Source organism: Thalassoglobus sp. JC818, from assembly GCF_040717535.1.
GTDB lineage: Bacteria > Planctomycetota > Planctomycetia > Planctomycetales > Planctomycetaceae > Thalassoglobus.
In genome coordinates this window covers 1095755-1261985 of record NZ_JBFEFI010000001.1, presented here as the reverse complement: position 1 = coordinate 1261985, position 166231 = coordinate 1095755, and the positions used below count along the sequence as shown (strand labels likewise).

Here is a 166231-nt window from a genome sequence, read left to right as displayed (position 1 = left end):
AACCACTGTTCTTCGTAAGGTCGCGAACAGAAGTTGTAGACAGAGAGAGTAGAGAACCGGATGAGTGGAGCCGCTCTGATTCACTACCCCACTTCGAGTGTTGTGATACCGAAGATTTTGTGATGTGCCAGCTTCGGTGGTGGGCCGAAGTACATTCGAGTGCATCCGAAAACTTCGGTCATCTCATGGGAGTTGCAAAGCTGAACCGCTTCTGGGTTATTATCAGGCACGTCGAGAAAAACCGGTTCTTCCTGAGCTTGCTGTCTTGAAGCCACAAGAAGTTGCTCAGCACTGGAAGCGGCTTCGGCGAACAGCGGACCGATCTTCCAACCGCTGCGACATTTTCTCATCACTGCAAAGCCTTGAAGTTCTTCTCCTCGAATGCACGCAAGTGAAATTGACTGAGGCTGCTTGATCCAGTCATGCAGGAAAGCAGAACGATCGCCCGGAAAACACTGCCGATCCAAATCGGCGATAAGCTGCGGATCAACTTTGGCAAGTGGAACAATGTTCGGATTGGTCACGTCGGCTCGGAGTGGTTCTGAAATTGTGAAGCGGCGATATCTTGTGAATGGAACAAAGCCTCCGCGTTTGTAAAAACCGACCATTGCATCGACCCCATCCAATCCGATCGTTGCATTCTCGTCGAGTCGTTTCAGAAGTTGATCGCGCCGGGCATACCAGAGTTTGCGTCCGTGCTGTTTTCCGCGATGAGTTTCCTCAACGATAAACAGCCCCATGAATCCGAATTCAGAGTTGTGGCGAATAATTGCCCCGCCTCCGCAAAATTCTTGGTCAAGATCGAGCGCCAAGAATCCTTCGGGATCGAGGTTCCAGAACAACTCTGCGTCATGAAGTCCCGGATTCCAACCTTCTTCCGCTGCCCAGTTGATCAACAGGTCAAGTTCGTCTCGCTGCATTGGTCGAATTTTTTCAGCCATGTTTTTTCTTCTTGTTGAGTAATGGATTCCGGAGCGCAGGAAAATCGACTTCGTCGAGATTGCTGTTTCTGAAATTAGTTTATCGCTGAATGGGCCTCGCTGTCTGGGTCTCTCGCATCCAATAGTTTTATCAGGTTCTCGCGATGGAAGAGGGCTGAAGGAAGAATTGCATGGTGCTTCGGATTTCGTCTCAGAAAATGAAATCTCGTAATCCGGTAGGAAAGTGGTGAGTGGAAATGCTCAATCGTGGGATTGAACCAATCCACGAGTTGGAAATGATTGACGGAGAGCGATCAGATTTGGGAGTCTCTCGAGCGATTGATCGTGTCAGAGTTATTCGAAATGGTTTTCTAGAAACTGAACAAGCAATTGGGATGGGTCCCACCCCAACGCTCCTCGAGTGAGTCGGCTGTCAGAAACATTCTTTCGGAGTGGCTTCTCGACACGCTCAAGCAGTCAAAACAACCCAGAAGACTGAAGATGCCATATTCATCATTTCGAGATCGTTCGTTGAACGATGTCTATTTCCGTGCTGTCGCAAACTTCACCTACGACTGGGAGAGTTGGCACGATCCCGATGGAAAGCTCGTTTGGGTCAATGATGCCGTCAACAGAATGACCGGCTTTTCGCCGACCGAATGTCTTCAGATGGAAGATTACCCTCTTCCAATTGTGTTCGAAGACGACCGGACAAAAGTCGAAGAGATGTTACGCTCAGCTGTTGCGGGGGAATCTAGGAACGATGTCGAGTTCCGGATTCGGACGGCTGCCGGAGAAGTTCGGTGGATGGCTGTTTCCTGGCAGCCGATGCACGCTGACGATGGTCAACATCTCGGGATTCGAACAAGTGTCCGAAATATTACGGAGCGGCAAAGCCTGCGCGAACAGTTGAGGCTCTATGCGGAACACCTCGAGCAGTTAGTCGAAGAACGAACGGCTCGGATCGCGACGTTAGAAAAACATCGCCAGCAGATGGAGAAACTGGCAGCACTCGGGGAACTCGCGGCTGGTGTTGCCCATGAGGTGAACAATCCGCTCGCCGGAATTCGCAATGCGTTCGCGCTCTTTCGCTCGAGCATTGATCCGGAGCACGAACACTTCGATCTCTTGGATATGGTCGACCGAGAAATTGAACGCATCAGTTCAATCATTCATCAGATGTATCAACTTTACCGTCGGAATCCGCAACAACCGGTGGATTTTTCTCTCTCGAACACGATCCGGGATGTGCTTTGTCTGCTGGAACCGGTCGCTGGTCGACGAAAGGTTGAGCTGAATGTCAGTCCGCCCGAGGTCACAGAGATTTTGCGTCTGCCTGAAGGGGAGGTGAAGCAAGTTTTGATCAACCTCGTCAGAAATGCGATTCAAGCATCTCCGGTGAATTCAGTCGTGACGATCGCTGTCACTTCTGATTCGAAGTCGACAGAGATCAAAGTCATCGATCACGGAAGCGGGATCGACGAAAAAGTTCTCCCTCACATTTTTGAGCCCTTCTTCACAACCAAAGGAGAGTTGAAGGAAGGGATGGGGTTGGGGCTGGCTGTTTCCAAGACGTTGGTGGAAACAATGGGTGGGACTCTGGAGGTCGAGACTGAGATCGGAAAAGGCAGCACGTTTCGAGTTGTCCTCCCGGCCTTCACGGCCGGGGAACTCTCTTGATCACTGGTCCCGTTGATTTTCCGACGTCTTCAGCGATAGGGTTACGTCAGTCGCTGGACATTGGCTGTTCACAGCGGGCAATTCCAGTTCCGATTCCGGCACATGCGAAAACAGCGTGAGTGTTATGGCTGCTTCAGACGAGTACAAGAAGACCGAGAGAATTCTCATTGCCGATGATGAACCTCTTTTTCTTCGGACGACTGGTGAGCTGCTGCGAAAGTCGGGGTTCGAATGTGTCTGCGTCCCCGATGCAAATTCTGCTCTGGCCGAGTTAGAGAAGGGAGACTTTGATCTCGTTCTCTCGGACTTGAACATGCCCGGAAATCTCAAGTTGGAGTTGCTCCGAAAGCACAGCGACCTTCAACCGGAAATTCCGCTGATTGTCATAACCGGTGTGCCGACTCTGCCATCAGCGATTGAGAGCGTACGGCTTGGGATTGCTGACTATCTGGTGAAGCCTGTTAAGTTTGATGATCTGCTCAACAGTGTCAAAAAGGCTTTGGCCAACAGTCGTCGAACGCAAATCAAGTATCCGCGCGGTCGAACGAAGCCGGCGGAGAAATCGAATCGCATCATTGGTGAGTGTGCGAAGCTGCGAGAACTTCTCGAGATCATCAATCGTGTCGCGACGACTGACGCAAACGTGCTCATCACCGGCGAAAGCGGAACCGGGAAAGAAGTGATTGCGCGTGAGATTCATGAACGCAGTCATCGGAGGGCAGGGCGGTTTCAGGTCATCGATTGCACTTCCGTCCCGGAAGCTCTTTTCGAGTCGATGTTGTTCGGACACAAAAAGGGAGCTTTCACCGGGGCGGTTGATGATGCAGAAGGCTTATTGAAACAGTGCGACGGGGGAACGGCATTTTTCGACGAACTTGGGGAACTTCCTGCTCCGCTGCAGGCGAAATTACTGAGGGCTGTCCAGGAACAGACGTTTACTCCAGTCGGAAGTCATATACCCGTTTCGGTTGATACTCGGTTTGTCTGTGCAACGAACCGAGATCTTGAACTTGAGGTCGCTTCCGGCAGGTTTCGACGGGATTTGTACTACCGATTGGGAGTCATCCATCTGGAATTGCCACCTCTCCGCGACCGTGGAAACGACATTCTTTTATTGGCCGATTATTTTCTCGAAGAGTTACGCCCAGAGGATTCCCCAGCGCTTAAAATAACTGCAGAGTCACAGGCGGCATTGATGTCATATGCATGGCCCGGAAACATTCGCGAACTGCGAAATGTGATGGATCGAGCCATTGCGCTGAGCAACAGTGATGAAATCACAACAGCAGATCTTCCCGAACGAATTCGCAGCCAGGGGAAAATTGACTCCCCGGTTCACGAGGCAGTGCCGATCCTGAAAGCTTCGATTGATCTCGTCGAACCTCAAAGTGAATCGAAGGAAGTCCAGACACGCGAAGAAGCCATCGATCAAGCGGAGCATCAATATCTCGTTGGACTTCTCAAAGCATGTTCAGGAAACGTTTCTGAAGCAGCGCGTCAGGCAAATTTGTCGCGTCAAGGATTACATAAGCTTCTTAATAAGCACGATCTTAAAGCTGCAGAGTTTCGCAATCCCGTTGAGAAAAACGGCGAGTAAATTCAGACTGTCGCTCGCTGTTGACAGTTTGTTGTAATTTTTCTGCTTGGAGTCTGTTTTGCGTTACCGTCTTGGAGTTCTCGAGTCGTTACAATTCATTGTGAATCGTGTCGACAAGACTTTTCTGGACGCGAACAGCGATTGCGTTGGATAACTCAACCCCGTTCGCACAACTCAAGGAGCTGAATCATGATTGCGAAAATGGTTCCGAAAGTTGGCAGGGACAATTCACCAGTTGAGACGCCCGTCTGGCCGCATGCACGTCAATCGGACATCGATCGCCTGTCGAGGGTGTCGCGAGAAAACTACCGTCGCAAGCGGTATTTGACACCTAGTGAATCGTGTGACCGCGAAAACCGCAAGATTATCCAGATGGTCGTCTGGTTCGTTGTGATCACCGTTGTTCCAGCGATTCTGGGTGTTATCGCAGCGATCGCGTATCCTCGTTGGCTGAACTAAACGGTTTTCATCGTTCGTGCGGATTCATTCGACTTCGGCCTCCTCGATGAGGTCGAAGTCGTTGTATTGAGTCCGTGAAGAGGATTTCGAAGAGTGCATGAAATCCTGAGTTTTGAGGCGGTGTCGCCAATCGTTGTCACACACTTGTCTCTGGTTGGCGACACTGTCGATGCGGGCTGACAGCTAATCCCGGATTTCTTCTTCTTACTTGTGCTGCAATTTACATCATCTCGATGGGAAAGCTCATTCCCATTTTTGCTCTGAGAGAGAAGACCAAGACGCGCGCAATCTAAGTTCAAATGAGAAAGGAAGTTTGTCGCTTTGGTGAATTCCCTCGGAATTTTCGAACTCGAATCCGGCCTCGTCCCGGCATCCGCTGGCACGCAGTTCGCAAATTCTGATTCGCAGATCATCGCATCCAGACGAACGTTCGGGCTGGATGGAACACAAAACTTCCGGCGTATTGTCTTCAGGCGTTGTCGCCCGCAGCCTGACACGTTGATGATCAGTCCGGAAAAAGAGGGAAGGATTGTTCAATGAATCGTTTCACTTCGTTGACTCTATCTGCGTTGTTGTTGGCTTTGTTCGTCGCAGCCGATATTGCGGAAGCTCAAGGACGAACAAGATCTGTCGCGGAACGTCGTCAGCGACCGGGACATGGTTTCTGGCAGCGATCATCGAGCTCTGGCCAGACGACAACTCGTTCCAATCGAACAGTGACTCAGCCACAGCAGATGATTGCACCGAGTCGCAACTTCTTCTGGAATCGAAACTATGTCATCTATCCCAATCAGAACGTCAGAACTCGAACGATTGTGACGCAGCCTGCGAAGAGCCAACCCGTCGTCACTCAGCCAGCAGCGACCTCTCCTCAAGTGCAGAAAGAGGTCAAGCAGCCGAGACAGTCGATGGTCTCGAATGATCAAAACCGGAAAGAAGAAGGGGAGCCGGAAACCGTCATCGACTGATCACATTCACCTCCGCGCTCATGTCAGTGATTGATCGTGACCGATTGCTGTGACTCGGAAGACCTGTCAGCAATCACCAGTTCAAAAAGAGCGGGAAGTGGTCAGCGACACTTCGAATTCAGTCAGTCGTTTCATCTGTCCTGCAACGAGAAAGGAGGATCATTCATCTCGCAACTCAATTGAATGCCAAGTGTTGATCCTAGAGAAAGCCTCGCCGAGCCATCCCGGTGAGGCTTTCGCGTTTTATGGCAGAATATGAGACGACCTCAGCACTCAGTTTGCGTGATTCACTTCCGAATTTGTTACCCATGCTGTTTGGTTCTGTTCGCTGATGAACTGGCATTCAGCCGCTCGGAAATCGCGGAGACGGAACTCTTCGTCGCTGAAATTGGTTCGGAATTCTCAGGTTTTTCATCGTCGATTTTGCTTACGTTTGATGGACATCTGTCACCAGAGGGGTACGATCAGCACTTGTTCAATCGAAGTCTTCCCTGGATGACCTGTCCATTGACGAAATGGGGTAGAGATGAGTTCGTCGGAGCCGGATTACCAGTTTCGATCGGCACCGTTGACTGGGCCACTTTCTGATCGCTCTGAATTGCAGCGTTCTTTGGTCCTGGGTGAACTGGCCTATATCGCGTATCTGGACGAAGATAGCGCTCAGTCGACTGTGCGTCCTCTTCAGCTGTTGGAAACGTTATTCGTCGAAGAGGATGGAGCGCAGGCATACGTCTTCAAAACAGAATGGGACTGCATCGTCGCCTGTCGGGGAACGGAACCGACAGAGTGGAATGACCTGAAGGCCGACGTCAATGCGACGATGGCTGTAGCGGAAACAGTGGGCCGCGTGCATCGAGGGTTCAAGCAGGAAGTCGACGACCTCTGGCCACAACTCTTTAAAGAACTCGAAGCGAACCGTAAGACGTTATGGTTCACTGGGCACTCGCTGGGGGGAGCAATGGCCACAATTTGCGCAGGACGTTGCCATCAGGCAAAATTGGACCCTGCTCCAATGGAACTGCACACGTTCGGGAGTCCTCGAGTCGGCAACAAACGCTTCGTTAATTCGGTCCCGCTTACGCACTATCGCTGGGTCAATAACAATGACTTGGTAACACGCGTGCCCCCCATGTGGCTTGGATATCGACACACTGGAAAGCTGATGTACATCGATTCAAACGGTCAGTACGGACGCGTTTCCAAAGCTCAGTATGCTCAAGACTGTTGGAACGGGTTCTGGACAGGACTTAAGAAAGGGGAGTTCGATCTCCTCGCCGATCATTCAATGACCTGCTATCTGGACGGCATCGAAACCGGAATCCGTGCTGAGGATGACCATTCGAGATAGAGGAACTCTGTGGTTATTTTTGCGTTGAGTTGAGTGCTGATCATCAATGATGGAAATGATCTAGTTGCTCGCATTCTCAAGAAGAGTGCGGGCCTCCTCGGCGGCTGGTGAATCAGGAAATTCAGCGATCAGTTTCTCCAACCATTCTTTCGCCAATCTCGGATGTTCTCGAATCACTTTGCGAGTCAGTTTCAGCTTGTTCTCTGCTCGTCGATCCGATTCCTCCTTCGCAGCTTTGGCAGCTTCCGCCTCTGCGATTTGTTGCTGCATTCTCTCATCTTCTTTCGCAGCAGCTAACTTCTCAGCGGCCAGATCCGGCAAGTCATCGTCAGGGTGCCAACGACGATAGACGCCGAGAACTTCAACATCGACTGATTGCGGAATTCGATCTAACACTTTCAGCGTTAAGCCTTCGCCCTTAGGAGTCATGTCTGTTTGACCGGGTGGGATTCCCGTTGTCCCTAGTTTTGCGGCGTAAGGTCGATACTCCTGAATTTCGATTGGTTTCCCGTTCACGTCTCGAAAGGTGTATCGAACATCAATGGCCCGAATCGAATGCTCACCGACGTTCTTCCAGGAGTGGCGGACCTGAACGGAGTCTCGATTGGTGAACTGGTTGTAAACGGTTGTCAGCAGAGTATCGACCACTTCAACGGACGAGACCGGCAGCACGTGTTCGTCATCGATCGAATGATCGTCTGAGCCCTCTGCTTGCTTCGGACTCTCGACGACTTCAGTAGCTGCCGATGGCTCCGGTGATTCTTTTGCAGCTGGAGGAGATGAAGCTGGGATCGAATTGAATCCCGCAGCACCGAATGTCAGGCTGCTCGCCATTGTCTCGTCTGGTTCTTCGGTAGCCTCGTCGACGTCGGCTTGTTCGTCGATATTTTTCTCTGCAGGCGATTCGTTGAGCGCGTTTTGTTCAGGTTTGTCGATTCGCTCAGAATCCGAATGTGACTTCTCATTCGAAGCGGCAATTGTACGAGGACCTTTGTCTTCCTTCTCGATATTCACCGCGACGACAAAAATGACCCCGATGACAATTGTGAACGCGTATAAGACCACCTTCCACAGTTCCATCGATCTCTTCCCAACAGTGGCAACTCACAGAGCCCAATCCCGACAACTTCTCATAGTGTCCCGCGAAATGTTTGAAGCGAATTTCGAATCGGACCATTCATCTGCTTCAAAACAGCTGCGAGGCAACTCCAAATCAAAAATTAGCTTTTGACCGGAATTGATTCAATAAGAAACTTCGATTTGAGCCCCGACGAATGTTGCAAAATCAGGACAAAACAGGCTCACCGATTCGAACAGAAGCCCTCAGAACCGGTGCTAACGTGTTTATCGATGACAATTCGAAGCAATCAGCCCAGCTACGAATCCCCCTTTAAAGCCAGCATCGATATTGACCACGGTCACGTTCGAAGCGCAGCTGTTGAGCATGGACAGCAGTGCAGCCACGCCTGAAAAAGATGCTCCGTATCCGACGCTTGTCGGGACGGCGACGACGGGACAACTGAGCCAACCTGCGACCATCGAAGGCAGTGCTCCTTCCATTCCTGCGACGACAACGACTGCATCGCAATCAGCGAGTTCATCTTTGACCGCCAGAAAACGCTGCGGACCAGCGACACCGACATCAATGAAAAGATCGTTCTGGATGTTCATCCAGGTGAGTGTCTCAACTGCTTCCAGCGCGACAGGACGGTCGGATGTGCCAGCTGTGATGACGGCAACTTTGCCTGTCTGTTCGAAGTGTCGTTGAATTCGAACAGTCCGTGCTGCGGGATGATGGATGGCTTCGGGAAACTCGGAGAGAATCGCCTCAGCTTGTTCAGCGTCGCAACGTGTCGCGAGACAGTTCTGGTCAGCGTCTTGCAGCATTCGAAACGCGGTGACGATTTGTTCGTTGGTTTTTCCCGGAGCGTATACAACTTCCGGGAAGCCGCATCGAGTTTGTCGACCGACGTCGAGTCGAACTTCAGCGTCTGAGCCGATGGAAGTGGTCGTCGAGGATTGTTGCGCCAGTTGCCGGGCGGCTGCGTCAATCGATTGCTCACCAGCAAGTAGAGATTCCAGAAGTTGGCGGATTTCAGATTCGTTGCGACCAGAATTCATGCGAAGTCGTACACATTTCGACAGGTGGATTCGTGTTTCGTGACAGTCTGTCTAAACTATCAACTTACGGAGGACGTGACGACCAACCGTGATCGCAATCGACTTTGTTTTCACTGCGAGGTCGACTCAATTCCCACGGAATTCCACTCAATCAATTGATGAGTACCAATATTCATACTTAGAACACGGTCCCGAGTCGAAGAATGTGTCAACAGTCACGTTTGGGACGCCGATCGAAAGAACGCTGATGGCGGAGTTTATTGCACGCAGGCGAGTTGAATTCGCCAACACTGATATGGCTGGCATTGTCCACTTTTCCAACTTCTATCGCTGGATGGAAGAGGCAGAGCACGAGTACTTTCGCTCGCTTGGACTGACGATCATGCAGAAACGGTCCGATGGAAGCTACATCGGCTGGCCCCGAGTCTCTGCGTCGTGCCACTTTGAAGCCCCAGCTTTTCATGAAGATGAACTGGAGATCCGCTTGCGCGTTGAGAGAATCGGCTATAAGTCGCTGACGTTCTATGCAGAGTTCTTCCGGGGAGATAAACGTCTCGCTTACGGAAGAATGAAGACTGCCTGCTGCATCTGCGGAATTGAAGGATCGCTTGAGTCGATTCAGATTCCGGAGGAGTATCGCGCAGTGATCGAAGAAACACCGGCGAGTTGAGGCATCGTCGACTCGACGATTGAGTCGCTTGGATCAGGCGACAGCACGCAGTCGAAGCTCTTCACCCTTCACCGAAACGATGGCGATTCCGAGCTTGTTGGCCAGGTTCAAAACTTCCTGCTCGTCGAGCAGGATTGTCATGCCGGACTCGATCGCGAGAATGCGTGCGCCAGACTCTCGCATCGTTTGGATGGTTTGCAGACCGATCGTCGGGACGTCAAAACGCAAGTCCTGGTTCGGCTTGGCGACTTTGACGACGGTCATTCCGCCGCGGCGGCAAAGCGTCCCAGCGCGACGAATACACTCGTCGGTCCCTTCGATGGCCTCAACAGCAATGACAGCTGTGTCATTCACAACGACGGTTTGACCGATGTCGAGGTCTCCCATCCGCTTGGCGAGTTCCCAGCCGAAATGGATGTCTTTCCATTGGGAAGCGGACGGATGTCGTTGAGTGAGAAATCCATGTTTCACAAGAATCTCCGGGCAAAAATCCAACGCGGACCGAAAGTGAATGCCGTCCCGCTCAAATTCCCGAATCACCGCCAATAGCAGGGTGTCGTCCTTCTTATTGGTGCAGTGACGAAGCCACATGTTGATCGTTCGCAAGTCCGGCCAGAGTCGCCAGAGACGAAACGGGTCGAATAGAACTCGCTTTTCGACTTTCCCCGCCATCACTGCGTTCTCGACTTTGCGGCGATGAAAGTAACGAATCGCATTACCAATTCGGGCCAGTGGAGCAGTTCGGAAGTCGTCGCAAACGTCAGCCAGCTCTTCAGAGACCATGCCTTCGATTCCCATGCACTGCACGGAATAACCCTGTGCCTGAGCGGCTTGGGCAAAGTGCACAGGGAATCGGCCCCAACCGGCCAGAAGTCCGATCCGGTGTTGCTGAGTTGGCATGGGCAGGATGCGTGCTCGGTGCGAGTCCGACATTGGAATTGAAAGGTTCTGGTAGTTGAGGTGAGTTCAAGCAGCCGATCGTTGAGAACTTTGATCGGTCTGAGATGAGTCAGCCAACTGCGCCTTGAGTTCGGCGAGTTGTTCAGAGAGTTGTTTGACTTGGTCGCGGAGTTCCGGAAGCTTCTGAATCGAGAAGTGATTTCGAATGCAGTCTTTTTCGTTGATCGCAGGGATTCCGTGGAAGGTCCCGCCAGCTGGCATATCCCAGATGACTCCCGACTTTCCACCGAATTTTGTACCCGGTCCGATGTTCACATGATCGGCCACGCCGACCTGTCCACCCATTTGGACATAGTCACCAGTTGTGCAGGAGCCTGCTAATCCGACCTGCGATGCAAACGCGTTGTGTCTTCCGATTTGACAGTTGTGTGCGATCATGACCTGATTGTCGAGTTTGGTTCCCTCACCAATCACAGTCGAGTGAATCATACCGCGATCGATCGTCGTGCAAGCACCGACTTCGACATCGTTCTGAACGATCACCGATCCCGTGTGCGGAATGCGAACGAATGCTCCATTGACGAAGCGGTATCCAAATCCGTCAGCGCCGATGACTGCATTCGCATGCACAATCACGCGGTCATGAATTTCGACATCCCGGTAGATCACTGCATTCGCATGAATCACACAGTCGTCACCAATGGTGACGTTGTCGGCGATGACAGCTCCGGGGCCAATTTCACAGCGATCACCCAATCGGACGTTTTTGCCGATCCAGGCATTCGGGTAGATGTCACAGCCTTCGCCGAGGACTGCTGATTCGTCGATGTGAGCATACTCAGAAACGCCACACCGGTTCCGAGGGGCTTGTGGGCGGAAGTGCAGCATGGCCTCGATGAAAGCTTGTTGAGGCTGGTCGACGAGAATCAGAACGCATGTCGAACCGCGTCGCTGAAATTCTTCGGAGAGCTTCGCAGTGGTGATAATCGCACCAGCTGCACTGTTCAGCGCAGGCCGAAGTTGTTTTCTGGAATCGAGATAGGAAACGTTGTCAGAACCTGCAGTTTCCAGCGAAGCAACGTCCGAAACGAGAATCTCTCCGTTTCCGAGAACTTCTCCCGAAATATGTTGTGCGAGTGTATTGATTGTGATCGGCATCAGCGGCGTCCCTGCTGCGACCTTCGATCGGTCTATTCTTCTGGCGTCTTGCCGACTCTCTTCTAGCCCAATATTCCAAATACAGCAAGACGGGTTTTGGGGTGATTCGGGAAACAGCCAGTCACTGGTCAAGACGGGCGGGCTGGATTGCAGATTGTCTGTGGAGATGTTGTTCGTTTTCTCGCTCAAGTTAGAAGAATGTCAGTTGTGGAGGATTCTTCAATTTCGTTTCAACAAACTGGACCTTTGAAACGTATCAACAGTGTTCGATCGAAACACGCTGAGTTCATTCCATTCACCAGATCATTTCTGAGAGCGTTGGGCATGCTCTTCTGGCATGTCGAAGCGGAAGGGGTTTGCGATGATGATTTCGACGATCGTTTTTCTCACCATATTAACTGCTGTTTTTGGTCTGGCGTATTGGGTGTCGCCGACGGGATTTGTTGCGAAGACTGTTCCAATTGGCCTGACGGTGTTTGCTTTCTTCATGGGTTTGCTACTGTTCTTCGTACATGGAATCGCATTGATTTTCGTCGGTTGGGCCGGGCGAAAATGGCGTTTCAACCCGGTGGTCGTTTGCGTTTTCGCGTTCGCGTCAATTGTCGGTGTCGTCGGCTGGGGCTATTCGATGTCAGCGTCCGCTCGGGCGGAAGTCCGCGAGATGCGGGATGCTTATCCGTTTGAGTCGCTCTCTGACCGACTTCCCGATCCGTCGAAGCTCGGTGCTCTACCTGCACCAAGTCTGGCTCCTCAAGTCGTCATGCGTCTGAGTACGAAAGAAGATATCTACCGAGGGTCCCGAGCGTCTTCGCTGAAAAGGCTTCACAGTGAGTATTACGAAGACTTTGTCACGGCAGCGGGGTTCGGACCCGTGCGGATGGTGCGAATTCGGCCGAGAATGGTAGAACTTCCCGAGCCAAAACCCATTCCTCAATCGAAGCTTCATTGTCCGAAAGCCATCGAAGAATCGAAGAACTCATCGGTCGACAGTTGGTCTTTTTATCGAGAAAGGGAAGTCCAGACGTATCTTCAGACTGTCACTGATCCTCGCATGAAAATTCACGAAAGGGCTCAGTCTGAATTCTTGCGGCCGGACACGTTTGGATATGTTCAGGATCACGAGCACGTTGCGGGGTTTCAGTCGCATGCGTTCGCACGCGTTCCCGTTGTTGAAGATGAAGCTCCGGAAATTGCGGAGTGGCGACTCGAACGAATCGAACTGGTCGGACTATTACGAAACGATGAACCAGTTGTTTACTTGTCCGAGTCGCTGCCGAATCTGGATGAACTCGACGAGTTTGAAACCCGTCCCGTCGATGAGTGGGAAGCCGACGCTCTCTCACAACTTGTTGAGTCGACAGATTTAGTAATCCGGGAACACCCTCAAGAGATTCGGATGATCGGATCACTTCGGGCATCGAACAATTGCCTGATGTGTCACGATGTCCGGCGCGGACAGGTTCTCGGAGCACTCGCCTATACGCTCGCACGAAATGCCGAGAACGAATCAGCTTCTGACTTCCCCAAAGAGACGAGTTCAGACAACGGGGAATCCGAGATTCGAGATATTTTTTCGGACACCTTGCAGTAAAACATCTTCACTTCTGGGAGAAATGAGCGAGCCTCACAACTCGCGGCCGCGATTCGTTCAAGCCAGTGACCAGAGACCGTGAAAGTGGTTTCTGGTTACTTTGTTTTGAAGTTGTCTCACTGTTAAGAACATTTCCAGATCTGGATTGCACGGACTCGCATGAGCAAACTCAGCTCTTTACTTAACGAAACAGCACAAGCGAGTGCACAGTAAAGAGCAACTTGCTTTAGAAGTCGTACCAGAGACCCCAGCCGATTTGGGATTCGTGCTGATCGTAGAACGAAAACTGAGAGCTGCCGCCGTCGTAGTAATACAAGCCTGAGCGAAGAATTCCCGAGGCTTTCGAGAACCCACGCCACGCCCAACCGAGTTGCACGGCGACATTGCCGCCGTAGTTGAGTTCTTCGCGAAGATGAACATTGAGTGCAGCGAATGGTGCTCCATAGATTCGTGTCGCCTGAGCAGGGCCATAGTCGAAGCCGAATTGAAACTCGAGCGGCTCAGAAACATCAACGTTAAATCCGTATCCGATTTCCCCATAGAGACGCAATTCAGGAACGGGGTAATACGAATAGCCGAAGTTAAACACATCACGCAGAAAGTTGTACCTCTCAAGGGTCTGGTTGGTGACGAGATATTCGTCTCCGCGATGAGAGCTGACGTGATAAAAACCTAACTTAAAAGCATGCGGGCCGTTCCGGTAAGTGAGCGGAAGATCGTAGCGATAATCGGTCGCCTGCATGTCGAGATGGCTTTCGGGGTCCTGTCGCAAATTGACTCCTGCGAGCAGGTCGAACTGCCAGCCTTCCAGCCGGTTCCGAGAGCCGAATCGGACAAATCCCACGCGGCCAGCAATCGAAGAATCGAGGAGCGATCCCATCGTTTTCTCTTCGATCAATTTCACCGAGAGCCGCGGTTCAGCCGAACTGGCCCAATATGTGGTGTATAGAAATCCCTGAGGCAGGAAAGTCCAACACCAGTCGCTCTGGTCGCAGTGAGTGAGAAACGGGCTGAAGAGAGAATTTTCACTTGTGGTCGCACTGAATGACTCAACCGGCGGCAGTACGAGCGGGGGAAGGCAGTCGTCTTCAGCGTCAACCGGTTGAGTGTGAGCACACAGCCACAGCAATCCACAACAGACGAGAATGAGGGTTTTCAGGCCGTATTCTTGTGCAGTTGCAGAACGTTTGATGCGAGTCTTTGGCTCTTGATCGGTCATTGCCGGGACAAAAGAGTTCATAGGTTGAACCCATAATCGAGGAGATGAGCGCTTCACGGCGCATCATACTCACCGTCCCGTTTGAGAGTCGAACAGATTTCTGGTTCGATGCTTCGAGTCGGAGGGCTGTTGACTGTTCCTGCCGATCGATGATCGCGGTCTTCATGCAGCGTGAATATCTGCGAAGAGCAAGTTGTCATTTCTACAAAACAACATCGGGGCTGGCTTGATCAGGCTCGTCACATCAGAAGAACGGGACCATTGCAGAAGCGGGCCAACTCACTGTTTGGAAAAGAGTTTGTCGAGACCATCCAGGTTTTGTAGAAGCGATTCTCGTGCATCAAGTTCGGATCGGTGATCGAGCACTCCGATCGGTCCATCGTATCCGCTTTCCAGAATTGCCTCGATCATCTTGCATTCATGTTTCCCCGACCCGATGGGGAGGATTTTATTTTCGAGCCCGTTGACATCTTCGCTGTCTGCCATGCCGTTCAGGTTGAGACAAAAGAGATACGGAAGGATGGAGTTGAGAGAATCGGCGAAGTCGTCAATGTGTCCGTGGCCGTGATGGAAGTTGTAGACGATCCCGACAGAGTTGCTCTGAGTTTCTGCTCGCAGGGCTTTGCAGACTGCCACGAGATTCTCCGGTTCGCCCCCCCATCCTCCGTGATTGTAAAGTCCCAATTGTCCGCCGATTGCTTCAACTTTGCGGACCAATGGGAGCAGTTGCTGTGTCGCGGCTGCGACGCGTTCAGCCTGAGATTGGCCCTCCGGGCTGGGATTTGTAATCCAGAATTGCGGAGCGATATTGCTTTCTGCGGCGAGTCGCGCGAAGTCGTCGTGCCAACTCCAGAACGCGAAAAACTCAAGGTCGCGTTTTTTGTACTCTTCGATCTCCGCTGCGAACTCCGAGACATGTTGTTGTCGCCAGTCGTAGGCGATACGACGCATCCCGAGGTCGGCAATCATCTGGGCACGCTCGGCCGGTCCACGTTGGCTGGCATCGAATGGGACGATACACCACGCCACTAACTCGTCGACCTGAAAGTTCTTGGGACGTTCCGCGAAAGGCTTTGTGTCTTCTGCTCTGACCAGCTTGGCTGGCCATCCAATGGCTGAGAGGGCGATCAGGGACAGGCCCAGAATCGACACTTTCACTCTGGAAGATGTGGCTGCTGCTGGCGTCTTTCGCAACAAATTCTGAGGCATCTCGTGAACTCTCAAGGTTGGGGCGGGGGATGTTTCAGGCAGGATTGTTTGGCTGCGAGTTTAGCAGTTTCTATTGAAATTGAGATGATCTAGGCTGAAATCGCCGAGTCAATTGTCGTTCGATTTCCGATTTGTCTCGGATTCGGCTTTGAATGCTTACAAAACTCTTACATCATTTTTACGAGTCGCTGACCACTTGTTCGAGACTTCGGCGTCTAATCCTTCATCACGGAAACCCTCACACTTCCTACTTTGAGTCACAGAAGGATTTGAATCATGTTCAAAACAACGCACGTCGCACTGGGCTGGGGAATGATCGTTGTCCTGGCGTCTGGTCCGCATGTCTTGGCCGAGCAGGTCGAACTCGATGTCGCTTCCTCCTACGGAATTCTGAAGTCCGGCAAGAAACAGACGACGTGGATTCGCGTAGGGCTCACCGGGTTCACGATGGAATCCGACAAAGAACGAGCCCCGGTGAACGTGGCGATTGTCCTGGACAAATCCGGGTCGATGAACGGAGAGAAGATCGAGCGAGCCAAAGCTGCCGCTCAGGATGCAATCGATCGTCTCGGACCAAACGATATTGTTTCTGTCATTACCTACGATACGACCGTCAATGTACTCGTCCCAGCTACGAAACTGACCGACAAGGCAATGATCAAGAGTGCGATCGGCCGGATTCGATCCAACGGCGGCACCGCGCTCTTCGCCGGTGTCAGTAAGGGGGCTGCCGAAGTCCGCAAGTTTCTGAGTGAAGAGAGAGTGAATCGCATCATCCTGCTCTCGGATGGTCTGGCCAATGAAGGGCCAAGTTCTCCGTCTGAACTTGGTTCGCTTGGCGGATCGTTGAAGAAGGAAGGCATCTCCGTCTCCACTCTCGGACTCGGGTTGGACTACAACGAAGACTTGATGGCAAAGCTGGCTTCTCGAAGTGGCGGCAACCATTTCTTCATCGAACGTGCTACGGAACTCGCTGACGTTTTCAATCAAGAGTTCCAGGACGTGACTTCCGTCGTTGCTCAGAACGTTCGATTGAAAGTTAACATTTCCGAGGGAATTCGCCCGGTGCGTGTGCTTGGAAATGAGTCAGAAATCAGCGGCCAGACCATCTTCGTAGACCTCGTGCAGATCTACAGCCAGCAGGACAAACATATTGTCATCGAAGTCGAAGTTCCCGAATCAGAATCAGGACAGCGCCAGCGACTCGCCAAAGTCTCCGCCACATATCTCAATATGCAATCTCAGGAAGCTGACAAGTTGACCGGTGCGGTGGCTGTGGAATTCAGTGAGGATGTCGAAAAGGTCGAAGGTTCACTGAACCGGAAAGTGATGGAAGATGTGGTGGCCTTTGTGTCAAACGAGCAAAACAAACTCGCCACCGATTTTCTTGATGCCGGGGACCTCGTGCGATGTGCCGAAACTCTGGAGAAGAACAATCTGTATTTGAAAGCCAATGCTGACATGTACGATAGTGACCGACTGATCCAACTTCAGAAAATCAATGGGTTCCAACTCGATGCTGTCCAGCAACGAGACTTGGTGCGCGCTCGAAAAGATATGCGTTACTTGCAGAATTCGATCGATCTCAACTCAATCGAAGTCAATTCTCAACTGCAAGTACCTGTCGACTCGGCTCCAGCGCAACCTGTACCCGTGAAAAAGTAACAGTCTTGTTTCCGAGTATTGATCGACCTCGGATCGAAGAGAAGTCGGAAGCACCGAACAGAAAACTTGTTCGGTGTTTCTTTTTCCAGTGAGTCCTTTCCTCTTAAAATTGCCTTGTGACACGATCTCCCAAAACTCTTTTGATCTTGCTAGTCGCCTTGCCGCTCCTGCTGTTGGGTTGGGCAGGGCTGCAGCTATTGAGTCTCGAAGATCGCCAAGTCGAAGAGAATGTTCGCGGGCTGCTGACCGACCGACTCACAGAAACGAAAAGAGTTCTCGCTGCAGAGATTCAAGTGAAAGCGAGTGAGATGGAACAACTGACGTCCATCGACTCGTACGATGTTGACTCGCTGCGAGCCATTGTCCGGGATGACCCACGACTCTTTCAGCTCTTTGTCATCGATCCCAACGACTTCATCGTCTATCCCGATCCACGCTCTCAGTTGAATCAAACGGAACGCGAGTTTCTCCTCAATGCATCTTCTCTGATTAACGACCGCTTGCTGCAGAAGTCAGTTCTGGAAACGCAGTCCGATCCGCCGGATACAACGCAAAAAGGGAAAACGACCAGACTGAATTTATTGTCGGCGGCCGCTTCACCAAGTGAGATCATCCAGAAGAGTGAAGAGAAACAACCGACTGCGGGGCGCTGGTTTGTCTGGTACTGGGGGCCGGGGTTTCACTTGATTTACTGGCAGCGACGCCCCAATGGGTATTTGGTCGGAGCGGCGCTTGATCGTTCCAAGTGGATCTCGGACTTAATCGCAGAGCTACCCGATACGAGCGAAGCTGAATTGAGTCCCAATGCTGCTCCGTCTCAGTCTCAAATCGTCGAGTCGGGTTCGAAAGTGATTTACAAATGGGGACGCTTTCGACCGACATCGGGAGTCGAACCATCCGCGGAGCTCCAGCTTCCGTATCCGTTGTCAGCTTGGGAACTCCAGACATTTGTTCCGACGGACTTCGTGACAGCCGGGAAGAACGGAGTTTACGTCCTCGTCGCGGGACTGATTCTCAGCACGCTGGCACTTTCCGGTCTCGCGATTCTGATTGATCGAGAATATGGACGAGAAGCCCGTCAGGCGGAACAGCGCGTCAGCTTCGTGAATCAAGTCTCACATGAACTGAGGACACCGCTCACGAATATTCGTATGTATGCCGAACTTCTTGAGAGGGATTTTGAAAACGCCGATCCACCGTCAACTGATTCAAACCGCAGACTGAATGTGATTCTCAATGAATCGCATCGCTTGAGCCGCTTGATCGGAAACGTGCTCACCTTCGCCCGGCACGACAAGCAGTCACTCACGGTCTGCCCGAGGATGATCGTTCCGGACGAGACGGTTGTTGAGGTCGTTGAGCGGTTTCGTCCGGTTTTGGATCGAATGGGAATCGAGACCGTGCTGCAACTTGATGCCCGGAAAACGCTGGCGATCGATGCGGATCTCCTCGAACAGATTCTCGAAAACCTGATCAGCAACGTCGAGAAGTACGCATGTGATGGCAAGTGGATGAGGATCGAAACCGGAATCCTCGATGAGAAAGTCCTTCGTTTGGTCGTCTCCGATCGTGGACCCGGACTTCCAGAAAGGGAGAGCTGCCGGGTCTTCGAACCGTTCTGGCGCGGGACGGATGAGATCTCTCAAGCGGCCGGGACTGGAATTGGACTCACGATCGTGCGCAGCCTCGCACGGCTCCATGGAGGAGACGCGAAAATTGGTCCAGCATCGTCAGGGGCCAGCTTTGTCGTCGAACTGCGGGGAGTTGCCGATGCTTGAACGAATCAGTAAATGCAAACCGAGGACAAGTGGGCAGGGAAGTGCAAACAGTACTGAGAGGTCGTGATGAAAGTCTTAATCGCCGAGGATGATTTTCATACCCGCGAAGGGTTGGCCGATGTGATTCGATCAGAAGGCTATGAAGTTGTCACCGCGAGTTGCGGGAAATCGGCGATGCGCATGTTCGAGGTCAGCCGACCGGATTGCGTTTGTCTCGACATCATGATGCCGGAGAAAAGCGGATATGAAGTTTGCCGGATGATTCGCCAGTCGTCTCCGAATCTCCCGATTCTGCTCATCAGCGCGAAGTCCGAGGAAGTCGACCGGCTGGTCGGATTTGAACTCGGAGCGGACGATTTTATTTCCAAACCATTTAGTGTCAGAGAAGTCGTGGCCCGCATTCGAGCTGTCACGCGTCGATGTTTTCAATTGAGTGTCGAGCCGCCCGCTCCGTTTCAAATGGGCGATCTCGAGATTCTCCCGGCAGAATTGCGCGCCCGGCGTAACGGCGAAACGATTGAACTCAGCTTGCGAGATGTGCAGATCCTCGAACTACTGTTTCGGCGACAAGGACAGCCCGTTGACCGGCAAACGCTATTTCGCCATGCCTGGGGTGAGGAATACCTGCCGAGCAGCCGAACTCTCGATCAACACGTGTCTCAGCTTCGAAAGCGAATTGAAATTGATCCCAAGTCACCGGAATTGATTCAGACCGTGCATGGAGTCGGATACCGGTACGAACAGACTGACGACGAGAAACAGCCTCCCGGCAGAGCTTGAGTGCCGTGATGCGAGCGGTGTTACGGGAAAAACTTCGAATTTCGCTGGATTTTCATTCTCTGAGAGAACAGTCGGCGTTCGATCACCGTTACGAGACAACCTCGTCTGAAATTGGGCTGAAAAATGCCGAAACGATCGTCACAGGTGTGGTGAATCGGACCCGTGTCACCGCTATGATTCCCGAACGGAATGAAGAACAGACCGTGGGAATCGTGGAGCGGAAATGTCAGACAGAGTGTATTTGGCAATCGATTTGGGTGCCGAGAGTGGACGCGTCATCGCTGGTGTTTTCGATGGCCAGAAAGTGGAATTGGAAGAAGTCCATCGCTTTGAGAACGGTCCCATCACCGTCGCTGGAACCCGACGTTGGAACTTGATCGGGCTTTGGAAAGAGATTCTCGAAGGTCTGCGGTTGTCAGCCCGCAAGTTTGGAGACCGTATCGTCTCCGTCGGAGTCGATACCTGGGGCGTCGACTATGTTCTTCTCTCGAAAAACAACGAGTTGTTGGGACAGCCTTACAACTACCGCGATTCACGTACAGATGGCATGGTCGAGCAGGCGTTCACACGCGTTCCGAAACAGGAAATCTTCGGTGAAACGGGCATTCAGTTCATGCAGATCAACTCGCTGTTTCAGTTGATCGCGATGCAGCTCAACGATCCGCATCTGCTGGCTGCGGCTGAGCACTTCTTAATGATTCCCGACTTCTTTCACTGGCTCTTGTGTGGCAGTCAGGTCGCCGAGTTCACGAACGCGACGACTTCGCAGTGCCTCCATCCCAATCGACGGGACTGGGCAATTGACCTGCTTCGAAAGTTCGATATTCCGACGGAGATGTTCCCGAAGGTTGTTCCTCCGGGAACGAAGCTCGGACGAATTCGGCAGGAAGTGGTTAATCAAACTAAGCTTCCGAAGATCGAGGTCGTCGCTCCTGCGACTCACGACACAGGTTCTGCCGTTGCAGCTGTCCCGACAGATCGCACCGGTAAGTCTAACTGGGCTTACATCAGTTCCGGAACGTGGTCATTGATTGGCGTTGAAGTTCCGGAAGCGATTCTGACTCCCGAGGCACTTGCTCAAAACGTGACCAACGAGGGCGGTGTCGATGGAACCTATCGGCTATTAAAGAATGTGATGGGGTTGTGGCTCGTTCAGGAATGTAAGCGTTCTTTCGAACGCGATGGCAAGTCGCTCAGCTACGACGACCTGACTCAACTCGCGCTCAAGGCGGAAGGCTTCCGATCGATTATCAATCCGAACGATCCAGTCTTCCTGAATCCGGATGATATGGCCAGCACCATTCAAAACTGGTGTCGCGATCACGGAGAACCGGTTCCGGAAACCGAAGGGCAACTCGTTCGATGTGCCCTCGAAAGCCTTGCCTTCAAGTATCACACTGTGCTGAAAGGCATCGAACGCCTCACTGAAACTCCCGTGGAAGTAATTCACGTTGTGGGTGGTGGGTGTCAAAACGAACTTCTCAATCAATTCACCGCTGATGCGTGCGGAGTTCCAGTCATCGCTGGACCGATCGAAGCGACAGCGTTCGGAAACATCCTCGTGCAGGCCCGTACCTCCGGAGAAATCGGGACACTGCAGGAGATGCGGAATGTCGTCCAGAATTCTTCTGAGCTTGCCACGTTCGAACCGAATGCCACAATGATCTGGAATATGATCTATCCGCGCTACCTCAAACTCGTTAATGGTTCCTAGGGCATATTGTTCATGCCTGGACTGTTCTCGCGGCGTGCATCCAGACTGATTCACGCCTGATCAAAGCCTTCATTTTCTATCACTTTCACATTCTGGTTCAAAAGACCCCATGGCACTGTTCAGTAAACTCAAATCGGCACTGAAGAAGACTAAAGACCTGCTGCGAACTGATGTTCGCGACTTGTTCAAATCTGGCGAAATTCTCGACGAAGCCAAACTGGAAGAATTTCACCGAGGTCTGATCACGACCGACATGGGCGTTGAAGCTTCTGAAGAAGTGGTGGAATCGCTTCGCAAAGAATTCGGCGGACGAACTGTTGATCCCGACGCCGTTTGGGAGAACGTCAAGAACACGTTGAAAGAGATTCTGAAAGGGGATGGATCGACGAATTGGGACCCTGAAAATCCTCTGTCGCCGCTCAACATGGCCACTGATGGACCGACTGTGATTCTGGTTTCGGGCGTGAATGGAGTCGGCAAGACAACTTCAATTGCCAAATTGGCCAACTACCTGACCAAGTCCGGAAAAAAAGTTGTTCTGGCAGCTGGCGATACTTTCCGTGCTGCTGCTGTTGACCAGTTGACCAAGTGGAGTCAGCGTATCGGCTGCGAAATTGTTCGCAAAGACCCGGGAACCGACCCCGCCAGTGTTGCGTTCGCCGGGTGTGATCATGCGGCCCAAATCGGAGCGGATGTCGTTCTTGTTGATACAGCGGGACGACTCCAGACGCAGCAGAATCTGATGCAGGAACTCGAGAAGATTCGACGAGTGATCAACAAGCGAATCGAGGGAGCTCCACACGAGAGCTTGCTCGTTCTCGATGCAACCACCGGACAGAATGGTATCTCGCAAGCGACGAAGTTTTCCGAAGCAGCGGGATGTACCGGGATTGTATTGGCCAAGCTCGACGGAACAGCGAAGGGCGGAGTTGTCGTCGCGATTCGCAAAAAGATGGGAATTCCTGTCAAATACGTAGGTGTCGGAGAACAACTCGATGATCTGCAGTTGTTTTCACCGGACGATTTCGTGGAAGCGCTCCTCGAAGAGAGTTGATTCAGGTCGGTCAACGACCTCCATGCGGAACCAGTGAGGGATTCGCTTTTATGGCTCATGCGTACACTCCTGGATTACAGGTGAAGGACGAGATCCTCTACCGGGTACAGAGGTTGCTCCCCATCCCCGGTGAAGTTCTGGTTCAAGAAGGAGACAAAGTCGCGGCAGACACTGTAGTCGCTCGCTCACAACAGCCCGGAGATATCTTTCCGATCAATCTCGCGAATCAACTGGGAGTCTCTCCCAGCGAAGTTCCCAAAGTTATGCACTTGCAGGTTGGGGACAAAGTCGAGAAAGGCGAGTTGCTGGCGACTTCAAAGGGCATTTTCGGTTTGTTCAAAACTTCCCGAAACTCGCCGTACTCAGGAACAATTGAATCGATCTCTCATGTGACCGGGCAGGTCATCATTCGAGGCGAACCGATTCCGGTTCAGGTGAACGCTTTTGTGGCTGGCAAAGTGATGGAAGTCTTCCCTGAAGAGGGTGTTTCCATCGAGACAAAGGCCGCTTTCGTTCAAGGCATCTTTGGGATCGGCGGAGAGATTCAGGGGCCGCTGGTCATTGCGACGGAATCCGCGAACGAAGACCTGACTGCTGAACTCATCAAACCAGATCACCGCGGCTCAATCCTCGTTGCAGGCCGCAGAATTCACGGCGATGCAGTCAAACAAGCTCAGGAATCAGGCGTCAATGCGATCATCGGCGGGGGGATCGATGACCAGGATCTCAAGGAGATCTTGGGCTACGACCTTGGAGTCGCAATCACCGGATCGGAGTCGATTGGACTCACAATTATTATCACCGAGGGCTTCGGTGAAATTGCGATGGCTCAGCATACGTTTTCTTTGCTGCAGCGACATGCTGGTGCACTGACGTCAGTCAATGGGGCAACGCAAATTCGCGCTGGGGTTCTTCGACCGGAGATCGTGATTCCGACAGAAGGAACTCTGAATTCCGAAGAGACCGCGCAGCGAGTCGGCGGCGGTGTTCTGGAAGTTGGTTCTCATGTCCGTTTGATTCGAGATCCCTATTTCGGTCGACTGGGAACAGTGGCAGACTTACCCACGGAGCCGCACATTCTGGATTCTGGTTCCAAAGCTCGCGTTCTTGTTGTCGATTGCGAATCCGGAGGACAGGTCACTGTTCCCCGCGCAAACGTGGAACTGGTAGGAGACCAATAACCATGAGTCATCGACGTTTGCATGTGTTGATTTACCTCGTCGCTGCGGTTTGTTCATTCCCAATCAGTGTAACCGCTCAGCCTGCCCCTCCTGCAGGCATTTCGGCATCGGATCATCCCTGGGATGACGGAACTGAAATTGACGTTCGTGTTGAACTCTCAGGAGAAGACGAGGACCTCGTGTACGTCGTCGAACAAGCCAGCGAGTTCAATGGGCTCTATCAAGAAGTCGAACGACGCTCTCCAACTGAGGAGGAATTGGAATCTGGAGTTCTTGAAGTCACGACTCAGAAGAACATTCCCGGCAATTCCTATTGGTACCGTGCTTCTGTCGTTGAAGACGTCGACGGGGAGGAAGTTCAATCAGAATTTGTCCGCTTGGACGCCGCTACGCCGGCGATATCCTCTGCTCAGTTTTATGACGGAGACCGCTTCTGGTTGGCAGTGATTACCGTGTTGGTTTGCGGCTCTGTGGTTGCCTTCATTCTGATGGCCCGAAGCGGAGCAAAACTGAAAATTCGCCCCATCGCTGGGTTAGAGGCCATCGAAGAAGCAGTCGGTCGTGCAACTGAAATGGGCAGGGCATGTTTGTTCGTTCCCGGTATTCAGGACATGAACGACATCCAAACGATCGCGGGACTCACTATTCTGTCTCGCGTCGCCGAACAGGCTGCCGAGTATGACTGCACACTCGAAACTCCGACTTCGAAGTCGCTAGTGATGACCGCAGCCCGTGAGACTGTCGCAACTGCATTTCTGAAAGCAGGCCGACCGGAAGCTTACAACAACGATCTCATCTATTACGTGACTGATGAGCAGTTCGCTTACGTTTCGTTTCTCACCGGAAAAATGGTTCGAGAGAAACCGGCCGCCTGTTTTTATCTCGGAGCGTTCTTTGCGGAATCGCTGATCTTGGCCGAAACCGGCAACGCAATTGGTGCCATTCAAGTCGCCGGAACTGCTCAACCCGCGCAGCTACCGTTTTTCGTGGCTGCATGCGATTACACGTTGATCGGGGAAGAATTTTTCGCAGCGAGTGCTTACCTCTCCAAAGATCCCGATCAACTCGGAAGCCTAAAGGGTCAGGATTTCGGAAAAGTCCTCGTCGGTGGATTGATCCTGATCGGCGTTTTTCTGGTCACGATCGTGGGGGCTGCCCCTCCATCAGTCGCATCTCATTTTGAGGGTGCTGCCAACTTTCTCATGAACGACTTACTACAGTCGGGATAGAGCAACTTCGAGTTACGAGACTGCACTCGCAACTTGATTCAGTCGCTTTCCGTGTGGTCATCCGTTTCAGAAATCAGCGGGACGAAGCGAACGCTCCCGAGGTCTTTCTGTTGAAATCCGCTCTCGGTTCGCTTCAAGCAGATTAAAGATTGAGTGGACTGTTGCGCTCCGATCGGAGCGACAAGTCTTCCGCCGATCGCCAATTGATCTAGAAGCTGCTTGGGGATGTCTTCTGTCGCAGCTGCGATTGAGATTGCATCAAATGGAGCAGCTTCCGGCCAACCGAAACTGCCATCTCCGCAGCGAATGGAAACGTTCTCAATCTGCAGTGCATCGAGACGTGATTGAGCCTGGTTCGCGAGGTCTTCGTGACGCTCAACGGAAAACACTTCTTCCACCAGCAGAGCATAGACCGCTGCTGCGTAGCCAGAACCGGTTCCGATCTCGAGCAGCCTGAAGTGAGGCTGAAGCTGCAGTGCTTCGGCCATCAAAGCGACGATGTACGGCTGCGAGATCGTCTGTCCGGAAGCGATCGGAAGAGCTCGATTTTCGTAAGCCTGCTCTTTGTGCTCCGTTTCAACAAAGAACTCTCTCGGCATTTGGTTGATGGCTGCGAGAACAGCCGGATCACTGATTCCCTGCTGGATGAGCCCCGTTTCGATCAGACGCGCACGTTCTGCACGTCTGATCGACAGCTGTCCCTGCAGGTTTGGGGGAAGGTCTCGCAAAAGTCACCTCTTGCTGTTTCGATCCCGCCAGACTTCTCATTCAGCTGGGGCGGAAAATCATTCGTCTGCCAATTGACTGGCTGACACGATTACTTCTCGATCGGTTTCTCGTTCCCTTTGCCGTCTCGCAAGAAGGGATCACGAGTTTGCTCACCAGGGGCGTCTTTGATTTCGCGAATCCAGATATTGCGGAATCGAACTGGGTTTCCGTGATCTTGCAGTCGAATCGGAAGTCGATCCGCGTGCTGTTGGTAGTGAGGAGGACGGTTGAAAGGAGTATCACCTTTCAGCTCAAAGTGATTGAGGATCAAGACACCGTTGTGCAGAGCAGTGATGTAGGCTGGAGACTTGAGCGAACCGTCGTCGTTGAAGCGTGGGGCTGTCCAGATGATGTCGTAGACATTCCAGTCGCCGGGAGCTTTCGTGGCATTCACTTGAGGAGGAGTCTGCTTGTAAATGGCTCCTGCTTGTCCGTCGTGGTAGGTCTCGTTTTCGTAAGAATCGAGAACCTGGATCTCGTAAGTGTTCATGAGGAACACACCACTGTTGCCGCGACCTTGTCCACTTCCGGTCGCTGGGGTGGGAGCAGACCATTCGATGTGCAGCTGACAGTCTCCGAAGGCTTCTTTCGTCTGCACGTCACCTTTTCCGGAAACCATCGCACCGTCTTCAATCTTCCAGTTGTCGGTGTTGTTCCAGGCAGACAAGTCGGTTCCGTCAAACAAAACCGTTGCATCCGAGGGGACGCCATTTTCGTCGACGGTCACGATCGCGGGGGCTTCCCATTCGATCCCATTGAGGTATTCGTCGGCCTGAAGCACTGAGCAGCAGGACGCAAGCAATGCGCAAAAACTGAGTACAGAAACTTTCATTGAGTTCACTTTCGAACATGAAGAAGAATGGTCAACGTCGAGACCGTCGTCCGGGAGGTCTGACGCGAAGGATTCAGATAGATCTTAATTGATCTGTCACGAGAATGCGTCTGATCAGGCCATTTTCATGGATACTGAATGACAGCCTGTTCATTCTGGTTCCGGAAAGCCACTCTGATCGGAACCAGCAGCGAGATTTTGAAAAAGATCTCTCAAGAATCTGAGGAACCTTCTTGCGATGTGCGCGTCGAATCTGAGAGATACTCCTCTTGACGGTTTTGAAACATTTGTATACCATCTCCTCAGTGCTAAATTCCGGGTCGTAGTTCGACGGATTCGAATCATTGAGCATGGTTGCTCAGGTGAGTTATGAAGACTCCTCTTTCAAATTGCATTCACACTTCCGGCAGAAATCAAACTGCCTCGGTGGATCGGCAACTTCATCGAAGTCAGGCTCCGATTTCGAACGCTCGACGCGATTTCACCCCAGCTCAATTACAGCGGCAACAGATCGATTCACTTGATTTCGGTCGGACCTTCTTTGGGTTGACCCATCAGAATTCGAGTCGATCCGCACCCGCGACTTCTCTATACACCAACTGGCGGACCAATCCTCGCTTGTGCCGTTCTCTCGCTGATCTCAGGGAACATCGCACCTGCTTTCTGGTCCACCGAAGGCTTCCTGATCTTGTGGCAGAACATATGAACGCCTGAAGATTCTCAATTTCGTTCGAACGGACTTCGCAAGTCCTGATCAGCTAAGCGTGAGATGTTTTCCGTCTCGCCGAGTCGACGTTGTGGGAAGACCTTCCATGCCGTCGCCTCAGTAGCTCGGATCGAGGCTGCAGCACCGCTCTCAGTGAGCGAGAAAAGCGAACGCCCAACGGATGATGCGTGTCATTTTCACATCTGTCAGGTGGAAAGTGCCGCCGTTCGTCTCGAGGTTCTTTGAGCAAATGCTCCGGACAGAGCCGGTTGTTCGAGCGGACTTTTGAGAATCGTTCCAATATTTGTCTGGCCCAGGCGTATTTCATAAACGCCGAAGCACAAAAAAACGCTCACCGACCAAGGAACTGGCCGTTTTGTGAGCCATCAAACAGCTGAGTTGATAGAGATTCAATCACAATTCTGGAGTGCAGCACGGATGCACTTTGCTTGAATAAGGAACAATTTCCATGTTAGTGATTACACGCAAACCCAACGAAGAAATCGTGATTGACGGCGGAATCACAGTGAAAGTGATTTCCACGAGCAATGGACGGGTGAAACTCGGAATCGTCGCTCCCGAAGATGTCAGGATCGTCCGAGGCGAGATCGCGTTTCGTGAAGAACTGCGTCAAGAAGGCGGAACAGCGCCGCTTGTCTCAGCAGGATGTGAGTGACCGGAAGCGGTGAACTCGATCTTCGCGAGAGTCGCCAATCGGGGGAGATCGCAAGAAGTGTTCGCCGCTCCCACGATTGATCTGACCCCGAGCAACACGTGAGCCCGGTCGTTCACCTGCCAGCAATGACAAGCCGCGATTGAACTCGTCTCTGTGATCGACGCCGTATCCATTCGTCCGAGCTTCTTTTCGCTAGTGACGAAATCTACCCCTAAGCAACCATTTGCCGTCCGGTTCAGCCTGGCGTTGAATGGTTGCTTTTTTGTTTGGAACCTTCCGCATTTGAGATGGGCGAATCTCTTCTTGCGTCTTGTAGAAAAGACGGTATCCTTACATTCGTAAGTTTGAGAAACCTTCGCTGCCACTTTGCCCATCGCTGCCGGGAGACCGTCGTGCCGATTCGTGCCACCTGCCGAGAATGCGGAAAGTCCTACAACGTTCGAGATGAACTTGCTGGCAAAAAGTTTCGGTGCAAACAGTGTCAGAAACCGGTTTCCGTGCCGCAGCCCGCTGTGCTTGAAGAAGAGGAACCGGAACCCGAAGAAGATCTCTGGGGATCTGACTTCGGAAGTTTTGACGACGAAGACGATTATCTGCCGCCGCCCCCGCCGAAGAAAAAGAAGAAGAAAAGAAAGAAGCGACGATCTTCCGGAGCTGCTGCAGGCGCTTTCAAGACGGCACTCAAGACAATTGTCGGGATCATCAGCTTCCTCTTCATGTTCGGAATCGGGTTCAAGCTCGTCAGCTCGCTCGGCAATTTGCCGATTCCGGCGTTTGCGACAACCTGGGAGGAATACACCACTCCCGATGGGGCTTTGACGATGCAAATGCCCGGTACGCCCAAACGAATCACCGTCGGGCCGACTGTCGCAGCTGGCGGAGCGACCTACGGAGTTCAGAAGAGCAGCTATGCCTGCGCAGTAATCGTCGAACCGCTTCCGCCACAGATTCAGACGATGAACTTGAATGAGATCATCAGTGCACTGGAAACGGGTTTACGAATGCAGGGCGCCAGCAACCTCGAGCGGCTGACGTTTCAGGGCAAATCGGCTGTGGCATACACCATGGAGAAACGCGGAATCACAGCCCGACACATTGGATTTGTGAATGGAGCGACGGCGTACACGATCATGTATTCGAATCGGGGATCGACACCCGGAGCCGAGAAGGACAAATTCTTTAACTCTGTCCGATTGAACTGACCCGCTTGAGCGCAGAAATCAGCGATCGATTATGCGATCCTTTCAGTGTCGCGGATCGTCCGATCTCGGGAATGACTTCACATCATTGATCGTGAAGCATCATCCACCGATGCGTTTCTGGGCGTCCCCGCAGTGATCATTCTTCGTCGATCGAATTCATTCTACGAAAGAACTGCGCTCATGAGAGAAATCGTCGCAAGCCTGCTGTTCGTATCCGTGTTTCTGACTGCGACTGCCGATCGCACTCAGGCGGGTGAAAAGCACCTGTTCATCCTTTCTGGACAGTCAAACATGCAGGGACATCGACCTGATGAGGCGTTCACGCCAACGGTCGAAGAAGCGCTCGGAGCTGAGAACGTCATCGTTGTTCAGGATGCTCAGGGCGGACAGCCCATTCAAAGGTGGTACCGAAAATGGAAATCCCCAGAGGGCAAAGCGCCTGAGTCGACCGGGGATCTGTATGACCGCTTGATGAGTAAGGTCAAACCGGCCATCGAAAACGAGGAATTAGCGTCCGTCACGTTTATCTGGATGCAGGGGGAACGTGATGCCCGAATGGGATGGGGCGATGTTTATCGCGAAAGCCTGTTGGGGCTTCATCAGCAACTCGAAGAGGACCTCGGACGAGACGACATTCACTTTGTCATTGGAAGACTGAGTGACAATGACCTCGACAACAAACGTGCCCCGGACTGGACAAGAGTTCGCGACATTCAGGTCGCCGTAGCTGATTCCGACGGCGATTTCGCCTGGGTGAATACGGACGACCTCAACGACGGAGTGAACCGGGCTGGGAAACCGATCACGAACGATCTTCACTATTCCGCCGAAGGCTACAAAATTCTCGGAAAGCGATTCGCGGAAGCATCGCTGAAGTTGATTGGTCAATGACACCCAACGACGGTTGAAAAAAAACTCGGGCTGATCACGTAAGATCAGTCCGAGTAGTTGTTTTTCAACTTTGCGGAAACGAAGCGCGACCTAACTTAGGTCGCGAATGATCTCTTCGATGCTTTCCAATTGCTTTTTGTTGCTCTCCAGAGTTTCACGAACGTCGTTAACGACTTGTTCAGGAGCACGGCTGGTGAAGTTTTCGTTCGCAAGCTTGGATTCTGCACCTTTGATGTGCTTGCGGATCTCTTCAGCTTTCTTCTGTTGACGACTGAGTTCTTCCTCGGTGTCGATCAGACCTTCGAGTGGAATAAATCCGTCGGCGTCACCCAGTGAAAAGCTGGCCGCTCCTTTGGGGCGTTCCACATCGGCGCCCGCTGCCTCCAACACTGCTTTGGCGAGATTGTCGAACTGCGAGGAAACTGATTCCATGTCGTTGGCGACGTCTGCACTGGCACGCATTCGCAGTTTCACAGATGTCCCCGGTGGGATGCTGTAAACCGCGCGAACGTTACGCACAGCGACGATTGTGTCTTGGAGCCGTTCGAAACGCTTCTCCAATGCTGCATCCTGCCAGGCTGTCGGAACCTTCGGCCATGAGGCGACGATACAAGCATCAGCGACCGGGCGGACTTCGAGAACTTTGCCGCCAGCAGAATCCTCTCCGACTGGCAGTGCTCGTTCGGGGGCAATTTCTTTGAGTCGTTGCCAGAGCTCTTCACAGATGAACGGAGTGAATGGTTGTAGAAGTCTGACGAGCGAGTCGAGGACGACTAGCAAGACTCGCTGAGCGACAGCTCGTTGATCTTCGTTTCGAAGTCGCGGCTTGATCATTTCGAGATACCAGTCGCAGAACTCGTTCCATGTAAAGTCACGAGTGGCACGCGTCGCCGCATCGAACTGGTAGCGACCGAGGTATTCATCCAACTGATTGGCGACTGTGGAAAGTCGCGAGAGAATCCATCGATCTTCAAGCTGTAGTTGATCGTCCGTGACTTCGGCCGGGCTGTAAGCTGGGCCGTTGTCGCTGGCTTCGAGATTCATGATTGCGAATCGAGCGGCGTTCCAGAACTTGTTGCAGAAGTTGCGGCCGTATTCGAAACGCTCACTGACCATCTTCGCGACTGGAACATCGGGATCGGGATCATACAGCGGCGTGGTGAACTGACTTTCCTTCTTGCACTTTTTGTTCGTGCAGACCATCGTCGGTTTCGGAGCCCCCTGAGGAACGGGAAACTCTCCGTTGAGAGTGCTCGGAACAACGATAGAACTCGTCTCCAGCCGATACTGTTTCGGAGAAATCATCTCTTCACAGTGTGGGCATTCGTAGCTGATCGGCAGCCGCACATCTTGCGTTTCACCTGCAAACGAAGCGATGGTGAAACGGACAGCATCGGCGCCGTACTTTCCAATCAGGTCGACCGGATCGACTCCGTTTCCCTTCGATTTGGACATCGTCTGGCCGAAGCCGTCCAGAATCTTCGGATGAACATGCACATGTCGGAACGGAATATCGTCCATGTTGTACAGGCCGGTCAGAACCATTCGCGCGACCCACAACGTGATGATATCTCGCGACGTGATCAGAACACTGCCCGGGTAGAAGTAATCGAGAACAGCGTTTTTCTTAGCCCCGGATGACTCATCCGGGGCTAAGTTCGTCTGCTTGGCGACTTCCGATTCATCGAGCGGCGGATTGTGTTCCCGATCCGGCCAGCCGAGAGTGGCATGCGGCCACAATGCCGAAGAAAACCAGGTGTCAAGAACGTCGGGGTCTTGCTGAAGGTGATAGAAACAACCAGTGCAAAGGCGGAACGCTTCATCCTTTCCAGCTTCCGGTTGATTAGTTTCCAAATCGCTACATTGTTCGTACTCCGCAAGAGTCGTCAACGCTGCCTCAGCGTTCTTCGAACCGGCACAGATTTGAACGGATCCTGAGTTGAATTTGACCTCAAACTCATCGGGACTCACTCCATTTGCAGCCATAAAAGTCGCAAGTAGAGGGCCTGTCTCTTGTGCGACTCTAGTCGCATTCTCTGAGATTTCTCTTTCACCAACTCCACCGACTCTGAGTACTGCCGTCCAGATGGGAATGCGATGTCCCCACCACAACTGACGGCTGATGCACCAGTCCCGTTTTTCGGCCAGCCAGTCGGTGTACGTTTTGGCGTAACGAGACGGGAAGAACCGAACGCGACCATCGTCGACCGCGTCGATGGCTTTCTGAGCCAAGCCTGGCTTGCCGTCTTCGTCGTCGGTCATCCGCACGAACCACTGATCCGACAGGTACGGCTCCACCGGGGTTTTGGAGCGGTCGCTGTGCTTGAGAGGGATCTTTCGATCTTCGACGCCTTCGAAGTGACTGAGTTCGCCCATCCGTTCGATGACGTGATGACGTGCCTCAAGGCGATCCATCCCTTCCCATTCTCCTCCGTTTTCGTTGAGGGTTCCGTCCGGGTTGAGGATGTTGATCACGCCAATTTCCGGATTCCGGAGATAGCAGGCGTAGTCGTTGGGATCGTGTGCGGGCGTCACTTTGACTGCCCCGGTTCCCTTTTCTTTGTCTGCCAGAAGTGCATCAGCGATGATCGGAATCACCCGGCCATTGACAGGAATTTTGACGTGTTTCCCGATGAGTGACGTGTACCGTTCATCCGTCGGGTGCACACAGACTGCGGTGTCGCCGAGCATGGTTTCGGGGCGGGTCGTCGAATAGTGAATCAACTCACCTGTGGGATTGCCTTCGGCATCGACGACAGGGTAGTTGAACGTCCAGAAGTAGCCGTCGATCTCTTCTTCGAAGACCTCATCATCTGCAACAGCGGTTTGAAGGTGAACATCCCAGTTGACGAGTCGCTTCCCGCGATAAATGAGTCCGTCGCGAAACATCTTGAAGAATGTTCGTCGGACTGCCTTGGCACAGACTTCGTCGAGGGTGAATCGCAGCCGTCTCCAGTCACAGCTTGCTCCGAGTGACTTCTGCTGCGAGATAATGCGTTTCTCGTAAGCGTCTTTCCACCGCCAGATGCGATTAACGAGTGCCTCGCGGCCGACATCGTGCCGGGTCAGGCCTTCTTCTTCGAGCATTCGCCGCTCGACGACAGCTTGTGTTGCAATCCCAGCGTGATCGGTGCCCGGCATCCAGAGTGCTTCGAAACCCTGCATGCGTCTCCATCGTGTGATGAGATCCTGACAGGTCCCGTTCAATGCATGACCCATATGTAGCGCTCCGGTGACATTGGGGAGCGGGATCATGATCGTGTGCGAATCCTTGTCCGGTGTCGGATCGGCATTGAAGTCGCCTCGTTGTTCCCAAAACGGAAACCACGAGTTTTGAGCGGATTGGGGATCGTAAAGCTTTGGGAGTTCAGACATAGGAGTTTTTGATGGTCTTCGCGATCTCACGCAGGGCGAGACAATAAGGTGCTCAGGACAACGATTCAGCTGGCAACATGTTTACCGGCAACGAGTTCCTGCAATCGGGTGCTGGTTGATTCTTCGAAGGTGTGACCACATTGTGACTGTGGACGAGTTCCGGAACAATCATCGAGTCAAAGGAGCTTGCTAGGCGAGTTCTAAAGAGTGTCGGCACTGCAATCAACAGCACAGAAACTTGCATTCTCGGCTGTCACTCGCAAGTTCACAGACGAAACAGAGACCCGTCACGAGGAAAAACGGTTCAGAGTGTCATTCTGGCTGAGACAATGCCCATGGAAGCGCTCGCAGCAGATCCTCGGACCAACTCGGGCCATCGTGCCCTCCGGAAAAAATCTCAAAGCGGACACGGTAGCCGAATTCCTTCATTTTGTCAGCAGTTCGACGACAGCTGTCGAGTTGGCTGGTCTGCTGGTGGAGGTTGGCTGAGGAGTGATCAACATCTTCCTCTGTTTCCTGATCTCCCACGCTGATCCAGTACTTTCCGTGACGCTTGGTCGCAGGAGTGATTCGTTCGAGGAAGGCTTCGTTCTTCCACCACATCGATGGGGATTGGCAAATGGTCGCCTGGAACCAGTCAGGATAGAGCAGGCTCGCGTGAAGTGCGGCCAATCCAGACAGGCTGAGACCGACAAGAATCAGCTGTTGCGGATCGATCGACTCGTGTCGCTGGAGAATGTCCGGGATGAGATCCTGAGTGAGGAAAGCTGCGTATTCCGGGTTGCAGACGAAGTCTACACTACGAGCCGCCTGTCCATGGTTGGACACAAAAAATGTCGTGAAGTTTGGCAATGTCGAATCAAGACTGAGCTGGCGAATGCATTCGACCACGTTGACGCTTTGCAGATAGATTTCCGCATCGAGGAAGATCACCGCAGTGGAAGGCGAAGCCTGTGGGGGTGCAAGCTCCCAGATCGCTCGACCAGGGGCAATCGCGGAACTCTGAACGAAACTCTGGGAGAGTTCAGGATCGGTCATCGGATTTAATCTTGGAGCCTGTTCGCGAAGGGCGGCCAGAAGTTGGAGTCAGTAGAAATCGATTTCGGCGGGACCACGCCCATTGTGAGAAAGAGCCACGAACATCGGTCAACGTTCGCGGCTCTTTGCTGGCAGTTGCTTTTTGAAGTCTGTGAGACCGAACATTTTCGAAGGACGGAGTCACAGTTTTCAGAAGGCATGCGAACCGATTAGAACTCGGTCTTGTACTTCTGTGTCATTTCCACACGAATCTGGGCTGTGGCGTCCTGAATGTCTGCCCATGAGCTGAACCGTGTTTCTTTGGCGCCAGCTTGAGCTTGTCGGTTGAGATAGTTCTTTCTCTGCTGTGCGTATCGAGCAGAGCTGTAACTGACGCCGTATCCGTAGCCATTGCTGGTGAAACCGGAAGTGACTCCACTGGTTGCGACGCCGCCTTCGATATTGGCGTTCCCCTGTGTGACAGAAACGCTGCGAAGAGTTTCAGCGACTTTCAAGCCGTAGTTGATCAAATCGTTGTCGACGTTCAGAATTGGCAAGTTGTCGATTCTCTTTGCGTATCGCTGCATGTAAGTTCGAGGATACGAGTCACGAGCATCACGATTTGTTCGGAAAGCGTGCTCGAGGTCGTTGAGCAGTGTGTCGACCGATTGGAAATACTGCTTCGAAGCTTCCACAACTTTGTCGCCGTCGTTTTCTCCAGCAGGCTGTTGATCTTTCAACAGCGAGAAGTTTGCACTTGGGTGCTGGATGAGACTCATGATCTGACGCAAGTCAGATTTCGTCAGCTCTCCTTCGAGGCGGAGCTGATTGCCGCTCTGGTCGAGAGTCCAGTCGGACATGCTTTCGAGGCCAAGTCCGAAGTTGTTCAATGCGGTGATGACAGCGTCTTTTGCGTCGCTTCCCAGAACGGAAGGGCTGGTCCCGAAGTCGATGTGCAGCTTGCCGTGGATGGCGGTATCAACTTGGACCGTCAACGCGATTCCCTTGAGTGTTTGAATCAGCTGCTGCCACTCTGCTTCTTTCTGTGCGTTTCCTTTCACAAACTCTGACTGTGAAAGATTCTGCTTCAGTCGGAAGGGGTTGACCGCGTTTTCGAGGTCCATCACGAGAACGATTTGTGAGTCGCCCAACAGCTGATTCGCAGAGTCAAGAAGATAGGAGTTAAGGTCTCCTGTTGTCCCAGCTTTCACAGCATCTGCCCATCGACTGACTGACTGTCGGTTCGCCGGAGAGACGACTGCGAGCAGGTCGTCGGCGAAATTCAGGAAGTACGAATTGCTTGGAGACAGAACAGCTGAGACTCCTGAGATGTCATCGATCTGTCCGCCTTCAGAGCGGGCAATCGAACGGCTGCTGATTGGTTCACTCAAACTCATCACGGCGATTTCCCAGTTCTGTCGGAAATCGGCGTCTGGGTTAATTTGCGAAGCGAGGATGAACAGGTCGCTTTCTGGTGGCATCAAAAACGGAGAGTTCACATATGCAGCTTCGTTCGCTGCTTCCCAGTTTTCCTGTTTTCCGAGCGGGCTGTTTCGCAGTCGGTCTGCATCCACAGCGATGATAGAGTTCGTACTCTCAGGCAACTTGCTCAGCAGAGAAGTCAGATTCTGTTCCGCCGACAATTCGCGATTTGCAGCGAAGGAGAAGACTGCTACTGAGGTAATAGTGAGAAGTAATTGAGCATTCCTTGCAAGCGCATTCCTGTTCAAGTGCAACTTGATCATCGTCTCTCTCTTAAGATGTGAAGTAGAGCTGGGGATATGGAAATGATCACTCGAATCACAGCGATTGTACCGTGAGGGTACAGGACTCAGCGACGAATCTCCAGCGACGCCCATGAAGACGACAGACATTCTTTTCGAGACAGATCGAACCACGGCGGGAGAGAGAAACGAAGAGTCTCACGGTGAGAAACCGCGGCTGCTTCCCAACAGACACCAACATCTAGACATCAGAAATGAGATGACATTCTGCGGATGTGGTGGGAGTCAGTCTCGGTCAGGTCGCGTCATCGCCTCAGTGGAGTTAATGACCTGCCCGGCGTGATGTCTAAGCTCGCCCAAGTGACATTGAGCAATGCATGACTCGTGCGAAGAGAAGAGAGTCGGGAAGAATTGGCCGCGCGGCAGAGCGCTGGAGAGTTTGTCCGCACTGGATGAATGGTGAAAACCTGCGGCCATGTAGCCTCGCCAGCCTAGTGAATGACTGGCTGAGGCCGTTGGATACACGATGACCGAAGCTTCACTCTCGCGGAAACAAACGTGAGTTTGAAGCAAGGAGGACGAACCGGTTGCCCGCGATGATTGAGACCCGTCTCACGAGCAGATTTCACTCGCCGAATAGGCTCGATCTGGATTTCGTCCCGATTGCCCGCGTGAATTCGCACTGACAGTTCCATGATGCTCTGAAAAGCAAAACGAAAGTTGTTCTGGCGAACCGCTTTGCGGGCAGGAACAGCTTTGGCTGGCGTTTTAGATCACGCCGCCGTGTGTTCGGTATGGGGTGCCGGTGTCTGGCATATCAAGAAACCAGATTCGTTCCCAGATGTTTGGAATGTGGCGATAGTTTTCTGATTGATAAATCAGTTGTTTCGTTCTGACGTCGGGAGTGGCACTCCAGATCGGAACGACGCAGCCGGACGATGCCGTCAAAGTGGCCGTTAAAGCAAGAAGCAGCAATAGTTTCCGCATCGGTATCCTCCTTGACTCCGCATGACTCATCTTGAGGCTTCGGGGAGTGTCAATTGTCGTCACCGAACTCCGGTGAGGGGGAGGTGGCGACAATCCTGTCATCGTCATCGGGAATTGGCAGCGTTCATTCTGCCACTATCAATCGATTTCCCATTAACTCAGGATCGTCGCAACGATGCTGAAGTTAACCTCCGGGTGGAGGATAGGAATTCGAAGGTTGAGTATGTGTTGGTGAGTTCGTGGGTTGTGAATTCTCAGTCGGTGAAATTGGAGGAGCCTGCGGTGCAGGCGGAGGATTCAGTTGAGGCTGTTGTGGGGCACTTTGCTCAGCTGCGGAATTCTGTGGATCAGAACTCTGTTGTGCAGCTTGAGCCGATTGTTCCTGGAGCAACAGGACTCTTTCCTCCATCTCCTTTCCCGGTTTGAATGTCACGACAAACTTCTCGGGAACATCCACTCGCTCGCCGGATCGAGGGTTTCGTGCCTTTCTTGCGGCACGCTTTTTCACCTCAAACACTCCGAAGTTACGCAGTTCGATGCGTCCCTCCGTGACGAGAGTGTCGATGATCGCTTCGAAAGTCTTCTGAACGATCTCTTTAGTTTTCAGTTGAGTCAGACCACACTCTTCAGAGATTGTCTTGACGATTTCTTTTTTTGTCACGACTCTCCACTCCCGGCTGACCGATGACGCTCATCGCTGGGCTATACAGGTTGATAATGACTCAACTGTATGTGCAACAGCAACTTACTGTCAAGGCGACGTTCTGGAAGTGAGTGTGAACAAACCCTTGAAATGGAATCCGTTCAGACACACACTTGTGATCGTCATCGTCCCATCGATACATGAGTTCAATCCGTGAAAATCCGCAAACTTTGCCCGGAATCCCAAGGTTTGCACTTTATTCAAGACCTGGAGTCAACCTGACATGAGTCACCGAGAATTACACGACGGACGCGAAGATGGACTCAAGCCACTGGAGTCATTGGATTTAGGGAATGTTGACAGCTTTGCCTCACTTCTGCGAGGAATGTCAAAAACAGCCTTTGCAGGTCGACAGCTCGGTCATGCCCTCGACATCTTTCTGGAAATGGCTCGCGATCCAGACTGTGTCGTTGTGATGACACTCTCGGGAGCAATGACGGTCGCCAAGATGGGGACAGTCATTTGTGAGATGATCGATCGAGGTCTCGTCGACGCTGTCGTTTCGACCGGAGCATTGATGGCGCATGGCCTTACGGAGTCGATCGGGCTGAGTCACTACGAGTACGATCCGACGAAAAACGACACTGTGCTCTTTGAGCAAGGCTACAACAGGGTTTACGACACTCTGGAGATGGAAGCCAACCTGAACGATGTCGAACGACTTGTGCGTGCAGTTTTGACTGAAACGCCTCCGCCTGAAGGCTGCTGGTCGTCAGCTCGGCTTTGTCGAGAACTCGGGCGAAAGCTCGATACACTCGGTGAGGGCCGCGGAATCCTGCGGAGTGCATTCCAGAAGGAGGTCCCCGTCTTCATTCCTGCTTTCACCGACAGCGAAGTCGGGCTGGATGTGTCAACTTGGGCGATGCGGAAAGCTCTCGGTGATCGAGATCCATCGCAGCTGACCCACGAAGAAGCATTCGATTCCGTTCCGATGTTCAATCCGTTTCTCGATCTGCAGGAGTACGCACGACTCGCCGGAACTGCCAAGCGACTCGGGATCTTTACAATCGGCGGAGGAGTCCCTCGCAACTGGGCCCAACAAGTCGCTCCGTACGTCGATATCACGAACGATCGAGTCGGCACAAAGTTCGCGCCTCCGCGATTCCGCTACGCGATCCGAATCTGTCCGGAGCCCGTCCACTGGGGAGGCCTGTCGGGCTGCACTTACACTGAAGGTGTGAGTTGGGGCAAGTTCTTGCCTCCGTCCGAGGGAGGCAGATTCGCCGAAGTGCATTGCGACGCCACTTCAGTCTGGCCGCTGCTCATGAAAGCTGTCTTTGAAGAACTCGACGCTTCGAGCTAATGCACATTCACTCTGAGCATTCAGCGACTCTGTCGAGTGAACATTGAGGTGATCGAAAGGAATCGAATTCAACCAAGTGTTGGAGTCGAGGCTGCGGTCGTTGAATTCGTTCGATCGACAGAAGGCGTCCGACTGGCCAGTTCCTCGGAAATCGTTCCGAGGATTAGATCCAGCGGAATATCAGTGCTTCGCCGCATTTCCGATGTCAACTTGGGGCATTTCTCCGCAAGCAGATCATCTTTGATCAGAAAGCGTTGGAAGAAGAACGTCAGTACGGTGCACAGGTACCGACGGCCCATCTCTTGAAGCCTGAGATTCGATGAGCCCCAGGTCCGTCCGTACCAGCGAATGGGAATCTGGGTAATACGGTATTCTCGAATCAAGGCAGACAGCGAGAGTTCCAGCGTAATGTTGAAGTGGCTGGCGCGATACGGTCCGCAATCGCGGATCACCGAAATGTGATAAGCCTTGAATGCGTTCGTCAGGTCATTGAACTTCGTTCGAAACAGAATTCGAATGCAGGTGTTGACGATGCGATTCACGATGAGTTTGAATCGCGGGTACTTGTCGACCGAGGCACCCTTGATGAACCGAGATCCAAAGACGCAGTCGTAGCCTTCTTCGATTTTTCGATAGTAAGCAATGACGTCTTCCGGATCGTCCGAGAGATCGGCCATATAGACAACCACAACTTCCCCCGTCACAGCATCGATTCCAGATCTGACCGCCCGTCCGAAACCTCCCGGTGGAGTTCGGTTCACTAAACGGATATTGCGATCCAAAAGCATCGCATCCTGAACAACGTTAGGAGTTCCGTCGGTGCTGTTATCGTTGACGACAACGATTTCGTATTCGAGCTGATGTTTGTCACGGACGACCGCCTGCAATTCTTCGAGGCATCGACCGATGTTCTGTTCCTCGTTGTAGGCCGGAATGACGATGGAGAGTTTCATGTCGAAAACTGCTGGAGTGATTTGCTCTTCTCTGGGTGTTCGCGAGCGAGCTCGTTTGAGTGTCGAAAATGTTTGAACGATTCAGTGATCAACCGACGCTGACAATCGCCGCTTCGCAGATCTCCTCGATAATGTCATCAATCGAGTATTGTTGCTTCCAGTTGGGGTAATCGTTTTGAAATCGTCGCGTGTCGGAGATGTACCAGATGTGGTCGCCAATCCGGTTGTCGTCCGAGTAAACGAAGTTCATCTTGCGATCGACGATCTCTTCACACTTCTGAATTGCTTCCAACATGGAACAGTTACTGAAGCGTCCCCCACCAGCATTGTAAACGGCACCTGGAATCGGATTCTGATGGTATTCCCAGAACATCTTCACGAGATCGAGCGAGTGAATGTTGTCCCGAACCTGTTTTCCGTTGTAGCCGAAAATGGTGTACTGCTTGCCTGTCAGGCAACACTTGGCGAGATAGGAAAGGAAGCCATGAAGTTGCGTTCCGGAATGTCCCGGTCCCGTCAGACAACCTCCGCGAAAGCACACTGTGTTCATTCCAAAGTAGCGGCCATACTCCTGCACTAAGGAATCAGCTGCGAGTTTGGAGACCCCGAAGAGTGAGTGTTTGGTCTGATCGACGGACATGCTCTCGTCGATTCCATGTGCAAAAAACGGATGGGCTTCTTCAATCTCCCAGCGTGTATCCAACTCTCTCAGCGGCAACCGATTCGGAGTGTCTCCGTACACTTTGTTCGTTGAGGTAAATACAAACGATGCTTGTGGAGCATATTCACGCACGAGTTCGAGCAGAGTGAGCGTACCCGTTGCGTTCACCGAGAAATCGGTCATCGGGTCGCTGGCTGCCCAGTCGTGAGAAGGTTGAGCAGCGGTATGAATCACAACTTCGATGTCGGTTCCGAAGTCGGCAAAAATCGGCCTGAGTCGATCAGCATGGCGGATGTCGACATCGTGATGCTCATAGCCTGGAATCTCTTCTTCGAGACGTTTTCTACTCCAGTCCGTGGAGGCATCTTCCCCGAAAAACTCTTTGCGAAGGTTGTTGTCGATTCCGACAACCTGAAATCCTTGATCGGCGAAAAAGCGAACCGCTTCCGCCCCAATCAATCCGGCAGATCCAGTGATCACTGCAATACGCGCCATGATGACTCCGTCAACGCATCTCAGTCACATCCATAAATGCTGCTTCGAGTAACATTCATGAAGTGGTTGTTCGTCAAGCTGACTGCATCGACAGTCGTTCAACCATACGTCGCGCTTTTCCAGGATGCAAATTGTCGATCAATCCGGTTTGTCGACTTTCAGACTCAAAGCCGCAAAACCGTCACAACTGTTAAAGCGTGATGCCTGCGCACGACTGGAGCACCCCAGCGTTGCAGATGAATCTGCGGTTTAAAGCATGAAACGCATAGTCGATGTCATCGGTGAGCGAACTGGCGCCGACGGTGCTGATTTCGTGGGCGTCGTTGTGAGCGCGGTTGGTGGTTGCTGCGTTGACCGTCGGGGAGTTCCAGTCCCCCAACCAGCGACAGGCTCCACTGTTCATCGAGCGTTCCGGACCCCTCGTTGCGGTCAGCGGTCATCATCGTACCCAGCTGTGAAGATGTAGTCGTCCATGTCACCCGAAGCATCGAACGTCTCCAGATGTTCAACTGCCGCCTTCGACCTTCTTCCTCTCTCACCGGTCGGCGGTTTCAGTTGCCTGTTGCTGTCGTACGCATCATCGATCGACAACTCGGGATATCCGGTGATCCCGATTGTGTCGAGCAGGTTTTCGCCAGAGATGTACGTGCGGTCACTCACGAGACCGTTTCCGTGTGTGCGGGAGGGTTCCCGGTTTCCATCATCATATGTGAATGATGCAGTTGTCTACTTCTTGGAATGGTCTTCTAGCATCTCGTCGATTTCACGTTTTGTACTCGGTTGCCAAACCAATTCTCTGCGGTTGGACGAGGCATTCAAGAAATCATCTTCAACGCCCCAAATCGCAGCCCACGCTGACAATGGCTTTTTCAAGTATGTGTGGTCGTACATCCAATTGACTGGAAAATAAATGATCCATTGTGGACCTGACAGGCTAGCGTAGGGATTAGGAGATCTTACAGCGGAATAGAGAGGCGCATAAGATAAGCAATACATCACAAATAAATGTAGGAACGTAACGAATACTAAGGCAGCGATATGCCATCGCGAAGGTGCAATTGTCATTTGCCAGTCATCCAAACCGGAAGCGGAGGTCTAGGTGAATTCGCAGTCATGAACGCAGCGTGGCCCGTCCGAGATCGAGTCAACAGTCGCGTCATTGTTGTAGGAGATTGTTTCACTCACGGAATTACCGAACGTCTGACCGGTGAGTCTACCGGAATCATTATACGTTCTGGTCAGGTGAGTCGTCATCCCCTCTTCGATGGCAGCAACCCCCGTGCCGCCGGGATACGTGATCTCGAGCGTGGAGCTGGCCGTGCCGTATTCCAGCGGCAATGATGGGTTTGGTCCTGTTTACTTCATTGACTTCTCGGCGACGAAAATCCATTGACCTTGCCAACTCAGCCTATGCAACTGCAACCGTTCAAACCAGCACAACCTGCTAAGATCGGAAGGAAAGTTGGATGATGAATGCCCAACCTGCATCAGCTTCGCCCGACTGCCTATGCCCTCCTCAATTTCTGCGTTTCCGACCTTTCGGGCTCTGCTAGAATTTTCAACTTGAAATCAGTTGCCCAAAGCTCTATTGCCCCACTTGGAGTAGCGAACTCGATTTCCCACAGGTAGCACTCGGTCTCGTTTGGATTTCGTTTATGATCTCGCCTGTGAATATCTTGAATCTGGCATTCCATTGCTAGATTGCTCCAGTCAAGCGAGACCTTAACTTCAGTGGAATACTCAAAACGGATTTCGGCTGGTGCGACCACAAACTCGAAGCTCCCCCTTTTTTCAATCCACTGCAGGATGTAATCCAAGTCGAGAATGAGAGCATAGGCCGAGCTATCCCACCTGATTCCGTAGACATGACAGTCATGGAATCCAAGCGTTTCGAAATCTGCAACCGAGTAAACAGACTTTGCATTTGGCAAGTTCATATTAGTTCCCGCAGGGTGGCCAGGGTGCCATGCCCTCGCTGGCGTGGGCATACCATTTGTGTTGGCAAGCGATTGAATCAAATGATGTCCACACATCGTCTGGAAAGGCTGAGTGGCACGGTTGATGTTTTCTGAGAACATTGCTCTCCAAAGGTCATTGGTAAGCAGGTCATTCGTCGATAACAGGAGAAGGTCAGCTCGCGCAAATGCCCAGCTTCGTGAAAGTGCTTGATCCGTTTTCGGTGAGGAGTCTGCATCAAACCATCGTACGTCCATCAAACACTGCTGGACAAGCCAGCCGTGACACCCAGCGAGCTACGATGTGCCCAATCCAAGCAAAGGGACTCACTATTCGGGCCACTCAGCGTTTCACTCACGGAATTGCCGAACGTCTGGTCGGTGAATCTTCCAGAATCATTATACGCTCTGATCAGGTGAGTCGTTATTCCCTCTTCGATCGTATCGATCAACCCCCGTGAATTGTTCGTCTTGGTAATGACTGTGAAATCTGGATGGGTGATCGTGAATCAATCATCGTCAGGCTCAGCCTGACCTTCCTTGCTACGCCACTTATTCTGTCAGACGCCCAACTTCTCCTGATTGAGCCCTTTGCGCGGAATCCAAATCCCCCTCCCGTAAGAATCGCAAAAATTTACACCAGAACTCGGCGGATCGATCAGGGTCATCTCGGATCGACATCACAAGTATCTGCTCTCGCCCGCCGTCGTACATCTTTCTATAGAAGCCGTTTCCGGGACCGTGTCTCGTGCCTCCGATTCGTCGACTCTGGTAGGCAAAGAGCCATTCGTCACGCACACTGGGAGATAAGCATGTTACCCCTGCATTCTCCAATGCTTTCGAGAGCTGCGTTTCTTGAAATGTAGTAACCTTGGGACCTAATTGGATGTTCAGCAATGGAATCTCGCGATAGACACAACGCTTGACTGACAAAGTCTCTGTCGACAAGTACACATCAGCAACGATGATGCGTTGATTCATCCAAATCAAGCCGCATACCGCCAATGTGACGATCAATGAAGCAACTGCAAATACAGGCAATTTCATCTATTTGCGCCTTTCGCAGGGCCACACAGCGGAGAGCAGACCGGTGATCGACTCTTGAGTGCGTTCATGTTGGCATCGTAACTGTAGTCGAACGTTCCTCCCGGACTCCAGATCGAGTCAACAGTCCCGACATTGATATAGGAGATCGTTTCGCTCACGGAATTGCCGAACGTCTGACCGGTGAGACTTCCAGCATCATTGTACGTTGTGGTCAAGTGAGTGGTCATCCCCTCTTCGATCTTGTTGAGCAGTCCACGCAAGTTATTCGTCTTCGTGATCACCGTCGAATCGAGACATTTGCCTCTCGTTCGGATCCCTCACCTGAATCGCTCTTACGCACATTCTCAATAGAATCCCAAAGGCGTGATACATCTCTGCTTACAGATTCGATGTAATGCGGATCGTTTGGCTGTATCAGCTTTGTCAGAGAATCGATTTTTGCGACATCTCGTATGTCGGATATACCATATTCGATCTGAACACGATCAAGAACTGACTCAGCATTGCGAGGCCAATCAAAATCAGACCACCTTCCTTCCACAACTATCGAGGCGTTCAGCAATTCGTTTTCAGACTTCGGCCAATGTTCATGTGTCTCAATAAAATTCGAAAAGGCCATAGACACAGTGCGAAACGCTTGCGTGTTTCGTTCCGCTTCTCCATGATGGTAGAAGAGATATATTACATAAGCGATAAGTACGCCAAAGAAACTAAGTGCAAACACGACAAGTCTTGCTTGACGTTCACGCATTCCGGTTTTCATGCAACAGTATCCATTGAAGTTTCTTGTGCTACAGAATTCCGCTGAACCCAGTAAGGCAGCATCTTCGAGACGAATTCTCCACATCGTGTTGGCAATTGTTTGTGGCTACATTGTACTCGCCTGGATCTGGGCGTGACCTCAAGCAGTCCAAAATCGGGCTGTAGGTAGCATCACGACAGGATGTTCCAATTGAGTCACCATATGTCAGCGATCCGTGCCCGATTTGATGTAATAGGATATCCTTCTTCTTAATTTTCGTCGTTTGGACTTCAGGGCCACCCAGCGGACCCTACCTTGCTGAATCCTCAGAACCCTTTGAGTTTCTGAACTCGAAAAGCAAATACAGCATCGACTCGAAATGAAACTCTGAATTCAGCTGTGGCTGGCAAATTACTCCCCCACGATAAGGAATATCCAAAGAGTTCAAGCTGGACGATATCGATTGCGGTAATCCAACAAACGCCCCTCCCTCAAATCCAAGATAGGAAACGACTTCTCCATGTTTGGGTGCGATTTCCAAGAGTAGAGAGGCATCGTTCGCAACGTTTTTCGGTCGTAGAATGGGCTCGGATGACTTCTCTGCGGAGAAATCGTCGCCAGAGTAATAGGCCGATATTTTGCAACTCGGATACTTAATTGGGACTGAAAGGCGACTACTGTTGATGGAATCAATGATGAGCCAGATTCTACCGCGGTTGTCTACATTCCATTTTCCATCGATTCGAAATGCTTCGCCCAATTTGAGATTTGCAACAGCAGTCAAAGGGCCTTTCAACTGGTCCTCCATCGCATCGATTGAATGAGCACTTTGTACTTCAAATTGTTGGTCATATGACAATGCATGCGTGATGACGTAACACAGGACCAAAATGCTGCCCAGAAAACACACTCGATTCACTCTTGACCACATTTCTTGCATCGAGAATCCCATGTCATGTTAGAGTTTCCGTTTCGTAGTCGAGGATTCTTGCAGAGAGTAAGCTGCTGTGCACTGCCATTCGGTCCGGGCTCTGTATTCCAATCGACAGGAGGTGTTGGATTCTACCAGACGTCGGAGGAGTTCCCTAATCCGCTTGGAAGGGTTCGAAAAACGATGATGCATGGCCAACTGGAATTCACATGAAACGCTCGCTTTCACTGGAAGGGTAGCTGAGTCGCTTGTTGCATTTTCCATAGATTGCTCTTTGGAAGAACGAAACCCAATCGAGTTTGCCTGCTAAGGATATCAAATGAGGTACTTCAAGCCAGAATTAATTCTAGGGGACGATTATGAGAGGATCAATCGCGCGTTTGACAGTGCAAACGAATCGTATCTTCGACACCAACAGTCAGAATCGCACCGCTGGTCACGCGTCACCAGAGATTTTGTCGACACAATTGAAAGACGTGTTGAACTTCACGATTCGTCCATTGAATCGATATCGATTGATATCGTGCGTGCAATCACAGAGATACGCGGAGGTTTCGGATCGATTTTGTTGAAGCAAGTGGTTTTCTTCAAATGCGATAGTGAGATTGATCCCGATTTGGATGATGGCGTGAAGTGGCTTTATCAGGAAGTCGTCGCTCCTCTAGAGCGAAGACTTCGTTCCGACGGATTTGTGGAGTTTAACGTTCTCACGGAGTATGGAGAACTATCAATAACGGCAAGAGATGTGACTTACAGGAAGGAGTGAATGGCGAGTTGGACTGGCCGTGACCAGGGCTTTGAAGTTTGTTGAATGTATTTGTCCGGAGTTGTTGGTCGTGTCGAGCTGGTGTTCGCGAGAGATGTACGTCCAGTTGTTCACCGGTCTGTCCCCATGCGTCCGCGAGGATCCCTGGTTCCGATTGTCATTCGTGAACATGCATTGGAGGCTACTTTTCCTGTTCAATCACTCCTTCGCCGTAATTCTCGCGTAACCAAGTTTCTACGGTCTCTTTGTGCTCCTTGCGAGGTTCTGTGAATTGCGCCATCAAGTTTGAACCATCGCTGTTGGAATGTCCAATTCGAAAATACCATCGATCATTGACTTCGAACGCTGCGACAAACCAAATCCACAAAGAGGTTTGCAACGGATCTCCAGTAAAATCTTTCGCAACAATGGGCGAAGCTCCAACAATGTCTCCGATGATTCCATCTGGGCCTTGAACTATCAAAACCTCGACGATATCGGATGACGGCAACTGGCGATAAAGCCTTTGATTATAGAAGAAAAACTCAGCCGTGATTTGGCCAGAACGAATCGCGCTTTCCTTCGTCTCGCATATTTCAAGTCCTGGCAAGGGAAACCAAGCAACCTCTTTAAGGTCTGGTTTGAGCACCAATTGATTCGGCCACTGAGTTTCAAAAAAATCCACTTGCAGAGGAGGCGTTGTTGAATCGCCAACTTGCGATTTCTCGTCAGCGACGATGCGGAATTGCACACGGGTGACGATGGAAAACGAGATGGCAGCAACGAGGACTCGAACATGTGTCATGTAGTCTTCCTGCCTAAGGATCATCGAGATTCCAATTGAGGAAAAGGCCTTAGCTGAGGGAGTGTGCCCTCGCTTGCGTGAACATGCTTTTTGTGTTGGTAGACGATTGAATCAAATGATGTCCACACATCGTCTGGAATGCATGTGTCGTACGATATGGAAGTGGCGCCGACTTTCTGTACTTCTCGGGTTACCGTCGAATGCCGAGACTATCAACGAAAGGGACGTTACGTCTGGGCATTTCCGGGCAACTTCATCTGGGCAGGGTGAATTTTGGAACAACGATTGGGAGCATGGCGCCCTAGCCTAAGGACGGGGTTCGACCGGAATCACTTCGGCGTCTTCTTCACAACAGAACTCCATTGACCTCGCCAACCCAGCCTACGTCACTTGATTCACGACCGAAGCGATGATCAGCCTCGTGGGAAGTTGGTGAAGTGCAATCAACTGACCAGCGAATCAACATTGTCAGACATAGCTTGGCCGACCTCGCTTCATGGTTCCGGAGTATCTTTACAACTGAACTTGTCAAACTCAACTTTCCATCTCTGAAGTAATGCGGTGATCTCTTGTTTTTCCAGATCAACGATTTGATGATTTCGAGTGCATTTGAGAATCTTCAGTTCGTTTAAATATGTTCCGTATTCGCCAACATCGCGACTTTGCTGTGAATAACGCATGTGTTCTAGTATCGCTCCTGCTGCTTCGTACTGCCGGTGATACAAGAGGCGAGCGCATTCGATCTCGTGAATGAAGATGTCAGACAGTGGAAGCCTAAGCGATTGCTTGCGTGGCGAATGAAAGTTCGGGAGAAAATCTTCTCGAACTTTCGCTTGCCTAGTTGAGTGTTTAATCCACAGCAACCAATGCATTGCAACGACGTTTTCGGGGCAAACCCTCAGAGACTTTTTGAGCAGTCGTGCAGAGCTTCGCACGTCGAACAGAAAGTAGTTGCAGACTGCTTCCAGCGCCAAATCGTCAGCTTGGTTTAGTCTTGCCGCTTCAACGAACTTTATTCTTCGGCGTAAGCAATACCTCATAGCCTCCAGGTAAAACTTTGCATCACGAACTTTCCCTTTATGCAAGCTTGCAATCACATTCTGCTTGCAGAAGGCATAGACATCTTCGTCGGAGCATGAATTCGACCATGATCTAAGGAAAAATTTCATTCCATTCCACAGATCGGCGATCAGTTCCATTTCCAGTCGACCGTATTGCCTTTTGCACGTGAACCGATTTGACGTTCGGAGCTTAATGACATGTTCCCTAGGAACTGGTCTACCTGTGATGAGAGTCTCGAGGACCTTTCAAGACCGACTAACGGTAGTGTACATGCTGGTGAGTTGAGCAAAAACGTAGAAGAGAAGGTCGTGATGTTCGTACCGCGTGACGATGCAGGGTTTTCAATTGCGATGGCTAACCGTCTGCTCATTGTCTGTGGGGATGCGAACATATACGGCAAGCGGGCAGACGTCGCCGTAGCAGGCGGTTGCTTTCAATTCCCAGCCTGGAATGTTTTGTCGGTCGTGGAATTCGTCGGTGAACAGGTGAGAGAAAACCCAGATTCGCTCACAGTCAGCGGGGACTGATTCGAGTTGTAAACCGGTTTCAAGGACAGTGTCTCGCGGCACTGCTGGAAGGGCGAGAACGGACCAGTCGGGGCTGACGTAGCGGCGAAACCACAACCGATCGAAGTGATTCTCGCCGGACCAGATGTCGACGCCTTGCTCAAGAAATCGATCTCCTGGTTGCCAGTTCGTTCGCAGTTCGGAAGCGACTTGGTGACAGTCTGTGCCGTGAACTTGCAATGCGTATTGAGATCCTACGAGGGCATACAACAAGCCAGCCGCGGCAGCGACTCGTGCGGCGGTCCGATTCGCAAATCTCCACAGAAAAAACGCGATAAGTGGGAGGTGAATCCAAGAGCCCGCGAGCATGTATCGAGGCCACATCGCGGACTGTCCGATCCAGGAATGTAGCTGTCCCGCTCCAAAGCCTGCCAGAAGAAACCCAACAGCGATACAGCCAAACCAGTCATTGAGTGGCTTGTTCGCTGTTCTGACTTCGTCTGATTTCAAAGGGTCGACTTCTACTTCTTCTGAGCCTCTTGACTGGATGACGATGCCAAGGAAGACGGCTGCCGCAGCATAGAGAAGCAGAAATGTGGGCCAATAAGTTGTGAAGACCGAGAATGTCAAATAGGAGAAGAAGAGCGACGAAACAGGCAGAAAATAGCTGTCGAAGTCTTCAATCGGCTTGATGGAAAACGTGCTCTCAATGCGAACGTAATAGGCAGCGAGCGGAACGACGGGCAGGGTCAACGCTGCAATGAGAGCGTTCAACGTCAGCCAGGATTTGATCGAAACCACTCGTTTCAGCAGCAGAATTCCCCAGATCAGTTGATCGACGAGCAATACGTTGATGCCGAAGAAGTGCGTCCAGGGAAGCAGAATGCCGGACACCACGAACAAGCATTTCCAGCTTAGACGATCCGACTCCAGCATCCCCATCCATGCGAGGCAGTGCAAACTCGAGAAGAACGCCAGGGCTGCATAAGGAAGGCATTGGAATCCTTGCGTTAACCAAACCGGACTGAGGGCCATCGCCGGCAAGAGCAGGGCGATCAGCCAGCGGTCGGGGACCAGCCTGCTCAAAATGGCATTCCACACAAAGACTGTTGCGACAGCCATCGCAACGCTCGGAAGTCTCAAGAGCCAGTCAGGGGACTCTCCATCGGCAAACAGGCTGACGAGAAGTCTCACAAACGGAGGATGTGATGACCCGACAGCGAACAGCCCGTCCGAAGCTCCCAGATCAATAGCATGCACAAACAGCAACTCATCCCCGAGCAACCCCGTTTGCCAAACGCGCAGCCCCAATAGAACGAGGACACCTAAAGAGGTGATCGTCGGTATCAGATATTGGGAGCGGCTGCTGGTCGCTTCAGGTGTTCGTGAACTGGTCAATGCGTTTTCGGTCTCTCGTTGAGATTCAGTGACCGAATATCAATCTGACAGCTTGTGAAGAGGCCGAATTGAGATTCATGTGGTCTATTTAAGAATAGAACACAAGAACGACAGGCGCGTGTTTCGCTACGAACTCAATTTCGCACGCTTGTCTTGTAGTCAGGCCCTACCAATTACAGCGATTCTTCAGCCAACTGAGCCGCGATTATCCCATGAGGGACGTACCGATTTGGTAGGTGAGCAGTGCGGCGATGTAGGCCAGGCCGGTCATGTAGACGAACGTGAATATCGGCCATCGCCAGCTGTTGGTTTCGCGTCGAATGACCATCAGCGTTGCTCCGCACTGAGCGCAGAGGGCGAAGAAGACCATGATAGACAGGGCGACCGGTACGGTGAAGAGTGGTCGGCCATCGGGCCAGGTTGCATTTGAGAGAGCATCTTTGAGGCTGGGATCTTCTTCGTCGACTTCGCCGCCGAGACTGAAAATCGTTCCCATCGTTGAAATGATCACTTCGCGGGCTGGGAAGGATGCGACTGCTCCGATGCCAATTCGCCAGTCCCAACCGAGTGGTTTGACGACAGGTTCGATGGCTTTCCCCATCCGGCCGAGATAGCTCTCTCGAATCAACGCTCCTGAGACGTCATCGTACTCGGCAGAGAGTTTGTCGATCTCTTCAGCATTCTCTTCCGGTGACGCTTGCAGCGTTTCGATTTGCTGAGCGAGTTGATGCTGGGTTGTGTGGTCACCTGGGAAATAGCCGAGTGCCCAAACGACAACAGTCACTGCAAAAATGAGTGTTCCTGCCCGCACGACGAATGCTTTGGAGCGATCATAGACTCGATCGAAGACAATTTTGGGAGATGGCCATTTGTACGGTGGAAGTTCCATGACGAATGGTGGAGTCTCGCCTTTGAAGAGCGTCTTCTTGAAGAGCCAGGCGATCGGAATAGCGAGCACGGCGCCGATGGCGTACATCGAAAACAAGACTGTTCCCCGCAGGCTCAGGAACCCGAACAGGAGGCTCGCCGGGATGAAGGTGTAGATCATCAGCATGTAGACCGGAAGCCGCGCGGAACAGCTCATTAGTGGGGCGATGAGCATGGTGACCATGCGGTCGCGGCGATTCTCAATGACGCGAGTCGCCATGACTCCGGGGATGGCGCACGCGAAGGACGACATCAGCGGAAGAAACGATTTTCCGCTGAGACCAACTTTGGTCATCAGCTTATCCATCAGGAAAGCTGCACGGGCCATGTAGCCGCAGTCTTCCAGAATCGAAATGAATGCAAACAGCATGACGATCTGCGGAAGAAAGATGATGACCGATCCGACGCCGGCGATGATTCCGTCGACGAGGAGGCTTCGCAGCGTTCCTGGTCCCATCATGCCGCCAACGATTTCGTTGGCTCCGTTCTGAAGTCCTTCGACCATTTCCATGAATGGGCCGGACCATGTGTAAATGGCTTGGAAAATTAAAAGCATGATCAACGCAAACACGATCATGCCGGTGACCTTGTGGGTCAGAATCTTGTCGATGCGATCACTGGCGCTGAGGCGGTGGTCAGTTTCTGATCGTGTGAAGACGCCGTCGAGTTGTTGACGAATCCAGTCATACCGCAGCTTGGTTTCAATCGCTGGAATCCGGTGGCCGCTGGCGGCAAGGCGTCCTCTTGCTTCTTCGAGGTAAGCCTTGAGTTTGGACTGGTCAGCCTGCGAGGCTGCATCTTCGCTCGCTCCACGAATATCGAGCAGCATTCGCTCTCGAAGAAAAAGATGTGTTGCCGGTTCTCCGTTTGAAACGAGCCATTCATCGAGTTTTTGTGCTTCGTCGTAGAATTCTGCCGGGAAAAGCCGGACGGCCTTCGTTCCTGGATTCTCGACGGCTTGCAGCACGGCAGCTGTGACGCCTTCAATTCCTTCCCGCCGATGTGCGGATGTGGTCACGACCGGCACGCCGAGACGCTCAGAGAGTTGTTCGACGTCAATCTGAACTCCGCGACTGTTGGCGACATCCCACATATTCAGGACGAGGACAGTCGGCAGGTTGAGATCTCGAATTTGACTGAAGAGATAGAGGTTTCGCTCGAGATTCGATGCATCAACAATGCAGACGACCGCGTCGGGAGCGGTGACTTCTTTCTTCCGCCCGAGAAGAACGTCGACGGAGACCATTTCGTCGTCGGAGCGAGGAGAGAGGCTGTAAGTTCCCGGTAAGTCGATGAGGGTAATGTTTCGGTCACCGAAGCGGTACTTTCCGACCTTCTTTTCGACGGTCACTCCTGGAAAGTTTCCCACACGAGCTTTGCCGCCACAAAGGCTGTTGAACAGTGTGCTCTTGCCGGTGTTGGGATTTCCAATCAACGCGACTGTGAGTGTTTGTGCTGAAGTCGCGGCTTGAACCGTCTCTTGCATGATCGAATCGGAGGGCAAATGGAGGAGTGGTCGTCAGGGGAGGAATTCAAAGGTGGCTGTTTACTCAGAAGATTCGACTTGAACTCGATTGGCTTCTGATTTTCGAAGAGAGATACGATAGCCACGGATCGAATACTCAACAGGATCACCCAGTGGGGCAAAACCGAGTACGGTGATCTCTTCTCCTTCAGTCAGCCCCATTTCCATCAATCGCACTGAGATCGAGTCATCGCCAACCACGTCGACGATTCGTGCTTGTTGCCCAATTGACTTGAGTTCATCGAGTCTCTTCAGCGAATCCGGTTGTGTTTCCACGCTCAGTCAGCCTTTCCGACGATGACGATTCGGTCGGCACTTGAACGTGTGAAGCTGGTTGCCGAAAGCTCGTCCATTAATTCCCTGTTCGACCACTTTCATGGTTTCTCTGCGATCGCTGAATCTTGAATTCAGCGAATGTTCTGAGTTTGCTCGAGTGATTTCACTTTGAGCATTTCGGACAATGCCCTAAGCCGGCAGAAGCTCGACGAGAACAACGGTGTTGGGGTCGCTGCGGAAGCTGAATCGGTGTCCGTCGATCGCGATGATCGCTGGTGTTCCGGGTTTTACGACTCGGACGATTGCCCCGTCTCGCAGTCCCAGTTCCTGAAGACGATGCTTCCAGTCATGAGGCCCGACGATTTCAACGATTCGTCCAGACTCATTCTTCTGCAACATGTCCATCGGAATCATTTGCAAGACATCGGACATTGTATCGAAAACCGTTTGTTTCGAGGAAATCATGAACACTGGCATTCGGCCAGACGATGTTGAGACTCAATCTCAATAAAAGTTGATCGAATTGTAACAGCCAGTGACGTGACTGCAAATCCACAACCACGAAGAAATCCGACGATTGGGAATTCGTCAGAGCACGCTAATTTAATCGAGTGGGTGACAGGCGTACCCTAATCTGATTAAACTCGAGAACATGGAATTCGGGTTACTTCTCAAATCGATCCAGAAGGGCGTTTCGAATGAGGGCATTTGCAATGAAACTGTTTCCGGGCGCGTGTCTCTGCCTGTTGATTCTGTGGGCAAGTTTGGTTGTCGCGCAGAGTCCACCTCAGCCCGAGACGCCAACTCTGGCTGATCCTCCTGAGGGAACCGAGTCATCTGAAAAAGATCCTCAAATCCACCCGGTCGAAGACCCGGAGTTCAGCGGCTGTGACTGTTTATGTCCCATTCAATTTTACGGGACGATGGGTGGTAAGTTGTTCTACTACTATCTGTGTTGTGACAATGAATTCACACGCCCGGGAATGCCGTCGGATTTTCGGGAGTCGTTTGAAACACTTGTGACTGGTTGCAATCAGGCTTCCGGACAACATGGACAATGTGCAGTGGATGGGCCGGACTGCACCGAAAAAGAGGCTGTTAAGAAGAAAGCCGATGCGAGTGAGTGGCGACGCATGCCAAGGCCAAGTCCTGAGTGCGATGGAAGTGCCGATTCGACTTACTCAGAGGAAGAACGCCAGCGTGGGCAAATTCATCAATCAGAAGCAGTCTTGATTGACCTGGAAGATCGACCGGGATTTGATCGGATCGTCAAGCTTGTCGGTCATGATCAAGAGGAGGACATCTACTTCCGGCTGGTCGGAATGACCTCGAAGTACATTTCCCCTCGTGGAACCGAGCCAATCACAACTTACGGATTTGCTGCCTTCGAAACTGATCCACCGGTCGACGAAGAGAGCTATCCTTATGAGATTCTTGAGGTCGTCCTGACCACACGGACAGATCGTTCTGTGAATGGAGACCGTCATTATTCACACCGACTCAATATTCTCAGCCCGACACGGGAATTGAGTGAAACAGTCCCTCGCGACCAACGAAGCTATGCCTGGGCAGTCAGTGCCACAGACTTGTCGGACTACTATGTCGACTAAATCAGAATCGCGAAAACGCCGCGCACCGGCTTGAGCTGAAGTCGTCACGGTGCTCTGACGATTTCCTTTTCGCTGACTATCCGGACGCGACGGCGATGAGACTTTGCAAGCGATCGCACAGGAAAGAGTAACATGCTCTAGAAGGGGGCTTGAGCGTCGACGACACATCGGAAACCAAGTCCTTCGCTTCCGTTGTCGTTGCGGTCGAGTGTGAATCGCTGCTGTGGACCGACACGGATTTCGTCGAGGTTGACCTCTTTTTTCGTCACAGAGTAAGGGCCACCCCGGACTACCCGAAAGTTGACGGATGTACCAATAAAAGACTGAGGGAAGCGACCATCGCTCGCGAAGTCACGGATGAAAGGGGAGAGTGTCCATTCGGCGACTCCTGAATAGAGACCCTGAATGGGAGGATCGTGACTGGTCCGATCGTAATCCGGAGTTCCGACAGGACCAAACGGCCAGGCATCAATATCGTCGCGTGCTCCTCCCCAGGGAGTTTCGAGGTCTCCAGCTTGTGTCGCGACGAATTCGTATTCCTCTTCGGTTGGTAATCGGCGTCCAGCTTTTTCGGCGAAGCGAATCGCTTCGTCCCAACTGATACTCGCGACTGGAAAGTCATCAGGCGGATAGAGTCCGGCCGACTGGATTGTATGTGGTCTGTTGAAACCGACTTCCCTGTAACGACGATAGGTCGTCTCTTGAGTTTCCATGTAAAGTGGGAAAATCTGCAGGATGAGTGGTGGGATGCCCCGAATTAACCCGGGACGGTCCCGCATTTCCAACACTCCCCCTTCGATATAAGTCATTCCTTCAGGGGGGCTTGATCGATCTGGAACTTCGACAGGGGGAAGTTCGACCGTTCCATCGACGACTTCCCAGCTCAAGTGTTTAAAGAGAGTTCGGGCGTAATCTTTCTCCGGAAACTCTGGAACAGTTCGGTAAACGTCATGGAAACCGTAATCATCGATCACCACCTGCATACGATAAAAGGCCGGTTTGACTTTCATCACAATCGGAGTGACGCCCGATGAAATGACCGCCTGCTCTGGACGCTCGCGAGCAAGATGGTCGAGCGGAATCATTCGGACGCGCGCCCCGGGAGGGTCCGTAGTGACTTTCACGCGGTGCCGCAGCGTGGTGTCGCGGTTGGCGACGATCACGAACCCGGCGATGGCAATGATTGCCGCGACAATCGAAACGAGTGCAATTGTTTGCATCACGTTCCGACGGACCCAGCGTGATATCCGCTCGACGGAACTGACCGGTCGGGCGTGAATCGGAACACCGTCGACGAATCGCTGTAAGTCGTTAGCGAACTCTTCGGCAGTCTGATATCGACGGTCCGGAGACTTGTCGATGGCCTTCAAGCAGATCGTTTCAAGGTCCTTGGGGATCTGCCGATTCTTCTTGCGTGGTGGATCTGGAAACTCATTTAGGACCTGATAAATCAAGAGCCGTTCGTTGCCGCGAAAAGGACGTTCCCCGGTGAGCATCTCGTAGAAAACAACTCCCAGCGAGTAAACATCCGAGCGGCGGTCGACTGTGTTCGGCTCTCCTGAAGCCTGCTCCGGGGGCATGTAGGCAGGGGTTCCGAGGATTTGCCCCTCGACAGTCATCGTGATTTCGCCCGCTTCACGCTTTGCGAGGCCGAAGTCCATAAGATGAGGCTCGAAAGACAGGTCGAGCATGATATTGCTCGGTTTCAGGTCTCGGTGAATCACTCCTCGTTCATGAGCGTGGTGCAACGCGCGAGCAATTTTCGAACAGAGTTCAGCCGACTGACGAAAGTCGAACTTCGAATCGCGAAGTTGCTCGGCAATTGTGACTCCATCGATGAGGTCACTGGCGATGTAAACGATTCCGCGATCGATCCCCGATTGATGGACTTTGACGACGTGCGGATGATTCAGCTGCGCGACGGCTCTCGCTTCACGCAGAAACTTTTCGATCTCGTTCTCGTCGAGTTGTCCTTTGCGAGGAATTTTGAGTGCAACGAGACGATCGAGTTCGGAATCCCAAGCTTTCCAGACGGAGCCAAATGCTCCGAAACCGACACATTCACGTAACTCAAACGCACCAATTTTTTCGCCGACGCGGGCACGGTTGTTGGCGACCGTTTCTTTCGAGTCGTCGACTCGCGTTGGGGAAAAGTGGCTGCCACACGATGGGCAGGTCACTTCTACGCTTTGATCAACTTCAATGATCTCAATGGGGTTTTGACAGTGAGGACAATGAAGGTGCATGATTCTCGATGTGGCCCGGGTTCACCCGTCGAAAGTCCATTGCTCGTGGCGGAGGACTCGTCTGGACTGAGGAATGAAATGATCCGCGCGGTGTGAATTCACTAAGCCCGGTGTGACTGGGATATTCTTTTCCGTCACAACAAATCTACCATCGACATCTGAATGCACAACCAAAGAGGCTGATCGAACTGTTGTCGATTCGAAGTGAGTGCTGGAGATGGATTCTTTAGCGGAGATCCAATCGATCGGAGACGAGAGCATTTTCTGATTTTGTGTGCACGATCTCGCACGAGCAAGCACACCCTTTTCACTGATGAAACAGTGCAAGCGGGTGCTCAGGAAAGAGCGACTTGCTCTAATCGTCCCGTCCGCCGGTCCCGAGAACCCTCAATAGGTAGTAAGCCACGATGAGAATCGATTGCAGCGTCGCTGCGACATAGGTCCATGCTGCGGCGTTGAGAACGCTGGCGACCGCGTCACTGCCGTAGCTGTCGACGATTCCCATTTCGGAAAGCAAACGCTTGGCCCGATTGCTGGCGTCGAACTCGACCGGAAGGTTGATGAGCTGGAACACTGCGACGGCGCCGTACCCGGCGATCCCCACGAGCATCAACGGGACACCGAATTTCGGAATGAACATCCCGAGAAAGAAGAACAGCAGGAACCACATCGGGCCGAACTGAGCTGCCGGAACAGCGAGATTTCGAATCACGAGCGGTCCGTAGTTTTGCGCATGCTGCAACGCGTGTCCTGCCTCATGGGCTGCGATCCCGACGGACGCTGCCGTTCGGTCGAAATAGACCTGCTCGCTGAGCCTGAGGACGCGATGGCTTGGATCGTAGTGATCGGAAAGCTGTCCATGGACCGGTTCGATGTCGACGTTTTGAAGACCGGCTGCGTCGAGAATGCTGCGTGCTGCCTCTGCTCCCGTCATTTTGGCAGGAACTTTGAGGGCGTTTGCATACGTCGACTTGATTCTCCACTGCGCCCATGCCATCAGGAGGAAGGCAGGGGAAAGGAAAATCAGGTATTCAATTGAAGGGATAAACATTGAGTGATTCCGTCACTTGTTTCGAGGAAGCAGCAATCAAATCGAAATTGACAGTGATTGACTCTCATTCGTGTATTGATGCAAATTCTTCGCCGTCTTCAAGAAAAAACAAGTCTGGGAATCGGAATCGACAGCCCGACGTGAGCGCATAAAAAAACCGGCAACTTCGAAAAGTTGCCGGTGGAATTCCGTTTGAAGCAGCAGTGCTGTCTGCTTCGTCAACGAATTAATTTCCGCCGTTTGCTTGTGCGGTGTATTGATCGTTGAGGTACTTCAGGATGACGTCGGTCAGGTCGTCTTGTGGACGGTGCCAGACAACCTGTCGGTTCATGCCCTGAATGATCTGCTGAGGATCGGCAGCTCCAGAGACTTCCTGACGGTTGAAGCGGATGACCAATGTGTAGTTGTAGTAAGAAGCGTACTGAGCGACAGCCTTCTGAACTTCGAGGTAGATCTTCTTGTAGACTTCAGCCTGCTTACGGACGATGTCACGTCGTTCGACCTGCTGGAAAGTCTGGAGTTTGGTCTGCAGCTCGATCAGTTGAGCTTCTTTGGTTGAGTAATCTGGGCTGTTCGCGGTCAGACCCTGCATTTGGCCCTGAATCGCCTTCATGTCAGCAACCATCTGCTGAGCTTTGGCTTCTGCTTCTTCCGCAGCTTTCTGGAGTCCTTCAGTTTCAGCTTTGAATTTGTTGTAGTTCTTGAAAATGTGTGCCATGTCAATCAGACCAACCTGGTGGGCGGCTGATTGTTTCTGTCCGGCAGCTGCTGGAGCTTGTGCTGTCGCTGTGTTGGCTGCAATCAGCAATCCAGCGGTCATCACGAAACCAGCCATCCAAGGTCGAATACTCTTCACGGTCACTGCACTCCTTTGCGGTTCCGTTCAGCTGGGGGCATGTTTCAACAAATGAACAGGCTCGCGCCGCCAGCCAAATCTCTTCTTTTTCAATCATTGAGGGGGGTTTTGGGAACGGTTGTTTCCCACGGGGACCGGAAATCTCGCACAAGCTGAAGAATTGGTCAACGTGAATCATTTCGAGTTGAGCAAATCATTTACAGTCATTGTAAAAACGGCAATTCATGCCGGAGAGGCGACAACGGTGTTCTCCAGGATACCTATTTTCTCAATTGTCCCCGCGACATGGTCCCCAGGACGCAAGAAACGTTCTTTCGCGTGCCCGACACCAGCTGGCGTCCCTGTCGAGATGATGTCGCCCGGCTCCAATGTGACGAATTGCGAAATGAAAGAAATCACAGATGCGACGGGAAAGACCATCTCAGAAGTCGACGCATCCTGTTCAATGTTGCCATTTACCCGCAGAGTCATCGCGAGAGACTGCGGGTCCGGAATTTCAGTGGCAGACGTAATGCATGGTCCCATCGGGCAGAAAGTGTCGTGCCATTTGCCATGCAGCCAGTCGAAGAACTTATCGCGAGGCCGTTCGGTTCGACCCGGATTGGGACGAAATTTCCGATCAGTGATATCATTAACGATCGTGTAGCCAGCGACATAGTCGAGTGCGTTCTCCTCGCTGACATTTGAGCAATGCTGCCCGATGACGACTGCGAGTTCCAGTTCCCAATCAATCTGATCCGGTGAAGCTGCCGGAATTTGAATAGGGCCATGCGGATGAGTGAGTGTCGTCGAGGGAGGTTTCATGAACACATATGGAAACGTCCGGGCTCGCTCTTCAGAGACGTCACCACGTTCTTCGACATGTTTCGCGTAGTTCCCAGCGAGCAGGAGAAGCTTCGACGGATTCGGAATTGGGACCAGGAGTTTGATCTCTGAATGGACGTGTTCGACAAGCTCAAGCGATTTGGATGACTCCTTCATCAGTGTTTGCAATCGTGAATGAAATTCCCCACCCGGAAGAAAGTCCACGAGAGTGAATCGATGATCAGTTTTCAGGCCGAATTCTTGCTGCAGGTTCTTCAGTTCCAGGACGGTCTCGTCTTGGTAGATCCCGATCTTTTCCGTCCCGTGAAATTCGAATCGGCAAAGTCTCATCATCAGTTCCCAACTTGAAGGAATGTGTCAGCGAAAACGCAGGAGTCAGAGTTGTGGAAGGCCAGCCGCACTGGTCACAGTTTGTGAAGTTTGGAACGAGCGACTTCGCGTAAGCGTCTTTATGATGAACTTTCTCTCGAACTGACATGCTGTTCAACAGCACGCAGGACCGGATCGATACTCATCTCTTGAATGTGATGCGGTGGTTTCCAATCGAACCACTCAAAGCCCAAATGTTCGGTGAGGAGTATTTCGGGTAGTTCAGAAATCGTCCCGAGAAAGATCACCAACTCTTTGAGCTTCTTTTGTCCGCCATCGCGTTCGTACTGGACATAGTATTGTTGCCGAACGCAAAAGTCGGGATCGATCGTCACGTGCTTTCGGAGTATTCCCGTCTCTTCTTCCATCTCCCGCAGTGCGCATTCGATTTCATTCTCACCCGGATCAACGTGCCCTTTGGGGAGGTCCCATCGATCGGCGTGCTTCATGAGCAGGAAAGATCGAATCGGAGTTCCACACACCAGCAGGACTCCGCACGACTTCACTTCAACTGGATCGCACATCAGAATATCTATCCCTCAACGAGATCGTGCTGACTGGAAGTGGGGCTGACCGCAACACAGCCCTCATTCGAATCGATCCCGTTCGACTTTCATGATTGAAACGCGATGATCGTATCGCAATCCGAAGGAAAACTCACAGCTTGAGACAGGGAGTTGGACAGATGAGCGAACAGATCATTGAACTCAGAAGCGACACCTTTACGAAACCGACGCCTGCCATGCTGGAAGCAATGGTCTCTGCGGAAGTGGGTGACGACGTCGTCGGAGAGGACCCGACCGTCAATCGGCTCGAAGCAATGGTCGCTGACATGTGTAACATGCCGGCGGCCGTCTTCAGTTGTTCGGGAACTCAGTCGAATCAAATGGCGATCTGGGCTCACTGCGAGCGAGGGGACGAAGTTCTGATTGAAGAAACCGGCCACATCGCCAACTACGAAAGTGGTGGACCCTCTTTGATCTCGGGAGTTTCCCTTCGGACGGTGCGCGGCAATCGCGGGTTGCTGAGCGTGGACGTTCTCGAAGGCCGAGTTCGTCGGAATGACGATCACTACGCTCCGACACGCTTATTGTGTCTCGAAAACTCGGCGAACATGGGAGGAGGAACCACCTATCCCATTGAAGAATTCGCCCGAGTCAGCGAATGGGCCCGCCAGCAGGATCTCAAGATTCACCTCGATGGAGCGAGAGTGTTCAATGCCTGTGTTGCCCGAGGATATCAATTGCGAGATCTCGCCGAACACGTCGACAGTATTTCGATCTGCTTTTCGAAAGGGCTCGGGTGTCCGATGGGCTCAATCCTGGTCGGAGACAAATCAACCGTCGCCCGTGCCCGAAGAGCTCGAAAAGTGTTGGGCGGAGGACTGCGGCAGGCTGGCATCGTCGCAGCGGCGGCGATTTATGCGATCGAAAATCACATCGATCGATTGAAGGAAGACCATGAGAACGCCCAGAAGCTGGCAGCTGGATTGGCGGAAATCCCCGAAATCAGTATCTCCAGAGACGACGTTGAGACCAACCTCGTCTTCTTTCACACGGACCCGAAAAAAATCTCCGCATTGGATCTTGAGGCACGCCTCGCCTCTCGGGGAGTCCGGTTGTACGCCGTTTCGGGGCCGAATCGATTACGAGCCTGCACACACCTCGGTGTGGACGTCAAGCAGATTGAACAAGCCGTGCAGGCGGTGAAGTCGTGTTGCGTGGAAGCATCGTTGCAATGATGCCAGATGAACACAGAACGAAACGTTAACTCAAATTCCCTATTCTACGTGCTTGACTCATGTTCGACAAGAAGTAAACTCATCTACGTATCCATCAGGACCGCGGTGAAGGAGGAGCACTGAGGCCTGTCTGGTGATGAACTTCAAGATTTTCACAAGGGGTAGAAGAAGATGAAGAGTTACAAAGGGTTGGCAGCTTTGACGCTGGCAGTCGCAATGGTGGCAGGTGTTACTTTCGCCGGCGGCAACAAAATTCGTGAAACAGTCGATATCTATCTTCCGTTTTACGTCGATTACTACGGACAAATCGAATACGACGAATACGCTGACGGTTACGCAACAATCAAAGTTGTTGTCAACACTCGTAACGGCAAGGGGCACGCAAAAGCTCGCGGTTGGGTCGAAAACGATTCAGATCGTCGCCTCAAACTGAAAAACGATCCATTCCTCGATTCCGTCATCGAAGATCAAGCTTACTACTACTTCGGTGCTGACATCGACATCAATCGTTCAAAATTGGTTGTCAACAAGCACGGTCGCCTTCGTTACTCGAACCGCTTCGAAGTTGACGATTTCTACGGCTTCGACACATAGTCGGACCGATTGCGCGACCTGTGCATCCTGAGTCATTCAGACTCGTGGGATTCACAGACCCTTCTTGCAAGTCAGAAGGGAATTGAAGACGATAACAGAGGTGTCAGGAAGCAGTTTCCTGACACCTCTGTTGCTTTATTGCATCTTTCGAAACGGTCATCGCAAATTTGCACAAGCAATCAGAACAGAAGCCTTGGCTGATCGTTCGGGCGAGTGCAGAGAAACCATGAAAATGGCCCAGTGCGGGTGAGTTCGATGCGACGTGGAGGAATTGGCAGACGTTTTGGGTTCACACTGATCGAATTGATGGTTGTGATCGCGGTCATCGGTCTCTTGATCGCTCTGCTCTTGCCAGCTGTTCAAAGTGCGCGGGAAGCGTCGAGACGAACTCAGTGTAAATCGAGTCTCCGCCAACTCGCTCTCGCACTCCACAACTATCACGATGCTCATCGAGTGCTTCCGTCCGGGACAATCAACTTTGGAAGCTCATTCCGCCCAGTCTCCGGGTGGGGCTGGGGGACGATGATTCTCCCCTATGTGGACCAGGGAGCGTTGTACTCGAAGGTCGATTTCAACACGAATAACGCTGTCGGGGCAAATCGGGATGTGATCGACACGCCGTTGCCTTTCACTCTTTGTCCCAGCGATGCCGGTCCCACGACGGTTGTCGTGCGAAGCTCATCTGGTGATGGCGTAAAGGTTGGGGCTGGCAATTACCTCGGTGTCGAATCGATGCTCAGCGAGCTCTCGGATGTGACATTCGGAGATGTTACGGATGGACTTTCTTCGTCGTTCATGCTGGGAGAAAGCATTTACCAGCGCGACTCCACTTACAACGAAGACAAAACTTCCAGCTGGGTCGGGAAAGTGACATTCATTGACGAATGGGTCAATAATTCGATCCCTCATCTAGCTGTGTCGAGCTCGACCAGAATCAATCACTCCTTCTTCGCAAGCCGACATCCGGGTGGGATGCACTTTGCCTTGGGGGATGGGCACGTCGACTTCTTTGCCGAAAACATGGATGTCGACGTTTATCAGGCACTCGGCACGATCGACGGCGGCGAGACTGTTTCATTCTAGGAATGATCTCACAAGTTTCTGATCGAGTCATCTCCTGAAACTTTCATCCGGGCGGAAACAGCTTTCGGATGATTCAACGAACAGAGCGAAAAACAAACTGCCTGAGAGTAGGTCATCCAATGGGATTGAAGAACGTGAGGAAGCATTCGCAACTGGGTTGGGGACTGATGCTCTGCGTGATGATCACGTTGCAGAGTTGTTCGAAACCGAAGCTTGATTTGTCAGAGGTCACTGACAACCGCATCGACAAAGCTTTCGAATCACTGCGAAAAGTCGATGCTCAGACGTTCTTCAAAAACGGAGGGACGTACATCGACTTCGCAGGTGATCCACCCTTCGACCGGCCATACGTCGTTCCGCTCATCACCACGTTGACGGACGAATTTCATTTTGAGTGGCTCATCTTCACACTTCATGAAGACCCGCAGCAGGCTCTCGAACTCGTGGCCGAAATTCCACCCGGGACGGATCGCAAAGCGGTCCAGCTTAGGCTGTCAGAACTGCAGGAAGAGTTTCCCGGCGACATCCTCCAGGAATGGGGGGACGATTACTTCTCCTTGGACTTCAACAACGTGGAAGAATCTGAGTACTTCCGAGTCCCCGAGAATTCGTAGTTCGCATCTACTTTCACCGACCCAATCGGGAATGAGGAATCACTTCTTTGGACTGTGTTCCGTGCCCGGCAACGAGGCAGAAGGAACCGCGAGCAGCAATGCGATCCACCCGACAATGAACATCACTCCGCCAATGGGAGTGATCATTCCAAGTCGTGTGTAGCCAGTCAGAACGAGGCAATACAAGCTGCCAGAAAAGAGAATGATCCCGAGCAGGAACGACCAACCTGCGATGTTGATGCTTCGACGCGAAAGGCTCGCTGGCAAGACACCGAGAATCAAAATCGCGAACGCGTGGTACATCTGATATTCGGCAGCGGTCTTGAAATCGGCGAGGTACTTCTGTGTCGCTGGAATCTCGATGCCGAGGACGATTTTCGTCTGACCTTCGTAAAGGTCCTGAAGTGGCTTGTCGAGTCCGTGGGCTGCAAAGGCTCCCAAGACGACTGCCAACCCGCCGAGGATTGCACCAACACGAATCCAAAACGCTGAGTCCTTCGTCATTTCAATCACTCTTTTCAATGTGCCGTTTTGTTGCGTTCGCAGTCTTGATGCTTCGATGGATGAATCGAGTCAGCTCTGTCCGCTTCATGTCTGTTCGGACGAATTCTGAACATGATCGACTGCACTTACAGCTCCACTTTCCCACCTAGGACTGCCACGAATTTGGCGATCCATTGAGGATGGGCTGGCCAGGCTGGAGCGGTCACGAGATTGCCATCGACGAAAGCTTCGGTCACCTCAATGGCTTGAAACTCGCCGCCAGCCAGTGTGACTTCCGGTCCGCAAGCTGGGTATGCCGTACAGGCACGTCCTGAAAGAGTTCCAGCGGCAGCGAGCAACTGAAGCCCGTGACAGATTGCCGCGATTGGTTTCTTCTCCGAATCGAAATGCCGAACGAGTTCCAGAACCTTGTCGTTCAAGCGGAGATATTCCGGCGCTCGCCCGCCAGGGATGACCAGCCCGACGTAGTCGCTGGGGACGATTTCAGCAAAGCTCGCGTTCAGAGTGAAATTGTGGCCGGGCTTCTCGCTGTAAGTCTGGTCACCCTCGAAGTCGTGGATCGCTGTCCTGATCTGCTCGCCAGCTTTCTTGTCAGGGCAGACCGCATCGACTTGATACCCGAATGCCTGGAGGGCCTGAAACGGAACCATGATTTCGTAGTCTTCGACGAAGTCTCCAGCGATCAGAAGTAGTTTCTTTGCCATGATTCCAGTTCCGCGAGTGGATCGAATTATTGCCTCGGGCATTCTATGGATCGGGCACATGGTCGACCATGATCCTGCGCCCACATGTTGACGAATTGCAGAGTTTCACACTCAGTTTCCGAGACTGAGAATCTCTCCATCAACAGTAGGAATGATCACTCTCGATTGATCAACAGATCGCAATTTTGCGTGCGATTCAACCTGCGATAAGAAACGTTCTGCGAAGCCATTTTGAAATGTGAGAGAGCAGCGGCTCTGACGGCAAACGAATTCGAGCGTTCCCCGTTTGATGCAGCATCAACTCAGATGCAGATGCATCGAGTTGGACAATCACAGCGTAGCTGGGGGAGACAGGCCGAATTCCCCCACTCTGATCCATCTGCCCCGAAAATTGGCCAGTCACCGTCAATTCGAGAGGAACATTCTGAACCGGTTCCGCTCCAACTTCGACGATCGTCCCAGAGAAAGACTGCGCTGGTTGTTCGGGAACAACGATCGAAACAGACTGTCCTGCTGATAGTTCGACAATTTCATTTTCCGGAACGTACACCACAGCTTCGCGGTGCACAGAAGGAGCGACGTATCCGAAGAGAGTTCCCTGCACGAGCCAAGCGCCTCGAACTCGCTGATCGCTGGGAGGGACATCTGCGACGACTAATGAATCGTCGGAGTGATGGAGGGGCGGTAGTTCTGTAGGCAGAAATGCTCCACTGCTCGGGGCTCGCAGCGTGAGCCGTTGAATTTCTTCATCGAGTTCCATCAATTGGTTCTCGAGTTCGTTGAGCATCGTGCGAGCTGTCGGCAGTTCGGCCGCGATTGAGGGATCAATTCCAACTTGCCGGTTCATGATCTCAATTTTCTTACGTTGCTGCCCAACGCTGCTCTCTTTCTGCAGTCGTCGAAAAGCGAGATCTGGATTTCGCAGCTTCGCGATGACCTCACCCTCGGCAACTTCTTGTCCGGGGCGGACATTCTCGGATTCAATGATCCCGGGAACACTGACGTACACCGCAGTTCGTTGACCAGCTCGGATCTGACACGGAGCGGTAACAGCATTTGGAAGTGGTATCAACAAGACCAGCCACAAGGCGGCAACAACTCCTCCAAATCCGATTAGCGCTCGCGGCCACCGAAGCTCTTTCTGTTCCATCAGGACTCGAGCAGTATGAAACTGATGTAATGAAACCTGTGCCAGTCGTGCCGTGAGCATTCCCACTCCAATCAGAACAGCGAGAGCTTCCAAACCGTACGGTTTGAGCAAGCTGTAAATCATCCAGAGAATCGTGAAGATGACCAGTGTGAGATAAATCGAAGAGGCCAATCCGTAAAACGTCAACCCGAGTTTAGCGCTCATCGTTGATGTTCGAGCCATCGGGCTGCCGACTCCATACAGGAGTCTTCGACTGAGTGCGCTGAGTTGTGCTTGTGCTCGTGATCGAAGATTTGGGACGTTGGTGTAGTCTGAGAGAATGTAATAGCCGTCGTAACGGAGCAGGGGATTTCCATTCAGCAGCAGCGTGTTGATACTGGCCACAACCATGACATACAGGCAGATCAGGTGAAAAGTCCCCGGAGCTGATAACGCCCAAAGAATGGTACAGACCGCTGCGATGACCACTTCAACCAGTATGCCGGACGCGGAAATCAGTATTCTCTGCCAACGATTCGGCAGCCTCCACGAATCGCTGACATTGCAGTAGAGACACGGAGTCAGCGCAAGCAGCATGAGTCCCATTTCATGACATTCTCCTCCGAAATACTTACATGTGAAGCCGTGTCCGAGTTCATGGATCACTTTGATCGCGGCGATTGTAATCATCAGCCAGACCAGATGCTGCGGTGAGAACAGAACCTTCAAGCCAACTAGCTCCATCGAGATGCGATCCGCCTCTGCGAACACAATTCCGAACGCAATCGACACCAAAACTGTGAAGCATGCGATGCTGGCGGGGTGAAAGATCCACCGAACGTAAGGAAGCGTTGTGGTCAAGAGTTGATCAGGATCAAACCCGCGAAAACGGATGGCGAGCACATTGGTGAACTTGTTCCAGCGGGCACGCCTTTCGGACTCGCGGTTTCCTCTGACCAGATTTTCCGACATGCCCGGTCGGTCGATTGACACCAACCCCTGATTCCAGAGTCGTTGAATGAAGCTGAGAATCTGAGTTTCGGAAAGCTGGACCGGAGCGAATCGCTGGAAGAATTGACGTTGAATTTCCTGAATCGTTGTCTTCGATTTCAAACATTGAAAGACAAAGAAATCGTGCTCGCGGAGTAGAAAGAACTGCTGAGACAGCGGATCGCGAACAGTCCAACTCGCTGCCGGACCTGACTGTAGTGGCCCGATTTCCAGGTCCTTGCGAACGCTGATCGCGAGGTGTTGAGTCTGCGGCGACTGGTCAGACGCGGCCGCCGCACTCATTCTGAAGACTCGCTGGCGTCTGATGAACGTTGCTCTGATGCTTCTTCAGCTGGCGTCAGTTCCGAATCAGGGACGGAGTTGGTGAGGTCAATGATCATTCTCGGATGCTGACCGGGCTGCAAAGTTCCGTTCGGGTTTTCAATCTCAGCCTGAACGCGAATCTGTTCGGAGATGGGATTGATTTCCGGATCGACAAAAGTGACGACGCCGGGGTGCATCGATTCCGAGCCATCTTCGCGAGTGAGAATGACAGCGACTGGCTGACCGCGTCGAACCTTCGATGTCGCTGCAGGAATCAAACCCTCTGCACGAACACGATCGACGCGGACAATGCGAGCGATTGGTTCACCGGGTTGAATCCATTCACCTGCCTGGTGATTGACTTCCACAACCATCCCCGAAACCGGCGATCGAAGTTCACGACGGGCGAGGTTGTTTTGGGCGATCGCAAGTTCATCCTCACGAAGTTGTGCTTCGAGGCGTTTCATCTCCTGCTGAAACTTCGCCTGCTCTATTTTCAGTTCTGTTTCATCGAGAGCAAACTTGAGTCGGTCAATTTCGGATTGGGAAACTGACTTCGCATATTGCTTTCGCGATTCTTCTGCTCTCTCCAATTCCGATTGAGCAATATCCCGGGCTTTGAGTTGCAGTTGATACTCAAGGTCGTTTTGTGAAGCGAAGACTGCCATGCGGAGTTGCGACTCAGCACGTGCGACGTCGATTCTCGCGGAAGAATCCTCCTGTCGTGCGATTCGTTGTCCTTCTTCCACAGTCGCCCCAACTTCCACGTTGACGCTGGCCAGTCGTCCCGGTTCCTCACAGGACAATTCGACGTCGTCAATGAACGAAATTGTGACTGTATCGGTTTCCACCGTGGGATGATCATCATCCCCACCCAGAAGCGAGCAAAGGAGCAGGACTTCAAACATTGAGTCGCCTCAGGCCATGGTTTCTTCGGGTATGGTGACGTTGTTTCGCTTCCCGGAACGAATCTCAAGCGATGGAAATTCTCATCGCCCTGCTGGTCGATCGTTGCCGGGGCCGTTTCTGCATGATGGAATACTTAAGAAATGATTGCAATGTGTTTCAATTGTGGAGTGAGGGGTGTCTCAAATCGTCTAATGAGACGGGCAATCTAGGCTGAGAGTGCTTTCAGACCGGCACTAGCAGGAACTTCTTCCAACACTTACAATCCCGCAATTCGTAGTGAATGTTCCAGCGAAACTGAAGATTACGGACTCACAAGCTCCAATGACTGAGTGAGATTGACGAACCACAGCATTTTCGCAGAGAGTGCGTCAGTTCAGAGTTCGAAATCGAGGAATTCCGAAACGTTCGCCGACTTTTCGACGGGGTGACTGAAAGACAACTCGGAAACATCCTGGGGTTGAACTGTTCGGACGCAACTTGCCAGACAACGACTTAGGCATCATGACTGATTCACGGATCAACTTGAAAAATCCCATCGTGGCAGGAATTCTCGCCTATCTGATTCCAGGGGCTGGACACCTGTATCAGGGACGACTGTTTAAAGCGGGCCTGTACTGCTTTTGCATTCTTGGGCTGTTCTTCTCCGGAATGGCGATGGCCGACTGGCAAGCGGTCAAACCTCCAGCAATGGGGGAAACCCGGCTTCTCGAGAAAGCTAAGTACGCCGGGCAACTCGGAGTTGGATTGCCATCGATGTACGGGCTCGTGCAGCGCGCCCGTTACTCCTCGGAATCGAATAAGAAACCAGAGACCATCGAAGAACCCATCGTCGCTCCGTTCGAAGGAGTGATTGCATATCGTGATGAGCAACAGACGTTCGAAGAAGAAGTGACTGGAGTCATTACGCTGCAGCCCGCCAAAGCCGAGTATGGTGGTCGAACAATTAGCGGAGAACTGACCGTTGAGATCGACGGGAAGGAATGGACATTCACTTTAGCCCCTTCTGTGAATCTCGATCGACCGATCAAATCTTCGAAAGAGCGCGGCGTTCGTGCTGAAATCGTGAGGGAAAGCGACGGTCGCTATGAATACGCTGGCGAACTCGTCGGATCGATCCCACGCCGGTTCACGGACTGGTTTCAGGTTCCGATGGATGACGATGAAGTGCAGGGTCTTCATCGGCAACTCGGAAAATATCATGAACTCGCAATGGTCTTCACCTGGGTTGCTGGCTTCTTGAATGTGCTTGCGATCTGGGATGCAGTCGAAGGGCCAGCATATGGATTCGGCGATGAGTCAGACGACTCAACGGACTCCACGTCATCTGACCCACCAGCGACGTAAAGAGTTATGAAGCTTGACGAACTCGCTGCGTCGAGTGCGAAGACCATTTCGAAAGATTTTCGTAGGAAACGGTTGAATGAATATTTCCTGGTTCTTGATTCCACTCGCCGCTTCGGTCAGCCTCGTCTGGACCGCCAGCCGCTATGAGTCAACCCCGTTGATCCTCGTCCGTTCCGCCAAGCTGTTCGGCCAGATCCTTTTCTTCATGGCGTTGATTCTGCTCGTTCTCTTCGTGCTTTCTTACAACCTCTGAGAACTTCCCTTCAGAGCATTTTCTGTTTTGGCTTGCACTCACTCGCCCGAGTAAACTCAGTTTTTGATCTGATGAAAGAGTGCAAGCGAGCACACAGATAAGAGCAATTTGCTCTAGCGGTAGATCACCGCAAGGTCGAACCCGATTCTCACTTGGTGCCAATGGCCAGCATTCGCTTCACGACTTTGAACAAGATTCAGTGTGATGACTCCCAGTCCTTTCTCTGACGTGAGACAGAGGAAGTTTGAGTTCTCCCTCGTCGTCAGGACATCGGAATCCGATTCCCGCGAGTGCAGAAGTTCGTCGACCGGCCGTCCCGTTGGAAGCTGACCGACATTGATCCACCGGGCCATCTGATCGGCAGGAGTCCCGATTTCCCAAGCTCGCGAATCAATGAGTTTCAAAGACGGAGTCTCTCGTCCGTCGGTCGTCGTTGTCATTAAGCATACGATGTCCGCTCCGTGATCTCTGCCCCATTGAATGAGAGTTTGCAGTGATGTTGGATCGTGAGTATCGAACTTCAGGTCTGCAGGTGCTGAGATAACACAGCGTGTATCTAAATCGAAGAAGCAGTCTGCTCGGTTCGTCGCCGTCACTGGGTTGAGCCAGAGTGAACGATAAAGGGGCCCACCCTCTGCGTCGGAAGACAGCTTCCCGTCGAAGGGAACACTCTCGACATCAATCATTGGTGTCGGGATCAGGGCGACTGTTCGATTTAAGGGATCGATCGAGAATTGATCAGAATTTGCATTCCACCAACTCGCCCAATTTGTGGCTGCCTGCGCGAATCGGGCTGTGGCAAATACGTTTGCATGATCATCCGATGAGAGGTGAAGTTTGGTCAGGCAACTCGTTTCCTCGCTGTGTTGCGTCATTGTCTCCAGCGCACTGAGCACTTCTTGAAGCGGCGGAGCGAGTTGAAACGTCGAACTGAAAACTTCGTTCGAACAGTCTCGGCGAGACATGAATTCGAGGAGCGTGCGATCGTCAACGCTCAGTTCAGAGGGACTGATGCTCCGTTGAAGTGTTCGGGGAAGAATGCGAATAAGAGTCGGGACGCAGTTCGGATCATTGATTCCGCGAAGTGCGAATACCAGTCGCCTCAGCATTCGCTGTTGACCGGTCGTTTCCAGTTCTTCGCAAATATGTGGAACCGCTGGCGAGCCGATAAGGATCAACTCTCGCAAGAGAGGAGCCCAGGCGTCGGCTTCGTGAGTGATAAAGTTGTATTGCCGCAGCCGCCTCACAATGCTTCGCGTTCTCTCTTCAGAATTTTCTGGAAGCTGATCGAGAAACGTCATCGTCTCGTCGTACAACTCCGAAGCAGAACGATGAGGACGAAAGCTGAGTTCGACTTCCGCCTGCTCGCTGTCCAGTACGGTGACTGGAGGCTGTTCACGAGTGTTCCAGATGGTTCGTTCTCCGTCGGGATGAAGCAGGTACGGGAACTGCCTTCCGGGGGCAACTCGCAATCGGAATCGTCCCTCGGGATCGACCGTGCAAAGCGGAATGGGCCGTTGCGGATTCCCTCTCGGGCGATGCGGCCCTTCCAGCCCAATTTGCAGAAGAGCGCCTTCAGGCGTTCTTGCGAGCGGTGATTCCGACACTGAGTTGACGACCGTTCCTTCGATCCAGCTACCTCTTCCTGCAACGAGGGGAGGAAGAGACTTCGACGTCTCAGGCGGACACTGAATGTTCATCAATGCCGGGGCAACCCATTTTTCGTCTTCATTCAGTTGCAAGTGATAGCGACCGGGCGGGACAACCATTCGAAAGTGACCGAGCTCATCCGTCAGGGCGTGGACATTCTGATGTTGAGTCGTCCCATCGGGAATCGGATCGTTGCGGACAGCTATGACTTCGAGTCCGTCGAGGGGAGCATCTTCATTCAACGTTACTGAGCCGGTCAGTTCGCATCCCGGTTGGAGAGTGATCGTTCGGATGTCGGGACACTTATGAATTCGTACGAACGTTCTCGGATAACGTGAGTGATCCAAGCAGAGAGTGATCGAGCCCGGCTGTCCGCGCGTTCCGTCGATTGCTGGAAGTCTCGGTAAGAGAAACAGGCCGTTCTCGTTAGTTGTTGTTTCCGGCAATCCATCGAGTGTTTCGCCGCTCAATAAGCTATAGCGAATGTGGGCATCGGCAACGGCGTTCCCCTCTTCATCCACTACCCGTCCGCGAAGCAATGCCGTCTTGCGAGCGACTCTGATCGTCAGATTGTCCGGGCGAGTCAGTTCGCGGACATGAGTTTCTCCGAATCCTCCATCGGGAAGAGTGGCGAGAACGAGATAGCTCAATCGGTTGAAGTGAGTCTCGGTCGGTGGTCGACTTGCTTGAAACCGAAAGCGACCATTGGAATCGGTCGTAACGCGGTCGACTTCGCGAAAACGCTGGGCTGTTCCTTCGACCGCAATGAGTCGAACAATTTGCTCGGAGAGTTCTGCGGAAGGGCCAAGCGTTCCTGAGTCGAGCACGACTCCTTGAATTTCAAACGCTGACGAAGATTCCTCGACTGGCGTCGAGGCCAAGAGAACTGCCGGAGCGAATATCAGAAGCAGAAGCATTGCTGCGTTGCTGGTCGTCCTGAGATTCGATGAACGCTCAATCATTCAGGAGAGAATTCGCAATCTGGTGAGAGGTTGTTCAATAACTGAAATGCAGTCGAAGCAGTGTTCTCAGCAAGTCAGCGTAGTGCAACGCACGGAAGCCATCAATGAAAACAACGCCGTATTGATATCAATACGGCGTTGTGTGAATGTCGTCAGGCGATGATATGTAATCCGCTATGCCTTACGGATCTTCTCGCGATTCTCTGTCACGCCCTTGGTTGCGTTTCGAGTGTCGAGGACGAGTTGCGAATGTTTGACGATATGGTCGTAGTCATACGCAGAGTGGTCCGTAGCGATCAACACGCAGTCCTGTTCAGCGAGGAATTCAGGAGTCAGTTCCTGGCTGCGGAGATCGGGAAGGTCGTGGTGTCGCATTTTTGGAATGCGTGGAACGTGTGGATCGTTGTAAGAGAGATCCGCGCCCCACTTCAGCAGAAGTTCCATGAGGACGAATGAAGGACTCTCACGCGGATCGTCGACGTCTTTCTTGTAAGCCGCTCCGAGGACACAAATCTTGCTGTCTCGAACTGGTTTGCCAGCATCGTTGAGGAACTCTGACAAGCGGCCGATGACGTACTCAGGCATTCTCGAGTTGACTTCCCCAGCCAATTCGATGAAGCGAGTTGTCAGTCCCTGCTTACGGGCCAACCAAGTCAGATAGAACGGGTCGATCGGAATACAGTGTCCGCCGAGTCCCGGTCCGGGATAGAATGCCTGGAATCCGAACGGTTTTGTCTTGGCGGCGTCGATTACTTCCCAGATATCGATGTGGAGGCCGTCCAGAAGGACCTTCAATTCGTTAACGAGAGCGATGTTCACCGCGCGGTAAGTGTTCTCGAGAATCTTGGCAGCTTCCGCGATTTCAGGCGATGAAACCGGGACGATTCCCACAACTGCGTGACCGTAAAGGGCGGTCGCCAACTTCAGGCTTTGCTCGTCGATTCCACCCACAACTTTTGGAATCTTGGCAGCTGAGTAATCGATATTGCCTGGATCTTCGCGTTCCGGGCTGTAAGCGACGAAGAAGTCTTCGCTGACTTTGAGGCCGGATTTTTCCAGAACGGGAACGAGGACATCGCGTGTCGTCGTCGGGTATGTTGTGCTCTCGAGAATGACCAGTTGTCCCGGACGAAGGGCTGCGGCAATCTCTTCTCCGGTTCCGGTCACGTAAGACAGGTCGGGGTCGCGGCTTTCGTTCAGAGGAGTCGGAACACAGATGAGAATGACATCTGCTTCTGACAATCGCGACATGTCGCTTGTCGCTTCGAATTGTTTCTTCTCTCGCCAGTTCGCGATCTGATCGGACGAGATGTGTTTGATGTAGCTCTCGCCACGATTCAATCGGACGACTTTCTCATCGTCGATATCGAAACCGATTGTTTGAAATCCGGAGTTGATGAACGCATCAAGCAGCGGCAATCCGACGTATCCCAAGCCGACAACGCCAACCAGTGCTTTTTTCGATTCGATCTTTTGTAGCAATTCTGCGGACATGGATGATTCTTCTGATAGTCCTGAGTGTTGATGGGTCGCCTTGTTCTTCGAACACAGTCCCGGTATGAAGGGAGTGCTCGGTAGCATACTGCCCAGTCGCACGTCCAGCGAATAGAATCACGAGAAAACGAAGCGAGGTAAGTCGGATGTTTGCAATTAACGTCATTCTAACGGTTCAGGATGGTTCACAAATTGAAAACATTGCGAAGTTACTGACCGAAGCGGGTCGTCTGTCGCGCGAGGAACCGGGGTGTCTCAGTTTTGAAGTCTGCCAATCCATCGAGGAAAAAGGGACGTTCTTGCTGATCGAACGTTGGGAATCGAAGGAAGCTTGGGAGGTTCACAAGACAGCACAGGCGTTTACCGAGATTTATCAGCCTCAGGTGTTGCCATTGGTGAAACGCCAACCGTACTTCTGTGAGATTCTTGAATAGGCTTCCCGATCGCCGCAGATTGCCGATCTTGTACGAAGAATTCAGCTGTGCGATCTCGATTCGTGAAGGATACGAGTCCTTGTGCAAGTCTGCGTTCGAGCATCGAGATTGGTTGATTCGAACTGCTGAAAAGCTGCAAGCGTTTCGACGCACGCTTCGGGATCAGATTCCAATTGGGAACGTCTGTTGCCAAAGCATGAAGGCTCCGTGAAATCGAGGTGAATTCCATGTCGAGAGCTTCCCGCACGGTTTGACTCCACTGGTCAAGTCACCATCTTATCTCTGACATGATCGGTGTTTTTCGCAGGGACTTGGAAGGCCGACGTTTCACGAGTCTCGAGAGATGACGTTAGCTGCCCTGCGGAATTCGCGTGGAATCTCCGCACGAAAACAAGTCTGTTTTCGTTTCGAACTGATAGGGATCTTTCGACATGAGCTTCACTTCGCTTCGATTCGGGTGTTGGATTTTGCTTGTCGCGACTTTGGTCGGATGTGAGGACTTTGACGGAGCATTCGATACAAGCATGGCTCACAGCCGACCAGTCCCTGAACTGGATCGAACTGCTCAACGTGAAGCGGAAGAACAGGCCAAATTGATCTCAATGTCACGGACGCAACAGGCTGCAGCCGTTCAGGAGTCTTCTGTCGAACCTGAACCGGTTGTCGAACAACCTGTTGAGCCGATGCCGATCGATAGGCCTGTTGTTGAACCAACGATCAAAGCTCCGCTTTTCGGTGGTGTGACGCGGCATCTCGTGTTTCCTGTACGAGTCGGACGAAGAGCGGGCGTGAGATTTGAATTGAGTGTCTCACTCCTTGGCGAAGAGAATGACCTGTCCCAATTCGACTACGAAGTCGAAATCCGCGACACAACTGGAGCGTCGAAAACCTTTCCACTTCGGTTTCAGACGAGCCGGATTTTGCTCGATGAATTCATTCCGGGTGCTGGAGTTCAGGAGAAGTTCGAGTTTCAGGTTCGATACTCTCCCAAGGGGAAAGACGAATGGGTTCTTCTTCGAGAGAACTGGGGAATCTTTTCGGTCGCTGACTAGAGCAAGCTGCTCTTTCCTATGCACTCGCTTGAGCGGTTCCACTCCTCAAAGACCTGAGTTTGCTCGTGCGAGTCAGTGCAATCCAAATTCGAACCGTTCTGATGCGTTCCCGGATCGATTGCCGTTCAGCTTCCACTTATCTCCGCTGCGATTGGCGGAGCAGGGCGGCGTCTCGGTGAGGCTGGGTGATCTCAAACGTGTGCTGCAACAGTTTTTGCATTGCTGGTGTCAGTTCTTGCTTACGGCGATCCATGGCGATTCTTGCCGTTTTCATCGCCGAGTCGATTCCATTCGGTAATTCTTCGATCTGACCGTGCCAGACACGCGAGTACGACGGAACAAATTTTGGTTGCAGCTCTCCAGCTGGCAGGACCATCGACATCACGCCAATCGATGATCCCGTATTGAAGAAGCTTCCGATGGCTGTCTTCGTGTGATCGCCGATGAAGCAGCCGACTTTGTTCGATTCTGATAAGACCCGCTCTCCGACCAATGGGACGGAGACGTCGGAGTAGTCGTTCTTCAGATCGCTATTGGTGGTCAGCGCTCCGAGGTTGACCCACGGACAGACGTAGCTGTGCCCGAGAAATCCGTCGTGATACTTGTTGGCGAAGCCGTGAAGAATACTCTCCTCAACTTCACCGCCGACGCGGCAAACCGGACCGATCGTTGTACCTTCTCGAATATTGGCGCGGAACGTTTGTGTTTCCCGTCCGACGTAAGCGGGGCCTTCGATTCTTGTAAACGCCTGAAGCTTGGCACCGGATTCAATCCAGATCGGACCGTGTCGTGTGTCAAGAACGACAAATGGATCGACCTCAGCTCCCTGGCCAATGAACAACTGTTCGCGCGGACCGACAAGCCCAGAGATATTAAACGACGCTTGCTGTTCGTCTCGGGAATTCAAATCGAAATCGAGGCTGAGCATCTGCGGATTGAAGTGAATCAGATCCCATGGGTAGTGGATCATCTCTCCGGTCGTCGGGACGGACCGTTTTGACTTCGCAATCTCGACGACTTGATCCGCAAGCGATGGGTCCGACGATCGCTGCAAATCCTCCGGCGAGAAAACACTCCAGGCGAGTTCGTCATCGATCCAGCCAGACGTTCCTTCGTCGAGATCTTCTAGCGTGCGCGGATCACCAAGCCATCGACCATTGATGATGAGAGTGGGGGCTTCCCGCAGCGAATTCAGGTTGTCAATTTTACAATCAGGAAATGTTTCGAGATACGTTTCCCGGAGTTCCGGGCGAAGAATTGCGCCCCACTCCGTTTCGGGAAATCTCCGTCGAAGACGCTCACGCACGCTGCCATGTCCGCAGACGAGTTCGAAGACCGGACGGAGCAATGCGACAGGAAAAAACTGCGGTGCGAGTGAATCTTCAAAGAAGACAATGTTCCAGTTTGACACATTCATTGACTCAGCCATTTCCGTCAGGGCAGTGAGACGCAATTCTCTATCAATCAATCTGTTCGGCTCTCAGATTGGTCGACAAGAGTTGAGGAATTCAGTTTGAAATTCCGAAAACATAGCATTGGAAACGGTGTTTTCGGCGAATTGTTTCCGAAGACTGTGGCTCAAACATGAGGTCTGAGTGCACATCTTGACACGAATTTCATCCCAACATAGCTTCCCCGATGAACACCATCGATGATCGATGCGATTTGTCAAATGCGAATGGAGTCGCGAAATGTCACGGATTCTCCAGATTCCCTCCTCTCAGGATTCAACTACACCCGTCCCTCTGATCGATCTGGTTGCCCAGTACGGCACCATCCGCGATGAGGTTCAAACTGCCGTTCAACGCGTTTTCGAAAACCAGTCGTTTGTCCTCGGTCAGGAAGTGGAAAGCTTCGAAGAGGAAATGGCTGCCTATTGTGATGCTCGACATGCAATCGGATGTGCTTCCGGCAGCGATGCATTGCTGCTCGCACTCTCCGCTCTCGATATTGGACCCGGGGACGAAGTCATTACTTCCCCTTACAGCTTTTTCGCGACTGCTGGATCGATCGCCAGAACCGGCGCGACACCCGTCTTCGTCGACATTGATCCGCACACATATAATCTCGACCCATTTCAGATCGAGATGGCGATTTCCCGACGCACAAAAGCAATCATGCCCGTGCATCTGTTCGGTCAGTGTGCCGAGATGGAACCGATCTGGCGAATCGCCATCGGTCACGGACTCTCCGTCGTTGAAGATGCCGCTCAGGCAATTGGATCGTCCTATCACGGTCGACGAGCCGGCGTGCTGGGATCGATCGGCTGCTTCAGCTTCTTCCCCACGAAAAACCTCGGTGGAGCTGGGGACGGTGGGTTGATGACAACTGATGACAAAGATCTCGCCACCAAGCTGAAAAGAATTCGCGTACACGGCGACCTCGGCGGTTATCAGCACGTAGAAGTCGGCATTAACAGTCGGCTTGATGCACTTCAGGCTGCTGTTTTGTCTGTCAAACTGAAGCATCTCGATTCATGGTCGGACGCACGACGTGACAACGCTGCCCGCTACCGTGAGCTGTTCGCTGAGATGGAACTCGATCAACAGATCGAAGCTCCCACTGAGCCAGCGAACGGACATCACGTTTACAATCAGTTCACGATTCGCGTCGCTTCTGAAATTCGCGACGAAGTGATCAAACGGATGCGTGAGCGACAAGTCGGATGTGCGATTTACTATCCAAAACCACTGCACCTGCAAGAGTGCTTCAAGTCGCTTGGCTATCTGCCGGGTGATTTCCCAGAAGCCGAACGTGCAGCTGCCGAAACGATCGCTCTGCCGATTTTCGCAGAACTCGGAGCGGACCGTCAGCGAATTGTCGTGGAAACGCTTCGAGCAGTGCTGACAGAAATTCAAACCGATTCTCAGTCCACGATTCGTCGTGCGGCTTAGAGTTTTCTGGATTTTCCGGAACAGAACTCAATCTCGAACATGCAGCCGGTGACAACTCTCACCGGCTGCGTGCTTTATGTGAGTCATTCTTTGCCATCTGCATGAGAGGTCGGAGTCGCCGATTTCGCCGAATTCGAGATGACACAGTTGGCAAATCCCGAAATGTCATCACGATCAGTGCCACCAGTAGCCGATACCGATTGAGAACGACACGCTGTCGTTGTCTCAACGAATACGGATGCCAATTGCAGATACGAGGGGTGGCACGATGGTTCGAATTTCCTGTCTCGCATTACTACTGGCTGGATTGAGCCTGACTCAATCCGCTTCAGCCGGCTGGCCATTCTTCTCTGAAGACGGACTGCGTCGAGGGACACCAGAATACTACGCAGCACGCGCTGCCGATCCTCCTGGATCTCGCCAGGAGTGTTACTACGGAAAACCTTGGCCTGTGAGTGCTCGTCCTGTGGGGCCAGAACAGACCTTCGTTCACAAGTACCACACAGCTCACTACTGGCCGCATCCCTATCAGTGCCAGGATCGCCAGTCGGTTCGAAGCTATATGGACATGCAGGTCTATAATGGATGGCAAACTGCCACCACATTCTACGATTATCACTTCGATCCGCAGACCAACAGCCTGAACTCCGCTGGGATGAACCATCTGGCATGGTTGGTTTCTCACGTGCCTGTTCAATACCGACAAGCCTATGTCCAGGCATCTTTCGATACAGCATCGAACAGTGCCCGGCTGTTGAGCGTCGAGAAAAGCATCGCCAACCTGACGAACGGCCACGAGTCTATTCCTGTTCAGCAGAGAGTCACCAATCCATTGGGACGACCAGCGGCTGAAGTTCAGCAGATTCTCACTGGAGCGGCAGAAGGAGCTTTGCCGCCAGTCATTCAATACGAGGGAGCCAGCGGTGGCTTCAGCACCGGTGGCTAAGCGGGGATCTGAGTTCGGATAAGTTTCGGACCGAAGATCTCATGCAATCGCTGACGAATCTTCTTTGGGCGAGAGTTCTTTTGAACTCTCGCCTCGTTCGTAAAGAGACCGGGGTAGAGTGGTGTCTGGTGAGTCACTTCCCAATTTGAATCTCGCTGAGGGTCGGAACGAGAATGCGTCTACGTCCTCAGATTCAGAGAGTCGACCTGAACTGTCGACGGATCTCTACGACCGCATCGTGAATGAAGTGCAGGCGATTTGCCAATCGCTCATTCCGGAGAAAGCCGAGCAGTCCAATCGCGACGAGTCATCGCTTGACGCTTGCGATCCTCCTCGCCCTCCGAAATCGCTCTCAGAGACTGGGATTTCGCTCAGTCAGCTCTGTGATCTGATTCTTAAAACGGTTTATCTCCATGGGGCTCTGACGGGCAATCGACTCGCTCAGGAACTTCGCTTGCCGTTCCGAGTTGTTGAAGAAGGCGTTTCCTGTCTGCAGCAACAGGGTTTGCTGACTTCGGATTCCTGCGAGCCGGATGCTCCCAAGCATCGACGCTATTCGTTAAGCGACTCCGGGCGGCGTCGAACTCGCGACGCCTTTGAAGAGTGTCGATATGTTGGCCCAGCACCGGTCTCTTTGCGAGATTATGCAGAACAGTGCCGGAAACAGTCGACTCGCAAAATCGACTTCTCGGAAGAGGATCTTCGCAGCGCATTCGATCATCTGCATGTTCAGGAAGAGCTGTTCAATCAACTTGGGCCAGCGATTCTGAGCGGACAGTCGATGATTCTGTTCGGGCCTGCCGGGAACGGAAAAAGTGTACTCGCCAGATCCATCGCAAATCTGATGAATCAAGCGGGAGGCACGATCTATGTTCCCTTTGCGGTCACGGTCGATCAGCGACTGGTGACGGTCTTCGACCCATCAATTCATCGAGCCGTTGATCACACGCTGCCGGAGAACAGCCTTGCTGCGGATCGAGAATCCCCTTCTGAGGATGAGAATCACGATGAGTTGGGTGTTGATCTTCGTTGGCGAAAGACTCTGCGACCGGTGATCCAATGTGGTGGCGAACTCACGTTGGAAATGCTCAATCTGAAATACAACGAACTGAGCGGCTACTATTCTGCCCCTCTGCAAATGAAAGCTAATGGCGGTGCGATGCTGATTGACGACTTTGGCCGTCAGAAAGAGGCAACTGAAGCACTCTTGAATCGGTGGATCCTGCCGCTTGAAGAGCGAGTTGATACTCTCTCGCTCCAGACTGGGAAGATTTTCCAGATCCCCTTCGAACAATTGACTATCTTCTCGACGAGTCAAAGTCCAGAAGAACTGGGCGACCCGGCGTTCCTGAGACGCGTTCGTCACAAAGTTCCTGTTCTTCCCCCGACGGATGAGCAGTTTCGATCCATTTTCCGACGAGTGTGCGAAGAACGCCATGTGCGGTACGACGATTGGATCGTCACGCAGATGTTGACCAACTGTTACAACACGGATCATCCTCCTAAATCGAGCGACCCTCGTGATTTGCTGGATGCCGTTCACGCAATCTGTCGATTCAACGGAGAGAGTTTCCATCTCAGCGAAGAACTCCTCACCGAAGCTTGGCGATACTGCTTGAGTGGTTCGCCAGGTTCAACTGCAGGGAAGCCGGTGTAATGCGAATCGATTTAGCCAAGGTATTTGTGTTCTTTCTTGGTGGAGCAGCGATCTGCTCTTCAGGGTGCGTTGCATTGACTGCTCCGGCGAACTTCGTGAAGTCATTCCAGAAGCCGAAGGTCGAACAGGTTGTTTACGAAGAGGAAGTGATCGAAGTTCCCGACAAACTTCGGGATCCAGAAGGGCTGAAAGTTGCTTATGCCCGCTGGATGGAAGACATGAAGCAGTACGGAGAAGCTCGTACGAAGTATGAGGAAGTTCTCGATAGCGAGCCCAAGAACGTGGTCGCAATTCTCGGACTTGCTCGAATCGATCAACAACTCGGGCTGCACACCGAAGCAGAACAAAAATATCGAAAAGCTGTTCGCATCGCTCCGGAATCGGCAGCAGTTCAGAATGCGTTCGGCAAGTTCTACGTCGCTCAGGAAAACTGGGAAGCTGCTCTCGAACCGCTCACTGAAGCCATGCTGGCGGCTCCCGAAGATGTCAACTACCGCTTTGAGTTGGCAGTTGCTCTCGTTCACGTAGGCGATCTCGACTCAGCCCTGCCTCACTTCATCCGCACAGTCGGAGATGCTGAAGCTCACTTCAACGTCGCGATGATTTTGAAAGAAATCGGCGACTACGACGCAGCAGAAAAGCATTTGATGCTCGCTGTCACCAAAAAGCCAGAGTTCAAACAGGCTCACTATTGGCTGGCACATCTCCGTGAAGAACGCGTCAACGGGATTGCCATCGAGCCCACTCCGCACTCGCTGCCAACCGGAACTGGCTACCCAAAGCAGCAGTCGAATCTTCGACCGTCTCACTCGTTCTCAAAAACTGGTTCCGCTGTGACCACTCCTCAACAGGCGGCAGCCATCCGAGAACTCGCTGCGACTGCTCCATAAGGAGTTCTCCCGTTCTCGAAACGACGCGCATTCGCTCTGGCGCGTCGTCATCTTCTCCTCGACAAGCGTGATGAGAACGGTTCTTTCAGAAAGCCGACAACTCGACACGTCCGACCTGTTCAGATTTCTAAACAGTCTTCGATGCGCGGCATTTGCAATGCGCGACGGGTCCAGTCTCACCGAATTGGTGAAATCTTCCGGAAAATCCGATTCGGAGAGACGCACAGCTTCTGCGGAATCGGTCACCTCGCCACGACGAAAGTGAATTGATGGATCTCGTCCCGTTCGGCGGTCGAATGTACCGTTGAGGTGAGTAAAGTGCGCTGTACAGTCAGCCGTGACGTGTTCCCGGATTTTTATTGCCTTTCATAACTGCTTTAATAGTCGTGCTTTCCGGATACGTGGTGGAATTTGTCCTCGTCTTTTCGCATCGAGACGTACAATTTTGTCACCAAGTGACGCAAGAGCAGACCAATCAGCAGTGGGAGGTCGTTGAGGTCTGAACATGTATCGGGGAAAGGTTTGAAATGGCGAGAAAAGACGCACTGTTGAAACTGCACCAGCGTTTGATTGAACAGCGAAAAGAACTCAAACAAAAAGTGGCGGAACAACTCGATTCAGCCGGGGAAAGGTCTGGACCCGGAGATCTTGGTGATCTATCACTCATAGATGCTGAGCAGGAAATGGGGACTCAGTTGGCAGCTTTCGAAAGCCGCGAACTGAATCGCATCGAAAAGGCAATTGAGGCCATCCGGCAAGGCACTTACGGCACTTGCGAGTACTGTGAAAAGCCGATTCCGATCGCGCGACTCAGAGCACTCCCGCACACTTCGTGTTGCATCAAGTGTCAACGAGAGCAAGAAATCAATGGCGGTCCGAATTCGGACGGTTCCGAAGGGGACTGGGAATCCGCTTGGGAATACCAGGCCCGAGAGAATGATCAAGAGTTGACCGTTCGAGACGTCAGAATGGACTCTGATTAGAGTGAGCATCGAGTGAGTAGATTCAACGCAGGTTGCGAAATGATCAAACGAGTCACCCTGCTGGGTTTATGCCTCTTCATCATTTCAGGGCCGCTCGATGCCCAGGAAGACCTTCAACAACCAACGCAGGAACAATTGCAGCAAGTCCTGCACTTCGCCGGTCGGCAGGTTGCTCGCGTTGCTGCTCAGACGAGTCCAGCTGTCGTTCACATTGAAAGTGAACGCGAACTGCGGAACTCTGTGACAGAGGAAACCGGCTCCGGTGTCTTGATCACCAGCCCGCGCAGCAAGACACCGTTCATTGTCACGAATCGGCATGTCGTTGCAGATGCTGAGCTGCAAGATATTCGAGTCCTGCTTTCTGATGGACGGATCGTCTCTCCTTACGAGAAAATCGAAGATTCCGATAGCGATCTCGCGGTTCTGCGAATCCGTGAGACTGGAATTAATCCCGCTCAATGGGGTGACAGCGACAATCTTGATATTGGCCACTTTGTCCTGGCGATGGGCAGCCCGTTTGGTCTCGATCAATCGGTCACGCTGGGAATTATTAGTGCCAAGGGGCGGCGATCTCTCGATCTGCCTGGTCGTAGAGTGATCAATCAGGACTTCCTTCAAACTGACGCTGCAATCAATCCGGGGAATAGCGGAGGGCCACTCATTGACCTTGATGGGCGAGTTGTCGGAATCAATACCGCGATCGCTTCTCAAGGAGGCGGCAACGACGGAATCGGATTCAGTATTCCCAGCAACCTCGTGCAGTTCATCGTGACGCAGTTGCTCGAATTCGGACGTGTGCGCCGGGGATATCTCGGAGTGGAGTTGGATGAAGACTTTACGCTGGAAGAAGCCCGCGAATTATCTCTCGATCGAATTACCGGCGCTCGAGTCATTCGAGTTTTGGAATCGACACCTGCCGCGACTGCTGGTTTGCGGGCTAATGATGTGATTATCGACTTCGACGGGATCGAAGTGCAGGACGAGAACGACCTCATCAATCGCGTCAGCCTGACGCCAGTGAATAAGCAGGTGCGAATGGTCATTCTGCGAAATGGTCAGCCTCGCACGCTCTCAGTCATTCTGACCGAGAAGCGCGACTTGCGTCAGGGTGCTGTTCCACAAATGCCAGTTCCGGCTGGTCAGCGGATTTATCAAAACGCCAGTTACCAGACCGAGCAACTCACCGCACAACTTGCTTCGCAGCTTGGTTATGTTTCCACTCAGCGAGGGCTATTGGTTGTGAGTCTCGGCGACAAAGCTGCCGATAATTCGAATGAATCGTCGCTTCAACTGTACGACGTGATTGAAGAAGTGGCACGGAAACAGGTGACGACTCCCGAGGAATTCGAACACGCTGTTTCCCGAATCGATGACGGACCAGTCGTCTTGAAAGTCCGCCGCATCATCGATGGAGAACCAACTTCACGACTGGTCATGTGGTCTCCAAAGTAACAACACGCGCCGATTGCTTAATAGAACTTGCTCGACACGAACGACTGTTTTCTTGGATTCTGATCCCAAGATCGCAAACTCTTCGATTAGTCGAGCATCTCAGTCGTTGAGATATGCGAGCGGCTCTTACGATTCAGTCTTGTGAACGTTGCAGAGTTCGAATGAGTTGTTAATGCGGTCGACCATTTGTCGGAGTCGGCCGATATCTCTTCGATTGAAGTGGAAAGCGAGTCGCGGCAAGTCGACGAGGTGCTCTTCGTCTTTCTCCATATCGTGAGCGGTGGTGCTTTCGATCTTCCCCGTTTCGATGATGTCTGCAAACTCGGTGTTGAGTTGATCGATGAGTTCGGGACCTGGCTCGAAATGCAGCCGCAGATAAAGTTTGTCCCGGACGTATCGCATGCTGTGATACACGCAATAGAAGCTCATGATCTCATCGAAGGCTTCGTCGACGCTGTCTGTGATTTTGTAGAGTGAGTGATCGGCCGGGGAGATTAAACCGTGGTCTTCCATCTGCCGGCTGATGAACTCCTTCCAGTCGGGCCAGTATTGGCCGCCCGGTGGGTCGATCAACACGATTGGCATGAGGTCACGCTTTCCGGTTTGCACCAGCGTGAGCGTTTCAAAGCATTCGTCTTGTGTCCCGAAACCGCCGGGGAAGAGGGCGACAGCGTGGACTTCTTTCACGAACATGAGTTTACGCGTGAAGAAGTACTTCAGGTTCACAAGCTTTTCATCGTTCGAGATGACGTAGTTCGCATCCTGCTCGAAGGGGAGCATGATGTTGAGCCCCATCGACATCTTTCTGCCAGCTCCGACGTGTGCCCCTTCCATGATTCCGCCACCCGCTCCGGTGACGACATACCAGCCAGCTTTGGCCATCCGTCGTCCGAATTCGAGCGATGCCTGATAGGCGGGATGTTCTGGAGCCATTCGGGCTGAGCCGAAGACTGTGACCTTTCGGATGCGGCGATAAGGCGTGAAGACCTTGAAAGCGTAACGGAGTTCGCGAAGAGCACGCGAAACAATTTTCAAATCACCACGAGTCGCTTGGTCGCGCAGAAACTTGTCCGCTGTTTCCTTGATCTCTTCGACCAGCCGCGTGGTTTGAGTCGTATTCCGCTCGTGCTCTGTGACGAGCGGATAGTCTTCCGAGACATCCGGAGGTGAAACTCGTTGACGTTCATCCATGACTCAATTTTCCTCAGTAATGAGGCCTTTCCTTTAAGAAACTCACGCGCCGATGGCTTCCAACGCATCTTCGCGAGAATCGTAGATTGCCCAGAGTGTGTCCAAAGCTGTGATGTGCAGAAGTTCCCGAGTCAGATTGTGGACTCCGCACAGGACCATGACACCGCCTGATGTTTTCACCAGTTTATGACAGCGGATCAACAGGGCCATGAAGACTGAGCCGAAGTAGCTGACCTGGGTCATGTCGAAAACGACCAGCGGGGCTTTTTGTTGGCGGATTGGATCGAGCACAATATCAGCAGCGTGCTCGACAATATCCCAACTCAGATTTTCGACTGCACCGGATGCGATGACTACAAGTGCATCGCCATGCCATTCGATGTTGATCACACTTGGATCAGGAGATGTCATTCAGTGATTCCATCCAGGACAAATGCGTCGTTTCTTGGAAGTTCTAACAAACCAGAGTTGGAAACTCACTCAGGAATGTCCTGACCACCAGTTGTCAGTTTTCGGCTCGACGGAGGATTGCTGCTGACCCATGTCGAAAAGGCGTCGAAGGCCGATTTGCTCAAGGCTGGCTTTCCGGAGACGTTCGTCAAAACGGGAGTGAGCACTGGAAGTGCCTTCTCAAAAGCGGCTCTGACGTAAGCTTCCTGACCACCGAGACCGGGACGCTTCACCTGGTAAAGCAGCCCATAGTTGCGGATTTCCGCATCAGCTTGAGTGGCAGGTCGGAAGGCAAGATACACGCGGGAAAATGCCTGAATCCACAAGTTCGCAGAGGGAGCTTTCGAAAACCCCTGGCTGCGAACCATGGCTTCCAGGAATCGGCAGATCTCATGAGTAATGAGTTCGACGTTCACGGAAGAAGTGTAGGGGAGTTGTGTAATGCTCTGGCAGGCTTCTGCCCGGTTCACCCAGGTCTCCTGCTTGTTGCGAATCACGCTCATCAGTTCGTCAATGACGACAGGTTGCCCAGAGACGTTGTCGATCCGTCCAACAAAACCAAGAGCCTGAATCATTCGTCGACGATACCATTCCACTCCTTCGTCTGCTGAAGGAGGAGTGGCTTGAAGCTGTGATGTGAGTGCGTCAGCAATTTCTGATCTCTCAGTGCTGCTGGGGGCGTTTTGCCCGTCGCGACAGAGTCGAGTCAGCCCGTTCGCTGCGACGATCCGAACTTCCTGGATCTGTGAGGAGTCCTGCAAGATCTCAAGGAGAGCTTCGTAAACAGGATTGTACGGGACGGCAGGTGTCTTGGTCTGAAAGTCTGACGGTTCGATGCTGAGTTGAATCAGAAGGAGCGCGACATTCGTTCGGACTTGTTCACTCGGATGGTTCATGAGGTCTTTCGACTTCTCAATGATTTCATCCATCAAAGCAGCTCGCCCGCCTGCTCGATTAAGTGTGCTGAGCAGTTCAGAAAGAAAACGCTGAGTCACTTCGCGTGGGATCTTGGCCCGATTCTCAGGATAGGTGAGCAGAGACAGGTAATAGTGGGCCAGCTTCTTCAGCCCCTCAACCTGTTGCCGATTCGGATTGTTGGACTTCAGTCCGTTGATCTTGAGCTTTTCCTGGCGACGGAAGGTCTCTGAAGCAACCTGATCCATCCACCAGTCTGGAGGAGTCCAGTCATCCGGTTCAAACTCTTCGACGACTGCTTCTTCGTCAGCGTCCTGTTCACCATTCTGGGCGAAGACGATGGACGTCCCGCCGAACAGAAAAAGGGCGAGGACGTGCCAGGCGGTCACGAACTGATAACTCTGTCGAGTCAGTGGAAACACGCTGGTTCCCCCAAAAATTTGCATTTGAATTGTCCCACGTCGATGCGGAACCTATCAACGAACGTGATTAGGTGCGAAGATGGTACACGACATGACTTCACATTCGAAGCGATGTCAGTCGTCTCAAATCGGAATTCTTCAAGAGATGTGGATGGAGTCGAGAAGAATGATCTGTTCACTTCCTCGCGCAATCTTAAACTAGCATCGGCGAAAATCGGTTGTCAAGTTGTTTGTTCTTTACTGATCGGAGCTTACGTCGAGACGATAGGATTGCTTCTAGCTGTCACACCGGTTGTGAGTTTCATAGACGATGTAGCGGCCTCACGAAAAGTGCCTTTTTCGCGAGCCGGACTGACCAGAAGGCTCCCTGAAGAAGAGAACGATGACATCAGTTTTTACGTCTGAGCAATTCGAAAATCACATCACCGGAGCGCATCCAGAGAACCCGGTCCGCATTTCGGTGCTGCATGAGATGCTTCGAAAGAAGCACGACGCGAACAGTTTCCAAAGCGAGAGCCCAACGCCTGTCGACGAAGACTTCGTTCTGAAAGTGCACGGAGCGGACTATCTCAATGAGCTCAAGAAAACGTGCCAGGATGGAGGAGGTCGCCTCGATCCGGACACTGTCGCGAGCCGCGAATCTTATCCGACGGCGCTCCTTGCAGCCGGGGCTGCCTGCAATGCCGTTGATCGTGTCGTTTCCGGTAAGGCAGCAAACGCGCTCTGTCTGATTCGACCGCCAGGACATCACGCGGTCCCTGAACACGCGATGGGATTTTGTCTGCTGAACAACGTGGCCGTCGCAGCCCGCTATGCACAGTCGCAGTGTGAGTTGTCCCGGATTCTGATCATCGACTGGGATGTTCATCACGGAAACGGGACTCAGGACATTTTCTACGATGATGAAACAGTCACGTTCTGTTCCATTCATCGCCATCCATTTTATCCGGGGACCGGGGCGGAGACAGAAACCGGGACCGGAAGCGGGCTGGGGACGACATTCAATGTGCCGCTTGCTTTCGGAACGCCTCGAGAGGCCTATTTCCAAGCTTTCCGAAAGATGGTTGAGCGTGCTGTTTCGAAGTCGAAGCCTGAATTGGTGCTCATCAGTGCCGGTTTCGATGCCCACATGGACGATCCAGTCGGTTCGCTGGGTCTCGCGTCCGAGGACTTCCGCGAACTGACAGAGATCGTCACGGAAATGGCTGCCGTTGAATGTGGTGGCCGAGTCGTCAGCCTCCTCGAAGGCGGATATCAGCCGCAAGCTCTCGCCGAATCTGTCGAGATTCACCTCGATGGACTCATCGCTGCCTCAAGCTAGTGAGACATTTGCTCCGGCGAGGAACGAATCACTCCGTCTCGGTCTAAAGCTTCGTTGGTTCAGTTACTGGTTGCGTCGATGGCGGAGTCGAAAGGATCAGCTTGCGCGATCGTTGCTCATCTGGATGAAGCGATCCAAGCACGCTGGCGATGGCGGTTTCGAGATCTCCGTCATTGGTGTTTCCGCTCAAGGCCTGAAGTCGACGGAGAACATCGGGCTTCAGCAGGTTGCCAAACCGTTGCACATGAAAGGCCAATTGAAACCCAGCTTGTTGACGGAGTTTCATGTCCATGTTCGGAGATTCCATAATCTCGAACAGGTGCAGTTGAGCACTTGGTAGACCAATTCCTCCCAATGCTACGACTGCATTATCCGCCGCGACGGGATTGCTCGTCGCGAGTCGAATTTCTTCTTCGATGGGGGCGAGGTCGAAGATGTCGGACAGCCCGGTCGAGGCAATCCGTCGCAGCCAATAGCTCGCTTCACGAATTTGATTCGATCGCTGAGCCGGTGTGAGCGGTGGAGGGCTGATCTGAGCGAGAACCGGTTGCAGTGCTTTGTTGATTTCGACAGGTGAAGTTCCTTCGTCGATGTAGACGACGTTTTGGAACTCGTCTTGCAACAGATCGAACCGGCTTCGAATGGATCGCGGTCCATAAACAACCAACGGCAGGTCACGTGTTCGTGCATCTGCACGCAGGTTGGTCAGCGTTTGCGTCAGACCCCAGCGAATTGTGCTGGGATGCACGATTCCAAGCTCGATGTCGCCTCGTTCAGCAGCGATGCGAAATCCTTCCTGTCCGGTTTCGGCAACTGATCCTCGATATCCGAGTTCCTGGAAGATCGCAGCGGTGGTCGTTCCCCGCTGTCCATTCGGGTCAATCACGACACTCTGAGGGCGATCATCCGACTGAATGGCTCGACCGAGAATTGGAACAATGCGAGATGATCCGCGGAACGACTGGTTCGGCTCCCATTGCAGAATCGTAATCGCCGCAGCAAGTTGAACGCGTGGATGAGCAGAGTTGAGTGCTTCGACGATAGCCGGTGAGGTTGCTCCTCGGAGTTGATTTCGAGATCCGTTCAGACCGAGTGCATGAGCTGAAGATAGCGCTGAGCCAACGATCTGATTGTCGAGGCTGAGTTTCAAAACCTGTGAGCAAAACTCCGGGCCAGCTTCTACGGCGATATCGTGAGCAGTTCCGGGACCTGTTGGAATCGGTTGGTCCCAGCCAGCTTCTTCAATGTCGCGAACCATCATCGCTGCGAGAATCAACTCGGCCGATTCGTCGCTTGAGGGAGCCAATTCCGCAGAATCCCGAGCAAGTCGTTCGGCAAAGTAAGTGCTTGCGTTGCGTCGCGAGGTCACATTCTCGACCACGGTTTGCTCGTCATCGCTCCAGGTCCAGACTGGAATGTCGTTCATTTCTTCGTATTTCGGCGGCCAGTCAAACTGGTTGGCGAGGTAGTCGAGTGATGTCTTTTGCAGCTTCTCTGCTGCTCCGTAGCTAGTCACTCGGCTTGTTTTCGAAGGATCCTTATATCGGATTCGGGCAATGGCTTTGCGAGCGACTGCCTGAGTGCCCGGAGGTGAGTTCGGAGAGAAGGCTGGTTCCAGCAGCCAGATGACTTCGTCCTCTCCGCCAATTGCTCCCAAGACTTGAGCTGCGGTTGTCTTCACTTCGTCGATCGGCGATTGCAAAGCACCGACCAGTGGGTCGATGGCTGGTTGTCCCAATCGAGCGAGGGTCAAGACGAGGGTCTCGCGTTGTTCGGGAGAGTCGACGATGGCCTTGAGAAGTGGAGCAACGGCGTACTGGCCGAGAAGTTGAAGTTGTGTGGTTGCTTCATCGCGATCTCTGGCTGTCCCATTCAGCAACTTGATGAGATCCGTTGCGTACTCAGGATTGCCAACCTGAGTTTTCGCAGCTTCCGTCACGCGGGACAGCAATTCACTCGCTTCCGGATTGACCTGATCGAGTCGAGCCAGGCTGAGCAGGGCGCTCATGCCGTTTTTGTCACGCAGCGCGAGAAGTTGGCTGTCGTCGGGGTTGAGTTGTAAGATCCGACCGAGATAAATCTTCGCGAGTTCTGGTCGTGCCAGTTTGACGGTCAGCAAAGCTCCTTCGAAGAGTTCCGGGACTGTTGTCGGTTCCGAAGCCAGAACCTGGTCTCCCTCCGGAACGGCAAGTGGTTCCTCATCCTGTGCAAAGAGTGGAGAAATCGTCGTCAACGCGAACGTGGCGAGCAGTGTTGGCAAGAGACTTGACCGCCGACTGGGCATGACAGCAACTCCGGGGATGGGACACGAGAAACTCAGATCTCCCGAAGTGAAATTGATACGAGGCGCATCGATCTCCTGATTCGGGAGGTCTCCGTATCAAAGTCTATCGAATCTCGGAACCGTTTGCTTGAACATCGTCTTCGGAGGATGGGATTGTCAGCTGCGTTTGAATCATGAGATCAGCACAGGCGGGATAATCCGTACATTCGCCGGACGAACGCGGGAGCCCACGCGGAAACAGCCCAAACACGAATCTATGCGACGATAACTCGCTGCCTCTCAAGGGCTGCGAGGCAACTTTCCCGAATCTATACAATCTTCCATTTGAAAACTTTACGCATACTTGATAGGACCCGTCCCACACGCGAGCATGTTCGCTGACGCGTGAACGTTTCTTGAACTCTTTTAATGCAGACAAACAAATGGTGACTCTTCGACCGGTTCCCGTCGCACTCGTCCCTCGAAATTCTGAGGCAGCCACAGCGATCAGTGCTCCTAACTACGATGAATTTCAGAGTGATCGCGAGGTTTGGGACCTCCTGCAGGCCCGTCCGGACAACGTTCTGCGAGTGACCATGGCTCACTGTCACGTTGATTCTCTCGACAATGCTCCGGAAGAGGGGGGAGAAGAATCTCTCCGGCACTCTGCAGAGCAAATGGAGTTTCTGAAGAACCATGTAGGGATTCAGCAGCAGGAAAACGTGATCTGGGTGTACGAGATCACTTCTCCGCTTCGACCCAATGCTCCACAACTGGGGGTCGGCGGATTTGCAGCGACCAACGAAATTCGGACCGAAAAGACCCCGAACGGCACCATCATCCGTAACGAGGGAATTCGTCCTGAAAAGGCTCAGGGGCGAGCGAATTTGATCGAAGCGACGAATGCTTACATCGGAACCGTGAATCTGGCTGTTCAGGATCAGTCACAGAAACTTCTCGGTGAACTCGAGTCGATCGCAAAATCGCGTCCATGCGACTACGAAACAGTCGATGAGGGAAAGAATCGTCATCGCGTCTGGCTGGTGACTGAATCCGCAGCGCAGCAAACGTTGATCGACCTGTTGGCCGCCGAACCAGCCGCGTATGTTGCGGATGGAAATCATCGAAGTGCCGCAGCAGCTCAGCTGGGGCTTCCACACTTTCTGACAGTCTTCTTTCCAACGAGCCGCCTCGGACTCGAACCCTACAATCGACTGCTTCCGTTGAATGGTGTTTCTCCAGCGGATTTCCTCGCGAAGGCAGGGGAGCAGTTTGAAATTGAAAAGCTCGGGAAAGTTGCCGCTTATCGGCCTGAAGGTGTGCACATCATCGGCCTCTATCTCGACGGCGAGTGGTACAAGCTGACGCCCAAAGCTGGCTCGTACAATCCCGAAAACGCGGCAGAGTCGATCGATTCCGACATTGTGCAACGACACATCATTCACTCAATCCTCGGAATGTCAGACGCCCGGGATAAGCGAATCAATTATGTCGGGGGAAATAAGACCGCGAGCTATCTCGTCGAACGAGTTGACTCCGGTGATTTCGATCTCGCGATTTCTCTCGCTCCCGTAACCATGGATCAATTTGTCGACGTCTGTGAGCAGAGTCTGTTCATGCCTCCCAAGTCGACATGGTTCGATCCGAAAGTTCGAAGCGGTCTCGTGATTGCTTTGTTGGGCAACGAGTAAAGATGTTTAGGAGTGAGCGTGAACAGTCATTTGCAATTGTTCACGCTCAAAGATTTCGCACTTTCATTCGTCAGCTAGAAATCGGATTTGTCATGGCTCTTCATCGCCTGTTGATTGTCGCTTTGATCGTATGTCTCGGAGGGGAGATTTCAATCTCTGCGGACGAGCCGAACAGACTTACTCAAGAGGAACAGCAATCCGGTTTCCAGCTTCTCTTCGATGGTCAATCTCTCGACGGTTGGGATCAGAATGGAAACTGGGCTGTCGCGGATGGAGTGATTGCGCGGCAGGATCGCGGGGGAAGCTTGACTCACTCCGAAAATCTGCCGGACGACTTCGAACTGCGTTTCGAATGGAAAGTCGGCGAAGGCAGCAACAGCGGAGTCTATTATCGGCCGGGGCAATACGAGTATCAAATCCTCGACAATGCCAAACATGTTGATGGAAAGAATCCGCGAACGAGTGCTGCTTCGCTCTACTTTTGCATGCCACCATCACATGATGCGACAGCTCCAGTCGGTGAATGGAACCGTGGGCGAATTGTGTGTCAGGGGACAGTCATTCAGCACTGGTTGAACGGAGAGAAGGTGGTCGATTTTGATTACACCGATCCCAAGTGGGCGTCGAACGTGGAACTTCTCCGATTGAGAGGTGGCGATCTGGCCGCCCGTGGGGCTCATCTTTCGCTCCAGGATCACGGAGACCCGGTCAAGTATCGATCGATTCGTTTGAGATCACTGTCTGAAGAGGACTCGATCGATCACTCGACAGTGACTCCCGCAGTCATCTCTGAGGAAGCATTGAAAGCGGAAAAAGCCAAACTCGAACGCATTCTGAAGAGTCGAGCGAAACAGGCGGAGAACGCGAAGTCCGAGTAGTCCGCTTCGCATTCGAAGAGACCCAATGCGAGAGAAAATGGACTACGACGAGAGTCGCCATCGACTTGAGAAGTTTGTTTCAGGGAACAACCAAGAGTGAAGCAGTGACCGAAGAGATTCAATCCGAAACGTCGAAGGATCGCCGGCTCGGTTGGATCAGCAGGACGGTCGTTCTGGTGGCTTGTGTTGCCGGGGCAGTGGGCCAAATCTGGTTGTTGTGTTTGAGCGACTGGACTCTCGGAGTCGAAGGAGAATGGGCTTGGCCTCGATTTGAGACGCGATTGAGCATCGATCAATGGATCGCCGCCGGTGCCGCGATCGTCTTGAGTTGCCTCGTTTTTATCTGGACGATTCGATCGAAGAGCAATCGAACTACAGAACCGTCTCGAACGGCGTCTCTGGTTTGGAAGCTCGTCTTGATTCTCCTTGGGTTTGTCTGGCTGAATGCTGTATTGGCGATGCAAATGCCGCAAGGCGGACTGAGTCGCGCCGTGCTGGTGATGTTCTATCCCAGAACATCGGGTTACTTCTGGCAGGCAGCCTATGAAGCGGAGGACTGGAAGGAATTCCTCAGTGGATATTCTGAGCGAATCTCGGACGAATCCGACCCCGATACTTATTTGCATATCGGGACACATCCTCCAGGGCTGGCCATGACGCATCGGATGTTGATCGGGCTTTGCCGGTCGAGTCCGCTTCTCGCCACTGTTCTCGAAACGACTCAACCAGAGTCAGTGAAAGAGACGATGCTGTTCCTTCAACAGCATGCAGAGCGAGACGATGTTCTCTTGCAGCGTCCGGAGCTAGCAGCTTTGTGGCTGTCGATTCTCATCACGCAACTGCTTGTCGTCTTGACCGCGATCCCGGTCTATCTCCTGAGTCGCCGACTGGTTGATGATCGGGCTGCGCGAGTCGCGGCCGGGTTTTGGTTGCTTGTGCCAACGGTTCTTGTCTTCTTTCCAAAATCAGATGTCGCGTTCCCGTGCCTGGCCCTTTGGGTTCAGCTGGTCTGGCTGATTGCTCTCGAAGAGGACAGCCCGCTCTGGGGAGCGGTCACAGCAGTCCTTTTGATCACCTCTGCGTGGATGAGTCTCGCATTCATGACGATCGGAGTGATGTTGTTCGCGCAATTGATTCACCAAATCGTTCTTCATCGAAAAGGAATGCGGGCATCGATCGGAGGAACAACTGCCGGGTTGTTGTTGCTGTTTGGTCTGTTCATGGCATGGGAAGTCAATCTCGTTGGAATCTGGTTTCAGAACTTCCACAATCACGCCCTCTTTTATGATCACAACTCCCGGACTTACTTCTCTTGGCTCGGCGTAAATCTGCTCGAAGTTTCGACTGCGATTGGTGCGCCGCTTTTCGTCTTGGCGATCTGTGGAATCTTTTCGCTCCGCAAGCAGTTCCGAAACCTGACTGCGTTTGCGATTCTCAGTGGACTGGGAATGGGGGCGGGGTTGTGGATCAGCGGAAAGAACATGGGAGAAGCGGCGCGGCTGTGGAGTTTTCTGCTTCCCTACGGTGTGCTCGCAGCTGCGGTTACGCTCGAACGCTTCCTCGCTGAGCCGGTCACTGATCCATCTCAAACAAATGTTGGCGCGTCGACTCGAAAGTCTGCGTGGATACTCTTCACAATCTGGTCAGCACAAGTGGCCGTTTGTCTGGCAGCATCGACGATTGTCGACGGCTTCGGGTTTACTGAGTTGTGACAGCGTAGGAAGTGCGTGCGAGTGACCTGTCCCGCTGTCACTCTCCCAATGGCTGAAGAGGGGCCTTCGAAGCGACGAAGGTTTCTTTCTTGTCGTCGTTGGAAAAGTGAACAGTCACCGTGCGCCGCCCACCGTACCCAGCGACATCTGTGACTGTTCCACGACCATAACGGGGATGTCGCACGAGCATCCCAATTCGGAAACCGATGGGCATATCGACGGATTCTTTGCCGCCGTTCAAGAGTGAAGCACCTGTCATCAGCTTTGGGATACCGGGGAAATCGGGAGTTGATTTCGTTTCCGGGACAGGTTGCTGCCACTGCGTCGCTGCGAACTCTCCGTTGTCATCGACGTCAATGCGTTCGCATTCAAGTTCGCGGATAAACGGGCTTTCGATGGTTGGAACTGTCCGTCCGTGCATCGAGCGGATGCGAGATTCCGTGAGGTAGAGCCTCTCTTCTGCTCGTGTCATCCCGACGAACAACAATCGTCGTTCTTCTTCGAGTTCCCGTCGACTTTCACTCTGCAGCGATCGTTCGTGAGGAATCAGTCCTTCTTCGATTCCGAGCACAAACACGATGGGAAACTCCAGACCCTTGGCCGCGTGCAGCGACATCAACGAGACTTGTCCGGAAGTGTTCTCGAGGAAGTCGGTTTCGCTGATCAACGCTGTCTGTTCCAGGAATCCTTGTAAGCTTCGGTCGTCGCCGAGGGCTTCATCATACTGACGGGCAGCGGCAACGAGTTCTTCAACGTTTGCGACTTTCTCCGCGACTGCTTCATTCGGAGAGCCCTGCCATGGAGCGACGAAGTAGGTTTTATCGATGATCTCGACCAACAAGTCTCCGACAGATCCCGCCCCGGCCAGCGAGAACCCATTGATCATTTCTGCAAAGCGTCGAAAACCGACGATTGCTCGCTTGGAAAGTTTGGGAACTTCTGAGGCTCGCACACAAGCTTCAAGCGGAGTGAGGTGATTCAGTTGAGCCCATCGCAACAGTCGGTTCTGGGAAGTCTTTCCGAGACCACGCAGCGGTTTGTTCACGATTCTGAGAAAAGCGGTGTGATCGAGAGGGTTTTCAACCAGTCGAAGATAGGCGAGTAAATCCTTGATCTCTGCTCGATCGTAAAACGCGACTCCGGAAGCGACTTGAAACGGGATCCGATTTCGCATCAGCGCTGTTTCGACTTGTCGAGAGAGAGCATTGACACGATAGAAGATCGCGACATCGCTCCATTGGTAATCGCCAGTGTCAACGAGATCCCGAATCTCTTGGGCGATGCCACCCGCTTCCTCGCGGCTGTCGGAGAAGATCAGCAAGCGGACCGGTTGGCCATCTGCCTGAACAGTGAAGAGCTTCTTGGCCTTTCGCTGTCGGTTGCACGCGATGAGGCTGTCGGCTGAACGCAGAATCAGCCCGGTGCTTCGAAAGTTCTGTTCCAGACGAAGTGTTTGTGCGTCTGGGAAGTCACGTTCGAAACGCAGAATGTTTTCGATTCTCGCCCCGCGCCATCCATAGATGGACTGGTCAGGGTCCCCGGTGACGCACAGGTTCTGGTGATGTTGAGCCAGGGCAGCCACGATTTGATATTGAGCCGAGTTCGTATCCTGATACTCGTCGACGAGAATATATCGGTATCGCTGCGCGAGTTCCCGGCAGAGTTCGGTTTGCTCGGCCAGCATCAACGCGACGTGCATCAGCAAGTCATCAAAGTCGACGGCGTTCGATTCGAGCAACGCCTTTTGGTAGGCGGGGTAAGCTTTCCGAACGACTCCATCCCAGTGATTGCTCACTCCCTCGTCGAACCGTTCGTTGAATTGCTCGGGAGTGATCAGGTCGTTTTTCGCGTTACTGATTCTCCACAGCACTTTCTCGGGAGAGAAGTGAACGGTATCGAAGTCGAGATCGCTGAGGACAATCCGCAAGAGTTGTTTCTGATCGGAAGTATCGAGAATCGAGAACGAGGATTTGATTCCGACGACGTCTCCGTACTCGCGCAACACACGTGCACAGAAGCGGTGAAATGTGCTCACCCAGATGCGCTGGCCGGGCAGCAGGGCTTCCACTCGCTCACCCATTTCCTTGGCAGCTTTGTTGGTGAAAGTAATCGCGAGAAGGTTGCGAGGGTGAATATTCGCGTTCATGACGAGGTTGGCAATCCGCCGTGTCACGACGCGCGTTTTCCCTGAACCGGGTCCCGCCACGATCAGCAGAGGGCCATCGATGAAGCGAACTGCTGCGGCTTGCGATTCGGTCAACCCATCAAAGAGAGCATTCATAAGCGATTATTGAGCGTAGAGTTGTGACAATTGGAGGTTTGGGTGAGCCGGGAGATACCTGCAGAGAATCTTAGCAATCAGTTTATGAAAAAAACGTATTTCGAACGTATCAGTATTGATTTTCATCGCATGCGATCTAATATTCAGTTGCTGTCGGAGTTGGCCCGCTCCCGACAGTAACTCTTCCCGCAGCGGTTGGGACGGCCCTCCTGACCGCTGCTTTTTTTATGCGCCCATCCCGGTCGATGAACCAGTCTTCTTCGATGCGATTCTCTCGCTTCTGCTTCGACCAGATCGCTGATGATTGGCGTGTGTTGGCGAGCAAGTTTTGGCGAAGCATTCGAGATCACTCAGTCGACATGTTGGCGGTCTTTTCTGCGATCCACTGATCAGGATCTTCGAGGAATGCTGCTCTACATCCGGTGCAGCAAACCCAATATGTCTTGCCGTTGTGTGTCAGCGAGATCGTTCCCAGCCCACCGGAGATAATGCACTCGCGATCTCCATAGCCTTCATCGGTCATCGCAAACGAAGTTCCGTCTCGTTGGGTGGCGATGGTGTCAAACCGCAGGAAGTTTTTCCCAGACATCCGAGCGAGTTCAACGAGGTAACGATTGTTCTTTTGCTGATTGAACGTGACCTGCCAGGTGTCACGGGGTGACTCGCCATTGGTCTGCTGAAACTGAAGTTGATAGCGAACCTGCATCGTGCGGTCATCGCCTTGAAACTCTTCGACAGGATGGCTGAAGTCGCCATCGAATTGCCGCGTTTTGCCTTCGGGATCAACTGTTTCCAGTCGGAAGATTTCATCGGTCGGAGAATACGTCATCCGGGCCGTTCGAAAGTACGGGCTCTCGGTGCTCGTCATGACCAGCGATGGATATTCCGGATCGGTTTGAAAGTCCCAAACCCATTCTGGAGCATCGAGTGCTTTGAAATCTCCAAACTGTTTTTGTGTGGTCCCACGCCACTTTCCGAGCATCACCTGCACCGGTTTCAATGCATTGATAATTGCCCGGCGACTCGGAGATCCACTTTGCATCGCCACAGCTTCGGCACGATCTGTCGGTGAAGCGTTCGTTCCCGAAGAAGTTTGTCCCAGCGAGATTTGGGGGATGGGAGGCAGTTCATCAGCGTTTTGCTCGCCAGTGTTCGACTCTGAGTTGTCGACCGTTCCTGAATTCGAACTCGCTGATGGCTGCTGACTGGTCTGCGAATCTTTTGATTCAGGCTGCGGAACTTCAGACGGTTTCGGTGAACAGCCAGCAATCAAAACACCCGCGAGAAGGAGAACAAACGCGTGTTGCGGCCGATTGTGTTGTCGTCGAACCCGATCAACATGTTCTTCGACGTCCTCGTCCAACCGATTTCCCCAAATACATGCGGAATAGTGCTCCAGAGTTCGAATGTTGATCTTCATATCGAGAGGCTCCGCATGGAGGAAAAAGGTGTTCAGAGGAGTTGAAATGAAGTGTCGCGGCGAGGCCTGGAAGGTCAATGCTTCACGGCCAAGGGTTCCCTAGCTTCCCGAATAAGTCCTCGGCTGCAGACTCTGGGCAGACCCTAGCTCAAGACGACTGTCATCCCCCGTGTCATTGCACGAATGGTAGCAAAGGACGTTTTCGGACCCAAACGTGACGCGCAGAAGGGGCAGGTCGACTTGCGGCAACATTTGGGGTTTCAAGATGGCAACAAGACTTGATGAAAAATGGTGCGTTGTGGCCTCATTTGCAGCATTTACAAAATGGGGTTTGCGGATTCGTGGAGTGAAAGTAGACTTTGCCGAATTGTCGGGGCACTCAACTTCTCAAAAGGAAGGATTCCTGCATGGCGGACGAGGGATTTCGGTTTATTCACGCAACTGATCTGCGTCTGGATGAGCCATTGGTTGGAGTTGGGGCAAGTGGCCCGGGAACCGGTTCTTCCGGGAACATTCTCGGCGAAGACTCTCATACTCTCGTCGATGCGACACTCACTGCCTGGAATCAGGTTGTCGAACATTGTGTCTCTGCCCAAGCGGATTTTCTGCTTTTGACCGGGAACGTTTTCGATCATCGCTCGCTGAGTCTTCGCGCGCGGATTGCTCTTGAACGTGGTCTTCAAACACTCGATTCGAATCGGATTGAAGTCTTCATCGCTCCGGGAAATCTTGATCCGACGAGCGCCTGGAAGCGTCAAGTGACGCTGCCGGGGAATGTGTCGCTCTTGGGGACTGAGGAAAGTGATCCTGTCGCTGTCGTAAAACACGGGCGCATGCTGACTTCGATTCAGACCATCGCGACGACCGAGACTGAAGAGCCAGGATGGAATTCAACTTCCGGAAATGGCGAATCCAATACAAATGGCGGATATCGCATTGGTGTCGTGCCGGCCGGGGTGCCCGTGCTGTGGAAAAACGGTCATCCTGAGTCATTGAACGTTCCGGGAGCCTCTCCTTTTGCAGCGACTCTGGTGCAGTCGGCGATTCAAAACGGCGTGAATTATGTCGCGTGCGGTGCTGGGAAGCCTCAGCTTAAACAGATCGGACAAACCTGGATTCACGATCCCGGGCCGACTCAGGCCATCCGATCGTCAGTCGCGGGGCCGTGTGGCTGCAGCCTCGTTCATGTCGATTCACAAGGAAGAACGCGAATCGATTCACTCGCTCTGGCGCCTGTGCGATGGGAAACGTTCACCATCGAAATCGAGAAACAGGCAAAGCTGAAAGATATTGTTGAAAAGATGGCCCTGCAGGTGATGGGGCTGAATGTCAGCGATTCGGAAGATGTCTGGGTTCTGAACTGGCGACTCAGTGGGGAAGGGAAAGCGCTTGAGGCATTTCTGGATGCGTCCCAACTTCCACAAATCTGGGAACAACTGGAAGACGAACTCTCCGACGAAGACGGTCCACGCAGAATTCATCAATGTGAAGTTGTACAGAGAGTCTTGCGTGATCCGGTCAGCCTGGAAGATGCCACGGGGCTGATTCAGTCCTTGAAAGAACTGCTGGAAAGCGAAGAAACTGCCAACGCCGTTCACTCCGTTGTCGAGGATGTGCGTCGGGAACTGATTGAGGATCAATGGCTGCAGCGCGCGGATATGTTTCAAGTGCGTGAGGTGATTGCATCCGCAAACTCGGAAGACATGATTCAACGTGCACTCGATAGTGCCGGTCTGTATCTGGATTAATCCGGGTCAGCAGCAACTCAAAAGGGAGGCTATATATTCGAAGAAGAATCAATGAACGCAGAGCAATTTCTGCGATCGTCGTTCTTCAACGCCCCCCAAAAGAAATTCACTGTTCGTTAGGCGGAAGTCATTCGTCGACGAGTCCCCCCACACTGCCCATCACGTTTCCGTTGAGAAGTATTTGGGAAAAAGTTAGGCCCGAGTCGGGCAACCCAGAAGAACAATTCAGCAAAACCGTTCAGGTGAGTGTGCAGGACAGGGTGCTCACCTTTGAATGGACACCCGTTTCCGTCCACTGTCGAGTGTGTCGCCAGTGAGAGCCGGAGCGGTCCAAATTTGAGAACAAGACAATCCGATACGTGTTCAAAGGACTGGCACTTCCAACAGCCTCAAACTCCACGCCCCCCAATGGAGTCATTGCTGGCTGATTCGGATAATCAGAAATTGAAGCGAGATTCCGATCGGGATCAATCATCGCTTCAATGAGGATGGAACCCAATGAGAATCCATGAACTGGAAATTGATCATTTTGGCGTCTGGAAAAACGTCACATTGCCATTCTCTGACCGCGGTGTCACGGTACTCTATGGACCGAACGAGGCGGGCAAGTCGACGCTAATGCGATTTATTCGCGGAGTGCTTTTCGGTTTCCAACCGGGGGATCTGCATGTCACCGATTCCCACGGAAAACGACAAGTCTGCTCCGGGGTGCTGCGCGTTTCGCATCGCGGGAAGCAACACGAACTTCGCCGAATTGCTGAGAAGGGCAGTCGCGGTCGTCTCGAGATCGACGGTCAACGCGTCTCACAACAGGATTCTTTAGTTCAAAGTCTTGTCGGCGGTGCCAGTGAATCAATCTTTCGCGATGTGTTCGCAATCGGGCTTCACGAACTGCAAGAACTCGCGACGCTGAACAACTCGGAAATCGCCCAGCAAATCTACGGGCTCTCGCTGGGTCGTGAGGGTGACCAACTTGTCCGCGCTCAAAGCCATCTGGGGGCTCAGTCTCGGCAGATCGCCAATCGCGAGACTCGAAAGGGGGAGATTTTCGGACTTGTGCAGCGGCTGACAGAAGTCGAACGACAACTGGAACGGGTTGGCGTACCGCTCGAGCGTCACAAACGGCTGAAGGAACAAATCAACAAACATGATGATCGAGTCGGTCAGCTACGGCAGCGGCAACAGCACTTGCAGAGCGACCTTCGTGGATTCCAGTTCCTCAGCCGCATCTGGGAGCCATGGCGAAAAGAACTCGACCTGAAAAACCGTCTCGACCAACTGCCCGATCGAAATGTCGATCTCGATCGCGTCCGGGAATTGGAATCGCTACAGCAGGAGATTCAGGAATTCGATTCCGAGCGGAAGAAGTTTCTCGCGGAGGCGAAGCAGTTTCAGAAGTCGTCTCAGGAGATTCCTCTCAACGCGGAGTTGGAAGAGCAGCAATGCGCGATCAACCGCCTGCACAGCGAACTTCCCGAGATGCAAGAGATCGCAGATCGCTTCGAACTGAAGGTTCCTGATCTGACATCCAATAGCTCATCTTGGAAAAACAATTTCCGCAATCGACCCAGTACTCAATCAGTCAATCAGTCAGCTGCGTTTGCCGAAGACTTGGACGTCGACGAAGACGGCCAGGTGGATGTGTCACCGCAACAAATTGGAGCTTTGAGCCAGGCGTCCAATGCGTATCGTAATGCGATGCGTACGCATCGGCGCCTCACAAAACGATACAAGGGATTCGACAAGAAATTCAAACAGCTGACATCACGTCCAACCGGTGATGGAACTGCTGCTGAAGCTGGGGCCGCTGATAACGTTGCTGAGTTAGAGCGTTTGGAGGCTGATCTTCGCAAGCTCCGAGAATTGCACCTTGAGAAAGGGCATCTGCAAACGCTTCTGAATCGTCTCCCGGAAGGTCGACGTGCGGAACTTGTCGAAGCTACGAATCCTCCCTTCTTCAGTACAATTCTGTGGTTTTTCGCCATCGCAGGAGTCGTCCTCACGCTTTGCGGAATTTATGGAGCCACACACGGAATGGTGGTCGGTGGTTTTCACGCTGCGTTAATCGGTGGCTGTTATGGGTTGCTGGGGATTGCAGCTCTCGCCACATGCTGGACCATGAAGATTCACTTCTCGCGTCGAGAAGTTTCCGTCGAGGACAACGACGAAGCGCATCACTCTCTCCGAAAAGAAGTTGAAGAGAGAAACCTGAAAATTCAGCAATTGATCAGCCGTCAGATTCTGTCGCGGAAAACGACAACTCACGCCATTACCAATCAACAATTGGCAGACGAAAAGGCGATTGCAAAGAAGCTTGAGGAACTTGCTCAGGACCGCGCACGTTTTCAGTCGCAGGTCGATGAACAGGATCGCATCCGCAGATTACGACGGAGAATGACCAAGCTCCGCAATCAATTAAGAAAGTCGCGCACGACCGTCAATCAGCGGAAGAGTGACTGGGTGAAGTCGCTAAAGTCGATGGAAATCGCCGAACAAAGCAACATTGGCGAAGCGATTGCTGAGTGTCAGAGAATCTATCGAACCACACGCGGCAACTCGAAAGTAGACCCAATCGATGTCGAAGCGATTCTGCTTCAGGAAAAGCTCAGCGACTTTCTCGATCGTGTCGGAGTCCTGGCTGGAATTCTTAAACAGACTGCTTCGACGCACGATCCATTCGCCCGCGTTTCCAAATGGAAAGACGAACTCGAAGTCCAATTTGAACTTCGGCGTGAACGGGCTCGGCTTCGGCAATTGGTCAAAGACAAGCGGCGTGAAGCATCCAAAATCGAAGAAGAGCTGGAATCGTTGCGTCGGCAGCAGTCCGAGTTGTTTTCGATGCTCGGAATCTCGTCATACGATCAGCTCTCCGGCATTTTGGGAGCGGTCGAAGATCGTGAAACGCTCATGCGGCAACTTCAGGAGATTGGCGAAACGATCTCTCGGATCGTTGAGAGTGAACCCGATCTGATGATCGTGGAAGAACAACTCGCCGATTTCGATGAGCAACGCAATCGGGAACAGGTCGCCGAGATTCGTGAGGAACTCCTGCAGATCGATGAAACGTTGCAGGTCGAGTATCAATCGATCGGCAGATTTCAGCAGGAGCTGCGAGCGATTGAAGACGATCGAACCGCTGCTTCATTGAGATTCGAACGTGCCCAATTGGCTGAACAGATCCGCCTGACGAGTGAACGCTATCTTGGAATCATGGTGGCAGACCGGGCTGTCGGAGCGCTGCGAAGTCGAATCGAAAAGGAACGCCAGCCGAAAACGCTGCAGGATGCTTCGTCGTATCTCCAACAATTGACGTGTGGCAAATATCAAAACATCTGGGCTCCTCTCAACGAGAAAAAACTTCTCGTCGACGATGACCTGAATCACTCCTTCGAAGTTGAACAGCTCAGCAGTGGAACCCGGGAACAAGTGTTTCTCTCGTTACGGCTGGCAATGATTCGTGAACTTGCCTCGCAGGGAGTTGAATTGCCGTTGGTGCTGGACGATGTGACGGTGAACTTCGACCAACTTCGCACCGAGGCAGCCGTTGAAACACTCCTGAAAGTTGTCGAGACCGGTCAGCAGATCATTCTCTTCACCTGCCATCTCCATCTTGCTCATCTCTTTGAACAACACCAGATTGATCCCGTCTGGTTACCTTCGAATCGGCCTGAGGTTCCGGTTTCATAGAGTGAATTGGAATAGTTTGGCTTCGTTGGATGTGGTTTTGACGTGTGAGCTTTCAATCCCAGAATGCCGACGGATTCGGCGAATCAAACTGAATAGACGACCTGCCTGAATCAGGCATATGGAAAGTTTCGGAAAGCGGAACTGGTGAGACGGAACGAACCAGAACAAAAGCAACGTAGTTGCGGGCTCCCTGGCATGACGCCACGACGGGGACGCCGCCGCAATCGTGGTCTGTACTCGCTCATCGCAGATTTGCTGACGATTGCGTTTCTGGTGAGCACGATCTCAATGACAGGGTGCTTCCTCGCACGCAATCACAACTCCGGACTTCCCGCACGATATCGGGCGAATTCAGAACAGCTCGAAATTCGTTCCGACTCGAAGATCGAGAAGGAAGGGGAAATCTTTGAAGAGCTGGTCAGCCTTCGGGAAGAGATCGTCGAGCTTCTCGACTTGCCGCCGGCTAACCGCCCCGTCCGCATCTATCTCTTTCAGGATGAGGAGCGGTATGTCCAGTACATGCAAACTTCTCACCCGGATCTGCCCCAACGAAGGGCCTTCTTTATCGGGACACCGACGGAACTGTCGGTTTATGCTTATATGGGGCCCAGCATGATGGAAGACCTCCGGCACGAGTACACTCACGGCGTGCTTCATGCTTCACTTCGAACAGTTCCACTCTGGCTGGATGAAGGAATCGCTGAGTATTTCGAAATTCGCCGATACGATTCTCTACGTCGGCATCCTGAGCACGCTCCAAAATTAGCGGCTGCGGTCGTCAACGGCTGGGAGCCAAATCTCAGACGCTTGGAGCAGATCGAGAGAGTCTCGCAGATGCAGCGACCGGACTATCAGGAAGCGTGGGCATGGGTGCACTACCTGGTTCACGAATGCCCGGACGGACGCTCATTATTGGTCGACTATTGCCAATCACTCGCTGCCTCCAATCGAGCCCCCGGATTCTCTCCCCTGATCGAACAGCAGGTTCCGAATGCCGAACAGCGGCTGATGGGGTATGTCAGCTCGACACTCGATTCCGGTCGAACGGTTCAAGTTTCAGGCAGTCGCTAGAGCAAGTTGCTCTTTCTTGTACACTCGCTTGCTCTGTTTCATAAGATAAAAGTTGTGTTTGCTCGTGCGAGAGAGTGCACACCAAATCAAAAAATGCTCTTAGCAACTCTCGCGGTTTCTCTGTACTTCATCGAATTGTTTCCTCAGCCGTAAACTTCTGCATTGAGTCTGCCTCGCTGCCTCCCGATTTGACTCGGATCGTCGTATTCTCTGAATCAGTAGTCATCTCCATTGAGGGACACGAACAACTTTCAGAGCTAGAGTGTCTCAGGCACTTTTCATTGCACTTCAAAAGTCGACGTTCAGTCAGTCATGTCCCAACTGCCAACCAATGATCGTGATTCTCAACACGAGACGTCGCAGACGAATCTCCAAGAGACTCAGCATATCTTGTCGTTGGCGATTGATTCTTTCATCTCAGCCTGGTCAATAGCGGAAGAGACTGGCCCTCCGATCGTGGCTGACTTTCTGCCGAAGGATGAACTCGCGAGGCAGGAAGTCCTTGTTGAACTCATCAAAATTGATCTTGAGCAAAGGTGGAACGAGTTTGAACTCCCGAAGCGTTTGAGTGAGTACTTCGAAGAGTTTCCGGAACTGTGCCAGAAACAGGTTCCGATCGAACTTGTTTACGAAGAATATTTCTGCCGTCAGCGGGCGGAGACATCGGTCACGATTGAGGAGTACTTTCGCGAGTTTCCTGAACTCGAAAATGAACTTCGGCGATTTGTCCAGCACTCACCGGACGCGACTGTGCTTCAAAGCGGGGATGTGGTGGAGTCGTTTCGGGACTTGCGAGTCGGTGAAACAGTCGACGACTTTGACCTGCTGATCCGATTGGGCGAAGGCGCCTTCGCGACCGTATTCCTCGCACGGCAAAACTCGATGCAACGGCTCGTGGCTGTCAAAGTCTCAGCCAACAAAGGGACAGAACCGCAAACGCTGGCGCAACTCGATCACGATTACATCGTCCGAGTTTATGACCAAAGGGTGATAAAGTCCCCGCCGGTGCGTCTGCTGTATATGCAGTATCTTCCGGGCGGAACGCTGGAATCGCTGATCAAGAAGGTCCGATCGACTCCTGCGAACCGGAGGAGCGGTCAATTGTTGATCGATATTCTCGACGAATCACTGGAGAGCAAAGGAGAAACAACGCCGCCCGACTCGCTGTTGCGAAAAGAAATTACCCGCATGGATTGGGCTCAAACAGTCTGTTGGATTGGAATTCGACTCGCCAAAGCGCTCGGATACGCAAGCAGTCGGGGAGTCCTGCACCGAGACTTAAAACCGGCGAACGTTCTGATGACAAGTGACGGAACACCGAAGCTTGCCGACTTTAATATCAGCTTCAGTCGGCAGGTCGAAGGAGCGTCACCTGCGGAATACTTCGGAGGCAGTCTGGCTTACATGTCGCCGGAACAATTGAAAGCCTGCACTGGAAGTGGCGATGTTCGAGCAGAAGATCTTGATGTGCGGTCTGATCTTTTCTCGCTCGGAGTTGTGTTGTGGGAATTGCTTGTCGGAGAACGTCCGTTTGCCGATCCGCGTCGGCTGCAACTCAATTCAAGCACTCTCGAAGACATGATTGCCTCCCGGCAAAACGGCGTCCGTCGGGAAAAGCTGGTAGAAGCGTCCAAGTCGGCCCCGCCGGGACTGTTGCGTATTCTGCAAAAGAGTCTCGACTCGGATCGTGAACTGCGTTGGCAGACAGCACAGGAGATGATCGATCGGCTCGAACAGTGTTTCGATCCGAGAGCGCGCGAACTCATTGATCCAGAACCAGGACAGTGGCAAAAGATCGCCTTGCGATGGGAGACACCGATTATTCTCGCGCTCAACCTGATTCCGAATGCTTTTTCGGCGGTCGGAAACCTGCTGTACAATCAACGCGAGATCTTCGCGGAAATTGCTCCGGAACAGAGCTTCGAAACGATTCTCGCTGTGATCAACGGGATTGCGTTTCCCGTGGGGATTTCGTTTGTCGTTCTGATGGCAGCACGAATTCGGCGTGCGATAGTGAAGCCGGACGTTGCGCGTCAGACGTCCAACGCGAGAAGAAATTCTCTGCTGATCGGACACCGATGTGCACTTGTGTGTCTTTTGCTGTGGGTGATTGCTGGATTTGCCTACCCGGTGGCCATCCGATTGACAGGAACGGTTGTTCCCTGGGATGCCTATCTTCACATTCTAGGCTCGCTGGTGATCTTTGGGCTGATTGCCACAGCTTACCCATTCTTTCTCGTGACCTGGTTCTCGTTGGAAGTTCTCTATCCGTCGCTGTTGCGATTGGGGGTGGGAGGTGGTCAGGACCGGCAAGACTTACTGCTTCTACGTGACCATTTGCAAAGGTATCTGGTCATGGCCGCCTCGATTCCTATGCTGGCGGTCTCAGCGGTGACGATTGTCTCCGTCGATCTTTTGTGGGTTGCCCAGCTTCTCTGTTTTGGGGGACTCGCAGCCTTTGCAGCAGCCTTTTGGTTCTACCGAAGGATCGAAGGCGACCTCGAAGTTTTTCTTCGACTCAGCCGTCGAGACTGACAAGTTTGCCGGTTGAAGCTGCGGAACGATTGACATCGGCGAATTCGTCTTGCTGCAAAATTGAGTTTTCATTAATAGTCTGTTCGATACAGCGAAAATCCGCCTGTTCCGCATTCGTGGGCAGGCAATCAGACCTATCAATTCTCAATCCCCACCGCATTGGAAATCCTCGTGGAGTTCCGGTGTCGAAACGTCTCTCGCCTGGTTTCCGGTCGAGAAACTCCCTTGTTATAGACTCCCCTTGTTACGTCAACTCGCAGGATGCGATTGCCGTCCCGGTCTCAATTCACGACAGCAATGAAGCGCTCGCTCATTCAGACGTTGTGAGAAGCCGGAATCCAACCGAAAGCAGATTCGATGGATCGTGTCATCGATGACACTCGTCGATGGGCGCCACTGCCCCGCTTCCGACGTTGCATCAATCATCTGGTCACCGCTGCCATCCTACTGGGGTGGATGGGATCGACCGTTTGCGCACAGCGACCGTTTCCGGGAGCTGCGCCGTCGAACGGTATTCCGTCAGCGAGTGTGCCTGCTGAGAGACCAGCACCACCAGTCGCTCAAGTGGCTGGTCAAGAATCGGAACGGAAAGCTGCCCTCCAACGACTTCTTGCAACCGAACCGCAGACGCCCAATTCAAATTCGATTCAACAGGTCGAATTCGATGTGGAAACTCTGCTCGAAGATCCTGTCGTCGAGATCGTCGTCGAAGGGAATCATACGATTCACACGAGCGCTGTTCTGCGCATGGTCGAAACGCGCCTCGGACGGGCTCCGTCAGCCCGCGAGATCCAACAGGATGTCGCCAAGCTGTTGCGAACACGCTGGTTCCTTGATGTCAAACCGTTCTACCGTCAGACAGCTCAGGGACTTGTGCTCGTCTTCGAAGTCATCGAACGCCCCATGCTCCGCAGCGTTCAATATGTGGGAAACAAGAAAATCAAGACGAGTGAGCTCGAAGCTCACACCGGACTCCGCACTGAGATGAGCGGATATTTCCCTGCCTTTGATGTGTCTGCCAATCGAGAAGCCGTGCAGCGAATTAAGTCTCTGTACGCTGAGAAGGGTTATCGCTTCGCGAAAGTGACACTTCAGAAAGGTGGCGAGAAAACCGATCGCGATGTTGTGTTTGTGATTGAAGAAGGTCCGAAGGTCAAAGTTCGTGACATCAACTTTCATGGCAACGACTTCGTTTCGAAAGCCATCCTGACAACGAAGATCTCCACAAAGACACCGGTCGACGACCTCGAATTGGGGCCGCTCGATATCGGCATGGGTTGGATCGGCGGAGACTACGATCCCGATGTTGTTCGCAACGATGTCTATGCCCTCAAGCAATACTACCTGGGGCTGGGTTTCTTTGATGTGGATGTGACGGTCGACGAAACGATTTCTGAGACCGATGGAAAAGTGACCGTTGATTTCCATGTCTCTGAAGGTCAGCGATATGTCGTCGGCGACATTCAGGTCATCGGCAATGGTGTGATTAACCGTGATGCACTAATTGGCGACCTGGAGTTGGAGTCGGGCGACCATTTCAATTCGCGGTTCCTTCGCAAAGATGTGACTGCGATGAAAGACATGTACGACGAACGCGGACACGTCTTCGCGAAAGTCGAACCTGTCCCACACTTCCGTGAGAACGAACCGGGTGTTGTGGACCTGACCTACCAGATCGACGAAGACATTCCACGATATATCGGTGCGATCAATATCCACATTCGCGGAGATCATCCGCACACGCAGGAACATGTCGTTCGCGATCAGGTCCATCGGTTCCTCAAACCGGGAACTCTCGCGAGTGGTCGAGACTTGAGAATGGCTCAACAGCGTGTTCAGGGAAGCCCTATCTGGGAGCGAACTGAGCCTGCTGTCTTCGATCTCGTGCCTGTCGATGGGTTGGACTATCTGCCAGAAGTGACATCACGAGGTCAAAGCGACTCAACGCTGACACCGGAGACTCTGTTCGCCGACCATTCCGAGAAGGACTTCACCGTCGATCGGGAACACTGGTGGCAAGGCGAGCAACAGCACGTTGGTCGCATTCAACTGCCTGACTCAGTGTTCGAAGACGACGAAGAACAGATCCAGCCGGAAGTGCCTATTAATCGCAAACTCAGAGAGACAAACGAATCAAGCTACGTCGTCAGTCCTGACGTGATCTTCCGTGGACAGGATGAGCCAATCATCCGTGCACAGCATCTCGATCAATACGGAAATCCAATCCCTCAGGATTACATTTCCGGTGGTGTTTCTCCACAGGGTGATCCATTTGGAGACGCTCTTCGCTCACCGCCTGCACCGGGATTCGTCGATGTGAATATTGACGTGACCGAAGGCCGCACAGGCCGTTTGATGTTCGGTGTTGGTGTGAACAGTGATGCCGGTGTTGTCGGATCGTTGACACTGCAGGAAGACAACTTCGATATCCTCCGCTTCCCACGCAGTTGGTCAGACATTGCCAACGGACAAGCATTTCGTGGGGCAGGGCAAAGCTTCCGATTGGAGGCAGTGCCAGGATCTCAGGTCAGTCGATATCTGGCCAGTTGGACAGATCCCTTCTTCATGGGAACGGATTTCAGTCTCGGCTTGAGCGGATTCTACTACAACCGATTTTATGACGATTGGACAGAAGATCGTCTCGGCGGACGAATCAGTCTTGGCTATGTCCTCAATCGATTCTGGACCGCGTCGACAGCTGTGCGACTTGAGAACGTTAAAGTTCGCGACATCAACTCCGGAATCGGTCCGATTCCTCCCGATCTCGAAGCTGTCCGAGGAGACAACTTCCTGTCGACTGTTTCGGGAACGTTGGAATACGACACTCGTGACAATGCATTCATCCCGTCGACTGGTCACAACGTGACAATGTCGTACGAACAGGGATTCGGAGACTTCTCGTACCCTCGAATCGATCTCTCGGGAAGTCAGTACCTCACCATCTACGAGCGTCCGGACGGATTCGGAAAACACATCGTCTCCTTCAGCGGACAAGTTGCCTGGACAGGTGATGACACGCCGATCTTCGAACGTTACTACGCTGGGGGTTACTCCTCATTCCGTGGTTTCGAATTCCGAGGAGTGACGCCGCGTGAAGGGAACTTCGAAGTGGGCGGTGAATTCATGGCTCTGGGCTCAGCTCAGTATGAGTTCCCGATTTCAGCTTCCGATTCGATTCGTGGAGTCGTCTTCTCAGACTTCGGTACGGTTGAGGAAGATGTCAGTCTCGATCAATTCCGTGTCACGGCAGGTTTCGGAGCACGCGTCGTCGTGCCAGCGATGGGACCAGCACCGTTGGCCTTTGACTTCGCCTGGCCAATCATGAAGCAAGACTTCGACGAAACACGCGTCTTCAGCTTCACAGTCGGATTTACACGCTAAAACGATCGATCATTAGACGATCTGTCGGTTGCCGACTGCAAACAGTCATTCCGTCAGACATAGCGACAAGCACTTCTCAGAACATCGGTTCCCCCGCCGATGTTCTTTTTTATTGCGCAGCGACGATTGCACTTCCGAATTAGCTCTTCCCGCAAACATGAGGAAAGATTGAGAACACTCTCAAATTTGGTTTCCACTGACTCACACGAGCAAACTCAGCTTCTTACCAAGCGAGATTGCGCTAGCGAGTGCACAGGAAGGAGAAACTTGCTCTAGGAAGTCGACAATTGATCGAACGGGTCCGGTGGTGAGTCCAGGTGTTCGAGCAGCAGATCTTCAAGTCGTAAGCATGCCGACTCGACATAACATCCGAGCTGTCCGCGTCGATAGGTCTTGTCCGACAGGCTCAGCAACACGTTGCCATTGATCGAGAATTCGATGTAATGGCGAACGTTGAGAAGACTAAATTCCCACTCCGGCCTTCCATCACTCTTCCAAAAGGCGGATTGCAGAGACTCAAATCGAAACGCATGTTCCGTAGAACCTCCGGGGCGTTCTCCCCAGGCACGAAGTTGGGCGACACCTTTCAAGAGGTCGAGAGAAAGGTGATACCCACTGAAGGTCTCTGCATCCGTCCGAAACAGAATTCCGCATTTGCCGAGACCATCGAGTTTCATGCGGCCAGAAAACCGAAAGCACTCAACACGCTGCGAGAACAGAAAACCCTGAAATCCGCCGACGGTCGAGAGCGAAAGACGTTCCTCTTCGCGATTGGCGGTTGATTCGCACTCGGTCGAGGGGACCAGATAAGAAACGGGAAGCAACCCGTTCAACTCGACTGTCGACTTGACCAGTTCATCGTAACCTTCGAACGAACGAACACGCAGTCGACCATCGCCGTTGACCGACAGTCGCTTCGGAGGCGGCATCAAGTTGGAGACAGTTCGCACATCGTTTTGCGTGTAGAAGCTCCAGACCAGTGGTCCTTTGTCATCAAAGCTGATGCGGCCAGCGTAGTTGCCCTTGGCCAAGAGGACGTTGTCGAAGTAGTTTGACCACGGGCCGTCCGGCGAGCGACTGTGCCAGTAGCGAATTTTTGCATCCTCGCGAATGCTGCCGACCAGATAGTATCGATCATTGAGCTGAAACAGATTCGGAACTTCAACGTCATCATAGAGACCGGGAACGTGAAGCGCCGGACGCGGCACGAACTGGTTTTCTGCCACCTCCTCATAGAGCCCAACGCACCCGCGGCGGATGACCGGGCCATCCGGAATTCGGGCTGCCATTAGCAGCAGGTTTCTCTTTTCGTCGGTGTAAAAGAACGGATCGCGAAAACTGACCCAGTGACGACCTTCTTTGAGCGACGACTCGTAATGAGGTCCGGCAGCTTCAATCGGGCAGGGGCCATCGGGATCATAAGGAGCAGAGATCATAGGCTGCATCGATTCGCAACCGTCGCGATGTTCCTGGAACCAGTTGTCGCTCATCTTTTCCCAATGGATTAAATCACGGCTTTGCGCAATTCCGATCCGTTGGATGTTCGCATGGTCTTTTCGAGACAGCCCGGTGTAGAACATTCTCCACATACCCGGGTTCCAGGGATCGGGAGTGACATGCATCGTCCACAGCATGTGATCATCCCAACTTCCCGGATGACCGATGAACAAAGCGTTCTCAACACGCTCCCAGTTCAATGCATCTTCGCTGACCGCGTGGGCGATGAAGTCGTGATTGGGAAGGACAAGATGGAACAGGTGATACACACCGTCATGGTAGACAATGTCGATATCACCCATTGTTTTCTGGTAGGAAACGTCCTCTCCATACATGGAATACTGTCTTTGAACTCAAGGAAGTAACAGCGAATGCTGCAACGTTGAAAGCGAAACATCACACGTTGATGATCGATCAATGCCGGTCAATCGGGACCGGGATCGATGAAATCCTGAGTTTTTATAGGCCAAACAGCCATTCATTCAAAGGCAATATCGAGACAGCTGGTGAATCGATCGCATGAACTGAGCGGTTCCAAGCCCGATTGCGTTTGAGCCGAATGATCGAGCAACTTTCAATTCGCCGGTTTCAAAAACACCTCGACTGTGCTGACGACGGGAAGATGGTCAGACGCTTTGGGTTCGTTGAGAACGCGAGTCGAGAGCACCTCCCACGCAGTTGGCGGACTAGCAAAGATGAAGTCTATCTGACGAGTTGGCTTCCGCGAAGGAATTGTCGGCAGCACGTCGGTATTCGTCATCTTCCACTTCTTGAGCAGTTCTTTCACGCTCCGACTTGAAGTGGTGTCATTGAAGTCGCCAGCGAGAAGGATTGGAGTCTTATTGGACTTTTCGAAGTGCGAATTGATCTGTTCGACTGAAAGAAATCGTTCAGCGTCGTCTGAACGATGATCGAGATGTGTCGAGACGAAAGTGATCCCGCTTTCCTTGCCTTCGATCGCGACATCGGCAATCAGCATGCTTCGCTGTTCGCCATCATTGAGTCGCGGCAGTAGTGCAGTTTGATGGTTTTCAATTGGCCACCGTGAGAGAATTGCGTTTCCATATTCTCCTCCTGAAAACTCAATGCTCTTCCCGAACGCAAAATGGAGCTTCGTTTCAGTCGCGATTTCAGCGAGTAAATCTCGTCCGTCGACACGGGTTGTTTTGCGATCCACTTCCTGAAGAGCGACGAGATCAGCATTCGATGAGCGGATGATATTTGCGATGCGAGATGGATCGAGAACTCCGTCCGTCCCTTCTGCGTGATGAATATTGTAAGTCATCACAGTCATCCGAATGCCCGTTTCAAGTGGACCTGTGAGATGAACTTCTTTGTTGCGGCGATGAATCCCAATCAGTCCACCGGTAACTGGATCGCTTGCAAACCCTTGTCCGGAAAAAGGCGTTGCCTGAATGCCGCGAAAGGTCAACGTCTTCGAATTGGGATCGACGGCGAATCGAAACAAGACCGGATCATCATGTCCAGAAGCAAGAATTTCACCTGAGTGCCAGATGCCGCCCGACAGGCTGTAGTTTCCTAATTGCTGAATGACCGAATCAGGGTAGTTCCACCGCTGAACTTCATTCCAATTCTCGTCGAACTTGGCGAGGTAACTCTTCGCGTTTTCAGGGCCATAAAAAGCAAAGTGGCACCACCAGTGATCGTCGTGACGAACAACCCAGGTCAGGCTGCCTTCGCTCTCCAGGAACTCGTGAAACGTTTTCAGCTTCATGGTCTCAAGGTCACATGAGACAATCCGGCTCTCTTCCGGTTTCTTCGGGTAGTTGGAGTGAGCAGACAGCAACTGTCCGTTCCACAGAATCCCGCTGTTCAGATGCTCGGCAGGACCTGAACTGACCGCAACCCGCTCGCCCGTCTTTCGGTCATACTTCGCGATTTCACGACTCGAAATCGCATAGAAAAATTTCTCGTCAGCGGCAGCTGCCTGATGTGCTTCCGGAACTGCCCACTGCTGTTGAGTTCGCCATCGATGCACGACTTCCTCGCACGATGCAAAATCGACGAGAGCAATGAGAACCGAGAAGCTGAAGGCTAATGTCAGAGTCAAAATTCTGTTCACAATCATTTTCTCCGGATCTCAACGGGCGTGCTTTGCAGGTGTGGAACGACTGCAAGTCGCATGGTCATGTTCGCGAATTTCATCAACTCAATGTGTCGATAGCTTTAATTCAGAGAGCCTTCGCAATCGAAACAGCAGTCAGAGAATGACTGAACTCTCCGCTCTCGACTCAAGTGAGTTTACAGCGACGAAACCACCGTTCGAGGCTGATTGCTCAACGAGTTTGAAAGTCTGACAAACCGAGCTCATTTCCGAACAAAACATGAAAGCCAAGTCGCTCGCCGGGTTTTGAGGGGATTCGCAACATCAAGGGCTTGAAATTTTGGAAGTCCTCTTCGGATTTGTTGAGCAACATACAGAGTTGGAAGCGGATTTCGCCGATGAAATTCCACAACGGAGAAGAAATCTTTCATCACAGGAGGGTGAAAAAGATGAGTCAGTCATGGAAAGCGCTCGCAGTTCCTGCAATCTTGGTCGCCTCGGCTCTAACTGGTTGTGCGACGCAGCAACAATGCGGAGCGTCAGGATGTTGTGATTCGATGACCTACGCACCGGTCCCGCATCAAATGCATTCAACGTACTCTCCTCCGCAGGTGAAGTCGCTCTTCGAAGCGGAAGAGACTCCCGCCAATCCGTCGAATCGCGTTCCTGGGCCACCGACCGAGCCGACTTTCTAGAGAGCATTTCACTTTGAGAATCGCGAGTTCTCGAGAGCGAAAACTCTCTAAGCGTGACAGCGAGACAGATACCGTTCAACATCCTGTTTGAGCTTGTTGAAAGTGGTTTCTAATTCGTCTCGAACCGGCGTCAACTTGTCGAGCGATTGGTCCGGTGAAGACAGCTTCACTTCAAGCGATTGAGCGATCCGCGAGGCGGCCGAAGCTCCGATGTTGTCGGCGGAATTCTTCAAAGTGTGGGCGAGCCGTATCACGGTTGATCGATCCTCAGCAGTCCAGGCTGCGCGAAGTTGATAGATCTCGTGATCGAGTGACTCGTGAAAGATCGTCATGATCTCTTCGAGCAGTTCTTCATCGCCACCGCATCTTTCTCTGGCGAGTCCTTCATCGAATGTGAGTGCGTCCGCAGGTCGTGCTGCAGTCGCTTCGGGAACTGATGAAGGTTGATCGTTGTTCTGCAGCTTAAGTTCGGTTTCGTTCGACATGTCGTTAGGAGAGACCATGCGTTTGATGAGCCCGAAGAGATGTTCCCGGTCGATTGGTTTCGTCGCGTAGTCATTACAGCCAGCTGCGAGGCAGTTTTCTGAATCACCTTTCATCGCATTGGCAGTGAGTGCGATGATCGGCCGCGACCAGCCAGATTCGCGAAGCTCTCGCGTCGCGGTGTAGCCATCCTTGATCGGCATTTGCATGTCCATCAGGATCAGGTCGAATCGATTTGGATCATCAAAGACGACGTCCAAAGCTTCTTGTCCGTTCGAAGCAATCGAAACCGTGGCACCGGCGCGCGTCAAGATGCGAGAAAGTAGGACCTGATTGTCTTCGCTGTCTTCCACAAGGAGGAGCTGACAGTCGGGAAGGTTTTGAATCGGCTTGATTGTTCGCTCGGGTTTCTGAACTCGCGGAGAAACGTGTGTGCCGGCAGCGATCCATTCGGTCTGCGGGGAGACTTCGACAACGACATTCGCGGTGAAACAGCTTCCGATTCCGACATCACTTTGAACGTCAACGTCTCCGCCCATCATGCGTGCGAGTCGGCGACTAATCGAAAGGCCGAGTCCTGTTCCCCCATAGCGGCGAGTGGTTGACCCGTCCGCTTGTGTGAATCGATGAAACAGTCGGTCCATCTGCTCTGAAGTCATTCCGATGCCAGTATCTTCGACGGCGAGGATCAGCGATCCACTCGTTTCGGTCAGTGCCTCGTACCCAACCGCCACACGAACTCCTCCCTCTTCGGTAAACTTCAGTGCGTTCCCGATCAGGTTGACGAGAATCTGCCGGACTCGTGTCGGGTCGAACAGAATTTGCGTGGGGACCTTCGTTTCGTATCGCCCGGTCAGTTCGAGATCTTTCTTCTCGGCTCGAACCGCAAGGAGTTGCAGGACATCACTGAAGAACGGTTCCGTATCGGTCGCGATTTGTTCCAACTCTGCCTGAGTCGATTCAATTTTCGACAAGTCGAGCAGGTCGTTGATCAATTGGAGGAGATGTTCTCCATTGCGAAGAATCGTTTCGATGTATTCGAGACGCTGTTGTTGGCTCTGGTCTTCCTCAGACAGTTCTTCGGCAAACCCGAGAATCGCTGTGAGCGGCGTGCGGATTTCGTGGCTCATATTCGCCAGAAATTCGCTCTTGGACTGATTCGCAGCTTCGGCGAGTTCTTTCTGTTCCTTAACCGTTTTCGCGGCAAGTTCGAGCAGGGCGGATTGAGCTGTGAGGACCAGTCGGGTGTCGAGGATTGAGAATCGTGAGTCTTCCCGAGCGACAACCAGCGGTTCGAAGACTCTGTCGGGTGACCTTGAGAGAGCAGATTGGGCAGCTTGATGGACGCCAACAGTCTCGCTGACGACGAGCGGTTTACCTTCTGAAACAGCGAGATGTCGAACGGGTTTCTTGAGATAAAGTTCCTGCCCGAAGGGGCGGCTCAGAATGTCGAGGCATCGATCGCGAGAAACCATTCCGATCAGTGACCCGGAATCGGGCTGCACAACAGCCACTCCGGGGAGCAACTCGTTGTTCTGAAAGAACTCAGCGACAGCTTCTGTATTCGAGTGGGCAGAGACCGAAGCTTCGTAGAGCGGAAGCTCACCGACAGTCAGGTTTTCATGAATCGAGTCTGCAATCAGCTCAAACATCGGCGGTCCACGCTGCCAGAGTGGGGAGTCTTCGTTTCATTGAACTTAGTGTGACCTCACGAGAGTGAGATCACGTCAAGACTCCCCAGTTTTATCTGGCAGAATATCACTCTCGGAAAACCTGTTTGTTAAGTCTCCTTAAAAAATGCAACGATCTGCGAAAGGATCCAAAAGACGAAAACCTGGCATGCGGGATCACCTCAGATCCATTCTGAAAACAGGTTGTCAGCTGTTGAGCTTGGACGCTCATTGTTTACTTTTCAGGCGAGAAGATGGTGGCCCAGTCGTTCTTCATGTCGACGACAACCCAACCGTTACCTTTGGCTTGCTCGAGTGCTTTGACCAGTTTTCCGCTACTCTTGGGATGAGCGTCGTAAGCGTATTCGCGTTCTGCGTCGGTGTGATGCACGATCAATGCGAAACTTGGCTTTCGTTCAATTGTCGTCCATTGGAGCATTTCGAGATCACCATCGGAGTTCCCGAACGCAGCGATCGGGCGACGTCCCAATTGCCGATGAATTCCGACGGGCTTGCCGGTTTTGTCGTCGACGAAGGAAACGCCGGGTTCTTTGATGAGGACTGGCAGTCCGTCTTGCATTCCGAACTTCGTGTTACCGACCGAACCGATTACTTGCTCAGGAGGAATTCCGTAAACTCTGCGTGACCAGACTCGCATGAAGTCAGCCCCACCACCTGAGACGATCCAGGTTTTGAATTTGTTGGCGCGCAGGTAACGGAGAACTTCCTGCATCGGTTGATAAGTCAGATCAAGATAGGGACGTTTGAAACGAGGATGCTTCGCTGTTCTGCTCCAGTTTCGAACCCGCTTATCAAACTCAGTCGTTGTGATCTTGGTGTGTGAAGCATCCAGAATTTCGATCAGCCCTTTTTCGCCGTACTTGAGAATCGTCGCTGTGTCACCGGTTAAACCCGCTTGCAGAACGGGATTGTCTTTCCATTCAGCATGTGACGGAGCGAGGCGTTTCAGTTCGTCCAAAGCGAACGCGAGTTGGAAAGGAATCGGATCTTCTGGCCACAGAGTTCCGTCGTTGTCAAAAACGGCGATTCGATCAATCGGGCGAACGAACGTTGGACTCCCCTCGCGGGTGACCGATTCGACAAACTCAATAATCGCGGACTTCGTTGGTCCATCGTTCCAGGAGGGGAGAGGATCGTCCTGGCTGTAAGCTGATGGAACCTGTAGTCCATGCAAGAAAAGTGCGAATAGTGCAGCGACTGTGAGACGGAATTTTGGCATCGTCGGCTCAATCTCTTTGCTCAGGATTCGGAGTTGCCCGTGCTTCCGCGATTGCGGAGTTTCGAAAGACATTAGAACACGTTCACGACTGCACTGCACTCATCGAATATGTGAATTGTTGAGGGCAGGAGACATTCTTCATCGAACGTTCAAGTCGTTGACGAAGAGTGATCGCTTGTGACTTTCGTTCGAGAAAGGACAAGCGACACGTCTTCAACTGGTCTTCAAGAACGAAGACGCATCGGCAAATGTACGCGAGGGTGAACATTCCAAGAGAGTGCGAAGAGACTGTTTTTGTCACTCAGCGGCAGAGCCATTTCCGCTACAGCTGTCCCGCGCCAAGAGCCATCTTCCGTCATCGGACTTTCGGAGAATCCAAAGAAACTTCCCGTCGATTTTGACGGGAGTGTCCGGCTCTTCTGTCATGATCAGTTCAGCATGAGAACGTCCGATCGCGCAGGCGAAATTACCGCTACTTTCAACTTCCTCGACTTCGAAACTCAGCTCGACGATCGTCATTGTCTCGAGGTCGTTTCGAATCTGTTCGAAGACGACGTCTCGACCACGAAATGCCGGTTGATCAGCCGGCATGGCAATGAAGTCTTCAGTGAGAAGTGTCTCCATGCGATCGAGATCTCCCTGCTGAAAGGCCTGGGCGTACTCTCTCGCTGTTTGACGAATTCCGTCAATGTCTGACATGAAACTCTTGCCTCGTTCAGGTCAATTTCAGGTTTTCAGCAACTGACCTGAACGCGTTTTTGGAAGGGAAGTCCGAACCTGCTTCGGCGAATCGCTGCAAACCAAAACTGGAAACTGTTGAGTCACTTGTTTCAGACACTTTCCAGTTCATGGCAGTTCGCGCGATTTGACGGAGCGGTGACGATTTATTCAGTCACAATCAGCAGATCTCCTGACTCGATCTGGCTCCCGGCTTTGACGAGGATGCGTTGGATCTTGCCAGCTTTCTCTGCGACGAGTGTGGTCTGCATTTTCATCGCTTCAATGACAAGCATCTTCTGTCCTTCGCGGACCGTGTCGCCTTCTTGAACGGCGAGATTGACGACCATTCCAGGCATCGCAGCTGCGATGTGGTTGGGGTTGTCGGGGTCAGCACGTTCGGCTTTGACAACTTCTCCCTGTAGTGCGAGATCTTCGACGGTGACGGATCGTGGAATTCCGTTGAGTTCGAAGAAGACGTGACGACGACCGTCGGGATGAGCATCAGCAACCCCGACGAATTTAATCATCAGCGTCTTCCCTTGCTCGATCTCAACAGCAACTTCTTCGGCTGTTTCGAGTCCGTAGAAGAAGACCGGAGTCGGAAGACAACTCGTGTCCGCGTAGAGGCGAGAGTGTTCGGCGAATTGCTTGAAGACTTCGGGGTAGAGCAGGGAGGTGACAACTTCCTGTTCGGATGGATCGCGTCCAAGCAATTTTTTGAGCTGCTCCGCTTCCGCCTGGAAATCAGCCGGAGGCATGGTTGCGCCGGGGCGTTCTCTGAGCGGTGCTTCGCCTCTCAAAATGCGCCGTTCGACATTTTCCGGGAATCCGCCGAGCGGTTGCCCCATTCGACCGCCGATCAAGTCGAGCACTGAAGCTGGGAAGGCGAGGTCGCGTTCTCCTTCAAGGACATCGAACGGAGAAAGGTCGTTCGCCACCATGTACAGAGCCATGTCTCCGACAGCTTTGGACGTGGGGGTCACTTTGACGATGTCACCGAACATGCGGTTGACTTCGGCGTAAACGTGACAGACTTCCCGCCAGCGATCCGCGAGACCGAGAGCTCGGGCTTGTTCGTACAAATTCGTGTACTGTCCGCCCGGCATCTGGTGGTCATACAGGTCAGCCGTGGCTGGCAACACGCTCGCTTCGAACGGAGTGTAAAATTGTCGCGCGACGCGCCAGTACTCGGCGAGTTGATCGAGCGGTTCTGATTCGAGACCGCTATCCCGATCGGTGAAGCGAAGTGCTTCGACCAAGGTATTGAAGTTCGGTTGAGACGTTCCGCCAGACATAGGAGCCATGGCTGCGTCAGCGATATCGAGACCTTCTTTGGCTGCTTCCAGGATGGCGGCGATCTGAGTTCCGCCGGTGTCATGCGTATGGAAGTGAAGCGGAATTCCGACTTCTTCTTTCAATGCTTTGATCAGCTTGGAAGCAGCGTATGGTTTGCACAGACCAGCCATATCTTTGATGGCGATCAGATGTGCTCCCATCTTCTCGAGTTCCTTCGCCATGTCGACGTAGTATTTGAGGTCGTACTTTGTCTTGCTCGGATCGAGGATGTCGCCGGTGTAGCAGATCGTCGCTTCGCAAAGTGCATCGGTTTCGAGGACCGCGTCCATGGCGACCTGCATGTTTTCGAGAGAGTTCAAAGCGTCGAAAACACGGAAGACATCAATTCCTGACTGGGCAGCTTCTTTCACGAACGAACGCACGACGTTGTCGGGATAGTTGGTGTACCCGACAGCATTGGACGCTCGCAACAACATTTGGAAGAGGATGTTCGGGATGTGTTCCCGCATCTCTTCGAGTCGCTGCCATGGGGATTCCTTCAAGAATCTCATCGCGACGTCGAAGGTGGCTCCTCCCCACATCTCGATTGAGAAGAGATTGGGAGAAAGATGAGCATACGCGTCCGCGACTCTCAGCAAATCGTAGGTTCGAAAGCGAGTTGCAAAGAGCGACTGGTGAGCATCTCGGAAGCTGGTGTCTGTCAGCAGAAGCGGTTTTTGTTCGCTGATCCACTTGCTGAAGTTGGTCGCTCCCATGCTTTGAAGTCGTTGCCGCATTCCATCAGGAATGGGCTGTCCGATCGGAAAACTCGGAACCGGAGCTTCGATTCTGCGAGTCGCGACTGGTCGACCGGCCACGAGTGAATTTCCGTTAACGATGATATCAGCGATGTACGACAGGATTTTTGTCGCGCGATCCTGACGCTTAGCGAGTTCGAACAACTCTGGAGTTTCGTCGATGAACCGTGTCGTGCAGTCACCCGACAGAAACTTTGGATGCGAAATCAGTTTGATCAAGAACGGGATGTTGCTCGTGACGCCGCGGATTCGAAACTCCTGCAGGCAGCGCTTCATTCGTGAGACCGCATCGATGAAGCGGCGACCACGTGCGGAGACTTTCACGAGAAGGGAATCGTAAAACGGATTGACGACCGCACCTGAGAACGCGCTACCCGCATCGAGGCGAATTCCCATTCCGTTTCCGGAGCGGTAGTGAGTCACGTGCCCGTAGTCGGGCAGGAAGTTATTCGATGGATCTTCTGTCGTAATTCGACACTGGATGGCAAATCCGCTGGTTTTGATCGACTCCTGCGAGTCGAGTCCGATCTCCGGATCATCGAGACGTGCGCCAGACGCGACGAGGATCTGAGACTTCACAATATCGATCCCGGTCACTTCTTCCGTGACGGTGTGTTCGACCTGAATTCGCGGATTGACTTCGATGAAGAAGAATTCATTGGTGTCGCGATCAAGTAGGAATTCAACAGTTCCGGCGTTCTCGTAGTCGACCTGTTTTCCAATCTTGATGGCTGCCTCGCAGATGGCGTTGCGGACATCCGGTTTGAGATTCGGAGCTGGCGCGATTTCGACGACTTTCTGGTGTCGTCGTTGAACGGAGCAATCGCGTTCGAAGAGGTGAACGAGATTCCCGTGTGAATCGCCGAGAAGCTGGACTTCGATGTGACTCGCTTTCGAGACAAATCGCTCGATGAAGACGTCCGGGCATCCGAACGCCGTTTGTGCCTCCTGTTGCGCTTGTTCGAAAGAAGGTCGAAACTGGGCTGGATCACGGACGACGCGCATTCCGCGACCGCCACCGCCCATGGCTGCTTTCAGAATGATGGGGTAGCCGATCTGGTCGGCGTAATTAGCTCCTTCGTCGACGTCGGAGATCGCATCTTCGGTTCCCTGAAGAATGGGCACTCCCGCCTTTTCCGCGATGTGCCGAGCAGAGACCTTGTCGCCGAGGCTCTTGAGAGCTGTGACGGTTGGGCCGACGAAGATAATCCCCGCTTCTTCACATGCTTTCGCAAATTCGGCATTCTCCGACAGGAAGCCGTAGCCCGGATGAATGGCGTCGACACCATGTTGTTTCGCGATGGCGATGATGGAAGGAATATCAAGGTAAGCTCGGATCGGCTCCCCTTTGTCTCCGATCAAGTACGCTTCATCCGCTTTGAAGCGATGCAGCGAAAAGCGATCTTCATGTGTGTAGATCGCGACTGTTCGAATCCCGATTTCGTGGGCAGTCCGGAAAACACGAATTGCAATTTCACTGCGATTAGCGACCAGCAGCTTCTTGATCGATTTCATTCTGTCTCTGTCCTGGGTGACGTTTGGGCTGAAACCATTGTCGGGAGGATGAACCTTCATTTTTCTTGGTTCAAACCAAGGGCGATTGATTCGTCCCGATCATAAAGAGATTTGCGTTCCGAAACGATCGACGACGCACGGCGGAGTGATCAAAAACAACGGAATTCCGGAGAACAAAGCGAGTGTCGACCGGAGAGTGCCCCGGATTCCGCCTGAATTTTCGCCAAAGAACCGATTTCCGGAAGAAATGGAATCACAGTCGGTTCGTTGCAGGTTTTCGCTGCGGAAAGTGCAACTGAATGACCTTCTCTTCCGGAACGGATGAAAAATCAGGCACGACTGTGCATGTTCTGCCCGGTTCTTGAACAATTTCAGTTGAAGAGAGAAGTTGGACTTCAGATCGCCCGAGTCACTGCCGAGACGATCGTTGACCGATTGCTGATATCGCGTCTGCATTGAGGTGCTGTTTTCTCAGTTGCGATCGGAGGAACGCATTCTCGCAGATCGCGTCGATTTGTGAGTTGCTTCACAGGTTCACATCAAGCGGTTTCTATCGTTGATCTGTTGGCGACGTGTCGGCCAAAGATGCAAACTTGAGAACCAGATTCCCACGACGGCGAAACCTTTTTCAAACTGCCCACTTGAGACGAGTTTGAATGGAACGGGACGCAATTTCAGCATCTTCACGCTGACGAACGAACCTTCGGTGACTATCATAGGTCGTTACCGCAAAGTTTCCTCTAACTCAACAAAGTGGCGCCTGGAATGGCACAAGACTCTGGCCAGGAACGAATCCTCACAAAGCGGTCCGACTCTGGACCAAACGGGAAATCACCCTCGAAATCGGCATGGTCATGGGCAGTGCAGATCGTCGACGGGACCGGTGCGAACTTTTCGAAAGAGGTCAACACGGTACTTGCTGGGCGACTCAAGGCAGCGTCGCTCATTTTCTTCGTCGGGTATACCGCATTCTTTCTGAAGTCCGCCATACTCGGCTCAGCTCACATTTCAGAAGCTGACTCGCTGCTGAAGTGGACACAACTCGTGGCGATCGTCTCCAGCGGACTGATCGCCTGGAGAACCTGTTCCGGCTGCGGTCATGTGAATCGGAATCTCCGAATTGCCGAGCTGATCCTATTCGGCACATCGGAACTCTTCTTTGTCGTGCTGACTTACAGCATGGTTCTGGACTGTGCGACTCGGGGGTATCTGTTCCCGATCGTTGCGCCGTGGATGATCCTGCTATTCACCTATGCTCTGTTTATTCCCAACTCATGGCAGCGAGCACTTGCGATGATGCTGCCGATGGCGATCGCGCCTGTTGCGGTTATGGGAATCACCGGATTGGTCGTTCCGATTGTCGCTACAGAATTCGCCCAACCGGAAAATTCCACAATTCTGATCGAAGCCTTGATGGTAATGACCTTCAGCCTGGTCATCGCCACGTGGGGAGTGCGCACGATTCGGTCTTTGAGAACAGCTGAGTTCGAAGCCCGACAACTGGGACTTTATCGCTTGAAGCGTCTACTCGGTCGCGGGGGAATGGGCGAGGTTCACCTGGCTGAGCATCTGCTTCTCAAACGCCCTTGTGCGATTAAATTGATTCGACCGGAAATGGCAGGAGATCCGCAGACGTTGGCGCGATTCGAACGTGAAGTTCGGTCCACAGCGCAATTGACTCACTGGAACACTGTCGAAATCTACGATTACGGAGTTTCTGAGGACGGGACTTTTTATTACGTCATGGAATACCTGCCGGGAATGAATCTCGACCAGATCGTGGAAATGCATGGCCCGATGCCGGATGAGCGTCTCGTCCACTTTTTCAAACAGACATGTGATGCACTCGCTGAGGCGCATGATCAAGGTCTCGTTCATCGCGATATCAAACCTGCCAACATCTTCGCTGCGAAACGAGGTGGAACTTACGATGTGGCCAAACTGCTCGACTTCGGGCTAGTACGATCACAACACGTCGACCTCGATACCAAAATCACTCAGGAAGGCCGAATCGCAGGATCTCCAATGTATATGGCTCCTGAACAGGCCAGTGGAGACGTTTCCGACGCACGAGCAGACATCTACGCACTGGGCTGTGTGGCCTATTATGTGTTGACTGGAAAAGCACCGTTTCAGGAGACAAACGCCGTCAAGTTGCTGCTGGCTCATGCACAACAAACTCCAGTCTCCCTGAGAACGCACAATCCAAATGTCTCCGAGGAACTCGAAGCGATTGTGCTGAAGTGTCTCGCAAAGAACCCCGACGATCGCTTTCAATCGGTCGAGGAGCTTCGCGAAGCATTGCAAACTGTTCCATTGACGGAGCCATGGACGCGAGAACGTGCTCGCGAATGGTGGGCATGCCACGGATGTCCCAAGAAGCGTGAACTCGATCAATGCATTCAGGAAGGCCGCGAGCCTCCGACTTACGAAGCAGCATCAACGGACAACTATGCAGAAACGAAGCTGCTCGCCGGGGTGTAGTGACTTCGCTCTTCCATTAAAGACCGATTGAGGAGGAGTGGCATGAGACACGGATCAAACCTCGATCCTCCAAATCGATTCGAACGGATTCATGCCGAGGCAGACTTCGAGCATCTGGAATGGGACACCGAGTACTTAGAAACTCGGAATGACCGGAAGATCGAATATCTCCGAGACGATTCAAAAACAATTGTCTCGGAAAACAACTCTCCAGACATTCCGTTCCGCTACAGCATTAATCCGTATCGAGGATGCGTTCACGCGTGTGCATATTGCTATGCCAGAAACTCGCACGAGTATCTCGGACTGAACGCGGGCCTGGATTTCGAAACGAAGATCTTCGTGAAGTTCGATGCTGCCAAGTTGCTTCGGGACTTTCTGTCTCGCGACAAGTGGGTGCCTGAGCCGATCATCTTCAGCGGTGTCACGGACTGTTACCAGCCTGCGGAACGAGAGTTTCGATTGACGCGGAAGTGTCTCGAACTGGCGAACCAATGCAATCAGCCGGTCAGCATCATTACTAAGAATGCACTGGTGCTGCGAGACATTGATCTCCTGCAGGAAATGGCGTCTCGAAACCTCGCTCACGTGAGCATTTCAATCACCACACTCGATGCTGAATTGGCACGCGTGATGGAACCTCGCACCAGCATTCCGACTTCTCGCCTCAGAGCAGTGAAGACGCTGGCAGAGGCTGGGATTCCCGTCAGGGTGATGAATGCTCCAATCATCCCGGGACTGAACGATCACGAAGCTCCGCACATTCTGAAAGCAGCCCGAGAAGCTGGGGCAACAGATGCTCGTTATATTCTTCTTCGACTCCCAGCGACGGTCGAGCCGGTCTTCCAGGAATGGCTGGATCGAACACAGCCCGAGTGTCGAGATCGCGTCAATCAACGCGTTCGCCAAACACGCGACGGTCAAATGAGCGATGCAACGTGGGGGCAGCGAATGGTCGGAACAGGAGAGATTGCGAACCAGATCCGCATCATCTTCAAAGTATTCCGGAAGAAATACGGGTTCTGCAATCTCCCGGAACTCGACTCCAGCCAATTCGTCTGCCCGACTCCTTCAAACGGACAAATGAAATTGTTCTAAGCTTCGTTCGGGTTTTGTTTCGTTTAAGGCGGCGAACAAAGCTCAAGGATTAGGGCATTTTCTGATTTTGTATGCACGATCTCGCACGAGCAAGCACAGCCTTTTAACTTATGAGACAGTGCAAGCGAGTGCATCGGAAAGTGCAACTTGCTCTAGACTCCCAGCACAGATCCTTTACCGACACAGCGGCGCCAAGCGGAAAGCTGGCCGAGGTGCATCGACGCGTGTGTCGTCATGAGATGCACGATCAAATCGCCGGTCGTTGGAAACTGGTCCGGGAAAAACGGCGTCGCATTTGGAGCAGCAAGTTGTTCCGAAGAAGCTTCGACGATCATTTTCTCGACAGATTCATAGACTTCGTCCAGCTTGGACAGCAGAGCCGATTTCGTGGGGTAGATCGCTCGGTCTTCGCTGCAAGTTGACCCGGGACCATAAACTCGCAGCCACTCTTCATCGGTCAACATCGGTTGGCCGAGCAGCTTCGCCACAAGATCGCCTCCGAGGGCGACGTGACCCAGAATCCATGCGGGGTGGTTCATTCCGGGATGGGGAATCTGAGCCATTTCGCGGTCATCAATATCTGCTGCGAGCAGATGTGCAAAAGACTTTGTAAATCGAAACGCATTCAATACTGATTCCATGCAAGTTCTTCCTTTGATGCGAAAGAAGTGGCTTCGATGAAGAGTTGAGCGATCACCGTTGGCCAAACTTTAGACAGTCGCCTATTCCTGGTAAACACTCGAAACGCCACGAAGTAACGCATTGATTTGTTTCGATGAATTTGCAGACGCTTCTTCCTCTGAAGTTCACCGCTCTGAGTGAAATCCGGCTCGTCACTGGCTACTATGAGGCCGATTCCGCTCACAATTCTCCGAGACAGAACGATGAACAGACTCGTATGTGTTGCCTTCCTCTGCACTCTCGTTTTGGGCTGTGGACGTCGCGGAAAAATGATGGACATTGAACCGGTCTCTGTCGGAACCGATTCTTCTGAGAGTCAGGCACCTGACATTGAGATTTCGGAGAGCGACTGGCCGATGTGGCGAGGTCCGCATCAGACGGGTGAACTCACAGACTCGTCTGCGCCTGTGCAGTGGTCCGAAAGCGAGAACATTACCTGGAAGCAAGAGATTCCCGGGCGAGGTCACGCTTCGCCGGTCATCGTCGGGGATCGCGTCTTCATCGCGACGGCCGACACACAGAAAGAAACGCAATCGCTGATCTGTTTGTCAAAAGAGACGGGAGAGGTGCTTTGGAGTGAAGTCGTCAACCAGGGCGGGTTGCCCAGAATTCATTCCAAAAATTCCCAAGCTTCCGCAACACCCGCCAGCGATGGCCATCTCGTTTTCGTGACGTTTGCGAATCATGATCGTGTTCAGTTGGCCGCGTACGATATGGAAGGCACGCTCGCCTGGGAATGCAATGCGGGCCCTTATCAGTCGGATCACGGTTTCGGTGCGTCTCCGACCATCTTCGAACGAAGTGTCATCGTCGCTGGCGATAGCACGCTTAACGGGTTTCTGACCGCAGTCGATCGAGCGAGCGGAGACATCCTCTGGAGAGTTCAGCGAGATGGTCCCGGACAGCGAGGTAACTATTCCTCACCGATCGTCGCCACGCTTGCTGGCCGTCCGCAACTGATTCAGTCCGGATACTTGCAGACGAAAAGCTATGATCCGTCGAACGGTGAGTTACTCTGGACGGTTGATGGTCCATCGAAAGTGACTGCGAACAGCATCGCTTACTCTGATCCCTATCTTTTGATCAGCGGCGGCTATGACGAAAAGCAGATTCTCTGTGTGAAAGTAGAAGGGGATGGAACCGACGCTTCGATCATCTGGGACGGGAGTCGGAATGTTTCGTATGTTCCTTCACCGAACATCGTTGGTGACTCAGCACTGTTGCTGGCAGACGATGGAACACTGGCGGCGTTTAACCTGGAGAGTGGACGACAAGAGTGGCGCGAACGATTGGGAGGAAAGTTCAGTGCGACTCCCATTCAGGTTGGCGAAAAGTTCTATGTGCCCGATGAAGATGGAACGGTTTACGTCTTTGAGATCGAGCCAGAATTCCAATTGCTGTCCAAAAACACTCTCGCCGACGGAGGCGGGATGTCCTCAATTTCGGTGTCGGATGGAAGTCTCTTCATTCGAACGAATCAATTTGTGTATCGAATCGACCAACCGACAGATGAAGCAGTCGCCCAGGTTTCTAAGTCCGATGCTGAAGAGTGAACCGCACTCGCTCTTCCCGTTCAAAAGTCCTGAATGGACATGCTTCGTTAATGTGCTTGCCTGTTGTGAATTCGCGAAGTCGGATTCGAGAAATGTTTTCAAAGTGAGTTTGTCATGATGCCTTACGTTCAGCGACTTCATACAGCGATTCAGAAAAAACAGACCGCAGCACTCGTCGGACTTGATCCACGCTGGGAACAGTTGCCGGAGAAGATTCGAACCGCGGCATTAGAAAAACATGGCGACTCAACAGTCGCTCGCGCTGCGGCCTATGAAGAATTCTGTTTGCGAATCATCGATGTTGTCGCTCCACTTGTCCCGGCAGTAAAGCCGCAATCCGCGTTCTTCGAGGAGTGCGGCCCTGATGGTGTGCAGGCGCTGAGAAACGTCATTCGCGCTGCTCGCGATGCTGGCTTGATCGTCATTTGCGATGCAAAACGCGGAGACATCGGTTCCACTGCGCAAGCTTACGCCAACGCCTATCTCGCGGGCGACGATCCATCATCGGCCCCGTTCGCAGCTGATGCGCTGACCGTCAATCCATATATGGGAGTCGACACCCTGGAACCGTTCGTGCAACGTGCTTCAAAAGTGGGAGCAGGTTTGTACGTTCTGGTCCGGACGAGTAACCCCGGGGCAGGGGATTTTCAAGACCGCACGACCGAAGGTTCCACGCTGTTCGAAGCGGTCGCGGACCGAATTGAGGAACTCTCTCAGGCTTCTGCAAACGGAGCAGATTACGGTTCGATCGGGGCGGTCGTTGGTGCGACCTATCCGAAAGAACTTGAAGAACTCCGTGAACGTATGCAGCATGTTCCGCTGCTGGTCCCAGGTTACGGGAGTCAGGGCGGAACGTCGAAAGATGTTGCTTCTGCCTTCGATTCAAATGGCCTCGGAGCTGTCATCAACAGCTCACGAGGCATCATTTTCGGTTACCAGAAAGGACCGTTGGCCGAGGAGTTCGGCGAGTCCCGCTGGGAAGAAGCCGTCCAAGCTGCTGCAAATCTGATGATCGCCGATCTGGCAGAACATACCCCTGTGGGGAGTCTTGCTTCCACTTCGTAGAAGCGTGCTGGTCTGTTTTCGCTCTAGTTCTGAGGAGCGGCGGACTCGGCCATTTCCCGGATCACATCTGCGATAATTTCACAGCCTTGAGCAACTTCGTCTGCCGTCACGTTGAGTGCCGGGAGAAGTCGGATCACGGTGTCGTGCGTCGAATTGAGCAGGAGTCCGCGTTCCATCGCCAAGCCGACTGCCGGACCTGATTCAATCGTCAGGTCGATTCCGATCATCATTCCGCAGACTCTCACGTCGCGGATGATGGGAGTCTGCTCTTTGAGATCTGTGAAAAACTTCTCGAACTGCGAGGACATTGTCTGGCAGTGTGCAAGCAGATTTTCGCTTTCGATCGTCTCGATGGTCGCTTTGCCTGCCACCATCGCAATGGGATTCCCGCCGAAGGTGCTGGCATGCATTCCGGGACGTAGTGAAGGAGCGATTTCGTCTTTGGCGATAATCGCGCCGCAAGCAACTCCTGCGGCAATTCCTTTCGCCATTGTCATGATGTCCGGCTGCACTCCGAAGGTCTGATAGCCAAACCAGTTTCCGGTGCGTCCCATGCCGGTCTGAACTTCGTCAAAGATGAGGACCATTTCGTTCTCATCACAGAGCTCTCGCAGCCCTTGCAGAAATCCTTCCACTGGGGTGTTGACTCCACCTTCGCCTTGCACCGGCTCGATCAGAATCGCGGCTGTCTCTGAATCGATCAGATCGCGGACTGCGTCGAGATCGTTGTGCGGAGCATAGGTGAATCCGGCGACCATCGGACCGATGCCCTGATGGTACTTCGGTTGCGCCGTCGCGGTCACAGCTCCATAGGTGCGGCCATGAAACCCGTTCTGGAACGATATGATCTTGTAGCGATTTTCTGGTGTGTGAAGTCGCGCGAGTTTAATGGCTCCTTCAACCGCTTCCGCTCCGCTGTTACAGAAGAAACTCTTTCCGAAACCTCGTGTGCAAAGTGCTTCGGCAAACTCTCCTTGAGGTTCCATGTACCAAGTATTCGGAACGTGAATCAAACGCGCCACTTGTTCCTGAACAGCTTGAATCACTCGCTCCGGGGAGTACCCGAGAATGTTGCAGCCCCATCCGGGAAACAGATCGAGGTACTGTTTTCCTTCAGCATCATAAACCTTGCTTCCCTCACCACGGACCAGGCTGATCGGAAAGCGTCGGTAATTCGGAATGACGTACTGATCGAAGAGGGCGATCGTTTCTTGACTGGTGCGGGTTTGTGTGGCCATGAAAACTCTACACTGATGCTGAAATGGATGTCCGATATGAATCGGGGGGATGAAAACACGAAGTCCCGTGTCGACGAACAACAACTGACACCGGGACGCCACGATTGTTCACGTGTCGGGATGGAAAAGCTGAGCTTTCAATGAACGACTCGCTCATTGACTGCCACTTGGTTGTGGAAACGTTTGATGCGTTCCACTTGCGAGGTCTGTAACTCAGCGGACGATTTCCGTTCCGATGCCTTTGTCGGAATAGATTTCCAACAATAACGAATGAGGGATGTTGGCGTCGATGATATGCACTTTCCCGACTCCGACTTCCAACGCATCGAGCGCAGCTTCTACTTTAGGAACCATTCCAGTGGCAATTGTTCCGTCTGCGATCAGATCACGACACCGGCGTACCGTCAGGTGCGGAACCAGAGTCGACGGATCACTTTTGTCGAGGAAGATCCCCGGGACGTCACTCAAAAAGACAAGTTTTTCAGCTCCGATCAATGCAGCGATGGCAGCTGCGGCGGTGTCTGCATTCACATTTAGTGAACCACCTTCTGGATCGACCGCGATCGAAGGCAGCACGGGAATGACTCCTCCTCGGCAGACGCTGTGAAGCACATCCTCTCGGATTCCCGTCACGTACCCAACTCGCCCGAGGTCGATCGGTTCACCGTCGGCATCCTGAAGTGTGAGCTTCTTGCCTTCCAGAACCGGTTGTTCATTCACGTGCAAGCCAACCGCGCGTCCGCCTTGTGTTTTGATCAGATCGACCAGAGTTTCGCAGATCTCTTCGGTGAGGACGCGTGTCGCGATTTCGAGTGTTTTCTCATCGGTGTATCGCCGGCCCTGAACGAACCGTGGCTCAATACCCGCCTCCGCGACGCTGCGGTTGATGGCTTTCCCGCCCCCGTGGACGAGAATCGGACGCATCCCGACTGCCTCCATGAAGACGACATCCGCCAGGCATCGTTTCACAGATTCGGGTTCTTCGAGTGCGCTGCCGCCCAGCTTGACGACGACGTAGCGATCGCGGAAACGCCTGATCCATTCGAGGGCTTCAACGAGAACTTTGACTTTGGTGATTGCCTGATCCACGAAGGGATATCCAGAAGCTGTGCAGACTGACGATCATGTAGACGCATCGAGAGGGGACATGTTCTTGTCGCTCGTTCTCTCAGAAGCCACACCATAATGGTGGGCTCTCCGGTCTTTTCACTTCACGTTTTCGCAGTTTGAGTCTTAACGACTTCCAGTGAGCCTGCGAGTTGAACAGTCATCGAATGGTCAACGTTGAAGCAATATGACGTCAATCAGCCGGGTAAACAAATGGGTGAATTCGGACGAGACCAGCGGTCGTTGTCAGTCTTCACGGACTCATAATCTGCCGTTGCGCTCCGGTTGATCATTTGAGTTCGTGAACACAAGTCCGAAAGCGCCGTAGTCTAAATGAGGCGATCTGTTCGGTCCAGAGCGAGGAAAATATCGATCCCGAGCGATGCGGAGAGCCGGAACGCGTCAGCGCAAAAAAAAATGCGCCGTCAAATGTGACGAGCGCACCAGGGGGGCTTCAGTGTTTTCAATGGTTCGAATGCCGGCAGCGAATCCTCAGTTGTTTTCTCTATTCAACTGAAGGAACGTCTGCAGGATGTTTCTTTAAGCAGCCCCGAACTGTGAGATGCGGTTGCGAATCGCGAACTGGGAGTCGATTCCGTGATCGGCAGCCAGTTGAAATCGCATTGTGTAGGCATCTTCTTCGGTATCGTCGAAGTGTCTGCGAAGAACGCAAACAGCGCGGAAACCTTGCTTCTTGAAGAAGAGTTGAGTGTCGAGATCGCTCTCGCGAACTTCAATCAGGATCTCACTGCGACGCTGTTGTGACAGCTTGTCGATCAGGCGCAAGACCATTTGCGTTCCGATGCCCTGACGGCGTGCTTCCGGAGCAACTGCGAAGTTCAGGATATGCAATCGGGACTTGTGCAGTTCGTAGATCATGAAACCGACAATCTTCTGATCGTGCTCTGCGACCATTCCGATGCAGTTTCGCTGACGCAAACAAGTGAGGAAGTCTTCGTCTGTCCAAGCTTCCCCGTAGCTTGATTGTTCAATTTGGATAACGTCGGTCATGTCCCGACGAATCAACCATCGGATTTGAACGTCCAGGCGATTTTCGGAAGAAGAAGATGGCTCCACATTGGCCTCCATGCCGATTGAACGTGCCGTTCGAATGAAATGACTTCAAGTGATGAAATGTGCTCAGTGACGAAAAGATTAACACAGGTTTGAAGAAACTGGAAAGCCGGAAAAGTCGAAATCTGAGCAACAGATGAAACTGTCGCGTATTCTGCCGAAATGAGTTTTTCCGACCTTGACAGAGGTGGCCGTTACTCACCGTCGGGTTCGCAATCTTCAGTCAAGACTCGTCGATGACGTTTTTTGATCGCTGAATCTCGCGAGTCCAAGGGAACATCAAGCAGCAAATCTGCGATGAATTGAAGCAGAGACTCGCAGGGCTGATTGGTTCTACAGGGTGACGTGAGCAGCGCGAGCCATTTGAGATTGCAAGTCGAGAATGGTTTGGCTCGGGAAGAGGACGGCTGGAAACTCCCGGCTGCCCAGGATCTGATGTGCTCGAAGCTGCGCTTCCGCCTCGTCCAGTTCCTGACGAAGTTGTTCTTCCTGAGGCTTTGCCAGAGCATGGAGTGCCTGTTGGACGGCTTTCAACTTTCGGTGTCGCTCACGATTGTCCAACTGCCGTTCTCGTCGCTGCGCCTTTGAGAAGCCTTCCGTCTGTGCTTGCCAGTGCTGGCGAATCAGTCGGTCTTTTTGCTCACTAAGGGCATCGACTTCGGGTCCGGACAGATATCGGTCCGCATTGAATCGCAGGTCGCGAAGCTTCTGCTTGATCTCATTAACTCGATCGGAAGATGCCGCTTGCGAGGCGATGGGGAGATGACAAGTCGCTGTGAGAATATGAAACTTCGGCGGAGCAATGCCGAAGAAGCTTTCAATCAGCCGATTGGTCATCTCGTCGTACTTCGCTCCTCCGATTCCGTGAGTGAATTGATCGGCAAAGCAAAGTCGGGAAAACAGGGTCGTTGTCAGTGCCCGCGTGCGGAGTTTTCCGTTTTCGGACAGTTGCTTGAGGCTTTCGAAAAGGCAGTCGTTCGCCGAGGACAAAACTTCCGTGCCTTTACAGATCAGCTGAACGCAATCGCCCTCTCGCTTGACGAACACCTGACAGCGAGAGTGATCGCCGTCTACCCAATACCAGAGTGGGAGTTCGAGTCCGTCCGCCCCTGACTCGAGGTTCGGGACGGGGTGTCGATCGTTACGGATCCCGTGAATTCGGCGGTAGTCGGTGACGATTTGGTTGTAAGCGGAGTGGAAAGCTTCGGCATTCTCAATGAGATGAGCAGCGAATTTCAGAAAGCAATCCGTCTGACACAGCTCACTCAACGGAAGCTCGAGATTTCCTAATCCCCATTCGCGTTCCTGACTCATCCGGGCTGCGGAAAGAGCACGTGCCATTGAGTTGCTTTGCTTAGCGCTTTCCACCGCTGCGGGCCAGACGTCCGCAATGAGAGGTTCGATTCCCCAAGTTGACATGGCGTCGACAACCCGGTCACCGAACGTGTCGAACAACTCACGATCCAGAATCTTCAGCTCTTCCCACGGCTGTTGAGGCTGTGGTTGATCAAAACTGAGGCTGAGAAGATTGGGCCGCTCCGCAGTTCCAGATGGCATTCGGAGTGACTGCGTCTGGACGGTGTCATTGTCCACGATGATGTTCAAACCAACGCCGGAGGCCTCCTGAGCCATCGAGGCGACTGCAAAATTCTTGGCCCAGACACCGGGATGAGCCAGTTGTGGCTGATGGCCTGTGACGAACAGTAGTGAAGCGTGGTGCGAACATTCGGCACAGACCGTCGTCTGACCGGTGACCTGATTTGTCCATTCCGCTGCCCGTTGAATCAATTCGCGACGGGTTGCAGAGCGAAATTCCGACAGCGACACCCCAGCGATTTGTACATCCGCGCAGGCCAAATGCCCTGCGTTCTGCTGCGCATCGTGAATCGCCGACTCCAATTCAGGAATCGACAAGACCGACCCACTCGATTGCGGAGCACGAAGTTTGATGGAGTCAGAGGAGACAGGGCGGGGCATCATGCAGTGAGACTCGGAGTTGAAACTGGCGAGGAAACGGGAGAAGCCGAGCGTCAGGACCGTGTGTTGGAGCCGCACGGAACATTTTGAGCTTCCATTTCCCGCTTGAGGACTGACTGATAGTACGCCATTCTCCGACGAGAATCATCAAGGGAGCCCCCAAAAGAGCGTTCTTCTTCGAGGTAAACCAGCGGAACCGGAAATTCCCGGATCTTCAAATTGTGGCCAACCGCTTGAATCCAGAATTGAAGCGGCATCGCGTAGCCTAACTCCGTGATCTCAAAATGCTTCAGCGATTCGACGCGATACGATTTGAATCCACAGAATGAATCCGTCAGGTTCAAATCGAAGCAGTTGTTGAGCTGCTCAGTGATCGACACGTTGATTTTCCGCCGATCGGCAGGCGGGATGGAGTTTTCATCGAAGATTTGCAGGTAACGGCTACCCGAAACGATGTCCCAGGGTGCTCCTTCGCTGTGAAAGACAGCTTTGGCCAGTTCCGGGATGAGTTGAGGTTGATGTTGTCCATCACAATCAATTGTCACCAGCACGTCGTAGCCGTTTTGCATGGCGAACTGAAACGCACTGTCGAGTGCAGCACCGTAGCCTCGGTTCTGTTCATGAGTGACGACATGAATTCCTTCGATTTCACTCAGGACAGCAGCTGTTCCGTCACTCGATCCATCATTCACAACCAGAATTTCCGGGCTGTATCGAGCGACCTCTTCGAGAACAGGTCGAATGTGACTTTCTTCGTTGAAGACTGGCAGTGCGGTCAGAATCTTCTCAGACATGAATTTCCTTTGATTGATGGCAACACGCTCTCGAATATGGTCGGCCGTAATCTGACTGAATCAGTTCAAACGCCCTCACACGCGAAATCCCGTGCAAATACCGGTCCTCGTCACGATCGCAGCAGGCTTTTCGTCCGCATTGACGGCGATGACGAATGGACCGTCTCGTCCAGTGATTCGCTTCTGTGACTCGAATGTCGGTTACAGCCTGATCGAGCAAGCGAATTTGCAGAAAACGAACTCGTTTTTAAAGCAATTCGATCGCACCACGGTCAGAACGTCAGGGAATTCTAGTCGCCTGAATTGTCCGGTGACAGCAAGTCACGCCAGAATGCACCGGGAGACAGTGCGTAACGGACACGCTTGAAAGAGGTTACGAATAACTTCGACGTTCGGCGTCAGAAGCTGGACTCGTTCGAGAGCCGCATCGACGAGAAGATCGTTGTGTGACGAAACCGACGGAGTCATCGCTAAGGCGTTGCATTCGAATTCGGAACGTCAGAAATCTTCAGCGCCCATCAATCTCACCTTGAAGAGGAGGTGAACCGAGTTGCTAGGAGGTGCTAGATGCACTGAACGATCCAGCACCTTCGGACAAACGTGATTGATCCTAAATCAAGCGGGTAGGGCATCCAGCGTGATCGATTCACAGGCAAAGCGAGTAGCGCTCCGCTGAAGATTTCGAACTGACTCCGCTTTCATCTACTGACGAAGGAGTTCTGGGACTTTCGTCTTGAGGTCTTCAACCGATGCGCTGTTGCTGACCACGCGTCCGGACTTGTCGATGAGAAACATCGTTGGGAGCGAGATGATTCCGTAATCGATGGCAAGTCGACCTTCGAGGCCACCTTCTTCCACGATTTGAGGCCAGACGACGCGGTAGTTTCGCAGGTAACCTTCAACATCAGCACCAGGTGTGTCGAGATTGACTCCCACGATTTCGAATCCCTGACGTTGGTATTCGGTGTAGAGTTGTTGGATTTGCGGAAGATCTTCGGTGCAGGGCTTGCACCATGTCGCCCAGAAGATGACCGCCGTGACTTTGCCGCGATAGCTGGCGAGATCGATCGGTCGCTGACTGCCGAAAGTTGTTCCGGAGATCGCAACCGGTTGGCCTTCAAGAGAGAGTCGACGCAGCGCTCCCTGGCCTCGCTGGGCTGCCGATGAATTCGGATAGTCGTTGACGAGTCGGGTGTACCAGACTCGAGCGTCCTTCAGATCTCCATTGAACTCTTCAGTGATGGCCAGTTGCAGAAGCGCGTCTCCAGCTTCCGGAGCTTTGGGGAATTCTTCAACGAAAGCCTCCAGCGACTTCAGCCACTGAGATTGAACTTCCTCGCGCTGTTCCGGATCGGCCGATTGCAGTTGCACGTTGTAGCTCACCAGCATGTTTTGGAAGACGGCGAATGCCAGCAATTCGGTATCGGACTTGTCAGCGCGAAGCTTGTCGATGGATGCTTTCAGCTCAGCCAGTCCATTCGGGAATGTCTGCATTTGAGTCGCTGCTGCGATGAGTTCCAGTCGTTGTCGCTGCCAGAGTGCCTGATCTTCAGTGGTGGTCGAGAGATTCGCCAGCTTCTGAAGCAAGGTGGCTCGCTCGACATTGAAACGAATCATGTCTTCACGAGCGGTTTCAGCGGTCGGTGACTTGGCATCGAGTTCCCGCAACTGATCGACCAGTTCCCGCATTTCGGGGCTGATGCCTTCCGAAGCACCAGGAGTGATTCCGGGAATGGTTGGCTGCAGCAACAGTCCACCTTCGCCGAGGTCAAACCGTCCCCCTTCAATCGGGCGCGGGCACTGGGTCAGTTTCCAGGTTGATCCGACCTGAACCATTTCCCCAATCTGGACGAAGCCATTTTCATCGCCATTCGAGACGATGGCCATCACGTTTTCGTAGACCAGTAGGTCTTTCTGAGCTTTGCCTGCATCCGAGGGGACGAGATTCGGCATCAACATGGAGCTGTCGAACCGAACCCATTCGGTCGATTTGTTGATGATCTTCGAGTCGGCGAGCACGCTTTGAAGCTGAGTTCCGAGTGAATTTCGATTCGCGAGAAACTTGTTGCCGATTGACTTGTCGAGACCGACAGCTTGAGCATCCTGAGGTGTCAGGAAGACTGCTTCCAGCCTCGCGACGTTTCCACTTGCCATGGCGAAAACAGCTTCGCGAGTCGCTTCTTCTGCCGAGATGATTTTCCAGTAGTCGATCGTTCCGTTTTGATCTGTGTCGACACCCCAGCGGGTTCCGTGAGTGTTGACCCACCGAGATTCGTTGATCTTGTTGTCTCCATCGGTGTCGAGATCGCGGTAGACTTCGAGTCCAAACTTGAAGTACTTGAACTCGTCGACCTTTTGGTCACCGTTGGTATCCATGAAGCGTCGAAGGACCTGCCCAGTTGGGCCATAGAGAACCCACCCCGACTTTTTCCCCTCGGACTCAACTTTCAATTCACACTGGGCGATTTCCGCGCCGGTGGGAGTATCGATATCGACACCCGGTTGAGCCGGTTTGTACGTCAGCACGACATCTGGTTTGACGTTTTGTCCGAACACTGAAGAAGTTGAAATCCCGGCGAGAAATACACCAAAAGCGATGACTCGCGCAAGGGAGGAACACGTCAACATCTGATCATAACTCCGTTCGTGACCAAAACTGCAGAGGGATCGTGGACGGAAAGCGTCTTCCATCTCCGCCTCGACTGCGACTTACTCTATTGAGATTGACGCGCGAGGGAAAGACCATCTGAGGGAGATTGGCGAAGGCCGGAAAGCTGGATCGACTTATTCGAGTTCCTCGTCGAAAAAGTCCACTTCAAAAGCGGGATTTCGAACATGTCGATTCTCAAGCGTGACAATCCTCAGGAAGTTTTTGTACCGAAGACGAGAGATTTGACCGCGTTCGACAGCGTCTTTAACTCCGCACTGCGATTCGTGCGTATGAGAACAGTCAGGAAACCGGCAGAGGCTCACGTGTGGACGAAACTCAATGAAGAGTCCTTCTACTTCCTCGGCGGCGATATCCCAGAGTTCCAGTTGACGAATTCCAGGTGTATCGACGACCCAACCGCCAGCTTCCAATGGGATCAGTTCGGTGACGCGAGTTGTGTGACGGCCTTTGTTCGTGTCGCCACTGACTTCTCCAGTATCGCGCCAAAGTCCCGGCTGAATGGCATTCAACAGTGATGACTTGCCAACGCCGCTTTGACCTGTGAAGACTGTTTCTTTGTCGATCAACAGTCGTCTCAGTTCGTCGATTCCTTCGCCTCGCACAGCATCCGTCATGACCACGGGATATCCGAGCCGAGCGTATTGTCCCACGAGTCGCTGAAGCTGGACTCGATCGCCGAGGTCGATTTTATTGAGACAGATAATCGCCCGAATTTGCCCTTTTTCGGTGCTGCACAGAAATCGGTCGATCAAACCCGGTTTGAGGACAGGTTCGTTGATCGAGGCCACGATCACAGCTTGGTCGACATTGGAGACAATGACGTGAGCTTCCCGACGACTTCCACGACTGAGCGTTCGGGCGCGGGGTTCCACCCGTTCAATGACTCCTTCACTTTCGTTGACCGGAAGGAATTTTACGTGATCCCCGGCAACAACCGGGTTTCTCGAGTCGCGAGACAGAGTTCGAACAACTCGTCGTACCGTGCAGGTGAAAATCTCAGAGCGCGAATCTGTCCTGTCCGACTGGACAACGACATGATTCGCACCGATGCATTTCAGCACTCGACCGGAGACGACGGCCGACTCGTCAATTTCTCGCTGGGAACCTTCCTCATCCGTGAGGATTGTCCTGTACCGATTGACGGAACCTTTGCCGGAGAGCCGTTCTCCGTGTTCGAGGTCAGCAACCTGATCGAGATCTTCTCGCGATTGCTTCGTCAGGTTTTGGTTTCGAGCGCGTTTGTGCCTGTTCTTTTCAAACTGAACGCGGACTTTACGTGAAGATTTCCGTTTCTTACCCACGGTTTAGTCGTCGCCCATCAACCAGTCCATCGCTGCATCTTCGTCATCTCCGAAAGAACGCTCTTTCACGGGACGCGACGATGCAGGCGGCGGATTGGAGCGTCGCTCCGCTTCGCGAGTCTGCAGGCCTGCTTTCTCAAGCAACCCGACTTCGAACGGATCGTCGTCTTCGGGAGGAGCATCGCCGACCGGTTCGTACGCGATTTCGTAGTGGTTCTTCGCGATCGAAATCTGATCGCCGGGATGAAGCCACTTCTGATCGCACCGCTCACCGTTAACTTTGACGCCGTTGCGGCTGCCAAGATCTCGAATCTGCCAATAGCCGTTCAGCAATTCCAATTCACAGTGTTGAGATGAGACATTTGGAAACGCCAGAACGATGTCGCATCGGCTGCGTCGTCCGATCACGATTTTGGACTCGAGCAATGGGATGCTGTCACCGCCGCCCAAGGGGATTAATTCGCCCAACATTTGATTCATCCTTGCTGAGTCGCCAATTGTCTTGTGCTCCACCTCAATGAGGCCCGGATCCATTTCAGAGTTGTTTGCACTGTTGGCGACGACAAGATGGGATTTGGTTTGATGAAGAACTGATGAGATGCACCAGTCAGATTCAATTAATCTACGGTTGATGTGTTTTGATGTCAAACAGGGAATTTCGGTTCAACACAACAATCTGAAGATCGATCGGGCCGGCGAACAACTCGGGAACTTTGCCTGTTAAGGTGTGACGATGGCGTCAAGTTTCCCGGTGCAAAAAAGCATCATTCGATTTGAGCAGCCGCTGTTCTACGAATTACTTTCACTGATGACATTCTGAAGATGCTTGACCACCTCCTCGATTGTCATGCGTGACGAGTCAACAATCACAGCATCGTGGGCGGGTTGAAGTGGAGCGATTGAACGCGTTTCGTCTCGAGCATCGCGTTCTCGTTGTTCAGTCAGGACATCATCGAAACTCGCTTCGGTTCCCAGTCGCTGAAGATCTTCCATGCGGCGGCGAGCACGGATCTCTTCGTCTGCGGTCAAGAAGAATTTGAAATCCGCATGTGGGAAAACAACCGTCCCTTGATCACGCCCTTCGCAGACGATGTCACAGCCCTTGGCAATCGCCTGTTGCTGAGTGACCAGAATTTTTCGAACTGTCGAGTTTTGGGCAACAACTGACGCTGCCGCGGAAACTTCCGGTTCACGGAGACGGTGCGTCACATCTCCGCCATCGAGGATGGCTGCTCCCTGATCGAATTTGAGTTGTGCTGTCCCAGCGAGTTCTGCGACTTGATCGGAGTCCTCAGGCGACACCGAAGAGTTGAGGACTTTGAGAGCGATCATCCGGTACATGGCACCGGTATCGAGGTATTCGAATTCGAGCACTTTCGCGAGGCATTGAGCGACTGTGCTTTTTCCAGTTCCGGCAGGGCCGTCGATTGTAATGATCATCGCAGAAGTGAAACTCAGGTCGGCGGAGATTCATCGAACGAAGGATCTCCCGGTCACGGTAAAGGTCATTGAGCCATGATTGCGTTCCACATTGTTGTTGTCGAGACTCGCAAGCTTTCAATTCAAGAGACGCTGCTGAGTACCAATAAAAAAAGATTCGTCACGGACGATAAAACGATCCGTGACGAATCTCCCCCCTCATTCTTGCATTCAGTGTTCAGTCAACTTCGAACAAATTCTTGAGAACGGACACGAAAGATTGAGTGGGATATCTGATTCGTTCTGTTCCCGGCTTCGCACGAGTTTGTGCGATGTTCGAGAGTCGCTGAAAAGTCCTCCTCGTCGTATATATTCTGGCCGGCTTCGCACTGTTTTCTTTTGACTTCGCGGCTGTGATTATGAGTTGTGACTGACAGCTTGCTTGCGTCGCAGTCGCAATCCACAACCTCCTGCCAAAGCAATTCCCCAGATGGCGATCGATGCTGGTTCTGGCACGGCAGCTGTCAGGTTCGGAGCGGCTGAGTAGCTGAAGTTGTCCGCACCCCACGCTCCGTCGTCCCCTTGAATCGTGATCTGATTGAACGAATTCAGGGATGTTTCAACGATCCCGAAGAACCCGCTGCTGGACGGGAAGGAGAACTCGAACGCACCAACTTTGAAGGACTCGAACGGAATTCCTCCGTTCATGCTGGTGTAGTCAAATCCGAAAGCTGTGATCGAGCCGTCGAAATCGATCGTGATCACCGTCCCATCGTCAGTGTCTCCCGAAAAGTAGGTCGTACCGTCGATGTTGCGGTCCTGGCCAACTGACTGAATGTTCGTTGGCGATGGATCGTACGCTTCGATCCCGTTGTCTGAAGCCCATGGGCCGACAGCAGAGAGAGTAAACGGTCCCGCGTCGAAACTTCCGGACGTGCCGAGGTTGTGATCGCTGGTGAAGTTGTTGAAGTCGACCACCGAGAATGTGGTGACCGCATTCTGCCAGGCGGTACGGTCTGTAAAGGTGACGAACCCCGCGTGGGCGGTCTCGGAAGTCAATCCAACGATCGACAGTCCGATGAGAGTCAGAGTGATTTTGTGGTTTTTCATGATGACAGTCAATTTGTTGGCGATTGAGTTCGCGTGAGTTATTCGGATGATTCAAAGTGAAACTGCCGAATTCACAAAAAACCTAGCTCGGGTTTTCGGCCGCTCGGGAGGATTCTGTAGAAAAATCGGAAAATTTGATTTCCCTTGCTGAAAACGCTTACGGGGGGTACCGCGATTGAATCGGACTCTGTCAAATATTTCTGAGTTTTTGGCCCGAAATGTTGTTTTTTGACCTCATGTTGCGTTTTCGCAACATTGTCGAATTCACCTGTTTTGGGGGCGGAGATTCTGCGTTTTATCAAGCAAGCGGATCGCAATATTGCTACGATTGAGGAGCCCTTGGGATGACCGGGCCCTTTTGAAAGTCGCGACGTGGAGAGTTTGAATGCAGCCGGAACTTCCTGAGGTCTTGATCGATCAATTTCGTCAACTCCAAAACCGGCTCCGTGGAACATCGGCGCTGGGAGGGATCGGATTCACAACGATCATCGCAGCCATCTGCGTCATTGTTTCGATTGGAGTCGACCTTACGTTCGATCTTCCGCTCTGGCTGCGAGCAACCATGCTTGTGGTCTCTCTCATTCTTGTTGCACTGACAATTATTCAATGGGTCGTGCGCCCAGCTCTTCGACGTTATGAGCCGAACGAACTCGCAGCTTTCGTCGAAATGCAGTATCCCGATTTTGATGAACGACTTCTTTCGACCGTCGAATTGCTCTCCGCTCCTGATCCCAATGCGTCCCCGTTGATGAAGCACTGGCTGTATCGCGAAACAGCCGATTTGACGAAACGCACGGACTTCTCTGATGCCGTCGATGCACGAAAGGCAATCCGTTACTGCTGGGGCGGCGGAATTGCCATCCTGGCATTGCTCCTCCCGCTGCTCTTCGTTGGACCGGCCTATGGAGTGTTGTTCGCACGCTTCGTCAATCCCTGGGGAAATTACGAACGTGTCCACAATCTCATGCTGACGGTCGTCGACGGTGACCGCACTGTCGCTCGGCACTCTGATGTGACTTTCACTGTCGAAGCTGATTGGAGATTGGCACCGGGAGACCTTCCCGAATCCGCATGGCTCCATTGGACGAACGCCGACGGGAGCAAAGACCAGCGACGACTCGACTGGAATTCGGAAGCCGAATGCTACGAGGGGACGCTCGCACGAATCGAAAACGGGTTTCGATACTTCGTGAGAGCTGACGGGGCTAAGACTCGTGAGCATGTGATCCAAGTTGTCGATCGACCGGAGATGACAGCCTTCCAGATCATACTCACGCCACCAGCCTACACGGGACTGCCTGCACAACAGCATGATCTCGTGTTGGGTGAGATCATCGCGCTCGAACAAAGCCTGTGGACGATCGATGCAGAATTCAACAAGCCGCTTGTTTCTGCAGAAATCTTGTGGCTCGATGGTCCTGTGCGACCAGACCTCGACCCGCTCGAAGACGGCACCGCCGTTGCTGCAATCACACCTCTCAATATTGATCCGACGGGGAATGTGGCTCACCTCGAAGAGCGACTCGCACAAACGCATCCGTCGGGACGTTTTCAAATTCGACTCCAAGACGCTGACGGACTGACGACCGTATTGTCCGGATCGAGAAGATTGACGATTGCCGAGGATCTGCCGCCGACAATTGCCTTCGGGGACAACGAAAGTCTGACGAGCGCACGTCCCGACGATCTGTTTCCCGTTCCGATCGTTGCTGGCGATGACTTTGGAGTCGACCAACTCGAACTGCATTGCGAGATCATTCGCACCCCACAATTGACAGAAGAACACGTGTTCCGTGTCGATCAACGACAACTCGGAGAAATGCAAGTCGAGAATCTCTTCGAACTCGACCTCTCTGAGTTCAATCTCTCCGAAGGCATGCGGATTGCCTACCGGGCTCGCGCCGTCGATGAACGTCCAGTTCCAGCACCGAATGAAACATGGACAGTCAAACGTTTCTTGCCGATTCGCCTCGATGCCAAACCTTATGGTGATCAGACATTCGCTCAGCGACAGCAACAAACAGAAGAAGCGTTGAAGAACCTGAAGGCCCAGCTCGAGAGTCAAAGAGCCAAGACCGAGGAGTTGAAGAAGCGGGCCGAATTGGATGTTGCGAAGGAGAATACCTGGGACAACCAGGAAGATGTCGCGCAGGTTCGCGAGAAGCTGGAAAAGCTTCAGCAACAAATGGAGCAACTTGCTGCTCACATGAACCAGCAGCCGCTCATGAATCAGGTTTCCAATCAGCTTCAGAATGCAGCGCAGGAACCATTGGCTGAGGCGCAACAGGATTTGGGCGAGGCTGAACAGGCCGAACTCCCCGACAAAGCTGACGAGTTTGAGCAGGCCATTCGCAATATGCTCAAAACGGAGAAACAACTCGAGCAGGTCCAGCAAGACTACAGCGAAGCTGCGGATTTGCAGCGAGATTTGTTGGAATTGAATCGACTCGCTCACCAGTCAGAGCGGCTTGCTGATCGCGTAGAAGATCTTGAAGCTCGAAAAAATCAACTCGGTGAAAAAGGAGCGCAGCTGACTCCCGAGCAGTCGCGCGCCCAGCAGGAATGGAATCTCGATCATCGCGATGCATCCAATGCTCAGCGCAACCTCACTCGAGAACTTTCTGATCTGATGAAGCGGCAGCCGGAGTTGGAATCGTCAGCTCGAACTTCCGTAGAACGCAAGTTGGCCGAAATCTCTCACAAGGCAGGGCAACTCGCGGACGAACAACAAAACATCGCACAAGCGCATCGCCAACAGGCTCAAGATCTGGCTCAGGAAATGAAGTCACTGAGACAGCAGGAGCAAAAGCTGGCGAACGAATTGCGGAAGGCGATCCAGTCGCTCGACAAGGAACGCCAAAAGCAACAAGAGGGACGCAGAACGAATCCAGCGTCTCACCTCGACGAAGCTGCGAAACATCTCCAGCGAGGAGACCTCGGGCAGGCCATGGAAAGCCATCAGAAAGCGCAAGAAGCTGCGTCCGATCGCCTAGATGAAGCCCGTGAATCGAGTGAATCCGAATCTGCAGATCAGCTTGAGAAAGTCTTTGAAGGTCTCAAGGCCAGCGGTGAGCAACTTCAACAGCAAAAGCAGAAACAACAACATCCAGCTAAGTCGGACCAATCGGGGCAAACTGGTGAGGCGGCAAACGGTTCGGAAGAATCCGCAGCGGAAAGCTCTCCCGAAGCAGAGAATGGCCCCACCCCGGATGAGAGTCCACAGCGTTCACCGCTCGATGCTTCACAGGATCGAGTGCTCGAAGAAACGGACGCGCTGGAGGATCAGTTCGTCCGCACCGAGGATGAGTTCGCCGCCTTGCCGACTCCGAATTCTTCCCAATCAGAACGAAGAATGAGAGAGGCGAAGAAGGCGGTCGCTGAAGCACGTGAGCAAATCCAACAGGCTGACTCAGCGTCACAGCAGCAGAACCGATCTCAGTCCGCACACGCCGCGCGTGAAGCCGCCAAGTCTTTGGAACAGGCAGCGCAGAATGCACGTGAACTCGCTGGCGATCAATTCCAAGCTGCCGATTCGAACGAAAAGACGAACCCGTCTGAGCAGAATGCACCATCGAGTGAAAATGCTTCGCCATCCGATTCCGAGCCGATGAATTCCTCGAATCAAGCTTCGGAAAGTCCCAGCCAGCCGCAATCGACTGAATCGGAGATGTCTCCGTCGTCCCCGAGCGAGTCGTCCCCGAGCGAGTCTTCCCCGAGTGAGTCTTCCCCGAGTGAGTCTTCCCCGAGTGAGTCTTCCCCGAGTGAGTCTTCCCCGAGTGAGTCACCGAGCAGCCAGTCACCGAGCGAACAGTCACCGAGCGAACAGTCACCGAGCGAACAGTCACCGAGCGAACAGTCACCGAGCGAACAGTCACCAAGCGAACAGTCACCAAGCGAACAGTCACCAAGCGAACAGTCACCAAGCGAACAGTCACCAAGCGAACAGTCACCAAGCGAACAGTCACCAAGCGAACAGTCACCAAGCGAACAGTCACCAAGCGAGTCACCGAGCAGCCAGTCTCCGAGCGAACAGTCTCCGAGCGAACAGTCTCCGAGCGAACAGTCTTCAAGCGAACAGTCTTCAAGCGAACAGTCTTCAAGCGAACAGTCTTCAAGCGAACAGTCTTCAAGCGAACAGTCTTCAAGCGAACAGTCTTCAAGCGAACAGTCTTCAAGCCAGCAGAGCCAGCAGAGCCAGCAGAGCCAGCAAGGACAGCAAGGACAGCAAGGACAGCAAGGACAGCAAGGACAGCAAGGACAGCAAGGTCAAGGTCAAGGTCAAGGTCAAGGACAAGGACAAGGTCAAGGACAAGGACAAGGACAAGGACAAGGACAAGGACAAGGACAAGGACAAGGACAAGGACAAGGACAAGGACAAGGACAAGGTCAAGGACAAGGTCAAGGACAGGGACAGGGACAGGGACAGGGACAGGGTCAAGGTCAAGGTCAAGGTCAAGGTCAGTCGGGCCAAGGTCAGTCGGGCCAAGGTCAGCCGGGCCAAGGCCAGCCGGGGCAAGGTCAGCCGGGGCAAGGTCAGCCGGGGCAAGGACAGCCGGGACAAGGACAGCCGGGACAAGGACAGCCGGGACAAGGACAGCCGGGACAAGGACAGCCGGGACAAGGACAGCCGGGACAAGGACAGCCGGGACAAGGACAGCCGGGACAAGGTCAACCGGGGCAGGGTCAACCGGGGCAGGGACAACCGGGGCAGGGACAACCGGGGCAGGGACAACCGGGGCAGGGACAACCGGGGCAGGGACAACCGGGGCAGGGACAGCCGGGGCAGGGTCAGCCGGGGCAGGGTCAACCGGGGCAGGGTCAACCGGGGCAGGGTCAACCGGGGCAGCAGCAAGAGTCTTTGGTGTCCGACGGAGTGGGGGATCAGGTTGCATCTGCAGGGGGGCATTTGCAGGCAGCAGGTCGAATGCTGAAGCAACTCGGGCAACTCGGTTCGGGAGAAACTGGAGAACAGGAGCGCGCATCACAAGAAGATCAGCAGGGTGACTCGGGAGACATGGACGCATCGGATGAGGGAGGATCGGAAGGGGATCAGCAGTCTGATCAGGGAAGTCCGTCGGAGCAGCAACCTTCCTCGTCATCGCAAGCACTACGTCAGGCTGCGAAATCAATGCGACAAGCTGCGGGAAAAATGGGAATGGCGCAGCCCGGTCAGCAGAAGCCGGGGTCGAAACCGGAAGGACAGCAACCTGGAAGCAGCCCGAGTTCGGAATCATCCGAGTTCGGAGTCGATCAACTCGTCGACTTGAGCGATTTGAATCTGCAAATCCAATCGAGCGATGCGAGAGATTGGGGACAACTCCCGGGAGAACTGCAGACCGAATTGTTGAACTCCTCCCGCAAGCGGCCTTCCGGAGAATATTCGAAGCTGATCCGAAACTACTTCGAAGAGATTTCCCGGTCTCGTCCGCCGGAGGTTCAGGCCGACTAAGCGGCATTTGCGTTCTCGCAGCTGTCGCCTGAGAAATTGCCATCCCAATTTCGTCTGGGTGCCGGGACTCTGAAGTCCAAATCTGCTATGACTTTGTGTGAGTGCACCAAAACCGGGAAGTCGGTCGGATCGCTTTCCAAATGATCAGAAGACCTGAAACCTCGAGCGATGCACATCGCTGAGAATCTGGTTTTCAGGCAGCAGCTTTCAGCATAAACTCTGAGGCAGAGAAAACTGAGGATATGACCGAGACACTGCAATTGGCCAACGGGGCGAAGCTCCCCAAAGTCGGTCTGGGATTCTGGAAAATTGACTCTGAAGTCGTCCCCTCGATTGTTGAAGAGGCAATTGACGTCGGATACCGGCACTTCGACTGCGCCTGCGATTACGGTAACGAGGATGCGGTCGGCCGAGGGTTATCCGCATCTTTGAACAGCGGACGATGTCAGCGGGATGATTTGTGGATCACGTCCAAGCTTTGGAATACTTATCACGCACCGGAACATGTTCGCCCAGCTTTGCAGAAGACGCTGACAGATTTGCAGTTGGACGAATTGGATCTCTACCTGATTCATTTTCCCATCTCGCTCAGATATGTCCCGATTGAAGAGCGGTATCCGCCCGGTTGGGTCTTCGATCCGGATCAGCAGAATCCAAAGATGGAGTTTGCTTCGGTTCCGATTCTCGAAACCTGGCAGGCTATGGAAGAGTTGGTCGACGAAGGTCTCATCAAGAATATCGGTGTTTGCAACTTTAATACGGGACTGCTTGCCGATTTGCTGAATGGTGCGAGAATTCGCCCTGCGGTGCTTCAAATCGAGCGGCATCCGTATCTCGTTCAGGAAAAGTTGCTCAAGTATTGCCATCAACAGGAGATCGCGGTCACAGGGTTTTCTCCGCTGGGGGCTCTTTCCTACGTGCCGATCGGAATGGCCGGCTCAGACGACTCAGTCTTGGGGCAACAAGTTGTTCAAGAGATTGCCAAGCGGCATGATCGAACTCCCGCACAGGTTGTGCTTCGATGGGGAGTTCAGTCTGAAACGGCAGTGATCCCGAAGACAACGCGTCGCGAACGACTGGTCGAAAACATTTCGATCTTTGATTTTGAGCTGTCAGAAGAAGAGATGGCAGCGATTTCCGGACTCGATCAACATCGCCGATTTAACGATCCGGGCGATTTTGGACTCGAAGCATTCAATACGTTTTGTCCGATCTATGATTGAGTTTATCGGGACGAGTTTTGTACATATCTTTCGCGCATTGATGGATGTTTTTGCAGTCCTCAGTGGGGAGTCGAGCGTGTCACAATTGACCATTTCAGATGTCTTGAAGAATGAAGAATCTGTCCGAGAGGTTCCGGTCGATGGGCAGCTTTCCATCGACGGTGGAGTGTTTCCCATCGTTGTGCAATGGAATTCACCCTCCCGTGATCTGGCGGATGTTGAAAAGTTTCTCAAGCCGCATTCTGAGTTGATCAGCGAAACAGCTGCGAAGCACGGAGCGATTCTCTTCCGGGGATTTCCTGTTGCGGATGCGTTCGAGTTCGATCGATTCATCGAAGCGTGCGGGTTTCCGAACTTTCGCTACGAGGACTCACTTTCGAATGCCGTGCGCGTCGTCAAAACGGAGCGAGTCTTCACAGCCAACGAAGCTCCTCCTGAAGTAACGATTTTTCTACATCACGAAATGGCACAGACTCCTGTTTACCCCAGCAAGTTGTTCTTCTTCTGTGAGCATGCTGCGGACACTGGTGGAGCCACTCCGCTCTGCCGCTCGGATGCACTGTTTGAGTTGATGCAAAAGGAGCTTCCGGATTTCGCCGCCGATTGTGAAAACAAAGGGCTGCAGTACACCAATGTCATGCCCGGATTTGATGATGCAAAGTCCGGAATGGGGCGAAGCTGGCAAAGTACATTCCGTGCTCAGACCCGCGAAGAGGCCGAAGACCGCATGCGGGAATTGGGTTACACGTGGACCTGGCTGGAAGATGGAAGTTTAAAGGCGGTGACCCCAGTGCTGGACGCTGTCCGTGATCTGGGAGATGGTCGAAAAGCGTTCTTCAATCAGTTGATCGCTGCGTACAAAGGCTGGAAAGATACCCGCAACGATCCCTCGAATTCGATCCGGTTTGGCGATGGATCGATTCTCGATCCCGATGATGTTTTGGCTTGTTCGGAACTGGCTGAGCGTGTGACGTTCGACTTGATGTGGCAATCGGGTGACATTGCACTCGTCGACAATTACGTCGCCATGCACGGTCGCCGAAACTTCACCGGAACCCGCAAAGTGCTCGCCTCACTCGTGGCTGGCGAATCCGTCAGTTGACCGGCGAAGCGGAAGATGAGACTCTCAACTCAACTTTGAGTTGAGAGTGAATCCTTAGAGCATTTTCTGATTTTGTGTGAACGATCTCGCACGAGCAAGCATATCCTTTTAACTTATAAAACAGTGCAAGCGAGTGCACTGGAAAGAGCAACTTGCTCTAGTCTCGGTTGGTCACGAGTTTGCTGATCTGCTTGAACTCGTCGGTCCCGGCGACTTCACACCATTCGAAAAGCACCATCTCTGTCGAAACGATCTGAATGCCTTCGTCGGAAAGGCGTTTCAGCGCGATGGACTTATCTTCTGCGGTTCTACTCCCGACGGCGTCGGCAACGACGAACACATTGAAGCCTTTGGAAACCAGATCAAGTGCTGTCTGGAGGACGCAGACATGCGTTTCAATGCCAGCAATGACGATCTGATATTTTGCTTCCGCGAGATTTCCCTCAGACGCCCAGTCGAGACATTCCGCAGCGCTGAACCGTAACTTTTCCGGACGATCTGCAATTGCGGCAGCGAGTTCTGCAACGGTTCCGCCTAAACCTCGCGGGTACTGCTCAGTGGCGGTCGTTGGAACATCCAGAATCTGCGCAGCCCGGACGAGTTGAAGCGTTCTCCGTAAGACGTCGTCGTGTCGATCGACTACAGGCAATAGTTTTTCCTGCATGTCGACGACGACCAGACGACTCGTCGAACGATCCATCAGTTGAGGGGTGCGCATGTCCTGCCTGTCAGAAAAGGTTCAGGAGTTTGAGTTTCTCGACGCTCGGGCAAATGCTGAGTCTTACTTTTCGTCGAATGCATCGAGCGGTGGAGCAGCGACGCAGTGATAACCGGCGTCGACGTGCAGCACTTCGCCAGTGATTCCGGAAGCGTAGTCGCTCAGCAGGAACATTGACGACTTCCCGACCTCTTCGGCGGTGATATTGCGACGCATCGGTGAGAATGTTTCGTAAAGCTGAAACATCTTTTTGATGTCTCCGACACCACTGGCACTGACGGTTTTGACCGGGCCGGCACTCACCGCATTGACTCGTTTGCCTTCGGGGCCGAACTCGCTCGCGAGATAACCGACTGCATTTTCGAGTGCAGACTTACACAGTCCCATCAGGTTGTATCCCGGAATCACTCGTTCTCCGCCGAGATAACTGAGAGTGAGCATGCTTCCGCCTTCGTTCAACAGATTGCGGGCTCGTCCTGCCATCGCGATCAGGCTGTAAACGCTGATTTCCATGGCGAGTTTGAATCCATCACGACTGCAGCGGTAAACCGGTCCGGTCAAGTCGGCAGGTGGAGCGAAGGCGATGCTGTGGAGCACGAAATCGATTTTGCCGAATTCCTGTTCGGTTTTCTCGAAGACGGTGTCGAGATGTTCGTCGCTCGTCACATCGCAGGGGATCACGAATTTGGCGCCGTGTGAATCGACGAGTTTGCGAACCTTGTTTTCGTTTTTGGGACGAGCTGGGTCTTTGTCAGGAAGGTGAGTGAAACCGATCTCCGCTCCCTCAGCGAAGAGTTGTTGTGTAATCGCCCAGGCAATCGAATGATCGTTCGCAATTCCCAGAACGATTCCCTTCTTTCCTTCAAACAATCCCATGACTTTTCTTTCCTCAGTGATTCTCGCTGGGAGATGAACTGTAATTTTGTTGGGGAGCGTGTTGCAGAAACCTGACTGGCCGTGACGCTCCTGATGCGGCTTTCATCGGCGTGCAATATCGAGATCTCAAGATGTCGATCAATTGAAGTGAACAATCTTGCAGCCGAAGCGTGAAAGCAGTCGTGACAGGGGAAACGCACGACAATCAAACGTTTTGATAACCGCTTCCAGTCGATTCTGTTTCCTCTACTTTGGGAACGATATCCGACACCGATCGAGGCTTCAATCTGATCAGGCGATTGGAGGGCAGAAATGCCAGAAACCAGCCGACAAACTGCCGACTGGTTTCTGTAGATTCAACTCTCAATCTCTTTTGTAGCGGGACCTTATGGCCAGATCACTACTCATCGATTGGCAGAGTGAACTGCTCTGTGTAAGGGCCTTCATCAGTCGGGATGCAGAAGCTGAAAGAGGGCACGAAGTATTTGGAAATCTCTTCGTACGGTGGCAATAGCGAGAAGTCGATTTCTCCCTCTGTGGCACTGTCAAACTCTCCATTGCGGAGTTTTTCGTAGTTTGCCTTCATTCCGGTGGCTGCATCCTGATATGAGAAGAACGAATAGCTTTCCGGGAGATGTGGCTCAGCGCGGAGGTAATTCTTCGACTGCTTGAGCGACATGTTGTCTGGCAGGCCGTCGAAAATCTGCTGGGCTCGCTCTTCGGAGCGGGTGATGTAAACGGTTCCGTCGTGAATGGCGACGACGAAGTCTTTTCCACCTGATGAGACGAGGGTGACTGCGTTTCCGGAGATGGTCCCTTCCTCAACGGAATCTGCCTGTTCAAGGGCGAGATCAATGAGTTTCTGGGCTTTTTCCGGGTCCGTGATTCCGATGGCTGCGGTTCCGTCGACGTCGTTGGGATCGTCACCTTGAGGACTTGCGAAGAATAACTCGAACTGACCAGTGAAGGTCGCGAGAACATCGTCACGGATGTGCAGGTCGAAGCCATCTGCACGACGAGTCGCCTGAGTAACCATCTTCTCGAAGCTACCTGGCTGGCGGCCAATCCAAGTGTCGTACAGATTTTCGATTGTGTCGTAAGCGCCGAGCAGATCCCAGTCGAATGCGAAGTAACCCGATGCGTCCGCAGGAACCCAGTCGGAGATCTCAGTGAACGTCGGACGGAATTGAAACGCTTTGAAGATGCCGGTCGTAGGCTGATCGACAATCAGAAGAGATCGTGAAATTGTGGCGAAGTCTTCAGCGTTCAATTCGACGGTCGCACCTGCTCCTCGCAACGTGTTCACTCCGAACTGTGGGAGGAAGCCAGCTGCCATCGCTCCGAAAAACTGTGTGTCAGGAATCGATTGCAGGATTCCGAGTGTCAGTTGAACAGGAGTCACGAAGTAGATGGAGTCCGGTTCACTTCCGTCGGAAGTTTGACAGCGAGCCAGCAATTGCTGGTAGAAGCTGTTTTTCTCGAATGTCTGAGTGTGTTCTCCGTCCCATCGTTCGAGGACAGCATCGAGGATGTCGACTGATGAGCCGATGGTGACGGTGCCATCTTTGACGAAGTAGCAGACATTCACAATTGGCATCTGCGGTGTGTCAGTCTGAATCGAATAGACTTTGATTTCAGTCCCGGCGATGGTTTCGGTCGTTGTCGTGACTTTCTCTTCGTCAGCAAGTTTGCTGTCGATTTTTTCCAGCAGTGGCTGCAGGATGTCGTCGTGATCGCCAGTCTCGACAAATGCGACAACTCCGAGTGCTCCTCCCAAAGGGCGTAGCACAGCAAACGCAGCTTCGCCGTCGATCAATGCGACGAGGTCGCTCGGAGGATATCCAAGGTCAGCTTCGACGCGATCACCGGATTCAGCCATCTTGTTCTGAACCCACTCGACGATATGCTCACGGAAAGGGGTCATTTCCGGACCGTAGATCAGTTGTCCCCACGGAGTTTGCTGAAACTGATCGAACGATGCAGGAACGTCAGGCGTTGTTGCATAGAAGAAAACATCAGGCGGAAGTCGCTGATCAGATCGCGGTGCGGGCTGTGCGAGGACAGCGACCGATGTGAAAGCGACAACTGTCAGAACGCACAGCGACTGGGCAAAAAGCCTTAAGCTGGCCAGAGATTGCATGAATAAGTGTCCTTGAAATCGATTGACAGACAGAAACTGTGCAGACCAAATGGTCAGACTCGGAAACAGGAAACGTTGATCTCAGTGGTCAATTCAGACCCTACATAAGGTCTCTCATTTTCATCACGCTGCGGTTTCCGATTCATTCATTGAACTGGTTGAACGCACAACTGCGGGAAGTCCGGTAGAAATGGTTCGCACTTCGCACGGAATCTTTCAACACGCGAAGTTCGAATCGCTATTTGGTCACAAGAGCCCTTCGTTGAGCGGATGTAATTCTTGGGGCAAAAACTTCCCATCTTTTCGGATCAGGGTGCCATCGAACCAGATTTCGCCTCCTCCGTATTCGGGAGTCTGGATCAGCACCAAATCCCAGTGGACTCGACTGCGATTGCCATTGTCGGCTTCATCATAAGCATTGCCGGGCGTCAAGTGCATCGAGCCGCCAATCTTCTCGTCGAAGAGTGTATCGACCATCGGATGTCGAACGCGGTTGTTGCAGCCCAGTGACCATTCACCGATAAATCGGGCGCCGTCGTCGGTGTCGAGGATTTCGTTAAGGCGTGTTGAGTCACCCTGGCAGGAAGCGTCGACGATTTTTCCGTCTCGGAATTCGAATCGAATTTGCTCGAACACAGTGCCTTGATAACGAGATCCCGCGTTGTATTGGATGACCCCGTTGAGGCTCTCCCGGACAGGGGCTGTGAAGACTTCGCCATCAGGAATATTGCGTTCGCCGTTACAGGCAATGACCGGCATATCCTTGATTGAAAATTCGAGTTCTGTTCCCGGGCTGATGATTATGACTTGCTCCGTCTTCAGCATTAATTCGCGAAGAGGTTCCTGAGCTTTGCCCATTGCAGCATAGTCGGCGGTACAAACATCGAAGAAGAAGTCTTCAAACGCTGGGGTGCTCATCTGAGCTGCTTGCGCCATCGAATGAGTCGGATAGCGCAACACGACCCACTTGGTTTTCGGGACGCGAATGTCGATGTGAACCGGTTGCCACACGCACTCTGTCATGAGATCCATCTGCGATCCCGCGACGTCCGACATTTGGTCGCTGTTCAGGGCTCCACGGATTCCAACATATGCGTCAACGCGCGACATCGCCTCCGCTTCGAGTTCCCCCATCAGCTGTAAGCCCTCGCGATCGGAGTGCTGGTACAGCGAACGTAGAATCTCGTTGTTCTTCCAGAGCACAAGCGGATGGGCTCCACGGGCTCTGGCAGTTTCAACCAGCGAGCAAACCAGATTTGGTTCAGGCAGATCGAAGGCTTCGATGAGCACTTTCTCTCCGGCCTGCAACTGGCAACTGTGATCGATCAGGACCGCGGCCAGTTCATCAATTCGTGGATCTTTCACCGACGATTCCCCCTATGACTTTGACGGTGATTGAATGGAAGTTGACGAACGCGTTTTAGAGAAGCGAATCGATCAACATTCTCAGCTTTCTGAGTTCGAGTGTCCGCTGTTCCTGCTCCATCAAATTTGGCAGGAGCTCGACGGACAGCGCTCGTGAATAGCGGTGCTTCTCAAGCTGTGAGATGATTCGACCGTAATCGACTTCACCGAGTCCGACCTGAACCTGTAGTTGTTCACGAGTGGAATCTCTCAGGAAGACGTGCATCGTGTACTTGGCGACGAGGTCGACAATCTGGTCGATTTTCTCCGGGTCGACGAAGTAGCTGGGATCGAAGGCGATGCCCAGTCCGCTCACTGCCTGACACAATTCGACGGCGGTGTGTGCGTCGGCAGACAATGTTCCAGCTTCGGTGCGAATGCCGACGCGAATACCTTCTGTGGCAGCTGCGCGTGCCATGGCCTTCAGTCGGTCAATTTCCGAATTGAAGGGTGTCCCCACTGGTGACGTGGCGACGTTGATTTGTGTGACCTGCATCAGTTTGGACAAGCTGCAGAGCTTTTCGAACTGTTCGATCGGAATTTCATGAGCGAGCGTGAAAGCGATCGGAGCCAATCGCGTTTTCTCTCGCATCTGGTGGTAGAAGTGATTCGGGTCAGCAGTGATTTTGCTTGGAGGAAGAGCGCCTGTTTCATCAAGATAGATTTCGACCTTGTCGAATTCATGGTCCGAAATCAGTGTTAGACTCTGCCAGTAATCGAGGTCACCGAAGCACCTCGTCGATGCGGCCACGTACACGCGAACACTCCCTTGTCGTTAATCGCTAGTTCGGAATTTTCGCCGGGGGAGGCAAGAGCGGATTGCTCTCTCCCAGTCACTCGCTTCAACGTTCCGTCACAGTGTCAGGCTGTTCTTGTTGTTGCGGGTGTCGTGAAAACCAATTCCGACGATGTTCAAAACTGTAGTTGTCTCCGTCCGATCGAAGCGTTCCCAAATCTTAAGCTCGTGAAGTATGAGAAACAGCGAACATGGGTAATTCGATTCGGTCTGGTACTTTATTCCGGTCAGGAGAGTACTGCAAGATCGTCCAAGTGATCTCAATGATTGAGTTCTACGAATCTGGCAGATTCTCCGTATTCCAACGGTCCAACTGCCGATAACGGTAATGTGTCGAATGTCGCCAATCCGCTCGCTGGCGGAATTTGCCGGTCCAGGGGGACAGAGTCACTGCTTGCACCGCGTTGTGCTGGGGTGGAAGTCGAACTGGGCAGAAAGACGTTCGCATTTAATGTGGTTCACTCAACTGGGAACGAAACGCCCGGCGAGATGCATCACCTTCTCAGTCGATTTGATCTTTCAGTGGTACTGAATTCTGGTTCGGAGGCCCATGCCTCGATCAGCAGAGGACAACATCATGAAGCGAATTCACCTCCTCATCGTGGCTGGATGTCTCTTGCCGGCAGCGTCCGTCATGGGGCAAGCTCCAATGCCACAAGTCTCCCCACAGCCAATTCAGCAGACCGGGATCAACTTGCCTGAGGTTAAGCAGCAGATGCATCAGTTCGTTTACGATGCAAAAACTGCTCAGGGTCCAAGTCAAACCGTCTTCTACGGACAAACTGTCTCCGGAGCGGCTGGTGGATGTCCGACAGGTCACTGTCCTCCCGGACAATACGGACAGTACGGTCAGACCATGTATCCTCAGTACGGAAGCTACGGCGGATACGCAAGTTGTCCGGTTGCCGGATCAGCATGCGGTGGATGCCAGTCTTGCTATCCGAAACATCGTTACTCTTCAGCGTACAACGTTCCTCGTGGATTCGGTCCAGGTGGGCAGTTACAGTACCCCCAGCAGAACTCAACTGGTGGTGCGGTCGTTTATCCGTACTACACACACAAAGGGCCAAGCGACTTCTTCCGCAAGTAAGCTAGTCAGATTGGGCAGACTCTGACGCGCATCCGAGATCTCTTTGGCGACATCGCTGAAGGGATCTCTTTCTTTTTGCGCTCACTCTTCAAGGGAGAGTTTGCGAACCAAACTCGACGAAAACTTTCACGCAGCGACTGACTTTCGACGCGATTCGAATGTATCGAGTTCATCGAATTGGTCTGACGCCGAAAAGCTGCGTTAGAGCAAGTTGCTCTTTCCTGTGCACTCGCTTGCACAGTTTCATAAGTTAAAAGGCTGTACTTGCTCGTGCGAGATCGTGCATACAGAACAGAAAATGCTCTAGCTTCTGAATGATCAGTCAACGGCAATCTTGTAGAGGTGCTGGTCGCTTCGAACGTAAACACCATCGTCGGTGACTGCTGGGGTGCCGAGCATGATCTCGTCGAACTGATGTTCGGAAATGATCTCACCCTCGTTGTTCGGATCGATGACCTGAGTCGTTCCTTCTTCGTTGACCGTGAAGATTTTGTTGCCGACGACCACCGGGCTGGCACTCATCGGTCCTTTCAGTCGCGACTGCCACAGTCTCTTTCCATCTTCAAGCGACGCCGCCGACATGACTGCTCCGTTGTTAATGACGAAGAGTTTTTCATCGTAGGCGATCGGGCTTGCGACACCCGGCGAAAGATTGCCGACTTGCCAGAGGATTTCCGGAACACTCGTATCGCTGCGACCGGGACGAATGGCGGTGACTCCGTGGGACGGGACGTACGCCACTTCTCCGACCATCACAAGCGTCGGTTGGGTTGCTGCTCCGTCCGAGTATTTCCAAATCTCGGCACCGGTTTCTGAATCGATTGCTGAGACTCCGGCCGAGGATTGCATCAGAATCGTTTTTCCATCGGGAGCAATGGATGGCGACGTCCAGTTCGCGCGCTGTGGACGGTCGATTTTCCATGTTGTCTCGCCCGTGTCGGCGTCCAAACCTGCCGCGAATGAGGCATCGTCACTTTCCAGCATGACGACGACTTTGCCTCCCACGGAAATCGTTGACGAGGCCATTCCGAGGCTGTTGCTGGCGTTCGGGAATTCATAAGTCAGACCGCGAAACCATTGCAGATTCCCATCAAGATCGAGACAGATTAAATCGTTGCTGGAATAAAACGCGAAGATGCGTTTCCCATCACTCGCTGGACTGGGAGCTGCGACACATGTTTTCGGGTGGCAGACCGTTCTTCCGGTTGCCCAACACGTCCGTTCCCAGATTTTTGATCCATCCGTTGCAGAGAAACAGAGAACGTGCAGGCGTTCTTGCAGTCCGCCGGAACTTGCGGTGACATAAACACGGTCGCCGATAATGATCGGGCTCGAAAGTCCGCGCCCCGGTAAATCCGCTTCCCAAAGGACTTCCTGATCACCGTCCCAGTCACGACCGGGAGCTTCGGGGAGTCCGTTGCTTTGATTTCCGCGGAACTGTCTCCAGTCTCCGTGAGCAGCTTCTGAGAATTGTCCGAACAGGCAGGCCGAGAGAACCCAGCAAAACACAAGTCGCATCGAATGAAACCTTTTTCGTCAGTAGTCGAAGTGGTCCTCAAAGCCGTTTTGTCGTCGACTGAACCAATCGCTTGCTTGATTCAGTCAGCAAAATCGTGACTCTATTTGTTTGCCGAAGCGACGGCGCGACCCGTTTCGTCAACGACTCGAAATTGGAATGCCCATCGTTGAGCCCAATCCTGATCTTGTTCGTTCTGGCAGACTTTCAGGAGGATCCGATTGGTTCCCTGTTCGAGGTGAACGGGAACGATGTATTGATCGAACTGCATTCCGCGATGGTATTCTTCGCGAGCGAAGATCAATTCCCCGTTGATCCACAACTTCCAGGCATTGGGCGTCGCGAGGCGGAACTCCACCTGCTGTTCAACCGGGCTGTTGAATTCGGTGTAGGCATAGTCGATCGCCCCTTTGTGCGAAGTTGTCAGTTCGGCGAGATCGAAAGCGCCGTCTTTGCGTTCGGAGACGAAGTGCTGCCAGCTGACAGACTCATTCATTCCGTCATACGACGCTGACAGATCGATTTCTTTTTCCGGTGGGTAAACGACGTCGAACCCAGCTTCGTCCTTGTTGTCGAACGGTCCGATGAGATGCCATTCGGTGATCAGTCCGAAGTGGTCAACGAGATTGACGTCTTCACCCAGCTTCTTCAAAGCTGCTGAAATTTCGTCGAACTGATCGCGATCAACGGCTCCGGAGAGAGCTTCGGTCCAGAGCGACTTTTGTGCGCTCTCCGATTCCGCTGCCTTGGCTCGTTTGATAGCTAACGCGACTGCTTCCCGCCGCAGTGGACTACTTGGATCATCGAGCATATTGGGGATGAGTCGCGAAGGAGCTGACGGGTCCGCTTTGGAGAGCCAGTCGAAGGCAACACGCCGAGCACGACCGTTGTGAGTTCTGTCGGTGACAAATTCTTCCAGTTGTTCTGCTGGGAGTTGCCCCGAATTCAGAGACTGGTCAGCAATGGATTCAAACGCAACCTGTAACCAGTTCATCGCGACGGGATTTGCATCGTTCATCGCGACCAACAAAGGACGCAGCGTTTCCGGTCCCATCTGCTGCAATTCGTTGACAGCTTTCGCTGCCGATGAATTCTCGGAACCTGCGCGACCGACACTTTGGACTTGAGTGATCAGGTCTTCGGTTGAAGCGGCAGCGACTGTCGAAGTTGCACTCCAGAGAGCGGTGGTCAACAGCATGAAGACGATGCTGGAGCGTCGACACAGTTTTCGCATGAATTCATTCTCCGAGAAATTTCGTTTGGGCAGGGAACGTGTTCGAACGGCTTGCGTCAACGTTGAGCGCTGATGAGTCTTCACCGTGAGAGATCAGGTTGACGAGGTTGTCTTCGAACTGCGTTTGATCATGGTGACACAGTTCCCAATTTCGTTGAACGTGACATCATCCATAAACGTTTTCATCAAAAGCAAACCTCGACCGCAAGGGCGATCAAGGTTTTCTGGAGCTGTCGGGTCCGGAACGCTCGAGTAATCGAATCCCGGTCCTTCGTCTCGGATGGTGTATTCGATGCCGGTCGGATTCAAGTTGACTTCGACTTTGATTTTGCGATCTCGGTATGGTTCGAGGTCATTTCGTTGACGGGCGAGATCGTAGAACTCTTCGGGGTTTTCTTCGCGAAGGTCAGAGCTGACTTCCAGGTTTCCGTGATAGGCAGCATTCAAGAGTGCTTCTTCGAATGCGACCCCGCACCGGAAGCTGTCTGATTCTGGGAGGAGGCCCGTTCTGCTGATTTCGCTTTGAAGAAATCCAACAAGCGATGCAAGAAGCGAAGGGTCGTTGTTGACCGTAAATTCCCAACTGATTGTTTCGAGCCCACGCATCAATTCGCCAAGTGTGCGTTGTTCCTCGGCAGTGGCCAGAATGCGTGAAACCGTTTTGATGAGTAAACGGTGGAGCTGTTTTTTCGGGACGTAGCTGGCTGCTCCACTTTGCAGAGCTTCAACCGCGATGGTCTCGCTGCCACGTGACGTCATGACGATGACGGGGATTTTCGGATGAGAAGACTTCATCTCCTGGACGAGCTGCAATCCGTTCATTTCCGGCATCTGCAGGTCGGTGACCACAGCAGTTGGATTGAAAGATTCCGCTTTCTTCAGTGCATCGAGCCCGTCGGTGGCGGTCTCGACTTCCCATCCATCAATTTTACGAAGCAAACGTTCCGCGAGTTTTCGATCCATCGAGGAATCGTCCACGACTAGAATCTTTGGCATCGCAAACTCTCCTGTTCCCTGAATGTTGGTCCGGCGGAAGAGAACGTTTCGATTGAAGTCTTCGGTACGCCTCCATCTTCGCATGAGATTGCGATTGTGCAATCGAGTCAAGCAACTTAACGCCTCACGAGGCGACGCAGCATGCGACACCAACGTTTGAGCTGACGTTCGTTTGGTTGCTTGCGGACAGGCAAATTCAGAGCTGTTAAATCTTCGTGAACCCGACCAAACAAGTTCCGAGGCAAAGAAGTGATTTCGCTTCCCACACATTGGCTGGGAGTTCCCGAAGCAAATTCTTGCCAGTTTTCTCGAATCAGTCTTGGAGGAGATTTACAGCAAGTCGGAATTGATCTCGAGAAACTTTTCGCCCCAGTAGTAGCTGTCCAGTAAACCATCCGTAGGGCGACCGAGTTGCGAGTAGGCAGCGAAGACTGCTTCAATGGTGGCGAGACCTTCAGCGGGGTCTTCGAACAGCTTCGACTTCCGGGGATAAGCCGTTTTCCACGAATTCAGGCTCCGAATCGGGACGTCGTCGAAGGCTTCTTCCATCGGCCCGGCCAGCTTCCAGGTGGCGTCGAGGACAAGAAGCCCGGAGTTGCGATCTTCCGGGGTCAGCTGCGGCCCGCCGATTCCCAACCGGTAGTAGCCTGTCATCGGTTCAGTTCGATCGACCGGAAACTTCCAGAATTCGAATCCGGGAGTTCCTCGAAGAGGTTCTACAGAACACTTGCTGCGCTTTTCCTTGGGGTGAACGACGATAATCGTCGGGGGGAATTCCTCAGGGGATGTCATGACTTTTCAATTTCTGCAATCAGTTGTTTCTGTTTCTCGATTTCCTCTTTCAGACGCGGAACGTCTTCGGGATCGTCAGGCTGAGCCTTCGCGGCAGCGAGAAGCTGCTGCAAGTTCTGGATCTTCTTTTTCGCAACATCGATCTGCTTTTTCTGTTTCTTATTCAGTCCCATTGCGATTCTCAATTCAAGTTAAGAGAGTGTGTGTTGTTGGAGAAGGATAGCGAGTTGCATCCGCGAGAGGCGAGCGACTCTTGGTGAACTGGATTTGGCAGGAATGACGACCCCCCTCGAAGAGTTTCTGGAAGCTGTCCGTTTCGCGTTTGAGCGAAAATTGCCATGGACGATTGTACTCAGCCACCCGATTTCTTCTGGTGAACAGAAGACCGCTGACACGGTTCCGAGAAAGATTCGGATTCGACCTTTTGAGGTGAAAGGTCAATTGATCTGTCAATGGGAGAGCTTCATTGACGAGAAAGTCTCTCACGCGAATCGAAGCATCGAGGAAACTCTCAGCGAACTGGATCGGTATTTTCCGCAACTGCTCAGAGACGGCTATCTGTTCACCAACGAGCAGGAGTGGAACGTTCGCGTTGTTGGGAAGGGAATGAAACTGACTCGGCGAAAACGCAAGGGGCCGGCGCTCGATCGTTCGTTCACGCATGACCGGTCGAAGAATTATCTCATTCCAGAAGGGACACCTTGTGCCTTTCTGCATGCTCTTGGGATCATGAATGAGAAAGGGGCGGTCAAGTCTTCGAAGACAAAGAAGTTCCGCCAGATCAATCGATATCTCGAGATTGTTAATGACGTCGTTTCGGACTTGCCGAAAGAGGGGACGCTGCGCGTCGTCGATTTTGGCTGCGGGTTGAGTTATCTCACGTTTGCGTTGCATCATCTGCTCGCCAACATTCATCAGAGAGACGTCCAACTGCTGGGGATTGATCAAAAGACGGATGTCATCGATCGCTGTCGGTCATTGGCTGATAAATTACAACTGAGCGGTTTGACGTTCTCCTCCGGACGGATCGATCCGGATCAGGCGACGGCAGAAGAGCCCGTTCATCTCGCTGTTTCTCTGCATGCCTGCGACACAGCTACGGATGCGGCGCTCAGCTATGCCGTTCGTGCCCAAGCCAACGTCATTCTGGCGGTCCCGTGTTGTCAGCATCAGTTGTTCAATCAGGTCGAAAACGAACAACTGGACCTCATTTTGAAGCATGGAATTCTCAAAGAGCGTTTCGCGTCGATGGCGACCGATGCACTTCGCGCGGCGGCTTTGGAGTCGTGTGGATACCGCACTCAGATTCTGGAATTCATCGACCTTGAACACACTCCGAAAAATCTGCTGATCCGGGCAGTCAAAACAAGTGACAGCCCGATAGAAGCGAAGCGAAAAGAATACGATTCGCTCAAGAGTCAACTGGCGGTGCATACGACGGCGACTGACCAGCTGTTCGCATAGAAAAGATTCAAATCGAACGTGTGCTGAACATCGTTCGACGATCAGTGACCAGGCGGCAAGAAACGAATGTTGTCTAACTCTCTGCCGGGTTCAATTCAACTTGTCCGCCTAAGTGTTCGTCAGCCTCCTCTTTTTCTTCTTCAACCTGGGCGATACTCATTCCGGATCGGAGGAAGTAGAGCATACCGATCAGAGTCACCGGAATGTATTGCGACATGTGGTAGTAGACCGAAGCTGCAAAGATAGCTGGCTTGTTCTGGACGAAGAGCTCGAGGACGAGCATGAAACAAAGTTGAATCACCCCGAAGTAGCCGGGAGACGAAGGGACTGTCACGCCAAAGGCTACGACTCCCAGCAAGACCATCGCGACAACCGGGGAGACGGAGATATCGAAGCTCCACAGTGCCAGCAGAATCAGTGATCCGTTGAACGCCCATTTGATGATGGAAATGACCACGATGGCAAAGAGCAGGGGGCCGTGCTTCAGCGATGCCAAACCTTTAGCGCCCGCTTCCAGCATCTCACAGAGTTTGTCCGTCAATGAGTGCGGTATAAAGGTGATCATCTTGAGGATCTTCTCCACGAGATTGACGAAAGGCTTCGTCCAGATCACGTACACGATTCCTCCCAGCACGAGGGCGGCTGCTGCTCCGGCGAAGACGTAGGCAGTCTTCTTGACCGAAGGGTCGACCCCTTCGATGAAGATCAGTCCAATCCCCAGATACAGAAGAATTGCGATGACGTCGAAAACTCGCTCGAGAACGACGCTTGAAATCGAGACCGCAACGGGCACTTTCTGTTGCTTCGAGAAAACGAAGCAACGCACGAATTCGCCGAGATGGGCTGGCAAGAGATTGTTGAAGGAGAACCCGATCATAATTGGAGGAAGAAGATCTTTAACGGGCCGGAACTGACCGATTGGGGCCAGCATCAATCGCCATCGCCAGGCTTTCAGCCAGTAGAAAATGAAGAGGACGATCAAGATGACCGGCAGTGTTCGATAGTCGGCGGTTCGAAACGCGAAAACCAGCTGATCCCAGGCGTCGTCGTCATTCAGGATCGGCCGAAGTGCTAACCACATGCACAGCACGGAGACCGCGATTCCCACGGTGAGTTGAAAGGCCTTGTGATGGTAAAAAGGCTTTTTGCTGGTCATGTGCGTCAGTACTGCAGGTGTGATGAGATGAAAGTGGCTTTGATTTCAGCTTGTCAGATTTCGTGAGTCGATGACTATTTGGGTTTCGCGCCAGCGAGTTCGTGTACCCGCTCCCACTCTGCTTCAGTCACAGGTTGGATCGAGAGCCGTGAACCTTTTTTCAGAACCATCATTTCTGTCAGATCGGAGGCTGCTTTGAGATCATCGCGGGTGACAGGTGTTTTGAACTTCTGAGTCAACTTGATGTCCACCATGAACCAGGTCGGGTCATCGGGGGTGCTTTTCGCGTCGAAGTGTTTTTCGTTTTCGTCGAACGCCGTATGGTCCGGGTAAGCAGCCTTGGTGATGCGGGCAGTTCCGACGATGGCCATAGGCTTGGCGTTGCTGTGGTAAATGAAGACTCGATCGCCAACACGCATGTCATCGCGAATCATGTTTCTCGCTTGATAATTCCGAACACCGTCCCAGAAAGTCGATTGATTTTCTGAAGCGGCCAGGTCGTCAATGGAGAACGAACCGGGTTCAGTCTTGAACAGCCAATACTGTTTTGGACGGGCCGCTTTCTTCGCCATGAATTCACTCTCCGGGGCAGTCGTTCGTTTTCGATATCTCAAAAGTGCTGATTTTCTCGATGGTTGTGGGAACTCTATTGCACAAACCCCTCTTCGCCAACACGAATCTTCTGGTCCGACGCTTCTCCGTCCCGCTCGATTCCTTGCGAATGTGGACCAAAACTGACAATCTGC

General features: G+C 52.7%; 129 protein-coding genes (1 of these 129 only partly in view). 53 read left to right on the top strand and 76 right to left on the bottom strand.

Going from position 1 to position 166231, the window contains the following annotated elements; translation table 11 throughout:
- Positions 1 to 83: 83 nt before the first annotated feature.
- The gene (locus tag AB1L42_RS04530) at positions 84 to 941 is read right to left on the bottom strand and encodes a GNAT family N-acetyltransferase (RefSeq protein WP_367051668.1); all 858 of its coding nucleotides are present in this window, start codon (positions 939 to 941) and stop codon (positions 84 to 86) included.
- Positions 942 to 1421: 480 nt separating this feature from the next.
- Between AB1L42_RS04530 and AB1L42_RS04525 the strand changes: the two genes are divergently transcribed.
- The 5 genes from AB1L42_RS04525 to AB1L42_RS04505 all read left to right on the top strand — a co-directional run bounded on the left by AB1L42_RS04525 (position 1422) and on the right by AB1L42_RS04505 (position 6972).
- Entirely contained in the window at positions 1422 to 2600 is a 1179-nt protein-coding gene (locus AB1L42_RS04525) for an ATP-binding protein (RefSeq protein WP_367051666.1), read from the top strand.
- Positions 2601 to 2724: 124 nt separating this feature from the next.
- A complete protein-coding gene (locus tag AB1L42_RS04520; protein WP_367051664.1) occupies positions 2725 to 4197 on the top strand; it encodes a sigma-54 dependent transcriptional regulator in 1473 nt (490 codons plus the stop codon).
- A gap of 189 nt (positions 4198 to 4386) precedes the next feature.
- Entirely contained in the window at positions 4387 to 4656 is a 270-nt protein-coding gene (locus AB1L42_RS04515; protein WP_367051662.1) for a hypothetical protein, read from the top strand.
- A gap of 536 nt (positions 4657 to 5192) precedes the next feature.
- Positions 5193 to 5624, top strand: coding sequence for a hypothetical protein (locus tag AB1L42_RS04510; protein WP_367051660.1), 432 nt, complete (start codon positions 5193 to 5195; stop codon positions 5622 to 5624).
- 526 nt (positions 5625 to 6150) lie between these two features.
- Positions 6151 to 6972, top strand: coding sequence for a lipase family protein (locus AB1L42_RS04505; protein WP_367051658.1), 822 nt, complete (start codon positions 6151 to 6153; stop codon positions 6970 to 6972).
- A gap of 60 nt (positions 6973 to 7032) precedes the next feature.
- Here the strand turns inward: AB1L42_RS04505 and AB1L42_RS04500 are convergent, their stop codons facing one another.
- Positions 7033 to 8052, bottom strand: coding sequence for a hypothetical protein (locus AB1L42_RS04500; protein ID WP_367051656.1), 1020 nt, complete (start codon positions 8050 to 8052; stop codon positions 7033 to 7035).
- Positions 8053 to 8316: 264 nt separating this feature from the next.
- Positions 8317 to 9093, bottom strand: a complete 777-nt coding sequence (gene larB / locus AB1L42_RS04495) for a nickel pincer cofactor biosynthesis protein LarB (RefSeq protein WP_367051654.1) — start codon at positions 9091 to 9093, stop codon at positions 8317 to 8319.
- Between the two features lie 247 nt (positions 9094 to 9340).
- Between larB and AB1L42_RS04490 the strand changes: the two genes are divergently transcribed.
- Positions 9341 to 9763 (top strand): thioesterase family protein, encoded by a 423-nt coding sequence (locus tag AB1L42_RS04490; RefSeq protein ID WP_367051651.1) that lies wholly within the window; start codon positions 9341 to 9343, stop codon positions 9761 to 9763.
- Between the two features lie 33 nt (positions 9764 to 9796).
- Here the strand turns inward: AB1L42_RS04490 and lpxI are convergent, their stop codons facing one another.
- Together lpxI and lpxD are read right to left on the bottom strand one after the other, a co-directional pair.
- The gene (gene lpxI, locus AB1L42_RS04485) at positions 9797 to 10696 is read right to left on the bottom strand and encodes a UDP-2,3-diacylglucosamine diphosphatase LpxI (RefSeq protein ID WP_367051649.1); all 900 of its coding nucleotides are present in this window, start codon (positions 10694 to 10696) and stop codon (positions 9797 to 9799) included.
- Positions 10697 to 10729: 33 nt separating this feature from the next.
- Positions 10730 to 11821: a UDP-3-O-(3-hydroxymyristoyl)glucosamine N-acyltransferase gene (gene lpxD / locus AB1L42_RS04480; protein WP_367051647.1), complete on the bottom strand. Its 1092-nt coding sequence runs from the start codon at positions 11819 to 11821 to the stop codon at positions 10730 to 10732.
- A 361-nt stretch (positions 11822 to 12182) separates the two neighbouring features.
- Here lpxD and AB1L42_RS04475 point away from each other — a divergent pair, with 361 nt between their 5' ends.
- Positions 12183 to 13412, top strand: a complete 1230-nt coding sequence (locus AB1L42_RS04475; protein WP_367051645.1) for a hypothetical protein — start codon at positions 12183 to 12185, stop codon at positions 13410 to 13412.
- 226 nt (positions 13413 to 13638) lie between these two features.
- Here AB1L42_RS04475 and AB1L42_RS04470 read toward each other — a convergent pair whose 3' ends face one another.
- Together AB1L42_RS04470 and AB1L42_RS04465 are read right to left on the bottom strand one after the other, a co-directional pair.
- Positions 13639 to 14652, bottom strand: coding sequence for a DUF1207 domain-containing protein (locus AB1L42_RS04470; RefSeq protein ID WP_367051643.1), 1014 nt, complete (start codon positions 14650 to 14652; stop codon positions 13639 to 13641).
- A gap of 258 nt (positions 14653 to 14910) precedes the next feature.
- Entirely contained in the window at positions 14911 to 15840 is a 930-nt protein-coding gene (locus AB1L42_RS04465; protein WP_367051641.1) for a hypothetical protein, read from the bottom strand.
- Between the two features lie 276 nt (positions 15841 to 16116).
- On the opposite strand from AB1L42_RS04465, the gene AB1L42_RS04460 reads away from it, so the two are divergent.
- The 7 genes from AB1L42_RS04460 to AB1L42_RS04430 all read left to right on the top strand — a co-directional run bounded on the left by AB1L42_RS04460 (position 16117) and on the right by AB1L42_RS04430 (position 25241).
- Positions 16117 to 17505 (top strand): VWA domain-containing protein, encoded by a 1389-nt coding sequence (locus AB1L42_RS04460; RefSeq protein ID WP_367051639.1) that lies wholly within the window; start codon positions 16117 to 16119, stop codon positions 17503 to 17505.
- 116 nt (positions 17506 to 17621) lie between these two features.
- Positions 17622 to 19283 (top strand): HAMP domain-containing sensor histidine kinase, encoded by a 1662-nt coding sequence (locus tag AB1L42_RS04455; protein WP_367051637.1) that lies wholly within the window; start codon positions 17622 to 17624, stop codon positions 19281 to 19283.
- Between the two features lie 66 nt (positions 19284 to 19349).
- Positions 19350 to 20063, top strand: a complete 714-nt coding sequence (locus AB1L42_RS04450) for a response regulator transcription factor (RefSeq protein WP_367051635.1) — start codon at positions 19350 to 19352, stop codon at positions 20061 to 20063.
- A gap of 223 nt (positions 20064 to 20286) precedes the next feature.
- Positions 20287 to 21777 (top strand): rhamnulokinase, encoded by a 1491-nt coding sequence (rhaB, locus tag AB1L42_RS04445; protein WP_367051633.1) that lies wholly within the window; start codon positions 20287 to 20289, stop codon positions 21775 to 21777.
- Positions 21778 to 21886: 109 nt separating this feature from the next.
- On the top strand, positions 21887 to 22831 hold the full coding sequence (gene ftsY, locus AB1L42_RS04440) for a signal recognition particle-docking protein FtsY (RefSeq protein WP_367051631.1): 945 nt from the start codon (positions 21887 to 21889) through the stop codon (positions 22829 to 22831).
- 50 nt (positions 22832 to 22881) lie between these two features.
- Positions 22882 to 24012 carry a hypothetical protein gene (locus AB1L42_RS04435; protein ID WP_367051628.1) on the top strand — a complete coding sequence of 377 codons (1131 nt, stop codon included), beginning with the start codon at positions 22882 to 22884 and terminating at the stop codon, positions 24010 to 24012.
- A 2-nt stretch (positions 24013 to 24014) separates the two neighbouring features.
- A complete protein-coding gene (locus AB1L42_RS04430; protein ID WP_367051625.1) occupies positions 24015 to 25241 on the top strand; it encodes a DUF6754 domain-containing protein in 1227 nt (408 codons plus the stop codon).
- A gap of 38 nt (positions 25242 to 25279) precedes the next feature.
- Here AB1L42_RS04430 and AB1L42_RS04425 read toward each other — a convergent pair whose 3' ends face one another.
- Together AB1L42_RS04425 and AB1L42_RS04420 are read right to left on the bottom strand one after the other, a co-directional pair.
- Entirely contained in the window at positions 25280 to 25969 is a 690-nt protein-coding gene (locus tag AB1L42_RS04425) for a protein-L-isoaspartate(D-aspartate) O-methyltransferase (RefSeq protein WP_367051623.1), read from the bottom strand.
- A gap of 89 nt (positions 25970 to 26058) precedes the next feature.
- Complete coding sequence (locus AB1L42_RS04420) at positions 26059 to 26841, bottom strand: DUF1080 domain-containing protein (protein WP_367051621.1); 783 nt, start codon at positions 26839 to 26841, stop codon at positions 26059 to 26061.
- Between the two features lie 1175 nt (positions 26842 to 28016).
- Here AB1L42_RS04420 and AB1L42_RS04415 point away from each other — a divergent pair.
- From AB1L42_RS04415 to AB1L42_RS04405, 3 genes are all read left to right on the top strand, one after another.
- A complete protein-coding gene (locus AB1L42_RS04415; RefSeq protein WP_367051619.1) occupies positions 28017 to 28223 on the top strand; it encodes a carbon storage regulator in 207 nt (68 codons plus the stop codon).
- Between the two features lie 392 nt (positions 28224 to 28615).
- Entirely contained in the window at positions 28616 to 29425 is an 810-nt protein-coding gene (locus AB1L42_RS04410) for a hypothetical protein (RefSeq protein ID WP_367051617.1), read from the top strand.
- Between the two features lie 180 nt (positions 29426 to 29605).
- The gene (locus tag AB1L42_RS04405) at positions 29606 to 30316 is read left to right on the top strand and encodes a sialate O-acetylesterase (RefSeq protein WP_367051615.1); all 711 of its coding nucleotides are present in this window, start codon (positions 29606 to 29608) and stop codon (positions 30314 to 30316) included.
- A 90-nt stretch (positions 30317 to 30406) separates the two neighbouring features.
- On the opposite strand, the gene AB1L42_RS04400 is transcribed toward AB1L42_RS04405, so the two are convergent.
- The 5 genes from AB1L42_RS04400 to AB1L42_RS04380 form a co-directional block, all read right to left on the bottom strand.
- The gene (locus tag AB1L42_RS04400; protein WP_367051613.1) at positions 30407 to 33691 is read right to left on the bottom strand and encodes a valine--tRNA ligase; all 3285 of its coding nucleotides are present in this window, start codon (positions 33689 to 33691) and stop codon (positions 30407 to 30409) included.
- A gap of 312 nt (positions 33692 to 34003) precedes the next feature.
- On the bottom strand, positions 34004 to 34729 hold the full coding sequence (locus tag AB1L42_RS04395; protein ID WP_367051611.1) for an alpha/beta hydrolase-fold protein: 726 nt from the start codon (positions 34727 to 34729) through the stop codon (positions 34004 to 34006).
- Positions 34730 to 34938: 209 nt separating this feature from the next.
- Positions 34939 to 36453, bottom strand: a complete 1515-nt coding sequence (locus AB1L42_RS04390) for a hypothetical protein (RefSeq protein WP_367051609.1) — start codon at positions 36451 to 36453, stop codon at positions 34939 to 34941.
- A 747-nt stretch (positions 36454 to 37200) separates the two neighbouring features.
- Entirely contained in the window at positions 37201 to 37419 is a 219-nt protein-coding gene (locus AB1L42_RS04385; protein ID WP_197441393.1) for a hypothetical protein, read from the bottom strand.
- Between the two features lie 184 nt (positions 37420 to 37603).
- Complete coding sequence (locus AB1L42_RS04380; RefSeq protein WP_367051607.1) at positions 37604 to 38080, bottom strand: HU family DNA-binding protein; 477 nt, start codon at positions 38078 to 38080, stop codon at positions 37604 to 37606.
- Between the two features lie 265 nt (positions 38081 to 38345).
- On the opposite strand from AB1L42_RS04380, the gene AB1L42_RS04375 reads away from it, so the two are divergent.
- Positions 38346 to 39425: a deoxyhypusine synthase family protein gene (locus tag AB1L42_RS04375; protein ID WP_367051605.1), complete on the top strand. Its 1080-nt coding sequence runs from the start codon at positions 38346 to 38348 to the stop codon at positions 39423 to 39425.
- Between the two features lie 68 nt (positions 39426 to 39493).
- Here the strand turns inward: AB1L42_RS04375 and AB1L42_RS04370 are convergent, their stop codons facing one another.
- The 4 genes from AB1L42_RS04370 to AB1L42_RS04355 all read right to left on the bottom strand — a co-directional run bounded on the left by AB1L42_RS04370 (position 39494) and on the right by AB1L42_RS04355 (position 42194).
- Positions 39494 to 40378, bottom strand: coding sequence for a glycosyltransferase family 2 protein (locus AB1L42_RS04370; protein ID WP_367051603.1), 885 nt, complete (start codon positions 40376 to 40378; stop codon positions 39494 to 39496).
- An 88-nt stretch (positions 40379 to 40466) separates the two neighbouring features.
- Positions 40467 to 41534: an NAD-dependent epimerase/dehydratase family protein gene (locus AB1L42_RS04365; protein WP_367051601.1), complete on the bottom strand. Its 1068-nt coding sequence runs from the start codon at positions 41532 to 41534 to the stop codon at positions 40467 to 40469.
- Positions 41535 to 41724: 190 nt separating this feature from the next.
- Positions 41725 to 41937 carry a hypothetical protein gene (locus AB1L42_RS04360; RefSeq protein ID WP_367051599.1) on the bottom strand — a complete coding sequence of 71 codons (213 nt, stop codon included), beginning with the start codon at positions 41935 to 41937 and terminating at the stop codon, positions 41725 to 41727.
- A gap of 26 nt (positions 41938 to 41963) precedes the next feature.
- Positions 41964 to 42194, bottom strand: a complete 231-nt coding sequence (locus tag AB1L42_RS04355) for a hypothetical protein (protein WP_367051597.1) — start codon at positions 42192 to 42194, stop codon at positions 41964 to 41966.
- A gap of 378 nt (positions 42195 to 42572) precedes the next feature.
- Between AB1L42_RS04355 and AB1L42_RS04350 the strand changes: the two genes are divergently transcribed.
- On the top strand, positions 42573 to 42875 hold the full coding sequence (locus AB1L42_RS04350) for a hypothetical protein (protein WP_367051595.1): 303 nt from the start codon (positions 42573 to 42575) through the stop codon (positions 42873 to 42875).
- A 164-nt stretch (positions 42876 to 43039) separates the two neighbouring features.
- Here AB1L42_RS04350 and AB1L42_RS04345 read toward each other — a convergent pair whose 3' ends face one another.
- The 8 genes from AB1L42_RS04345 to AB1L42_RS04310 form a co-directional block, all read right to left on the bottom strand.
- Positions 43040 to 43747, bottom strand: a complete 708-nt coding sequence (locus AB1L42_RS04345) for a hypothetical protein (protein ID WP_367051593.1) — start codon at positions 43745 to 43747, stop codon at positions 43040 to 43042.
- A gap of 785 nt (positions 43748 to 44532) precedes the next feature.
- Complete coding sequence (locus AB1L42_RS04340) at positions 44533 to 44817, bottom strand: hypothetical protein (RefSeq protein WP_367051591.1); 285 nt, start codon at positions 44815 to 44817, stop codon at positions 44533 to 44535.
- Entirely contained in the window at positions 44814 to 45299 is a 486-nt protein-coding gene (locus AB1L42_RS04335) for a hypothetical protein (RefSeq protein WP_367051589.1), read from the bottom strand. The genes AB1L42_RS04340 and AB1L42_RS04335 overlap by 4 nt, the downstream gene beginning before the upstream one ends.
- A gap of 1857 nt (positions 45300 to 47156) precedes the next feature.
- A complete protein-coding gene (locus tag AB1L42_RS04330) occupies positions 47157 to 47705 on the bottom strand; it encodes a hypothetical protein (protein ID WP_367051587.1) in 549 nt (182 codons plus the stop codon).
- 1457 nt (positions 47706 to 49162) lie between these two features.
- A complete protein-coding gene (locus AB1L42_RS04325) occupies positions 49163 to 50725 on the bottom strand; it encodes a hypothetical protein (protein ID WP_367051585.1) in 1563 nt (520 codons plus the stop codon).
- A gap of 205 nt (positions 50726 to 50930) precedes the next feature.
- Positions 50931 to 53138, bottom strand: a complete 2208-nt coding sequence (feoB, locus tag AB1L42_RS04320; RefSeq protein WP_367051583.1) for a ferrous iron transport protein B — start codon at positions 53136 to 53138, stop codon at positions 50931 to 50933.
- Positions 53139 to 53198: 60 nt separating this feature from the next.
- Entirely contained in the window at positions 53199 to 53453 is a 255-nt protein-coding gene (locus tag AB1L42_RS04315) for a FeoA family protein (RefSeq protein WP_367051581.1), read from the bottom strand.
- A 189-nt stretch (positions 53454 to 53642) separates the two neighbouring features.
- Positions 53643 to 53885: a FeoA domain-containing protein gene (locus AB1L42_RS04310; RefSeq protein ID WP_367051579.1), complete on the bottom strand. Its 243-nt coding sequence runs from the start codon at positions 53883 to 53885 to the stop codon at positions 53643 to 53645.
- 281 nt (positions 53886 to 54166) lie between these two features.
- On the opposite strand from AB1L42_RS04310, the gene AB1L42_RS04305 reads away from it, so the two are divergent.
- Entirely contained in the window at positions 54167 to 55063 is an 897-nt protein-coding gene (locus AB1L42_RS04305) for a hypothetical protein (RefSeq protein WP_367051577.1), read from the top strand.
- A 137-nt stretch (positions 55064 to 55200) separates the two neighbouring features.
- Here AB1L42_RS04305 and AB1L42_RS04300 read toward each other — a convergent pair whose 3' ends face one another.
- The 5 genes from AB1L42_RS04300 to AB1L42_RS04280 all read right to left on the bottom strand — a co-directional run bounded on the left by AB1L42_RS04300 (position 55201) and on the right by AB1L42_RS04280 (position 60934).
- The gene (locus tag AB1L42_RS04300; protein WP_367051575.1) at positions 55201 to 57309 is read right to left on the bottom strand and encodes a protein kinase; all 2109 of its coding nucleotides are present in this window, start codon (positions 57307 to 57309) and stop codon (positions 55201 to 55203) included.
- A 355-nt stretch (positions 57310 to 57664) separates the two neighbouring features.
- On the bottom strand, positions 57665 to 58360 hold the full coding sequence (locus AB1L42_RS04295) for a zinc metallopeptidase (RefSeq protein ID WP_367051572.1): 696 nt from the start codon (positions 58358 to 58360) through the stop codon (positions 57665 to 57667).
- 226 nt (positions 58361 to 58586) lie between these two features.
- Positions 58587 to 59216: an OmpH family outer membrane protein gene (locus AB1L42_RS04290; protein ID WP_367051569.1), complete on the bottom strand. Its 630-nt coding sequence runs from the start codon at positions 59214 to 59216 to the stop codon at positions 58587 to 58589.
- Positions 59217 to 59438: 222 nt separating this feature from the next.
- Complete coding sequence (locus tag AB1L42_RS04285; RefSeq protein WP_367051567.1) at positions 59439 to 60374, bottom strand: fumarylacetoacetate hydrolase family protein; 936 nt, start codon at positions 60372 to 60374, stop codon at positions 59439 to 59441.
- 116 nt (positions 60375 to 60490) lie between these two features.
- Positions 60491 to 60934: an NUDIX domain-containing protein gene (locus AB1L42_RS04280; protein WP_367051566.1), complete on the bottom strand. Its 444-nt coding sequence runs from the start codon at positions 60932 to 60934 to the stop codon at positions 60491 to 60493.
- Between the two features lie 161 nt (positions 60935 to 61095).
- Here AB1L42_RS04280 and AB1L42_RS04275 point away from each other — a divergent pair, with 161 nt between their 5' ends.
- The 4 genes from AB1L42_RS04275 to AB1L42_RS04260 all read left to right on the top strand — a co-directional run bounded on the left by AB1L42_RS04275 (position 61096) and on the right by AB1L42_RS04260 (position 64442).
- Positions 61096 to 62151, top strand: coding sequence for a GntG family PLP-dependent aldolase (locus AB1L42_RS04275; protein WP_367051564.1), 1056 nt, complete (start codon positions 61096 to 61098; stop codon positions 62149 to 62151).
- A 171-nt stretch (positions 62152 to 62322) separates the two neighbouring features.
- Positions 62323 to 62745, top strand: coding sequence for a hypothetical protein (locus AB1L42_RS04270; protein WP_367051561.1), 423 nt, complete (start codon positions 62323 to 62325; stop codon positions 62743 to 62745).
- 255 nt (positions 62746 to 63000) lie between these two features.
- Positions 63001 to 63828: a DUF1559 domain-containing protein gene (locus tag AB1L42_RS04265; RefSeq protein WP_367051558.1), complete on the top strand. Its 828-nt coding sequence runs from the start codon at positions 63001 to 63003 to the stop codon at positions 63826 to 63828.
- A gap of 119 nt (positions 63829 to 63947) precedes the next feature.
- Positions 63948 to 64442, top strand: coding sequence for a hypothetical protein (locus AB1L42_RS04260; RefSeq protein WP_367051556.1), 495 nt, complete (start codon positions 63948 to 63950; stop codon positions 64440 to 64442).
- A 39-nt stretch (positions 64443 to 64481) separates the two neighbouring features.
- On the opposite strand, the gene AB1L42_RS04255 is transcribed toward AB1L42_RS04260, so the two are convergent.
- The 4 genes from AB1L42_RS04255 to AB1L42_RS04240 all read right to left on the bottom strand — a co-directional run bounded on the left by AB1L42_RS04255 (position 64482) and on the right by AB1L42_RS04240 (position 69001).
- Entirely contained in the window at positions 64482 to 64946 is a 465-nt protein-coding gene (locus AB1L42_RS04255; RefSeq protein ID WP_367051553.1) for a DUF423 domain-containing protein, read from the bottom strand.
- Between the two features lie 125 nt (positions 64947 to 65071).
- The gene (locus AB1L42_RS04250) at positions 65072 to 65653 is read right to left on the bottom strand and encodes a DJ-1/PfpI family protein (RefSeq protein WP_367051717.1); all 582 of its coding nucleotides are present in this window, start codon (positions 65651 to 65653) and stop codon (positions 65072 to 65074) included.
- A 193-nt stretch (positions 65654 to 65846) separates the two neighbouring features.
- The gene (locus AB1L42_RS04245; protein ID WP_367051550.1) at positions 65847 to 68072 is read right to left on the bottom strand and encodes a site-2 protease family protein; all 2226 of its coding nucleotides are present in this window, start codon (positions 68070 to 68072) and stop codon (positions 65847 to 65849) included.
- Positions 68069 to 69001: an efflux RND transporter periplasmic adaptor subunit gene (locus AB1L42_RS04240; RefSeq protein ID WP_367051547.1), complete on the bottom strand. Its 933-nt coding sequence runs from the start codon at positions 68999 to 69001 to the stop codon at positions 68069 to 68071. The genes AB1L42_RS04245 and AB1L42_RS04240 overlap by 4 nt, the downstream gene beginning before the upstream one ends.
- Positions 69002 to 69503: 502 nt before the next feature.
- Here AB1L42_RS04240 and AB1L42_RS04235 point away from each other — a divergent pair.
- The gene (locus AB1L42_RS04235) at positions 69504 to 70346 is read left to right on the top strand and encodes a DUF6677 family protein (protein ID WP_367051544.1); all 843 of its coding nucleotides are present in this window, start codon (positions 69504 to 69506) and stop codon (positions 70344 to 70346) included.
- Between the two features lie 76 nt (positions 70347 to 70422).
- Complete coding sequence (locus AB1L42_RS04230) at positions 70423 to 70599, top strand: hypothetical protein (RefSeq protein WP_367051542.1); 177 nt, start codon at positions 70423 to 70425, stop codon at positions 70597 to 70599.
- 113 nt (positions 70600 to 70712) lie between these two features.
- Here the strand turns inward: AB1L42_RS04230 and AB1L42_RS04225 are convergent, their stop codons facing one another.
- Together AB1L42_RS04225 and AB1L42_RS04220 are read right to left on the bottom strand one after the other, a co-directional pair.
- The gene (locus tag AB1L42_RS04225; RefSeq protein ID WP_367051540.1) at positions 70713 to 73166 is read right to left on the bottom strand and encodes a carboxypeptidase-like regulatory domain-containing protein; all 2454 of its coding nucleotides are present in this window, start codon (positions 73164 to 73166) and stop codon (positions 70713 to 70715) included.
- Between the two features lie 219 nt (positions 73167 to 73385).
- On the bottom strand, positions 73386 to 74705 hold the full coding sequence (locus AB1L42_RS04220; protein WP_367051538.1) for a nucleotide sugar dehydrogenase: 1320 nt from the start codon (positions 74703 to 74705) through the stop codon (positions 73386 to 73388).
- Between the two features lie 146 nt (positions 74706 to 74851).
- Here AB1L42_RS04220 and AB1L42_RS04215 point away from each other — a divergent pair, with 146 nt between their 5' ends.
- Both AB1L42_RS04215 and AB1L42_RS04210 read left to right on the top strand, forming a co-directional pair.
- Positions 74852 to 75139 carry a putative quinol monooxygenase gene (locus AB1L42_RS04215; RefSeq protein ID WP_367051536.1) on the top strand — a complete coding sequence of 96 codons (288 nt, stop codon included), beginning with the start codon at positions 74852 to 74854 and terminating at the stop codon, positions 75137 to 75139.
- 431 nt (positions 75140 to 75570) lie between these two features.
- On the top strand, positions 75571 to 76191 hold the full coding sequence (locus AB1L42_RS04210; RefSeq protein ID WP_367051534.1) for a hypothetical protein: 621 nt from the start codon (positions 75571 to 75573) through the stop codon (positions 76189 to 76191).
- A gap of 136 nt (positions 76192 to 76327) precedes the next feature.
- On the opposite strand, the gene AB1L42_RS04205 is transcribed toward AB1L42_RS04210, so the two are convergent.
- Positions 76328 to 77608 (bottom strand): putative sugar nucleotidyl transferase, encoded by a 1281-nt coding sequence (locus tag AB1L42_RS04205; RefSeq protein ID WP_367051532.1) that lies wholly within the window; start codon positions 77606 to 77608, stop codon positions 76328 to 76330.
- A gap of 274 nt (positions 77609 to 77882) precedes the next feature.
- Between AB1L42_RS04205 and AB1L42_RS04200 the strand changes: the two genes are divergently transcribed.
- The 6 genes from AB1L42_RS04200 to AB1L42_RS04175 all read left to right on the top strand — a co-directional run bounded on the left by AB1L42_RS04200 (position 77883) and on the right by AB1L42_RS04175 (position 85013).
- On the top strand, positions 77883 to 79085 hold the full coding sequence (locus AB1L42_RS04200) for a DegT/DnrJ/EryC1/StrS family aminotransferase (protein WP_367051530.1): 1203 nt from the start codon (positions 77883 to 77885) through the stop codon (positions 79083 to 79085).
- A gap of 268 nt (positions 79086 to 79353) precedes the next feature.
- A complete protein-coding gene (locus tag AB1L42_RS04195; protein ID WP_367051528.1) occupies positions 79354 to 80031 on the top strand; it encodes a hypothetical protein in 678 nt (225 codons plus the stop codon).
- Between the two features lie 121 nt (positions 80032 to 80152).
- A complete protein-coding gene (locus AB1L42_RS04190; RefSeq protein WP_367051526.1) occupies positions 80153 to 81688 on the top strand; it encodes an ATPase in 1536 nt (511 codons plus the stop codon).
- Positions 81688 to 82578, top strand: coding sequence for a tetratricopeptide repeat protein (locus AB1L42_RS04185; protein ID WP_367051524.1), 891 nt, complete (start codon positions 81688 to 81690; stop codon positions 82576 to 82578). Before AB1L42_RS04190 ends, AB1L42_RS04185 begins: the two co-directional genes overlap by 1 nt.
- Positions 82579 to 83105: 527 nt before the next feature.
- Positions 83106 to 83561 (top strand): TraR/DksA C4-type zinc finger protein, encoded by a 456-nt coding sequence (locus AB1L42_RS04180; protein WP_367051522.1) that lies wholly within the window; start codon positions 83106 to 83108, stop codon positions 83559 to 83561.
- Positions 83562 to 83600: 39 nt separating this feature from the next.
- Entirely contained in the window at positions 83601 to 85013 is a 1413-nt protein-coding gene (locus tag AB1L42_RS04175) for a trypsin-like peptidase domain-containing protein (RefSeq protein WP_367051520.1), read from the top strand.
- 126 nt (positions 85014 to 85139) lie between these two features.
- Here the strand turns inward: AB1L42_RS04175 and AB1L42_RS04170 are convergent, their stop codons facing one another.
- From AB1L42_RS04170 to AB1L42_RS04160, 3 genes are all read right to left on the bottom strand, one after another.
- Positions 85140 to 86204: an LOG family protein gene (locus tag AB1L42_RS04170; protein WP_367051518.1), complete on the bottom strand. Its 1065-nt coding sequence runs from the start codon at positions 86202 to 86204 to the stop codon at positions 85140 to 85142.
- Between the two features lie 42 nt (positions 86205 to 86246).
- A complete protein-coding gene (locus AB1L42_RS04165) occupies positions 86247 to 86615 on the bottom strand; it encodes an STAS domain-containing protein (protein ID WP_146511840.1) in 369 nt (122 codons plus the stop codon).
- 65 nt (positions 86616 to 86680) lie between these two features.
- Positions 86681 to 88015: a hypothetical protein gene (locus tag AB1L42_RS04160; RefSeq protein WP_367051515.1), complete on the bottom strand. Its 1335-nt coding sequence runs from the start codon at positions 88013 to 88015 to the stop codon at positions 86681 to 86683.
- Positions 88016 to 88373: 358 nt separating this feature from the next.
- On the opposite strand from AB1L42_RS04160, the gene AB1L42_RS04155 reads away from it, so the two are divergent.
- Positions 88374 to 89312 (top strand): histone deacetylase, encoded by a 939-nt coding sequence (locus tag AB1L42_RS04155; protein WP_367051513.1) that lies wholly within the window; start codon positions 88374 to 88376, stop codon positions 89310 to 89312.
- A gap of 43 nt (positions 89313 to 89355) precedes the next feature.
- Here AB1L42_RS04155 and AB1L42_RS04150 read toward each other — a convergent pair whose 3' ends face one another.
- The gene (locus AB1L42_RS04150; protein WP_367051510.1) at positions 89356 to 91596 is read right to left on the bottom strand and encodes a HEAT repeat domain-containing protein; all 2241 of its coding nucleotides are present in this window, start codon (positions 91594 to 91596) and stop codon (positions 89356 to 89358) included.
- A 422-nt stretch (positions 91597 to 92018) separates the two neighbouring features.
- Here AB1L42_RS04150 and AB1L42_RS04145 point away from each other — a divergent pair, with 422 nt between their 5' ends.
- The 3 genes from AB1L42_RS04145 to AB1L42_RS04135 all read left to right on the top strand — a co-directional run bounded on the left by AB1L42_RS04145 (position 92019) and on the right by AB1L42_RS04135 (position 95856).
- Positions 92019 to 93266 carry a DUF1015 family protein gene (locus AB1L42_RS04145; protein WP_367051506.1) on the top strand — a complete coding sequence of 416 codons (1248 nt, stop codon included), beginning with the start codon at positions 92019 to 92021 and terminating at the stop codon, positions 93264 to 93266.
- A 92-nt stretch (positions 93267 to 93358) separates the two neighbouring features.
- Complete coding sequence (locus tag AB1L42_RS04140) at positions 93359 to 94144, top strand: DUF1080 domain-containing protein (protein ID WP_367051504.1); 786 nt, start codon at positions 93359 to 93361, stop codon at positions 94142 to 94144.
- Positions 94145 to 94209: 65 nt separating this feature from the next.
- The gene (locus tag AB1L42_RS04135; protein WP_367051502.1) at positions 94210 to 95856 is read left to right on the top strand and encodes a glycosyltransferase family 39 protein; all 1647 of its coding nucleotides are present in this window, start codon (positions 94210 to 94212) and stop codon (positions 95854 to 95856) included.
- A gap of 37 nt (positions 95857 to 95893) precedes the next feature.
- Here the strand turns inward: AB1L42_RS04135 and AB1L42_RS04130 are convergent, their stop codons facing one another.
- Together AB1L42_RS04130 and AB1L42_RS04125 are read right to left on the bottom strand one after the other, a co-directional pair.
- Positions 95894 to 98137, bottom strand: coding sequence for a UvrD-helicase domain-containing protein (locus AB1L42_RS04130; protein ID WP_367051500.1), 2244 nt, complete (start codon positions 98135 to 98137; stop codon positions 95894 to 95896).
- A gap of 346 nt (positions 98138 to 98483) precedes the next feature.
- Positions 98484 to 99557, bottom strand: coding sequence for a hypothetical protein (locus AB1L42_RS04125; RefSeq protein WP_367051497.1), 1074 nt, complete (start codon positions 99555 to 99557; stop codon positions 98484 to 98486).
- Positions 99558 to 99964: 407 nt separating this feature from the next.
- Here AB1L42_RS04125 and AB1L42_RS04120 point away from each other — a divergent pair, with 407 nt between their 5' ends.
- The 5 genes from AB1L42_RS04120 to AB1L42_RS04100 all read left to right on the top strand — a co-directional run bounded on the left by AB1L42_RS04120 (position 99965) and on the right by AB1L42_RS04100 (position 111979).
- Entirely contained in the window at positions 99965 to 101305 is a 1341-nt protein-coding gene (locus AB1L42_RS04120) for a hypothetical protein (RefSeq protein WP_367051495.1), read from the top strand.
- Positions 101306 to 101803: 498 nt separating this feature from the next.
- On the top strand, positions 101804 to 104992 hold the full coding sequence (locus AB1L42_RS04115; protein ID WP_367051493.1) for an AAA family ATPase: 3189 nt from the start codon (positions 101804 to 101806) through the stop codon (positions 104990 to 104992).
- Between the two features lie 195 nt (positions 104993 to 105187).
- Positions 105188 to 106063 carry a hypothetical protein gene (locus AB1L42_RS04110; RefSeq protein ID WP_367051491.1) on the top strand — a complete coding sequence of 292 codons (876 nt, stop codon included), beginning with the start codon at positions 105188 to 105190 and terminating at the stop codon, positions 106061 to 106063.
- Between the two features lie 312 nt (positions 106064 to 106375).
- Positions 106376 to 108598: a serine/threonine-protein kinase gene (locus AB1L42_RS04105; RefSeq protein ID WP_367051489.1), complete on the top strand. Its 2223-nt coding sequence runs from the start codon at positions 106376 to 106378 to the stop codon at positions 108596 to 108598.
- 357 nt (positions 108599 to 108955) lie between these two features.
- Positions 108956 to 111979 (top strand): BamA/TamA family outer membrane protein, encoded by a 3024-nt coding sequence (locus AB1L42_RS04100; RefSeq protein WP_367051487.1) that lies wholly within the window; start codon positions 108956 to 108958, stop codon positions 111977 to 111979.
- Between the two features lie 272 nt (positions 111980 to 112251).
- On the opposite strand, the gene AB1L42_RS04095 is transcribed toward AB1L42_RS04100, so the two are convergent.
- Both AB1L42_RS04095 and AB1L42_RS04090 read right to left on the bottom strand, forming a co-directional pair.
- The gene (locus AB1L42_RS04095; RefSeq protein WP_367051485.1) at positions 112252 to 113811 is read right to left on the bottom strand and encodes a glycosyl hydrolase; all 1560 of its coding nucleotides are present in this window, start codon (positions 113809 to 113811) and stop codon (positions 112252 to 112254) included.
- A 239-nt stretch (positions 113812 to 114050) separates the two neighbouring features.
- On the bottom strand, positions 114051 to 115559 hold the full coding sequence (locus tag AB1L42_RS04090) for an endonuclease/exonuclease/phosphatase family protein (RefSeq protein ID WP_367051483.1): 1509 nt from the start codon (positions 115557 to 115559) through the stop codon (positions 114051 to 114053).
- Positions 115560 to 115990: 431 nt separating this feature from the next.
- On the opposite strand from AB1L42_RS04090, the gene AB1L42_RS04085 reads away from it, so the two are divergent.
- On the top strand, positions 115991 to 116236 hold the full coding sequence (locus tag AB1L42_RS04085) for a hypothetical protein (RefSeq protein WP_367051481.1): 246 nt from the start codon (positions 115991 to 115993) through the stop codon (positions 116234 to 116236).
- A gap of 47 nt (positions 116237 to 116283) precedes the next feature.
- Here AB1L42_RS04085 and AB1L42_RS04080 read toward each other — a convergent pair whose 3' ends face one another.
- The 5 genes from AB1L42_RS04080 to AB1L42_RS04060 form a co-directional block, all read right to left on the bottom strand.
- Positions 116284 to 118371, bottom strand: coding sequence for an ATP-binding protein (locus AB1L42_RS04080; protein WP_367051479.1), 2088 nt, complete (start codon positions 118369 to 118371; stop codon positions 116284 to 116286).
- Between the two features lie 253 nt (positions 118372 to 118624).
- Positions 118625 to 119629: an HAD family hydrolase gene (locus AB1L42_RS04075; RefSeq protein WP_367051477.1), complete on the bottom strand. Its 1005-nt coding sequence runs from the start codon at positions 119627 to 119629 to the stop codon at positions 118625 to 118627.
- 297 nt (positions 119630 to 119926) lie between these two features.
- The gene (locus AB1L42_RS04070; RefSeq protein WP_367051475.1) at positions 119927 to 120328 is read right to left on the bottom strand and encodes a DUF4440 domain-containing protein; all 402 of its coding nucleotides are present in this window, start codon (positions 120326 to 120328) and stop codon (positions 119927 to 119929) included.
- Between the two features lie 185 nt (positions 120329 to 120513).
- Positions 120514 to 123957 carry a pyruvate carboxylase gene (locus tag AB1L42_RS04065; RefSeq protein WP_367051473.1) on the bottom strand — a complete coding sequence of 1148 codons (3444 nt, stop codon included), beginning with the start codon at positions 123955 to 123957 and terminating at the stop codon, positions 120514 to 120516.
- A 534-nt stretch (positions 123958 to 124491) separates the two neighbouring features.
- Positions 124492 to 124674 (bottom strand): hypothetical protein, encoded by a 183-nt coding sequence (locus AB1L42_RS04060; RefSeq protein WP_367051471.1) that lies wholly within the window; start codon positions 124672 to 124674, stop codon positions 124492 to 124494.
- Between the two features lie 48 nt (positions 124675 to 124722).
- Here AB1L42_RS04060 and AB1L42_RS04055 point away from each other — a divergent pair, with 48 nt between their 5' ends.
- Together AB1L42_RS04055 and AB1L42_RS04050 are read left to right on the top strand one after the other, a co-directional pair.
- Positions 124723 to 126441, top strand: coding sequence for a serine/threonine-protein kinase (locus tag AB1L42_RS04055; protein WP_367051469.1), 1719 nt, complete (start codon positions 124723 to 124725; stop codon positions 126439 to 126441).
- A 42-nt stretch (positions 126442 to 126483) separates the two neighbouring features.
- Entirely contained in the window at positions 126484 to 127539 is a 1056-nt protein-coding gene (locus tag AB1L42_RS04050) for a PA0069 family radical SAM protein (RefSeq protein WP_367051467.1), read from the top strand.
- 152 nt (positions 127540 to 127691) lie between these two features.
- Here AB1L42_RS04050 and AB1L42_RS04045 read toward each other — a convergent pair whose 3' ends face one another.
- Positions 127692 to 128180: a DinB family protein gene (locus AB1L42_RS04045; protein ID WP_367051465.1), complete on the bottom strand. Its 489-nt coding sequence runs from the start codon at positions 128178 to 128180 to the stop codon at positions 127692 to 127694.
- Positions 128181 to 128423: 243 nt separating this feature from the next.
- On the opposite strand from AB1L42_RS04045, the gene AB1L42_RS04040 reads away from it, so the two are divergent.
- Positions 128424 to 129773 carry a PQQ-binding-like beta-propeller repeat protein gene (locus AB1L42_RS04040; protein WP_367051463.1) on the top strand — a complete coding sequence of 450 codons (1350 nt, stop codon included), beginning with the start codon at positions 128424 to 128426 and terminating at the stop codon, positions 129771 to 129773.
- A 114-nt stretch (positions 129774 to 129887) separates the two neighbouring features.
- Positions 129888 to 130838: an orotidine-5'-phosphate decarboxylase gene (gene pyrF / locus AB1L42_RS04035; RefSeq protein ID WP_367051461.1), complete on the top strand. Its 951-nt coding sequence runs from the start codon at positions 129888 to 129890 to the stop codon at positions 130836 to 130838.
- Positions 130839 to 130861: 23 nt separating this feature from the next.
- Here pyrF and AB1L42_RS04030 read toward each other — a convergent pair whose 3' ends face one another.
- The 7 genes from AB1L42_RS04030 to rsgA form a co-directional block, all read right to left on the bottom strand.
- A complete protein-coding gene (locus AB1L42_RS04030; RefSeq protein WP_367051459.1) occupies positions 130862 to 132076 on the bottom strand; it encodes an aspartate aminotransferase family protein in 1215 nt (404 codons plus the stop codon).
- 213 nt (positions 132077 to 132289) lie between these two features.
- Positions 132290 to 133165 (bottom strand): acetylglutamate kinase, encoded by an 876-nt coding sequence (argB, locus tag AB1L42_RS04025; protein WP_367051457.1) that lies wholly within the window; start codon positions 133163 to 133165, stop codon positions 132290 to 132292.
- A 558-nt stretch (positions 133166 to 133723) separates the two neighbouring features.
- Positions 133724 to 134194 (bottom strand): ribosomal protein S18-alanine N-acetyltransferase, encoded by a 471-nt coding sequence (rimI, locus tag AB1L42_RS04020; protein WP_367051455.1) that lies wholly within the window; start codon positions 134192 to 134194, stop codon positions 133724 to 133726.
- Positions 134195 to 134590: 396 nt separating this feature from the next.
- Positions 134591 to 136237, bottom strand: coding sequence for a hypothetical protein (locus AB1L42_RS04015; RefSeq protein WP_367051453.1), 1647 nt, complete (start codon positions 136235 to 136237; stop codon positions 134591 to 134593).
- A gap of 50 nt (positions 136238 to 136287) precedes the next feature.
- A complete protein-coding gene (locus tag AB1L42_RS04010) occupies positions 136288 to 137028 on the bottom strand; it encodes a glycosyltransferase family 2 protein (RefSeq protein ID WP_367051451.1) in 741 nt (246 codons plus the stop codon).
- Positions 137029 to 137730: 702 nt separating this feature from the next.
- The gene (locus tag AB1L42_RS04005) at positions 137731 to 139656 is read right to left on the bottom strand and encodes a redoxin domain-containing protein (RefSeq protein ID WP_367051449.1); all 1926 of its coding nucleotides are present in this window, start codon (positions 139654 to 139656) and stop codon (positions 137731 to 137733) included.
- 156 nt (positions 139657 to 139812) lie between these two features.
- Positions 139813 to 140760: a ribosome small subunit-dependent GTPase A gene (gene rsgA / locus AB1L42_RS04000; protein WP_367051715.1), complete on the bottom strand. Its 948-nt coding sequence runs from the start codon at positions 140758 to 140760 to the stop codon at positions 139813 to 139815.
- On the opposite strand from rsgA, the gene AB1L42_RS03995 reads away from it, so the two are divergent.
- Positions 140734 to 140979 (top strand): hypothetical protein, encoded by a 246-nt coding sequence (locus tag AB1L42_RS03995; protein ID WP_367051724.1) that lies wholly within the window; start codon positions 140734 to 140736, stop codon positions 140977 to 140979. The genes rsgA and AB1L42_RS03995 overlap by 27 nt on opposite strands.
- Positions 140980 to 141003: 24 nt before the next feature.
- Here the strand turns inward: AB1L42_RS03995 and AB1L42_RS03990 are convergent, their stop codons facing one another.
- The 4 genes from AB1L42_RS03990 to AB1L42_RS03975 all read right to left on the bottom strand — a co-directional run bounded on the left by AB1L42_RS03990 (position 141004) and on the right by AB1L42_RS03975 (position 147543).
- Positions 141004 to 141480, bottom strand: a complete 477-nt coding sequence (locus AB1L42_RS03990; protein ID WP_367051447.1) for an FHA domain-containing protein — start codon at positions 141478 to 141480, stop codon at positions 141004 to 141006.
- Between the two features lie 309 nt (positions 141481 to 141789).
- Entirely contained in the window at positions 141790 to 142440 is a 651-nt protein-coding gene (cmk, locus tag AB1L42_RS03985) for a (d)CMP kinase (RefSeq protein ID WP_367051445.1), read from the bottom strand.
- Between the two features lie 396 nt (positions 142441 to 142836).
- Positions 142837 to 143529 (bottom strand): hypothetical protein, encoded by a 693-nt coding sequence (locus tag AB1L42_RS03980; RefSeq protein ID WP_367051443.1) that lies wholly within the window; start codon positions 143527 to 143529, stop codon positions 142837 to 142839.
- Between the two features lie 3621 nt (positions 143530 to 147150).
- On the bottom strand, positions 147151 to 147543 hold the full coding sequence (locus AB1L42_RS03975) for a pentapeptide repeat-containing protein (protein ID WP_367051712.1): 393 nt from the start codon (positions 147541 to 147543) through the stop codon (positions 147151 to 147153).
- 1677 nt (positions 147544 to 149220) lie between these two features.
- On the opposite strand from AB1L42_RS03975, the gene AB1L42_RS03970 reads away from it, so the two are divergent.
- Positions 149221 to 150201, top strand: a complete 981-nt coding sequence (locus tag AB1L42_RS03970; RefSeq protein WP_367051441.1) for an aldo/keto reductase — start codon at positions 149221 to 149223, stop codon at positions 150199 to 150201.
- An 85-nt stretch (positions 150202 to 150286) separates the two neighbouring features.
- Entirely contained in the window at positions 150287 to 151303 is a 1017-nt protein-coding gene (locus AB1L42_RS03965) for a TauD/TfdA family dioxygenase (protein ID WP_367051709.1), read from the top strand.
- Positions 151304 to 151460: 157 nt separating this feature from the next.
- Here AB1L42_RS03965 and AB1L42_RS03960 read toward each other — a convergent pair whose 3' ends face one another.
- The 5 genes from AB1L42_RS03960 to AB1L42_RS03940 all read right to left on the bottom strand — a co-directional run bounded on the left by AB1L42_RS03960 (position 151461) and on the right by AB1L42_RS03940 (position 157198).
- Positions 151461 to 152021 (bottom strand): hydrolase, encoded by a 561-nt coding sequence (locus AB1L42_RS03960; protein WP_367051439.1) that lies wholly within the window; start codon positions 152019 to 152021, stop codon positions 151461 to 151463.
- Positions 152022 to 152084: 63 nt separating this feature from the next.
- Entirely contained in the window at positions 152085 to 152897 is an 813-nt protein-coding gene (locus AB1L42_RS03955; protein ID WP_367051437.1) for an enoyl-ACP reductase, read from the bottom strand.
- 400 nt (positions 152898 to 153297) lie between these two features.
- Positions 153298 to 155037, bottom strand: coding sequence for a hypothetical protein (locus AB1L42_RS03950; protein ID WP_367051435.1), 1740 nt, complete (start codon positions 155035 to 155037; stop codon positions 153298 to 153300).
- Between the two features lie 246 nt (positions 155038 to 155283).
- On the bottom strand, positions 155284 to 156402 hold the full coding sequence (locus AB1L42_RS03945; protein WP_367051433.1) for an aminopeptidase: 1119 nt from the start codon (positions 156400 to 156402) through the stop codon (positions 155284 to 155286).
- 55 nt (positions 156403 to 156457) lie between these two features.
- Complete coding sequence (locus tag AB1L42_RS03940) at positions 156458 to 157198, bottom strand: TIM barrel protein (protein ID WP_367051431.1); 741 nt, start codon at positions 157196 to 157198, stop codon at positions 156458 to 156460.
- Positions 157199 to 157814: 616 nt separating this feature from the next.
- Between AB1L42_RS03940 and AB1L42_RS03935 the strand changes: the two genes are divergently transcribed.
- On the top strand, positions 157815 to 158327 hold the full coding sequence (locus AB1L42_RS03935; RefSeq protein WP_367051429.1) for a hypothetical protein: 513 nt from the start codon (positions 157815 to 157817) through the stop codon (positions 158325 to 158327).
- Positions 158328 to 158645: 318 nt separating this feature from the next.
- Here the strand turns inward: AB1L42_RS03935 and AB1L42_RS03930 are convergent, their stop codons facing one another.
- The 5 genes from AB1L42_RS03930 to AB1L42_RS03910 form a co-directional block, all read right to left on the bottom strand.
- Complete coding sequence (locus AB1L42_RS03930) at positions 158646 to 159845, bottom strand: PQQ-binding-like beta-propeller repeat protein (protein ID WP_367051426.1); 1200 nt, start codon at positions 159843 to 159845, stop codon at positions 158646 to 158648.
- A gap of 101 nt (positions 159846 to 159946) precedes the next feature.
- Positions 159947 to 161077: a hypothetical protein gene (locus AB1L42_RS03925; RefSeq protein ID WP_367051424.1), complete on the bottom strand. Its 1131-nt coding sequence runs from the start codon at positions 161075 to 161077 to the stop codon at positions 159947 to 159949.
- Positions 161078 to 161170: 93 nt separating this feature from the next.
- The gene (locus AB1L42_RS03920) at positions 161171 to 162073 is read right to left on the bottom strand and encodes a response regulator (protein WP_367051422.1); all 903 of its coding nucleotides are present in this window, start codon (positions 162071 to 162073) and stop codon (positions 161171 to 161173) included.
- A gap of 330 nt (positions 162074 to 162403) precedes the next feature.
- Positions 162404 to 162865: a hypothetical protein gene (locus tag AB1L42_RS03915; RefSeq protein ID WP_367051420.1), complete on the bottom strand. Its 462-nt coding sequence runs from the start codon at positions 162863 to 162865 to the stop codon at positions 162404 to 162406.
- On the bottom strand, positions 162862 to 163038 hold the full coding sequence (locus tag AB1L42_RS03910) for a hypothetical protein (protein WP_197441158.1): 177 nt from the start codon (positions 163036 to 163038) through the stop codon (positions 162862 to 162864). The genes AB1L42_RS03915 and AB1L42_RS03910 overlap by 4 nt, the downstream gene beginning before the upstream one ends.
- A 103-nt stretch (positions 163039 to 163141) precedes the next feature.
- Between AB1L42_RS03910 and AB1L42_RS03905 the strand changes: the two genes are divergently transcribed.
- Positions 163142 to 164329 carry an SAM-dependent methyltransferase gene (locus AB1L42_RS03905; protein WP_367051414.1) on the top strand — a complete coding sequence of 396 codons (1188 nt, stop codon included), beginning with the start codon at positions 163142 to 163144 and terminating at the stop codon, positions 164327 to 164329.
- 73 nt (positions 164330 to 164402) lie between these two features.
- Here AB1L42_RS03905 and AB1L42_RS03900 read toward each other — a convergent pair whose 3' ends face one another.
- From AB1L42_RS03900 to AB1L42_RS03890, 3 genes are all read right to left on the bottom strand, one after another.
- A complete protein-coding gene (locus AB1L42_RS03900; protein WP_367051412.1) occupies positions 164403 to 165485 on the bottom strand; it encodes a lysylphosphatidylglycerol synthase transmembrane domain-containing protein in 1083 nt (360 codons plus the stop codon).
- 74 nt (positions 165486 to 165559) lie between these two features.
- The gene (locus AB1L42_RS03895) at positions 165560 to 166057 is read right to left on the bottom strand and encodes an EVE domain-containing protein (RefSeq protein ID WP_367051409.1); all 498 of its coding nucleotides are present in this window, start codon (positions 166055 to 166057) and stop codon (positions 165560 to 165562) included.
- Positions 166058 to 166131: 74 nt separating this feature from the next.
- On the bottom strand, positions 166132 to 166231 hold the 3' portion of the coding sequence (locus tag AB1L42_RS03890) for a hypothetical protein (RefSeq protein WP_367051406.1). 68 nt of this gene lie beyond the right edge of the window; the window shows 100 of its 168 coding nt (coding positions 69-168); its start codon lies off the right edge, out of view; it ends in the stop codon at positions 166132 to 166134.

Coding starts and splice junctions, on each gene's coding strand:
- AB1L42_RS04450 (WP_367051635.1), top strand. CDS start 19,350: ATGAAAGTCTTAATCGCCGAGGATGATTTTCATACCCGCGAAGGGTTG.
- AB1L42_RS04285 (WP_367051567.1), bottom strand. CDS start 60,374: ATGATGAGACTTTGCCGATTCGAATTTCACGGGACGGAAAAGATCGGG.
- AB1L42_RS04170 (WP_367051518.1), bottom strand. CDS start 86,204: ATGGATGAACGTCAACGAGTTTCACCTCCGGATGTCTCGGAAGACTAT.
- AB1L42_RS04050 (WP_367051467.1), top strand. CDS start 126,484: ATGAGACACGGATCAAACCTCGATCCTCCAAATCGATTCGAACGGATT.
- AB1L42_RS04230 (WP_367051542.1), top strand. CDS start 70,423: ATGAATATTTCCTGGTTCTTGATTCCACTCGCCGCTTCGGTCAGCCTC.
- AB1L42_RS03910 (WP_197441158.1), bottom strand. CDS start 163,038: ATGGGACTGAATAAGAAACAGAAAAAGCAGATCGATGTTGCGAAAAAG.
- AB1L42_RS04200 (WP_367051530.1), top strand. CDS start 77,883: ATGTCACGGATTCTCCAGATTCCCTCCTCTCAGGATTCAACTACACCC.
- AB1L42_RS04185 (WP_367051524.1), top strand. CDS start 81,688: ATGCGAATCGATTTAGCCAAGGTATTTGTGTTCTTTCTTGGTGGAGCA.
- AB1L42_RS04520 (WP_367051664.1), top strand. CDS start 2,725: ATGGCTGCTTCAGACGAGTACAAGAAGACCGAGAGAATTCTCATTGCC.
- AB1L42_RS04460 (WP_367051639.1), top strand. CDS start 16,117: ATGTTCAAAACAACGCACGTCGCACTGGGCTGGGGAATGATCGTTGTC.
- AB1L42_RS03930 (WP_367051426.1), bottom strand. CDS start 159,845: ATGCGACTTGTGTTTTGCTGGGTTCTCTCGGCCTGCCTGTTCGGACAA.
- AB1L42_RS04405 (WP_367051615.1), top strand. CDS start 29,606: ATGAGAGAAATCGTCGCAAGCCTGCTGTTCGTATCCGTGTTTCTGACT.
- AB1L42_RS04310 (WP_367051579.1), bottom strand. CDS start 53,885: ATGTCCGATGTCTTGCAAATGATTCCGATGGACATGTTGCAGAAGAAT.
- AB1L42_RS04370 (WP_367051603.1), bottom strand. CDS start 40,378: ATGAAACTCTCCATCGTCATTCCGGCCTACAACGAGGAACAGAACATC.
- AB1L42_RS04085 (WP_367051481.1), top strand. CDS start 115,991: ATGAGTCAGTCATGGAAAGCGCTCGCAGTTCCTGCAATCTTGGTCGCC.
- AB1L42_RS03995 (WP_367051724.1), top strand. CDS start 140,734: ATGATTCGCACCGATGCATTTCAGCACTCGACCGGAGACGACGGCCGA.
- AB1L42_RS04305 (WP_367051577.1), top strand. CDS start 54,167: ATGAAACTGTTTCCGGGCGCGTGTCTCTGCCTGTTGATTCTGTGGGCA.
- ftsY (WP_367051631.1), top strand. CDS start 21,887: ATGGCACTGTTCAGTAAACTCAAATCGGCACTGAAGAAGACTAAAGAC.
- AB1L42_RS04435 (WP_367051628.1), top strand. CDS start 22,882: ATGGCTCATGCGTACACTCCTGGATTACAGGTGAAGGACGAGATCCTC.
- AB1L42_RS03970 (WP_367051441.1), top strand. CDS start 149,221: ATGACCGAGACACTGCAATTGGCCAACGGGGCGAAGCTCCCCAAAGTC.
- AB1L42_RS04125 (WP_367051497.1), bottom strand. CDS start 99,557: ATGAAGATCAACATTCGAACTCTGGAGCACTATTCCGCATGTATTTGG.
- AB1L42_RS03900 (WP_367051412.1), bottom strand. CDS start 165,485: ATGACCAGCAAAAAGCCTTTTTACCATCACAAGGCCTTTCAACTCACC.
- AB1L42_RS04140 (WP_367051504.1), top strand. CDS start 93,359: ATGGCTCTTCATCGCCTGTTGATTGTCGCTTTGATCGTATGTCTCGGA.
- AB1L42_RS04360 (WP_367051599.1), bottom strand. CDS start 41,937: ATGAACAGTGGAGCCTGTCGCTGGTTGGGGGACTGGAACTCCCCGACG.
- AB1L42_RS04385 (WP_197441393.1), bottom strand. CDS start 37,419: ATGCGGAAACTATTGCTGCTTCTTGCTTTAACGGCCACTTTGACGGCA.
- AB1L42_RS04180 (WP_367051522.1), top strand. CDS start 83,106: ATGGCGAGAAAAGACGCACTGTTGAAACTGCACCAGCGTTTGATTGAA.
- AB1L42_RS03895 (WP_367051409.1), bottom strand. CDS start 166,057: ATGGCGAAGAAAGCGGCCCGTCCAAAACAGTATTGGCTGTTCAAGACT.
- AB1L42_RS04525 (WP_367051666.1), top strand. CDS start 1,422: ATGCCATATTCATCATTTCGAGATCGTTCGTTGAACGATGTCTATTTC.
- rimI (WP_367051455.1), bottom strand. CDS start 134,194: ATGACCGACGTTATCCAAATTGAACAATCAAGCTACGGGGAAGCTTGG.
- AB1L42_RS03915 (WP_367051420.1), bottom strand. CDS start 162,865: ATGACATCCCCTGAGGAATTCCCCCCGACGATTATCGTCGTTCACCCC.
- AB1L42_RS04500 (WP_367051656.1), bottom strand. CDS start 8,052: ATGGAACTGTGGAAGGTGGTCTTATACGCGTTCACAATTGTCATCGGG.
- AB1L42_RS04095 (WP_367051485.1), bottom strand. CDS start 113,811: ATGTATGGAGAGGACGTTTCCTACCAGAAAACAATGGGTGATATCGAC.
- AB1L42_RS04160 (WP_367051515.1), bottom strand. CDS start 88,015: ATGCAAATTTTTGGGGGAACCAGCGTGTTTCCACTGACTCGACAGAGT.
- AB1L42_RS04150 (WP_367051510.1), bottom strand. CDS start 91,596: ATGCCCAGTCGGCGGTCAAGTCTCTTGCCAACACTGCTCGCCACGTTC.
- AB1L42_RS04300 (WP_367051575.1), bottom strand. CDS start 57,309: ATGCACCTTCATTGTCCTCACTGTCAAAACCCCATTGAGATCATTGAA.
- AB1L42_RS03920 (WP_367051422.1), bottom strand. CDS start 162,073: ATGCCAAAGATTCTAGTCGTGGACGATTCCTCGATGGATCGAAAACTC.
- pyrF (WP_367051461.1), top strand. CDS start 129,888: ATGATGCCTTACGTTCAGCGACTTCATACAGCGATTCAGAAAAAACAG.
- AB1L42_RS03950 (WP_367051435.1), bottom strand. CDS start 155,037: ATGCAATCTCTGGCCAGCTTAAGGCTTTTTGCCCAGTCGCTGTGCGTT.
- AB1L42_RS04280 (WP_367051566.1), bottom strand. CDS start 60,934: ATGTGCGATCCAGTTGAAGTGAAGTCGTGCGGAGTCCTGCTGGTGTGT.
- AB1L42_RS04165 (WP_146511840.1), bottom strand. CDS start 86,615: ATGACATCTCCTGATCCAAGTGTGATCAACATCGAATGGCATGGCGAT.
- AB1L42_RS04245 (WP_367051550.1), bottom strand. CDS start 68,072: ATGAGTGCGGCGGCCGCGTCTGACCAGTCGCCGCAGACTCAACACCTC.
- AB1L42_RS04515 (WP_367051662.1), top strand. CDS start 4,387: ATGATTGCGAAAATGGTTCCGAAAGTTGGCAGGGACAATTCACCAGTT.
- AB1L42_RS04375 (WP_367051605.1), top strand. CDS start 38,346: ATGAGTCACCGAGAATTACACGACGGACGCGAAGATGGACTCAAGCCA.
- AB1L42_RS03935 (WP_367051429.1), top strand. CDS start 157,815: ATGAAGCGAATTCACCTCCTCATCGTGGCTGGATGTCTCTTGCCGGCA.
- lpxD (WP_367051647.1), bottom strand. CDS start 11,821: ATGCCGATCACAATCAATACACTCGCACAACATATTTCGGGAGAAGTT.
- AB1L42_RS04470 (WP_367051643.1), bottom strand. CDS start 14,652: ATGAACTCTTTTGTCCCGGCAATGACCGATCAAGAGCCAAAGACTCGC.
- AB1L42_RS04365 (WP_367051601.1), bottom strand. CDS start 41,534: ATGGCGCGTATTGCAGTGATCACTGGATCTGCCGGATTGATTGGGGCG.
- AB1L42_RS04080 (WP_367051479.1), bottom strand. CDS start 118,371: ATGTTTGAGCTGATTGCAGACTCGATTCATGAAAACCTGACTGTCGGT.
- AB1L42_RS04505 (WP_367051658.1), top strand. CDS start 6,151: ATGAGTTCGTCGGAGCCGGATTACCAGTTTCGATCGGCACCGTTGACT.
- feoB (WP_367051583.1), bottom strand. CDS start 53,138: ATGCAAGAGACGGTTCAAGCCGCGACTTCAGCACAAACACTCACAGTC.
- AB1L42_RS04075 (WP_367051477.1), bottom strand. CDS start 119,629: ATGCCAAAATTCCGTCTCACAGTCGCTGCACTATTCGCACTTTTCTTG.
- AB1L42_RS04395 (WP_367051611.1), bottom strand. CDS start 34,729: ATGACCGATCCTGAACTCTCCCAGAGTTTCGTTCAGAGTTCCGCGATT.
- AB1L42_RS04130 (WP_367051500.1), bottom strand. CDS start 98,137: ATGAATGCTCTCTTTGATGGGTTGACCGAATCGCAAGCCGCAGCAGTT.
- AB1L42_RS04205 (WP_367051532.1), bottom strand. CDS start 77,608: ATGAATGTGTCAAACTGGAACATTGTCTTCTTTGAAGATTCACTCGCA.
- AB1L42_RS04065 (WP_367051473.1), bottom strand. CDS start 123,957: ATGAAATCGATCAAGAAGCTGCTGGTCGCTAATCGCAGTGAAATTGCA.
- AB1L42_RS04210 (WP_367051534.1), top strand. CDS start 75,571: ATGAGCTTCACTTCGCTTCGATTCGGGTGTTGGATTTTGCTTGTCGCG.
- AB1L42_RS04215 (WP_367051536.1), top strand. CDS start 74,852: ATGTTTGCAATTAACGTCATTCTAACGGTTCAGGATGGTTCACAAATT.
- AB1L42_RS04010 (WP_367051451.1), bottom strand. CDS start 137,028: ATGTCTGAGAAGATTCTGACCGCACTGCCAGTCTTCAACGAAGAAAGT.
- AB1L42_RS04475 (WP_367051645.1), top strand. CDS start 12,183: ATGATGATTTCGACGATCGTTTTTCTCACCATATTAACTGCTGTTTTT.
- AB1L42_RS03990 (WP_367051447.1), bottom strand. CDS start 141,480: ATGAATCAAATGTTGGGCGAATTAATCCCCTTGGGCGGCGGTGACAGC.
- AB1L42_RS04510 (WP_367051660.1), top strand. CDS start 5,193: ATGAATCGTTTCACTTCGTTGACTCTATCTGCGTTGTTGTTGGCTTTG.
- AB1L42_RS04295 (WP_367051572.1), bottom strand. CDS start 58,360: ATGTTTATCCCTTCAATTGAATACCTGATTTTCCTTTCCCCTGCCTTC.
- AB1L42_RS04260 (WP_367051556.1), top strand. CDS start 63,948: ATGGGATTGAAGAACGTGAGGAAGCATTCGCAACTGGGTTGGGGACTG.
- AB1L42_RS04120 (WP_367051495.1), top strand. CDS start 99,965: ATGGCGGACGAGGGATTTCGGTTTATTCACGCAACTGATCTGCGTCTG.
- AB1L42_RS04055 (WP_367051469.1), top strand. CDS start 124,723: ATGGCACAAGACTCTGGCCAGGAACGAATCCTCACAAAGCGGTCCGAC.
- AB1L42_RS04100 (WP_367051487.1), top strand. CDS start 108,956: ATGGATCGTGTCATCGATGACACTCGTCGATGGGCGCCACTGCCCCGC.
- AB1L42_RS04265 (WP_367051558.1), top strand. CDS start 63,001: ATGCGACGTGGAGGAATTGGCAGACGTTTTGGGTTCACACTGATCGAA.
- AB1L42_RS04070 (WP_367051475.1), bottom strand. CDS start 120,328: ATGTCAGACATTGACGGAATTCGTCAAACAGCGAGAGAGTACGCCCAG.
- AB1L42_RS04255 (WP_367051553.1), bottom strand. CDS start 64,946: ATGACGAAGGACTCAGCGTTTTGGATTCGTGTTGGTGCAATCCTCGGC.
- lpxI (WP_367051649.1), bottom strand. CDS start 10,696: ATGTCGGACTCGCACCGAGCACGCATCCTGCCCATGCCAACTCAGCAA.
- AB1L42_RS04030 (WP_367051459.1), bottom strand. CDS start 132,076: ATGGCCACACAAACCCGCACCAGTCAAGAAACGATCGCCCTCTTCGAT.
- AB1L42_RS04420 (WP_367051621.1), bottom strand. CDS start 26,841: ATGAAAGTTTCTGTACTCAGTTTTTGCGCATTGCTTGCGTCCTGCTGC.
- AB1L42_RS04240 (WP_367051547.1), bottom strand. CDS start 69,001: ATGTTTGAAGTCCTGCTCCTTTGCTCGCTTCTGGGTGGGGATGATGAT.
- AB1L42_RS04530 (WP_367051668.1), bottom strand. CDS start 941: ATGGCTGAAAAAATTCGACCAATGCAGCGAGACGAACTTGACCTGTTG.
- AB1L42_RS04490 (WP_367051651.1), top strand. CDS start 9,341: ATGGCGGAGTTTATTGCACGCAGGCGAGTTGAATTCGCCAACACTGAT.
- AB1L42_RS04235 (WP_367051544.1), top strand. CDS start 69,504: ATGACTGATTCACGGATCAACTTGAAAAATCCCATCGTGGCAGGAATT.
- AB1L42_RS04115 (WP_367051493.1), top strand. CDS start 101,804: ATGAGAATCCATGAACTGGAAATTGATCATTTTGGCGTCTGGAAAAAC.
- AB1L42_RS04220 (WP_367051538.1), bottom strand. CDS start 74,705: ATGTCCGCAGAATTGCTACAAAAGATCGAATCGAAAAAAGCACTGGTT.
- AB1L42_RS04465 (WP_367051641.1), bottom strand. CDS start 15,840: ATGCCTCAGAATTTGTTGCGAAAGACGCCAGCAGCAGCCACATCTTCC.
- AB1L42_RS04335 (WP_367051589.1), bottom strand. CDS start 45,299: ATGAAAACCGGAATGCGTGAACGTCAAGCAAGACTTGTCGTGTTTGCA.
- AB1L42_RS04005 (WP_367051449.1), bottom strand. CDS start 139,656: ATGTTGACGTGTTCCTCCCTTGCGCGAGTCATCGCTTTTGGTGTATTT.
- AB1L42_RS04155 (WP_367051513.1), top strand. CDS start 88,374: ATGACATCAGTTTTTACGTCTGAGCAATTCGAAAATCACATCACCGGA.
- AB1L42_RS04045 (WP_367051465.1), bottom strand. CDS start 128,180: ATGGAATCAGTATTGAATGCGTTTCGATTTACAAAGTCTTTTGCACAT.
- AB1L42_RS04400 (WP_367051613.1), bottom strand. CDS start 33,691: ATGTCTGAACTCCCAAAGCTTTACGATCCCCAATCCGCTCAAAACTCG.
- AB1L42_RS03905 (WP_367051414.1), top strand. CDS start 163,142: ATGACGACCCCCCTCGAAGAGTTTCTGGAAGCTGTCCGTTTCGCGTTT.
- AB1L42_RS04145 (WP_367051506.1), top strand. CDS start 92,019: ATGGTGACTCTTCGACCGGTTCCCGTCGCACTCGTCCCTCGAAATTCT.
- AB1L42_RS03955 (WP_367051437.1), bottom strand. CDS start 152,897: ATGGGATTGTTTGAAGGAAAGAAGGGAATCGTTCTGGGAATTGCGAAC.
- AB1L42_RS04225 (WP_367051540.1), bottom strand. CDS start 73,166: ATGCTTCTGCTTCTGATATTCGCTCCGGCAGTTCTCTTGGCCTCGACG.
- larB (WP_367051654.1), bottom strand. CDS start 9,093: ATGAATTCTGGTCGCAACGAATCTGAAATCCGCCAACTTCTGGAATCT.
- AB1L42_RS04195 (WP_367051528.1), top strand. CDS start 79,354: ATGGTTCGAATTTCCTGTCTCGCATTACTACTGGCTGGATTGAGCCTG.
- AB1L42_RS04345 (WP_367051593.1), bottom strand. CDS start 43,747: ATGGACGTACGATGGTTTGATGCAGACTCCTCACCGAAAACGGATCAA.
- AB1L42_RS03925 (WP_367051424.1), bottom strand. CDS start 161,077: ATGCGAAAACTGTGTCGACGCTCCAGCATCGTCTTCATGCTGTTGACC.
- AB1L42_RS04350 (WP_367051595.1), top strand. CDS start 42,573: ATGCCATCGCGAAGGTGCAATTGTCATTTGCCAGTCATCCAAACCGGA.
- cmk (WP_367051445.1), bottom strand. CDS start 142,440: ATGATCATTACAATCGACGGCCCTGCCGGAACTGGAAAAAGCACAGTC.
- AB1L42_RS04270 (WP_367051561.1), top strand. CDS start 62,323: ATGAAGAGTTACAAAGGGTTGGCAGCTTTGACGCTGGCAGTCGCAATG.
- AB1L42_RS03980 (WP_367051443.1), bottom strand. CDS start 143,529: ATGAAAAACCACAAAATCACTCTGACTCTCATCGGACTGTCGATCGTT.
- AB1L42_RS04390 (WP_367051609.1), bottom strand. CDS start 36,453: ATGATCAAGTTGCACTTGAACAGGAATGCGCTTGCAAGGAATGCTCAA.
- AB1L42_RS04105 (WP_367051489.1), top strand. CDS start 106,376: ATGTCCCAACTGCCAACCAATGATCGTGATTCTCAACACGAGACGTCG.
- AB1L42_RS03960 (WP_367051439.1), bottom strand. CDS start 152,021: ATGCGCACCCCTCAACTGATGGATCGTTCGACGAGTCGTCTGGTCGTC.
- AB1L42_RS04415 (WP_367051619.1), top strand. CDS start 28,017: ATGTTAGTGATTACACGCAAACCCAACGAAGAAATCGTGATTGACGGC.
- AB1L42_RS04110 (WP_367051491.1), top strand. CDS start 105,188: ATGACGCCACGACGGGGACGCCGCCGCAATCGTGGTCTGTACTCGCTC.
- AB1L42_RS04275 (WP_367051564.1), top strand. CDS start 61,096: ATGAGCGAACAGATCATTGAACTCAGAAGCGACACCTTTACGAAACCG.
- rhaB (WP_367051633.1), top strand. CDS start 20,287: ATGTCAGACAGAGTGTATTTGGCAATCGATTTGGGTGCCGAGAGTGGA.
- AB1L42_RS04175 (WP_367051520.1), top strand. CDS start 83,601: ATGATCAAACGAGTCACCCTGCTGGGTTTATGCCTCTTCATCATTTCA.
- AB1L42_RS04040 (WP_367051463.1), top strand. CDS start 128,424: ATGAACAGACTCGTATGTGTTGCCTTCCTCTGCACTCTCGTTTTGGGC.
- AB1L42_RS04060 (WP_367051471.1), bottom strand. CDS start 124,674: ATGATAGTCACCGAAGGTTCGTTCGTCAGCGTGAAGATGCTGAAATTG.
- AB1L42_RS04015 (WP_367051453.1), bottom strand. CDS start 136,237: ATGATGCCCCGCCCTGTCTCCTCTGACTCCATCAAACTTCGTGCTCCG.
- AB1L42_RS04430 (WP_367051625.1), top strand. CDS start 24,015: ATGAGTCATCGACGTTTGCATGTGTTGATTTACCTCGTCGCTGCGGTT.